Raw genomic sequence first — 229708 nt, 5'->3', positions numbered from 1 at the left:
AGGTTCATGGTGGGCGAGCCGATGAAGGTGGCCACATAGGTGTTGGCCGGGCGGTTGTAGATGTCGTCCGGCGTGCCCAACTGCTGCACCACGCCCCCCTTCATGACCGCGATGCGCGAGCCCAGCGTCATGGCCTCGACCTGGTCGTGTGTGACGTACACGCTGGTGATGCCGCTGGCCTGGTGCAAGCGTTTGATCTCGGCGCGCATCTCCACGCGCAGCTTGGCGTCCAGGTTGGACAGCGGCTCGTCAAACAAAAACAGCTGCGGCTGGCGCGCCAGTGCCCGGCCCATGGCCACGCGCTGGCGCTGGCCGCCCGACAGCTGGCTGGGCCGGCGGTCCAGCAGGTGACTGATCTGCAGCATGGCGGCCACTTCGTCGATGCGCTTTTGGCGCTCGGCCTTGGGCATCTTACGCATCTCCAGCGCAAAGCCGATGTTGTCGGCCACGCTCAAGGTGGGGTACAGCGCGTAGCTCTGGAACACCATGGCGATGTCGCGGTCGCGCGGGGGCATGCCCACCACGTTCTTGCCGCCGATGCGGATCTCGCCCTCGGTGGGCTCGTCCAGCCCCGCAATGATGTTGAGCAGCGTGGACTTGCCGCAGCCCGAGGGGCCGACCAGGATGAGGAACTCGCCGGGCGCGACGTGGATGTCCACCTTGCGCAGCACTTCCACGCTCTTGTCGCCCTTGCCAAAGCGCTTGTTGATGCCTGCAATGTCGAGTGATGACGCCATGATTTATCCCTTCACCGCGCCGGCCGTCAGCCCGCGCACAAAAAATTTACCAGCCAGCACATAGATCACCATCGTGGGCAAGCCCGCAATGATCGCGGCCGCCATGTCCACGTTGTAGGCCTTCACGCTGCTGCTGGTGTTGGCCAGGTTGTTGAGGCCCACGGTGATGGGCTTGGACTCGGTGCCCGAGAACACCACGCCGAACAGAAAGTCGTTCCAGATGTTGGTGAACTGCCAGATCAGCGTGACCATGACGATGGGCGTGGACAGCGGCAGCACGATGCGCCAGAAGATCTGCCAGAAGCTGGCGCCGTCCATGCGTGCTGCATTGACCAGCTCCTTGGGGATCGCTGCGTAGTAGTTGCGAAAGAACAGCGTGGTGCCCGCCAGGCCGGCCAGGCAGTGCACCAGCACCAGCCCGGTGATGGAGCTGGACAAGCCCAGCCAGCCCAGCACCTGGCTCATGGGCAGCAGCACCACCTGGAAGGGCATGAACACGCCAAACAGCAGCAGGCCAAACAAGGTGTCGCTGCCGCGAAACTTCCACAGGCTCAGCACATAGCCGTTGAGCGCGCCCCACACGGTAGAGATCAGCACGGCCGGCACGGCCATGGCCACCGAGTTCCAGAAGAACGGGCGCAGGCCGTTGCAGTCCACCCCCGTGCAGGCGGTGGACCAGGCCGTGCCCCAGGCCGACCAGTTCAGCGAGCCCGGCAGCGCCAGCAGCGAGGTGCTGCGGATCTCCTCGGCGTCCTTGAACGACGTGACCAGCATGGCGTACAGTGGCAGCAGAAAAAACGCGGTGGCCAGGGCCAGCACGCCATAGACCAGCAGGCGACCCACGGACGGAAAAACAGAGGGCTTAGCGGTCATGGGGTTTGCTCCGCAGTTCGCTGTAAAGGTAAGGAATCACCAGGGCCGCCACGGTGGCCAGCATCATGGTGGCGCTGGCCGCGCCCAGGCCGATCTGGCCGCGCGAGAACGACATGGTGTACATGAAGGTGGCGGGCACATCGGTGGCAAAGCCGGGGCCGCCCGCCGTGAGCGCCATCACCAGGTCAAAGCTCTTGATGGCCAGGTGCGACAGCACCATGAGCGTGGAGAAGAACACTGGGCGCAGCGCGGGCAGCACGATGCGCCAGTAGATGCGCGGTAGGGAGGCACCATCGACCTGCGCGGCCTTGATGATACTGTCGTCAATGCCGCGCAGCCCGGCGAGGAACAGCGCCATGGCAAAACCGGCGCTTTGCCAGATGCCGGCGATGACCACGCAGTAGATGGCCATCTCGGTGTCCACCAGCCAGCCAAATTCAAAGTTCGTGAAGCCCCAGTCGCGCACCATTTTTTCGATGCCCAGGCCGGGGTTGAGCAGCCACTTCCAGGCCGTACCGGTCACCACGAACGACAGCGCCATGGGGTACAGGTAAATGGTGCGCAGCGCGCCCTCGGCGCGGATTTTCTGGTCCAGCAGCACGGCCAGCACCACACCAATCACCAGCGATCCGCCTACATAGCCCACGCCAAAAATACCCAGGTTCTTCAGGGCGACCCACCAGCGGTCCATCTCCCACAGGCGCTCGTACTGCGCCAGGCCCGCCCATTCGTAGTTGGGCAGCATGCGCGATGCGGTAAGGCTGAGCACGCCGTTCCACACCATGAGGCCATAGATGAAGGCAAAACCCAGGACAAACGCCGGGGTCACCACCAGCCTGGGCAGCCAGGTTTCAAAGGAATTCTTCATTGCTTGCGAATCTCTCTTGCGTACGCACTGCACACGCTGCGTGCGCGGTAGGCGCTGTACGTGGTATCTCGATCAATCACTCAACCACCGTTTCACTCATTCACACATCCACTTTGTGTCACATGAAAAAAGGGGGGTGCGCACAGAGCACCCCCCAATGAACAAAGTGTTTACCTCAAACTAACTCGCTACTCACTCACTTAGAACCTGTTCAAAATCTGTTCGGGGATCGCATTGGAGTGCAATCGGGATGAGTGGATGCCTTGGATGCGCCGCATGGGCTCGTGCCCATGCAAGCAACCGAGGCGTCCAATCGCCAGATTTCACTCCAACCCTTCGGGCAAGTGCCTTGCCGGGCGGTCTGCGGCGTTGCGGCGCTTGTGGATAGCCAAGCTATCCACTGCGCACCGCGCCTTGCACCCCATCCCGGCAAGGTACTTGTGCGACCCCGAAAAGATCTTGAGCAGGTTCTTACCACCACACCTCGTACTGCACGCCCACCAGCGTGCGCGAGGTCTTGCCATTGGCGCCAAAGGTGCCTGCGTTGGCCACCGCCGCCGCCTGGTTCCAGTTGGCCTTGGTCACATACAGACGCAGCTCGGGACGCGACCAGAAGTCTTCATTCAGTGCCAGGGCACCCGCCAGCGTGACCTTGGACAGGCGCTGGTCCGGGCCACTGCCCTTGCGGGTGGTGGTGGACAGTTCCACCAGGCCCTTGAAGTTCTTGGTGAACGCGTACGAGCCACGGCCGCCCAGCGAGAAGTCCTTGGTCTCCACACCGGTCAGGTCAGCCTTGTTGGTCTGGTAGCCAATGAGGGCCTGGCCGCCAAACGGGCCGCTTTGCCAATTGATGGAGTCGGCGATGCGGGTGGCGCGCTTGCCTGCGCTGGTGCCCTCGATGGCCTCAAACTCCCCGTCGATGCGGGCATGGCCACGCGATGTCTGCAGGTACAGCGTGTTGGTGATGCTAGGCAGCAGGAACTCCTTTTGCGTGTGCATCAGCGAGATGCCAGAGCCCGAGCCGCCGCCCACCTGGTTCTTGCCCCCCACGGCCGTCAGCAGCACCCGCAGCTTGCCGCCGGGGTTGGTGTTGATGTCAGACAGGTCTGCGTTGATGCGGTGTGCCTTCACGTTGCCCGGCAGGCCGCCGTCAAACTTGTCGCCGGAGAACACGCCCACGCCCAGCTTCATGCCACCCACAGGTACGTCGGTCACACCGGCGCCGATGTTGTCGCCGTAGTTCAGCAGGAAGTAGTCGACGATGTGCACGTCCTGGATCCGCAGGCGGCGCTGGCCGACCCAGAACTTGGCTTCGGGCGAGAACGAGAAGCCGCTCATTTCCACAAACGCCTGTTCGGTGCTGATGTCGCCACTGCCCCACTTGGCGGGCATGTAGTTCACCTTCCAGTTGATGCCGCCGGCCTCGAAGCCCTTGGCAAAGTTGACTTCGATACCGTTGTCGCCTTCGTTGCCCAAGCGGTACTTTTGCAGCTCGCCGCCCAGCGTCAGGTTGCCCTTGACGCCGTCGGAGTGGTTGAACACGGGGCCACCGCGGGAGTAGCCGTTGAACTCAAAGCCTGCTACGTCCATAGCAAAGGCGCCATTCGCGCATGCGGCGGCCAAAGCCACCGCCGTGAGGCGGTTTCTTGTCTTCATGATGGGATCCCTCTGGGGTTGGTTTTAGTGCGTGCGGGTGCGTGTGTCGTACACGGCTTACTTGGTCTTCGCGGCGGCCGCGATCTTCTTCATGGCGTCGGCGACGCTCACCTTGTCGTCGTTCCAGAACTGGCTGACGACATCCTTGATCGCCCCTTCGGTGGCAGGCGCAATCGCCATGCCATGGGCCACGCTGGGCACCAGGCCACCGCTCTTGGCAGTGTCGGCAAAGTCTTTGCTGGACAGCTTGGCGCAGTCGTCAAACTTGTCCATCTTCTGTCCGGTGCGCACAGGGATCGAGCCCTTGTTGAGGTTGAACACCTCCTGGAACTCAGGGCTCATGATGGAGCTGGCCAGGTCGCTCTGCGCCTTCTGCGCTGCTGCGTCCTTGAGCTTGAACAGGATGAACGAGTCCACGTTGAAGGTGAACGCGTTGGCCGTGCCCGGTGCCGCTGCGCACTGGAAGTCCTTGCCCGGCGCCTTGTTGGCCGCGATGAACTCACCCTTGGCCCAGTCGCCCATCAGCTGGAAGCCCGCCTTGCCCTGAATGAGCATGGCCGTGGCAAGGTTCCAGTCGCGGCCGGGAGCGCCCGGGTCAGTGTAGGTCTTGATGCGGCGGAAGGTCTCCAGCGACTTCTTCATGGTGTCGCTGTTGATGGCCTTGTCGTCCAGTTTGACCAGTGCGTCCTGGTAGAACTTGGCACCGCCCACACCCAGCACCACGGATTCAAAGGTCGTGAAGTCCTGCCAGTTCTGACCTCCATGCGCCACGGGGATCAGGCCTGCGGCCTTGAGCTTGTCGGCAGCGGCAAAGAATTCGTCCCAGGTCTTGGGCATGCTGGCCACGCCAGCCTTCTTCAGCGCATCGGAGCTGGCCCACAGCCAGTTCACGCGGTGCACATTGACGGGGGCGGCCACGTAGCTGCCCTTGTACTTCATCACGTCGGCGACCACCTTGGGCAGCACGTCGTCCCACTTCTCGGTCTTGGCCAGCGCATCGACATTGGCCAGCACGCCTTCGGACGCCCATTCCTGGATGGCCGGGCCCTTGACCTGGGCGGCCGAGGGCGGGTTGCCCGAGATCACGCGGCTCTTGAGCACCGTCATGGCGCTGTCGCCACCGCCGCCCGCCACAGCAAAGTCGCGCCAGGTATGGCCCTTGGACTGCATGATCTTCTTGAGCTCGGCGGCCGACTTGGCCTCGCCGCCCGATGTCCAGTAGTGCAGGACCTCGACCTCCCCCGCGCTGGCAGACATCGCGGCCGCCAGGCCCACCGCCAGTGCGGCGATCTTTGTCATCTTCCACATACCCTTGTCTCCTCGACGTTGTTTTCCAGAATCCGTTGCTGCGCCGTGATACCGGTGCCGTTCAGCGCAGTCGGTACTTTAATTACAATAATTAATTTAATTCTCAGGGCTTTCCCTGAGAGTCGCAGCGGCCCCACAGCGGGGCCGTTGCGGGGGCCTTTGTTATGCTCAATCCATGGCCACGATACTGATTGTCGAAGACGACGCCCTCCTGCTCGACGCTCTCACCGGCCAGCTCAAGCAACTCGATTACAGCGTCTGCACCGCCAGCAGCGTGGCGCAGGCCATGGCGCTTTTGCAGACGCAGGCAGTGGACGGCATCATCCTGGACCTGGGCCTGCCCGGCGCCGACGGCATGGAACTGCTGACCTGGGCCCGCGCGCACATTGCCGGCCTGCCCGTGCTGATCCTCACCGCCCGCGACGGCGTCGATGACCGCGTGCTGGGCCTGAACGCCGGGGCCGACGACTACATCACCAAGCCCTTCAACATGCAGGAGCTGCAGGCCCGCCTGCAGGCCATGCTGCGCCGCGCACGCCAGCCCGCCTTCACCCAGGCCAGCAGCGCGGCGGGCGTTGCCAACACCACCATCGGCCCGCTGGTGCTGGACCACGCCAGCCATTCCGCCGCGCTGAACGGCGATCTGCTGGAGCTGACCCAGCGCGAGTGGGAGCTGCTGGAGCTGCTGGCCCACCGCTGCGGCGAAGTCGTCACCCGCGACGACGTGCTGGCCGCCTGGCGCGCCAGCCCGCCCGAGCCCGGCCAGACCGCCGCCCCGCTGAACTCCAATGCGCTGGAGGTGTATGTGCACCGCCTGCGCAAGAAGCTCGACCAGTCCAACCTGGTGATCCGCAATATCCGGGGGCTGGGGTACATGCTGAACAAGCCGTAGATGGCACACCCCCCTGAGTCGCTGCGCGCCTTCCCCCCGCTCTCGCTTCGCTGCGCTGCGCGGGCAGGGGGACGATGCCCTCGCTGCGGGGCGGCCCTTGCTCGGCATCCCGCGCCCCGGCCGCGCCAGTGTCACGCGTTGCGGGCTTTCACGACCTCCCGCCGTGGGGTTCGCTGACATGCGCCACGTACCTGGGGTCTCTCTTCAACGCAAGCTGCTTTTGTGGCTGCTGCTGCCGCAGCTGGTACTGTGGCTGTCGGGCGGGTTTCTGGCGTGGCGCATTGCACTGCAGAACGGCGAAAAGGGCATTGACCAGACGTTGACCCAGTCGGTGCGGGCGCTGGCGCGGCAGATCAAGCCGATTGGCGATGGGCTGCTGGTGGACTTTCCGAAGGCCGCGCAGGACATCCTGGAGCAGGACCCAGCCGACCGCATCACCTACATGGTGTCGTCCCCGCCCGGCCGCTTTTTGCTGGGCAACGCGCAGCTGCCGCCACCGCCCGCCCAGGTTGATGTGGCGGTGGGCGAGGCGTTTTTGTACCAGGCGCGGGTGGATGACAAACCGGTGCGCGTGGCCTTGCTGGATGTGGACTACGGCACCGCCTCCACCCGCCAGCGCCTGCGCGTGCAGGTGGCCCAGAGCCTCACGGTGCGCGAGCGCATTGCGCAGGAACTGCTGGAGCGCATGGTGTTCCCCATGGGCCTGATGGGCCTGGCCCTGAGCGCCGTGGTGTACGCCGGCGTGCTGCGCGGCCTGCAGCCCTTGAAGCGCCTGGAGGCGCAAATTGAGCGCGCAGGCGCGCAGCCCCACACGGGCACCACGCCGCTGCCGCCCATCGAGCTGACCTCTGCCCCGCAGGAAGTGCATTCGCTGGCCAGCACCATCAACCGCCTGCTGGAGACTGTGGCGCGTGGCCAGCAAAAGGAAAAGCGGTTTCTGAACGACGCTGCCCACCAGCTGCGCACGCCGCTCGCCGGCCTGATCGGCCAGACCGAGTTGGCCCTGCATGAGAGCCACGAACCCGCCGTGCAGGCCCGCCTGCAAAAGGTGCTGTCGGCCGCGCAACGCAGCGCGCACCTGGTGCACCAGCTGCTGCAGCTGGCGCGCTCAGAGTCGAACGTGGAGATGCAGTCCATCGACCTCGCCGCCCTGGCCCGCGAGGTGGCCCGCGAATGGGCCGCCCGCGCCCTGGCCCAGGGCATGGACCTGGGCTACGAGGGCGTGGACCATCTGCCCGCGCAGGGCCACCCGCTGTTGCTGCGCGAGGCGTTGAACAACCTCATCGACAACGCGCTGCACTACGCCGGCCTCGGCGCCACGGTGACGGTGCGCGTGGGCCATGAGGAGCCAGGGCACTGGGCACTACTGGTGGTGGAAGACGACGGGCCCGGTGTGCCAGCCGAGCACCTGGGCGATCTGTTTGCGCGGTTCTGGCGCGGGTCGGACAAGGCGGGCGGCTGTGGGCTGGGGTTGTCGATCGTGGAAGAGATCGCGCTGCGGCACGGGGGGCGGACGGTGGCGGAAGGGGTGGTGCCCAAGGGGTTGCGGGTGGGGATGCGGCTGCCTGCGGGGTGAGTTTTTGGTGTTTTTGGCTGGATGCGCTAGTGCTTCATGCCTTGGTAGCTATGATTTTTATAGTGAACTCCAGCCCTTCCGGGTGGGAGATTTCCGGTCGACGTTGACGGTCTAACGGACTGTTTCTGTGGAGGCTTGTGTACTTATCGGGTTGCTTGCCTAGGCTCAAGGCGGAGGCCGGGAGTCGCCCGGCGTGCGAGTAACTTTCTTTCGCGTCGCCGAAAGAAAGTCACCAAAGAAAGGGCGACCCTACTGCGCGCGTCCCTTCGCTGCGCTACGGGCAACCTGCGATGCTCGCACAGGGGGTGCGCCGCAGAACTCACTGCGCGCTACGCGCTCCGTTCAAACAACTGCGGCAAGTCAGTGCACGAAGTGCGTGTGTCCTTCGGCACACGCACGCACCCCCTGCCCTGCGCTTCTCGGCACGCGCAGAAGGGAACCCGAGGGACATCCACTCGGGCCATTGCTTCGCTACGCTGCGCTCGGCCCCCTCACGCGGGCGCATGCGCCACGCGCTGCGAAAGCTGGGCCGAGCGCAGCAGAGATGGCCCGTGTGGCTGTTCGGCTGTTCGGCTGTCCACCCCTGCTGGCTGCGCCTGCGGCGGGGCGGTTGCGGGGTGACACGCGCGTCGCAGCGCGCGTGCTTCGTGCTCTGACTCGCCGTGGCTGTCTGAACGAAGCTGCACCGCAGCGCAGTGAGTTCCACGGCGCACCCCGCAACCGCCCCGCCGCAGGTCTGCCCCTTCGCACCGCGAAGGGGTCGCAGACTGGGGGTCGCCTTTTCTTTGGTGACTTTCTTTTGGCGAAGCAAAAGAAAGTTACTCGCACGCCGGGCGACTCCCGGCCTCCGCCATCACCGCAAGCATGAGGCTAAATCAGCGCACTGATTTGCAAATAGCAAAAAACAAAAGCGGCCAGCACCTGCAACTCAGGGCACCAGCCGCTCAAAAAACCCACAACTTCAAGCAGCGAGGATCAGCTTCTCCAGCTTCACAGCATCCACCGCAAACGCCCGAATCCCCTCAGCCAGCTTCTCGGTCGCCATCGCGTCCTCGTTCAGAGCAAATCGGAACCCCGCCTCGTCATAGTTCACCGCTGGCAAGTCCATCGCCTTGGCCGCCTCCGCATCCAACGCCCGCTGCAACGGTGCATCACTCGCAGCCAGTTGCGCCAACAGCTCGGGCGCAATGGTCAACAGGTCGCACCCAGCCAGCGCCGTGATCTGCCCCACATTGCGGAAGCTCGCGCCCATCACCTCGGTGGCGATGCCAAAGCGCTTGTAGTGGTTGTAAATCTGCGTGACCGACTGCACACCGGGGTCGTTGGCGCCAGCGCGCGCGGCCTCGTCCCAGCCCGCGCCCGCCTGCTTTTTGTACCAGTCGTAAATACGTCCCACAAAGGGCGAGATCAGCTGCACCTTGGCCTGGCCGCAAGCCACGGCCTGGGCGAACGAGAACAGCAGCGTGAGGTTGGTGTGGATGCCCTTGCGCTCCAGCTTTTCGGCGGCCTGAATGCCTTCCCACGTGGCCGCGATCTTGATGAGCACGCGGTCAATGTGAATGCCCTCGGCTTGGTACAGCTCTATGATGCGTTCGGCGCGCGTGACGGTGGCACTGGTGTCAAAGCTCAGGCGAGCGTCCACTTCGGTGGAGACGCGGCCGGGCACGTGGGTCAGGATCTCGCAGCCAAAACGCACCAGCAGGCGGTCGATCACCTCGTCCATCGCGCGCCCTTGCCACTTGGCAACGGTGTCCTTGAGCAAGGGTGCGTATTCGGGCTTCTGCACCGCCTTGAGGATCAGCGAAGGGTTGGTCGTCGCGTCCTGCGGACGGAACTGGGCCAGTTGCAGAAAGTCGCCGGTGTCGGCAACCACAGTAGTGAACTGTTTGAGGGCGTCGAGTTGGTTCGTCATGGCGCCATTATTCCGCATTGGTCCGGGCAGCTTCGGTACTACCAACCACCGATACGCCATGGGCACCCAGGCTCAGTTTCACCTCATCGCCCACGGCCAGCACATCGTCCAGATCGGAAGACACCACGAAGATGTGGCCCAGCGCGGTCTCGAAGGTGTATTCGTACACCGCGCCCAGGTAGGCCCGCTTGTCCAGCCGGGCGGGCAGCAGGCCCTCGCCCTGGCGGTGAATGCGCCAGGCCTCAGGCCGCACCGCCACCTTCACCGGGCCGCTTTGCACCGCCATGCGCGGGCGCAGCACCAGCGGGCCGAGCGCCACCGTGCCATCAGGGTCGGCCACGGCCGGGAACAGCATGGCCTCGCCCATGAAGCCCGCGACGAATTCGCTGTGTGGAGTTTCGTACAGCGCACGGGGCGAGCCCTTCTGCGCAATCAGGCCCTGGTTCATCACGATGATCTGGTCGCTCACCGCCATGGCTTCGGCCTGGTCGTGAGTGACGTAGGCCACCGTGAGCGACAGGCGCTGCTGCAGCGCACGGATCTCTTCGCGCATCTCGCGGCGCAGGCGGGCGTCGAGGTTGGACAAGGGTTCGTCAAACAGCAGCACCTCGGGCTCCAGCACCAGCGCGCGGGCCAGGGCCACGCGCTGCTGCTGACCGCCCGACAGCTCGCTGGGCAGGCGGTCGTCATAGCCCACCAGGCCCACGCCGCGCAGCGCCTCCACGGCCTTGGTGCGCGCCTGCTCCTTGGGCTGGCCCGACATGCGCAGGCCGTACATCACGTTCTCCACCACATTCATGTGCGGGAACAGCGCGTAGCTCTGAAACATCATGCTCACGTTGCGCTGCGCGGGGCCCAGCGTGGTCACGTCCCTGCCGCCGATAAAGATCTCGCCGGAGGTGGGCGACTCCAGCCCCGCGATCATGCGCAAGGTGGTGGTCTTGCCACAGCCCGAGGGGCCGAGGATGGTGGTCAGCGTGCCGCGCGGCACCTCAAAGCTGATGCCCTTGACGGCCAGGGCCGCGCTGCTGTCAGTGCCGTAGCGCTTGGTGATGTTGCGGAACACGATGCCCGCGTCGTTATGGTTCATGGCGTTTCTTCTTTTTCTGCAAGGGTGTTCAGTGCGCGGCGGGGGCCGCCCCACGGCGGCCCAGCTTGCGGTCGCCGACAAGCAGCTGGATCAGGCCGATGGAGGCCGACATCAGGATGATGAGCACCGTGCAGTACGCCAACGCCACGCCATAGTCGCCATTGCCCACGCGGCCGATGATGTAGGTGGTGGCCAGCTCGTTCTCGGCCGTTACCAGGAAGATCACCGCGCTCACGGTGGTGATGGCGCGCACAAAGCTGTAGACCAGTGCAGCCACCAGCGCGGGCTTGAGCAGCGGCAGCACCACATGGCGCAGCGTCTGCACGCTGCCCGCACGCAGCATGACGGAGGCTTCATCCAGCGATCGGTCCAGCTGCTTGAACGCCGCCGTGCCCGCGCGCACGCCCACGGGCAGATTGCGGAACATGAAGCACAACACGATGATCAGCGCCGTGCCCGTCAGCTCGAACGGTGGCACGTTGAACGCCAGGATGTAGCTCACACCCAGCACCGTGCCGGGGATCGCAAAGGCCAGCAGCGCCGCAAACTCGAACGCGCCCTGCCCCCGGAACTCGGTGCGTGCCAGCAGCCACGCAATGGCAATACCCAGCGTGGCCGTGAGTGGCGCGGAGATGGCGGCGAGCTTGAGGGTGGTGAAGAACGAGTTCCAGGCTGTGCCCGCCCACACCACACCAAACTCGCCCCATTCCACGCTGAACGCGGTACGGAAATGTGCCAGCGTGATGGTGTAGTCGCGCCCCCAGGTCTGCACAAAACCACCGGCCAGCGCAAACAGGTACACGATGAGCGTGAACGCCATCCAGGGCAGCGCGATGGAATGCACCACGCGGCGCACGCCCCGTGGCAACGGCATGGCAATGCCCGCATCGCCCTTGCCAGACACCGTGGTGAAGTTCTGCTTGCCCAGCAGCCCGCGCTGGATGGCAAACACCGTGAGCGCAAAGAAGGTGAGGATCCATGCCAGCGATGCCGCACGGCCTTGGTCGTACTGCGCGCCCACGATGGCAAAGAAAATTTCGGTGGACAGCACCGAGAACTGCCCGCCCACCACGATGGGGTTGCCGAAGTCGGCCATGCTTTCGATGAAGCCCACCAGGAACGCATTGGCCAGGCCGGGCTTGAGCAGCGGCAGGGTCACGGTCATGAAGGTGCGGTGCGGGCTGGCGCGCAGGGTTTGCGCGGCCTCTTCCAGGCTGGGGGCCACGCCCTGCACCACGCCGCGCATGATCATGAAGGCGATGGGCGTGAACGCAAAGGTCTGCGCCACCCACACACCCAGCCACCCATAAAACCAGCGCGATGGCGTGATGCCGAACGCGTATTCCAGAAACTGGTTGAACACCCCCGCGCGGCCAAACAGCAGGATCAGCCCCAGGCCCACCACGAACGGCGGCGTGATGATGGGCAGCAGCGCCACGATGTTCAGCGGCCGCGCATAGCGGCGCGAAGCGCGCTCGGCCATCAGGGCCATGAAGGTGCCTAGCAGCGTCGTGCTGGTAGCGGTCATCAGGCCCAGGAACAGCGTGTTCCAGGCCACGCCGCAGCGCTGGCCTCCACCCAAGTTCGCCAGGCACGACAGGCTGAAGTTGCGCTCGTGCGCAATGCGCTCCCACACCACGGCCAGCGAGAACGGGCCGTCTTCCAGAAAAAATGCCGCCGACAGCGCCTTGAGCACCGGGAACACGATGAACAGCGCGAGCAGGCTGCCGCAGCCCACCACCGCAGCCGCTACGAACAGGTCGCCCTTGAAGAAGCCGCGCCGCGCCACACCGAACGACAGAAGCACCAGCAGTGCCGACAGCACCACAAACCCGCCCCAGCCCATGCCGGGCTGGCGCGCGCCCAGTTCGCCCAGGCTGGTGTTCATCCATTCAAACGCCCAGCCGCGCGCACCAATCGCAAAGCCGCTGAGCAGCAGGGCCGCCAGCCCCAGTGCGCCCCCCGCCATCAGCAGCGTGCCTTGCTTGCGCCCGGCGGGCAGGCAGGCCCCCAGGCCCGCCACCGCCAGCCCGGCCAGGCCCAGCCACAGCCAGGGGCGTCCGAACAAGGCCGCCTGCATCAGCCCGTTGGCGGCCTGCTCGCTGCTGAAGACCTGGCCGACCGCCAGCAGGCCATTGGCGTCCTGCTGTGCATACCAGGGGAACACCAGGTACCCCAACACGCCCATGGCCAGCCAGACCCACAAGGGCCGGTTGACCGAGGCACCGGGAGCCCGGGTCCGGGGGGTTGCGTGCGCTGCCGCCGCTGCTGCCGACACCACCACCCCTTAGCGTGTTGCGTTCTGCACGTCTTTTTCCCAGCGCGCAATCAGGCGGCGGCGCTCGGCGCTGGCGCCGTACTTGGCGTAGTCGTAGTTGATGAGCTTCATCTTGGCCGGATCGGTCATGCGCGGGTCCTTGGGCACCTGCGTGTTGCTGGGCAGCTGGAACTGCTTGGCCGCCAGGCCAAACTGTTGGCCGCCGGGCGTGAGCGCCCATTCGTAGAACTTCTTGGCCGCCTCGGTGTTGGGGCCGTTCTTGACGATGCTCATGGAGCCCACCTCAGCGCCGGTGCCTTCGGACGGCGTGGCCGATCCGACCGGGAAGCCATTGACCGCCTCGGTGGTCACGTCGTGCACAAAGCTCACGGACACCGTGGTCTCGCCGCGTGCAACCGCCTTGACCGGGGCTGTGCCCGAACGGGTGTACGCGCTGATGTTGGGGTGCAGGGCCTTGAGGTACTCGAACGCTTTTTCCTCGCCCATGATCTGCACCAGCGTGGCGATCATGGTGTAGGCGGTGCCGCTCGATGCGGGGTTGGCCATCTGTACCTCGCCCTTGAACTCGGGCTTGAGCAGGTCGGCCCACGACTGGGGCGGGTTGAGCTTGCGCTTGGCCAGCAGCTCCTTGTTGTAGCCAAAGCCCAGCGGCCCCAGGTAGACGCCCACGGTGCGGTACTTGGAGTCCGCCGCCTGCTTTTGCGCCCAGGGGTAGAGCTGCGGGAGCTGGGGCGACTTGTATTCGAGCGTCAGGCCCTGCTCTGCCGCCTGCAGGTGCGGGTCGCCCGTGCCGCCAAACCAGATGTCGGTCTTGGGGTTGGCGCGCTCGGCATTGAGCTGCGCCAGCGCCTCGCCCGACCCCTTGGCCGTCATGTTCACCTTGGTGCCGGTGGTCTTGGCGTACACCGTGGACATCAGGTTGCACCACTCGGCCTGTACCGAGCAAATGATGTTGACCTGGCCCTGGGCCCAGCTGCCCGACGCAGCAGCCACCAGGGCCGCACCGGCCAGAAGTTTTGTCAGCAAGGGTTTGCGCATGGAAGGCTCCTCAGTATCTGGATAACGTAATGGAGGATGCTATGCGTGCAAGGCCCGCCCGGGCCAGGGGGGAAACGCCCAGGGTCGGTGCAAGCAGGTTGAAAGGCAGGGATTGCGCGGGCCCCGCAGGTTTGGGAACCGAGTTACATTAAATGAGGACGGCCCCGCCACCGCACTGACCGCAGCCAGATGGAGCGTCCCGTCCCAGCCCCTTTTTCAAAGGCCCCTGCGCAGCCTGCCCCGCCTTCACAGACTGACATGCTCGACCGCATCACCGCCTCCCTGCCCTCGCTGGCCCCCGCCGAACAGCGCGTGGCCAAGCTGGTGCTGACCGACCCGCGCACTTTTGCCCGCCTGCCCGTGCGCGAGCTGGCCGAGCGCGCGCACGTGAGCAAGCCCACCGTGGTGCGCTTTTGCCGCAGCATGGGCTACGACGGGCTGGCGGACTTCAAGCTCAAACTGGCCGGCAGCGTGAGCGAGGGCGTGCCCTTCATCCACCGCAGCGTGGATGCCGACGACAAGACCGGCGACGTGCTGGTGAAGGTGGTGGACAACGCCGTGGCGGCCTTCCTGCAATACCGCAACGCGGCCAGCACCGTGGCCATCGAACGCGCGGCCGACGCGATTGCGGACACCTGGAAGAAGGGCAAGCGCATCGAGTTCTACGGCGTGGGCAACTCGGGCATCGTGGCGCAGGACGCGCAGCACAAGTTCTTTCGCCTGGGCGTGACCTCCATCTCCAGCAGCGACGGCCACATGCAGGTGATGAGCGCCACCCTGCTGGGCCCGGGCGATTGCGCAGTGATCATCTCCAACTCGGGCCGCACCCGCGACCTGATGGACGCGGCCGACATCGCCCGCCGCAACGGTGCCACCACCATCGTCATCACCGCCAGCGGCTCGCCCCTGGCCAGCACCTGCCAGATCCACTTGGCCGCCGACCACCCCGAGGGCTACGACCGCTACAGCCCCATGGTGTCGCGCCTCATGCACCTGCTCATCATCGACGTACTGGCCACCTGCGTGGCGCTGCGCATTGGCAGCTCGCTGCAGCCCATCCTGCAGCAGATGAAAGAGAACCTGCGGGCCAAGCGCTACGCGTAAATCCTGGCCGTCAGGCCAGGCCGGCGCACGCCTTCTCAGTCCAGCGTGACACCCGCGTCGCGGATCACCTTGCCCCACTTGGTCGTCTCGGCCGCCAAAAAGGCGTCGCACGCCTCGGGCGTGGTGCCCTCACCAAAGGTGCCCATGGTGTCGAGTTTGGCCTTGGTTTCATCACTCTGGATGATGGCGTTCACGGCGTCCGACATGCGCTTGACGATGTCGCGCGGCGTCCCTGCGGGTGCAATCATGCTGGCCCAGGTACTGCCCAGCATGCCGGGCACGCCTTGCTCGATGAAGGTCGGCACGTCAGGCAACATGGGCAAGCGCTTTTCGCTGGCCACGCCGACGAGGGTGATGCGGCCTGCCTTGGCGGGCTGGATCAGGTTGGGCGGAGGGTCGAGGAACAGGGGCACCTGGCCGCCGAGCAAGTCCGTCAACGCCGGGGCTGCGCCGCGGTAGGGAATGTGGACCATGAAGGTCTTGGTCAGCGACTTGAGCAGTTCGCAGGTCAGGTGCGCAGCCGAGCCTGTGCCGGACGAAGCAAAGCTCACCTTGCCCGGGTTGGCCTTGGCATAGGCCACGAGTTCCCTCACCGTCTTGAACGGTGCATTGGGCGCCACCGCCGCCACCAACGGAGAAACACCCAGCAGCGACACCCCCATCAGGTCCTTGCGCGGGTTGTAGGGCAGCTTGGGGTAGAGGGTGGTGTTGGCGGTAAAGGCTGGAATGACCACCCCAAAGGTGTGACCGTCCGGGGCGGACTTGGCGACGGCATCCACACCGATGATGCTGTTCGCGCCGGGTTTGTTGTCGATGACAACCGGCTGGCCGAATTGCTTTTGCAGGCCCACCGTCAGCAGACGCGCCATCTGGTCAGTGAACCCACCCGCCGTGTAAGGCACGATGATGCGAATCGGGCGGCTGGGCCAACTGGTTTGGGCCAGCGCTGGCAATGCCGCACCGGCCAGCGCTGCGCCGGTGACCTGGACAAGCCTGCGACGGGAAAGGAATGTGCTCATGGTTTTGTCTCCTGCTAATTTTTAGAAATAAAACAGACCCAGCGCTTATGCATTAAGCGCCGATAGCTCTGTTTTTAATAGCAACAAGATCCCATCAGATGGGCTGTGCCAGTAATCTGCGGGGGCTCAGAGCGCCTTGACCAGTTCCGGCACAGCCGTGAACAGATCCGCTTCCAGCCCATAGTCGGCCACACTGAAGATCGGCGCCTCAGGGTCCTTGTTGATCGCCACGATCACCTTCGAATCCTTCATACCCGCCAAGTGCTGGATGGCGCCCGAGATGCCGGCCGCCACATACAGCTGCGGCGCCACGATCTTGCCCGTCTGGCCCACTTGCCAGTCGTTCGGTGCGTAGCCTGCATCCACCGCTGCGCGGCTGGCACCCAGAGCCGCGCCCAGCTTGTCGGCCAGCGGGGTCATGACTTCGTCGAACTTTTCCTTGCTGCCCAGGGCCCGGCCACCGGAGACGATGATCTTGGCGGCTGTCAGCTCGGGCCGGTCGCTCTTGGCGATTTCGCTGCCCACGAAGCTGCTCTTGCCGGCGTCGGCCGTGGCGTCGGCGGTTTCGACAGCGGCGCTGCCACCGGTGGCGGCGGCGGCGTCAAAGCCGGTGGTGCGCACGGTGATGATCTTGACGCTGTCGCTGCTTTGCACGGTGGCAATCGCATTGCCTGCGTAGATGGGGCGCTCGAAGGTGTCGGGGGAGACGACCTTGGTGATGTCGCTGATCTGGGCGACATCCAGCTTGGCGGCCACGCGGGGTGCCACGTTCTTGCCGCTGGCAGTCGCGGGGAACAGGATGTGGCTGTAGTTGGAGGCGATGGCGAGCACTTGGGCGGCCACGTTCTCTGCCAGGCCGTGTTCCAGGCCTGCTGCGTCGGCGTGGATGACCTTGGCGACTCCGGCTATTTTGGAGGCGGCTTGTGCGGCGGCACCGGCGTTGTGGCCAGCCACCAGCACGTGCACGTCGCCGCCGCAGGCCACTGCGGCCGTGACGGTGTTCAGCGTGGCGCCCTTGATGGACGCGTTGTCGTGTTCAGCAATAACGAGTACCGACATTTAGATCACCTTCGCTTCGTTCTTGAGTTTTTCGACCAGTGCGGCCACGTCGGCCACCTTGATGCCTGCGCCGCGCTTGGCGGGTTCGGTCACCTTGAGGGTCTTCAGGCGCGGAGCCACGTCCACGCCGAGGTCTTCGGGCTTGACGGTATCGAGCTGCTTTTTCTTGGCCTTCATGATGTTGGGCAAGGTGACGTAGCGGGGCTCGTTCAGGCGCAGGTCGGTGGTGATGACGGCAGGGAGCGTGAGGGCCAGGGTTTCCAGGCCGCCGTCCACTTCACGGGTCACGCTGACTTTGTCGGCAGCGAGTTCGACCTTGCTGGCGAAGGTGGCCTGGGGCAGGTCGGCCAGGGCCGCCAGCATCTGGCCGGTCTGGTTGGCGTCGTCGTCGATGGCTTGTTTGCCCAGGATGATGAGAGAAGGCTGTTCTTTGTCGACCAGGGCCTTCAAGAGCTTGGCCACGGCCAGGGGCTGCAGTTCGACGTCGGTTTCCACCAGGATGGCGCGGTCGGCGCCAATGGCCATGGCGGTGCGCAGGGTTTCCTGGCATTGGGCTACGCCGCAGGAGACTGCGATGACTTCGGTCACCAGGCCTTTTTCTTTCAGGCGCACGGCCTCTTCAACGGCGATTTCGTCAAAGGGGTTCATGCTCATCTTCACGTTGGCGATGTCCACACCCGTGTTGTCCGACTTCACGCGGACTTTCACGTTGTAGTCCACCACGCGCTTGACGGGAACGAGAACTTTCATGGTTGGGTCTTTCTGAAAAAACAGGAAATCAATCAGTGCGACAGCGTGCGGTGCAGGTCGCGGAGCTCGCGCTTGAGCACCTTGCCGATGGCGCTGCGCGGCAGCTCGTCGATGAAATGCAGCGCAGCCAGCCGCTGTGTCTTGCCCGCCCGGGCGTTGTACCAACCCATGATCCGGGCGGCGTCTTCGGTGGCGCCCGGTCGGCGGCACACAAAGGCTACCGGCGTCTCGCCCCACTGTTCGGAGGGCACGCCGGTCACGGCCACGTCCTCCACGGCGGGGTGCTTGCGCAGCTCGGCTTCGAGGTCGCTGGGGTAGATGTTGAAGCCGCCGCTGATGACCATGTCCTTGCGGCGGTCCAGCAGGGTCAGAAATCCGTCCGCGTCAAACCGGCCCACGTCGCCCGTGCGGATGAAGCGCTTGCCGGTGGCGTCAAACCACTCGGCCTCGCGCGTCTTGTCGGGCTGGCGGTGGTAGCCGGTCATCATGCCGGGGGAGTGGCCCACCACCTCGCCGGTGGCACCGGGCTGCAGCTCATGGCCCTCTTCGTCGATCAGGCGGATGTCGCTGGTGGATGCGGGCTGGCCGACGGTGTGCAGTTTGTCCGGGTGCTCGTGCGCCGCCAGGATGCAGGTGCCCCCTCCTTCGGTCATGCCGTAGAACTCGTACAGCGCGCCCGGCCAGCGCGCCAGGATGTCGGCTTTCAGCTCGGAGCGGAACGGCGCGCTGGTGCAGAACTTGGCGCGAAAGGACGACAGGTCGAATTCACCAAACTGCGGCAGCGCCATGATGCGCTGGTACTGCACCGGCACCAGCATGGAATGCGTGGCGCGGATCTGCTGCGCAGTCTGCAGGTAGCGCAGTGCATCGAACTTTGGCATCAGCCGCACGCAGCCGCCCCAGCACAGGCCGGGGAAGAACGACACCAGCGTGGTGTTGGAATACAGCGGCGTGGCCAGCAGCGTGACACTGTCCGGCCCGTAGCCCTGTGCCAGGCCGCGCACCAGGTGCGCCCAGCGCATGCCGTGCGATTGCACGATGCCCTTGGGGTTGCCGGTGGTACCAGAGGAATAAATGATGTTGAACGGATGCTCGGGGCCCACGTCCACCGGCGTCGGCGCCGCGCCTTCAGGGGCAAGCCACTCCATCCACGGCGTGCCCGCACCCACGTCGTCCAGCGCCACGAGCAGCAGCGCACCGGCGCCTTCCATCACCGCAGGTGGCACCGCCGCCCTGCCCTGCGCATCGGCAAACAGCAGGCGCGCCTGGGCATCGCCCAGCATGGACGCCATGGCCTCGGGCGTGACGGACGGCGCCAGTGGTGCCACCACCACGCCCGCACGCAGGGCACCCAGGTACACGGCGGCATAACGCACCGACGACGCGGCGCACACGGCCATCACATCGCCCGACTGCAGGCCCGCCTGCTGCAACGATGCGGCCACGCGGTCCACCAGGGCATCGAGCGCAGCCCAGTCCAGCGCAGAGTCGTCATCGGCCAAGGCCTTGGCCTGCGGGCGCTGCCGCGCGTTGTCACGCAGCAGATCGGAGACCCGGCGGAACGGGGGGAAAGGGAAGAAAGGGGCAGAGGCAGTGGTGTTGGTCATGGCCCAACTTACTCGAACGTGATGCCCTTGTCGCGGATCACCTGGCCCCACTTGGCGTAATCGCCACGCACGCGCTTGGCCATCTGGTCCGGGCCCTGGTAGTTGGCGATGGCGCCGGCGTTGAGCAGCTTGTCCTGCACTTCCTTGTCGGCCAGGATGGCCTTGACTTCGGTGCTGATGCGGTCGACCACCTCCTTGGGCGTGCCAAGCGGGGCCATCAGGCCGCCCCACGACACGGCATCAAAGCCCTTGAAGCCCTGCTCGGCGATGGTGGGCACATTGGGGATCACGCCCACGCGCTGCGGCGAGCCCACGGCAATCGCACGCAGCTTGCCCGTCTGGATATGGGGCAGCGCCGCCACGAGGTCGGCATACATCATGGGCACCTGGCCGCCCAGCGTGTCGGTGATGGCGGGCACACCGCCTTTGTAGGGCACATGCTCCATCTCAAATTGACCCAGCTGCTTGAGCAGCTCCATGCTCAGGTGGCCAAAGCTGCCCACGCCCGAGGAGGTGTAGTTGAGCTGACCCGGCCGCGCCTTGGCGTGGGTGATGAGCTTTTGCAGATCGGTCACGGTGGGCATCTGCGCCGGGTTGACCACCACCACGATGGGCAGGTCGTACACGGTGGCCACAGACACGAAATCCTTGGTGGTGTCGTAGCCCGCCTTTCTGTACAGGTGCGGCGCCAGCAGCGTGGGCGTGGCCAGCATCATGAGCGTGTAGCCGTCGCCAGGGGTCTTGGCGATCTGCTGCGCGGCCATCGAGCCCGACGCGCCCGCGCGGTTCTCCACCACCACGGGCTGCTTCAGGCGCTCGGCCAGCTTCTGGCCGACGATGCGCGAGGCCGTGTCGGTGGGGCCGCCCGCCGGGAAGGGCACCACGAGCTTGATCATCTTGTTGGGCCAGGCCTGGGCGTGTGCGGGGGCAGTGCCCAGCAGGCCAAGCGCCGACACAGCCGCAGCCGTGGCAAGCACTGCGCGACGCGAAAAGGCGGCAGGGAAAAGAGATTGTTCCGTCATCAGAGATCCGTTTTTATCTTCAGCTTTTGTGGTGGCCCACGCCCCGCCGCGCTGGCTGCATCCCCCTGCCCGCAACGCGCAGCGTTGCGAGAGCGGGGGGAAGGCGCGCAGCGGCTCAGGACGGTGTTAATCCAGTTTTGCGCCAGAAACTTTGACCACGCGTTCCCACACGGGCGCATCCTTCTTGAACTGCGCGTTGAACTGCTCGGGGCTGCTGCCCACGGGGATGAAACCCATCTGCTGGATGCGCTCGCGCACCTCGGGCATCGCGATCACGGCCTGCAGCTCGGCGCCGAGCCGGGCCACGACTTCAGGCGGCGTCTTGGCGGGTGCGCTCATGCCCACCCAGCCTGTCACCTGGAAGACCTCGTCCTTGATACCCTGCTCGGCCATGGTGGCCACTTTGGGCAGCGCGTCCATGCGCTGCGCGCCGGTCACGGCCAGTGGCTTGAGGCGACCCGATTCGATGTAGGGCCGGGCCGACTGCAGGCTGGCAAACGCCATCTGGAACTGCCCGCCCACGAGGTCCTGCAGCATGGGGGCCTCGCCCTTGTAGGCCACATGGTTCATGTCGGCCTTGTGCTTGTCGGACAGCCATGCACCCGCCAGGTGGGCGTAAGAACCCATGCCCCATGAGCCATAGGCGATCTTGCCCTTGTTGCGGTCGATGTAGGCCATCAGCTCCGACGCGTTGTTGACCGGCAGCTGCGGGTTGACCAGCAGCACCACCGGCGCCAGCGCGATCTGCGTGATGAGGGCTTGGTCCTTTTGCGGTTGGTAAGGCAGGCGGTCGTACAGGAACTGGTTGATGAGCATGGTGGTGCCCAGGGACACCAGCAGGGTGTAGCCGTCGGCGGGCGACTTGAGCGCCTGGTCGGTACCGGTCACTCCACCCGCACCACCACGGTTGTCCACCAGCACAGGCTGGCCCAGACGGGCCGAGAGCTTCTCGCCCAGCGTGCGGGCGGTAATGTCCGTGGCGCCGCCCGCCGGGTACGGCACGATCAGCTTGATGGGCTTGGCAGGCCATGCCTGCGCATGGGCTGCCGACATGGTGCCGGGGACAGCCAAGGGGGCCAGGGCAGCCACGGTGGCCAGAATGGCGCGGCGGGAAATGGATCGCATGGGGGGAGTCTCCTGTCAATGTTGTTGTGGGTCGGGCAGCGTGAGCACGCCCTTGTCGCGCAGGGCCTGCAGCTCGGCCTCTGGCAGTTGCAGCAGCTGCTGCAGCACCTCGCGCGTGGCGGCGCCCAGGGTGGGCGGTGCGTTGCGGATGGGTAGGCGCTGGCCGTCCAGTCGATAAGGCGGCGCAAACACATGCGTGGTGCCCGCCACGGGGTGTGGCATTTCCTGCAGCAGGCCGCCGCGGCGCGTGCGCTCGCTGGTCAGCGCCTCATGCAGGCCGGCCACGCGGCCGCAAGGGATGCCTGCAGCGGTCAGGCGTTCGAGCAGCACATCACGCGGAAAGCTGGCAATCAACGCCTTCATCTCGGGCAGCAGGGTCAGTCGATTGCGAGCACGCTCGACGTTGGTGGCAAAACGGGGGTCTTCCACGATGTCCGGGCGCATCACTACCTGGCGGCAGAACTTGTCGAACTGGCTGTTGTTGCCCACGGCGATGATGAGCGGACCATCCTGTGCCTCGAACATGCCGTAGGGCACGATGGACGGGTGGGCATTGCCGTAACGCTGCGGGTCGTGGCCCAGCAGCATGGCGTCCAGGCCGTAGTAGCCGGTGATCATCAGACCGCAGTCGTACAGCGCCATCTCGATGTGGCGCCCCTGGCCCGTGCGCTCCCGACGGAACAGTGCGGCCAGCACGGCCTGCGCAGCGTACATGCCGGTCATCATGTCCACCGCGGCCACGCCGAACTTCAGCGGGGGCTGGCTGGCCTCACCGTTGATGGCCATCAGCCCAGCCTCGCCCTGGATCACCAGGTCATAACCGGGGCGCTTGGCCTCGGGGCCGGAGCTGTCGTAGCCCGCCACCGAGCAGTAAATGAGGTCGGGCTTGATGGCCTTGAGCTGCTCGTAGCCCAGGCCCAGCTTCTCGGCACCGCCGGTCTTGAAGTTCTGCACCACCACGTCGCACTGGGGCAGCAGGTCGCGGATGATCTTCACGCCTTCGGGCGTCTGCAAATCCACCGTGATGGACCGCTTGTTGCGGTTCATGCTGTTGTAGTAAGTGGTCTCGGTTTTGCCGATGCGCATGCCCCAGTCGCGGGTGTCGTCACCCCGTCCGGGGTGTTCCACCTTGATGACGTCGGCACCAAAATCGGCCAGCACCTGGCCGCACAGCGGCCCGGCAAACACGCGCGAGAGGTCGAGTACGCGCACGCCTTCGAGCGGGAAATCCATGCCCTCAGGCAATGCGGGTGTGGGGGTTGTGGAGGTCATTGCGTAGTGTCTTGTGTACCCGCGCCAGCGGCATTGACCTGGCGCAGGCGGGCGAAATCGGCCGGGCGCTTTTCCAGAAACGCACCAATGCCTTCGCGGGATTCTTCGGTGGCTTGCGACTGCACCATGAGCTGTGCTTCCAGCTCCAGCTGGTCGTCCAGTGGCTGCGCGTAGGTACTGCGGCACAGCGCCTTGATGCGGCCCATGGCCAGGTCCGGCCCGGCGGCAACCTGCGCGGCCAATGCCAATGCCTGCGTCAGGGCCTCACCCGGTTCGGCCAGTCGGTTGACCGGGCCCAGTGCGTGCAGCCGCTCGCCCGAGATACGTTCGCCGGTGAGGCACAGCTCGGTCAGCACCTGGCGCGATACGAACTCGGCCAGGAAGGCCGTGGCGCCGCCATCGGGCGTGAGGCCCACTTTCACATAAGCCACCGAGAACAACGCATTGCGCGCAGCCACCAGCATGTCGCAGGCCAGCGCCAGCGACAGGCCCGCACCGGCCGCTGCGCCCTCCACCGCTGCAATCACCGGCTTGCGGCAATCGCGCACGGTGCGGATCAGGTCGTGCAGGCCTTCGAGCTTGGCGCGGCGCCCTTCAATGGGCAGCTCGCGGCGCTTGGCCAGCTGGCGCAAGTCACCACCCGCACAAAAGTGCCCGCCTTCGCCCGTGAGCACGATGGCGCCCACGGTGGGGTCGGCCTCGGCCTGCGCCAGTGCCTCGGTCAGTGCCGCGTAGAACGCGGGTGACAACGCATTGCGCGCGGCGGGGTTGTTGTTGGAGAGCACGAGCACCGCGCCTTCACGGCGTTGCAGCAGAGGCAGTGGCTGCTCCATGGCTTCAGCTCCGGCCCAGCGCGATAAAGCGCGCCAGGTGGTGGTCTTCATCACCAAACTGGTGGTCCACCATGACGAGGCGCTTGGCGTAGTGCGACAGCGGCAGCTCCCACGTCATGCCAATGCCGCCGTGCAGCTGAATGCATTCTTCAGCCACCAACGCGCCGATACGGCCCATGGTGACCTTGGCGGCCGACAGGGCGCGCTCGCGCTCGGTGCGGTCGGTGCTGTCCATGGCTGCGGCTGCGTTGATGACGGCAGAACGCGCCTGCTCCACTTCCAGCAGCAGGTCGGCCATGCGGTGCTGCAGGGCCTGGAAGCTGCCGATGGGCACACCAAACTGCTTGCGCGTTTGCAGGTATTCCAGCGTGTGCTTCTTGGCAACGTCCATGGCGCCCAGCGCCTCGGCACACACGGCCAGAATGCCCCAGCCCACGGCATGTTCCAGCGTGGCTAAGCCCTGGCCTTCCGATCCCACCAACGCGCCGGCGCCGACTTGCACGTTCTGCAACGTGACTTCGGCCACGCGGCCGCCGTCGATACGGCCCATGCCACGGCGGCTCAGGCCTGCGGCATCTGCGGGCACCAGGAACAGCGCGATGCCGTTTTCATCGTCCACAGCGCCCGAGGTGCGGGCACTGACCAGCAACAGCTGGGCTTGGTCGCCATGCAGCACCACGGCCTTATGGCCCGTCAGCAACCAGCCATCGCCACTGCGCACGGCGCGGGTCGTCACGCGGTTCAGGGCGTAGTGCGCGCCGGGCTCTTCATGCGCCAGTGCGGCCACAGCGCTGCCGTCGATGAGGCTGGCGATGTGTTCCTTTTGCGCCGCGCTGCCCGCCAGGCCCAGCGCCCGGCCCACCACCAGCGCGCCCACAAACGGCTCCACCACCAGGCCGCCGCCCAGGGCCTCAAACACCACGGCCACATCAAAGCCTGCGCCGCCAAAGCCGCCATCGGCTTCGGGGAACAGCGCGCCAACCGCGCCCAGCTCGGCAAAGCGGGCCCACAGTGCTGGGTCCGTACCGGTGTCGCCGTAAGCGATGTGATTGCGGGTTTCGATGCCGTACTGCTCGGCCACGAAGCGGTTCAGGGTGTCCGCCAGCATGCGGCGGTCTTCGGTATGTTCAAAGTTCATCGCGGCAACCTCACAGGCCGAGGATCATCTTGGAGATGATGTTCTTCTGGATTTCATTGGAGCCGCCAAAGATCGACAGCTTGCGGTAGTTGAAGTAGTTGGCCGCAGCCGTCGCCGCCTCCTTCGGGCCCACGGGTTCTTCGGCATAGCCTTCGTACTGCGCCTCTTCGATGAAGGGCAGCGCGTATGGGCCCACCGCACGGCGGATGAGCGAGAGGATTTCCTGGCGGATCTCGGTGCCACGGATCTTGAGCATCGAGCTTTCCGCCCCCGGCACGCCACCACCGGCCACGGCGGCAATCACGCGCAGGTTGGTGGTCTTCATGTTCTCCAGGTCAATCTCGACCTGGGCCATGCGGGCAGCAAACAGCGGGTCCTGGTCCAGCGGTTTGCCGTTCTTCATCACCTTGGCGGCCACCACCTTGAGCTTGGCCAGGGCAGCAATGCAAAAGCCCACGCCTGCAATGCCGGTGCGCTCGTAGGTCAGCAGGTACTTGGCATACGTCCAGCCCTTGTTTTCCTCGCCCACCAGGTTTTCCACGGGCACCTTCACGTCGGTGAAGAACACTTCGTTGACTTCCTTGTCGCCATCGAGCGTGCGGATGGGGCGCAGCTCCACGCCTGGCGATTTCATGTCCACCAGCAAGAAGCTGATGCCCGACTGCGCCTTGGCCTCACGGTCTGTGCGCACCAGGCAGAAGATCATGTTGGCGTGCTGGCCCTGGGTGGTCCAGGTCTTCTGGCCGTTAACGATGTAGTGGTCGCCTGTTTCGTCCGTGACTCGTACCGCCGTGGTCTTGACCGAAGCCAGGTCCGAGCCCGCACCGGGTTCGGAGTAGCCCTGGCACCACCAGTCCTCGCCGCTCAGGATGCGCGGCAGCCAGTATTGCTTTTGCGCCTCGTTGCCAAACTTGATGAGCACCGGGCCCAGCATGTTCACGCCAAAGGGCACGATGCGCGGGCCACCGGCCAGGGCGCACTCGGTGTCGAAAATGAACTTCTCCACGGCACCCCAGCCCGGTCCGCCGTAGGCCTCGGGCCAGTGATTGGCCAGCCAGCCGCGCTCGTTCAGGATGGCGTGCCACTCATCCTGGTCCGCCTTGGTCAGGCGCTGCCCGGCCTTGACCTTGGTGGCGATGCGTTCGGGCAGCTTGGCTTTCAAGAAAGCCTGCACCTCGGCGCGGAAGGCTTCTTCTTCGGGGGTGAAATTCAGGTCCATTGACGGTTTTCCTCAGTGATCCATGGCGCTGTGCGCCTGTCTACGGCCTTCGCACCGGCGCGCCCCACGCGGGTGACGCCGAGCAAGGGCCGCCCCGCAGCGAGGGCGTCGTCCCCCTCCCGCAGGAGAGGGGGAAGCGGCGCCAGCCGCTCAGGGGGTGTTTCAATAAATTTCAAACAGGCCTGCCGCGCCCATGCCGCCTGCAATGCACATCGTCACCACGCCGTACTTGGCCTTGCGGCGGCGGCCTTCGAGCAGCAGGTGGCCCACCAGGCGTGCACCGGTCATGCCAAAGGGGTGGCCAATGGCGATGGCACCGCCGTTCACGTTCAGCCGCTCGGACGGAATCCCCAGGCGGCGCTGGCAGTACAGGGCCTGCGAAGCAAAGGCTTCATTCATCTCCCACAGGTCAATGTCTTGAACCGTGAGTCCGTGGCGTGCCAGCAGCTTGGGCACGGCAAACACGGGGCCAATGCCCATTTCGTCGGGCTCGCACCCGGCCACCGCAAAGCCGCGGAAGGCACCCAGCGGCTGCAGGCCGCGGCGCTCTGCCTCCTTGGCTTCCATGAGCACGCAGGCGCTGGAGCCATCGGACAGCTGCGAGGCATTACCTGCGGTGATGAACTGGCCGGGGCCCTTCACCGGCTCCAGCTTGGCCAGGCCTTCGAGCGTGGTGTTGGTACGGTTGCAGTTGTCGTGCGTGGCGGTCACTTCGCGGTAGGTGACCTCGCCGGTCTCCTTGTTCTTTTCCATCATGCGCGTGGTGCAGGGCACGATCTCGTCAGCAAACACCCCCGCCTGCTGTGCGGCGGCGGTGCGCTGCTGGCTTTGCAGCGAGAACGCGTCCTGGTCTTCGCGGCTGATGCCGTAGCGGTGGGCCACGATGTCGGCGGTGTCGATCATGGCCATGTAGAGGTCGGGCTTGTGCTCCTGCAGCCAGGGGTCGATGTCTGCCGGGTTGCCTGCGCGGATGGCCGAGATGCTCTCCACCCCGCCCGCCACCATGGCGGGCACGCCTTCGGCCACGATGCGGCCCGCCGCAATCGCCATCGACTGCAGGCCCGACGCACAAAAGCGGCTGGCCACCATGCCCGCCACCGACAGGGGCAGGCCCGCACGCAACGCCGTCTGGCGGCCGATGTTCTTGCCGGTGATGCCTTCGGGGTAGCCGCAGCCCATCACCACGTCTTCGATCAGCTCGGGCTCGATGCCCGAGCGCTCCACCGCCGCTTTGACGGAATACGCCGCCAGCTGCGGGCCGGGCGTGGCGTTGAACTCGCCCCGGTGCGACTTGGTCAGCGGGGTGCGGGCGGTGGAAACGATGACAGCTTCACGCATAATTTGCTCCTGATTTGATAGCTGCTTGCGCTTATTGATATTGCGCTAGAGCCCAAAATGACTTGAATTCAATGAAATTGAGAAGCCGCCTGAAGTGCTGTGCGGGTGGGGCGGCTTCTGCACTATTCGGCCTTGTTCAGGCTGTCAAAGTTGCGCCCCTCCCGCACCAGCTTTTCCAGCAAGGGCGAGGGCTTCCAGAACAGCGGGTCTTCCTTGGCAAAGGCCTCGATGTCGGCCAGCACCTTGTCCAGCCCCGTCATGTCGGCCCACTTCATCGGGCCGCCCCGGTGGCGCGGAAAGCCATAGCCCGCCACAAAGGTCACGTCCACATCCAGCGGGCGCAGGGCAATGCCCTCGTGCACCACATTGGCCCCTTCGTTGACCATGGCGGCCATGTAGCGGCGCATGATCTCGTCAGCGGTGAAGCTGCGGGGGGTGACGCCCTTCTTTGCGCGCTCGGCATCCACAATGGCCAGCACTTCAGGGTCGGGCTGGCCCGTGCGGGAGCCTTCGGGGTAGAGGTAAAAGCCGCGCCCGGTCTTCTGCCCAAACCAGCCGCGTTCGCAAATGCGGTCGGCAATTTCCACATAACGGGCGTTGGGGTCGCGCGTCGCAGCACGGCGCTTGCGCGTGGCCCAGCCAATGTCGCCACCGGCCAGGTCTGTCACCTGGAAGGGGCCCATGGCAAAACCGAAACCGCGCACGGCGGCGTCGATTTCGTAGGGGCTGGCACCGTCTTCCAGCAGGTAGTCGGCCGCCTGCTTGTAGACAGCCAGGATGCGGTTGCCGATAAAGCCGTCGCACACACCGGCGCGCACAGGCACCTTTTTGAGCTTCTTGGCCAGCTCAAACGCCGTGGCCACCACATCGGGTGCCACCTTGGCGGGCACCACGATCTCCAGCAGCTTCATGATGTTGGCGGGGCTGAAGAAGTGCAGGCCGATCACATCCTGCGGGCGACCGGTGGCCGCAGCAATGGCGTCGATGTCGAGGTACGACGTATTCGTGGCCAGCACCGCGCCGGGCTTGCACACGCGGTCCAGCTCACGGAACACGGCCTTCTTGACCTCGGTGTCTTCAAACACGGCTTCGATCACCAAATCAACCTGCGCGATGTCGGCGTAGCTGGTGCTGCCGGTGTAGCGCGCCATCACGGCGGCCTGGGCGGCGTCGGTCATGCGGCCTTTGGAGACCAGGCCGTTGTAGACCTTCTCGACATTGGCGCGGCCCCGGGCGATGGACTCGGCATCGCGCTCGATCATGGTCACGGGCAGGCCCGCATCCAGCGCCGCCACGGCAATGCCCGCGCCCATGGTGCCGCCGCCGATGACGGCAATGCTGGCGACAGGGCGTGGCTGCGCGGCCTGGGCCTCGGGCACCTTGACCACTTCACGCTCGGCAAAAAAGGCGTGGATGAGCCCGGCGCGTTGCGGGCTGTCGATGCATTCCATGAACAGCGCACGCTCGCGGGCCATGCCTTCGTCGAAGGGCAACTGCAGCGCGGCCTGCACGCATTCGATGATCTTGAGGGGAGAGAACAGGCCGCGCGATTTTTGAGTGGTCTCGTTCTTCTGTGCCTCCAGCCAGACCAGGGCAGCCTGCGGCTCGGCAATAGCAAGGTCACGCGTGCGGCGCACGGGGGCATTGGCAGCCAGCAGCTCGCGCACATAGGCCAGGCCTGCGGCCAGCGGGTCGGAGCCTTCCACCAGCTTGTCGACCAGACCTGCCTGCAGCGCGGCCTGCGCCTTGAGGGGCTGGCCGCTGAGCATGAGGGTGGTGGCGGCCTGCACGCCCATGAGGCGCGGGGCGCGCTGCGTGCCGCCCGAGCCGGGCAGCAGGCCAAGGTTCACCTCGGGCAGGCCCAGCGTGGCGGCGGGCAAGGCCAGCCGGTAATGGGCCGACAAAGCCACCTCCAGCCCACCGCCCAGGGCTGCGCCGTGCAGCACGGCCACCACGGGCTTGTTCAGGTTTTCGATGGCGCGGCAGACCTCGGGCAGGATGGGAGCCACCGGGGGCTTGCCGAATTCGCGGATGTCCGCCCCGGCAATGAAGGCCTTGCCCGCGCCCACCAGCAGCACAGCCGGCACGGCGGCATCGGCCTGCGCCTGCTGCATGGCGGCCAACAAGCCCTGGCGCACGGCGGCGCCCAGGGCATTGACGGGCGGGTTGTCGATGGTGACGACCAGAACATCGCCATGCAGCGCGGTCGTAACAACGGAAGATGCGGCAGCGGCGGCGTGCATACGGGGAAGTCTCCTGGTCAATGGCTGTGCCTGTTGATGACCGGGGGATTGTTGATGCGCGAAGTAATCTTGACAATTACAGAGCCCATTGACAGACTGTCAAACTTCTTTTGACAAACTACGGCAAACGAGCGTTCAGGCGCCGCCCCACCTATCCCGCCTATGGAACTCACCTCCCTCACCGTGCTGGTCGACATCCTTGATGCCGGCAACCTGAGCCAGGCCGCGCGCAACCTGAAGATGACCCGGGCCAACGTGAGCTACCACCTGCACCAACTGGAAAAATCGGTGGGTGTGCAGCTGGTGCGCCGGACCACCCGCCGGGTGGAGCCCACCGAGGTGGGGCTGCGCCTGTACGCCCATGGCCGCGCCATTCAGAACGAAATGCTGGCCGCGCGCGAGACCATTGCCACGCTGGGCCAGGGCCTGCAGGGCCGCGTGGGCCTGAGCGTGCCCAGTGGCTACGGGCAGATGGTGATGTCGGACTGGCTGATCGACTTCAAGCGGCTGTACCCTGGCATCGTGCTGGATGTGCGCTTTGAAAACCGGGTGGATGACCTCATCCGCGATGAGGTGGACATCGCCATCCGCGTGATGCCCGAGCCCCCACCCACGCTGGTGGCGCGCGACCTGGGCAGCGTGCGCTACATCGCCTGCGCGTCGCGCGGGTACGCCGAGGCGCATGGGCTGCCCCAGGACTTCGAGGCGCTGCAGGCTGCGCCGGTGATCACCGCAGGGGTGGTGGGCAAGCAGCTGCGCCTGCGCGGGTACCGGGGTGATCAGCGCCAGGAAGCCATGCTGGAGCCCACCCTCATTTCGGAGCACTTTCCGTTTCTGCGCCAGGGCATCCTGGCAGGGCTTGGCGTGGGGCTGGTACCGGATTACGTGGTGCAGGACGCCGTGTCCAGCGGCGAAGTGTTGACCACACTCGACGACTGGCGGCTGAGCATTTTTGGCACCCAGATGTTCATGCTCTACATGCCCAACCGCCACCAGACCCGGGCGGTGCGCACCTGCATTGACTACCTGCTGGGGCGGGCCCTGCCCGCCGCCGAGTCAGGCGCGCCAGCGGCGGCCGGATCAGCGCCTTGATCGAATTTCAATGAAAAAACGGGCGCAGGTGCTAGTCAATCATGCGTCAAAAGCTATATTTTTTATAGCAAACACATCCACCTGCACCCTTGTCCCGCACACCGGGCGACTTCGCAGCACGCCGGTGCGGCGCGGGGCATCAGATCCGCCCTTCCTCCACCGCATGACACGCAATGCGGATGCCGCCGATGCTCTGGAGCTTGGGGCGCTCGGTGCGGCAACGGTCATTGACATGCGGGCAGCGGGGGTTGAACGCACAGCCGGGTGGCGGGTTCAGCGGGTTGGGCACCTCGCCCTGCACCGGGGTGCGCGCCTTGCCGGTGTCGTGCATCTTGGGGATGGCATCGAGCAGCATGCGCGTGTAGGGGTGGCGCGGCGTGTCAAACAGCGTGTGTTTGTCGGCCAGCTCCACCAGGCGGCCCAGGTACATCACGCCGACCTGGTCGCTCACGTGGCGCACCACGGCCAGGTTGTGGCTGATGAACAGGTAGGTGAGCTGCCGCTCGCGCTGCAGGTCCTTCATGATGTTGAGCACCTGCGCCTGCACCGACACGTCGAGGGCGCTGGTGGGCTCGTCGCAGACCAGGAACTCGGGCTCCGTAGCGAGGGCACGCGCAATCGAGATGCGCTGGCGCTGACCGCCGGAGAACTGGTGCGGGTACTTGACCATGTCGAGCGGCGAGAGGCCCACCGACTGCAACAGTTCGCCCACGCGTTGCTTGAGCTGCTCCTTGTCGGTGATGAGCCCATGCTCCTTGAGCGGCTCGCCGATGATGTCCTCGACCAGCCAGCGGGGGTTCAGGCTGGCGTACGGGTCCTGGAAGATCATCTGGATGCGGCGGCGCATGGCCTTGGCGTTGTTGCCCTTGAAGGCCGCATGCGCGTCTTGCCCATCAAACGTGAGGCCGCCGCGTGTGGGGTCGTACAGGCCGACCAGCAGGCGGGCCACGGTGCTCTTGCCGCAGCCGGATTCGCCCACCAGCGCCAGCGTCTTGCCCTTCTCGATCTCGAAGCTCACGCCGTCCACCGCATGCAGCAGGGTGCGGGGCTTACGCTCGATCACGCGGTTGAGCCACGGGGCAGAGACGTCAAAGGTCTTGGCCAGGTCGTGTGCCTGCACCAGCGCCTTGCTATTCGTTGCGGCGGCGCTCATGCGGTCACCTTGGCTTGGGTCGTTGCACCGGCATGCAGCCAGCAGGCAGCGCGGGTAGCGCCGGCATCCATCAGGTCGGGGCGGTCGGTCATGCAGCGGTCAAAGGTCTTGGGGCAGCGGGGGTTGTAGGCACAGCCCTTGGGGATGGCGTTGAGGCGCGGCATGGCGCCGTCGATCTGGTTGAGGCGCTCGCGGTCCTGTTCCATGTCGGGGATGGAGGCCATCAACCCGGCGGTGTAGGGGTGGGATGGCTGGTTGATCACATCGTGCACCGGGCCGATCTCGGCCACGCGGCCTGCGTACAGCACGGCCACGCGGTCGCAGGTTTCAGCGATCACGCCCATGTCGTGGGTGATCAGCATCACGGCCGCGCCACGCGATTTGCAGATGTTTTTCAGCAGCGTGATGATCTGTGCCTGGATGGACACATCCAGCGCCGTGGTGGGCTCGTCGGCCACGATGAGCTTGGGCTCGGCGGCCAGGGCCAGGGCGATCACCACGCGCTGGCGCATGCCGCCCGAAAACTGGTGCGGGTAGTGGTCGATGCGCTCTTCGGCGGCGGGAATGCCGGTGTCCTTGAGCAACTGGATGGCGCGCTGGCGGGCTTCGGCCGCATTCACGGGCAGGTGGGCCAGGATGGTTTCGGTGAGCTGGCGGCCCACGGTGTACAGCGGGTTCAGCGAGGTCAGTGGGTCTTGAAAGATGGCGCCGATGCGGCGGCCCCGGATGTGGCGCATCTCCTCGTTGTTGAGGTTGTCGATGCGCTGGCCTTCCAGCAGGATCTGGCCCGAGGCCACACGGCCGGGCGGCTCCAGCAGGCCGATGATGGCCGCGCCGGTGAGGGATTTGCCAGCGCCGGACTCTCCCACCACGCCCAGGATCTCGCCGGGTGCGATGGAAAAGGAAATGTCGTCCAGGGCGCGCAGGGTACCGCGACGGCCCGGGAATTCGACAACGAGGTTTTTGACTTCGAGAAGGCTCATGGAAATATCGCTTTTCTTCTTGTTCTTGTTCAACGCAGACGGGGGTTGAGCGCGTCGCGCAGCCAGTCACCCAGCAGGTTCACGGACAAAGCAATCAGCACCAGCATGGCGCCCGGGAAGACGGTGATCCACCATTCGCCCGAGAACAGGTAGTCGTTGCCGATACGGATCAGCGTGCCCAGCGAGGGCGAAGTGGGCGGCGCGCCCACGCCCAGGAAAGACAGCGTGGCTTCGGTGATGATGGCCGTGGCCACCTGGATGGTGGCCAGCACCAGCACGGGCCCCATCACGTTGGGCAGCACGTGCTTGCGCATGATGCGCAGCGGCGAGACGCCCGTCACGCGGGCGGCTTGCACGTATTCCTTGTTGCGCTCCACCAGCGTGGAGCCGCGCACCGTGCGGGCATATTGCACCCAGCCGGTGAGGGAGATGGAAAGGATCAGCACGCCAAACGCCAGCGACTCGTGGGCATTGGGGAACAGCGCACGGCCCACGCCAGCAATCAGCAGCGCGACCAGGATGGCGGGAAAGGACAGCATCACGTCGCACAGGCGCATGAGCACGGCATCCACCCAGCCACCCCGAAAGCCTGCCAGCAGGCCAAAAGCCACACCCACCACCACGGACAGCACCACCGAGGCGATGCCGACCACGAGCGAGATGCGCGCGCCGTAGATCAGCGCAGACAGGATGTCGCGGCCCTGGTCATCGGTGCCCAGGGGATATTTCATGGAGCCCATTTCGCTCCATGCCGGAGGCAGGCGCGCGTCGCTCAGCTCCAGCGTGGTCAGGTCGAACGGGTTGTGGGGTGCCACCCATCCGGCAAACACCGAACAGAACAGGCAAATCAGCGCAATGGCAGCGGCCAGCATGGCGACCGGCGATGTGCGGAAGCTGTAGCCAACGTCGCTGTCGAACCAGCGGGCAAGGGTAGTTTTCATTGTGGGAAACCAGTCAACGGGCAACAACACGCGCAGCGGGTAGCTGCGGGTGTTGTTGCGGGCTTGGATCAGCCGGTGGCTTTGTTGTTGTCGTCGTATCGATCAGTCGGAAAAACGCGGGCTCACTTGCTCACGGTGATCCACTTGAACGGCATGTAGTTGTCGGCCATCTGCACGAGCTTGACCTTCTTGCTCACGCCCCAGGCCAGCGCCTGCTGGTGCAGCGGGAGGTGCCCCACATCGGCGGTGTGCACTTCAAAGGCTTCCTTGATCATGGCGTCGCGCTTGGGCTTGTCGGTCTCGACCAGGATCTTCTTGGTCAGCTCGTCCAGCTTGGGGTTGCAGTACGCACCCAGGTTGAACTGGCCAGCGCCGGTCTTGTCGTCCGGGCAGATCATCAGCGCATTGAGGGCGTTGTGCGAGTCGTAAGTGGTGGGCGTCCAGCCCAGCATGTAGAAGCTGGTGTCGCGGCGCAGCACCTTGGGGAAGTACGTGCCTTTGGTTTCCGCAGCAAGGTTGATCTTGACGTTGATGCGCGACAGGTTGGCGGCCACCGTCTGGCAGATACGGCCGTCGTTCACATAACGGTCGTTGGGGCAGTTCATGGTGACTTCAAAGCCGTTGGGGTAACCGGCTTCGGCCATGAGCTTCTTGGCAGCTTCAACGTCATAAGGCAGGCGCTTGACGTCCGGCTGGAAGCCGTTGATGCCGGGGCCCACCATCAGTGCGGACGGGTTGGAGGCACCACGCATCACGGTCTTCTTGATGCCTTCGATGTCGATGGCCTGGTAGAAGGCCTGGCGCACGCGCTTGTCCTTGAAGGGGTTCTTGCCCTTGACGTTGGAGTACAGCAGCTCGTCGCGCTTCTGGTCCATGCCCAGGAAGATGGTGCGCAGCTCGGGGCCGGTAATGGCGCGGGCGTTGGCGCTGTTGTTGATGCGCTCGATGTCCTGCACCGGCACGGGCTCCATCACGTCCACTTCGCCTGACAGCAGGGCTGCCACGCGGGTGGCGTCGTTGCCGATGGGCGTGAAGACGACCTCGGTCGCGTTGCCTTCAATCTTGTCCCAGTAGGCGCCGTTGCGCACAAACACCGTGCGCACGTTGGGCTGGCGCTCACGCAGGCGGTAGGGGCCGGTGCCGTTGGCGCGGAAAGATGCGGCATTCTCGATGCCCTTGCGGCGGTCCACCGGGGTGGTGGCCTGGTTGGTCTCGCACCACTTCTTGCTCATCATGTACGACGTGGTGATCACGTCTGGCAGGATGGGCTGGGGAGCGACGGTATCGATCTCGACCGTGTGGTCGTCGATCTTGCGCACCTGCTTGATATCGCTGTTGGTGGCCTTCATGTCCGAGCCATCGCCCTTCATGCGGGCGAAGCTGAACACCACGTCGTCGGCCGTGAACGGCGTGCCGTCATGGAACTGCACACCCTTGCGCAGTTCGAAGCGCCACACGGTGGGGGCAATCTGCTTCCAGCTGGTAGCCAGGGCGGGCGCCAGACTCAGGTCCTTGTTGCGGCCCACCAGGGGTTCGTACACGTTGCTGGTCACGCTCAGCTGCAGGGATTCGTTGAGCGAATGGGGGTCCATCGACAGTGCATCGCCCTGGTTGGCGATGCGCACGGTCTGGGCCTGGGCTACCACGCTCGCCGCAGCCAGCGCAGCGAAGAGAGCGGTCACAGCGAGTTTTTTCTGGAATTTCATGGAAATCTCCTGGTAGTGAAAGGGTGGGATGGAAGGGTACGAAGACTTCCGGTGGGTGAAAAGCGTGTTTGCGCGAACGGGCGGTGCAAGCAATGAAGGCTGGACATCCGGTCAGACTGCCGGCAGGGGCATGGCCTGCTCGATCAGGCTCGCATGCAGCGCAGCGCCCAGTGGCAGGATGTCGTCGTTGAAGTCATAGCGGCTGTTGTGCAGCGCACTGCCGCTTGCGCCCGTGCCCTGGCCAATGCGCAGGTAAGCGCCCGGCTTGTTTTGCAGCATGAAAGAGAAGTCCTCGGCGCCCATGCTGGGCTCCAGGTCGCGCACCACGTGGTCGGCACCCAGCAGGGATTCGGCCACGTCGCCCGCGAAGATGGCTTCGCTTTCGCTGTTGATGGTGGCGGGGTAGATGCGTTCGTAGTGCACGGTGGCCGTGGCACCGAAGCCCAGCGCAATGGCGCTGCACAGCTCCTTGAGGCGCTTTTCCACCATCTCCTGCACCTGCGGGTCAAAGGTGCGCACGGTACCTACCAGCGTGGCCGTACCGGGCAGCACGCTGAAGGCCCCCAGGTCGCCTGCCTGCATCGCGCACAGGCTGACCACCGCACTGTCGATGGGCCGGACGTTGCGCGACACGATGCTCTGTGCGGCAGTGATGATGTGGGCTGCGACCAGCACCACGTCTACCGTCTGGTAGGCGTGCGCGCCGTGGCCGCCACGCCCGGTGATTTCAACGGTGAAGCGGTCGGCAGCTGCCATCATGGGCCCGGCGTTGATGCCGACGGTGCCGGGCTTCATCGCGGGCCAGTTGTGCATGGCAAAGATGGACTGCACCGGGAAGCGGTCAAACAACCCGTCTTCCATCATCACGCGGGCACCAGCAAAGCCTTCTTCGCCTGGCTGGAACACCAGCACGGCGGTGCCGTCGAAGTTGCGCGTCTCCGCCAGGTAGCGCGCGGCGCCGATCAGCATGGCGGTGTGGCCGTCGTGGCCGCAACCGTGCATGAGTCCTTGCTTGCAGGACTTCCAGGCAAAGTCGTTGTGTTCGGTCAGCGGCAGGGCATCCATGTCGGCGCGCAAGCCCACCATGCTGCCGCTGGCCGTGCTGCGCCCTCGGATGACGCCCACCACGCCGGTGCGCCCGATGCCGTCGTGGATCTCATCCACACCGCAGAGCTTCAGCGCTTCCTTGACGCGTTTGCTGGTGTAAACCTCTTCAAAACCCAGCTCGGGATGGGCGTGCAGGTCACGGCGCAGCGCCGTCAACTCGGGGTGGTATTGCGCGATGTGCGCGAAGGCGCGACCACCCGCTTTCAAACGAGGGCCTTGCATCAGTGGCCTCCTGCCTTGCCCACGCGCAGGCGAGGATCCACCGCGAAGTACAGCAGATCTACCACCAGGTTGATGACCACGAAGATCAGCGCGATCAGGCACAGGTAAGCGGCCATCACGGGGATGTCGGCGAACGTGACGGCCTGGATGAACAGCAGGCCCATGCCCGGCCACTGGAACACGGTCTCGGTGATGATGGCGAAAGCGATCAGGCCACCCAGTTGCAGACCGGTGATCGTCAGCACAGGCACCAGCGTGTTCTTGAGGGCGTGGCCAAAGTGAATGGCCCGGTTGGACAGGCCACGCGCCCGGGCGAACTTGATGTAGTCGGTGCGCAGCACCTCCAGCATTTCAGCCCGCACCAGACGCATGATCAGCGTGAGCTGGAAGATGGCCAGTGTGATCGCAGGCAAGGTGATGTGATGCCAACCCTTCGCCTTGAGCAAGCCGGTGCTCCACCAGCCCAGCTGCACCACTTCGCCACGGCCGAAGCTGGGGAACCAGCCCAGGTGCACCGCAAACACCAGGATCAGCAAGATGCCGATCAGGAAGGTGGGCAGGGACACGCCCAGCAGCGACAGGGTCATGAACAACTGGCTGGTGAAAGTGCCGCGCTTGAGGGCGGCATACACGCCCATCGGCACACCAATCACCAGCGCGAGCAGGGCCGCTACAAGGGCCAGCTCCAGCGTGGCCGGGAAGCGCTCGGCAATCAGGCGCGATACCTTGGCGCCCTGGCGCAGGCTCAGGCCAAACTCGCCCTGCGCCGCATTCACCAGAAAGTGCCAGAACTGCACGAAGAAGGATTTGTCCAGGCCGAGGGCGCTGCGCAGCTCGCGAATCTGCTCAGGGGTGGCATCCTGGCCCAACAGGAACACCACGGGATCTCCCACGTACTGGAACAGCATGAAGGAGATGAAGGCCACCGTGACCATGACAATCACAGCCTGTATCAGGCGGCGCAATATAAAGGCAAGCATCAGAGAGTCGAGTGAGTGTTCGATGGAAGTACCACCGCCACTTTTGGTGGCCGAGGCACTGCGGGTCAATACATCGTCAGATATACCAAAGAAAGCAAGGGCCGCACGGCCCTTGCTTTCAGTCAGTCAAGAATAAATCAGTTCACCTTGACGGTGCGCATGTCCACGCGGTTATCGGCACGGTGCACCAGTTCGATGTTCTTCTTCATGGCCCATGGGATCACCTGGTCATGCAGAGGAATGTGGGACACGGTGTCGTTGGACAACTGCAGCGCCTCGGTCAGCATGCGGGCGCGCACAGGTGCATCGGTCTCGGCCTTGATGCGGTCCACGAGGTAGTCCATGCGCTGGTTGCTGTAGCGACCCACGTTGTAGTTGCCGTCACCACCTTGGCCCACGGTGCGCACCAGCGATTGCAGGCTGTACAGCGCGTCAAATGTCGGCACGCCCCAGCCCAGCATGTAGATGCTGGCTTCGTAGCGCTGGATCATCGGGAAGTAGTTGACCAGCGGCAGCGTGCGCAGCTTGGCCTTCACACCCACGCGCGCCCACATCGCTGTCACGGCCTGGCAGATGGCTTCGTCGTTGATGTAGCGGTTGTTGGGGCAGGCGAAATCCACTTCAAAACCATCGGGGTAACCCGCCTCGGCCAGCAGCTTCTTGGACGCATCCACGCTGTACGGGAAGCGCTTGCCCACGGCCTCGGTGTAGCCGGCCACTTGTGGCGCCACGATGGTGCCGGTGGGCTTGCCCAGGCCGCGCATGATGTTGCGCGAGATGGTTTCGGCATCAATCGCCTGATAGAGGGCCTTGCGCACCCGCACGTCCTTGAGCGGATTCTTGCCCTTGATGTTCGAGCCCGGGAGTTCTTCGCGGAACTGGTCCATGCCCAGGAAGATCGTGCGGTTCTCCACGCCGTCAATCACCTTCAGGTCAGGGCTGGCGCGCAGGCGGCCCAGATCCTGGGGTGATGGATCGAGCACCAGATCCACTTCACCCGACAGCAGCGCGGCAATGCGCGTGGCTGCAGACTTGATGGGCGTGTAGACGATCTCGGTCACGTTGCCGTCCATCTTGCCCCACCAGTTGGGGTTGCGCTTGAACACCATCTTCACATCAGGCTGCCACGACTCGAGGGTGTAAGGCCCTGTCCCCATGGCATTGCGGTGGGCAAAGTTCTCATCGGTGCCCTTGATGTCTTTGGGCTCTACCGACTTGTTCTTTTCGGCCCATGCCTTGCTCATGATGCGCAACTCGGTCATCTGACGCAGCAGCACCGGGTTGGGCGAGGACAGGATCACATCAAAGTTCTGGGCATCCACCTTCACCACTTTGCTGATGCCCTGCACGTAGGGGGTGAAGTTGGACGTTTTGGCCATGGCCCGCTGGATGGAGTACACCGCATCGTCCGTGGTCAACGGCGAACCATCATGGAACTTGACCCCCTGGCGCAGCGTAAAACGCACCTGCGTGGGGCTGATCTCTTTCCAGGCTGTTGCCAGCACAGGTTCCACATCGAACGTCTTGCTGTTGTAGTAAACCAAGCTTTCATACACGTTGGCATGAAGGCCGTTTTGCAGCGCATTGTTCTGGGAGTGAATGTCCCAGGTCGAAATTTCCCCCTGACTGGCCCATTTGAAGGGCTTGGCTTGCAGTGATGGCGCAAACAGCAGCGCGGCGGCCGCAGCCACCGCCAAACGACTGTGGTTGAGTTTCATGGAACCCTCTGAATTAAAAGTTTTACTATGCAGTAAAGGTTGCTCTATAGCCAACGGGAAATCCCTGAATCCCCGGTGCTATGAAGGGCCTATAACTGCGCTGACAGCGCGTGCCTCATGCAAGGTTGGTGCCAGTTCAAACTTTCTTTTTACCTTGTCCGCGTGGACTCACGCCTCGGGGCACGGCCGCGACATTACTTCACCACCAAGCAACCCAGGGGCAGAGACACTGCCCTGTGGCCTTGCCACCTACCGGACCTTCTCGCCACCTCGACGGAAGCACTCCACAGAGGGAAATCAGTCGCCCCACAAAACCTATAGGTCTGCATGGCAGTCACTGTTCTGCACGCAAACCACGAGACAGCTTTGGACTACTCGAATCGATACACAGAGAGTCGCACGCGACGAACCAACTCACGAAAACAATTCGAGAAATGAAAAAAGCCGCCCGAAGGCGGCTTTTAAGCTTTTGTATCAACAACTGGCCAAAGCCAGCTGACGATATTAGAAGCTGTGACGGATACCGAAGTCGTAGCCGTTGGAATTTTCGTTGATACCGGTCACAGCACCGTTCAGAGCTTGTGCAGCGCCGTTCTTGTTGTTCACGTGAGCGTACGTTGCGTACAGAGCAGTGCGCTTGGACAGGTTGTGCACGTAGCCCAGAGCCAGCTTGTTCGTACGGGGATCAGCACCAACGGTGTCGATCTTGTAGGTGGAGTAAGCCAGACGAATTTCGCCAGCGCCCACGGGGATCAGACCACCGATCAGGAAGCCCTTACCGTCGTTGCCGCCGCTGATCTTGTCTTGGTTGTAGTGAGCCATGATCTTAGCCATGCCCAGGTCGTATTGACCGCCCAGGTTCACGGCCTTGATGTTGCCCGTCAGGAACTTGGTTTCGGAGAAAGCGATAGCGGCGTTGATGGGGCCGTTAGCGTAACCAGCGCGCAGTGCCAGGCCGTTGCCGTCCTTCTTGTTGGCAGCGTTGCTGTTGTTCTCACCCATGTAGTACTGGGCTTGGCCATAGAAACCACCCAGGTTGCCAGGCAGGAAGTAGCCGATGGAGTTCGAAGCGCGGACGGTGGTAGGGCCGCCCAGGCTGGAGTTCAGGGTTTGGGTGGTGCCCACGCCGTTCGTGCCGAACGGATCGAACACGGTCAGGTTCCAGAATTGGGGGGTGTAGTCACGGCCCAGACGCACTTCACCGAAGCCGCCGTTCAGGCTAACCGTCGAACGACGGTTGAAAGTCAGGCCGCCGCCAGTGCTGGTAGCTGCTTGGTTGTTGGTGTTGGTAACGCCGCCGGTGCCGTTGTCGTTGTTCAGACCAGCTTCGAGCCAGAACGAAGCGGACATGCCGCCACCCAGGTCTTCAACGCCGCGGAAACCCAGACGGCTGCTGTTGTAGCCGGAGTTCGTCAGTTGCGACTTGTTAGAGACGCTGCCGGAACCGTAAGCGTAGGTTGCGTCAACCACGCCGAACAGGGTCACGGAAGATTGAGCCATTGCAGCGCCGGAAGCAGCCAGCACAGCCAGGGCAATCAGGGATTTTTTCATTGCGAGTTACTCCAAGGTTAAACATCGGGCTCCGGTACGGGGGGTCTATGGTGAAAGCACCTGCACAGTCCCGCCGGTTTCCCGGGCCAACCTCCTGGTGGGGAAGTTGCTCTTATTGCACCAGACCCGGACCGGTTTCGCAAAGGAATTCACCCACAATCGCCCCGAAAGGGGAAATTCGTTGCAGTGTTGCAACATTTCAGTGCGCACGGGCAAAATCACGATTGCTGCATGCAACTCCTGTGCCTTGCCTTGTGGTTTTTTGTATCCAAGTGCAATTTGTGTTTCGACACCATTGCCTCCCGAAAGCTTTCCATGGACGCTTTTTTGACTGCCGCAGACAACGCGCTGCGCACACTGTTCGCCCAACCCCGCGCTTCCGAGCAGACACCAGCCCACGGTGTGCCCGAGGCGTCGCTGGATCCCGCACAGAAGAAGCTGGCGGGGGCCCTGATGCGCGTGAATCATGTGGGGGAAGTGTGCGCCCAGGCGCTCTACAGCGCGCAGGCGGCTGTCACCCGCGACCCCGCCCTGCGGGACCACCTGCAGGCGGCGGCGCGTGAAGAGACCGACCATCTGGCCTGGACACAGCAGCGCCTGGACGCACTGGGCGCGCGCCCCAGCCTGCTCAACCCCCTGTGGTTCGCGGGCGCCTTTGCGCTCGGACTGGTGGCCGCCAAGGTCAGTGACCGGGCCAACCTGGGGTTTGTGGTGGAAACAGAAACCCAGGTGGCCGCGCATCTGCAAAGCCACCTCGACCGGCTTCCCGAGCAGGATCAGGCGTCAAGGGCCGTGGTCGCCCGGATGAAGCAGGACGAGGAGCGGCATGCCGACCAGGCCCGTGCCGCCGGCGCGCTGGAATTGCCCGCCCCGGTGCGCCTGGCCATGAAAGGCGCCGCCAAGGTCATGACCACCACGGCGCACTATCTTTGAACCCCCAGCTGGTTCACGCGGGCAACAGGTGCACCAAAAACATACGCACAACCACCCGCTCATTCTGGCAGTCCAGACCATCCCACGACTTCGTCAGGCCTCCAGCACCTCGTAGCCGGTGGTGATGTCGGCCGTCTTGCCCAGCATGATGCTGGCTGAGCAGTATTTGTCATGGCTCATGGCAATCGCGCGCTCCACGGCGGCCGGGGGGATGCCCTTGCCCGTGACGGTGAAATGCATGTGGATCTTGGTGAACACCTTGGGGTCGGTCTCGGCGCGTTCCGTCGTCAACTTGACGCTGCAGCCGCGCACGTCATGGCGGCCCCGCTTGAGGATCAGCACCACGTCATAGGCGGTGCACCCGCCCGTACCCGCCAGTACGGTTTCCATAGGCCGGGGCGCCAGGTTCTGGCCGCCATTGGCAGGGTTGGCGGCATCGGGGGCACCGTCCATGGTCAAAACATGGCCGCTGCCGGTTTCGGCCACAAAACCCATGCCGGAGCGGGTCCCCGCCCCGCCGGTCCAACTGACTGTGCATTCCATTTGTGTTTCTCCTGTGTGACACGTGGTTTTTTTCGCACGGAAAACCGAAACGAAAAGAATTTGATGCGAATTTTGCTGCATCGCAACAAGACTCGCGCTAAACTTCGCCCATGCGCTGCCGCTTTCGAACAGAAAGGAACCGGCAGGCGGCAAGAAGCTCGGAATCCGGCACTTGCCTCGCACCGATTGTCTCCTCCATCTCCTCAAAGGATGGATTAGCCCCAGGCCTCACGGCCCGGGGCTTTTTTTTGCCCGCTCGCCCTGCGCCGCACCAGGCAGCCCGCCCAGAGGCCTCGGCCCCTGCCCAGGGCGACGCCCTATGATGTGGGCCCCCGCCCGCCGCCCTGCGCCGGTGGGGCTCTCCTTCTGCACCTGCCATGACCCAGCACCTCACCCCCGCCGACTACCTCAAGAAAATACTGACTGCCCGCGTGTACGACGTGGCGGTGGAGTCGGCGCTGGAGCCCGCCAAGAACCTCAGCCGCCGCCTGCACAACAAGGTGCTCCTCAAACGCGAGGACCAGCAACCCGTGTTCAGCTTCAAGCTGCGGGGCGCCTACAACAAGATGGCGCACCTCACGCCCGAGCAGCTGCAGCGCGGCGTGATCTGCGCATCGGCGGGTAACCACGCCCAGGGCGTGGCCATGAGCGCCCACCGGCTGGGCACGCGCGCCGTGATCGTGATGCCCACCACCACGCCGCAGCTCAAGATTGACGCTGTGAAGACTCTCGGCGGCGAGGTTGTGCTGTTTGGCGAGAGCTATTCCGACGCCTACGGCCATTCCGTCCAGCTGGAGAAAGAACAGGGCCTGACCTTCGTGCACCCATTCGACGACCCGGACGTGATCGCCGGCCAGGGCACCATCGCCATGGAGATCCTGCGCCAGCTGCAAAGCCTGGGCAGCAACCAGCTCGATGCCGTGTTCGTGGCCATTGGCGGCGGCGGGCTCATATCCGGCGTGGCCAACTACATCAAGGCCGTGCGGCCCGAGATCAAGGTGATCGGCGTGCAGATGAACGACTCGGACGCGATGATCCAGTCGGTGCAGGCCCACAAGCGCGTGACGCTGGCCGATGTGGGCCTGTTCTCCGACGGCACCGCCGTGAAGCTGGTGGGCGAGGAGACCTTCCGCGTGGCGCAGGGCCTGGTGGATGACTACATCACGGTCGATACCGACGCCGTCTGCGCCGCCATCAAGGACATCTTTGTGGACACGCGCAGCATTGTCGAGCCCGCAGGCGCGCTGGCGGTGGCGGCCATCAAACAATATGTCGCCAGGAACAAGACCAAGGGCGAGACCTACGCCGCCATCCTTTGCGGCGCCAACATGAACTTCGACCGGCTGCGCTTTGTGGCCGAGCGCGCTGAAGTGGGCGAAGAGCGCGAGGCACTGCTCGCCGTCACCATCCCTGAAGAACGCGGCAGCTTCCGCCGCTTTTGCGAGGTGGTGGGCGGCCTGCCCGGCGGCCCGCGCAACGTGACCGAGTTCAACTACCGCATCAGCGACGCCGCAAGGGCCCATGTGTTTGTGGGCCTAACTACCAACGGCAAGGGTGAATCGGAAAAGATCGCCAAGAACTTCAACCGCCACGGCTTCGAGGCGCTGGACCTGACGCACGACGAGCTGGCCAAGGAACACCTGCGCCACCTGGTCGGCGGCCACTCGGCGCTGGCCCAGGACGAGCGCCTGATGCGCTTCACCTTCCCCGAGCGGCCCGGCGCGCTGCTCAAATTTTTGAGCCTGATGCAGCCGACTTGGAACATCAGCCTGTTCCATTACCGCAACCAGGGCGCGGACTATGGCCGCATCCTCGTGGGCATGCAGGTGCCGCCCGAGGACAAGGCGGCCTTCGACGCCTTCCTGGCCACGCTGGGCTACCCCTATGTGGAAGAAACGCTGAACCCGGCCTACCGCCTGTTCCTGCGCTCCAAATAATGGCAAAAATGGCTGCTAGCGCTAGTTGAATATGCCCTAGCAGCTATTAAAAAAGAAGCATCAAGCCCCCACTGCACACCATGCAAGCCCTGCGCCACTACCTGCTGGCCGTGCAGTTCTTCACCCGCATTCCCGTCACCGGTCGGCTGGCGCAGTGGGTGGGCTACAGCCCGGCCATGCTGCGGGCCAGCGCGGCGCACTTTCCGGGCATCGGCTGGCTGGCGGCGTTGCTGTCTGGGGCCGTGTATGCCGCGCTGCACTGGGCGCTGGCGCCCAACCCGCTGGCCCCGGCCGTGGCGGCGGTGTTCTGCACCATCGCCACGGTGCTGATGACCGGCGGCTTTCATGAAGACGGCCTGGCCGACGTGGCCGACGGCCTGGGCGGCAGCTACGACCGCGAACGCGCGCTGGACATCATGAAGGACTCGCGCATTGGCGCCTTCGGGGCCATGGCGCTGGTGCTGGCCTTGCTGGCCAAGCTCAGCCTGCTGGCGCTGCTGGGGGCGCACAGCCTGCCCGTGGCACTGGCGGCCCTGGTCGGTGCGCACGTGTTGTCGCGCTTTTGGCCCCTGCTCATCGTGCGCAGCCTGCCGCATGTGGGCGACACGGCGCGCTCCAAAAGCAAGCCGCTGGCCGATCAAATCTCTGGCCAGGCACTGGTTGCGGCGCTTTTATGGTGTTTTCCGCCCCTGGTGCTTGTCGGATATGCCCAATCAGCTCTCTTTTTGGTAGCACCCATCATCCTCAGCGCGCTCTGCGCGGCCTGGATGGCGCGCTGGTTCGCCCGGCGGCTGCAAGGCTTCACCGGCGACTGCCTGGGCGCCACGCAGCAGGTGAGCGAGATCGGGTTCTACCTGGGCGCTGCCATCGCACTGCGATGGCTATGACGCCCTCCCCCGCCACCGCCAGCAGCCGCCTGTGGCTGGTGCGCCATGCAGCCCCGCTGGTTGCGCCGGGCACCTGCTACGGCGCTTTGGACGTGCCCGCCGACGCGCAGGCCACCCGTGCTGCGGCAGAGCGACTGGCAACGACACTGCCACCCGGAGCTCGCGTGGCGCATTCCACGCTACAAAGATGTGAGCTGCTGGCGCATGATTTAGAAGCGCTCAGACCCGATTTGACCTTCACCCCTGACGCCCGGCTGCGCGAGATGGACTTCGGCCGCTGGGAAGGGCAAACCTGGGACGCCATCGGCAAAAGTGCCATCGATGCCTGGGTGGCCGGGTTCGCCACTCACGCACCCGGCGGGGGCGAAAGCCTGGCCCACATGCTGCACCGCGTGGCGGCCGCCCTGCAGACCGCCCGGGAGTGGCGCTCCAACCAGGGAGCGAAGGATATGGTGTGGATCACCCACGCCGGGGTGGCACGCTGCGTGGCTTGGTTGCAGGAGCGTGGCGAAAGCGCCCTGCCCCGCGCGGAAGACTGGCCGGTGGCGGCGCCGGGCTGGGGGGAATGGGAAATCAGGGAGCTGGCCTAAGCGCCTGATCAAAGTCTTCAGGCCAGCAGGTGCTCAGTTCTTGAGCGGCATGTCCAGCGTCACCGTGGCAGGTCCGCCCATGCTGGCCCCCAGTTGCGCCTGGCGGGGGCCCAGGGCCTGCAGCACCAGCCCCTCATCCACAGCAGCGCCCACACGGAAGGGCTTGGCGGGCTTGCCGTCCACGGCAATCAGTGCCGCCCCGCCGCCGCTGCTGCGCCCCGACAGCACGCCGATCAGCGTGAACCGGCTTGCGGTGGGTGGCACCGGCGCTGCCACGCCAGGGGCGGCAGGTGCCGCACCCAGCAAACGCGCCAGCGCCTGCGCATCCATGGCCACCGGGGCAGGCGCCACGGCCGGCGCGGTGGATGCGGACGAAGGCGCCGACAGACGCAGCCCCCAATAGACCACGCTGGCGCCGGCTGCTGCCCAGAGCACCAGAGTCCCCAGGCGGACGCCCCATTTGCTGTACGTATTGGTCACCATGCGGGGATTATGATTCACGCGATTCGACCATCCGAGAGACCGCCAGCAGTGAACACTTCTTTCTCCCTCCTTGTGCGCTCCGCCCCGCGCCGCGTTGCCAAGTCCGTGGCCCGTGGTTTCACCCTCATCGAACTGATGGTGGTGCTGGTGATCATCGGCGTGCTGGCCGCGCTGATCGTGCCCAACGTGCTCGAACGTGCCGATGATGCCCGCGTGACGGCCGCCCGCACCGACATCACCAACATCATGCAGGCGCTCAAGCTCTACCGCCTGGACAACCAGCGCTACCCCACGGCCGAACAGGGCCTGCAAGCCCTGGTCATCAAGCCCACTGCGGGCCCCGTACCGGGCAACTGGAAGCTGTACCTCGAAAAGCTGCCCAACGACCCCTGGGGCCGCCCTTACCAATACCTCAACCCCGGCATCAAGGGCGAGATCGACGTGATGTCGTTCGGCGCCGATGGCCAGTCGGGTGGCGAAGGCAAGGACGCCGATATTGGCAGCTGGCAGTGACCGCTCGTTGCCAAGGTGCCCCAGCCCCATGAACCGGGCGCGCACCCAGCGAGAGACGCCATGGACCTGGCTTTGCCAGGCCACTGGCGTCCTCTCCTTCGGAAGAAGCCGTGCAGCGGCTCAAGGGGGCTTCACCCTCCTGGAGCTGTTGGTGGTCATCAGCATCATGGCGCTGGCCACGGCGGGCGTGGGGCTGGCGATGCGCGATGGCGGACAGACGCAGCTGGAGCGGGAAGCCGCGCGGCTGGCGGCGCTGCTCGAATCCGCACGCGCCCAGTCGCGCGCCGGGGGCATCCCGGTGCGCTGGCGCGCGCTGCCGGGCGGCTTCCGTTTTGAAGGGCTGCCGCGCAGCGCGCAGGCCGCCCTGCCCAACCAGTGGCTGGACCCCGGCACCGTGGTGCGCGGACCGGCAGTGCTGCTACTGGGCCCCGAGCCCCTGATCGGACCGCAGCAGGTGCTGATCACCCACCAGTCCTCCTCCGACCGCACCCTGCGCATTGCCACCGATGGTGTGCGTCCGTTTTCCGTGGATGCAGTGCAGTGAGGACGCGCCGCCCCCCTGTCAGCCACCAGGGCTTCACGTTGGTGGAAGTGCTGGTGGCGCTGGCCATCGTGGCCATCGCCCTCATGGCGGGGCTGCAGGCCACGACGGCACTCACGCGCAACGCCCTGCGGCAGTCCGACATCGTGCTCGCGCAGCTGTGCGCAGAGAACGAACTGATCAAGGCCCGCCTCTCGCGCCAGATGCCCAGCGTGGGTGACAGCAGCCTGACCTGCGAGCAGGCCGGGCGCCAGCTGCAGGTGGTGACCATCGTGCGACCCACGCCCAACCCGAGTTTTCGGCGCATCGATGCGCAGGTGCTGGATGGGGACAACTCCATCCTGCGACTCTCCACCATCATCGGGCGGTATTGATGGAACACCCCCCTGAGGCCCTGCGGGCCTTCCCCCCGCTCTCGCATTGCTGCGCAATGCGGGCAGGGGGACGCCGCCAGCGCGGCGGGGCGGCCCTTGCGCGGCGTCCGCTGGCCTGGGCCGCGCCAGTTGCTCAGGCCTCGCGCCGGCGCCTCAGCAGTGGGGGCACGGCCCCGCTCGGCTTCACACTCATCGAGTTGCTGGTCGCCATCAGCGTGATGGCGTTGATTGCCATCCTGAGCTGGCGCGGGCTCGATGGCATGGTGCGGGCGCAGGAGTCCACGCGCCAGCGGGCGGACGAGATGCTGGTGCTGCAGGCCGCGCTGGGCCAGTGGGGGACGGACCTGGACGCCCTGGTGTCCATCGCCAACACCACGCCGCTGGACTGGGACGGCCAGGTGCTGCGCCTCACCCGCCGCAGCAGCGCCGTGCCCGACGAGGGGGCGCTGGTGGTGGCCTGGACCCGCCGCAACAACAACCAGGGCGTCGGCCAGTGGCTGCGGTGGCAGTCGCCGCCAGTGCGCACCCGTGCTGACTGGCGGCAGGCCTGGGAGCAGGCCGCCCAGTGGGCGCGCACGCCGGGCGACGCCGAGCGGCGCTACGAGGTGACGCTGCTGCCGCTCGACAACTGGCAGATCTTCTACTACCGGGGTGGCGCATGGTCCAACCCACAGTCGAGCACGGGCACCCCGACGGGCGACAACACCTCGGCCATCCCGGACGGCATCCGCCTGCAGATCACCCTGCCCCCGGGCCAGGCGCTGACGGGCCAGCTGACGCGTGACTGGGTCAACCCCGTGCTGGGCGGAGGCAGATCGTGAGTACCCCCCTGAGCGGCTGCGCCGCTTCCCCCCAGGGGGACGCCACCCGTGGCCTGGCAAAGCCAGCTCCACGGTGGCACTCGCTGCGGCAGCGCCCATTGCACAGGCACAGGGCGCGCGGCGCCGCCCTGCTCGCCGCCATGCTCACCGTCACGCTGGTCGCCACCTTTGCAGCCGCCGCGATGTGGCAGCAGTGGCGCGCGGTAGAGGTCGAAACGGCCGAGCGCGGCCGGGTGCAGTCCGCGTGGATCTTGATCGGCGCGCTCGACTGGTCGCGGCTGATCCTGCGCGAGGACGGGCGCTCCGGCGGGGCCGACCACCTGGCCGAGCCCTGGGCCATCCCCTTGCAGGAGGCCCGCCTGTCCACCTTCCTCGCGGCCGACAAGAACGTGACGCAGGTAGACGACGCGAGCACCGACACCACCGAAGCCTTCCTGTCGGGCCAGATCACCGACCTGCAGGGCCGCCTGAACATCACCAACCTCGCAGAAGGCGGGCAGGTGCAGGCCGTGGCACTGCGGCAGTTCACCCGGCTGTTCGAGCGTCTGGGCCTGCCCGGCCAGCAGCTGAGCACCCTCATCGACGGCCTGCGCCGCGCGCAGGCGGGTGCAGGCACCGACAGCGGCTCCGCCCCCCTGCTGCCCCCCAGCGTGAGCCAGCTAGGCTGGCTGGGCCTGACCCCGGCCACGGTGGCGGCGCTCGCCCCCCATGTGACGCTGCTGCCCGTGCGCACCCCAGTCAATCTGAACACCGCCGACATCAACGTGCTGATGGCCGCCATCGACGGGCTGGACAGCGCCACGGCCCAGAAGATCGTGCAGGCCCGCGAAGCGCGGCATTTCCGCACCCTCAGCGACGTGCGCGACCTGGTGGGTGCCAGCATCGACATCAACGAAAGCGCCCATGCCGTGGCTTCGTCGTACTTTGAAGTGCGGGGCCGCCTGCGCCTGGGCGATGCGATGGTGGACGAGCGCTCTTTGGTGCGCAAACAGGGCATCGACGTGACCACGCTGTGGCGCGAGCGCGGGGCCTTCGACCGGGAAACCACGCAAACCCTGCCCGGGGCGCAGCGTTGAGAACCTGTTCTGAGGCACAACAACCCTCAACACCGCACCACCCACACCGCCGCCGTGTCACGCCCGCCCCCTAAAATGGCCCGCAAAACCCGCCCATGAGCACCCTGATCCTTTTCCTGCCGCCGGCACGCCCGGGACCCGCCTCCGAGTACGCCTACACGCTCACGGCAGACGGCCATTCCGCCCTCCAGCACGCCACCGCACCCGCTGCCCTGCTGCCCGAGCCCACCCGCCCCGGCGGCGAGGTCGTGGCCGTGGTGCCCGCACGGGCGCTGTCGTGGCAACGCGTAACCATGCCGGCCGGTGTGCCGCTGGGCGCAGGCCAGCAGACGCCCCGGCTGCGCTCGGTGCTTGAAGGCCTGCTTGAAGACCGCGTGCTGGACGATGCCAGCCAGCTGCACTTTGCGCTGCAACCCGGCGCACAAAGCCGTGCGCAGGCTGGCGAGCCAGTGTGGGTGGCCGTGTGCGACCGCGCCTGGCTGCGAGAGCACCTGCAGGCGCTGGAGGCCGCAGGCCGCCGCGTGGCCCGCGTGGTGCCCGAATTTGCGCCGGGCCCCACGGCCAGCGGCCAGCCCGAGCTGTGTGCCCTGGGCACGCCCGAAGAGGCCTACGTGGTGCTCACCGGCCACGGCGCCGAACAGGGCGTGGCCGTGCTGCCGCTAACGCCCATGGCCCTGACCCTGGCGCGTACCGGTTTGCCGGCCGCCGAGGCTGGCGACGACCCAGCCCTCGTGGTCCGCGCAGAGCCCGCCGTGGCCGCGCTGGCCGAACGCACCCTGGGCCAGCAAGGCCAACGCATTGCCCTGCACACCACCAGCCAGCGCGCGCTCGATGCCGCCCGTGGCGACTGGGACCTGGCGCAGTTCGACCTCTCCAGCACCAGCAGCACCCGCGCGTTGCGCAAGGTGGGTAGCGCGTTGAGTGCGGCGCTGTACGCCCCGCAGTGGCGTGCCGCCCGCTGGGGCGCTGGCGTGCTGGTGGTGGCGCACCTGGTGGGGCTCAACGCCTGGGCCTGGCAAGAACGGCAGGCACTGACCGCCAAGCAGGCCAGCGTGCGCAACACCCTGACCCAGACCTTCCCCAAGGTGCAGGTGGTCGTCGATGCGCCAGTGCAGATGGAACGCGAACTCGCCCAGCTGCGGCAGGCCGCCGGTAGCGTGTCGCCGCGGGACCTGGAGCCCTTGCTGGCAGCAGCCGGTGCGGCGCTGCCCGATGGCCGCCTGCCCAGCAGCATCGAATACACGCCCGGCGAGCTGCGCCTGCGTGGCGTGACCCTGGCGCCCGATGAAGAATCTGTGGTGTCTGGCCGCCTGCAAGCCGCCGGCTACCGCGCCCGCATGGACGATGGCAGCCTGTTGCTGCGCACCGAGGTGAGCCCATGACCCAACCCTCCGCCCTCCAGGACCGCTGGAAAGCCCTGGCGCCCCGCGAGCAGAACCTGGTGCTGGCCGCCAGCACCGTGGTGGCGTTGGCCCTGCTGTGGTGGGTGGCCGTCGCCCCCGCACTCGGCACCTTGCGTGCCGCGCCCGCACGGCACGCCGCACTCGATGCCCAACTGCAGCGCATGCAGAGCCTGCAGGCCGAGGCCCAGCAGCTGCAGGCCACCCCCGCCACAAGCCCCGGCGATGCCGTGGGCGCGCTGCGCACCGCCCTCACGCAGCGCCTGGGCAACACGGCACAGCTCAACATGGCGGGCGACCGCGCCACGGTCACGCTCAAAGGCGCATCGGCCGACGCGCTGGCCCAGTGGCTGGCCCAGGCCCGCAGCAATGCCCGCGCCACGCCGCTCGAAGCACGCCTGACCCGCAGCGCTGCTCCTGCTGCTGCGGCGCCGACTGGCAATGCGCCCGTCACCCTGGGCAGCACGCCCGTGGCCATGCCCCGCTGGGATGGCACCGTGGTGCTGGCCCTGCCCGCCGCACCCGCCCGCTGACCCGCCGCTGCGTCACCGCCCTGAACGACACCCTCCCCACCGTGGCCCGCAACCTCCGTCCGACACGCCCCGCCCCCCGCTCCGCCCCCCGCACAGCGTGGGGCTGGGCATGGGCCGGTGCGCTGGTGGGCGTGCTGCCCGCCGTGGTGGCCTTTGCGCCTGCGCACTGGCTGGCCGGCGGCGTGGCCCGCGCCACCCAGGGGCAGGTGCAGTTGCTGCAGCCACGCGGCACGGTGTGGACCGGATCGGCCCAGCTGGTGTTGACCGGCGGCCAGGCCAGCAAAGACAGCGCCGCCCTGCCCGGCCGGGTGGACTGGCAGCTGCGTCCCACATGGGGCGGTCTGCGCGCCCGGCTGCAAGCGGGCTGCTGCACGGCGGAGCCCCTGCAGGCCCAGGTGCACCTGCGCTGGGCCGGCCCGCAAATCACCCTGGCCGACGGCCAGAGCCAGTGGCCCGCCGCCTTGCTGGCGGGCCTGGGCACCCCCTGGAACACGCTACAGCCGCAGGGCCAGCTGGCGCTGCAGACCCGCGCACTGGCCGTGCAATGGGCCGCTGGCCGCATGGTGCTGTCGGGCCAGGCCCAGCTGGATGCGCGGGCCATGTCCTCACGCCTGTCCACCCTGCGCCCCATGGGCAGCTACCGGCTGGTGCTGCAGGGCGGCGAGGTGCCCACGCTCGCCCTCAGCACCCTCGACGGGGCCTTGCAACTGAGCGGCAGCGGCCAGTGGGTGGGCAACCGCCTGCGCTTTGCGGGCGAGGCCAGTGCCGCCCCCGAGCGGGAGGCCGCACTGTCCAATCTTCTGAACATCATCGGACGGCGCAATGGCGCGCGCTCCATCATCACCGTGGGTTGAATCTATGACTTTCCTGTTTGCTCCACGCCTGCGCTTTACTCTCAAAACAATAGCTGCCAGCGCAATACTTACCTGCGCCAGCGGCCAAATTGGCGCCCAAACGGCGGTGGACACCCGCACCGGCAGCGTGCGCCCCAGCGAACCCGTCACGCTCAACTTCGCCAACGCCGAGATCGAGGCTGTGGCCCGCACCATGGCCACCATCACCGGCCGCAACGTGGTGGTGGACCCGCGCGTGAAAGGCCAGCTCAACCTGGTGACCGAGCGCGCCGTGACACCCGCCGCCGCGTTCCAGCAGTTCTTGGCCGCCCTGCGGCTGCAAGGCTTCACGGTGGTGGAGGCAGCCGGCCTGTACAAAGTGGTGCCCGAGGCCGACGCCAAGCTGCAGGGCGGCAGCGTGAGCGTGGTGCAGGGCAACGCGGGCAGCGCGCCCGGCGGCGGACAGATCGTCACGCAGATCTTCAAGCTCAACTTCGAGAACGCGGCCAATCTGGTGCCGGTGCTGCGCCCGCTCATCAGTCCCAACAACACCATCAACGTGAACCCCGGCAACAACTCGCTGGTGATCACCGACTATGCCGACAACCTGCAGCGCCTGGCGCGCATCGTGGCGGCCATGGATGTGTCCAACGCCAGCGATGTGGAGGTGATTCCGCTCAAGAACGCGATTGCCAGCGACCTGGCACCGCTGGTGTCGCGTCTGATCGACGGCGGCAGCGCCAACGGAGGCGCCGCCGCTGCGGCCGCGCCCGGCCAGGCCGACACGTCGTTCAAGACCACCCTGATTGCCGAGCCGCGCAGCAACTCGCTGATCCTGCGCGCCGCCAACCCGGCCCGCGTGGCCCAGGTGCGCGCCCTGGTGGCCCAGCTGGACCAGGCGCCTGCGCCCGGCAGCAGCGCCGCCAGCGGCAACATCCATGTGGTCTACCTCAAGAACGCCGACGCCACCAAGCTGGCCACCACCCTGCGCGCCGCCATGGCGGCCATGGGCGGCAACAATGGCGGCGCGGCCAGCGGCGGTGGTGGCGCCAGCGCGCCCGCACCCAGCACGGGGCTGAGCACCGGCGGCATGCTGTCCACCAACGGCAGCTCGTCCGGCAGCAGCAGCACCGGCGGCCTGGGCTCCAGCGCGAGCGCCATGGGCACCAGCAGTACCAACAACAACCAGCCCTCCACCGGCGGGCAGATCCAGGCCGACCCCACCACCAACTCGCTCATCATCACCGCGCCCGAGCCGCTGTACCGCCAGCTGCGCGACGTGATCGACAAGCTCGACGGCCGCCGCGCGCAGGTGCTGGTCGAGAGCCTGATCGTCGAGGTCTCCGCCAACAAGGTGGCCGAGTTCGGCATCCAGTGGCAAGGCGTTCTGGGCAAGAACGGTGATGGTACCGTGGGCGTGATCGGTACCAACTCCGGCCAGGCGGGCGCCAACATCCTGGGAGTCACGGCCGCGCTGGCCTCGGGCTCCACCACCTCCATCGCCTCGGCGGCCAGCTCGCTGGGCAAGGGGCTGAACCTGGCGCTGGCGCCACGCGTCAACGGCCAGTACTACCTGGGCGCGCTGGCGAACTTTCTGCAGAACAGCGGCGACGCCAATGTGCTCTCCACCCCCAACCTGATGACGCTGGACAACGAAGAGGCGCGCATCATCATCGGCAACAACGTGCCCTTCGTGACCGGCTCGTACGCCAACAGCACGGGCAGCAGCACGGTGAACCCGTTCACCACGGTGGAGCGCAAGGACGTGGGCCTGATGCTGAAGGTGCGCCCGCAGATCAGCGAGAACGGCACGGTGAAGATGGCGATCTACCAGGAGGTCTCCAAGATCGACACCGCCACGCTGAGCAACGCCAACGGCCCCACCACCAGCAAGCGCTCCATCGAGTCGAACGTGGTGGTGGACGACGGCAACATCATCGTGATCGGCGGCCTGCTGGAAGACAGCTACTCGCAAGGCCAGGACAAGGTGCCGGTGATGGGCGACATCCCGGTGCTGGGCAACCTGTTCCGCAGCGAGAACCGCACCCGCAACAAGACCAACCTGATGGTGTTCCTGCGCCCCATTGTGGTGCGCGACAACGCCACCAGCGACGCGTTGATGATGGACCGCTACGAGGCCATCCGCGCGCTGCAGCAGACCACGCAGCCCGCCCCCAGCGTGGTGATGAAGTCGGTGTCCGGCGCGCCCATCCTGCCCGCGCTGCCACAGCGCACAGAGCCCGGCGCAGCCACCGTGCCGGCGCAGCCGCTAGCCCCGCTGCCCGCAGAGACTTCGCCACGCTGAGAAGAGAAGAGCCGCCCCCCATGCGCCACCCCCTGCCCTACGCCTTTGCCCGCACCGCCCAGCTGCTGCTGGAGGACGACGGCCACCAGCTGGTGCTGTGGCACGGCCCCAGCCCCGACGCGGGCGCGCTGTCCGAAGTGCTGCGCAAGCACCCGGTGCAGCAGCTGCTGCCGCTGGATGCCCCGGCCCTGGCCCAGCGCATCAGCGCAGCCTATTCGCACAGCGAATCGAGCGCTGCCACCGTGGTGAGCGAGGTCGAGAGCGATGCCGACCTCTCTCGCATGATGCAGGAGCTACCGGCGGTGGAAGACCTGCTGGAGTCCGCTGGCGACGCGCCCATCATCCGCATGCTCAACGCCCTGCTCACACAGGCCGCACGCGACGGCGCGAGCGACATCCACATCGAGCCTTACGAGCGCCACAGCAGCGTGCGCTTTCGGGTGGACGGCACGCTGCGCGAAGTGGTGCAGCCCAACCGCGCGCTGCACGCGGCCCTGATCTCGCGCCTGAAGATCATGGCCGACCTGGACATCAGCGAAAAACGCCTGCCCCAGGACGGCCGCATCAGCCTGCGCCTGGGCACCCGAGCCATCGACGTGCGCGTTTCCACCCTGCCCAGCGCCCATGGCGAACGCGCGGTGCTGCGCCTGCTGGACAAGAGCGAAAGCAAGCTGAGCCTGGAAGCCGTGGGCATGCAGGGCGACACCCTGCACCGCTTCGAGGGCCTGATCGGCCAGCCGCACGGCATCATCCTGGTGACGGGCCCCACGGGCTCGGGCAAGACCACCACGCTGTACGCGGCGCTGGGCCGGCTCGACGCCACGCGCAACAACATCATGACGGTGGAAGACCCCATCGAATACGAGCTGCCCGGCGTGGGGCAAACCCAGGTCAACAGCAAGATCGAGCTGACCTTTGCCAAGGCCCTGCGCGCCATCCTGCGGCAGGACCCGGACATCATCATGATCGGCGAAATCCGCGACTTCGAGACCGCGCAGATCGCCATCCAGGCGTCGCTGACCGGCCACCTGGTGCTGGCCACGCTGCACACCAACGATGCTGCCAGCGCCGTCACGCGCCTGACGGACATGGGCGTGGAGCCGTTCCTGTTGTCGTCGTCTTTGCTGGGCGTGCTGGCCCAGCGCCTGGTGCGCAAGTTCTGCAGCCACTGTCACGGCGCGGGCTGCGAGCACTGCGGCCAGACCGGCTACACCGGCCGCACCGGCGTGTTCGAGCTGCTGGTGACCACGGACGCGATCCGCGCGCAAATCCACGCCCAGGCGTCAGAGGCCGACATCCGCGCCGCCGCCATGGCCGATGGCATGGCACTGATGCGCGAAGACGGCGAACGCCTGATTGCCGCCGGCATCACCAGCCGCGAAGAAGTGCTGCGGGTGACGCGGGACTGATTTGCTATACATCTGATAGCTGCTAGCGCATGAAGCACTAGCACTACCAGCCAAAAACACCTGAAATTACCGGATCTGCAACGCAGGTCGGCGCGCCACCTGGGCGACGGCGGGTGCTGCGGCAACGGGGGTGTTGAACGTGGCCGAGGGCGATGCGCCATCCTGCAGCTTGAACTGGCTGACCGCGCTGTTGAGGTGGTGGGCCTGCTCACGCAGCGACTCGGACGCTGCGGTGGATTCCTCCACCAGCGCCGCGTTCTGCTGCGTCATTTGGTCCAGCTGGGTGACCGACTGGCTGATCTGGCCGATGTTGTCGCTCTGCTCGGCCGACGAGGCTGTGATCTCCGCAATGATGTCGGACACACGCCGCACGCTGCTCACGATCTCCGTCATGGTCTGACCGGCCTGGCTCACCAGGCGCGAGCCGTCTTCCACCCGCTCCACCGACGAACCGATCAGGCCCTTGATCTCCTTGGCGGCCTCGGCGCTGCGCTGCGCGAGGTTGCGCACCTCGCTGGCCACCACGGCAAAGCCGCGGCCTTGCTCACCGGCACGGGCAGCTTCCACAGCGGCGTTGAGCGCCAGGATGTTGGTCTGGAACGCAATCGAATCGATCACGCCCGTGATGTCGGCAATCTTGCGCGAGCTGGTGGTGATCTGGTCCATGGTGGTCACCACCTGCGACACCACGGCGCCGCCGCGTGCGGCCACCTCGGCAGCGGTCGACGCGAAGTCGCTGGCCTGGCGCGAGGCCTGGGCGCTTTGCTGCACGGTGCTGGTCAGCACCTCCATTGACGACGCGGTTTCCTCCAGGTTGGCCGCCGTCTGCTCGGTGCGGTGGCTCAGATCGTGGTTGCCGCTGGCGATCTCGGAGCTGGCGGTGGAGATGTTGCCCGCCGCGTCCTGCACCTGGCGCACCAGGTCACGCAGCGAGTCCTGCATGCGGCCCATGGCGCCCACCAGCTGGCCCACTTCGTCCTGGTTCATGGCCGCCACATCGCGCGACAGGTCGCCGCTGGCAATGCGTTCGGCCAGCTCTTGTGCCTGCCCGAGGGATTTGGTGATGGAGCGCACGCTGAAGAACGTGAGAGGAATCAGCACGGCCAGTGCCAGCACCAGGCCCAGGCCGATCAGCGCGGCCATGGTGGAGGTGCGTGATTCGACGCCCGCACGGGCCTCGTCCATCTGCGCACGGGCCGAGTCCGCGAGGCTGGAGAACAGCTTGTCGGTGGCCTCCATGTGGACCTTCAGGCGATCGGCGTAGGCGCCGCCACCCGCACCGTCCAGCTGCGCGCCTTCGATCTTCTCGAAGATGGGCGAAATGCCGGTTTCGTACTGCTTGATCTCGTCCAGCGATTTGTCGATGGAGGCCACAAAATCGGCATCGCCCGACTGCACCTGGCGCACATCGGCCAGGCGCTTGCGCAGGGAGGTCAGGGTCTTGGCCCAGGACTCGCGCAGGGCAGAGACCTCGACCGAGTTGTTGAAGTTGATGATGATGTCTTTTTCGGTCCGGCGCAGGTCACCCAGGGTGGTGCGCAGCTCGGACATGTCGGTCAGCGTCTGCACGCGCTCTGAAAACAGCACTTGCAGGGTGCCGCGCGTGCGGTCCAGGGCTACGTAGCCCATGGCACCGATGACGACCAGAAGGATCAGGGAGAAGACGGTTCCGAAGTAGAGACGCGTGCGGATGGAGAAGCGGCCGAGAGCGTTCATGGCTCTTCCTTACATTTTTTAACAGATAGTCCAGCATAGCAAATTTGGTGCCACTCACACCCCCTACCTTCTGGGCCGGGGGTGGGCGGGACTATATGCCGGGCCAGGTCGTCCGCCGCACAGGGTAAGCACGGCCCCGGGGCCCTGTTTCAGGGAATCCTCGGGGCCAGTAGCTGCGCTTATTGCGCCGCTGCCATCACACGGGCTTGAGGGGGATGTACAGCTCGCCGCCGCCCTGCTGGAACTCCACCGCCTTGGCCTGCATGCCCTGCGCCAGGGCCTCGGCCTCGGCCACGCCCTTTTGCGCAGCAAAGTCGCGCACTTCCTGGGTGATCTTCATCGAGCAGAACTTAGGGCCACACATCGAGCAGAAATGCGCCACCTTGGCAGAGTCCTTGGGCAGGGTCTCGTCGTGGTATTCCTTGGCCGTTTCGGGGTCCAGGCCCAGGTTGAACTGGTCCTGCCAACGGAAGTCGAAGCGCGCCTGGCTGAGCGCATCGTCGCGCGAGCGGGCCCCGGGGTGGCCCTTGGCCACATCGGCCGCGTGGGCCGCGATCTTGTAGGCAATGATCCCTTGCTTCACATCGTCACGGTCGGGCAGGCCCAGGTGTTCCTTGGGCGTCACGTAGCACAGCATGGCCGTGCCCATCCAGCCGATCATGGCGGCGCCGATGGCGCTGGCGATGTGGTCATAGCCCGGCGCGATGTCGATGGTCAGCGGGCCCAGGGTGTAGAACGGCGCCTCGTGGCAGGTCTTGAGCTGCTCCGTCATGTTGGCCTGGATCATGTGCATGGGCACGTGGCCGGGGCCTTCGATCATGGTCTGCACGTCGTGCTTCCAGGCCACCTGGGTCAGCTCGCCCAGCGTGTGCAGCTCGGCAAATTGCGCCTCGTCGTTGGCGTCCGAGGCGCAGCCGGGGCGCAGGCCGTCGCCCAGGCTGAACGACACGTCGTATGCCTTCATGATGTCGCAGATGTCTTCGAAGTGCTCGTACAGAAAGCTCTCGCGGTGGTGCGCCATGCACCACTTGGCCATGATGGAGCCGCCGCGCGAGACGATACCCGTGCGCCGCTGCGCCGTGAGGTGGATGTAGGCCAGGCGCACGCCCGCGTGGATGGTGAAGTAGTCCACGCCCTGCTCGGCCTGCTCGATCAGCGTATCGCGGAAGATCGCCCACGTCAGGTCCTCGGCGATGCCGCCCACCTTCTCCAGCGCCTGGTAGATGGGCACCGTGCCGATCGGCACGGGCGAGTTGCGCACGATCCAGTCGCGTGTGGTGTGGATGTTCTTGCCGGTGCTCAGGTCCATCACGTTGTCAGCACCCCAGCGGATCGCCCACACGAGCTTTTCCACTTCTTCCTCGATGCTCGATGTGACAGCCGAATTGCCGATGTTGGCGTTGATCTTGACCAGGAAGTTGCGGCCAATCGCCATCGGCTCCACCTCGGGGTGGTTGATGTTAGCGGGGATGATGGCGCGGCCCCGGGCCACTTCATCGCGCACGAATTCGGGCGTGATGATGCGCGGGATGCTGGCACCCATCGGGTTGCCCATCAGGCGCTTCTCACGGGCTTCATCGGCCATGTACTGCGCCATCCACTCGCGCTTGCCGTTTTCGCGGATGGCCACGTATTCCATCTCGGGCGTGATGATGCCCTTCTTGGCGTAGTGCATCTGCGTGACGTTGGCGCCTGCCTTGGCACGCAGGGGCTTGCGCTGCAGGGCGGCGGCCTCGGCGCGCAGCTGGGCCAGGCGGGTGGCGTCTTCGCTCTTTTGTCCGTCGTCCAGCGCCACGGGCGCACGGCCTTCGTAGTGCTCCACATCGCCACGGCCGGTGATCCAGCCACCACGCACGCTGGCCAGGCCCTGGCGCACGTCGATTACAGCGCTCGGGTCGGTGTAGGGGCCTGACGTGTCGTACACGCTGACCAGTTCGCCATTGGTGAGCGCGATGTCACGCACGGGCACGCGCAGGTCGGTGTGCAACTGGCCGGGGATATAGGCCTTGCGCGATGCGGGGAAGGGTTCGCGGGTGCGGGCGAGCAGCTCGGCAAACTTTTCGGAGGCAGCGAGCTGGGCGTGGGGGTCGGGGGCGTTCATGGGCAGGTCTCCTGGTTCCGGTGGCGGTGGGGTCTGCTCCGGAATGGACCTGTGCGCCCCCCAGGTGCTGCGGCGCCTGGGGCATGGCGTGCCCACAGGGACTGCGGGCACGGGGACAAGGAGGTCGGCTCTTCTTCCGCCGGTATGAACCGGATCAAGTTCGTCGGGTTCGCAAGCTCGCCTGAATTCCTTCAGGCCCTTGCATCTCAGCGCATCAGCACACCCCGGAGCAGGCGCGAGTATAGGGCAGAGGAAATAACGGGCCCGCAGAGCCCGCGCATCAGCCGATACATCAGGCCAGGCGGCCGATGAGGATCACTGCAAAAAAGAACACAGCGGCAATCACCGTCCACTTGAGAATGACGAGCCCCAGGCGCTTGTAGCGCGGCTGCCCGGTGCCGGCATAAAACGCAAATGACACGGCGGCCGCCAAAAGCAGCAGCATGGCCAGCCAGCGAAAGATCAACATGGCCAACGGGCCCTACCAGGCACGCGCAGGCTGCGCAAAGCCGGTGGGTGCCTGGCGCTCATCCTCGAAGGTGACCACTTCCCAGGCATCGCGCTGGGCCAGCAGCTCGCGCAGCAGCAAATTGTTCATGGCATGGCCCGAGCGGAAGGCGCTGTAGGCGGCCAGCAGCGGCTTGCCAATCAGGTACAGGTCGCCCATGGCATCCAGGATCTTGTGCTTCACGAACTCGTCGTCGTAGCGCAGGCCGTCGCTGTTGAGCACCTTGTAGTCGTCCATGACGATGGCGTTGTCCAGCCCGCCTCCCAGCGCCAGGCCGTTGGAGCGCATCATCTCCACATCGCGGGTGAAGCCAAAGGTGCGCGCGCGAGCGATGTCGCGGCTGTAGTTGCCTTGCCCCAGGTCAAACTCCACACGCTGGCCGGTGGAGTCTACGGCGGGGTGGTCGAAGTCGATTTCAAAACTGAGCTTGTAGCCGTGGTACGGCGTGAGGCGCGCCCACTTGGCGTTGGCGCCTTCACCCTCGCGCACCTCCACGGGGCGGGTGACGCGGATGAAGCGCTTGGGCGCGTTTTGCAGCTCCACCCCGGCGCTTTGAAGCAAGAACACGAACGAGGCCGAAGACCCGTCGAGGATGGGGACCTCTTCAGCCGTAATGTCCACGTAGAGGTTGTCAATGCCCAGCCCCGCACAGGCCGACATCAGATGCTCCACGGTGTGCACCTTGGCATTGCCCACCGCGATGGTGGACGCCAGCCGCGTGTCCGTCACCGCCTCGGCACGGATGGGAATGTCTACCGGCTGCGGCAGGTCCACCCGCCGGAACACGATGCCCGTGTCCGGCTGCGCGGGCCGCAGGGTCAACTCGACCCGCTGGCCGCTGTGCAGACCCACGCCTACGGCGCGGGTCAGGGTCTTGAGGGTGCGTTGCTGAAGCATCCGCGCATTTTAGTTTCTGCGCCGCCGCCCCGCATGCGCCGAGGTCTTGTCAGCCCTTCAGAGACGCGTACGTAGAGCTACCGCCGCGTTTTCACCTACTGTGCAGGCCCCATGCTTGGTCGCACAATTTGCACTCTGAGGGCCTTGAAAATACACGACATGAACTCACTACACCCGCCCCGCAGGAGACTCCCATGAGCAAACTCAGTTTCAAGATGAAGGTCATGCTCATGATCGGCACAGCGCTTACGGCGCTGCTGATCATGGCCATCCTGTCCCTCCTCCAGGAGCGACGGCTGATCACCGAGTCCCGCAAGGACATGCTGACCACCGCCGTACAGTCCGCCCACAGCATCGTGGTCGGCTACCAGGCCAAGGCCGCCAGCGGCGCCATGTCGGTGGAAGACGCGCAGAAAGCCGCCAAGGACGCCCTGCGCATTGCCCGTTACGGCGGCCCCGAGGGCAAGACCGAATATTTTTACATCTGGACCACGGAGGGCGTGGGCGTGATGCACCCCTTCAAGACCGAATGGGACGGGCAGGACATGCTCGGCAAGGTCAAGGACGGTTCGGGCGTGGACATCATCGGCCTGCTGGTCAACGGCATGCGCAACAGCAAGGATGGCAAGGCCTTTGTGCCCACCATGTTTGCGCGTCCCGGCCAGCAGACGCCCGTGCCCAAGCTGCAGTACATCGTCAAGGTGGATGGCTGGAACTGGATGGTCGGCTCCGGGCTGTACACAGACGACGTAGATGTGATGCTGCGCCAGGCCCTGTGGTCGAGCCTGGCGCTGGTGCTGGCGGTGTTTGTGGCGGTGGGGGTGATCGGCCTGCTGGTTTCGCGCTCGGTGTTGCGCCAGATTGGCGGCGAGCCCACCCATGCCATTGCCATCATGTCCGAGGTGGCCGAAGGCAACCTGGACGCGCAGATTCCGGCCGCCCCTCCGGGCTCCATGCTGGACGGCCTCGCCCACATGGTGACCTCGCTGCGCAAGCTGGTGACCGAAGTGCGCTCGGCCACCGACAGCATTGCCACCGCATCCAGCGAAATTGCGCAAGGCAACAATGACCTGGCCCACCGCACCGAAGACACGGCCAGCAACCTGCAGACCACGGCCAGCAGCATGGAGGAGCTGACCAGCACGGTGAAGCAGACCTCCGACTCCGCCCAGACCGCCAACCAGATGGCCACGTCCGCCGCCGAAGTGGCGGCACGCGGGGGCGAGGTGGTGTCGCAGGTGGTTTCCACCATGCAGGACATCAATGCCAGCAGCAAGAAGATCAGCGACATCATCGGTGTCATCGACGGCATCGCGTTCCAGACCAATATCCTGGCGCTCAATGCCGCCGTGGAGGCCGCCCGTGCCGGCGAGCAGGGCCGGGGCTTTGCCGTGGTGGCCGGCGAGGTGCGCAGCCTGGCGCAGCGCAGCGCCGAAGCCGCCAAGGAGATCAAGTCGCTAATCGGCGCATCGGTCGAAAAGGTGGAGTCCGGCACGGCCCTGGTGGGCAATGCGGGTGCCACCATGACGGAGATCGTGGCCAGCGTGCAGCGCGTGACCGACATCATTGGCGAGATCCGTGCCGCCACGTCGGAGCAGAGCCAGGGCATTGCGCAGGTCAACACCGCCATGAACCAGCTGGACCAGATGACCCAGCAAAACTCGGCGCTGGTGGAAGAATCCACCGCCGCCGCCGACAGTCTGCGCGAGCAAGCCATGAAGCTCACCCAGGTGGTGGCGCTCTTCCGTGTGAACGGCAGCACCTCCGCGCCCGCCCCGGCCAGCCTGCCCGCAGCCGCGCCACGCCCCGCCGTGGCTCCTGCAGTGCGCGCCGCAACACCCCGCCCAGCCCTGGCCAAGGCGCCGGCAGCCCCTCGCCCTGCGGCGCCTTCACCCGCCCCAGCGGCGGCATTGCCCCCCAAGGCCAGCAGCCCCAAGCCTGCGGCAGACAACAACGATGACTGGGAGTCTTTCTGATCGCTGAGAGGCCTGGGGCCACCCAGGCCTGAACGCGCGCTGAAGCACGCTACATCAGTAAAAAAGCCCTGCCAGCTTGCGCTGGCAGGGCTTTTTGTTTTACGCCCCCCATCAAGGGGCGGCGGAGTGCGATCAGCGGGGCTCTCAGTCTGCCTGCTTGCGCAGGAAGGCGGGGATCTCCAGGTCATCCATGCCGCCGGACGACAGGGCATCCACGCGGGCTGCAGCCTGCGTACGGTTGGTGCGCCACACGCTGGGCACCGACATGCTGCCGTAGTCCGCCTGGGCACTGCCCGCATGGCCGCCAGGAACGCCCACAGCGGCACCCAGCGTGCCCACACCGGCGACGGGCATCTGGTAGGCCATATTGTCCGTGCCCGTGCGCAGACCACCTTGCACCACCGAGATGGGCTGGCGGCGTGCATTGGCACGCGACAGGCCCGTGGCCACCACCGTCACGCGGATCTCATCGCCCAGGCTTTCGTCGTAGGCGGCGCCGAAAATCACATGCGCATCGGTGGATGCGTAGGCGTTGATGGTGTTCATGGCCTGGCGCGACTCAGACAGCTTGAGGCTGCCCTTGCTGGCCGTGACCAGCACCAGCACGCCCTTGGCGCCCGACAGGTCGATGCCTTCGAGCAGCGGGCAGGCAATCGCCTGCTCGGCAGCGATGCGTGCACGGTCTGGGCCGCTCGCCGTGGCCGTGCCCATCATGGCCTTGCCGGGCTCGCCCATCACGGTGCGCACGTCTTCAAAGTCCACGTTCACCTGGCCGTATTCGTTGATGATTTCAGCGATACCGCCCACGGCGTTCTTGAGCACGTCATTGGCGTGCGCAAAGGCTTCGTCCTGGGTGATGTCGTCGCCCAGCACGTCCAGCAGCTTTTCGTTGAGCACCACGATCAGCGAGTCCACGTTGGCTTCCAGTTCGGCCAGGCCATCGTCCGCATTCTTCATGCGGCGACCACCTTCCCAGTCGAAAGGCTTGGTGACCACGCCCACGGTGAGGATGCCCATCTCCTTGGCCACGCGCGCGATCACGGGCGCCGCGCCCGTGCCCGTGCCGCCGCCCATGCCCGCGGTGATGAACAGCATGTGGGCGCCAGAGATGGCTTCACGGATATCGGCCACCGCCGCCTCGGCCGCATCGCGGGCCTTCTCCGGCTTGCCCCCTGCGCCCAGCCCGCTGTTGCCCAGCTGGATGACGCGGTGGGCCGAGCTGCGTGTAAGCGCCTGCGCGTCGGTGTTGGCGCTGACAAACTCCACGCCCTGGACGCTGCGGGCAATCATGTGCTCGACGGCATTGCTGCCGCCGCCGCCCACACCGATCACCTTGATCTGGGTGCCCTGGTTGAATTCTTCGGCTTCGATCATTTCGATGGTCATCTTGGAGCTCCTGGTTCTAAATTCGTATGCAATTGCCAATTGAGAGATGGGATCATTTTTCTTGTAGTGCGTGGCGGTCCTGTACATCGCCATCGCTCTCGTGCAGTGCCGTGCGGACTACCACGGGCTAACCAGAGTGGGTATTTCATGGTCAGAAATTCCCCACGATGAAATCCTTGAAGCGCCCGAACGCGGTCTTCATCGACCCGCTCTTCTGGGCCACCTTGAAGCCGCGCAGGCGCGCCAGTCGGGCCTCTTCCAGCAAGCCCATGACGGTGGCCGCACGGGGCTGGGCCACCATGTCCGCCAGCGCGCTCGAATACTTGGGAATGCCGCGCCGCACGGGCTTGAGGAAGATGTCTTCGCCCAGTTCGATCATGCCGGGCATCACCGAGCTGCCGCCCGTGAGCACGATGCCCGACGACAGCACTTCTTCGTAACCCGACTCACGCACCACCTGCTGCACGAGCGAGAAGATTTCTTCGACGCGCGGCTCGATGACACCGGCCAGCGCCTGCTTGCTCAGCATGCGCGGGCTGCGGTCGCCCAGGCCGGGCACTTCCACCTGCGCCTCGGGGTCGGCCAGCAGCTGCTTGGCGTAGCCGCTTTCGACCTTGATGTCTTCGGCGTCCTTCGTAGGGGTGCGCAACGCCATCGCGATGTCGCTGGTGATGAGGTCGCCCGCAATCGGGATCACCGCCGTGTGGCGGATCGCACCACCCGTGAAGATGGCCACATCCGTCGTACCTGCGCCGATGTCCACCACCACCACGCCCAGCTCGCGCTCGTCGTCGGTCAGCACGGCCTGGCTGCTGGCCAGCGGGTTCAGCATGAGCTGCTCGACCTCCAGGCCGCAGCGGCGCACGCACTTGATGATGTTCTCGGCCGCGCTTTGCGCGCCGGTCACGATGTGGATCTTGGCCTCCAAGCGGATGCCGCTCATGCCGATGGGCTCCTTCACATCCTGCCCGTCGATCACAAACTCTTGCGGCTCCACCAGCAACAGGCGCTGGTCACTGCTGATGTTGATGGCCTTGGCCGTCTCCACCACGCGCGCCACGTCGGCCGACGTGACCTCCTTGTCCTTCACAGCCACCATGCCGCTGGAGTTGAGGCCGCGGATGTGGCTGCCGGTGATGCCGGTGTAGACGCGCTGGATCTTGCAGTCCGCCATCAGCTCGGCCTCTTTCAGGGCCTGCTGGATGCTCTGCACCGTGGCATCGATGTTGACCACCACGCCCCGCTTGAGACCATTGCTCGGGGCCACGCCCAAGCCTGCGAGCTTCAGCTCGCCATTGGGCAGAACCTCGGCCACCACGGCCATGACCTTGGCGGTGCCAATGTCCAGCCCCACGACGACATCTTTGTATTCTCTTGCCATATCAGTCTCTGCCCTTCTCGGTTCTGTCCCGCTGTCCCACCAAGCCCTCACACCGCCCTCTCCGGGCCTGCAGCATGCTGCGTCCAGTCCTGTTGTTCCTCATGCCATCACCTCTTGCGCACGGCCGTGGCGCCGGCTGCGTCTGCATTCACCGTGGTCACGCCCCGCAGGCGCAGCGCGTAGCCCCCGGCGTGGCGCAGGTCTGCCGACTCCAGCGCATCCACGCGGCGGCCGTACTGCGCGGCCACCTGGGTGAGGGTGCGCACAAACCGCTGCGTGCGCTGCACCACTTCCTGCGGCGTGCCGCCGCCTAGCTCCACCACAGCCTCGCTGTCGAGGGTGGCGCGCCAGCCGCCCCGCCCTGTCAGCTCCAGTTCTTCCACGTCCAGCCCCAGGGGTTGGAACACCGGCTCCAGCAGTCCGTACATCTGCAGCACCTCGGCCGAGCTGCCTGCAGGTCCTTGCAGGCGCGGCAGACCTTCCTGCTCCACATCGCCGACATTCGCCTCGAAGACTTCGCCCTGGCTGTTGACCAGCGCCGAGCCGGTGTCCGGGCCCCAGTACGCCACGGCGTCGTGCTCCTGCAACTCCACGCGCAGGCTGCCGGGGTAGACCCGCCGCACCTGCGCGCGGCGAACCCAGGGCACCTGCTCGAAGGCCTCGCGCGCCGCGCGCAGGTCCACCGTGAAGAAGTTGCCCACCAGGTGCGGCGCCACATTGGCCCGCAGCGTCACCGCGTTGTTGTGCACCAGTTCGCCCTGCACCACGATGCGTGCGATGGCAAAGCCGGGGTAGCGCAGCACCCACCACGCGCCCGCCGCCAGCACGGCCATGGCGCAGCCCACGAACAGGACCGACGCGGTCAGGTTCATGAGCTTGACGTCCAGGGGTGCGGGCAGCGTCTGGGTCATCAGGCGGCCTTTGGTTTTGTGGGCGTGTCGAGGGCCGCATCCGCAAGGATGCGCAGACACAGCTCTTCGTAGCTGATGCCCGAGGCACGGGCCGACATAGGCACCAGCGAGTGGCCCGTCATGCCAGGGGATGTATTCATCTCCAGCAGGAAGGGCTTGCGGTCGCTCGCGCGGATCATCAGGTCGGCACGGCCCCAGCCCCGGCAGCCCAGGGTGCGGTAGGCCTCCAGCACGATGCGCTGGATCTCGCGCTCTTCGGCCTCAGGCAGGCCGCTCGGGCACTGGTACTTCACGTCGTCGGTGAAGTACTTGTTCTGGTAGTCGTAGGCACCATCGGGCGCCACGATGCGGATCACCGGCAGTGCGCGGGCACTGGCGCCCTGGCCCAGCACGGGGCAGGTCACCTCTTCGCCTTCTATGAACTCTTCGCACAGCACGTCGGGGTCGTACTGGGCAGAGAGCTGCACGGCCTCCTGCATGTCCGAGAAGCCGCGCACCTTGGTCACGCCGATGGACGAACCTTCGCGCGGCGGCTTCACGATCAGCGGCAGACCCAGCTCGTCGGGCACGGTGCGCACTACTTCACGCTGTTGACGGTCAGGGGCCAACCATACGTACCGCGGCGTGGGCAGGCCCTCGGCCAGCCACACCCGCTTGGTCATGACCTTGTCCATGGCGATCGCCGACGCCATCACGCCGGGGCCGGTGTACGGAATGCGCAGCAGCTCCAGCGCGCCCTGCACCGTGCCGTCTTCGCCATGGCGGCCATGCAGTGCGATGAAGCAGCGCGCATAGCCGTCGCGCTTCAAATCGCCCAGCGCATTCTGCGCAGGGTCAAACGCATGGGCATCGACGCCGCGCGAGCGCAGCGCCTGCAGCACGCCGCTGCCCGACATGAGCGAGACCTCGCGCTCAGCCGAGTCTCCGCCCATCAGGACGGCGACCTTGCCCAGCGATTTCACGTCGATATTCGATTCAGGAAGGGTCATGGTGCGCTCCCTTCATGCGCTTTCAGCTCATTATTTTGTAGCATCTCAACCACCTTGCCGGGCACTGCGCCAATGGAGCCGGCTCCCATGCACATCACCACGTCGCCCGCGCGTGCGTTGTCGGCAATGGCCTGGGGCAGATCGGCCACGTTGTCCACAAACACCGGCTCCACGCGCCCTGCCACACGCAGGGCACGGGCCAGCGAGCGTCCATCGGCGGCCACGACTGGCGCCTCGCCTGCGGCATACACCTCGGTGAGTAGCACCGCGTCGGCATGGCCGATCACCTTGACGAAGTCTTCGAAGCAATCGCGCGTGCGGGTGTAGCGGTGCGGCTGGAAGGCCAGCACCAGGCGCCGCCCGGGGAACGCGCCGCGTGCGGCCGCCAGCGTGGCAGCCATCTCCACAGGGTGGTGGCCGTAGTCGTCGATGACGGTGAAGGTGCCGCCGTCCTTCGCGGGCAGATCGCCATAGCGCTGGAAGCGCCGGCCCACGCCCTTGAAGCCCACCAGCGCGCGCTGCACGGCGTCGTCGGGGATGTTCAGCTCCACCGCCACGGCAATGGCCGACAGCGCGTTGAGCACGTTGTGCTCGCCCGCGAGGTTGAGCACCACCTCCATGTCGGGCAGCGTGACGCCGTTGCGCCGCTGCACCGTGAAGCGCATCTGGCCGGCCTCGGCACGCACGTTGATGGCACGCACCTGGGCGTCTTCCGCGAAGCCGTAGCTGGTGACGGGGCAGGTCACGCTTTGCAGGATGTCGCGCACGGCGGGGCTGTCCACACACAGGATGGCCGTGCCATAGAACGGCATGCGGTGCAGAAAGTCCACAAACGCGCCCTTGAGCCGGCCGAAGTCGTGGCCGTAGGTCTCCATGTGGTCGGCGTCGATGTTGGTCACCACCGCCATCACGGGCAGCAAGTTCAGGAACGACGCATCGGACTCATCGGCCTCGACCACGATGTAGTCGCCGCTGCCCAGTTTGGCATTGGCGCCCGCGCTGTTGAGCTTGCCGCCGATCACAAAAGTCGGGTCCAGTCCCGCCTCGGCGAGCACGCTGGTCACTAAGCTGGTGGTGGTGGTCTTGCCGTGCGTGCCCGCAATGGCAATGCCCTGCTTGAGGCGCATCAGCTCGGCCAGCATCAGCGCGCGCGGCACCACGGGGATTTTCTTTTCGCGTGCGGCCAGCACTTCGGGGTTGTCCGATGTGACTGCTGTGGACGTGACCACGGCGTCGGCACCATCGATGTGCGCGGCCGCGTGGCCGAGGCAGGTTTTGATGCCCAGGTCGGCCAGGCGGCGCAGCGTGGCGCTGTCGGCCAGGTCCGAGCCCGAGATGCGGTAGCCCAGGTTGAACAGCACTTCAGCAATGCCGCTCATGCCGGCGCCGCCCAGGCCGACGAAGTGGATGTGGCGAATCGCGTGTTTCATGCCAACTCCTCGCAGGCAGTCACCACTTCGCGGGTGGCGTTGATTTTTTGCATGTTTTTGGCCTTGAGCGCTACATCCACAAGCGTGGACCGCTCCAATTTCAATAGCATTTCAGACAACCCTTGCGGCGTCAGGTCGCGCTGCTGCACCAGCCAGCCGCCGCCCGCATTCACCAGGAACTGCGCGTTGGTGGTCTGGTGGTCGTCCACGGCCGACGGGAAGGGCACAAAGATGGACGCAGCGCCCACGGCCGCGATCTCGGTGACGGTGCTCGCACCCGCGCGGCAGACGATGATGTCGGCCGCTGCGAACGCGCTGGCGGTGTCGTCGATGAAAGGCGTCAGCTCTGCCTCGACACCCGCGGCGGCATAGTTGGCTCGCAGCGCATCGATCTGCGCCGCACCGCTTTGGTGGACTACGGTGGGGCGCTGGTCGGCAGGCATCAGCGCAATGGCCTGGGGCACGATCTCGTTGAGCGCACGCGCTCCCAGGCTACCGCCCACCACCAGCAGGCGCAGCGGGCCACTGCGGCCTGCAAACCGCTCGGCCGGGCCCGGCTGCTGCGTGAAGGCGGTGCGCAGGGGGTTGCCCACCCACTGGCCCTGCTTGAACACCTGGGGGAAGGCGGTGAACACCCGGTCGGCCACACCTGCCAGGACCTTGTTCGCCATGCCCGCCACCGAGTTCTGCTCATGCAGCACCAGGGGCTTGCCCGCGAGCACGCCCATCATCCCGCCCGGAAAGGTGATGTAGCCACCCAGGCCCACCACCACGTCGGGCTTCACACGGCGCACGACCTGCAGCGCCTGCCAGAACGCACGCAGCAGGCGCAGCGGCAACAGCGCCAGCGTGACGAGCCCCTTGCCGCGCACGCCCGAAAAATCGATGAGTTCCAGCGCAAAGCCGTGCTGCGGCACGATGCGCGACTCCATGCTGCCGGGCGCGCCCAGCCAGTGCACACGCCAGCCGCGTGCGCGCAGTTCCTCGGCCACAGCCAAGCCGGGGAAGATGTGGCCGCCGGTTCCACCAGCCATGATGAGGGCGGTCTTCTGCGTGCTCATACGCGACCTCCCCGCATGAGGAGCTTATTCTCGTAATCGACCCGCAGCACCACCGCCAGCGCCACCAGATTCATCAGAATCGCTGACCCGCCAAAACTCATCAGCGGCAGCGTGAGCCCCTTGGTCGGCAGTGCGCCCAGGTTCACGCCCATGTTGATGAAGGCCTGGAAGCCGATCCAGATCGCCACGCCCTGTGCGACGAGGCCGGAGAACACCCGGTCCAGCGCAATGGCCTGCCGGCCGATGTGCATGATGCGGCGGGTCATCCACAGGAACAGGATGATGAGCGCCACCACACCCACGAGGCCAAACTCCTCGCCTATCACGGCCATCAGGAAGTCGGTGTGCGCCTCAGGCAGCCAGTGCAGCTTCTCCACGCTGCCGCCCAGCCCCACGCCAAACACCTCGCCCCGCCCGATGGCGATCAGCGAGTGCGACAGCTGGTAGCCCTTGCCCAGCGCATGCTGTTCGCTGAAAGGGTCGAGGTAGGCAAACACGCGCTCGCGGCGCCAAGGGGAGCTGGCGATCATCAACGCAAAGGCACCTACCAGCACCCCTGCGATCAAGAAGAACATGCGGGCATTCACACCGCCAAGGAACAGGATGCCCATGGCAATTACGGCCACCACCATGAAGGCGCCCATATCGGGCTCGGCCAGCAGCAGCACGCCGACGATGGCCACCGCGGCGCCCATGGGCAGCACGGCACGGAAGAAGCGCTCCTTCACCTCCATCTTGCGCACCATGTAGTCGGCGGCATAGATCAGCACCGCGAACTTGGCCACCTCGGACGGCTGGAAGCCCACCGGCCCGATGGACAACCAGCGGCGCGCGCCGTTGACCACCTTGCCCACGCCAGGGATCAGCACCGCCACCAGCATGAGCAGGGCCACAATGAACAACCAGGGCGCCACGCGCTCCCACAGCGCCATGGGCACCTGGAACGCCAACAGCGCCGCCACAAAGCCCACCACCAGGTACATCATGTGGCGGGTCAGGAAATGGGTGGACGCATAGTTGGCAAAGCGCGGGTTGTCCGGCATGGCAATCGACGCCGAATAGACCATCACCAGCCCCCAGGCCAGCAGCGCCACCACCACCCAGAGCAGGGCTTGGTCAAAGCCCAGCACGCTCGCGGGCGTGCTGGACGACTGGCGGTACTCGGTGCCGCCCACACGCACGGGCAACACATCGGCCGCCTTGCCGGGCAGGCCACCGAACCAGCCGGTCACGCGTTGGAGCAAGGTGCTGGCGGGTGCTGTCATTGCATGCCCTCCGCCGACTGGCCCGCATCGTCAGCCATCGCCCGCACGGTCTCGCAAAAGACGTGGGCGCGGTGCTCGTAGTCCTTGAACATGTCGAAGCTGGCACAGGCAGGCGACATCAGCACCGCGTCGCCCGAATGGGCGCGCTGCGCTGCCAGTGCGACGGCCTCCGGCAAGGTGCCCGCATCGAGCAGCGGCACGCCGGCGTCCTGGAGCGCAGCGCGGATCAGCGGTGCGTCGCGGCCGATCAGCACCACCGCACGTGCATAGCGCGCGACGGGGGCGGCCAAAGGCGCAAAGTCTTGCCCCTTGCCTTCTCCGCCCAGAATGACCACCAAACGCCGCTCCGTGCCGAGCCCGACCAACGCTGCCGCCGTGGCGCCTACGTTGGTGCCCTTGCTGTCGTCAAAATATTCCACGCCATGGATGATGGCCACGGGTTCCACGCGGTGCGGCTCGCCCCGGTACTCGCGCAGGCCGTACAGCATGGGCGCGAGCGGGCAGCCCGCTGCCGTGACCAGCGCCAGCGCCGCCAAGGCATTGGTGGCGTTGTGGCGCCCCCGGATGCGCAGCGCATCCGCTGGCATGAGCCGCTGGATATGCAGGTCCTCTTCAACCTCGTTGCGGCCACGCTTGCGGGTTTCGTCTGCATCCATGGCACGCACCAGCCAGGGCATGCCGCTGACCACCTCAATGCCGAAGTCGCCCGGACGCCGGGGCATGTCGCCACCAAAAGTGATGTGCGCGCGCACCTGCGGCTTTTGCAGTTTGACCTTGACGGGCGGTGGCAGCATGCCCATCACCGCAGGGTCTTCGCGGTTCAGGATCATCAAGCCCGTCTGGCCAAAGATGCGCGCCTTGGCCGCAGCGTAGGCCTCGATGCTGCCGTGCCAGTCCAGGTGATCCTGCGTGATGTTGAGCACCGTGGCGGCTGTGGGCTCGAAGCCGCCTTCACCCCCATTCACGCCATCCAGCTGAAAACTCGACAGCTCCAGCACCCACACATCGGGCAATGTGTCGGAATCCAGGTGTTCTGCCAGTGTGTCGAGCAGGGTCGGACCGATGTTGCCGGCCACGGCCACACGTTTGCCCGAGCGTTCCACCAGCTGACCGGTGAGCGAGGTCACGGTGGTCTTGCCGTTGGTGCCGGTGATGGCCAGCACAGCCGGGGCATACGCATGCGATGCACGCAGCGCGGCCAGGGCCGTGGCATACAGGCTCAACTCACCGCCAGTGCTGATGTTGTTTGCTTGAGCTGCTTGCATAACAGGAGCCACTGCATCGGGGCTCAGCCCTGGCGAACGATAGACCGCGCGCAAGTTCTGCCCCTGCACCAGACTGGTATCGAATGCGCCCGACACAAAACGCACCCGGGGCAGCTCCTGCTGCAGCGCGGGAAGTTGCGGCGGGGCAGCGCGCGTGTCGGCCACAGTGACTTGCGCGCCGCAACGCACGCACCAGCGTGCCATCGCCATGCCCGAGGCGCCCAGGCCCAGGATCAGGATGTGCTGGCCTTGCAGCAGGTTCGCAACGCCCTCGCGCGCCGGGCCTGCGGGCACATGGGGCGTGGTGGGCTCATCGGCCTCAGCGGTCTCGGCAACGTCCGCGCTGTCCGCAGCGCCCGGTTCGGGGGCGGTCACCTCGGCAAAGATCTGCGCCACAAAGTCCGCCGCTGCCTTCGCGGCGGAGACGGCGGGCACGGCCTCGGGGTTCCAGGCGGTGCTGGTGCTTTTGGCTGCGGGCGAAGCGTCTGTGGCCTCGCTGCCTGCTGCGGCAACATCCTGCGCCGGATTCGCCTCAGGCACTGCGAGCTCTGCTGGCTCAGCGGGCGCTACGGGCAAAGGGGCCTGCATGCCAGGATCGCCTTCGGGAGCGCCGTCCGCGCCCACCCCGGCCCCTGCCAACGGGGACATGGCCTCGGGCGTACCGAGGGGGTCAGGGACAAGAGGATCGTTCGGGTTCATCGCAGTTTCAGCGTGGACAGGCCAATCAGGCACAGCAGCATGGTGATGATCCAGAAGCGCACGACCACCTGCGTTTCCTTCCAGCCGCTCTTCTCAAAGTGGTGGTGCAGCGGCGCCATCTTGAGCAGGCGGCGGCCTTCGCCATAGCGCTTCTTGGTGAACTTGAACCAGGTGACCTGCAGCATCACCGACAGCGCCTCGACCACAAAGATGCCGCCCATGATGGCGAGCACGATCTCCTGGCGCACGATGATGGCGATGGTGCCCAGGGCACCGCCCAGCGCCAGCGCGCCCACATCACCCATGAAGACCTGGGCAGGGTGCGCGTTGAACCACAAAAACGCCAAACCTGCGCCCGCCATGGCTGCGCAGAAGATCAGCAGTTCGCCCGACCCCGGAATGTGCGGAAAGAACAGGTACTTGGAGTACACCGAGCTACCGGTGACGTAGGCAAACACGCCCAGTGCCGAGCCCACCATCACCACGGGCATGATGGCCAGGCCGTCAAGACCATCGGTCAGGTTCACCGCATTGCTGGAACCCACGATGACCAGGTAGGTGAGGATCACGAAACCCAGCACGCCCAGCGGGTAGCTCACCTCTTTGAAGAACGGCAACTGCAGGCCCGCCTTGGGCGGCAGGTCCAGCGAGAAGCCCGACTGCACCCAGCCCACAAACAGCTCCCACACCTTGGCGTTGGAGCTTTCGGAAATGCTGAACACCAGATACAGCGCGGCCATGAGGCCGATCACCGACTGCCAGAAATACTTCTCGCGCGAGCGCATGCCCTCGGGGTCTTTGTTGACCACCTTGCGCCAGTCGTCCACCCAGCCGATGGCGCCAAAGCCGAGCGTGACGATGAGCACGATCCACACAAAGCGGTTGGACAGGTCAAACCACAGCAAGGTGGAAATGGCAATCGACAACAGGATCAGCACACCACCCATGGTGGGCGTGCCGCTCTTGGACAGGTGCGACTGCATCGCATAGCCCCGGATGGGCTGGCCGATCTTGAGCGAGGTGAGGATGCGAATCACCTTGGGGCCGGCCACCAGCCCGATGAGCAGCGCCGTCATGGCGGCCATCACCGCACGGAACGTGAGGTACTGGAACACCCGGAAAAAGCCGAACTCGGGCGACAGCCCTTGCAGCCATTGCGACAGCATCAGCAGCATGTGGCACCTCCGGCGCAGGCTGGCACCGTGCGGGCAATATCAATGCGTTGCGCCATGGTGTCCCTCCCGTGGGTTGATCGGCCTTTGTTGTTGTTCTGCGGGCAGTGCGGCGGCGCTGATCGCCTCGACCACCTGTTCCATCTTCATGAATCGCGATCCCTTGACCAGCACACTGCCCACCGTGGGCAGGGCTTTGCGCACGGCATCCTGCAGGGCGGCCATCTCGTTGAAATGCCGGGCCCCATCGCCATAGGCCGATGCGGCGTGCACCGACTGCGCACCCAGAACAAACATCGTGGGGATGCCCGCCTCACGGGCCAGTGCGCCCGCCTCGGCATGGAACTGCGGGCCCTGGTCGCCCACCTCGCCCATGTCGCCCATCACCAGCAGTTGCGGGCCCGGCAATTCAGCCAGCACCTTGATGGCAGCGTGCATGGAATCAGGGTTGGCGTTGTAGGTGTCGTCGACCACCGTGATGTCGCGGCCTGCAACGGACACGCTGAACGCGCGCGAGCGGCCCTTGACCGGCGTGAAGTCGCGCAGCCCCTGGGCAATGGCAGCCACCGGTGCGCCGGCTGCCAGCGTGCACGCCGTGGCCGCCAGTGCGTTCGTCACGTTGTGGCGGCCTGCGATGTGCAGACGGGTGGTGATCGCGCCGCGTGGCGTGGCCAGGGTGACCGCCCAGGCGCCGCGCTCCCAGGTGGCCTGCGCGCAGCGGACGTCGCCGCCATCGCCAAATGTCACCGTGCGGCGGCCGGGCCGCTCCATGGCAAGCGATTGCCACAGGCTCGTGTACGCATCCCCTGCCGGGAATACGGCCACACCATCGGCCGGCAGGCTGGCAAACACCGAACCGTTCTCGCGGGCCACGGCCTCTAGGGTGTGCATGAATTCCAGATGCTCGCGCTGGGCGTTGTTGACCAAGGCCACCGTGGGCTGGGCCATCGCAGCCAGCGTGGCGATCTCGCCAGGGTGGTTCATGCCCATCTCGATCACGGCGGCGCGGTGGCTGGCGCGCAGGCGCATCAGCATCAGCGGCACACCGATGTCGTTGTTGAAATTACCCTGCGTGGCAAACGCAGCCTCGCCCTGCCAGGCACGCAGGATGGACGCAATCATCTGCGTCACCGTGGTCTTGCCGTTGCTGCCCGTCACACCGATCAGCGGCAGGTGGAATTGCGCGCGCCAGCCGGTGGCCAGTGCGCCCAGCGCAGCCAGGCTGTTGGGCACTTCGATGCCGGACAAGCCCGCGGCTTCCAGGCCACCGTGCGCAATAGCGGCGGCAGCGCCGCCTGCACGGGCATCGGCCAAAAAGGCGTTGGCATCAAAGCGCTCGCCCTTGAGGGCCACAAACAAATCGCCCGGCTGCAACGTGCGCGTGTCGGTGTGCACGCGCGCCAGCGGGGTCGCGCCATCGCCCACCAGACGGGCGGCAGGGATACTTGGCTGCAGCAGCGCCCAGGCTTGCTGCAGGGTCATGACGGGTTCAAAACTGTTCATGCCCATGTGTGGGCTCCTCGGGCCTGCAGCGCAGCCTGCGCGTGGGCCATGTCGGAAAACGGCACGCGCACGCCTGCCGTCTCCTGGGTGTCTTCGTGGCCCTTGCCGGCAATCAGCACCACATCGGCGGGCGCAGCTTCGGCAATGGCTTGGGCGATGGCGACGGCACGGTCGGGCTCGGCGCGCACCGTGCCACCGGCGATCGTGCCCTGCAGGATCTGGTGCAGGATGGCGGCTGGGTCTTCGCTGCGGGGGTTGTCGCTGGTCACCACCACCTGGTCGGCCTGCTGCTGGGCCACGGCGCCCATCAGCGGGCGCTTGCCCGCGTCGCGATCGCCGCCGCAGCCGAACACGCACCACAGCCGCCCGCCACGCTCGGCCGCCAGGGGGCGAAGGGCTAGCAGGGCCTTGTCCAAAGCATCGGGGGTGTGGGCGTAGTCCACCGCCACCAGGGGCTGGCCCACCGCCACCAGCCGCTGCATGCGGCCCGGCACGGGCTGCAGGCTGGCGCAGGCACGCACGGCACAGTCCAGCGGCACGCCCAGGCTGCGCAGCGTGGCCAGCACGCCCAGCAGGTTGAGCACGTTGTACTGGCCGATCACGCGGGTTTGCAGCAGATGACGGTCATTGCCCTCCACCACCGTGAAGCGCAGGCCCTGGTCACCCAGGGTGGTGTCTTGTGCCGTCAGACGCGCAGGTGCCTGGGCCGAGACGCTCCACAGATCCAGCGCACTGCCTTTCAGCTCGCCATGCAGCTGGGCGCCTGCGGGGTCGTCCACATTGACGATGACGGCCTGCAGACCGGGCCAGTCGAAGAGAGCGCGCTTGGCCAGCCAGTAGTCGGCCATGCTGCCGTGGTAGTCCAGGTGGTCCTGCGTGAAGTTGGTGAAGATGGCGGTGTGGATCTGCGTGCCGTCGAGCCGGGCTTCGGCCAGTCCAATCGACGAGGCCTCGATGGCGCAGGCACCGAGGCCCTGGGCCACAAACTGGGCAAACGCGCGCTGCAACCGCACCGGGTCGGGCGTGGTCATGCCGGTGGAGGCCAGCGCCGGAGGCACTCCCATGCCCAAAGTGCCCACCAGCGCACATTGATCTCGCCCCGAGCACTCCTCATTCGATAGCACATTCAGCGCACCCGCCAGCCACCAGGCCGTGCTGGTCTTGCCGTTGGTTCCGGTCACGGCCAGCACCTTCAGCTGCTGCGTGGGCTGGGCAAACCATTCAGCGGCGATGGGCCCTGTGGCGGCCTTGAGGCCTGGCAGCGCGGCCATGTGGTCGCCATCGAAAGCGAAAGCCTCGACCCCCGCCTGTTCGACCAGACAGGCCGTGGCGCCGCGCACCATGGCATCGGCCACATACGCGCGGCCATCGGTGGCGGCACCAGGCCAGGCAATGAAGCCGTCGCCGGGCGTGATCTGGCGGCTGTCGGTGTGCAGGGTGCCGGTGACGCGCGTGCGCAGCCATTGCACCGCGTCGCCAGCGGTCTGCAGGGTATGGAGCGGGGCTTGCATCACAGCGACTCCTCCACCGCATTGGCCACGATCTGCGGCTTGACCGCCATGTCGGGCTGCACGCCCATCATGCGCAGGGTTTGCTGTACCACCTCGCTGAACACGGGCGCGGCCACAGCGCCGCCGTAGAACACGCCGTTGCTGGGCTCGTCGATCATCACGGCCACGATGATGCGGGGCTTGTCGATGGGCGCCATGCCGGTGAACCACGCGCGGTACTTGCCCGAGGCGTAGTTCTTGCCCACCTGCTTGCGCGCGGTGCCTGACTTGCCGCCCACCGAGTAGCCCACGGTCTGCGCCTTCTGGCCCGTGCCGCCGGGGCCTGCGGCCATCTGCAGCATCTTGCGCACCTGGTCGGCCGTGCGCTCAGAAAACACGGGCACGCCCACGGCGGGCTCGCTGGTCTTGAGCATGGTGGCGGGAATGACCCGGCCACCATTGGCAAATACGGTGTACGACCGCGCCATCTGGAACAGGCTGGCCGAGAGGCCGTAGCCGTAGGACATGGTGGCCTGCTCCACAGGACGCCAGCTCTTGTAAGGGCGCAGACGGCCCGTCACCACACCCGGGAAGTGCAGTTGCGGCTTCTGGCCAAAACCAGCCGCCGAGAAGGTTTCCCACATCTCGCGCGCGGGCATCTGCATGGCCAGCTTGGTGGTGCCCACGTTGCTGGACTTCTGGATCACGCCTTCCACGGTGAGCACGCCGTAGTTGTGCGTGTCCGAGATCGTGGAACCGGTGATGGTGATGCGCCCGGGGTTGGTGTCCACGATGGTCTCGGGGCGCACGCGGCCCGTCTCCAGTGCGAGGCCGATGGTGAACGGCTTCATGGTGGAACCGGGCTCGAACACGTCGGTGAGCGCGCGGTTGCGCAACTGCTCGCCGGTGAGGTTCTGGCGCTTGTCGGGCACGTAGCTGGGGTAGTTGGCCAGCGCCAGCAGCTCGCCGGTGTGGGCATCGAGCACCACCACGCTGCCCGCCTTGGCCTTGTGCGCGGCCACCTGGTCGCGCAGCTTCTGGTACGCAAAGAACTGCACCTTGCTATCGATGGATAGCTGCATGTCCTTGCCGTCGACCGGGGGCACGGTTTCGCCCACGCTTTCCACCACGCGACCCAGGCGGTCCTTGATCACGCGGCGCGAACCGGGCTTGCCCGCCAGCTCCTTGTCGAACGCCAGTTCCATGCCCTCCTGGCCATGGTCTTCCACGTTAGTGAAGCCCACCACGTGTGCGGCGGCCTCGCCCTCGGGGTATTGGCGCTTGTATTCCTTGCGCTGGTAGATGCCCTTGATGTCCAGGGCTGCAATCTGCTGGCCCACATCCCAGTCGAGCTGGCGCTTGATCCAGACAAAGGTCTTGTCCTCATCCGCCAGTTTCTTCAGCAGATCGGCCTGCGGCATGTCCAGCAGCTTGGCCAGCTGCTTGAGCTTGGCGCGGACCTCGGGCTTGTCCTGGTCCACGTCTTCGGGAATGGCCCAGATGCTCGCAGCCGGCACGCTGGATGCGAGGATCAGACCGTTGCGGTCCACGATCTTGCCGCGGTTGGCAGGCAGCTCCAGCGTGCGCGCAAACCGCACCTCACCCTGGCGCTGGAAGAACGCGTTGCCAAACACCTGCACATAGGCCGCCCGACCGGCCAGCCCCAGAAAACCCAGCGCAATCACCGCCACGATGAACTTGCTGCGCCAGACCGGCGTCTTGCTGGCCAGCAGAGGGCTTGAGGTGTAGAGCACGCTGCGGCTCATGGCTGCGCCCCTGCAGGTTGCGAAGCGGCGGCTGCCGCTGCTGCATTGGCAGTTGCGACACCCTGTGGGTCAGATACGTACTGCGTGATGGCCGGTGTGGCCGTGCGCATGTTCAACTGTGCACGCGCGATCCTTTCCACCCGCAGCGGCGTGGCCTGGGCGCGCTTTTCCACCTGCAGGCGCTGGTGCTCCGTCTCCAGACGACGTGCCTCGGCCACCGCGCGGTCCAGCTCGGTGAACAGGCGGCGCGATTCGTACTGGGTGTGCACCAGGTAGATCGCGCTGGCCAGCACCGCCAGCAAAAGGACCACGTTCAGCCGCGTCATGTCAGACGACTGCCGTGCGCTCGGCCACGCGCATGATGGCGCTGCGCGAGCGGGGATTGGACTCGACCTCGGCCGCACTGGGCTTGATGCGGTCGAGCGCGATGAGCTTCATGGCCTGCGGCGCGGCAAACGGTGCGCGGCGGTCGTAGACCTCCTTGGAGTGTTTCGCGATGAATTGTTTGACGATACGGTCTTCGAGCGAATGGAAGCTGATGACCACCAGCCGCCCGCCGGGCTGCAGCACCGAGAGGCTGGCCTCTAGCGCCTGTTGCAACTCTTCAAGCTCGGCGTTGATGAAAATCCGAAGAGCTTGAAATGTGCGCGTTGCAGGGTTCTGGCCCGGCTCGCGGGTTTTGACCGCGCCAGCCACGAGGTCGGCCAGTTCTGCGGTGGTTGCAAGAGGACCCCGTTCTTCGCGCCGAGCAACAATCGCCTTTGCAATGGGGCCAGCAAACCGTTCTTCACCGTAGTCACGTATCACCTCCGCAATCTGACCGACTTCGGCCGTGGCCAACCAATCGGCCACGCTTTCGCCGCGCGTGGTGTCCATGCGCATGTCCAGCGGACCGTCAAAACGGAAACTGAAGCCCCGCTCGGGGCTGTCGATCTGGGGCGAGCTCACACCCAGGTCCATCAGCACGCCCGCAGCGCTGGCAGGCGGCAGGTCGGCCAGATGGCGAAAACCTTCGTGCCGAATGGAAAAACGCGCATCGGTGATGCGCGTTGCTTCGGCGATGGCCTCGGGGTCCTTGTCAAAGGCCACCAAGCGCCCCTGGGGGCCCAGCCGGAGCAGGATGAGGCGGGAGTGACCGCCGCGCCCGAAGGTCGCGTCGACCCAGGTGCCGGAAGGCTCCGCGCCCGCGCCGCCAAGGAGAGAGTCCACAGCCTCATTCAGCAGGACGGTGGTGTGTTGCAAGGGAGATGTCACAGCGCGCCTCAGAAGGAGAAGTCCTTGAAGACATCCGGCATCTCGCCTTGCATGGCCTTGGCTTCCTGCTCGTCGTAGGTGGTCTTGTCCCAGAGCTCGAAATGGTTGCCCATGCCCAGCAGCATGGTGTCTTTAGAAATACCGGCGGCTTCGCGCAGCTCGGGGGAGATCAGCACACGGCCCGTGGCGTCCATGTCCACATCCATGGCGTTGCCCAGAAAGATGCGCTTCCACCATTGGGCGGACATGGGCAGCTGGGCGATACGCTCGCGGAACTTCTCCCATTCAGGACGGGGAAAGACCATGAGGCAGCCGTGCGGGTGCTTGGTGATGGTGAGCTGGCCCGATGCCGTGGCCACTAGGACGTCACGATGCCGGGTCGGCACAGACAGCCGACCCTTCGCATCGAGACTCAGCGACGAGGCACCTTGAAACACGGACAGATTCCCAGTTCGGTTTTGCGCCTCGGAGGTCCCGAAGGGGACCTTGAGGGCACTTTTCACCACTTAATTGCACTTTTTTGCACTGTAGCAGGAAAAGCACACCGAACAAGGGGGGTGTCCCACAAACTTTTCAATGAAATCAACGACTTAGATACGTTTTTTCAGCCACCAAAACGCCAAAAGTCGTTGAAAAAGAAGTACTTAGAGAGGCCTATGAAAGTGACCTCTCAAGGCTTGACCGAGTGGTCACAGGATGTAGCGCGACAGGTCCTCGTCCTGGCTTAGGGTCTGCAGGCGCGCATCGACGTAGGCGGCGTCGATGGTGATGGTCTGGCCGGACAGGCGCGTGGCGTCAAAACTCACTTCGTCCAGCAGGCGCTCCATCACCGTGGACAGGCGGCGCGCACCGATGTTCTCGGTGCGTTCGTTCACCTCAAAGGCAATGTGCGCCAGGCGCGTGATGCCCTCGGGGGCAAACTCCAGCGTCACGCCTTCCGTGGCCAGCAAGGCCTGGTACTGCTTGACCAGCGACGCATGGGTCTGCGTAAGGATGGCTTCGAAGTCCTTCACCGACAGCGACTCCAGTTCCACCCGGATCGGGAAACGCCCCTGCAGCTCCGGAATCAGGTCGCTGGGCTTGGACAGGTGGAAAGCGCCCGACGCGATGAACAGGATGTGGTCCGTCTTGATCATGCCGTACTTGGTGGACACCGTGGTGCCCTCCACCAGCGGCAGCAGGTCGCGCTGCACGCCCTGGCGCGACACGTCCGCACCACTGCTTTCCTGCCGCGCGGCCACCTTGTCGATCTCGTCGATGAAGACGATGCCGTTTTGCTCGGCGTTCTGCACGGCGCGGGTCTTGATCTCCTCTTCGTTGACCAGCTTGGCCGCCTCTTCGTCGGTGATCAGCTTCAAGGCTTCCGCGATCTTGAGCTTGCGGGTCTTGCGCTTATCCTGCCCCAGCTGGCTGAACATGCCGCGCAGTTGCTCCGTCATTTCCTCCATGCCCTGGGGGCCCATGATTTCGAGCTGGGGGCGGCCTTCGGCCACGTCGATCTCGATCTCCTTGTCGTCCAGACTGCCTTCGCGCAGCTTTTTGCGAAAGACCTGGCGGGCGGTGTTGTCAGCGGCGGGCTCGCTGCCTGCTGCAGCACGGGCCGGAGGGATCAGCACGTCGAGAATGCGCTCCTCGGCCGCATCTTCGGCGCGGGTGCGCACCTTCTTCATCTCGGCCTCGCGCGTCTGCTTGACGGCCATCTCGGCCAGGTCGCGGATGATCGAATCCACATCCTTGCCGACATAGCCCACCTCGGTGAACTTGGTGGCCTCGACCTTGATGAAGGGCGCATCGGCCAGCTTGGCCAGGCGGCGCGCGATCTCGGTCTTGCCCACACCAGTGGGGCCAATCATGAGGATGTTCTTGGGCGTGATCTCCTGGCGCAGGCTGCCTTCCACCTGCTGGCGGCGCCAGCGGTTGCGCAGGGCGATGGCCACGGCGCGCTTAGCGCTGGCCTGGCCCACGATGTGGTTGTCCAGCTCGGAGACGATTTCCTGGGGGGTCATGGACGACATACAGGTCTTCCTGGTATCAAATGGGGCGGTAGCGCTAGTGGATCATGCGCTAGCAGCTATAAAAAACAGAGCAATTGCCCATCAGAGGCTGACCGTGCGGCCAGCCTGGGGCCGGTTCCACCGCCGTACGCTCAGAGCGTCTCGATGGTGTGGTTCATGTTGGTGTAGATGCAGAGTTCGCCCGCGATTTCGAGCGACTTCTTCACGATCTCTTCGGCGGACAACTCGGTGTTCACCAGCAGCGCCTTGGCCGCCGAGTGCGCGTAGGCGCCCCCGGAGCCGATCGCCACGATGCCTTGCTCGGGCTCCAGCACGTCCCCATTGCCGGTGATGATGAGCGACGCGCTGGCATCGGCCACCGCGAGCATGGCTTCGAGGCGGCGCAGAACGCGGTCGGTGCGCCAGTCCTTGGTGAGTTCGATGGCCGCGCGCGTTAGGTGGCCCTGGTGCTTTTCCAGCTTGGCCTCGAAGCGCTCGAACAGCGTGAAAGCATCGGCCGTGGCCCCGGCAAAGCCCGCCAGCACCTTGCCGTGGTAGAGCTTGCGCACCTTGCGCGCCGTGCCCTTGACCACAATGTTGCCCAGCGTCACCTGCCCGTCGCCGCCGATGGCGACCTGGATGCCGGAAGGCGTCTGGCGGCGCACGCTGAGGATGGTGGTGCCGTGGAACACCGGGTGGTTGTCTTGTGATGAGTCCATAGCTGCGGCAGATGGGGGCGACAGCCCATTTTGCAAGGCAGCCATCCGGCGGAAAGACGGGTAAAACGCCCCTCACACACTCCGCTGAAGGCGGCTTCGCCGACAACCCGAGAAAACAAGAAACAGAGAGGCGCACCCAGCCGCCCGTGGCGGGGTTAGCTCCGCTCAGTTTTTGCGGGGCACCACCCAGGCGTGCTCGTTGATGCCGATCACGTTGAAGAAGATCGCCACCAGCCGCTGCAGGTTGTGGAACTGGATCACATGGCCATGGCCTTGCTGCTCGGCGGCCCAGTTGAGCACAGAGCCTGCGGCCGCGAAGTCCACCCGGATCAGCTTGTCGCAGGCTATGGTCAGCGGCACGCCGGGCTTGAAGTGCGCCTCGAACGGCTGCAACAGGGGCGTGGCATCGCCATCGATGTGGCCCTTGAGCTCGGCCACCGGGCCCACATCCAGCGGGGCCGGGGCCGACAGCTCGCCCAGGTCGGAGGCCATGAAGTCGCTGTCCGCCGCCAGCGGGGCGGAACCAGACGAAACCCCTTCGTTGTCCGAGTATCCGCAGCGCGGCGACACCCAGGACGGCGGCGAGACCTCGTAGGTCACGCAGTAATCCAGCGCCACCAGTTCAAATTCGTCGGGCTTGCCCATGAGGCGCATGGCGGCCATGCGCAGGCGCCACCACTCAGGGCTGTTGGAGCGGTCGCCCGACTGGGTCTTGGCATCCAGCAGGGCATGGAGCTTTTCCACACCCGAAAACACGATCTGCCCTTCACGGTCGGCCCACTGGCTGAACTGGTCGGCCAGCAGAGGCACCGCAGCCTCGTCAATGGAAGTGAGGCGCGACCAAGACAGCGTCCAGGGCGATGCGGCGCGCGCCAGCGAGGCCTGCAGGGCCGCCACCGAAGAGACGGCGACGGTGGGTGGTGCGTTCCAGCTGAAATCGCGGCGCATGGCGACGGCGGGCTCGGCGGCGGGTGCGGCCTCTGCGGCCAGACCCAGCTGCGCCGGCATGGAGAACCACAGCGGCGCAGAACGGCCGTACTGCGCGGCAAAGTCGATGGCCAGGGTGTCAAAACGGTCGTGCTGCCCGGTGGCCCGGTACAGGTCAAACAGCGTCATCCAGATTTCCAGCTGCTGCGCTGGATCGTCCTGCTGGTGCTGGGCCAGCACCTCCAGCAGACCAGACTCGGCCCCTGCATGGTCACCATTGGCAAACCGGATGGCGGCTTCTTCAAGATCGGGTTCGTGCACGAATTCCTCCGGTTCGAATGCGGGCGCGGGCGCAGCCGTAGGAGCCGCAGGGCTGAAGGATGCTTCGACGGTTGGGGTGGTGCCGGGCAGCATGGTGGCGTCCGTGCCACCAAAACGGCCAATGGCCATGCTGTCATCGGCGAACAGGGGCTGTACGGCGGGTTTGGTATCCAGCGGGGCGGACAAGCTGCCGGGCACCGTGGGTGCGTAGGCCCGGGCCTGTTCTTCCGAAGACGCCTCGGTGCTGGAATCAGGCATCACCCCCGGCTGGGTGGGGGCGTCGGCGCCCTGCTTGCTCTTCCACCACTGCTGGGACATCTGCGCTTCGATCTCGTCGATCTTCTTGAGCGTGACGGCCCGCTCGTCGGGCGATGCCATGCTGCTCTGGAAGAACGAGGGCCGCCCTGCAGCGTCTTCCACCCGCTGGCCGTGCAAGACCTCGCGCTGGCGCAGCTTGCGCAGCTGATCGAACTCGCGGCGCCGCACAAAATCGTTGCGGCGCTTGCGCTCGATCATCTCCTTGAGCATCTGCTTGCTGTACTGGCTCTCCCGGTCGTCCTGAAGGGAATCCAGCTCCGTCCAGTTGACGGTCGGATTCTTCACGAACCGCACCACCTTCGATAGCAGGCCGCCGGGGGTGGATTCTTCCTTGCTCATGGCTCAGGGTGCAGAGTGCGCGCGTTGATTGACAGGCCGCTGCCTGCTCAATCCCCAAACATCTTCTGCTTGAGTTCGCGGCGTTGCTGCGCTTCGAGCGACAGCGTGGCAGTGGGGCGAGCGATCAGGCGGCCCACGCCAATGGGTTCACCGGTTTCGTCGCAGTAGCCGTAGTCACCCGCGTCAATGCGGGCGATGGATTGCTCGATTTTCTTGAGCAGCTTGCGCTCGCGGTCGCGGGTGCGCAGTTCCAGTGCGTGCTCTTCTTCGATGGTGGCGCGGTCGGCCGGGTCGGGCACCACCACGGTGTCTTCACGCAGGTGCTCGGTGGTTTCGCCGGCGCTGTTGTGGATGTCCTGCTTGAGCTGAACGAGCTTGAGGCGGAAGAACGCCATCTGCTTTTCGTTCATGTACTCGCTGTCGGGCATGGCCATGACTTCAGCGTCGGTCAGCTCGGCGACGGACTTGGTTTTCCAGTTGTTCGCCAGCTTGGGGTCTTTTTTGGCAGCCGTGAAAGTGGGCTGCGCTTGCGCGGTCGTGGGCATGGTGTGTTGATAACTGGCTTTGGCGGCCGTGGAGGCCACCGTCTGTGCCATGGATGGTACGGTCAATTGGGCCAATCGGGAAGAAGGCCGGGTTGTGCGCACGGGTACCTGCGAGCCCGCCTGTAGCGCAGGCGCCGCAGCGGGTGCCGCCACGGCAGGGGACGCGGCCACCTTGGGTGCCGCAGCAGCCTTGGCAGCGGCCTTCGCAGCCACCTTGGGTGCTGCTGGGGCGGCGGCGCTTTTCGCCGCGGCAGGGGTTGCCTTGGTGGCCCCCTTGGATTTGCTGGTGTCGGCTTTCACTTCCTGGTCTCCTCGCAGTACGGGCGGGCCCTTGGCCGCTCTCACGGCCCGGGACTGGTGGCAAGCCTTGGGTGGTTTTACCGGGGCGCGATTGTATCGACCTGGGCTGACGCAAACGGAAACGTTGCGGATACAACACAAATCGGGCGCCATCGCCCCCTCAAACCCGTGCGCAGGTCAGACCAGGCTTTGCTCCAGCCCCTGCAAGAAGATGTCCTTGGGCAGGTCAATGCCAATGAAAACCATCTTGCTGGTGCGCGGCTCGCCCTCGGCCCACTGGGGGCCCAGGTCGCTGCCCATGAGCTGGTGCACGCCCTGGAAAATCACCTTGCGCTCCGTGCCTTTCATATTCAGCACCCCTTTGTAGCGCAGCATGCGCGGGCCGTAAATGTTGACGATGGCGCCGAGGAAGTCTTCAAGCTTGGCCGGATCGAACGGGCGGTCCGAGCGGTACACAAAACTCTTCACGTCGTCGTCATGGTGATGGTGGTGCCCGTGCTCGTGGCCATGCTGGTGCGACGGGTGGTTGCAGTGCTCGCCATGCTCATGGTCGTGATCATGGTGGTCGTGCCCGTGCTCCTCTTCCTTGAGAAAGTCCGGGTCGATGTCCAGCTTGGCATTGAGGTTGAAACCGCGCAGGTCCAGCACCTCCTTGAGCGGCACTTCGCCAAAATGCACGGCCTTGATGGGCGCGCGCGGGTTCATGTGCTTGAGGCGGTGGATCAGCGCATCGGTTTCCTCGGCGCTGACCAGGTCGGTCTTGGACAGGAATATCTGGTCGGCAAAGCCCACCTGGCGGCGCGCTTCCTGGCGGTCGTTGAGCTGCTGGGGCGCATGTTTGGCATCCACCAGCGTGATGATCGAGTCGATGAGGTAAGTCTCGGCGATCTCTTCGTCCATGAAGAAGGTCTGCGCCACGGGGCCCGGGTCGGCCACGCCGGTGGTCTCGATCACGATGCGGTCAAAGTCGAGCAGGTTCTTGCGCTTCTTGGCGGCCAGCAGTTGCAGCGTTTCGCGCAGGTCTTCCCGGATGGTGCAGCAGATGCAGCCGTTGCTCATCTGCACGATCTGCTCCTTGGACTCGGTCACCAGGATGTCGTTGTCGATGTTTTCTTCGCCGAACTCGTTCTCGATCACGGCGATCTTCTGGCCATGGGCTTCGCTCAAGAGGCGCTTGAGCAACGTCGTTTTGCCCGAGCCCAAGAAGCCGGTGAGGATGGTGACGGGGATCAGTGCCATAAATCTGTCTTTCAAGGGAATCAAATACTTGCGCTGCGCGGCAGCAGTGCCCCACCCAGGGGCATCTTTTTCAGTGTACCGAGGCTGTCAAGCCCCTGCTGGCGCCGGAAAGCTCACCCCTTGCGCATGACGACCAGCCCCTTGAGGTACTCGCCCTCCGGAAACTCCAATGTCATCGGGTGGTCGGGTGCACCGCCCAGGCGCTCCAGGATGAAGCCGTCCACGCCCGCATCCGCGCCGGCCGAAGCCACGATCTTGTGGAACAGGTCGGCGCTGATGCCGCCTGAGCAAGAGAAGGTGAACAGCACGCCCCCCGGCGACAGCAACTGCAGTGCCAGCCGGTTGATGTCCTTGTAGGCGCGTGCGGCGCGCTCGGCATGCGCCGCAGTGGGCGCAAACTTCGGTGGGTCCAGGATGATGGCGTCGAAGCGCTGGCCTTCCTTGAGGAACTGGCGCAGCGAGGCGTTCACGTCGGCATCGAGGAAGGTGGCGCGGTTCGGATCGAACCCATTGAGCGCCACGTGGGCGCGGGCGCGCTCCAGGGCCGGGCTGGAGGAATCGATGGAGGTCACGTGCCCGTCGGCCACATTGCCCGCAGCACGCATGCCCGCCAGCGCCGCCACACTGAAGCCGCCGGTGTAGCAAAAGCAGTTGAGCACATGCTTGAAGCCCAGGCGCTGGGTGTAGTCAGCAAACCGCTTGCGGCTGTCGCGCTGGTCCAGATAAAAGCCCGTCTTGTGGCCCTCGGCGATGTTGAGGGTCAGGCGCCACTGGTGCTCGCGGATCGTCAGCTCCAGCGGCGGCCCCTCGCCATCGCCCGCAGCGCCCGTCGGCCCGCCGCGCAGCCAGCCGGTGGCGGGCTCCAGACCTTCCAGCGAACGCACGCTGGCGTCCGAGCGCTCGTACAGCTTGGTGAGCCCCGTCTCGCGCAGCAGCGCATCGGCAATCACGCCCTTCCAGCGCTCAGTGCCTGCGCTGGTGAACTGCGCCACCAGGGTATCGCCATAGCGGTCCACGATGAGCCCCGGCAGACCGTCGGACTCGCCGTGCACCAGGCGTACGCCATCGCTCTGCACATCAAAACGAGCTCTTGCGATGATGGAACGTGCGCAAGCAGCTATGAAAAACGGAGCATCAATACGCTGCGCCTCGTCAAAGCTCCACACTCGTGCGCGGATGCGCGAGCTGGGGCTGTAAGCCGCCCAGGCGAGGAACTGGCCTTCGTGCGACTCGACGCGCACGGTCTCGCCGCTGTCGCCGCCGCCCTTGGCGATGGCCGATTCAAAGATCCAGGGATGGCGGCGCAGCAGCGAGCGCTCTTTGCCTGCGCGGAGTCGAAGGGTTTTCATGCCCCGGATTGTGCGGGCTGGCGGGCACGGGAGAGTGCCCCGCCGACGGAAAAACGCGCGCAGAAGCCATCACCGCGCCTGATCACGCCTTGGTCAGACACGCGCCGCCCGCCCCTCTTCGCCCGGCAGACACCCGGCCGAGTCGCTCTCTCGAAACCGCATATTTGACAAATATGATTCTCAATCGATAGAATTACGGAAATTATCATTTTTATCAAAACACTCCGATGACTACCTCCGCCACACGCCCCAGCACCACCCGCCTCGCCCCCGCGCCCGGCACGGCCCAGGCCGTGATGACCGACCTGCGCGAATTTCTGGCCTTCAAGATCGGCAACGAGGAATACGGGGTGGACATCCTGCGGGTGCAGGAGATCCGGACGTACGAGAAGCCCACCACCATTGCCAACGCCACGGGCGAATTGCTGGGCGTGATGAACCTGCGCGGCGTGATCGTGCCCATCATCGACTTGCGCCTGAAGCTGGGGCAGACCGCCGTGCAGTACGACCACCTGAAGGTGGTGATCGTGCTGCACATCGGCCAGCGCACGGTGGGCGTGGTGGTGGACGGCGTGTCCGACGTGCTCACGCTGGAGCGCGAACAGCTGCGCCCCGTGCCCGCCCTGCGCGGCAACGTCAAGCCCGAACACCTGCTGGCCATCGGCTCGGTGGGTCCACGGATGCTGATCCTGCTCGACATCGAGAAATTCCTTGCCCGGCCTGTGGCGGGCGAAGCCCTTGCCGTCAGCCACTGAGCGGCCATCCCATACCCCAAGAACTGGACACACCATGAAATTCAACGACCTGAAGATTTCGACCCGGCTCACGCTGGGCTTTGGCTTGATGGCGCTGCTCATCGGCCTCATGGGCACGATGTCGGTGGTGCTGGCAAGCCGCGCGGACAAAGCGTTCCACTCCATCATCGATGACCGCTTCCCCAAGGTGCTGCACCTGCATGTGGCCAAGGAAGACGTGACGGGGGTCGAGCTGGCCCTCACGCAGATGCTGCTGGATACCAGCCCCGAAAACGTACAACGGCACCAGGCCACCATCAACGCCAAACGCCAACAGATCACGCAGCTGTTCGAGACCCTCGCACAGCAGATCACCACGCCCCAAGGCAAAGCCGCACTGGCCGAAACCCTGCGCGCACGCGGTGAGTACGCGGCGCAGTTGTCACGCTACTCTGAACTGCTGACCGCCGGGCGCATGGACGATGCACGGGCCGTGCTGACAGGGTCCATGGCGGCGCCGCGCAAGGCGTACTTTGATGCTCTCGACGGCCTGATCGAATTCCAGGAGTCGCTGGCCAAGACCGCCCAGGCCGATGCCGTGGCGGCGGTGTCCACGCTGAACGTGTCGGTGCTGGCGCTCACAGGGCTGGCCCTGGTGGCCGGTGCGGCGATTGGATTTGGCATCGTGCGCTCCACCACGGCTCCCCTGCGCCGCGCAGTGGATGCCGCCCGCGCCGTGGCGGCCGGGGACTTGAGCCTGCCCATCACCTACCGTGGCACCAACGAAACCGCACAACTGCTGCAGGCGCTGCAGGAGATGCAACAGTCACTGGTGCATCTGGTCGGCCAGGTGCGGACCAACAGTGACAGCGTCTCCTACGCGTCGGCCGAAATCGCCCAGGGCAACAACGATCTGTCAGCGCGCACAGAGCAGCAGGCCAGCGCCTTACAGGAAACCGCTGCCTCCATGGAGCAGCTGAACGCCACCGTGCGCCAGAACGCCGAAAACTCCCGCCAGGCCAACGAGCTGGCCCAGGCCGCCACATCGATTGCCGTGCAAGGGGGCGAGGTGGTGGCCGACGTGGTGCGCACCATGAAGGACATCAACGACAGCAGCAACAAGATCTCCGAGATCATTGGCGTCATCGACTCCATCGCGTTCCAGACCAACATCCTGGCGCTGAACGCTGCCGTGGAGGCCGCCCGTGCAGGCGACCAGGGCCGGGGCTTTGCCGTGGTGGCCACCGAGGTGCGCGTGTTGGCAAGCCGCTCGGCCGAGGCGTCCCGTGAGATCAAGAGCCTGATCGGGACCAGCGTAGAGCGCGTGGAAGCCGGATCGGCCCTGGTGGACCGCGCCGGTCAAACGATGAGCGAGGTCGTTGCCTCCATCCGGCGTGTGACCGACATCATGGGCGAGATCAGTGCCGCCAGCACCGAGCAAAGCCAGGGCGTGGACCAGATCAACGAAGCGGTGACGCAGATGGACCACGCCACCCAGCAAAACGCTGCCTTGGTGGAAGAAATGGCCGCAGCCGCTGCCAGCCTGAACCAGCAGGCGGGCGAACTGGTTCAGACGGTTGCCACCTTCAAGCTGCCCGATGGCCAGGAGCAAGCCCAGGCTTCCGTGCAGGAGCCACGCGCTGTCTTGCAACACCGGCCCGTACGCCGCCCCTTGCTCGGTCACGCCCATCTGCCGATGGCGGCCGCCTGAGCGGCTTAGGGCGGCCGATCACGCTGTGAATGAACCGGACTACAGCGCCTTGCCAAAGCGCTCCAGGCGCGGCGCCCAGTGGCCCAGCACATCGGCCGACAGCAGCACGCGGTGCGCCTGCCCGATGAGCAGATGGCGCGGCACCAGGCCGATGTAGCGCGAGTCGGCACTGTTGTCCCGGTTATCACCCAGCACCAGGTATTCGCCCTCGGGCACCTGCACCGGATCGAAGCTGCTGCGCGCCGTCACGCCCTGCAGCCACTGCACGCGGCGCTCATGCCCCAGCAGACGCTCTGTCCAGCGCGTGGCCGTGAGCGTGTGGCCTGGCAGCACCGGCTCCTGCACAGAATCAGGCCTCTCGTATTCGGCCGCCTGGCCGTTGATGTAGAGCACCTCGTTGCGCATCTCCACCGTGTCGCCGGGCAAGGCGGCAATGCGTTTGATCAGGCGGGTGCCGTCCAGCGGGGACGAGAAGGTGACCACATCGCCGCGTTGCGGGTCGTCGATGTGCGCCAGGATGACGTCAGTGAGCGGCAGCTTGAGGTCGTAGGCCAGGCGGTTGACCAGCACCACATCCCCCTCCAGCAGCGTGGGCCGCATCGAGCCCGAGGGAATGGGGTTCCAGTCGGCCACGGCAGTGCGAAAGACGCCAAAGCACAACAGCAGCACGATGAACCACCGGTTCGATTTAAGGTTCGATTGGATCCAGTTCAGCAGCATGACGACAACTCCAGGGCGCCCACGGCGAGCGGCAGATGGATCGGAGGCGCCAGGGGGCCACTTGGTTCCGCGCGGCGGGCGGGCGGTTGCTTCGCTTTCGCGGAGACCCGCGCGGCGGCTCAGGGGGACTTCTTCCGCGCACGCGGGTGGGCGGCGTCATAGACCTTGGCCAGGTGCTGAAAGTCGAGCCGCGTGTACACCTGCGTGGTCGTGATGTTGGCGTGGCCCAGCAGCTCCTGCACCGCACGCAGGTCGCCGCTGCTTTGCAGCAGGTGGCTGGCAAACGAATGGCGCAGCATGTGCGGGTGCACCGGTGTGGTGAGCCCCGCCTGCTGGCTGCGCTGGCGCAGGCGCAGCCAGATCGACTGGGCGGTGAGCCGCTTGCCGCGCTGGCCCACGAACAAGGCGGTGTCGAGCCGCGCAGAGCCCTCGCCACCAAACGGTGTGGCCCGCAGCTGCAGCCAGGCCTGCAGCGCGGCCGTCGCGGCGGCGCCCACCGGCACGCTGCGGCGCTTGCTGCCCTTGCCGAACACATGGGCCTCGCCCGCTTGCAGGTCCACCCAGCCACGGCCCTGGCGCTGGGTGTCGGCGTTGGGGATGGCATCGAGCCCCGCCAGTTCGCCCACGCGCAGGCCGCAGCCGTACAGCAGCTCCACCATGGCCGCATCGCGCGCCTCCAGCCAGGGGTCGGCGCCGGCGTTGTCAAATTCTGCAAGCCGAACCGCGTCGTCCACGCCGAGCGCCTTGGGCAAGGGCTTGGGCGCCTTGGGCGCGCGCACATCCTGCACCGGGTTGTGCGGAATCAGCCCCTGCCGCACGGCCCAGATGAAGAAGCCGCGCCAGCCCGAGAGGATGAGCGCAATGCCCCGCCCGCTGCGCCCGCCGCTGTGCATCTGCGCGACAAAGCGGCGAATGTGAGCGGTCTGCAACTGCAGCAGCGGCACGTTCACGCCAGCCGCAAACTGCGCCAGCTTTTCGAGGTCCAGGGTGTAGAGCGTGAGCGTGCGCGCGGCCAGCCGCTTTTCAACGCGCACATGCTCCAGATAGCGCACGACCTGAGGGTCGAGCGTGGTGGGGGCTGCGGGCGTTTCAGACATGGTGCCGTCGCCGAGACGCCGCTAGGTTGGCACGGGCTGCCAGAACGCGGGTTACTGCAGCCGCAACAGCGCTGCGCTGGCCAGCTCTGCCATGCGCGACAAGAAGTCGGTGCCCATCGTGGCATCAAAACGCTGCGGATCGTGCGAGCCCAGCACCAGCAGGCCAAACGCTGGCGTGGCGCTGTCGATGGCGCCAGCGCGCAGCGGCAGCAGGGCCAGGGACTGGGCGGGCTCTCCGCCCTCTTGCGCCAGCCAGCCAGCGGGCTCGAAGCCCAGGTTGGGGCCGCAGAAGGGCATGGTCAGCGACGAGGCAAACGCCCGCGCGTCTTCGCTGGCACCCTGAGTGAAGTCGGCGTCGATGTACGGAGCGGCCACTGCCCACACCCGCACTGCCGCCTGGGGCACATCGAACAGGGTGCGCACTCCATCGACCACGGCCTGGGGCAGGTCGAACGGGTCGCGCACCTGCAGCAGGCTGCCGGTCCATTGGTGCACCTTGTGGGCGATGGCGGCGTTTTCGGTGCTGTTGCGCACCATTTCCATGATCCGATGCTCCAGGCCCTTGATCTTTTCGCGCAGCATCTCGGCCTGGCGCTCCTGCAGGCTCACGGCGCGCGCACCGTGCGGGCTGGTGATCTGCACGCTGGCCAGTACCTCGGCATGGCGCTCGAAGAAACCCGGCGTGTTGGTGAGGAACTGGGCGATGTCGTCTTCGGTGATCGGTGGGATGTGGGTAGTCATACGAGCGTGTCGGGAATGTCGATCTGGCCTTCGAACACCGTGGTGGCCGGGCCGGTCATGAAAACGGAATCAGCCTCCTGGCCGCTCCAGGCGATGGTGAGGCGGCCGCCGCGCGTGTCCACCTGCACCTCGGGGTCGAGCAGCCCCAGCCGGATGCCGCTGGCCACGGCCGCGCAGGCGCCGGTGCCGCAGGCCAGGGTCTCGCCCGCGCCGCGCTCGAACACCCGCAGGCGCACATGGGAGCGGTCCACGATCTGCAGGTAGCCCGCGTTCACCCGCTGGGGAAAGCGCGCGTGGCGCTCGATCAGCGGTCCGGTCTGCGCAACGGGAGCCGTGTCCACGTTGTCCACCAGTTGCACCGCATGCGGGTTGCCCATGGAGGAAACTGCTACCAAAACAGAAGCGCCCGAGGCATATTCCTCTAACGCTACCGGCCATTTTTGCCCCGAACCCTGCTGCACGGGCGTGAGACCGGTGGTGTCGAACGGCACCTTGGCGGGGTCGAACTCGGGCCGGCCCATGTCCACGGTGACGCGGCCGTCGCCCGTAAGGCGGGGGGCAATCACGCCGCTTTTGGTCTGTACGCGGATGGTGTCCTTGCCCGACAGCCCCCGGTCGTGCACAAAGCGTGCAAAACAGCGCGCACCGTTGCCGCACTGCTCCACCTCGCCGCCGTCGGCGTTGTGGATCACATATTCAAAGTCGATGCCTTCCCCCGGCGAGGGCCGCACGGTGAGGATCTGGTCGGCGCCGACGCCGAAATGGCGGTCGGCAAGGAAGCGGTATTGGGCGGCACTGAGCCCCAGGCGGCCCTGGGTTTCGTCGAGCACCACAAAATCGTTGCCCGCGCCCTGCATTTTGGTGAAGCGAATCTTCATGGGACGGGATTATGGCCCCGCCCCTGCGCCAAACCGCGCGCGGGCGTACGCTTGGCAGCTTCTCTCGATTCCACCGGCTTTTCAGGAACCTCGCATGACCGATCTTTCCGCTTTTGCCATCACCCGCAAGTGGCCCGCCCGGCACCCGGACCGCATCCAGCTGTATTCCCTGCCCACGCCCAACGGCGTGAAGGTGTCCATAGCGCTGGAAGAACTGGGCCTGCCGTACGAGCCCCACCTGGTGAGCTTTGAGACCAACGACCAGACCACGCCCGAATTTCTCTCGCTCAACCCCAACAACAAGATCCCGGCCATCCTGGACCCGAACGGCCCGGACGGCCAGCCGCTGGCGCTGTTCGAGTCCGGTGCCATCCTGGTGTACCTGGCCAGCAAGACCGGCCACCTGCTGCCGCAGGACACCGCCGGGCGCTACGAAACCCTGCAGTGGGTGATGTGGCAGATGGGCGGTGTGGGCCCCATGTTTGGCCAGCTCGGCTTCTTCCACAAGTTTGCGGGCAAGGACTACGAAGACAAGCGCCCGCGCGACCGGTATGTCGCTGAATCGAAACGCCTGCTCAAGGTGCTGGACGAGCGCCTTGCGGGCCGCCACTGGGTGATGGGCGACCAGTACACCGTCGCCGACATCGCCATCCTGCCGTGGGTGCGCAACCTGGTGGGCTTTTACGGCGCGGGCGACCTGGTGGAGTTTGACCAGTTCAAGGAGGTGCAGCGCGTGCTCGCCGCCTTCGTGGCGCGTCCGGCGGTGGCCCGGGGGCTGGCGATTCCGGCGCGCGGCTGACGGCGGACGCCAGGGCGCCGGGTTTCTCATCCGCCCTTGATCTTGATCATGCCGCGCAGCCCGGCACCCTGGCGCCACGCACCTACCATGGGCCTCCTCAAAAAAACAAGGAGCACCCCATGGGATTGACCGTTGATGTTCTTCAGGATTTGGACCTGCACGACCTGCAGGCTGCCGCCCGCGCAGCGCTGCAGGAGACCAACGCCATCGCGCTGATCGAGTTGCTGGAAATGCTGTGGAGCTGCGATGTAGAGGGCGCCAACGCCGTCATCGACGCCGTGCTGCAGCGCCTGCAGCAACTGCGCGCCTTGCGCTAGCGGCGGGCCTGCAAGGCAGGCCTGCTCAGCCCAGACGCTCCTGCAGAAAATCAAGAAAACACGCAATGCGCGCCGCCAGCTGCGTGTTGCGGTAATACACCGCACTGATGGGCTGGCGCACCTCCACCGTGTCCTTGGCCAGCACCTGCACCAGGTCGCCGCGCGCGCGGTCAGCGGCCGTCATGAAGTCCGACAGGCACACGATGCCCACCCCTTGCAGCGCCAGTTGGCGCAGTGTCTCGCCGCTTGATGCGGTGAGGCCGGGCACGATGGGCCAAGCGTCTCCATGGGCGCCGCGCAGCGGCCACTGGTTGAGCGACTCGGGCTGGTTGAAGCCCAGCAGCGTGTGCCGGGCCAGGTCGGCCACACTTTTGGGCTTGCCCGTGCGCGCCAGGTAGTCGGGGCTGGCCAGCACCCGCAGGCGGCTGGTGCACAGCGGGCGCGCATGCAGGGTGGAATCCGGAAGCTGGCCGATGCGAATGGCCACATCCGTGCGCCGTTCCAGCAGGTCGATGTATGTCTCGTCCGTGTCCAGCTGCAGCGTGATCTGCGGATAGGCCTTGCGAAACGCCGGCACCAGGGGCACCACAGCGTGCAGCATGAAGGGCGTGGCCGCATTCACCCGCAGGCGGCCGGCGGGCTGCTGGCGCCGCGCGGCCATGTGTTCCTCGGCGTCGTCGATGGAGGCCAGGATAGCGCGCGTGCGCTGCAAAAAGGCCTGGCCCTCCTCCGTCAGCTCGGTGCGGCGCGTGGTGCGGCGCAGCAGCGTGGTGTCCAGCTTTTTCTCCAGCCGCGCCAGCGCCCGGCTGATGCCCGAGACGGTCTGGCCCAGGGTGTCGGCTGCGGCCGTGATCGAACCGCCGTCCACCACCGCCACAAAGGCCTGCAGTTCTTCCAGCGTGGTTTTCATGGGTTCTCCTGCCGCGATATTGTTGACTTCAAATCAATTATCAATGGCGCTTAGCGATCTTTTTCAGCAAGACTGAAACACCCACACTCCACAGCCCGAAAGCCTGAAACCTGGAGTGTTCCCATGCCCATTGCCTTGCTCGCGCTGACGCTCAGCGCATTTGCCATCGGCACGACCGAGTTCGTGATCGTTGGCCTGCTGCCCACCGTTGCGGCAGACCTTTCCATCAGCATCCCCTCGGCGGGCCTGCTGGTCAGCCTGTACGCCCTGGGGGTCGCCATTGGTGCCCCGGTGCTCACCGCACTCACCGGCAAACTGCCGCGCAAGGCGCTGCTGCTGGCGCTGATGGCACTGTTCACCGCCGGCAACCTGCTGGCCTGGCAGGCGCCCCGCTACGAGACCCTGGTGGCCGCGCGCATCCTCACCGGGCTGGCGCATGGCGTGTTCTTCTCGATCGGCTCCACCATCGCCACCGGCCTGGTACCGCGCGAGAAGGCCGCAAGCGCGATTGCCATCATGTTCACCGGCCTCACGGTGGCCTTGGTCACCGGTGTGCCACTGGGCACGTTCATCGGCCAGCATTTCGGCTGGCGTGAGACCTTTTTGGCCGTGTCGGTCCTGGGGGTGGTGGCCTTCATCGGCAGTGCAGTCTTTGTACCCAGCCACATCGCCCACACGCCCCCCGCTTCGCTGGCGCAACAAGCCCAGGTGCTGGTCGAGCCCCGCCTGCTGCTGGTGTACGCCAAGACGGCCATTGGCTACGGCGGCACCTTCATCCCGTTCACCTTTCTCGCGTCCATCCTCACCGACATCTCGGGCTTCAGCGCCAGTGCCGTGGGCTGGGTGATGCTGGTCTACGGCGTGTCCGTGGCCGTGGGCAACCTCTGGGGCGGCAAGCTGGCCGACCGGCTGGGGCCCATCCCGGCGCTGCGCATCATCTTTGCGCTGCTGGCGGCCGTGCTGCTGGTACTGCAGTTCACGGCCCCCCATCCCTGGCTGGCGGTGTGCACCGTGCTGCTGTGGGGCGCTGTGGCGTTCGGCAATGTGCCGGGGCTGCAGGTGTACGTGGTGAAACAGGCCGAGCGCTTCACCCCGCAGGCAGTGGACGTGGCCTCGGGCCTGAACATCGCGGCGTTCAACCTGGGCATCGCCGGCGCCGCCTGGGCGGGGGGCCTGATCGTGACGCACCTGGGCCTGCAGCACACGCCATGGATCGGTGCGCTGGTGGTGTTGGTATCGCTCGCGCTCACGCACTGGAGCGGTGTGCTGGACCGGCGCAGCGGCATCCCCGTGCGCGCCAGCGGCCCTGTGCCCGCAGGGCACTGACCGTACCGTGCCCCTCACGCAAAGCAGCACGCGCCATGGGCTACCCACTGCAGCCTGTGCGCTGGCAGGAGTGCACGGAGTCCAGCGCGCCTCGATAATGGCCTGATGCCCCGCTCCAGCCAACAACTCCACCCCCAACGCGAACCCGTCGCCACCCGCCCCGCCGCCACCGTGCTGCTGCTGCGCGATGTGCCTGACGGCGGCGGGCTCGAAGTCCTCATGACCCGGCGCTCGGCCACGGCCAGTTTTGCGCCCGGTGCCTATGTCTTCCCCGGCGGGGGCATTGATGCGCTGGATGCCGCCCCCGCCACCCACGCCGCTGCGGACCGCCGCCCTACCCAGAGCGACCTGCACCTCACCCAGGCGATTGCGGCCATCCGCGAGAGTTTTGAAGAACTGGGCGTGCTGCTGGCGCGCCATGCCGAGGGCCACCGCCAAGGACAGATGGCCGATGCGCAGGACATTGCCGCCATCGACCGCCACCAGCCGTTTGCCGCGCAGTGCGCCGCACGCGGACTGCGCCTCGCGGCCGATGGGGTGTACCTGCTGGCCCACTGGACGGCCGACCGCGACCTGGCGCGCCGCTTTGAAGTGCCTTTTCTGGTGGCCCGTATGCCCGAGGGCCAGGAGCCCGTGGCCGACGAGGCCGAGCAGTTCGAGCCCGTGTGGGTGCGCCCGGCCGATGCGCTGGCGCGGCACGAGGCGGGGCAGTTCTTCATGATCTTCCCCACCATCCGCACGCTGCAGCGCCTGGCCCAATTTGCCAGCACCCAGGCGGTGCTGGACGCGGTTGCGCACGAGCAGCCGCTGTGGGTGAGCTGCCCACGCGCAGGCCTGCTGGCGGGCAAGGAAGCGCGCTACATGGAAGACGACATGCCGTTTGGCGAGCTGGCGCTGGTGTGCCCCGACGGGCAGATCGTGCACCCGCTGGACTGGCAGACCGAGCGCCCCGTGCCGCTGCTGCGCAACGTGATGCGCCTGACCGCCCCCAACCCCGGCGTGATGACCGGCCCCGGCACCAACAGCTACCTGGTGGGCGACCCGGCCACGGGCTTCATCGCCATCGACCCCGGCCCGGCCGATACCGAGCACCTGGACAAGCTCTGGCGTGCAGCGGGGGGCGACATCCGCATGATTGTGTGCACCCACTCGCACGCCGACCATTCCCCCGGCGCCGCGCCACTGCAGGCGATGTGTGTGCAGGCTGGCAAGGCACGCCCGCCCGTTCTGGGCCTGCCGTCCGCCCCCACGGCCCGCGCGGCCAGCCAGTTCACCCCCGACCGGGCGCTACAAAATAATGAGTTGCTCGTGCTTGAAGGACTAGCGCCTGAGGGCAAAATCACCCATACCCTGCAGGTGATCCATACCCCGGGCCATGCGGCCAACCACCTGTGCCTGCTGCTGGTGGAGGACGCGCTGCTGTTCAGCGGCGACCACATCCTGAACGGCAGCACCACCGTGATCGACCCGCCCGACGGCAACATGGCCGACTACCTGGATTCGCTGGACCGTCTGGATGCAGTCTGCGCCGCGCACGGCGTGGAGTTCATCCTGCCCGCGCACGGCTACGTGCTGGGGGGCCCGGTCCTGGGGGCCCGCAATGCCATCGCCAAGCTCAAGGCCCACCGCCTGGCACGTGAGGCCAAGGTGCTGGCCGCCATGCAGGCGCTGCCGCAAGGCAGCATGGACGACTGGGTGCGCCACGCCTACGACGATGTGCCGCCGCGCATGTGGCCCGTGGCCCAGCGCTCGCTGCTGGCGCATGTGGAGCGCATCCGCTCGCTGCAGCCCGGCAACAACTGAGCACCAAGAACACCAAGACCGCCTTCAATATTCAATGACCGACAAGAACCCCGACCCCACCCACATCCGCCTGGCCAAACGCGTGGCCGAACAGCTGAGCTGCTCGCGCAGCACGGCCGAGCAATTCATCGAGGGCGGCTTTGTGAGCGTGGACGGCCAGATCGAGGAAGCCCCCGGCGCGCGTGTGCGCCCCGATCAGGCCGTGACGGTCGCGCCCGATGCCAGCCTGCTGGCGCTGACCCCGGTGACCTTGCTGCTGCACAAGCCCGCAGGGTTTGAAGCCGGTCTGGGCCTGCCGGGCGCAGCCACAGGGCAAGCGGCCCACGCCAGCCGCAGCCAGGGCGCGCCACAGGCGCTCACGCTGCTCAATGCCGCGTCGCATCTGCCAGAAGACGCGTCGGGCATCCGCGTGCTGCAGCGCCACTTCAAGCAGCTCGAATGCTTCACGCCCCTGCCTACCGAGGCCAGTGGCCTCGTGGTCTACACGCAGGACAAGCGCATTGCGCGCAAGCTGGCCGAAGACATCGAGGTGCTGGAGCAAGAGTGCATCGTCGAGGTCAAGGGCGACATCGCGCCCAATGGCCTGCAGCGCCTGTGCCATGGCCTCACGTTCAACGGCCGTCCCCTGCCCCCCATCAAGGTGAGCTGGCAGAACGAGACCAAGCTGCGCTTTGCACTCAAGGGCATCCGCCCCGGCCAGATCCCGGCCATGTGCGAAGCCGTGGGTCTGACGGTGGTGGGCATCAAGCGCATCCGCATCGGCCGCGTGCCGCTGGCCAAGGTGCCCGAGGGGCAGTGGCGCTACCTGCAGCCGTGGGAGAAGTTCTAAGAATCTGCTCTAAGCGCTTACGGGCCCAGCGGCGTACTGCCGATGCGCAAGGGACAGGCGACGCACATATGCTCCTGAAAACATAGCTATCAGCGCTTTTACAACAAGCGCTTCAGGCCCTTTTCATTTGAATTCCATCCATCTGCACCGCTGCTACACTGCGCAGCACTCTGGAGGGAGTTCATGAACACAAACCAATCGTCAGGCGGCGCTGCGGGGCCGATGTCCACCTTCATGCCGATGAACATCGATGCCCACCCGCTCGAGTTCACGGGCAGCGGGGGCGAGTATTTCCGGGTGTGGATCGTCAACGTGCTGTTGTCCATCGTCACGCTGGGCATTTACACCCCCTGGGCACGCCGCCGCACCGCCCAGTATTTCTACAGCCACACGCTGGTGGCCGGCAGCCCCCTCGAATTCACCGCGCAGCAGCGCAAGATGGTGATGGGCTTTGTGTTGCTGATGCTGCTGACCATTGCCTATAACCTGGCCGCCAACACCGGCCAGGATACGGCCGTGGGCCTGTTCCTGCTGGCCGGCGCAGCGCTGGCGCCCTTCATCTGGGCCAGCGCCATGCGGTTCCGCCTGGGGGCCACACGGTGGCGCGGGCTGCGACTGCAGTTCACGGCAAGCTGGAAAGAGGTCTACCTCGCCAGCTGGCCCGTGTTTGCACTGGCGCTGGTGTGGTTTGGTGTGTTCTATGGCCTGCAGCTGCTGTCGCCCGACCTGGCCCAGGCGCTGGAGACCATCGAGGAAGAAGGAAAGAAGCAACCCATGCCCTCGTTCACGCCCGCCATGGGCGGCCTGGTGCTGCTGGGCCTGGTGCTGTCGGTGCTGTGCGTGATCCGCATGGAGTACAACTTCAAGAGCCTGCTGGTGCTCAAGGCCCAGGTCGGCGCCGAAAAAGGCCGCTGGAAGCCCGTGTACATGGACTTCGTCAAGGTGTGGATGGCCACCGTGGCCGTTTTCATTCTGTGCGTGGTGGGCTTCTCTGCGCTGATCGGCATCCTGGCAGGCAGCTCCATCGCCCTGGTGGCCAGCCAGAGCAACCGGCTGGGCCTGTGGATGTTTGTGGTGATCATCGTGTCCATCATCGCGGGCATCTTCATGCTGATCCTGGCGTCGGCGCCTGCCCGCGCGTACCGCGAGGCGCGCATGTTCCAGCTGATGTGGAACAACATCGGCGTGAGCCATGTGGCCCGTTTCAAGTGCCACCTGAAAAGCGGCCAATACGTGTGGCTGCGCATCAAGAACATGCTGCTCACCCTGCTGACGCTGGGGCTGTACCGCCCGTTTGCGCGGGTGAGTGAATACCGCATGAAGTGCGAGTCCGTCACCCTGCACGTCAAGGGGGGCGTGGAGCAGGTGACCGGCGCCATGGTGCGCCAGCAGCAGGGTGGCCTGGGCGATGCGCTGGCGGATGCCGCTGGCCTCGACCTCATCGGTTGACCATGTCGGCGCCCGAGCACCCTGCCCTGGTCCCCGGGCGCTGGTTTGACGGCCAGAGCAGCAAGGCCCGTCCGGTGGTGGTGAGCCTGCGGTCCACACCGCAAGGCCCATCGCTGGTACTGCATCCGCTCTCGCAGCCGGGTACTGAACCGGTGGTCTTTGCCTGGAAGCAGGTGGGCTGGCCGGAGGCCTGGAACGAGCGCAAGCCGCAGCCCCGTGTGGTCATTGATCTGCGCGACCATGGCAGCGTGGAGATCGACGCCGTGACCGAGTGGCGTGCGGCCCTGGCCGTTGCGGGCGAGCGCCCCGGCATCGCACAACGCATGCAGACCCGCTGGCCCGTGCTGCTGGGCGTGACGGCCGCCGCCATCATCGGCCTCACGCTGTTTTACCGCTACGGCACGCCCTGGGCCGCCACGCAACTCACGCGGTTTGTGCCCCTGGGCTGGGAAACCAGCGTGGCTGAGAACGTGCTCAAACAGATGGATGAAGGCACGCTCAAGCCCAGCAAGCTCCCCAAGGAGCGGCAGCAGCAACTCCAGGCACGTTTCAACACGTTGGTGCAACAGGCGCCCGCCACACTGCACCGCTACGCACAATACAACCCGCCCCTGTCGCTGGAGTTCCGCTCGGGCATGGGCGCCAACGCTTTTGCCCTGCCCGGTGGCAAGATCGTGATGACCGACGGCATCGTGAAAGCCGCCGCCGACAAGGGCCTGCCCGACGACGCCCTGGTGGGCGTGCTGGCCCACGAGATCGGCCATGTCGTGCACCGCCACACCACCCGCATGGTGGTGGAGCAAGGCGTGCTCAACGTCGGCCTGGGCCTGGCACTGGGAGATGTGTCGGCCATCGTCTCCACCGGTGCCTCGGTGATGACGGGCCTGGCCTACAGCCGCAACCACGAGCGCGAGGCCGACTGCTACGCCATCGCACTCATGCGCCATACCGCACTGCCCACGGCGCCCATGGGCAAGCTGCTGCTGGCCATTGCGCGGGACGATGAGGAAAGTGCCAACAAGCAAAAGGGCAATGAAAGAGGCATCACCACTGCCGCTAATGAACAGGGGGCCGATGTTGCGGCGCCGGCTAGTGCGTCCGCACCGAATTCAAAGGACCAAGCAAAAGCAAGGCTCGAAGCACATCCCATGTGGTCGCTACTGAGCAGCCACCCAGACACCGTGCGCCGAGCCACCGAGCTGGAACAGGTACATGCGCTGCATTGCGGCAAAGGCTGAGCAACTGCGGCAACAAGGGTGTATGCGAGGGCCGCGACGCCAGCTCAAGCCTGGTTACCCAGAAAACACAAAGTAACAGCCGTTGGTTTTTTCATGCAGAGAATGGCGGGTCTTTACGAACGCCAGTCGCATCGGTGCTAACGGCTTGCCGATGCGACCTCGGGCACCACAAACAGCCCGCTACTTGCTGTCCAGCAAGAATCATTTATTCACTCGTACCAATGAGCACGACACTAACCGCACTACAAGCTTATGTGGGCAAACCCATTTCCGACATTTGCTCCAACGGCTTTTCCTCGTCCAACCAAAATCATTGCGCACATTTTGTAAGTCACGCACTGGGCATCAAGCTGGGAATGCTGTGTGGCGACATGGCATTCAAGACCAAGAAGACGGGTGCATCCATCCGTTGCGATGAGCTGTACAACCGATTGCCGCAAAGGGGCAAATGGGAAGACAGGCCCGCCATGACGGACGGTCTCTTGATCTTCGTCCTTTCCGCCAAGAATGTGGTCAACAACTTAATGGCGCCCGTGCCACAAAAGCATGTGGGAATTCACTACGGAGGCATGGTATTCAATTTCTCCAACAGCCAAAGCAAGGTGGTGGCCGACAACTCTGTTGAAGCCTTCCACAGCAAGTTCAAAAGTGCATACGCTGGCAATGACATTTCTTTGTACTTCGGAGTGGCCCCGTGATGCGGCAGTTGCGCGCACTCGGCGCGGCCGCACTGTTTGGCGGCGTATTGATCGGCCCAGCCTTCAGCGAAACGGAATCTTCCGCCACCAGTAGTGGCGCCGACCCGGTGGCGACGCAAAAGGCGCTGAGCGTTTTATTGGCCGCCGCCGACGATGCCATTCCAGCAGCATCGTCCTGCCATGCCGATTTCGGTCAGTCAGGCCGTGCCAAGGTCAAGGACCTTCTGGCCATGAGAATGGCCTACCTCTATGCGGGCGACAATGCAATTAAGGGAAGTTGCAACAAAACGCAATGCACGCTTTCGATCAACCACAAAGCGGGGGAGGATGTAGCCTCAGCGGTGATCTCGTTTCGCGTCAGCGCGGGTAAGGCGCGAGCATCCTCACTTCAGTGCGTCATCACCCCGTGAGGCCAGAGTCGCGAAAGCTAGGCAACAAGACACAACAGAGGCGTATAAATAGCCGAGGGACTTGGTTGCTCCTCACCATCCTCGCTTCGCATTTTGCATAGCGGGAGCCACAATATGCAGCACGGCCCCTGAGCGGCGCCCTTTGCACGATGCTACGGACGACGACTCTCAGCTTAGCAAGCGCCACTTGAGCGCCATCTGCGAAGCGGGCCTAAAGACACCTCACTCAGCGTGATCTGTGACAGGGAGCGGGAGCGGCTTGTCGAGTCACGAATTTGATTCAACAATGAAAAGTGTGAAGCGCGCCGATAAGCCGGATTCTGTGCACCACGGTTGCCCGCAGTGTGACCGCCATTAATCTGGGCCGGGTGTCGCCACCACGGCTCGGTGCTACCTACCCGCCAGCTCTGCGGAACCACATCAACGCTGGCCTACTTGGTATTGCTGCGCGTAGAGATTGCCCGTTTCACCCCCGGTGGTTTGCCTTGCGGCACTCCCCCGGGACTCGTCTCTGTTGCTCTGATCCTCACCTCACGGTGGGCAGCCGTTAGCTGCTACGCTGTCCTGTGCAGTCCGGACGTTCCTCCAGTGCCTGGTTTCCCAGATTGCACCAGCGGCGGTCTGGCGTGCTTCACGGGCGAGATTATCGCCCAGCACCCGATGCCCGCTCCCAATCCAGCCCAAACCGCGCCAGGTACTTGCGCAGCCGATCCGCATCGTTGACCACGGTGCGCTGCGTGCGCGAGGCCTGGAACAGCACGCGCCCTGCATCCGACAAGGTGCGCGACTGCCGGCAGACCTGCAGCACGGCGGCCAATTGCAACTGGTCGAATAGGTCCATGGACTCCACCACCTCGTCACCCAGCAAAGCCGCGAGTTCGTCGCACCCCACCGCTCCTGCGGCGGGAGCCAGACCATGGCGCGCATCGCTGGCGGGCTGCCACAGCCAGCGCAGGCGCGCGATCTCGGCCTCCACCAGCGGCAGGCCGATGCGGCCGCTGTCAGCCAATGTGGCCAGGCGTGTCACGCTGGCGGAGAGGTCGCGGAAGTTGCCGGTCCACAGCGCTTCGGGAGACTGGGCGTAGCGCAGGTAAGCGGCGCGCGCCTCGTTGGAAAAGCGCACGCTGCGGCCCAGCTCTTCGCCCGCGCGCTGCAGCAGGTGGTCCACATTGGGCTCGATGTCTTCGGGTCGCTGGGCCAGGCCGGGCAGCACATAGCTCCAGAGGTTGATGCGCGCAAACAGGTCCTCACGAAAGCGCCCGGCCGCCACCTCGGTGCGCAGGTCACGGTTGGTGCCCGCCACGAGCTGGAAGTCACTCTCCACCTCGCGGTCGCTGCCCAGGGGGTAGAAACGCTTTTCTTCCACGGCCTTGAGCAGCATGGCCTGCTCGTCTGCGCCGAGCTCACCAATCTCGTCGAGGAACAGCACGCCCTTGTGCGCCGTGCGCAGCAGGCCCGCGCGGTCGGCCGCCGCGCCGGTGAACGAACCTTTCTTGTGGCCAAACAGCGTGGACGCCGCGCCGTCACCATGCAGCGTGGCGCAGTTCACTTCCACAAACTCGCCCTCCACTTGGTGGCGGGCCTTCTTCAATTCGTACATGCGCCGCGCCAGATGCGACTTGCCCGCGCCCGTGGGCCCCGTGAACAGGATGGGCGCGCGCGAGCGCACCGCCACCCGCTCCACCTCGTCGATCAGTGCATTGAAGCGGGCGTTGCGCGTGGCAATGCCGCTTTTGAGGAACTGCACTGCGTCCTGCTGCTCGGCGCCAAAGCGCTGCGCGATCACGTCGTAGCGCGAGAGGTCCAGGTCGATCAGCGTGTAGCTGCCGGGGTCGCCGATGCGCTGACGCTTGGGCGGGGAGGTCTGCACTAGCACGCCCGGAATGCGGCGCGACTCCACCAGCAAGAACAGGCAGATCTGCGCGACATGCGTGCCCGTGGTGATGTGCGTCCAGTACGCCTCACGCTCGGTGTCAAAGCGGTAGGCCTGCGTCCAGTCGTACAGCTGGGCATAGACCTCACCAAAGTCCCAGGGGTCGGCAATGGGCAGGGGCACCAGGTTCACCGAGGTCTCGGGCGAGGCGGTGGCCATGTCCGCGCGCACCTGGTGGGCCAGCTGGCGGTGCGGCGGGGTGTAGAGCAGCTCCAGCCGCTCGATCACCACATCCTCATGCTGCACCAGGGACACCGTGGGGCGCCATTTCTCCCACCGACCTGCGCCCTTGCCAGAGTCCAGCTGGGTGCCCAGGAAGCCGATGACCACCTTGTTTTTGCGCATATTTTTTTATCTATTTAACTAGCTTTCATTCTAATTATCTTCGCATCTAAACACCCAATCAATTTCGCCGAAAGGAAAATACCCCATACAAATCAACAACTTGAACGCATTAACGCCCTGCATTGCAAGCTGGCATGCATCTGGCAATAGAAGATGCATCCAGCGCAAGCGGTGACCGCTCACAGGTCGGGGTTAGGACCAACGTTCGCCCCACCGGTGCCGGGCATCCGGGGCCTTCGGGTTCTGTTGACGTTCTGCATGCCGCACATCGCAAACGCTGGGTAACGACGGCACGGTCGTGGTGACCACTCCGAAAGGAACTGCCTGGTTCGACTCCAGGCGTGCCACCACTGGTAGCTCAGTCTGGTAGAGCCCCGCCGAAAGGCGGTTGTCGCAGGTTCGATTCCTGCCCACGGTCGCAAGACCTTGATTGGAAGTACCGGTCGAAAGACCACCCGCCGAACGCGGAGAGAAGCCCCCAGGTTGCGCTGCAACCGCAAGGGATTCACCCCGTCAGCCGGTTACGGTTTGTGCCAGCACCCGGCACAGCCCGCGCCCGCAGCCAGCCGCGCTGCCGCCCTTCCCGCTGGGGATGGGGGCTGCCACCACGGCGCGCTGCACGGCCCAGGCTGCGCCCCCTGGCACCCCGCCATCGCTGTAACGGCTACCCGATATGTGACGAGTGACGACAACGAAGAAGAAAGAAGAGGAAAAAGAGATGCTGATGAAGATGTTCCAACGCGCCACCGTGAAGAAAAACGAACGCGCCCTGCTGCTGCGCAATGGCAGCTTTGACCGCGTGCTGCACAGCGGCACCTACTGGCTGTTTGCGGGCACCGACGCGCTGCGCGTGGAGACCTTCGCCCTCGAACAACCCGCCTTCACCCACGGCCTGGCCGAGTACCTGATGGCGCAAGAGCCCGCCGTGGTGGCAGCCGAGTTTGTGCAGGTGAGCCTGTCGGAAACCGAAGTGGGCCTACGCAGCGAAAATGGCGTGCTGGTCGAGATCCTGCCCCCTGGCACCCGCCGCCTTTATTGGAAAGGCTTGGTGGATGTGAGCGTGCAAGTGGTGGACTTGCAAGCAGGCGCTGAACTGCCAGCCGCACTGGTGGCGCGATTGACGCAAACCCAGCTGCGCCAGCGCAGCGTGACCGGATTGGCCGGTGTGCTGCAGGTGCAAGTGCCCGAGGGCCAGTGCGGCCTGCTGACGGTGGACGGCAAAGTGGAACGCCTGCTGACCGCAGGCACCTACGCCTTCTGGAAGTATGGCCGCACCGTGGCCGTAGAGATGGTGGATTTGCGCCTGCAAGCCGTGGAAGTGTCGGGCCAGGACATCATGACCCGCGACAAGGTGAGCCTGCGCCTGAACCTGTGCGCCACCTACCGCTTTGTGCATGTGCTGCAAGCCTATGCCCACTTGCAAAAGCCTGCCGACTACCTGTACCGCGAGCTGCAGTTTGCGCTGCGCGCCGCCGTGGGCACCCGCACGCTCGATGAGCTGCTGGAGAACAAGACAGTGATCGACGAGGTGGTGACAGCACACATGGCCGCCAAGCTGTTGCCCTATGGCATGCAACTGGAAAGCGTGGGCGTGAAGGACATCGTGCTGCCCGGCGAGATGAAAACCATCCTGACCCAGGTAGTGCAAGCCCAGAAGCAGGCCGAGGCCAACGTGATCCGCCGCCGCGAAGAAACCGCCGCCACGCGCTCGCTGCTCAACACTGCCAAGGTGATGGAGGACAACCCCGTCGCCCTGCGCATGAAAGAGCTGGAGACGCTGGAACGTGTGGCCGAGCGCATCGACAAGATCTCGGTGTTTGGCGGCCTGGACCAGGTGCTGAATGGGCTGGTGAAGATGAGATGAAAGAACGCTATGAAGAAGCAAGCAACACCCACGGGTACGCCGCTGGAAGGCGCCACACAGGCGGTCTACCAGGTCTTTTCCCGATACGACGCGCCACACGGCCTGCTGGACGTGTGTACCGCCTGCTGCATGAATGCCGAGCTAGAGCGTGAGATGCGACACCTGCCTCTGCGCCAACTGACCCAAAGGCACTTCTACGAATACAACGACTCGGCCAAGAGCCAGGTGCAGCCTGCGGATGAAATCAAATACTTGGCCCCACGGCTGCTGGAACTGCTGGCCGAAGGTGCCCGGCTGCACCACTCCATCGAGCTGTACCTGGACCGGCTGGGGCGGTGCGAGCCGGATTCGTTTTCAGCGACAGAACAGGCTGCGCTGCAGAGCTTTGCGCTGGCGTACTTTGCGCAAGGGTTGGAGCAATGGCCTGCAGCCAGCGATTCGCTCTTCCAGGGCGATAACGCCTTCTCCATCCTGCTCATGTGGGCCTATGCCCGCGTGCCGCTGGAGCCCCTGCTGCAACACTGGCTGGAATGCGAAAGCGACGCATCGACCCTGAACTTTGTGGACGCTTGCTATTGGGACTATGTGTGGAATGCCAACCAGATGGGCAATGCGTTTGCCACGGATGAGGTCGAATACAAGCGCACCATGGAGGAATGGCTGAACAGGCCAGCCACCAAAGCGCGTTGGACAGAAAAGCTCATGCGGCTGGTGGATGCAGGCCCCACCAGTTCCTGGTTGCCAGCGGGGGCCTTGGACCATCAGCACTACCCGCTCCCGGAGCGGATCAGCGGGGTCTTTGACGCAATGACTGCGTAACGAACATCGCCGCAAAGAAGAAACACAACGAAGAAACACAACGAAGAAACAACGAGAAAAGAACCATGAACTACGAACAACTCGAAATCCCGAACGGCGTGCCCGTAAAGATGTGGACCAACGGCGTGCCCGTGGAAGAAGACGCCAAGAACCAGCTGCGCAACATTGCGCGCCTGCCCATCGTGTTCAAGCACGTGGCGGTGATGCCCGATGTGCACCTGGGAATCGGCGCGACCATCGGCTCGGTGGTGCCCACCCTCAAGGCCATCATCCCCGCTGCGGTGGGGGTGGACCTGGGGTGCGGAATGATGGCGTGCAAGACCACGCTGACTGCGAGCGAGCTGCCCGATAACCTGTCTGGCGTGCGCGCCGCCATTGAGCGCGCCGTGCCCGTGGGGATGACCCCCAAGCGTTTCGGCCGCGACAAGGGAAGCTGGGATACGCCGCCCGCCGAGACCGATCGGGCCTGGGCCGCGCTGGTGGATGAGTTCGACGAGATTTGCGAAGCGCACCCGCGCATCAAGAACACGAACAACTACAAGCACCTGGGAACGCTCGGAACGGGGAACCACTTCATCGAGATCTGCCTGGACGAACACCAGTCCGTGTGGGTGATGCTGCACTCCGGTTCGCGGGGCGTGGGGAACGCCATCGGCACCCACTTCATCGAGCTGGCCAAGAAGGACGCCGAGATGAACCAGCGCAACCTGCCCGACAAAGACCTGGCGTACTTTGAAGAAGGCGCGCAGTACTTTGGCGACTACGTAAAGGCCGTGGGTTGGGCACAAAAGTTTGCCGCCGCCAACCGCGAAGTGATGATGGGCCGCGTGATTGGCGCGCTGCGAAAAGTCATCACCAAGCCATTCGAGACCCACGTGGAAGCGGTGAACTGTCACCACAACTATGTGCAACGCGAGACGCACTTCGGGCACAACGTGTTCGTGACCCGCAAGGGCGCGGTGAGTGCCGAGCAAGGCAAGCTGGGGATCATCCCGGGGAGCATGGGGGCCAAGAGCTTCATCGTGCGCGGAAAAGGCAACCCCGAGAGCTTCAACAGCTGCAGCCACGGCGCGGGGCGAACCATGAGCCGTACCAAGGCCAAGAAGCTGTTCACGGTGGAAGACCATATCAAGGCCACCGAAGGCGTGGAATGCCGAAAGGACGCGGACGTGATCGACGAGATTCCGATGGCGTACAAGAACATCGACGCGGTGATGGCGGCGCAGGAGGACCTGGTGGAGGTGGTTTACACGCTCAAGCAGGTCGTCTGCGTGAAGGGGTGACGCCCTTTTAACTATTGATTTGATAGCTGCTTGCGCTTGTCCATTGGGCGCAATGGCCGATTTTTAGGCTCTCTTCCATTTCGGGTGGAAAGCCACATTCCCCACCAGAGCCATGGTCAGGCCCTTGCTTTTTGCAAAGGACAGCCCGGCAGGTGAGTGAGCTTTCCCGCGATCAGGAACGCCATGGCGATGAAGTGATCGGTGGTGCCATAACCACGCGCCTTGGCCTTGGCTGCTTGCAGCAGTGAGTTCACCGCCTCCACATAGCCGGTGTGCAGGTGAGAGGCATCAAACGCCTGGAGTATTCCCGCCCAGTGCTGCTGGATGGTCTTGGCCAGATCAGTGAAGGGCCGCAAGCGGCTGCGCTGTGCCCATCGCAGCCACTTTTTGATTGCCAGCTCGCTTTGTGCAGCCTGAGTCTGAGCGAGCGCACTGCGGTAGATGTCCCGCAGCGCCTCCTTCATCCGCCACGCCCTGGCGGTCTTCAATCGGGTGCGGGGCAGCCAATCCATCTTTGCCTGCTCTTTGTCCGTCCACTTGGCTTTGTCCTTGAGCCAGCACCAACGCGTCTTCTTGAGCCAGCGCTCGCCCCGGGCCTCATCCCGCCGCACTGCGTCCACGGCCCGGTTGGCCAGTTGCACCACATGGAATCCATCAAAGGCAATGGCCGCTTGGGGCAAGTGCTGGCCAGCTCCTGCGATGAAGGCCTTGGACATGTCCATGCACACCACTTGGATGGCTTCGGCCTTGCCTTGGTGGCTCTTGAAGTCCTCGGTAAATCTCTGAACCGTGCTGGCATCCTTGCCGGATGTGGCGTAGATCAGTCGCGCTCGCTCTAGATCGTGCACCAGGGTGATATAGCTATGGCCTTTGGCGCAACTGGTCTCATCGATACCAATGACCGCCACACCCGCGTAGCTCTCCTTGGCGCGCGCCAAGCCAACATGGGCATCGATCTGGCGCCACAAGGCGTTGTCCGCGCAGCGCAGGATGCGCGCACACGCGGCCACCGGCATCTCACGGGCCAGCGTCAGAGCCAGCGCCTCGAACATGAGCGTGAAGCGGCTGCCCTCTCGCGCCCAGGGAACACTCAGCTGGCTCGTAGAGCCGCAGGCGCTGCACGACACCCGAGGCAGAGCGCAGTGCACGTAGGCTTCAAACTGAAAGAAATCCAGATGCCGCCAGCTACGCTGGCGGTGGTCATGCAGTCTCTGGTCAGCTGCGGCGCAAACGGGACAGGCTGCACTGCCGGATTGCCAGACCACGTACAGGTCGATGCGGCTGCGCTCGACGTCCAGTGCAACACGCTCCACAGCCCAGGGCGCGGCCAGCCCCAACGCTTGGCAGAACAACGCTTCTTGCATCGGGAGGGCTCCTGTTCAGGGGGTGTCAATGGATTTATTTGAACTGTAGTGTTCCACCCGAAATGGAAGAGAGCCGATTTTTATGTACAAGAACAATCTGGAGAAAATCACCTCTGCCCGCCTCGTTCTCGACGGCTCCACCGGCGAAGGTGGCGGGCAAATCCTGCGCACTGGCCTGGCCCTGTCCATGGTCACCGGCCGCCCACTGCACATCACGCGTATCCGCGCCAGGCGACCCAATCCGGGCCTCATGCGCCAGCACCTGGCCTGCGTGCAGGCTGCGGTGGCCGTGTGCGGCGGGCAGGCCGAGGGCGCTGAGCTGAACTCACAAACGCTGGTGTTCACGCCCGGCGACGTGCGGGCGGGCGACTACCGTTTTCAGATCGCCACCGCAGGCAGTTGCCTGCTGGTGCTGCAGACGGTGCTGCCCGCGCTGATGCTGGCCGATGGCCCGAGCAAGGTCGACCTGGCGGGTGGCACGCACAACCCGATGGCGCCGCCGTTTGATTTTCTGGAACGCGCCTTTGCGCCGCTCATGCGGCGGCTAGGGGTGGGGCTGGAGCTGCAACTGCAGCGGCGGGGCTTTTACCCCGCCGGGGGCGGCGAGCTGGTGGCGCACATCACGCCCGCAACACCCACCCGACCTCTGTCACCGGTGGATGTGCTGGAGCGCGGCCCGTTGCACAACGGCTGGGGCGAGTCACTGGCACCCGGCCTGGCGCGCCATATTGCGACGCGGGAGCTGGAGGCGCTGGGCCAGCGCATGGGCTGGACGTTTGAGGGCGGCCAGTTGCGCCAGCCGCCCACACGCCAGAACGAAGGGCCGGGCAATGCGCTGATCGCCACGCTGGAGTACGCGCAGGTGACCGAGGTGTTTTGCCAGTTGGGCGAGCGCAGCCTCTCGGCCGAGCAGGTGGCCAAGCGGCTGGTGGACGAAGTGCGTGCCTACCAGCGCAGCACCGGTGCGCTGGGCCCGCACCTGGCGGACCAGTGGATGCTGCCGCTGGCCCTGGTGGTGTGGCGCAGCGGGCAGGCTGCCAGCTACACCTGCAGCGAGGTGACGCAGCACACGGACACCAACGCGCAGACCATTGCGATGGGCCTGCCGGTCCGGGTGCAGATCACTCCTGCAGCGGGCGCCATGCGCGTGGAGGTATCGCCCCTGCCGTGATGGGCGTTGCGGCGGCCCGCCCCATACCCTGGCTATATCCATATGGCCAGAGCCGTAGAACAAGTGGTTCAGAATGCGCCCCACAGACCTTCCCCTTTGTGTCCAACCCAACGCTTCACAGGAGACGCCATGAAAGTTGACAACATTCTGCAAACCATCGGCAAAACGCCCCACGTGCGCATCAATCGCCTGTTTGGCCCTGGCGCCAATGTGTGGGTGAAGTCGGAGCGCAGCAACCCCGGCGGCTCCATCAAGGACCGCATTGCGCTGGCGATGGTGGAAGACGCGGAAAAGTCCGGCGCGCTGAAGCCGGGTGGCACCATCATCGAGCCCACCAGCGGCAACACCGGCATCGGCCTGGCGCTGGTGGCGGCCGTCAAGGGCTATAGGCTGATCCTCGTGATGCCCGACAGCATGAGCATCGAACGCCGCCGCCTGATGCTGGCCTATGGCGCGCAGTTTGACCTGACGCCGCGCGAAAAGGGCATGAAGGGTGCGATTGCCCGCGCACAAGAGCTGCAGGCGCAGACGCCCGGCTCGTGGATTCCGCAGCAGTTCGAGAACCCGGCCAACATCGACATCCATGTGCGCACCACGGCGCAAGAAATCCTCGCCGACTTCCCTGACGGGCTGGACGCCATCATCACCGGCGTGGGCACAGGCGGCCACCTGACGGGTACTGCGCGCGTGCTCAAGGCGAAATTTCCGCAGCTCAAGGTGTTTGCGGTGGAGCCCACGGCCTCGCCGGTGATCTCGGGCGGCGCGCCCTCGCCCCACCCCATCCAGGGCATTGGCGCGGGCTTCATCCCCAAGAACCTGGACACCAGTGTGCTCGACGGCGTGATCCAGGTCGATGCCGAGCCCGCCCGCGAATACGCCCGCCGCTCTGCGCGCGAAGAGGGCCTGCTGGTCGGCATCTCGTCCGGCGCCACCTTGGCCGCCATCGCCCAGAAGCTGCCCGAGCTGCCCGCAGGCGCCAAGGTGCTGGGCTTCAACTACGACACGGGCGAGCGCTACCTGTCGGTGGAAGGCTTCCTGCCGGCCTGATGGCCGCCCACGCGCAGCGCGCTGTCACCAGGGCCCTTCGGGGCCCTTTTTTTTGGGCTGCGCAGCACAAGGCCACGGCCAGCCGTCCTACAGCGGCAACGCGCTCGGGCCAGAACAATCAAGGCTCGCACCGGCCCACCTTTGCGGTGGCTTCGCCGGAGCCCCTTCCAACGATTGCAACTGCCCATGGCCCCGAACTCCGCGACAGACTCCCAGCCTATTGCGTTCAAGGTGCTCACCGTGAACGTGCACAAGGGCTTCACCACCTTCAACCGGCGCTTCATGCTGCATGAGCTGCGCGAGGCCGTGCGCGACGTGGCGGCGGACCTGGTGTTCTTGCAAGAAGTGCTGGGCACGCACCACCGGCACGCCAGCCGGTTCGCCAACTTTCCGCAGGTGCCGCACTACGAGTTTCTGGCTGACACTATCTGGTCGCAGTACGCCTACGGGCGCAATGCGGTGTATGACAACGGCCACCATGGCAATGCGCTGTTGTCCAAGTTTCCGATCACGCACTACGAAAACCACGACATCTCGGTGAGCGGGCCCGAACGGCGCGGCATGCTGCACTGTGTGCTGCAGCCGCCTGTGCACCATCTGCCTGTGCATGCCGTGTGCGTGCACCTGGGCCTGCAGGAGTCGCACCGGCAGCACCAGCTGCGTCGCGTGTGCGATCTGGTCAACAGCTTTCCCGCCAATGAGGCCGTGGTGCTGGCCGGCGATTTCAACGACTGGCGCCACCGCGCACACGACATCCTGCACCGCGAAGCAGGCTTGCAGGAGGTGTTCGTGCAGGCCTTTGGCCGGGCGGTGCGCACGTTCCCGGCGGCGATGCCGCTGCTGGCGCTCGACCGCATTTATGTGCGCAACGCCACCGTGCACTCGCCGCTGGCGCTGCCCAAGAAGCCTTGGGACAAGCTCTCGGACCATGCGCCCCTGGCTGCGGAGATCCTGCTATGAAACGCCCTGCCTTCAGTACGCCCCGCGCCCTGCGCGCACCCCGGTCCTCGCGCTGGGTGCCCGGCAACCATTTTGAGTTGCTGGAAAACGGTGAGGAGTTCTTTCCCCGCGTGTTCCAGGCCATTGCCGACGCCCGGCGCGAGGTGATGCTGGAGACCTTCATCCTGTTCGAGGACAAGATCGGCCAGCAATTGCACGCCGCGCTGCTGGCGGCCGCCCAGCGTGGCGTGGAGGTGCATGTGCTGGTGGACGGCTTTGGCTCGCCCGATCTGTCGGACCGGTTTGTCGGCAGCCTGGTGGAGGCGGGCGTGCACTTTCGCATCTTTGACCCGGGCCGCCGCTTCCTGGGCCAGCGGCTGAACATGCTGCGCCGCATGCACCGCAAGATCGTGGTGGTGGACGGGCACCTGGGGTTCATTGGCGGCATCAATTACTCGGCCGACCATGTGGCCGACTTTGGCCCCGAGGCCAAGCAGGACTACGCCGTGCAGGTGCGCGGCCCCATCGTGGCGCAGATGCACCACTTCACCCGCGAGGCGGTGCTCAGCCGCCAGGAGCGCAAGCGCCACCAGGCCGCCGGCATCACCGGGCGACCACACGCGGGTACAGCGCACGCGATGTTTGTGACACGGGACAACCAGCAGCACACCAACGACATCGAGCGCCACTACCGCGTGGCCCTGCGCGCAGCGCGCAGCCGGGTCGTGATTGCGAATGCCTACTTCTTCCCCGGCTACCGCTTCATCCGCGAGATGCGGCGCGCCGCAAAACGGGGGGTGGACGTGCGCATCATCCTGCAAGGCCAGCCCGACATGCCCATCGTCAAGACGGCCGCCAGCCTGCTGTACGACCACCTGCAGCGCGCAGGGGTGCGGGTGTACGAATACTGCGACCGCCCGCTGCACGGCAAGGTGGCGCTGGTGGACGAGGACTGGTCCACCGTGGGCTCCAGCAACCTCGACCCGCTGAGCCTGTCGCTGAACCTGGAGGCCAACGTGATCATCCAGGACCGCGCCTTCAACGCCCACCTGCACAGGCGCCTGTCGCACCTGATGGAGCACAGCTGCAAGCAGGTGGAAGCCACCGCGCCCAGCCGCTGGAACGGCCTGCGCCTGCTGCGCAGCTACGCGGTGTTCCACCTGCTGCGCTGGTTCCCCGCCTGGGCAGGCTGGCTGCCCCGGCACAAACCCGAGATCACGCTCGCCAATCCGCGTACGGGTGCGGCAGAGCCCGCAGGCAGCCCCGCTACCTGAGCTGTCAGGCGCACACCATGGCCACCCCCACGCTGCACGCGGACCCCCAGGCGGGCGGCGCCGCCAACGCCATGCATCCGCCATCCCGCAAGGGCAGCAACCGCCACAGCGCCCGCAGCTGGCGCCACTGGCCGCAGCAGGCCTGGTGGCCCTGGCTCACGCGAGGGGTTGCCATCGCCTTCTTTGCGGTGGTGGCCGGGTTGATCTTTCGGCAGGCGCGCACGGTGGACTGGCCCGCAGTGCTGCAGGCGCTGCGCGATCTGCCCACCGCCGCACTGGCGCTGGGCGGCGTACTGGCGCTGCTGAGCCACTTCACCTACGGCAGCTTTGACTGGGTGGGCCGCCATTGCAGCGGCCACCGCCTGCCGCGTGGTACCACCCTGGCCATCGCCATGACGAGCTATCCGTTCACGCTCAACCTGGGCTCGCTGATTGGCGGCGTGGGCGTGCGCTACCGGCTGTACGACCGGCGCGGTGTGGACCCCGGCACCATCGGCCAGGTGGTGGGCACCAGCATCGTGACCAACTGGGTGGGCTACCTGATGCTGGCAGGCGTGCTGTCATGGCTGTGGCAGCCACCGGCAGTGGCCGGGTGGACGGTAGCGCCCTGGCAATGGCACTTGGGCGGCACGGTACTGGGCGGCCTGCCGCTGGCGTACCTGGCACTGTGCGCGGCGCGCAGGGGCCGCGCGCTCACGCTGCGCGGCCACGCGTTTCCGCTGCCGCACTGGCCCGTGGCACTGTGGCAAATCGCGGCATCGGCCACCAACTGGATGCTGATGGGCGCCGCCCTGTGGACGGTGCTGCAACACCAGGTGCCCTACCCCGCCGCCCTGGCCACGGTGCTGCTGGGGGCCGTGGCCGGGCTGGTGCTGCGCGTGCCTGCAGGCCTGGGCGTGCTGGAGGCCGTGGGCGTGGCGCTGCTGGCCACCGACGCATTGGGGCAGGAACAGGTGCTGGCGGCGCTGCTGGCCTACCGGGCGCTGTACTACTTTGGGCCGCTGGTGCTGGCGGCCGTGGCACTGGGTGTGGCCGAGCTGCGCCGGCGCCAGCGACCTGCCCAGGATGCCTAGTGGCGTCCTGAAGAAAAAATCAGCCAAAAGTGCCGAATGCGCTAGTGCAGCATACCTTGATTGCTCTCATTTTTATATAGCCAGGGCCTCCCGCACCCCGGTCGCGCAGGCCGACGGGGTTCCGCCCGCTGCGCAGACCCCGTATCATCCCGGCCCCACGCCATTGCTTTTCGCCCGATCGACACGGGCCCGCAAGACCATGATCCGACTCTCCGAAATCCGGCTGCCATTCACCGCAGCCGAAGCCCCCGAGGCGCCTCTGCGCGCCGCTGTCACCCACATCCTGGGCATCTCCGACGCCGACATCGCCCACCTGCACGTCTTCAAGCGGAGCTTTGATGCGCGCAAGGCCGATCTGCTGGCCGTGTACATCGTGGACATCACGCTGGCACAGCCCGAACGCGAAGCCGCGCTGCTCGAAAAGTTCGCTAGCAACCCGCACATCCAGCCCACGCCCGACATGGCCTGGCACCCCGTGGGCCAGGCGCCTGCGGAGCTGCCCCTGCGCCCCGTGGTGGTGGGCTTTGGCCCTTGCGGCATCTTTGCGGCGCTGGTGCTGGCGCAAATGGGTTTCAAGCCCATCGTGCTGGAGCGCGGCAAGACCGTGCGCGAGCGCACCAAGGACACCTGGGGCCTGTGGCGCAAGCGTGAGCTGCATGCCGAGAGCAACGTGCAGTTTGGCGAGGGCGGCGCTGGCACCTTCAGCGACGGCAAGCTCTACAGCCAGATCAAGGACCCGCGCCACCTGGGCCGCAAGGTGATGAACGAGTTCGTCAAAGCCGGTGCGCCCGAAGAAATCCTGTACGTCGCCCACCCGCACATCGGCACCTTCAAGCTGGTGAAGGTGGTGGAAAACCTGCGCGAGCAGATCATTGCACTGGGCGGCGAAATCCGCTTCGAGCAGCGCGTGACGGACGTGATCGTGGAAGGCACTGGAGATAAACGCCATCTGCGCGGCCTCAAGGTGCTGAACCAGGCCACGGGCGAGACCACCGAGCTGCGCGCCGACCACGTGGTGATGGCGCTGGGCCACAGCTCGCGCGACACCTTTGCCATGCTATACGAGCGCGGCGTGGCCATGGAGGCCAAGCCGTTCTCCATCGGCTTTCGTATTGAGCACCCGCAGGGCGTGATTGACCGCGCCCGCTGGGGCCGCCACGCGGGCCACCCGCTGCTGGGCGCGGCCGACTACAAGCTGGTGCACCACGCCGCCAATGGACGTGCGGTGTACAGCTTTTGCATGTGCCCCGGCGGCACCGTGGTGGCCGCCACCAGCGAGCCCCACCGCGTGGTGACCAACGGCATGAGCCAGTATTCGCGCAACGAGCGCAACGCCAACGCGGGCATGGTGGTGGGCATCGACCCGAGCGACTACCCGCAGGACGCGCAGGCGTTTGAAACCCACCTGGGTCAAACCTACGGCGTCGAAGCCCTGCCCGCAGGGCAGTACCACCCGCTGTCGGGCAGCGTGCTGCAGCGCCAGCTCGAATCCAACGCCTTTGTGCTGGGCGGGCGCGACTACAGCGCGCCGGGCCAGCTGGTGGGTGAGTTCATTGCGGGCAAGCCATCGACCCAACTGGGCAGCGTGGAGCCGTCGTACAAGCCCGGCGTGGCCCTGGGCGACCTGCACGCCGCCCTCCCCGGCTACGCCATCGAGGCGCTGCGCGAGGCACTGCCGGTGTTCGGCCGCAAGATCAAGGGCTTTGACATGCACGACGCCGTGCTGACGGGCGTGGAGACACGTACCTCGTCACCGCTCAAGATCGGGCGGGGCGAGAACCTGCAAAGCCTGAACACACCGGGGCTGTACCCGGCGGGCGAAGGCGCCAGCTACGCGGGCGGCATTCTGTCGGCGGGCGTGGATGGCATCAAGGTGGGCGAGGCCGTGGCGCGCAGCCTGCTCGGCGCAGCTGCATGATGCGGGCGCCAACCCCGCTGCAGTTTGCAGCGGCGGCTCTGGCCATGGCCGCCGTGGTGCTGGCGTCCAACATCCTGGTCCAGTTCCCCCTCAATGACTGGCTCACCTGGGGTGCCATCACTTACCCGGTGGCCTTTCTGGTCAGCGAGCTGGTCAACCGCGCCCACGGCCCGCAGCAGGCGCGGCGGGTGGCTTGGGTGGGGTTTGCGGTGGCCGTGACGGCCTCGCTGGTGCTGGCGCCGGTGCGCATTGCCATCGCGTCGGGCACCGCGTTTTTGCTCTCGCAGTGGCTGGACATCAGCGTGTTTGACCGTCTGCGCCATGGCACCTGGTGGCGCGCGCCGCTGGTGGCCACGCTGCTCGCAGCGGTGCTGGACACCGCCGTGTTCTGGAGCATCGCGTTTGCGGGCACCAGCGACCCGTGGATCACCTGGGCGTTGGGTGACCTGGGCGTGAAGCTGGGGCTGGGGGTGGCGCTGCTGCTGCCGTTTCGCCTGCTCATCGGCCGCCGGCTGGCCCCACCCCACCGCGCGGCCTGAGCCGCACGGCGCCCGTCTTCTTTCCGCTTCTTTTTACTTGCGCTGCAAAAAGTCCACGGCCAGCGCGGCCAGGCTGCGTGCGCCGGTAGGCAGCTGGTCTTCGTCGATGTCGAACAGCGCAGAGTGGTTGGGCGGGGCCTTGGCAAATTCCTTGCCTTTGGGCGGCGCGCCCAGGAAGTAGAAGAAGCCCGGCACGACCTTCTGAAACTCCGAGAAGTCCTCCGACCCAGCGACCTTGGGGATCACCATGGTCTTGCCGCCCATGGCCAGGTTCAGCGCGGGCAGCGAGGCCTGCGTGAGCGGCGCAGGGTTGGTGGTCACGGGGTAGGCCACGGGGCCAAAACGCACGCTGGCCTTGGCACCGCTGGCGGCGGCAATCGACTCGGCCGTGGTGGTGATGCGCTTGAGCGCTTCCTGGCGCATGTCTTCGTCAAAGGTGCGCAGCGTGCCCATCATCTCCACCTTGTCGGGGATGATGTTGTAGCGGGTGCCGCCCTGGATCTGGCCGATGGTGACCACCGCCGGTTCCTGGCTGATGTTGAGCTGGCGGCTCACCACGGTCTGCAGGCCCATCACCACCTGGCTGGCGGCCACGATGGGGTCGATGGTGGCCCAGGGCGAAGAGCCATGGCCGCCACGCCCTTCCACATGGATGGTGATGTTGTCCGACCCGGCCATCAGCGGGCCGCTGCGGTAGCCCACCACGCCGCCTGGCAGGTTGGAGGTGATGTGCAGCCCGTAGATGGCCTGCACGTCCTTGAGCGCACCGGCTTCGATCATGGCCTTGGCGCCGAAGCTGGGCACCTTGCCGTTGGCGTCGGGCTCCACGGGCGCGCCCTCTTCGGCGGGCTGGAAGATGAACTTGATCGTGCCCGGCAGCTGCGCCTTCATGCCCGCCAGCACCTCGGCCGCGCCCATCAGCATGGCGGTGTGGGCGTCATGGCCGCAGGCATGCATCACGGGCACTTCCTTGCCCAGGTAGTTGGCCTTGGCCTTGCTCGCAAACGGCAGGCCGGTGTTCTCGGGCACGGGCAGGGCATCCATGTCAGCGCGCAGGGCCACCACCTTGCCGGGCAGGCCGCCCTTGAGCGTGCCCACCACGCCGGTGCCGCCCACGCCGGTCTGCACGTCCATGCCCAGCTTCTTCAGGTGCTCGGCCACGAGCTTGGCCGTGCGCACTTCCTGGCCCGAGAGTTCGGGGTGGGCATGGATGTCGCGGCGCCAGTTGACCATCTTGGGCGCCACGGCCGTCACGGCGGCATCGATGGCCTGCAGGCCGGCGGCGTCCAGGGCCTGGGCCTGGGCGGACGGTGCGAACGTCAGCCCGCTGAGAAGCAGGCCGGTGGCCAGCGAGATGGCAGAGAGGGGTTTGTGCATGAGACAGATCCGTGCAGGAAGTGAAAACAAAAAGGAACGCGGCAAAAAACGCACGTTCATGCTAAGAGCCCACCCCACGCTGCAGACAAGCGAAAATGGCCATCCACAGAGCCAATATCGCCATGCCCCGTTCTCCTGTCCCCTCTGCGACGGCGCCGGTTTTTCGCATCGACATCCCGCTGCTGCCCGAATCGGCGGTGGGCAACGCACTGCAGTTCATCGACCTCTTGCGCAGCGCCAATCTGCTGGCCGGCTTGCGGGGCGGCGCTGGCTCGCCCCGTCTGGCCTGGCGGCTGCTGGACGCCCAAGGCCAGCCGCTGGCGCACCAGCCGGGCCCGCTGGCGGCCTACACGCAGCCCCCGGCGGCACCTGCCGAGGGGCCGGCATTCGTCTGGTTCATCCCCTCCTTCCACGCCGCCGACATCCCCGGCATCCGCAGCGTGGCGTCGCGCCACCGCGCCCTCTCGCGCCAGATCGGCATTGCGCTGGATGCCGGGCACAAGGTGCTCACCGTCGGCAACGGGGCCTGGCTGGCGGCGCAAAGCGGGCGCCTGCAGGGCCGCCGCTGCGGCCTGCCGTGGTTCTACCTGGCCGGGTTTGAGCGCGACTTTCCCGCCATCGACCTCGATGCAGGCCACGACCTGATCGATGACGGCCCCTGGCTCAGCTGTGCGCTGCCCCACAGTCTGGGAGAAATGGCCATCGCCCTGGTGCGCCACGCACTGGGCGACGCGCTGGCCCAGACCTGTGCCAGCGTGCTGCGGCCCGACCACGAACGCGCCCGGGCTGCGCTGCAGGCCAACGCGCAGCAACACATCCCCGCGACGCGCGACAGCACCCTGGCCCGCGCCATGGCCTGGATGGAGACCCATCTGGACGAGCCCTACTCGCTGGCCCGGCTGGCCGAGGCGGCGGCGGTGAGCCCGCGCACTTTGCTGCGGCACTTTCAGCTGGAGCTGTCGCAGTCGCCGCTGGACCACCTGCACAGCCTGCGCTGCGCACGCGCCAAGGTGCTGCTGGAGGTGACGCTGGAGAGCGTGCCCAGCATTGCCACGGCCTGCGGCTATGCCGACCCGGCGGCGTTCCGGCGCATCTTTGTGCGCTACACCGGCATGGCACCGGCCGAGTACCGCAAGCGCCATGCACTGCGCGCGCCGCGCAGGCGCTGGCGGGTGGATCTGACGTGAAAGCCCGGTGTACTCTCGCCTAGCGAGGCAGCCCGTTGCCCGAAGGCAGGCGAAACGCCTCCACCAGCTCGGCCAGCTGCTGCGCCTGCACCCGCAGGCCCTGGGCGGCGGCGGACGACTCCTCGACCAGCGCGGCGTTCTGCTGAGTCATCTGGTCGAGCTGCGAGACCGCCTCGCCCACCTGACTCAGGCCCGTGGTCTGCTCGCGGGCGGCAGTGCTGATCTCGCCAATGATGGTGGCCACCTGCTGCACGGACTGGACGATCTCGCCCATGGTGCCGCCAGCGGCGTGGACCAGCTGCGTGCCCTCGTCCACCTGCCGCACGCTGTCGCTGATCAGCCCGCCGATCTCCTTGGCCGCCGTGGCCGAGCGCTGGGCCAGGCTGCGCACTTCGCTGGCCACCACCGCAAAGCCCCGGCCCTGCTCGCCCGCACGGGCGGCTTCTACGGCCGCGTTCAGTGCCAGGATGTTGGTCTGGAACGCAATGCCATCGATCACGCTGGTGATGTCGGCAATGCGGCGCGACGACAGGGCAATGCCGTCCATGGTGCCCACCACGCGGTCCACCGCCTCGCGCCCGCGCTGGGCGACGCTGCTGGCACCAGCGGCCAGGGTGCTGGCCTGCGCAGCGGCGTCGGCGCTGTGGCGCACGGTGGCCAGCAGTTCTTCCATGCTGGCGGCGATCTCTTCGAGGTTGGAGGCCGTCTGCTCGGTGCGGGCTGACAGGTCGCTGTTGCCCGCCGCGATCTCGCTGCTGGCCCCGGCCACCGACGTGCTGGCCTGGCGCATGCCCACCACCAGCTCGGCCAGCCGCGCCTGCATGCCGCCCAGGCGCGCCAGCAGCGCTTGCAGTTCGTCGCGGTTACCCGCCTGCGGCGCGGGCACGGGGGAGGTGAGGTCGCCTTCGGCAATGCGGTCAGTCACTTCGGACGCATGGGCCAAGGGCTGCAGGATGGAGCGCGACAGCAGCCAGGCGCAGGCCAGGCTCAGCAGCAGGCCCACCAGCGAGCCCGCTGCCAGCAGCGTGATGCCCTGGCTTTCGCTGCGGGCGGCAGCGGCGCGCGCCTCGGCCACGCGCTGGCGCTGGTAGTCGGCCAACTTGTCCACGGCCGCAGCGTAGGCGTCGGCGGCAGGGCGCAGCTGGTTGGCAATGGCGTCGGGCGGCAAAGCCTCGCCCGCCTTGCGGCGCTTGACGAGGTCGTCCCGCACCGTGCGAAAACCGTTGCCGGCCTTGTCGATGGCGTCGAACAAGGCCTGCGATTCCGGGTCCGCCGCCAGCTCGTCCAGGCGCTTGCGCACTTCGGACGAGCGGGCTGACGTGGTCTTGCGGTCGGCGTCGATGCGCGCCGCGTAGTCGGGGTTGTTGTCGATCTCCAGCAGCGTTTCGGCGCGGGCGGAGCTGAGCACCACGATGGCGTGCAGCTCCCGCGCCAGCAGCGCGCGCTCGGACGACGCACCGCCCAGGTCGTCCGCAATGTCCTGCAGCCCGGCCAGCCGCCAGATGCCCACCGCCGCCGACAGGGACATGACGAGGCAGACCACACCAAAAGCCAGGGCCAGGCGGACGGCAACACGTGCGTGGGAGATGGACATGGGAGGCTCTCGTGAGGGTGAATGGGACAACGCGGGCCTACCGTTCAGGGTGGCAGGCGTTGGGAATGTATCGACAAAAGGTTACAAGTCCTTGAGCCGGCCCACAACAGGCCCCACCCTGCCGGAGCGCCAAAGCAACAGCCGCCCAACAGCCGCCCGCACACCCACAAAAAAAGCCGCCACAGTGCAAGACTGTGGCGGCCCTCGGGTCGGTCAGGCGCAGCGCCTGCAGCGGGTTATTGCTGCTGGGCGTTTTGCAGCGCAGCAATGCGCTCTTCGATGGGCGGGTGGGTGCTGAACAGCTTGCCAATGCCACCGGCAATGCCCATGGCGGCCACGCTCTTGGGCAGCTCGCCGGGGTGCATGCCGCCCAGGCGGGCCAGCGCGTTGATCATGGGCTGGCGGCGGCCCATCAGCTGGGCAGCGCCTGCATCGGCGCGGAACTCGCGCTGGCGGCTGAACCAGGCCACGATCATCGCGGCCACAAAGCCCAGCACGATGTCGAGCACGATGGTGGTCACGTAGTAGCCGATGCCAGGGCCCGAGCTGTTCTCGTCGTTCTTGCGCAGAAAGCTGTCCACCGCGTAGCCAATGACGCGCGACAGGAACACCACAAAGGTGTTCATCACGCCCTGGATCAGCGTCATGGTCACCATGTCGCCATTGGCGATGTGGGCCACCTCATGGCCGATCACGGCCTCGACCTCTTCGCGCGTCATGCCCTGCAGCAGGCCGGTGGACACGGCCACCAGCGCCGAGTTCTTGAACGCGCCCGTGGCAAAGGCATTAGGGTCGCCTTCGAAGATGCCGACTTCGGGCATGCCGATCTGGGCCTGGTCGGCGAACTTGCGCACGGTCTCGACGATCCAGCGCTCGTCCGGCGAGCCGGAGCCGTCGATCACGCGCACACCCGAGGTCCACTTGGCCATGGGCTTGCTGATGAGCAGCGAGATGATGGCGCCGCCAAAACCCATGACCAGCGCGAAGCCCAGCAGCGCGCCCAGGTTCAGGCCGTTGGCCGTGAGGTAGCGGTTGACGCCCAGCAGGCTGGCCACCACCCCCAGCACGACAACGACGGCCAGGTTGGTCATCACAAACAAAAGGATCCGCTTCATGGAATGGTTTCTCCGTGGGGTAAACAACAACAAGTGTTTGCTGGCTCAGATGGGGGCCGGGTGCCGCGCTTCAAGCGCCGCCACCCTCGGTGACAACGGCACCCGCCCCATGGCCGCGATTGCATCGCGCTATGGTAGGTGCAAACCCCGGCCAGGGCCTTATCACACAAGGCTTGGCGGGAATTACGGCACAGGCGCTGCCCGCAAGGGCCGGAACACCTGGGCGTCGTCATAAAAGCCCGGCGCCTCATTGGCAGGCCACCAGCCGGGCACGCCCAGCACCGGCAGCGGCGTGAAGGGCTTGGTGGACCATGCCGAGGCGTCCACCTGATCGGCCAGCCAGCCATCCACATCCGCTATTGAATTCATAGCTACTGGCGCATGAAATACGTGCGCCACCATGGGTTTTCGTGGAGCCACCAGCTTTTCGAGCAGCGCGTGCCCGAACAGCACCAGCCGGGCCTCGGCCCACAGCGGGCGCAGGTCGATGAACAGACGCTGCCAGTCCCGCGCCCGGAGCGCATCCCACAGGGCATCGGGCGCCTGCAGCAGTGCGCCGTTTTCATCGAAAACCGTGACGGCATCGCGCAGCGGCCCGCGCACGGCCTGCACGCCATCGGCGGCGATGGCCTGGGCCTGCAGCTGGTTCAGGCGCCGCTTGGTGTGCGGAAACCGCAACCACACCAGGCCGTTGAAAAAGTCGTGCAGGTTGTCGCGCGTGGGCACGCGGCGGGTGTCCCAGATGTGCTGCTCGTAGGCGGTGCCTTCGGGCAGGTCGGACTGGGGGACAAAGCGGAAAGAGGCCGTGGAAAATACATTCAGCGCCTCAGCTACCGGCTTTCCATCGAACACTACACGCTGAACACGGACGCCCAGATCGCGAACTGCGCTTAGCCAAGGCGCGCCCCAATCAATCCTTTCCATTCGCAGCAGCACGTCGTGGGGGAATATTGGTGGCCACGTTGGGCGCGCAGGGCTCAATGTAGGTGACTTGTGTAGGCTGCCCTTTGGGAGAAAGCTTGAAATGGGAAGGAAACTGTCCAAAAAAGGCAGTCGACTTGGTCGTTTTCCCCAAGATGGCTTTCTGACGCAATACTGGGACGACTTGGCTAAGCATCTGCGGCCCGAGCCTCAAATCCGGCACAGCCTTCAACACTCGCTGAACCATCTCAGAAGAAGGCATTGCAGGCAAAGCCGAAGCGGTATCTCTAGAGGCTTTGGCTACTTGCTTCGCCTTAGCATCAGAGATGTAGGCGATCTGGTTCGGCTGCCGCAAAGGTTGCAGCTGAAAGCGGCCGCCACACTGCGCGAACCACACCGAGGTCTTCGTGGTCTTCCCCAACACACCCCGCTGACGCAACGCGGCTACCACCTGGCTGAGGTGCTGGCTTTGGCCATTGCGCAGTGATGGCACAGCCTGAAGCACTTGCTCGACAAGGTCTTGTTGGTTTGAGGACTGCGGAACTAAAGCGGTGGACTCGGAGGCTGCTCCAATGACCGGACGAATCTGGCCGCCAGAGGATTGAGCCTCGGCAATCAAAGAAAGATTCAGATCGGTAGCTACTGGGACCTCTGGCTCCACTATCTTTGAAATGACCGGGCTCTGCGGCTTTTCCACCACCTCCAGCAAGATCACGTCGTCATAAAAGCTCTCGGGGTTCGCAAAAATTTTGTTGGACAGGCTGAAACAAAGAACATGACAACCGCGCTCTCTGACCCAGGTCGCTAAGGGAACAAAGTCCGCGTCGCCCGAACAGATCGCCACTGTGTCGATGTCTTGAGTGCAAACCGCCTCTACCGCATCAATCACCAAGGCGCTGTCCGTAGTGACCTTGTTCACGATCATGTTGCTGACCGGGCGAACACCGTGGCGCCACAGCACAGATTCGATGCCTTTGAGGCTATCAACCCGGCCGTAAGCGCGCTTGTAAAGCACGCGTTCAGCACGATGACGCAAATCCATCAGAACGTGGTCCAACGCCGTCGCATCATTCAGGTTGTCCGCGTCGATGAAGACGGCCATGTTCCTGGCCGTCCTAACCTTGCGCGGCTCCTGCGGCAAGGTCATTGCGTCATCCGCCACGGCAGGGCTTCACCGGCGCGCAGGGGCTTGAGTTCGGCCTCGCCAAACGCAAAGCTGTCGGGTGGTGTCCACGACTCTCGGCGCAGGGTGATGGTGCCGGTGTTGCGCGGCAGGCTGTAGAAGTCCGGGCCGTGGAAGCTGGCAAAGCCTTCGAGCTGGTCGAGCGCACCGGCGTTGTCGAATGCCTCGGCATACATCTCGATGGCCGCATGGGCGGTGTAGCAGCCCGCGCAGCCGGTGGCGTGTTCCTTGAGGTGCGCGGGGTGGGGTGCGCTGTCGGTGCCCAGAAAGAACTTGCTGCTGCCGCTGGTGGCGGCCTGCACCAGGGCCACGCGGTGCGTTTCGCGTTTGAGCACCGGCAGGCAGTAGTAGTGCGGGCGCACGCCGCCGATGAAGATGGCGTTGCGGTTGTACAGCAGGTGGTGCGCAGTGATGGTGGCGGCCGTGAAGCGGTCGGCCTGCATCACGTAGTCGGCCGCGTCCTTGGTGGTGATGTGCTCGAAGACGATCTTCAGCTCGGGGAAGTCGCGGCGCAGCGGGATGAGCTGCTGCTCGATGAACACGGCCTCGCGGTCGAACAGGTCGATGTCACTGCTGGTCACCTCGCCATGCACCAGCAGGAGCATGCCGGCCTTCTGCATGGCTTCGAGCGTCTTGTAGGTCTTGCGGATGTCCGTCACGCCCGCATCGCTGTTGGTGGTGGCGCCTGCGGGGTAGAGCTTGCAGGCCACCACGCCGGCCGCCTTGGCGCGCACGATTTCTTCGGGCGGCAGGTTGTCCGTCAGGTACAGCGTCATCAGCGGCTCGAACTGCATACCGGCGGGCACGGCGGCCAGGATGCGCTGCTTGTACGCCAGGGCCTGCGCGGCCGTGGTGACCGGTGGGCGCAGGTTGGGCATGATGATGGCGCGGCCGAACTGGGCTGCGGTGTGCGGCACAACGGTGTGCAAGGGCTCGCCGTCGCGCACATGCAGGTGCCAGTCGTCGGGGCGGGTGATGGTGAGGGTTTGGGGGGCTGCAGTCATGGGCGTGATTGTCCCATTGTGGGCAAGAGACTCCCAAACGCTCTCATTTTCATAGCTATCGAGGCATATGAACGTAGCGCTACCGAGCAAAATCGCTCAAAACCGGCGCGCTACGGACAGGTGGACCGGTTTATTCGGCTGTAATGCCCGCGCGTTTGACGACTGCGCCGAACTTCACCATGCGGTCGGCCATCATCTTTTCGAACGCAGCGGGCGGCATCTCTTCCGGCACGATCACTCCGCGATCCTTGAGGTTGGCCACCATGGCGGGCGATGTGGCCACTTGGCGCACGGCCTTGTACAGCGTCTGCACCACCGCATCGGGTGTGCCCGCAGGCGCGGCCAGGCCCGTCCAGGAAGTGAGGTTGAGCTCGGGGTGACCCACCTCGGCCATGGTGGGCACATCGGGCAGCTGCGGCAGGCGCTGGTCGGCGGCCACGGCCAGGGCGCGCACCTTGCCCGCCTGGATGTGCGGCAGCATGATGACCAGGTTGTCGAGGATGAACTGCACCTCGTTGCCCAGCACGCCCGTGATCAGCGGCGTGCCCCCACGGTAGGGAATGTGCGTGGTGAACACGCCCGTGGAGACCTTGAGCATTTCCACATTGAGCTGGCCCATGCTGCCCACTCCGCCGCTGCCGTAGTTGAGCTTGCCGGGGTTCTTCTTGGCGTAGTCGATGAACTCCTTGAAGGTCTTGAACGGCAGGCTGCTATGCACCACCAGGGCATTGGGCTGGCGGCCCAGGATGGCGATGTTTTCAAAGTCCTTGATGGGGTCGTAGCCGATTTTGGGCTGGGTGAGCGGGTTGGCCAGGTGGCTGCTTTGCGACGAGACCACCAGGGTGTAGCCGTCGGCCTTGGAGCGCGCCACATACTGCGCACCCACCGAGCCCCCGGCGCCAGCGCGGTTTTCCACCACGATGGGCACGCCCAGCACGCGCGACAGCGGCTCGGAATACTGGCGCGCCATGATGTCCACCGACCCGCCGGGCGGGAACGGCACCACCAGCGTGATGGGACGCGACGGGAACTTGTCCTGCGCCAGGGCGGGCAATGCAGCAAGGCCTGCGAGGCCCAGGCCAGTGGTCAGGAGATGGCGGCGGGAAGGGGTGGCGGTCATGGCAGTCAAGGAACTCAGAAAGCGGGTCAAAACAGGTCCAACCGGGACGGAAAGAATCAGGGGTGTGCCAGCACGGCCAGTGCCACGGCTTGTGCGCGGGGCACGAAGGTGGACAGCTCGCAGTACTCGCGTTCGGTGTGCGGGTGGCCACCCACGGGGCCGGTGGCGCACAGGGTGGGCACGCCCACCGAGGCGGTGAGGCCGCTGTCGGCTGCGCCGCCGGTGAACTCACCTTGCACCTCAAAGCCCAGCGAACGGGCGCCCTGCTGGTACAGCGCCAGCAGGTAATCGGGCGTGGGCTTCATTGGCAGGGAACGGCGCGTGGTGGTGATGCGGCCCTGGGTGCGGGGCACGGACTCCTCTTCGACGATGGTGCGCACGCGCTCCAGCAGGTCGTCGGGGTTGGTGTCGGCCGTGAAGCGCAAGTCCACCTCGGCACGTGCGTGAGGGGCCACCATGTTGGGCACGATGCCGCCCTGCACCACGCCCACGTTGCAGGTGATGCCCGTGGCAGTGTCGGTCAGCGCGTGCAGCGCCAGGGTCTTGCGGGCCAGGGCGTCAATGGCGCTGGCGCCTGCGGCGTGGTTGATGCCCGCATGTGCGGCCACGCCCTGCACCTCGAACTCTACCACCATCGAGCCCTTGCGACTCGTGACCACGTTGCCGCTCACGCGGCCGGGCTCGGCATTGAACACCGCACGCGCGCCCCGCACGCGGGCCATGATGAGATCGCGCGTGGCGGGCGAGCCGACCTCTTCGTCGCACGAGAAGAACAGGTGCAGCGGGGCCTTCAGCCCACCGCAGCGAGCAAGGGCCTCGGCGACAAACACGTTGAGCACCAGGCCCGACTTCATGTCGGCCACGCCGGGACCATAGGCGCGCCCCGCTTCCTCGCGGTAGGGGCGCTTGGCCACCGTGCCATCGGGAAACACCGTGTCCATGTGCCCCATGAGGATGATGGGGGCGCCGCCGGTGTCCGTACCTTCCGCAGGGTTGACCTGCGCGTGCAGCAGCACGCCATAGCCAGGCACGGGCTCGAACTGCACGGGCACACCGGCCGCCTGCAGGCGCTCGGCCAAAGCATGCGCCACCGCCGTCACGCCCGCTTCATTGCGGCTGCCGCTTTCGATGTTGACCACTTTTTGCAACAGGTCTTGCATGGCCTGCTGCTGCCGGGCCAGCCAGTCCAGCACCTGAGCATGCACCGGCAGTCGGGTTTCGTTCGAGGTATTGAGCATCTTTGTCCTTGGGCAATGCCCGGGTGGGGGCAAAATTTGGGTCGCAGTGTTGCATGCGACTCCGGGTTTTGCAACGTATTTTGCACGATTGAGTATTTTATGAAATCATCATTGCAAGAAACCACCGCCTTGCTGACCGAGCGGCTGGCCCGCCAGGATGCCGACCTGACCGCCAGCGAACGTGCATTGGCCGAGGCGCTGGGGCGCGACTACCCCCATGCCCTGCTGGAGTCCGCCACCGCCCTTGCTGCGCGCACAGGCACCAGTGCATCGACCGTGGTGCGGCTGTTTGCCAAGCTGGGCTACGGCAGCTATGCCGAGGCGCAGCGCGAGGCACGGGCCGAGGTCACCGCCCTGCTGCAAACGGCCGGGCAGCGCGCCCCCGTCACCATCGGCACCCGGCGCAGCCTGCAGCAGTGCGTGGACGATGCACTGCTACACGACCAGCACAACCTCACCGCCACACGCGACGGACTGGACATGGTGGCCTTCGAGGCCATGGTGGCGCGCATCGCGCAGGGCAAGGGCCGCATTTTTGTGCTGGCGCAGATCAACAGCGCCCCGGTGGCCGCCTGGCTGGCGCTGCACCTGAACATGTGCCGCCCCGGCGTGCACGAGCTGGGGGCTGGCGCCGTGGACGCCACCGATCAGCTGCTGTGGGTTCAGCCTGAGGACGCCCTGCTGGTCTTCAGCATTCGCCGCTACGCGAGCGGGCCGGTGAAAGTGGCGCAGCGCTTTCGCGACGCGGGCGCCCAGGTGCTGGCCATCACCGACAGCGCCGCAGCGCCCTTGGCCGCGTTGTCTCACCACCGGCTGCAGGTGCGCACGTCCAACGCGTCGCCGTTTGACTCGTACACCGCCGCGTTCTTCCTGTGCAATGCGCTGGTGTCGGCCGTGGCGCAGCTGCGGCACAAGGCGGTGTCCGAGGCGCTGAAACGGCGCGACGACCTGTGGACGGATTTTGAGTCCCAGCTCATCGTGGAAGGCCCTTCGCCCACCGGTCGAAGGGGCAAGCGCTAGCCTGCGCGCAGCACGCGTCTCCGGCAACCGTGGGGCCATGAAAAAAGCGCTCCGAGGAGCGCTTTTTCATACCACCGCGCCGTGCGACGCGGAGTGCAAGGCAGCGTTCAGTGCTGCAGGATCTTGTTGAGAAAGTCCTTGGTGCGGGGCTGGCGCGCATCGGGGTTGTTGAAGAACTCGTCCTTCGAGCAGTCTTCCAGGATCTTGCCGCCCACGTCCATGAAGATCACGCGGTTGCTCACCTTGCGCGCAAAGCCCATTTCGTGGGTCACGCACATCATGGTCATGCCTTCGTTGGCCAGGCCCACCATCACGTCCAGCACTTCGCCCACCATTTCGGGGTCGAGTGCCGACGTGGGTTCGTCGAACAGCATCACGATGGGGTCCATCGACAGCGCGCGCGCAATGGCCACACGCTGCTGCTGGCCGCCCGAGAGCTGGCCGGGGAACTTGTCCTTGTGCGCAATCAGGCCCACGCGCTCCAGCATCTTGAGGCCGCGCTTCTTGGCGTCGTCCGCACTGCGGCCCAGCACCTTGATCTGCGCGATCGTCAAGTTGTCCGTCACCGACAGGTGGGGGAACAGCTCGAAGTGCTGGAACACCATGCCCACGCGGCTGCGCAGCTTGGGCAGGTTGGTGCTGGGGTCGTGCAGCTTCACGCCATCGACCGTGATCTCGCCCTTCTGGAAGGGTTCGAGCGCATTGATGGTCTTGATGAGCGTGGACTTGCCCGAGCCCGACGGGCCGCACACCACCACCACTTCACCCTTGTTGATGGTGGCCGAGCACTCGTTGAGCACCTGCACCGGGCCATACCACTTGGACACGTTCTTGAGTTCGATCATTTCTTTTTCCTCAATCCAATCTCTTTTGCACCAGCGTCGATCAGCGGATGATCGCGATCTTCTGGTGCAGGCGCTTGACCATCCAGGACAGCGCGTAGCACATCACGAAGTACAGAACCGCAGCCGCCAGGTACGCCTCGATCGGACGGCCAAAGTTCTTGCCTGCCACTTCAAAACCCTTGAGCATGTCGTAGGCACCAATGGCATAGACCAGCGACGTGTCCTGGAACAGGATGATGGTCTGCGTGAGCAGCACAGGCAGCATGTTGCGGAACGCCTGGGGCAGCACCACCAGCTTCATGTTCTGGCCGTAGGTCATGCCCAGCGCCTGGCCTGCATACACCTGGCCGCGCGGGATGGACTGGATGCCCGCACGCATGATTTCGCTGAAGTACGCAGCCTCAAAGGCGATGAAGGTGATGACCGCCGACACTTCTGCGCCGATGGGGCGGCCGATGATGGCCGGCACCAGCAGGAAGAACCACAGGATCACCATCACCAGCGGGATGGAGCGCATGCCGTTGACGTAGATGGTGGCGGGCACATCCAGCCACTTCTTGCCCGACAGGCGCATGAGCGCCAGCACGGTGCCGAACAGCACGCCGCCCACAGTCGCCACCAGCGTGAGGATCAGGCTGAAGTACAGCCCCTTGAGCACGAAGTTGGAGATCAGGTCCCAGTTGTAGAAGGAGAAATCGAGATTCATATCAGTGCCCCCCTCCGGCCACGCCACTCACGACCATGCCCGGGATGCGCGCACGCTTTTCAATGAAGGCCATGATGCGGTTGATGGCAAATGCCGAGAGGATGTACAGCGTGGTCACCGCCAGGTACACCTCGATGCCGCGCGAGGTTTCTTCCTGCGCCTGCATGGCGAACATGGTGAGTTCAGCCACCGACACGGCAAACGCCACGGACGAGTTCTTGAAGATGTTCATCGTCTCGCTGGTCAGCGGCGGAATGATGATGCGAAACGCCATGGGCAGCAGCACATAGCGGTAGGTCTGGAACGTGGTGAACCCCATGGCCATGCCGGCATAACGCTGGCCGCGTGGCAGGGCCTGAATGCCCGAGCGCACCTGCTCGGCGATACGCGCCGAGGTAAAGAAACCCAACGCCAGCACCACCAGTGCAAAACCGGGCACGCCGCGCAGCACCGGGAACAGGGTAGGCAGCACGTGGTACCAGAGGAAAATCTGCACCAGCAGCGGAATATTGCGAAACAGCTCGACCCAGGCATTACCCAGCCGAACGACCATCGGACGGTCCTGCAACGTGCGCAGCGTACCGATGATGGAACCCAACACAAGTGCCAGCAGCAGCGCCAGCAGCGAAACGGACACGGTCCAGCCCCAGGCCGACAGCATCCAGTCCAGGTACGTGATGTCGCCGCCCTTGCCAAAGCAGCTTTGCACGACTTCCCGGTCCATGGTGTCCTGGCAGAACACCTGCCAATCCCAACTCATAGGAGCACCCCTTCAAATTTTGGTTATGCGTTGGGCGCCACCCTTGGCCCACCCAACAAAAAAGCCCCTTCAAACCGGTTGGCCGAAGGGGCACAAGCGTTGCGAAGATTACTTCTTGGCGTAGTCTTCCATGGGCTTGTCGTTGGGGTTGGCCCAGGCTGCCTTGGTGGCTTCAGACATGGGCAGACCGATCTTGGTGTTGGTCGGTGGCACGGGTTGCATGAACCACTTGTCGTACAGCTTGGCCAGCGAGCCGTCGGCGATCTGGCGCTTGATGGAGTCGTCCACGGCCTTCTTGAAGGCAGGGTCGTCCTTGCGCAGCATGCAGGCGATGGGTTCCACGCTCAGAACTTCACCAACGATCTTGTAGTCGGCGGGGTTCTTGGACTTGGAGATGTTGGCAGCCAGGATGGAGCCGTCCATCACGAACGCGTCAGCGCGGCCGGTTTCCAGCATCAGGAAGCTGTCAGCGTGGTCCTTGCCGAACACTTCCTTGAAGTCGATGCCGCCTGCACGTTCGTGCTTGCGCAGCGTCTGCACGGAGGTCGTACCGGTGGTGGTGGCCACGGTCTTGCCGTTCAGGTCCTTGATGGAGTTGATGCCCGAGCTGGCCTTCACCACGGTGCGCACTTCTTCCACGTAGGTGGTCACGGCAAAAGCCACGTCCTTCTGGCGGGCGGCGTTGTTCGTGGTGGAGCCGCACTCCAGGTCCACGGTGCCGTTGGTCACCAGGGGGATACGGTTTTGCGAGGTGACGGGCTGGTACTTGATGTCCAGCTTGGCCAGGCCCAGTTGCTTCTGGATGTCGTGCAGGACGATTTCACCCATTTCGGTGTGGAAACCCACGTACTTGCCGTTGCCCAGCGTGTACGAAAGACCCGAAGACTCGCGCACGCCGAGCGTCACGCTGCCGGAGGCCTTGATCTTGGCCAGAGTGTCATTGGCCTGGGCAAATACGCTGCCAGCAGCCAAGGCGGTCACGGCAACCGCGAGCAAATGTTTCTTCATAGGGATCTCCTTGTGTTGAAAACGAAAAAAGGGGGGGATTTTAGAGACAGGGGCCTGCCCGGGGTCTCCGGTCAGGACCGCACTCCAAAAAGGGGTAACTCGCAACCAGGGATATTAGTCAGAACGGGACCTGGTCGGTAGGGTATTTCCAGAAGTCGCGCAACAAGTAACTGACCGGCAAGTTCAGCACCGTGTTGTTGGGCGGGATGGGTTTGTTGAACCACTTGTCGTAAATCGGATAAATCTCGCGGCTGGTGATCAGGCGGCGCATTTCCTCGTCCACCAGCTTTTTGAACTCGGGGTCATTCTTGGGCAGCATGATGGCCAGCGGCTCGGTCGTCATAAACCGGCCCACCACCTTGAGCGCCTTGGGGTCGGGCCGCCCTGCAGCCAGGCCGTACAGCAGCACATCGTCCATCACAAACGCGTCGGCCTCGCCCTTTTCCACCATCTCCACGGCCTTGGCATGGTCGGGGGCCTCCACGATGGTGATGCCCATCAGCCGTTCGCGGTTGGCCTGGTCGGCCGCCTTCAATGGCGTGGTGCCTTTGGTGGACACCAGCTTCTTGCCGTTGAGGTCCTCCACCTTGTCGATGGGGCTGGCCGCCTTGACCAGGAGACGCGCGCCGGTGATGAAATGGGGGATGGTGAAGGCCACCTTCTGGCGCCGCTCGGCGTTGTTGGTGGTGGAGCCACACTCCATGTCGGCCTTGCCCTGCTCGATCATGGCGATGCGGTTGGCCGGGGTGACGGGCACCATCTCGACCTCCATGTCCTTCTTGCCGGTCTTCTTACGCACCAGCTCGGCCATGCGCAGGCACAGGTCCAGCGCGTAGCCCACCGGCTTGCCCGACTGGCTGTCGACATAAGAGAAAGGCACCGAGGATTCGCGGTAAGCGATGACCAGCTTGCCACCGCCAGCCACGCGCTCCAGCACGCTGGCCTGCGCAGACGCACCGACCGCACAGCACAGTGCTGCGAGGCCCCAGGCCAATCCCCAATGCTGAACTTTCATACGATGCCTCTGTGAAGGAATGAACCGGGTTTGCAATCTTCGTGCCACCGTGGGGCCCTGCCAAGGCACACGCTGCTGTCCACCGATCCGGCGATGGCGCAGACTGTACGTGTCGTTACGGTGAAATTCCAATGCCGTTTGCGCGCACAACTATGCAAACTGTTTATGTCCGTATTTACCCTTAGCATGAAGCCGCTTGGGCCTGCAGGTAGCTCCACAGCGCCTGCGCGGTGCCTTTGGGGGTGTCCTTGCCATTGGGCTTTTCGCGGTAGGCGCGCACATCCATGGTCATTTGCAGGCCTTCAGCGTCCGGGGGCGCGGCGCTGACAAGGCGGCGCGAGCGCAGTTCCTTCTTCACGGCGCTGTGCGGCAAGAAGGCCACGCCGTGCCCTTCCAGCGCCATGGCCTTGAGACCCTCGGCCATGTCGGTCTCGTACACGCGCTCCAGGTGGATGGGTGTCTGCGACTGCTTGAGGATGAGTTCGGTCACCCGCCCCAGGTAAGCGCCGGGCGCATAGCCCAGGTAGGGCAGCGGCTGCCCCGCGCGGCCCGGCAGGCGGTGCACGGGCTGGCCGTCAGCGTCGGCCTTGCTGTAGGGCGATAGCACCTCCTGCCCCAGGCTGACCATCTCATAACGGTCGGCGTCGAGCTGAAACGGCTGCGAAGGGTGGTGGTAGGCAATCAGCAAATCGCAACCGCCCTCCACCAGCCGCATCACGGCGTCGTGCACATTCAGCGCAATCAGGCGGCTTTTGAACGGGCCGAACTTGTCGTGCAGGCTGGACACCCAGGCCGGAAAGAACGTGAACGCCAGCGTGTGGGGCACAGCAAACTCGATCATGTCCTTGCCCGCGCTGGTGTGCGCACGCAGCATGGCGCGCGTGTTCTGCAGCGACTGGAGCATCTCCAAGGCCTGGTCGTACAGGGTTTTGCCGGCCGGGGTCAGCCGGGTGGGGTAGGAGCTGCGGTCCACCAGATCGGTGCCGGCCCAAGCCTCCAGCGCCTGGATCCGCCGCGAGAACGCGGGCTGGGTCACATGCCGCAGCTGCGCTGACCGGCTGAAGCTGCGGGTTTCCGCAAGACTGACGAAATCTTCAAGCCACTTGGTTTCCATCGGCGCATTATCCGCGCGCGGGCTGGAGCCTGCTGGCCGCAGGCATGAGGGTTTACACAGTGCGGACGCGGCGCACCAATGGTGTGCATGCATAGCAACCCATCGCATAATAGAAAGCGGCGCCTACAGCGCTCCGCGTCGAGGCCCCTGGTGCACAACACTGCCGGGCAGGGCGACCCGCCTATCCCGTGTTTGTTCTCCTCCTCCCCCTGCCCCATGTCCTCCTCCTCCCCCCAAGGGCCTGCGACTGACGCACTGCCCGGCGCTGCGAGTCCCGAGGCCGAGCCCCGCTCGCTGCGCCTTGAAGACTGGCTCACCGTCATCGTCATGGCGGCCCTCGCACTCATCACCTTTGCCAACGTGCTGGTGCGTTACTTCACCAACTCCTCGTTTGCCTGGACCGAAGAAATCTCGGTGTTCCTGATGATCGCGCTGGCGCTCATCGCAGGTTCTGCCGCCGTGGCGCGTGACCAGCACATCCGTATCGAATACTTTGCCGAAGGCGGCTCTGCGCTGCGCAGCAAACGCCTGTCCATGCTGGGCGCGGCCACGGTGGCCCTGCTGTTTGGCGTCATCGCCGTCCTGAGCGTGCGTGTGGTGTGGGACGACTACAGCTTCGGCGAAACCTCGCCCGGCATTGGCGTGCCGCAGTGGTGGTACTCGATCTGGCTGCCTGTGTTCTCGGCGCTCATCACGGCGCGCGCCATCGGGCTGTTCATTCGCCGCAGCCGCAGCACGGTCAGCGATGCCGCCCCGGCGCCCAAGGACGCCCAGCCATGATCGCCACGCTGCTCTTTGTGGCCTTCCTGGGCCTTATGTTTGTGGGCGTGCCCATTGGCGCCGCGCTCGGCCTGGCCGGTGCCGCCGCCATCGCGCTGGCCAATGCCGACAGCCAGTGGTTTGGCTTGCTGGCTGTGCCACAGAACTTCTATGCCGGTCTGGGCAAGTACCCGCTGCTGGCCATCCCGATGTTTGTGCTGGTCGGCTCGATCTTCGACCGCTCGGGCGTGGCGCTGCGCCTGGTGAACTTCGCCGTGGCCATCGTGGGCCGCGGCCCGGGCATGCTGCCGCTGGTGGCCATTGCCGTGGCCATGTTCCTGGGCGGCATCTCCGGTTCGGGCCCGGCCAATGCCGCCGCTGTGGGCGGCGTGATGATTGCAGCGATGTCGCGTGCAGGCTACCCGCCTTCGTTCTCGGCCAGCGTGGTGGGTGCGGCTGCCGCTACCGACATCTTGATCCCGCCCTCGGTGGCGTTCATCATCTACTCGGTGCTCGTGCCAGGTGCCTCGGTACCCGCGCTGTTTGCGGCCGGCATGGTGCCCGGCGTGCTGGCGGGTGTGGCGCTGATCGTGCCCGCCGTGTGGATGGCGCGCAAACACAAGATGGGCGCGCTGGAGGCCGAAATGCCCCGCCCCCCATTCTGGAAGAGCCTGCGCGAGGCCACCTGGGGTCTGGCAGCGCCGGTGCTGATTTTGGGCGGCATGCGTGCGGGCTGGTTCACGCCCACCGAGGCAGCCGTGGTGGCCGTGTTCTACGGCCTGTTCGTGGGCATGGTGATCCACCGCACGATCACCGTGCGCGACCTGTTTCCCATCCTGCGTGAATCGGGCGAGCTGTCGGCGGTGATCCTCATCGTGGTGTCGCTCGCGGGCATCTTTGCGTATTCACTCTCCACGTTAGGCGTGATCGACCCGGTGGCCAACGCCATCGTGAATTCGGGTCTGGGCGAGTACGGCGTGCTGGCGCTGCTCATCGTGCTGCTCATCACCGTGGGCATGTTCCTCGACGGCATCTCGATCTTCCTGATCTTCGTGCCGCTTTTGTTGCCCATCATGCAGCACTACCAATGGGACCCCGTATGGTTCGGCGTGATCCTGACCCTCAAGGTGGCGCTGGGCCAGTTCACCCCGCCGCTGGCCGTGAACCTGATGGTGTCGTGCCGCATTGCCGGTGTGCGCATGGAATCCACCGTGCGCTGGGTGGGCTGGATGTTGTTTGCCATGTTCCTCGTGATGGTGGCCGTGATCGCCTTCCCGCAACTGGCCCTGTGGCTGCCCGCCAAGCTGGGCTACTGACCTCTTTTGATGAATTTCTAACCAGGAGACTGAAACAATGAAACTGCGCACCTTCCTCACTTCCGCCGTGGCCGCTGCCGCCGCCCTGGCGTTCACCGCCCCAGCCGCCATCGCGCAAACCGCCTACAAGAGCGAATACCGCATGTCGCTGGTGCTGGGCACCGCCTTCCCCTGGGGCAAGGGCGGCGAGCTGTGGGCCAACAAAGTGCGCGAGCGCACCAATGGCCGCATCAACATCAAGCTGTACCCCGGCGTGTCGCTGATCCAGGGCGACCAGACGCGCGAGTTCAGCGCGCTGCGCCAGGGCGTGATCGACATGGCCGTGGGCTCCACCATCAACTGGTCGCCCCAGGTCAAGCAGCTCAACCTGTTCTCGCTGCCCTTCCTGTTCCCTGACTACGCGGCCGTCGATGCGGTGACGCAGGGGGATGTGGGCAAGCAGATCTTCACAACGCTGGAGAAAGCAGGCGTCGTGCCCCTGGCCTGGGGTGAAAACGGCTACCGCGAAATCTCCAACTCCAAGCTGGCCATCAAGAGCCCTGCCGACCTCAAGGGCCTGAAGATCCGCGTGGTGGGCTCGCCCCTGTTCCTCGACACATTCACCGCGCTGGGTGCCAACCCCACGCAAATGAGCTGGGCCGACGCACAGCCCGCGTTTGCCAGCGGCGCCGTGGACGGCCAGGAGAACCCCATCGCCGTATACCAGGCCGCCAAGCTGCACACCGTGGCGCAGAAGCACATCACCATGTGGGGCTACGTGAACGACCCGCTGGTGTTCGTGGTGAACAAGGACATCTGGGCGTCGTGGACCCCAGCGGACCGCGAGATCGTGAAGCAGGCCGCCATCGACGCCGGCAAGGAAGAAATCGCCATCGCCCGCAAGGGCATGGTCGAGGCCGACAAGCCCCTGCTCAAGGAAATCGCGGCCAACGGCGTGACCGTCACACAGCTGTCCGCCGCCGAGCGCGACGCGTTCGTGAAGGCCACGCGCCCCGTGTACGAAAAGTGGAAGGGCCAGATCGGCGCCGACCTGGTGGGCTCCGCCGAGAAGGCCATTGCCGCCCGCAAGAAGTAATCCTTCAACGGACCCGGCACCGGTGCGTGGCAGTCGCCCGGTGTTTGCCCAAGCCCCGCCATGGCGGGGCTTTTTGCTGGGCGGGCATAAAGGCAACTGCGGGTGACAGGCCTGCGAGATTACTATCTATTTGATAGCAATCAAGGCATATTGCACTAGCGCCACCCGCCACTTTCACTTCAAATCATCAGGGACTGGGTGCTTGACCGCGTTTTTGCGCAGCTTGTGCTCCACCGCCTCGGCCAGGTCCACGCCCGCGTGGTCCGCCAGCTGCAGCAGGTACAGCAGCACGTCGGCCACCTCATCGGCAATGGGCTCTTTCAGCGCCGGGTCCTCACGCACCGCGAGCGACTGCTCCGGCGTCATCCACTGAAAGATCTCCGCCAGCTCGGCCGCCTCCACCATCAGCGCCATCGCCAGGTTCTTGGGCGTGTGGAACGGCTGCCACTGCCGCTCTGCCGCAAATGCGCGCAACCGGGCCTGCAGCGCCGTCAGATCGACAGACATTTCATTGCTCCTGATTCAATAGCTACCAGCGCATATTCCACCTGCGCTAGCGGCCTGAAAGATCTGAAACCCATCACACCGGCGTGACCGGTGCCTCGCCCGCCAGGTGACGCCGGGCGTTCTCCATGAACCGGTCTACCGAGGCCTGCACGGCCTCGGGCGACCAGCCCGCCACGTGCGGTGTGAGCACCACGTTGTCCAGGTCCAGCAGCTCGGCCGGGGGCGCGGGCTCGCTCTCGTACACATCCAGGCCCGCTGCGGCGATGCGGCCTTCGCGCAGCGCGGCGGCCAGGGCAGCGGTGTCGATCACGCTGCCGCGGGCGATGTTGACCACCACGCCACGTGGGCCCAGCGCATTCAACACGTCTGCGTTGACCAGATGTTTGGTGCCCGCGCCGCCGGGCGTGGCGATGACAAGAAAGTCTGCCCACTCGGCCAGCGCTGCCACATCGGCAAAGTAGCGGTAAGGCACATCGGTGCGGGCACTGCGGTTGTGGTAGCCCACCTCAATCTCGAAGCCCAGGGCGCGCTGCGCAATCTTCTTGCCGATGGTGCCCAGGCCGATGATGCCTAAGCGCTTGTGCGACACATTGGGGGGCAGCGGCAAAGCGGTGCGCCAGATGCCAGCGCGGGTGGCCTTGTCCAGCGGCAGGATGCGGCGCTGCGCCGCAATCAGCAGGCCCCAGGTGTGGTCGGCCACGCAGTCGTCGTTGGTGCCCGCACCCGTAGCCACCACGATGCCCCGGGCCTTGGCGTAGTCCACCGCCACGTTCTCGTAACCGGCGCCGAGCGCGCAAATGAGGGTGAGCGCGGGCAGCGCATCGATCTGCGCCGGGCTCAGGCCCACCGAGCCGATGGTCAACACCACCCGCACACGGCTGCCGTGCTGCGCGATGGCAGCGGCGGCCTGCGGCGCGTCAGGGGCGTAGATCACTTCAAAGGTCTGGGCCATCTGGGCGATGTGCTCTTCAGACAAAAACATGAGGGCGAGAAGGACGGGCTTCATGGATGACAAATCGCGAAACAAATGAAAGAGAGAAAGACGCTGCTCAAGCGGAGGCATCGCTTTGCTGGAGGGACCACATGCTCGCGTAGCGGCCCCCCAAGGCCAGCAGCTGCGCGTGCGTGCCGCGTTCGATGATGCGGCCCGCGTCCATGACCAGGATCTCGTGCGCTTCCACCACCGTGGACAGGCGGTGGGCAATCACCAGCGTGGTCTTGTTCTGCGCCACGCCCTGCAGCTCGGCCTGGATGGCGCGCTCGTTGGCGGAGTCCAGCGCGCTGGTGGCTTCGTCAAAGATCAGGATGGGCGGGTTCTTGAGCAAGGTGCGGGCAATCGCCACGCGCTGCTTTTCACCGCCCGAAAGCTTGAGCCCCCGCTCGCCGACCATGGTGGCGTAGCCCTTGGGTGTGCTGGCGATGAAGTCGTGGATGCGCGCGGCGCGGGCGGCGGATTCGATCTCGTCCTGGCTGGCGCCAGGGCGGCCATAGGCGATGTTGTAGGCCACGGTGTCGTTGAACAGCACGGTGTCTTGCGGCACGATGCCAATGGCCTGGCGCACGCTGGCCTGCGTCACGCTGCGGATCTCCTGCCCCGCAATGCTGATGCGCCCCTGCTGGATGTCGTAGAAGCGGAACAGCAGCCGCGCCAGCGTGCTCTTGCCCGAGCCCGAGGGTCCCACCACCGCCACCGTCTTGCCCGCCGGGATCTCGAAGCTGATGCCTTGCAGGATGGTGCGCCCGCCCTTGGCGTCATAGGCAAACACCACGTCCTCGAAACGCACGGTGGGCTGGTCCAGCCCCGCCAGCGGCTGGGCGCCAGGGGCGTCGGCCACCTCGCGCTCCTTGTCCATCAGCGTGAACATCTTGTCCAGGTCGGTCAGGCTCTGCTTGATCTCGCGGTAGATCACGCCCAGGAAGTTGAGCGGGATGTACAGCTGGATCATGAAGGCATTGACCATGACCAGGTCGCCCAGCGTCATGCGGCCATCGACCACGCCCTGCGTGGCGCGCCACAGCATGGCCACCAAGCCCACGGCAATGATGAGCTGCTGGCCGGTGTTGAGCATGGACAGCGTGGTCTGGCTCTTCAGGCGCGCTCGGCGCAGGCGCTCCAGGCTTTCGTCGTAGCGGCGGGCCTCAAAGCCTTCGTTGTTGAAGTACTTCACCGTCTCGTAGTTGAGCAGCGAATCCACGGCCTTGGAGTGCGCGGCCGAGTCGAACTCGTTGGCCTCGCGGCGAAATTTGGTCCGCCACTCGGTCACCAGCACCGTGAAGGTGATGTACAGCGCCAGCGCTGCCAATGTGATCCACGCAAACCAGGCGTCGAACTTGATGGCCAGCACCGACAGCACCAGCACCACCTCGACCAGCGTGGCGACCACGTTGAACAGGGTGAAGGAGATCAGCGACTCGATGCCGCGCACACCGCGCTCGATGTCGCGCGTCATGCCGCCCGTCTGCCGCTCCAGGTGAAAGCGCAGGCTCAGGGCATGCAGGTGCTCAAAGGTCTGCAGCGCAATCGAGCGCGCCGCGCCCTGCGTGGCCTTGGCAAACACCAGCTCGCGCAGCTCGGTGAACAGCGAGGTGGACAGCCGCAGCGCGCCGTAGGCCACCAGCAGCCCCACCGGCACCACCAGCAGCGCGGCGGAGTCGCCCGGCTTCAGGCTCATGGCATCGACCAGCGTCTTGAGCAGGATGGGCACGCCCACGTTGGCGAACTTGGCGCCCACCATGAAGACGATGGCGGCGATCACGCGCCACTTGTATTGCCACAGGTAGGGCAGCAATCGGTGCAGGGTGGCCCAGTCCGACTGGACCGGTGCGGGGCTGGCGGCCGTGCCACTGGCAGTGGCACCGGCAGCGGTGGGGGCAGTTTCGCCGTGGTGGCGCATGGGGGACAATTCCGGTTGTTGTTTTTACCGACCTGGCTGATGCTCAGGTGGTTTTTCTCGGGGCGCAAGGCCTGGTGAAACCACCGGTTTCCCCAAGGATTGGCTCAGCCCCAACCGAGATTGTGCCCATGTCTGCTGTTTTCAGCCCACCACCCGCCGCATTGCCCACCGACAAGGAACTGGTGCTCAAGGTCATCCCCATGCCCGCCGACACCAACGGCAATGGCGACATCTTTGGCGGATGGGTGATGGCGCAGGTGGACTTGGCGGGCTCCGTGCTGCCCGCGCGCTACATCCAGGGTCGCATGGCCACGGTGGCGGTCAATGAATTCATCTTCAAGCAGCCCGTGCGCGTGGGCGACATCCTGTCGTTCTTCTCGGCCATCACGCGGGTGGGCAACACCTCGGTCACCGTGGAGGTGGAGGTGTATGCCGAGCGTTTTTCCGCCCAGGGGCAGTATGTGAAAGTGACGGAAGCGCGCCTGACGTACGTGGCCATTGACCACCAGGGCAGGCCGCGCCCGGTGCCCAAGCACAACGCGCCTGCGTAAGCGGATTCGTAGCAGCCCAGGTGGATGGGCCGCGCCGGGCGGCGCCCGCCCGCGCAACGACCCAGGGCTTGGATCAAGCCGCCAGCGCGGCGGGCTCTGCCCTCAATGGCGCTGCGGCACGCTGTGGACTGCTGGACGAGGAGGAAGAAAATCCCGCCTCGATCTCGCCCGCCAGCTGGCCGCCCTCTTCCACCACGAGCTTGCCGTAGCGGATCTTGCCGTTGACCTTGCCCGAGCTGTAGATCACCAGCTTCTGGCGCACGGTGAGCGTGCCGTTGAACTCGCCGTGGATCTCGGCAATGTCGATCTCGGCCGAGCCCTTGAAAGCCCCGTTCTCCGAAATCTGGATCACGCGCGAGTCCATCGTGGCCTCGACGGTGCCCTCGACCACGAGAGTGTCGCAATCGGTGATCTCCACGCCCTTGAGCTTGATGTTGGGGCCCACCGTGAGCTTGCTGCCCGAGCTGTCGCTGGCGCTGCTGGGCTTGGGGGCTACCGCTGGGGGCACCGGCTGTGCCGATGCGGCACTGTTGTTCACCGCATTGCTCCCCAATACGGAACCTGAGGTGGTGCTGCTGCGGGGTTGGAACGATTCGGGTTCACGCTTGCCAAAGAAGGGGTTTTGCACGGCCATCAGATCTCCTTGAAAAGAGGCCATGCTAGGTTTGCGGCACGCAAAAAAATGCCCTCGTTACGCAAGAACCGTAACCAAACGGTTCGATGGTTGCATGCGCTTGCAGGGCTTGCGGGATTACACATCCCGCGGTTGTGTACCGCAGCCTACGCGTCAGGACACTATGTACGCCGCCGCCCCCGCCGACATGATCTGCCCGTCTGGCCCGAGAAACTCCATGCGCGTGGTGGCAACACGGGAGCCCAGGCGCAGCACCTGCGCGCGCAGCTCGAAGTGGCTGCCAATGCCGGGGCGCAGGTAGTCGATGCGCAGGTCGATGGTGCCCAGCTTGGCAAAGCGGTGCAGGCGCTGCTCGGGCGGCTCATCCAGGTGCTTGGCGCCAATTGCGGCCATCACGGCCAGCCCACCCATGGCATCCAATCCCGCGCTGATCACGCCTCCGTGGATGCGGTTGTAGGCGTAGTGGCCCACCAGGTCGGGCTTCATGTCGATGCGGCCCACCACGCCGTCAGGCGCCAGGGCGGTGATCTTGAGCCCCAGGACCTGGTTGAACACAATCTTTTCTTCAAAGATGGACTTGAGCCCGGCAATGAACTCGGGCTCGAAAGCCTGGGGCTGGGAGGGAATGGTTTTGCTCATGGTGTGCTGTGGGCGGCCCGGCGGGGCGTTGCGCCTGCCGGAGACCGATGACTCCTGTTTTTATAGCTGCTGGCGCTTGATACACCAGCACCTGCGACCATTTTGGCTCAAAACTCGCCGTGGCGCCCTTGCCCGGCCGCAAAACGCGAGGCTCCGCGCAGTGCCTCGGCCAGGCATTCGCGGCCACCCGCCCACTCCTGCAGCAGCGCCTGCTGCAAAGGCAAGCCCTCGGCGGCCAGCGCGCTGGCACGGTCGGCGCGCAAGGTGGCCTGCGGAAAGGCGGCCAGCTGGTGGGCCAGCGCCAGGGCGGCTTCCAGCGCCTGCCCTGCGGGCGCCACGCGATTGCACAGGCCCATGCGCAGGGCCTCGTCGGCCTCGACCTTGCGACCGGTCAGGATCAGGTCCAGCGCATGCGACAGGCCGACCAGGCGCGGCAGCCGCACGGTGCCGCCATCAATCAGGGGCACGCCAAAGCGGCGACAGAACACGCCCATGTACGCGTCCTCTGCCATCACGCGCAGGTCGCACCACAGCGCCAGCTCCATGCCACCCGCCACCGCAGCGCCTTCGATGGCCGCGATCACCGGCTTGGACAACTGCAGACGGCTGGGCCCCATGGGCCCGGGCGGGTGGACGGTATCGGCCGTGAAGTCCAGCGTGTCTGCCAGCGCCTCGGGGGTGACGCCGTCGGCCAGCAAACGCGCGCCCGACTGCAGGTCCCAGCCCGCGCAGAAATGCCCGCCAGCGCCCTGGAACACCGCCACATGGGCACTGTCGTCTTGCTCAAAGGCCACAAAGGCTGCGTGCAGCGCGTGGGCGGTCGCGGCGTCAACGGCGTTGCGCACGCCAGGCCGGCGCAATGTCACCAGCGTGACACCACCCTGCGTTTCAACCTCTACCGACATGTGCGTCTCCTGTAGCGGGGGGGCCCAAAACCTGCTCTCCCACCCGACGTTATTCCTATTGCGCAGGGTGCAGCACTGCGTCAATATGCGCCGCAACCTGCGCACAAACCCCCATCAGGGTTAGCCCCGAGTGCGGTCTGTGCCGGGCACGTGCACCATTATTTATGCAAAGCAATCGCTTTGTAAAAATATTCTGCAGGTCTTGTGCCCACAGGGTTTCACAAAGTGCGTGCTGCCAGCCACCACACGCTTTGCGCCCACCGGCTCAGGTCTCAATCTGGAGAGCCAGTGTGCAATTTGTGCAACTGTTGATCAGCGGTGTCTCCCAGGGGTGCATCTACGGCCTGATCGCGCTGGGCTTTGTGCTCATCTACAAGGCCACGGAGACCGTGAGCTTTGCCCAGGGCGAACTCATGATGCTCGGCGCCTTCTGCGGGCTGGCACTCATGACGGTGCTGGGCTTTCCCTTCTGGGTGGCGGTGCTCGCCAGCATCCTGGCCATGGGCTGCTTTGGCGTGGTGCTGGAGCGCGCCGTGATCCGTCCCATCCTGGGCCAGCCCGCCTTCTCCATCGTCATGCTCACCATCGGCATCGGCTACGTGCTGCGTGGGCTGGTGACCATGATCCCCAACATCGGCACCGAGACGCACACGCTGCCCGTGCCCTACAAGGACTTGTCGTTTCGCCTCGGTGCGCTGGTGCTCAACGCCGAGCAGCTGGTGGTGATCGGCGCCACGGGCGTGTTGTGCATGCTGCTGTTTGCCATGTTCCGCTACAGCAAGCTGGGCATCGCCATGCAGGCGTCGTCGCAGAACCAGCTGGCCGCCTACTACATGGGCATTCCGGTGCAGCGGCTCAACGGCCTGGCCTGGGGCCTGGCCGCCGCCGTGGCGGCGGTGGCAGGCCTGCTGCTGGCGCCCATTACCTTCGTGCACGCCAACATGGGGCTGATCGGCCTCAAGGCCTTTCCGGCCGCTGTGGTGGGCGGCTTTGGCAGCCTGCCGGGCGCCATCGTCGGTGGGCTGGTGATTGGCATTGTCGAATCGCTCTCGGGCTTTTACCTGCCCGACGGTTTCAAGGACACGGCGGCGTACATCGTGGTGCTGATCATGCTGATGGTCAAACCGAACGGACTGTTCGGCGAGAAGCTGAGAAAGAAAGTCTGACCCATGCGCTTTCTCTTCAAGACCTCGTACGAGCAAGACATTCGCCTCGCCAAGCATGGCGGGCATGTGTTCTGGTACAGCCTGCTGTGCCTGGCCCTGGTCGCCGCGCCCTGGGTGGCGCCTGAATACTGGTTGGCACAGCTCACCTTTGTGCTCATCTACGCCATCGTGGGCCTGGGGCTGATGCTGCTGGCGGGCTTCACCGGCTTGTTCTCGCTGGGGCACGCAGCGTTTCTGGGCGTGGGGGCGTATACGCAGGCCGTGCTCACGGGCATGGGCTGGCCGTTTGCGCTGTCGCTGGCCTGCGCGGCGGGGCTGTCGGCCGCCGTGGGCGTGGTGGTGGGGTTGCCCGCGCTGCGCGTCAAGGGCATCTACCTGGGCATGGCCACGCTGTCGTTCGGATTCATTGTGGAAGAAGTTTTTGCGCGCTGGGAGTCGGTGACCGGCGGCAACTCCGGCAAGCACCTGGTGCCGCCACAAATCGCGGGCTACTCGTTCGAGACCACGGAGTCGTTCTACTTTTTGTGCCTGGTGATTGCGGTGGTCAGCACCCTCGCCATCCTGAACCTGCTGCGCTCGCCCACGGGCCGCGCGTTTGTCGCCATCCGTGATTCAGAGATCTCCGCACAGAGCATGGGCATCCACCTCGCGCGCTACAAGACGCTGTCGTTCTCCATATCGGCCGCGCTCGCAGGCATCGGCGGGGCGTTGTACGCGCACAAGCTGCAGTTCATCTCGCCCGACCAGTTCAACATCCTGCAGTCCATCGACCTGCTGCTGATGATCGTGATTGGCGGGCTGGGCTCGGTGCACGGCGCCTTTTTGGGTGCGATATTCCTGATCTCCATGCCGCAGCTCATCTCCCTGGGCAAGGACTGGTTGCCAGACTCCATCGGCCAGTCGCCCGGCCTGCAGGCGGTGGTGTACGGCGTGGTGCTGATTGCGTTTGTGCTGTTCGAGCCCATGGGCTTGTATGGCCGCTGGCTCAAGGTGCGCACCTGGCTGCAGATGTTCCCGTTCTACCGCAAGGGCTTGTTCAAGCGGCAGAAGTCGTTCCAGAAATCGGATCGCTTGAAATGAGCGCTGCGACCACCATGAACCAAGACGTTCTGCTTTCGGCCCAGAACTTGAGCGTGCGCTTTGGCGGCGTGCTGGCCGTCAACAACGTGAGCTTTGACGTGCGGCGCGGCGAGGTGTTCACCCTCATCGGCCCCAACGGCGCGGGCAAGACCACGGTGTTCAACCTTATCAGCCGCATCTACACGCCCACCACCGGCACCATTGCCTATGCTGGCCCCGGCGGCGCCATGCTGCCGCTGACCGACCAGCCGCCGCACAAGGTGGCGGGCCTGGGCATTGCGCGCACCTTCCAGAACATCGAACTCTTCGAGCACGCGAGCGTGCTGCACAACCTGCTGATCGGCCGCCACACCCGGCAGCACAGCAGCCTGTGGGCTGAGATGTTCTTCACACGCAAGGTGCGCGAAGGCGAAGTTCAGGCCCGGGAGAAGGCCGAGCAGGTCATCGATTTTCTCGACCTGCAGCACTACCGCGACACCATGGTGGCCGGCCTGCCCTACGGCGTGCGCAAGGTGGTGGAGCTGGCCCGCGCGCTGTGCACCGAGCCGCAGCTGCTGCTGCTCGACGAGCCCTCGTCGGGCCTGAACGTGGAAGAGACCGACGACATGGCCTTCTGGATTCAGGACATCCAGCACGAGCTGGGTATCACGGTGCTGATGGTGGAGCACGACATGTCGCTGGTGTCCAAGGTGTCCGACCGCGTGCTGGCCATGAACCAGGGCGAGGTGGTGGCCATGGGCACGCCGCGCGAAGTGCAGTCGCACCCCGGGGTGATCGAGGCGTACCTGGGCACCATCGACGATGTGAGCAACCTGCGCCGCCCAGCGGGTTCCAGCATGGGAGTCCGCACATGAGCGCCGTGCTGTCCACCCCCGCCACCAGCACAGCGGCCAACGCCGCCGACCAGCCTCTGCTGCGCCTGCAGAACGTGGAGAGCGCCTATGGCCCCATCAAGGCCATCCGGGGCGTGAGCCTGCAGGTGCGGCGGGGCGAGATCGCCGCCGTGCTGGGCAGCAACGGGGCGGGCAAGACCACCATCCTCAAGACCATCAGCGGCATCATCGACCCGCGCAAGGGCTCCATCGAATTCCAGGGCGCCGACATCACCGCCAACGACCCGGCCGCCATCGTGCGCCGGGGCCTGATGCATGTGCCTGAGGGGCGCGAGGTGTTCCCCCTGCTCTCGGTGCGCGACAACCTGCTCATGGGTGCCTACACACGCGCCGACAAAGATGGCGTGGCGCGCGACATCGAAACCGTGTTCGGCTACTTCCCCATTCTGAAGGAGCGCGCCGCGCAGGACGCCGGCCTGCTATCAGGCGGGCAACAGCAGATGCTGGCGATCTCGCGCGCGCTCATGGCCAACCCTGAGCTGATCCTGCTGGACGAGCCCAGCCTGGGCCTGTCCCCCAAGCTCACCAAGGAGATCTTCGAGATCGTGGTGCGCATCAACCGCGAGCGCGGCACCACCATCCTGCTGGTGGAGCAGAACGCCAACATGGCGCTCAACGCATCGGACTACGGCTATGTGCTGGAGAACGGCCGCATCGTGATGGAAGACAGCTGCGAGCGCTTGCGCGAGAAGGACGACATCAAGGAGTTCTACCTTGGCATGAAGGATGAAGGCGTGCGCGGTGAGCGCAGGTGGAAAAAGAAGAAAACATGGCGATGAGGACAACATGAGCAATCTCTGGGACCTCGATCACATCCAGCCCGCAGGCACCGACGTGCTCGCGGGCGATACCATCGCCGCCATGTTCTGGAACGCCGTGGCCGAGCGCGGCCCGCGCGTGTGGATGCGCCAGAAGGAGCTGGGCATCTGGAAGAGCTGGACCTGGGACCAGACGGCCGAGGCCGTGCGGGAGATAGCCGGCGGCCTGATGTCGCTGGGCTTTGCGCCGGGTGAATGCGCGTCCATCCTGTCCAACACCAACATCGAATGGGTGCTGGCCGACCTGGCCGTGCTGAGCTGCGGCGGCGTGGCCAACGGCATCTACCCCACCGATGCTGCGGCGCAGGTGCACTACCTGTGTGAAGACTCGCGCACCACCGTACTGTTTGTGGAAGACGACGAGCAGCTCGACAAGGCGCTGGAAGTGCGCAACAACCTGCCCCTGCTGCGCAAGGTGGTGGTGTTCGACATGGAGGGCTTGCGCAGCCTGAACGACCCCGATGTGTTGAGCCTTGCGAACCTGCGCGAGCTGGGCCGCGCGTGGAACACACAACACCCCGACGCACTGATGCAGCGCGTCAAGGCCTGCCGCCCCGAAGACCTGGCCATTCTGGTCTACACCTCGGGCACCACCGGCAAGCCCAAGGGCGCCATGCACACGCACGCTGCGCTCACCTACACCGTGCGCGGCTACAACACGCTGATCTCGCGCAGTGAGGCTGACGAGACCATGTGTTTTCTGCCCCTCTGCCACATCGCCGAGCGCATGGGGGGTGAATACTTCTCGCTCTATACCGGTGCGCGCCTGAACTTTGTGGAGAACCCCGACACCGTGCCCGAAAACGTGCGCGAGATCGCACCCACGGTGTTCACCGCCGTGCCGCGCGTGTGGGAGAAGTTCTATTCGGGCGTGATGATCGCGCTCAAGGAATCCACGCGGCTGCAGCAGGCGGCCTATGCCTGGTCGATTGGTGTGGGCACGCGCATTGCAGACCGTGTGCTGGCGGGCCAGCCAGTGGGTGGCCTGCTGAAGGCGCAGTTCATGCTCGCGCGCTTTCTTGCGCTGAACAATGTGCGCAAGCTCATCGGCATCCACCGTGCGCGCTTCCTCGTCACGGGGGCAGCCCCCATCTCGCCCGAGCTGGTGAAGTGGTACCTGGCGCTGGGCGTTCCCATGCTGGAGGTGTGGGGCATGACCGAGACCTGTGGTGCTTCGACGGGTGTGCCCGCCACCCGCATCAAGCCCGGCTCCATCGGCCCAGCAGCCAGCTACAACGAGGTGCGCATCGATCCCGCCACCGGCGAGATCCTGGTGCGCGGCCCCAATGTGTTCAAGGGCTACCTCAACCAGCCCGAGAAGACGGCCGAAACCATCGACCCCGACGGCTGGCTGCACACGGGCGATGTGGGGCTGATCGATGCGGACGGCTACCTGCGCATCACCGACCGCATGAAGGACATCATCATCACGGCGGGTGGCAAGAACATCACGCCCAGCGAGCTGGAGAACGAGCTCAAGTTCAGCCCGTACATCACCGATGCGGTGGTGATTGGCGACAAGCTGCCCTACCTCACGGTCATCATCATGATCGACCAGGAGAACGTGGAGAAGTACGCGCAGGACCACGACGTGCCCTTCTCCAACTACGCCAGCCTGACCCGCACGCGCGAGGTGCAGGAGCTGATCCAGGGCGAGATCGACCGCGTCAACACCAAGTTCGCCCGTGTGGAGCAGATCAAGAAGTTCTTCCTGCTCGACACCCAGCTCACGGCCGAGGATGAAGAGCTGACACCCACCATGAAGCTCAAGCGCAAGCTGGTGCAGCAGAAATACGCCCCCCAGATCGAGGCCATGTACCGGTAGGTGCGCACGTCACGCAACTAAAGGCTACGCCCGTCAGGATAGGGAAAGTGCTGGTGCCCCACCCCGGGCATCGTTCTATAACGAGCAACCGAGTTCGATCCAACCGAAGGAGACGTGCCATGAAACTTCATCACATTGCCGCGCTGGCCATCGTGGCCATGGCCGGAGGTGCTGCACAGGCGCAGCCCAGCCAGGGCGTGAGCAAGGACACCATCGCGCTGGGTTCCATCCAGGATCTGTCCGGCCCGCTGGCGGGCTTTGGCAAGCAGGTACGGCTGGGCATGATGCTGCGCGTGGACGAGGCCAACGAGCAAGGCGGCGTGAACGGCCGCAAGCTGGACCTGAAGGTGGAAGACTCGGGCTATGACCCCAAGAAAGCCGTGCTGGCCGCGCAAAAGCTCGTGAACCAGGACAAGATCTTCATGATGATCGCGCACATCGGCACCGCGCAGAACCTGGCGGCCATGCCCGTGCAGTTCAGCAAGAACGTGATCAACTTCTTCCCCGTGACGGCCGCGCGGGAAATGTACGAGCCCTTCCACAAGCTCAAGTATTCGTTTGCCGCCACTTACTACGACCAGATCCGCCTGGCAGCCCCCAAGCTCATCAAGGAAAAAGGCGCCAAGAAGATCTGCACCATCTACCAAGACGATGAGTTTGGCCTGGAGGTGATGCGCGGCGGCGAGGCAGCACTCAAGTCCATCGGCATGGACTTCACCGAGAAGACTTCCTACAAGCGCGGCGCCACCGACTTCTCCTCACAGGTCGCCAAGATGAAGTCGTCCGAATGCGACTTCGTGATCCTGGGCACCATCATCCGCGAGACCATTGGCACGATTGGCGAGGCACGCAAGACGGGCTTCAACCCCACCTTCCTGGGCTCCAGCGCCGCCTACACCGACCTCATCCACAAGCTGGGCGGCAAGCCCATGGACGGGCTGTACGCCACCATGACGGTGCAACACCCCTACCTGGATGAAGCCAGCCAGCCCATCCGCTTCTGGGCCAACAAGTACAAGACCAAGTTCAATGAAGACCCCACCGTCTTCTCGGTCTATGGCTACAACGCCATCGATGCCTTCATCAAGGCCGCGCAAAAGGCAGGCCCCAACCTGAACACCGACAGCTTCATCAAGGCCATGGACACCATGGTGATCCCGCCCGACATGTTCGGCAGCGCCGAAGGCACCTTTGGCCCACAAAAGCGCCTGGGCAGTGACCTCTCGCGCTTGTCGCAGATCCAGGACGGCAAATGGAAGGTGGTCTCCGACTACGTCAAGCCATGAGCGCCTGACCCGCCTCCTTCAAGCCGCCTTCGGGCGGCTTTTGCGTTTCAGGGGGTGCATCCGGGCTCAGTCGGTGGCAGAATTTAACCAAGCAGTAACTTTGCATAAATAACCTGGTTGCCCACCATGATCGAACGCACCCTCTTCCAACCCGACCACCAGGCCTTTGCCGACAGCTTTCGCCGCTTCATCGACAAGGAAGTGACGCCCCACCACGCCGCCTGGGAAGACCAGGGCTATGTGGCGCGCGAGGTGTGGAGCCAGGCGGGCGCCAACGGCTTTCTGTGCATGAGCCTGCCCGAGGAGTATGGCGGCGCTGGGGCCGACAAGCTCTATTCGGTGGCGCAGATGGAAGAGCTGGCGCGCGCGGGCACCACGGGCATCGGCTTTGGTCTGCACAGCGAGATCGTGGCGCCGTACATCCTGCACTACGGCACTGAAGCCCAGAAACAGAAGTACCTGCCGCAGATGGCAAGCGGCGCCGTGGTGGGCGCCATCGCCATGAGCGAGCCGGCTGCGGGCAGCGACCTGCAAGGCATCAAGACCACCGCTATCAAGAGCGCCGATGGCAGTCACTATGTGCTAAACGGCAGCAAGACTTTCATCACAAACGGCTGGCATGCCGACCTGGTGATCGTGGTCGCCAAGACCGATCCGGCTGCGGGCGCCAAGGGCACCAGCCTGTTATTGGTGGAACGCGGCATGCCCGGTTTTGAAAAAGGCCAGCGCCTCAAGAAGATGGGCATGAAGGCGCAGGACACGTCCGAGCTGTTCTTCAACGACGTGCAGGTGCCGGTGGACAACCTGCTGGGCGGCCCCGCCATGGAAGGGCGCGGCTTTATCTGCCTGATGGAGCAGCTGCCCTGGGAGCGCCTGCAGATCGCCATCACTGCCGTGGCGGCCGCCCAGGCCGCCATCGACTGGACGCTGGACTACGTCAAGCAGCGCAAGGTCTTTGGCCAGAGCGTAGCGTCCTTTCAGAACACCCGCCACACCCTGGCCGAGCTGCAAACGCAGGTGCAGGTGGCCCGCGTGTTCGTGGACAAATGCTGTGAGCTGATCGTGCGCGATCAGCTCGACACCGAAACCGCCAGCATGGCCAAGTACTGGACGACGGACCTGCAGTGCAAGGTGATGGACGAATGCGTGCAGCTGTTTGGAGGCTATGGCTACATGTGGGAATACCCCATCACCCGCGCCTATGCCGACGCACGCGTACAGCGCATTTACGGCGGCACCAACGAGATCATGAAAGAAGTGATTGCACGTGCCATGGGCCTGGGTAAATAGCCGCATGCACCGCGCCATGAGCCACGCAGTGCACGATGCTCCGCACAGCGCCCGTCATAACCCGCCAATGGGCGTCGAATACCGTTACAGATACCAGGCGGCGCGCGCTTCCTCAGGGCTGAGTGGCGCACCGGGGCGGCGGTCGGTCACATTCAGCCAGGAGCGCACACCCTGGCTGCCGCTCAGCGCGCGCATCAGCAGCAAGCCTGCGCCAATGCCGCGTATGGCCGCTGAGCTGCGGCTGGGCGCCATGAAGGCCGCCACTGCCAGCGCACTGGATGCCGCCAGCACGACATGGTGCTCCAGCGCAAACCCTTCGCGCGTGTCGTCGTATTCGATGGCGCTGCGCGCGATGCGCTGCAATGCAGGGGATGTATTTCGTTCCATAGCCAGAAATGTAGATAGCAACCGCCGAAAGATAGTGCAAAAACCACTGCACCCGCGTCAGAAAGCACCTTGTAGCGGCGTGGGCCAGCCCAGCGGCTTCACCACGATACCCGCTTGAAGTTCAGAGAAACCACCGGAGACCACTCATGACCGAAGCCTATGTATTCGACGCGCTGCGCACCCCGCGCGGCAAGGGCAAAAAGGACGGCACCCTGCACGAGGTCAAGCCCATCGACCTGCTGGTGGGCCTGCTGACCGAGCTGCAAGCGCGCCACCGCTTTGATACCGCCGCGGTGGACGACGTGGTCATGGGCATCGTCTCGCCCGTGGGCGAGCAGGGCTCGGTGCTGCCCAAGGTGGCCGCGCTCAAGGCCGGGTGGGACTTTCGCTGTGCGGGCGTGCAGGTCAATCGCTTTTGCGCCTCGGGCCTCGAAGCCGTGAACCTGGCCGCACAGAAAGTGCGCAGCGGCTGGGAGGATCTGGTGGTAGCCGGCGGCGTGGAGAGCATGAGCCGCGTGCCCATTGGCTCCGACGGCGGCGCCTGGGCGCAAGACCCGGAGACCAACTCCGTCACGCTGTTCGTGCCCCAGGGCATCGGCGCCGACCTCATCGCCACGCTGGACGGCTACACCCGCGCCGATGTGGACGCCTTCGCGCTCGAATCGCAGCGCCGCGCCACTGCCGCGCGCGCAGCCGGCTACTTCAAGAACTCCGTCGTGCCCGTGCGCGACTTCATTGGCCAGACCATCCTGGCCGAAGACGAATTCATCAAGCCTAAGACCACCCTCGAAGGCCTGGGCGCGCTCAAGCCCTCGTTCGAGCAACTGGGCGGCATGGGCTTTGACGCCGTGGCGTTGCAGCGCTACCCGCAGGTGGAGCGCATCCACCACGTGCACCACGCGGGCAACTCGTCGGGCATTGTGGATGGCGCCGCCGCCGTGCTCATCGGCAACGAGGCCGCCGCCAAGGCCCACGGCCTCACGCCGCGCGCACGCATCGTGGCGACAGCGCTGAGCGGTGCCGACCCCACCATCATGCTCACCGGCCCCGTGCCCGCCGCCAAAAAGGCGCTGGCCCGTGCAGGCATGACCATCGACCAGATCGACCTGTTTGAAGTGAACGAAGCCTTCGCCGCCGTGCCCATGCGCTTCATGCGCGAGCTGGGTGTGCCCCACGACAAGGTCAACGTGAACGGCGGTGCCATCGCCATGGGCCACCCCCTGGGCGCCACGGGCGCCATGATCCTCGGCACCCTGATTGACGAGCTGCACCGCCGGGGCCAGCGCTACGGCTTGGCCACGCTGTGCGTGGGCGGCGGCATGGGCATCGCAACGATTGTTGAACGTATCTGAACGGGCAGGAGACAAGAACATCATGCAAACCATCCGCTACGAACTCATCCCCGCCCAGGGCACCGAAGGCCAGGTCGCCGTCATCACGTTTGACGAAGCCAACTCGCCCGTCAACACCATGTGCCGCCAGTGGCAGCAGGAGCTGGGCGAAGTCACCGCACAGGTGTTGGGCGACCGCGAACGCCTGGGCACTGCCCTCAAAGGCATCGTGCTGGCATCGGCCAAGACCAGCTTCTTTGCGGGCGCCGACCTCAAGGCCACCATGCGCCTGACACCTGGGGATGCTCCTGCCGTTTTCGGCGAAATCGAGCGCATGAAGAAGCACTTCCGCACGCTCGAAACTTTGGGGCTACCGGTGGTGGCCTGCCTCAATGGCGCGGCGCTTGGCGGCGGATGGGAGGTGGCCCTGGTCGCCCACTACCGCATCGCCGTGGCTGACCCCAAGATTCAGTTCGGCCTGCCCGAGGTCACGCTGGGCCTGATGCCCGGCGCCACCGGCGTGACCAAGATGACGCGCCTGCTTGGCCTGATGGGCGCGCAGCCCTACATCCTGGAAGGCAAGCTCTTCAACCCCGCCGAAGCGCTGGAACTGCAACTGGTGCACGAGCTGGTTGCCACGCGCGAGCAACTGCTGCCCGCCGCCCTGGCCCACATCGCCACCCACCCGCACGCGGTGCAGCCGTGGGATGACAAAAACTACAAGATGCCCGGCGGCACGCCCGCCAACCCCAAGATTGCAGGCGCCCTCACCGTCGCGCCCGCCATGCTCAAGAAGACCACGCGCGGCCGCTATCCCGCGCCCGAGGCCGCGCTGGCCGCCATGGTCGAAGGCGCGATGGTGGACTACGACACCGCCCTGCGCATCGAAAGCCGCTACCTCGCCCGCCTGATGACCGGCCCCGTGGCGCGCAACATGATCAACACGTTCTTCTTCGACATGAACGCGATCAAGAGCGGCAAGTCACGCCCAGGCTCGGCTCCACGCTACAAGCCGCAAAAGGTCGGCATCCTGGGCGCGGGCATGATGGGCGCGGGCATCGCCTGGGCCCAGGCCAGCCGGAGCATCGCCACCGTGCTCAAGGACGTGAGCATCGAGAAGGCCGAGGCCGGCAAGGCCTACAGCGCCAAGCTCACCCAGGCCCGCGTGGACAAGGGCCGCATGACGGCCGAGGCGCAGCAGGCGCTGCTGGCGCGCATCACGCCCACCGCCAGCGCGGCAGACCTGGCGGGCTGCGACCTCATCATCGAAGCCGTGTTTGAAAGCCGCGACCTCAAGGCCAAAGTCACGCAAGAGGCCGAGCCGCAGCTGGCGCCCGGCGGCTTCTTTGCCAGCAACACCTCCACCCTGCCCATCAGCGGCCTGGCCACGGCCAGCAGCCGGCCCGAGAAGTTTGTCGGCATCCACTTCTTCAGCCCCGTGGACAAGATGAAGCTGGTGGAGATCATTCGCGGCAAACAGACGGACGACGAAACCGTGGCCCGCGCCTTCGACTACGTGCAGGCCTTGGGCAAGGTGCCCATCGTGGTCAACGACTCACGCGGCTTCTACACCAGCCGCACCTTTGGCACCTTTGTGATGGAAGGCGCCGCCATGCTGGGCGAAGGCATCCCCGCCGCCGCGATTGAAAACGCCGCCATGCAAGCGGGCCTGCCTGTGGGCCCGCTGGCCGTGCTGGACGAAACCGCACTGACCCTGAGCGTGCATGTGCTGGACCAGACCCGTGCCGACTACGCCGCCGAAGGCAAAACCTACACCGCCACACCCGGCGAGCTGCTGGTGGAGCGCATGGTCAAGGAACTGAAGCGCCCCGGCCGCGCCGGTGGCGGCGGCTTTTACGACTACCCCACAGGCGCCAAGAAGCACCTGTGGGCAGAGCTGAAACCTCTGTTCGAAAAGCCCGGCGTGGAATGGAGTGTGCAGGAGATTCAGGACCGCCTGCTCTACCGCCAGGCCATTGAGACTGCGCGCTGCCTGGCCGAGGGCGTGCTGACCAGCGTGCATGACGCGAACATCGGGTCGATTTTTGGGATCGGGTTTCCGGCGTGGACGGGGGGGGCGATGCAGTTCATTTATGGAACTGGGGTGGAGGCGTTCCTTCAGCGTGCGAAAGAGTTGTCAGCGTGTTTCGGACAGGGCTTTACCGTAAGTGAAAACCTAGCTTCAACTCTCGAACAATACCGCCCTAGTTATTGATGTAAATGATGGGCAAACTCAGAGCCACTACTTAGATATCCAAAACCGTACGAGAAAAGATCTCTGCCGACATCTTTTCCGTCCCTACATTAGTTAGAGGATGGAAATCCGACACATCGTCCAATAGATCAAACCCGGCTGGGATAGGCGCTTCAATAGCCAAGAGCAGCTTCATATCCAAGGGGGCGTCATGGTTGACTCTTTGAATGGTTAGCCTCACATCTTGTGGGGCACGATCCAAGAGACGTCCAATGCCTTTGCAATAGTAGCGGGGCACATAGCCAACAAGTACGGTTGTCTGTTCAACGGTACGGATGGCGAGGGCGCCTCCATCCTTCTCGTTCTGAACATCCTTCATCAGAACCAACGGGGCGCCATCTCTTTGCTCATAAAGCAACTGAATAGATGCTGCTGGTAGATACCTCAGGCCTCTAGGGAAAAATCTCAGTCGAAGCGTCTCACCGTCAGAGACTGGAGGCGCAACCAACTCAAAACTGTCTGTTGCACGTGCTCCTCCAGAAATGGCGAGTACCTCAAGAAGATTTTTTGGTGCGCTCTCCAGCCCTAGCCATCTCAGGTAGTCGCGATACTCTGGACGAGATTTGGCGATCAACCTATTCGCAAAAAATGGGAAGAGCCCACTAGAGTGGTAAATCTTATCGAGGGCTTGCATGCGACCGAAGCCGACAAACCCAGGCACTCGAGTCGCGCCTTGTGTATAGCGGAGCTCATACCCCTCACTTAACTGCGTGAGTTCCGCGACAGGCACCCACTCGCGCGAATCTAAGTTCTGAGCAGCAACGAAAAGACGGTTCATGAAAAAAAAGCCTGCAAAATTCGATGACGATTCAGTAGAAGCAACTGGCTGGTGAAAATTCTTGCTGGCTCGGACATCCAGTCACCAGGAACTTTTCGAACGATTGACTCTATTTGAGCATCGTCTATTGCACGCAAACGTTCGCACCACTCTGTAGCGGCAGCAGGACTTTGACTTGCCGCTTGCAGAAAGGCATCAAGCGTAAACAAGGCTGGAACTTTCCCTTGTGCTCCAGCGGGAAAGAATCCGCTTCGAGCTTGGCAGACAAACCTGGAGATATGGCGAGGCAAATCTTTGGTGGTCAGCCTTTCCAATCTCCGCGCATCAGGCTCGTTGCGGGCCATGCTCGAACCGTGATCAAAGCTTGGTGACAGAAAGAGATTGCCATCATTCATTCTCAGCACGCCCCAGTTCTCATCGTGCCGATCCTGATTCGCAATCCACGCGTCGAACATGAGATAGCCAATAAAAAAATCAAGGGCGGTTTGAAGCCTGGGTGATGTCGCCCAGCCATAAGGAGCACCCAGAAAATCTGTGCTACTCCTGAAGTAAGCAAGGACGCGCCGTAGGGTGTGGCTACTGTTCCTATACGCTCCACCGTCACGAGACGCATAGTCAGTGGTGAAGGAGGCTAGAAGTTCGTTGCCATGGATCACACGAGCACCACGATCTACAAGTGACCTTGTAATTATTCCTGACCGACCTTCATAGCGAGCAAATTCATAATTTGCATGGGGCAAATGAAGACTGCGGGCGAGTTCGCATGCGATCTTCTCCGCCCAATTCTCTCCCGTATTTGGACGCCCCTCTTTGAAAAGGGTCATACCGAAAGTCGGGTCTTGATACCAGAACTTGTATTTCGTCCCAAGCGGTTCAGTCGATTGAGCGGCCCCTTGAGGAATTTCATGGATGTCAAACACGCTCCAAGTCTACAGACTTGGGGAACTATGAGCGCGAAACTCAGACCAACCTACGCAAGCCCCAACATCCCCCGCGCCTCCTGCGGAGAAGCCACCTCCCGCCCCGCATTGCGCGCGTACTGCGCCAGCTGCTCAATCAACGGCCCGTTTGAATCTGCCTTGGTCCCATCCGGAAGATAGAACGTATCTTCCAGCCCCGTGCGCAAATGCCCGCCCAGTTCGGCCACGCGCTGGTGCACGGACCAGATCTCGCTGCGGCCGATGACGGTGGCTTGCCAGGGGGCGTCCTTGATCTTGAGCTTGAGCAGGATGGGCAGCAGGTCCGGGTCCGCAGGCATGCCGGATTCGACGCCCATCACAAAGTTGTATTCGGGCAGGCGCTCGGTGTACATGCCGGTCTGCACATACATCTCCACGCAGCGCACGATGCCCACGTCGAAGCATTCAAACTCGGGTAGCGTGCCGGTTTCCAGCATCACGTCGATGAAGTCCTTGACCTTGGCGGGCTGATTGTCGAACAGCATGGGCGGCCAGGCCCAGGTGCCGTTGCTGCGCACCTTCAGGTAGTTGAGCGATCCGGCGTTGCACGCCGCCATCTCGGGGCGGGTGGCGCGCAGGCAGTCGAGCGGGCCCTGGTAGTGGGGGCCGACCACGCCGGTGGTCTGGTTGATGATCAAACCCGGGCAGGCCTCACGCATGGCTTGCACACAGTCGCGCGCCACCTGCGGGTCCCAGCTGGGCAAGTGGCCCTTGCTGGGCTCCTGGTTGCGAAAGTGCACGTGGACCACGGCGGCGCCTGCGTCGTAGGCACGGCGGGCCTCTTTGGCCAGTTGCTCGGGCGTGACGGGCACGTGGTGCTGGCCGGGGTCGGTCAGCACGCCGGTGATGGCGCAGGTGATGATGGCTTTGTTGCCGTGGTCGGTGCTGTGCATGGGGCCTGTCTCCTTCATTCAAATGCCGAGCTGTCGTGCAGCCAGGTCTTTCATGATTTCTTCCGCACCGCCGCCGATCATCATGACCTTGACCTCGCGGTAGATGCGCTCGCTGACGGTGCCGCGCATGTAACCCATGCCGCCCAGGATTTGCACGGCCTGGTCGGCGCAGAACTGCATGGTTTGGGTGGCGTGGTTCTTGAGCAAACACACCTGAGCCACCCAATCGGGCCCTGTGCGCCCAGCGTCGGCTTGCGCGGCCACAGATTCGCACCACGCGGCGGTGGACTGGATGCGCATCTGCATGTCCACCAGCTTGTGGCGGATGACCTGGTGCTCGACCAGCGCGGCGCCAAAGGTCCTGCGCTGGCGGGCCCAGGCCAGGGCTTCGTCGTAGCAGGCTTCGGCAAAGCCCAAAGCCGATGCGGCCAGGCCAAAGCGCTCGCCGTTGAAGTTGGCCATGATGATGCGAAAGCCCGCGCCCTCTTCGCCCAGCAGGTAGCGGGCGGGCACACGCACGTTGTCAAAACGCAGGTGGGCAGTGTCGGAGCAGAGCCAGCCCATCTTGTCGAGCTTGCTGCGCGACAGGCCTGCGCTGTGGCCGGGGATGAGCAGCATGGAGATGCCTGCGCTGCCCTTGCTTCCGGCCTCCCCGGTCCTCACCGCCACCGTGATCCAGTCCGCGCGCATGCCGGAGGTGATGAACACCTTTTCGCCGTGGACGATGTACTCATCGCCTTCACGCCGCGCCGTGGTCTTGAGTTGGGCCACGTCGGACCCGCCACCGGGTTCGGTAATCGCCAGCGCAGCGATTTGCTCGCCCGCCAGCACGGGCGGGATCACCTCGGCACGCACGGCATCGCTGCCATGCGCCAGCACCGGCGGCAGGCCGATGTTGTGCGAGAGCAGGCTGGCCAGCACGCCACCGCTGGCGCCGTGGCGGCTGAGCGCGCGCCACAGCGGCAGGCGCAGCTGGTAGCTGGCGGGTGTGCCACCGTACTGCTCAGGGTAGCCCAGGCCGAGCACGCCCAGGTCGGCAGCGCGGCGGTACAGGCTGCGGGGGAATTCACCGGCCGCGTCCCACGCATCCACGTGCGGCGCGATCTCGGTGCGGGCAAAGCGGGTGACGGTGTCGGTGAGCGCGGCGCGGTCTTCCTCGCTCACTGAGGTCGCATTGGACGTGGCGTTCATGCGGGCGCTCCTTGCGTGGCGGGTGCAAAGCGGGCCAGCACCTGGCCGGGCGACACCTGCTGGCCGGGCGCCACCAGCAGCTCGGCCACGGTGGCGGCTGCGGGGCTGGCCAGGCTGTGTTCGAGCTTCATGGATTCGATGACCACCACCGTATCGCCTGCCGCCAGCGCCTGGCCTGCTGCCACGGGCAGTGCGACCACCTTGCCGTTGAAGGGGGCGTGCAACTCCGTAGCACCGCCCGCCGCATCTGCGCGCGCTGCGGGCTGCCACGATGCGTCTTCCACCCAGCCGTCCACGCCGCCGGTTTGCCAGTGCCAGCGCCTCGGGCCCACCGCCACGGAATACACACCGCGCTGGGGCAGTTGCAATGTCACAGGTTCTGCCCCGGCCTGCTCCACCTGCAACCGCCCACCGCCCAGCTCGCGCACGGCGATGGAGTGCAACTCGCCCTGGTGGCGCAGCCGGAGGGGCCTGGCCATGGCACAAGGCAGGTCTGACATCGGATTTGAAGCAAAAATGGCCGATAGCGCCGAAGGAATATGCACTGAAAGCTCACTATTTGATAGCAAACACTGCAACTCCTGGGCATGCTCCGCCAGGAACGGCACCAGCGCATGGCCGCTGGCAAACACCGGGTGCTGCAGGCAGGCCGCCAGAAACGCGCGGTTGGTGGGCAGGCCCAGCACACGGGTGCTGTGCAGCGCGCGCACCAGCGCGGCAATGGCCTCGGTCCGCGTGGGCGCGTGCACGATGAGCTTGCCCAGCATGGCGTCGTAGTGAGGCGTGACCTCTGCCCCCGCTTCCAACGCGTGGTCAAAGCGCAGTGCACCGGGCGCGGCCCGCTCAAAGGCGGTGGCGGGCGGCGCGCTGAACTGCAGCACGCGGCCCGTGTGGGGGCGGAAGTGCGCGTCTTCGGCACACAGACGCACTTCGATGGCGTGGCCTTGCAGATGTACCTGATCTTGCGTGAGCGGCAGCGGCTCGCCCCGAGCCACGCGGATTTGCCATTCCACCAGGTCCAGCCCCGTGAGCGCTTCGGTCACCGGATGCTCCACCTGCAGGCGGGTGTTCATCTCCATCAGGTAGAAGTCTTCACCATCCAGCAGAAACTCCACCGTGCCCGCGCCTACGTAGCCAGCCGCCTGAGCCAGCGCCACGGCGCAGGAACCCATGCGCTCGCGCAGCGCAGCGTCCACGGCAGGGCTGGGCGACTCTTCGATGATCTTCTGGTGGCGGCGCTGCACCGAGCAATCGCGCTCGCCCAGGTGGATGCAGGCGCCGTGAGCGTCGGCAAAGACTTGTACTTCCACATGGCGCGGCTGCAGCAGCGCGCGCTCGATGAGCAAGTCGCCGCAGCCAAAGCCCGCCAGCGCTTCGGACCGGGCACTCGCCAGTGCGGCGGCCAACTGCGCCAGGTCGGTGACCAGGCGCATGCCGCGCCCTCCCCCACCCGCCACGGCCTTGACCATGAGGGACGTGCCGATACGCGCGGCCTCGGCGGCAAAACGCTCGTCGCTCTGGTCCTCCCCCGCATAGCCGGGCAGGCAGGGCACGCCATGCGCCTGGGCCAGCGCCTTGGCACCGGCCTTGCTGCCCAGCGCGCGGATGGCGCCGGGCGGCGGGCCGATCCAGCTCAAGCCTGCATCGATAACGGCCTGAGCGAAGTTGGCGTTCTCGCTGAGGAAGCCATAGCCGGAATGCACCGCATCGGCCCCGGTGGCGCGGGCGGCGGCGAGCAGCTTGTCGGTGCGCAGATAAGTGTCGGCACTGGCCGCACCGCCCAGCGCCACGGCCTGGGTGGCTTCGCGCACGTGCAGTGCGTTAGCATCGGGATCGGAGTAGACGGCAACCGTTTCGATGCCCATGCGATGGGCGGTGTGGATGATGCGGCGGGCGATCTCGCCGCGATTGGCGATGAGGATTTTTTTCATAGGCTGAGCCCTCGCGGCTCCATCGCCCGCCTGCACGCTGCGCGTGCACGGGCAATCTGCTTCGCCATGCCTGCGGCATGAACGCCGCGATTGGCGATCAGTATCTTTTTCATGGCTTCGCACTCCAGGGCGGCGCCTTGCGCGCAGCAAACGCCGCCAGCCCTTGCGGCACCTCAGGCCCGCGCAGCGCTTGCGCAAAAGCCATCGCTGCATCATCCAGCAGCGCGGGCAATGGCGTCTCGGGCTGGGCCAGCAACAAACGTTTGGTAGCGGCCACGGCCTGCGGCGCTGCGGCGGCGTGGCGCGCGATGGCGGCTTGCACAGCAACCTCCATGTCGCCAGCGACCACCTCATCCACCAGCCCCGCACCTTGAGCTGTCGCAGCATCCCAGCGCTCGCCTGTCAACAAACACCGCCGCGCTGCCGCTGGGCCCAGGCGCCGCACCACAAAGGGCGCGATCTGCGCAGGCACGATGCCCAGCGTGACCTCGGGCGTGGCGAACTGCGCGCTGGTATGGGCCAGCACCTGATCAGCGCAGCACACCAGACCAAAGCCGCCGCCCATCGCAGCACCTTCGACCGATACGATGAACCACTGCGGCAACGCACACAGAGCCTGCAGCAGCGCACCGAAGCGGCGGTTCAGTGGCACGAGCGGGTCAGCCTCGCCCGCAGCCAGGGGCTGGCCGATGGTCTTGGAAAAACCGCCCAGGCTGCCACCCGCGCAGAAGTGCCCACCGGCACCCCGCAGCACCACGCCGCGCAGGTCGGCATCGCTTGCAGCCCGCTCACACGCGGCTATCAAACCCTCAACCACGGCCTCGGACAGCGCATTGCGGCTGGCGGGGTCGTTGAGCGTCCAGGTTTCCACGCTGCTGCTAGCCAGCGGCGCGCGGGTTATCTGTAAAGGCATGTCAGGTCTCCACCGTGCTGCGCGCTACACACGACATACGAAACTGGCGCGGCCCAGTGCCAAGGCAGCCGAGCAAGGGCCGCCCCGCAGCGAGGGCTGCGTCCCCCTGCCCGCATTGCGCAGCAATGCGAGAGCGGGGGGAAGCGACGAAGTCGCTCAGGGGGGTGTTGCTCATCTCTTGGCGATGCCCATGAGCTTGGCGAGGATGCCCAGCATCACCTCGTCCGCACCGCCGCCAATCGACGCCAGCCGCCCGTCGCGGTACATGCGCGAGACCTTGTTCTCCAGCGTGAAACCCATGCCGCCCCAGAACTGCAGGCAGGTGTCTGGCACCTCGCGGTTCAGGCGGCCGGCCTTGAGCTTGGCCATGCTGGCCAGCTCCAGCACGTCCTGCCCGTTCACATACAGGTCGCAGGCGCGGTAGGTGAGTGCGCGCAGCGCTTCGACCTCGGTCTTGAGTTCGGCCAGCTTGAACTGCACCCACTGCTGGTCGGCCAGCGTGGCGCCAAAGAGCTTGCGCTCCTGCGCGTAGTCGATGGTCCACTGGATGCAGTGGTTCAGCGATTCGAGCGTACTGGCGGCGCACCACAGGCGCTCTTCCTGGAACTGCTGCATCTGGTAGATGAATCCCTGGCCTTCGGCACCGATGCGGTAGCGCTGCGGTACGCGCACTTCGTCAAAATAGATCAGCCCGGTGTCGCTGCTGTGCATGCCAATCTTGCGGATCTTTTGCGCCACTTCAATGCCCTTCGTGAGCTTGCCGCCGGGCCCGTCGCGCATGGGCACCATCACCAGGCTTTTGTTTTTGTGCACGGGGCCCTCGCCCGTGTTGACCAGCATGCACATCCAGTCGGCCTGCAGGCTGTTGGTGATCCACATCTTTTGGCCGGTGATCACGTAGTCGTCACCATCCTTGCGGGCCACGCTCTTGATGCCCGACACATCGCTGCCCGCCGCCGGCTCGCTCACGCCGATGCAGCCCACCATGTCGCCCGCAATGGCTGGCGCCAGAAACTGGCGCTTGAGCTCTTCGCTGCCGTAGCGCGCAAGCGCCGGGGTGCACATGTCGGTCTGCACGCCAATCGCCATAGGCACGCCGCCGCAGTGCACATGGCCCAGCGTCTCGGCCATGGCCAGGCTGTACGAGTAGTCCAGCCCCTGCCCGCCGTATTCCTCGGGCTTGCACAGGCCCAAGAGGCCCAGCTTGCCCATCTTCTTGAAGACCTCGTGCGCGGGAAATATCTCGGCCGCCTCCCACTCGTCCACGTGGGGGTTGATCTCTTCGTCGATGAAGCGCTTGAGGGTCTTCTGGATCTCTCGGTGCTCGTGCGTGAACTGCATGGTGCTTGTCTCCTGCGGTGTTGTGGGTGTGCCTGCAAACCTCGATCACGAAAGCTGGAACTGCCCCAGCGGCTGGGGTCGGCCGTTGAGCACCAGCTCCACCCGGTGCGCGCCGGGGTAATGGGTGCGCGTGGTCATCTGCTGCAGTGACAGGGTTTTGCCCACGACCATGGTGGCGCCGGGCGGAATGTCCAGCGTCTGCAGCTTGAACACCTTGGGCGCCGCACCGCCGTGGGCCTTGACGTAGTGCACCTTCAGGTCCGCCAGCACGCGCTGGGGCTGGGGTATGGGGTTGTGCAGTTCGACCTCGATGCGCACCTTGTCGCCGATGCGGGCGCGGGCGGGCAGCACGCGCGCGGACCGCACGTCCAGCGCCACGGCATGGCCTACGCCCAGGGCATCGAGCGCAGCGGCGTCGCCCCGTTTGATGAGAAAGCGCAGGCCGTGGCGCACCAGGGCTTCACGCGGGGCGGGTGCGCCCTGCAGCCAGGTGCGCGCGGTGCCCACGGCCAGGTCGGGGTGGTCCTTGGCGATATCGCCCAGGTGGTTGGCCACGGAGCGACGCACGTAAGACGATGGGTCGTCCTTGAGCGCATCGATCAGCGGCAGGGCCAACTGCGGGTTGTTCTGGAATGCAGGCAAACGCGGCGCCCAGGGCAGGCGGGGCCGCGTGCCTTCGCTCACCAATCGGCGCACATGGGCGTTGCCATCCTGCGCCCAGTTGCGCAGCCGCGCGAGTGTGGCGCCCTGGTGGTGCAGCAGGTAGGGGCGTATGCAGAACTCGGCCGTAAAACGCTGCGTGAGCGCGTGCTGCGCGGCCATGGCCGCCTCGAAATGCGCAAGCCCCTGCGTGCCGATGTAGATGCTGTGGGGCAGGTACAGAAAGGCGCTGTAGGGGCGGTCACCCGCATCGGGCTCACCCGCCGCATCGATGCCCATGGGCGGGTCCATGGAATCAACCAGCACGCGCAGTGCGCGTGGCACATCTTGCGGCAGGTGCGACTGCAGAGCCTGCGCAATGCGCTGGCCGCGTTCCATCAGCTCCAGCGATTCGTAGCCGGGCCCTACTTGCTGCAGAAACGCGGTGGTATCGAACTCGCGCCACGCGCGCCGCACCATGGCCGCGATGCGCGGGGGCGCGGTGTCGTTCAGCAGGTATTTGAGAGGCTCGGCCATCGTGGAGATTGCGTGCGAAGCGCTTACATCCGCGCCACGCCAAAGCTCAGGGGCCGCAGCGTGCGGGCCTGGGCCTCGGCGCAGGTGTCCAGGCAAAACGCCAGCACGGCGCGCGTGTCGCGCGGGTCGATCACGCCGTCGTCCAGCAGCAGGCCGCTGGTGTAGAACACATCGGCCTGGGCCTCGAACATGGCGACGATCTTGTCGAACTGGGCCTGCGATTCGGCGGGGTTGGGCGTGATGCCTTTGCGAGCGAGCGCTGCCTCGGTCACGATCTGCATGGTGCGCGCAGCCTGCTCACCGCCCATCACGGCCGTCTTGGCGCCCGGCCAGCTGAACAGGAAACGCGGCGCATAGCCCCGACCGCACATGCCGTAGTTGCCCGCACCAAAGCTGGCACCGCACTGGATGGTGATCTGCGGCACGGTGGCGTTGGTCACTGCCTGGATCATCTTGCTGCCGTGTTTGATCATGCCGCCCTGCTCGCTGTCCTTGCCCACCATGTAGCCCGTGGTGTTCTGCAGGTAGATGATGGGGTGGCCCAGCTGGCACATCCACTGGATGAAGTGCGTGGCCTTGTTGGCGCCTGCCACGTCGATGGGGCCGTTGTTGCTGATGAAGCCCACCGCATGGCCCTGGATGTGGCCCTGCGCGCACAAAGTGGCCACGCCGTAGCGGGCCTTGAACTCGAGCAGCTCAGAGCCATCCACCAGCCGCGCCATCACCTCGCGCATGTCCACGGGTTGGCGCAGGTCGGCAGACATCAGGGACAACAGGTCGTCTGCCGGCAAGCTGGGGCCGGGTGCGCTGGGTCGCCGGGGCATGTTCCACCCCAGCTGCGCCACCACATCGCGTGCCAGGCCAATCGCCTCACGGTCGTCCTGGGCCAGGTATTCGCCCAGGCCCGAGACGGCGGTGTGCATCTCGGCGCCGCCCAGTTCTTCTTCCGTCGCAATCTCACCCGTCGCGGCCATGAGCAGCGGGGGCCCAGCCAGAAAGGCGCGCGAGCGGCCCTGCACCATGATGACCACGTCCGACAGCCCCGGCATGTAGGCGCCGCCTGCGGTGCCCGAGCCGTGCTGCACGGTAATCACCGGAATGCCCGCCGCCGACAGCCGCGCGAGGTTGCGGAACAGCGTGCCGCCGTGCACGAAGCCCTCCACCCGGTAGCGCATGAGGTTGGCACCCGCGCTCTCCACCAGGTGGATGAACGGCAAGCGGTTTTGCAGCGCGATTTCCTGTACGCGCAAGATCTTTTCCAGGCCCATGGGCTGGATGGCGCCGGCCTCGATGCCCGAATCGCTGGCCACCACCATGCAGCGCACGCCATTGACAAAGCCGATGCCCGCGACCATGCCGCCACCGGGCACAGACTTCTCGGGGTCTTTCACGTCCTGCAGGTAGCCCGCCAGCGTGCACAGCGACAGCCAGGGCGCACCCGCATCCAGCAGCAGTGCCACGCGCTGGCGCGGCAGCAGCTGGCCGCGTTTTTCAAACTGGGGCAGGGACCGGGCCGAGGCGGCGGTGGCACGCTCTTCCAGCGCGCGCAGGGCGTCCAGCCGGGCCTGCAGCGCTGCGCGGCGCTGCGTGGCCTCGGCGCTGCCTGGGTTGAATCGGGAAGTGAAGACGGCGGTCATGCGGCCTCAGTCTTGGGGGTGTGGGAAGGCGCAAACACCTGCGGCACCTGCGCGCGATGAAAGCCGTCAAACGGCCGCACGGCCGGGTGTGCTGCGGCAGTGGCACCAGGCGGGCGCTGCGGCCAGCCCATGCGCACCTGGGGCCGTGCGCCGTCCACCCGCAGCGTGGTGCCACTGATGAAGCTGGCTGCCGGGCTGAGCAAAAAGGCAATTGCGGCCGACACCTCGGCCTCGTTGCCAAAGCGGCCGAGCGGCACCGTGCGCGGCATAGCACGCAGCATTTCTGCCGCCTCGGGCGGGTAGTTGTCCATGCCGCTGGAGGCGATATAGCCTGGCGCCACGGCGTTCACGCGCACACCGCTGTGTGCCCATTCCAGCGCAGCGGTTTCGGTGAAACTGACCATGCCCGCTCGCGCAGCCCCGCTGTGCCCCATGCCCGGCATGGAGCCCCACATGTCGGCCACGATGTTGACGATGGAGCCCCCGTGCTGCGCCATCCACTGCCGGTAGCACTCGCGCGCCATCAAGAAGCCACCCGTGAGGTTGGTGTGCAGCACCGCCTCCCAGCCCTTGGCGCTGATGGATTCGAGCGGCGACATGAACTGCCCGCCCGCGTTGTTGACCAGCGCATCGATGCGGCCCTGCGCAGCGATGATCTGCTGCACCAGCGCCACCACACCTTCTTCGGATCGGATGTCACACACCTCGCAGGACACGCGGCCGCCATCGGCGGTGATCTCTTCGGCCACGGCCAGCAGCTTTTCAGGCTTGCGCCCCACCAGCACCACATGCGCGCCCAGGTGCGCCAGTTCGTGCGCCGTGCACCGGCCAATGCCCGAGCCGCCGCCGGTGACCACCACCACCTGCCCCTGAAACAGGCCCGGAGCAAACACAGACTGGTAGGCGTTGCGCGCGGTGGGGGCCATGGTGACTCTGCTTTGATGGGGTTGTTATGAACGGATGAACAAGGCGAGGGCCTCATCGGTGAGCGCGTCGAGCGACTTGCCCTTTTTGGGCGAGAACCATTGCACCGCCCAGTTGAGCGCCCCAAAGATGAACAGCCGCGCCACACCGGGCTCGGCCTGCAGGGCGCCCTGCTGTGCCAGCGCTTCGAGCACGGGCATCCAGGTGGCCTCGTAGCTGTCCTTGATGCGGGCAATGCCCTTGCGCTGCGCAGGCGTGAGCGAGCGCCATTCGTACAACATCACGGGGATGAAGCTGCTGCGCGGCCCGAGCAGGATCTCGAAGTGGTGACGGATGAGCGTGTGCAGCTGCTCGCGCGGGGTGGCCTGGGCTGGCAGTGCATCGAGTGCCTGCTGCTGGCTTTGCGCGGCAATGGTCATGCCCTCGCTCATCACGGCGTAGAGCAGCGCGCTTTTGCTTTCGAAATGGTAGAAGGGCGAGCCGCTGTGCATGCCTGCCGCCGCCGCAATGTCGCGCGTGCTGGTGGCAGCGAAGCCCTGGGTGCGGAAGAGCTTGGCTGCGCCATCCATGAGCTTGCGGCGGCGGTTGCCGTCGTCGAGTTCTTCGGCGGTTTTACGAGGGCGGCCGCGCGGGCGACGGGTGGGGGTTGGCTCTGCAGGGGTTGCGTTGGGTGCGGAATTGGCGCTGGAGGAGGCTGCGGCCTTGCTGCGGGGGCGGGCCGGGGGTTTCTTGGGAGCGGGGGCGATGGCGCTGGTGCGCGGCACGGGTGAATCCATGCTGGCACGATAGCAAACCTGATTATTTTTAGCAAGCAAGTGCTTTGTAAAAATAGTAGCTTGTCAACGCGTGATTGAGATGAGGTACTGTTCAAGATGAGGCGCTTGTGACCCATCCCTGACTTGCCGTGTATTTGGAATCAAACGGCGTGCTTGTGTAAAGGACGGAGGCCGGGAGTCGCCCGGCGTGCGAGTAACTTTCTTTCGCGTCGCCGAAAGAAAGTCACCAAAGAAAGGGCGACCCTACTGCGCGCGTCCCTTCGCTGCGCTACGGGCAACCTGCGATGCTCGGACAGAGGGTGCGCCGCAGAACTCACTGCGCGCTACGCGCTCCGTTCAAACAACTGCGGCAAGTCAGTGCACGAAGTGCGTGTTTCCTTCGGCACACGCACGCACCCCCTGCCCTGCGCTTCTCGGCACGCGCAGAAGGGAACCCAAAACGGACATCCACACGGGCCATTGCTTCGCTGCGCTGCGCTCGGCCCCGTTTCGCGGGCGCAAGCGCCACGCGCTGCGCAGGCTAGGCCGAGCGCAGCAATGGCCCGAATGGATGTTGGCTATTCGGCTGTTCGGATGTCCCACCCCTGCTGGCTGCGCCTGCGGCGGGGCGGTTGTGGGGTGAGCATGGGCGTCGGAGCGCCCATGCTTCGTGAACTGACTCGCCGTGGCTGTCTGAACGAAGCTGCACCGCAGCGCAGTGAGTTCCACGGCGCACCCCGCAACCGCCCCGCCGCAGGTTTGCCCCGTAGCGAAGCGCAGGGGTCGCAGACTGGGGGTCGCCTTTTCTTTGGTGACTTTCTTTTGGCGAAGCAAAAGAAAGTTACTCGCACGCCGGGCGACTCCCGGCTCCCGCACTCAAAACGGGCATGCGGTAGCCGCCGCACAGAAGCCTCGACAGGCCCAACCCGAACGGATGGGACGAGAAAAAACTATAAAAACAATAGCTTCCAGCGCTTTCTGCATAAGCGCTTGCAGTCAAAAAAACCTTCAAATTCGGTGACTCAAACCGCGCTGAAATCCGGCTTACGCTTCTCCATGAAAGCCGAGAAAGCTTCCCGCGCCGCCGGCTCGCGCAACATGCGCCCAAAGCTCTCGCCCTCTTCCGCCATCACCTCCAGCACCTTCGCCGTCTGCCCACCCTTCATCAACCGCTTGGTTTCGATGAGCGACGACAACGGCTTGGCCGCCAGCTTTTTGGCCTGCGCCTGGGCATAGGCATTGCACTCCGTCGGCGGCACCACGCGGTTCACCAGGCCGACTTCCAGCGCCGCCTCGGCCATGAAGGGCTCGCCCAACAGCAAAGCCTCCGCAGCACGGTGATACCCCAACATCTGCGGCACCAACAGGCTCGATGCCGCCTCGGGGCACAAACCCAGATTCACAAAAGGCATCGAGAACGCCGCGTTGTCGCCCGCATAAACCAGGTCGCAATGGAACAGCATCGTCGTGCCAATGCCCACGGCCGGGCCGCAGACCGATGCGATTACAGGCTTGGGGAAGGTGGCGATGCCGCGCAGAAAGCGGAACACCGGCGAGTCCTGCGTGGCAGGCGGCTGCTGCAGAAAGTCGCCAATGTCATTGCCCGCGCTGAAGATGGCGATGTCGCCCTGGAACACCACCACGCGCACGCTGGCGTCGGCCTTGGCAGCATCCAGCGCGTCGGCCATGGCGGCATACATGTCGCGCGTGATGGAATTCTTCTTGTCCACGCGGTTGAAGGTGATGGTGGTCACGCCCGCTTCGGAGTGGACGAGGATGTCTTGGGTGGCTTCGGTCATGGTGGTGAAGGTTCCGGGTCGGATGGATTGGGACGAGAGGAATGCGGTACGGCACAGGGCAACAGGCCGACTTCCTATTCCTTGTAGTAAACGATCTGATGGCTGGTGGCCAGCATGGTGCCAGCCTCGTTCCACAGCTGCACGGTCTGGTCAAAGAAACCGTTGCGGAACTCCTGCCCGCGCGCCTGGCCGAGCAGGAAGCCCGTGCCCGTGGCCTGCAGCTGCTCTGCCGTGGCGTGGAAGTACACGGTGATGGACACCGTGCCCGCAGGCACCTGGCGCGCGCGACGCAGCCACACGCGGGGGAAGAACACATCAGCCAATGCGGACAGCGCCACGAAGTCGAGCGGCCGCGGTGGTGTGTCGCGCATCCACAGCTGCGTCAGGCTGTGGTCGCCGCTGCCGTCCCAGGTGCGCGGGATGAAGCCAGCGATGGGGCGCATCTCATAGCGATTGAGCCATTCCACAGCGCCCAAAGGGGCAACGATGGCCTTTTGCTCTGCGGGGGGTGGCACCTGCGGCATGGGCACGTCGCCCACGCTCCAGGTCTCGCGGCGCACGGCCGTGACGGCGGTGGCCGTGGTGGTGACCACCTGCGCGCCGTCGGCACCGGCCTGCAGAATCGACAGCGTCCAGTGCTGGGTGGAACGATTGGTGCGAACAGGAGTTGCCTGCACCGTGAACGCACCAGCGGTCAAAGCGCCCGCATAGTTGACAGTGAGCGACAGCGGATCGCCCAGCCGGTCGGGGTGCTGCAAGATGGCCTGTAGCAGCGTGGCAGCGGTGATGCCGCCAAACGGGCCGACCATGTTCCAGTAGCCGGGGTGGGTCTGCCCTTCGTACTGGCCCGTCGCAGCGGACGAAGCCGTCAGTTGCAGCGCCTCGTCCAGCGGGTGGATAGCGGAGGACGAAGACGCAGACGAAGAAGTGGATGAAGAGGAAGTCATGCTGCAAGTGTGCCGCGAAACGACCGCTCAGGCCGTCGTACCGGAGACTTCGCCGTGGGGCATTCCGCCACCGCCCAGTGCGGCCAGCTCAGCCGCTGCGCGCGGCCACAGGCTTTGGCGGAACTGGTCGCGAAAGAAGCCAAAGTGCCCAATGCGCCGCACCTGCAGGTCGGCCGGCGTGATGCTCTCCACCCGGCGCTCGGTGTTGGCGTACAGGTTGACGAGGTTGTGCGTGCCGCGCAAGGTCATCAGCTCATCGTCGGCCATCGACAGCGCCAGCACCGGGAACCGCACCGCGCCATAACTCCGCGCCACCGCCGGCCCCTCGGCCCCCACGCTGTAAGCGGGGTCCAGACACCAGCGTCGCCACTGCAGGATCACCCCCGCAGGCAGGTCGCCCACCTTTTTGAGTGTGCGACCCGGAAAGTACCCGCACAGCCGCGTGGCCAGCGGCACCAGCACCCACCAGAAATACGGAACGATGCGTTTGAGCTGCGGCGCGTTGTCACGCCAGTAGCCGCTGCCTGCGGCCACGCTCAGCAGGCCCGCCACCTGCTCGGGCTTTTTCAGCAAGCCCGGCAACTGCGCGCCCAGGCTGTGGCCCAGCAGGTACAGCGGCTGCGACGGCAGCGCGGCCTTGGCGGCTGTGATCACCGCCTCGTAGTCCTGCGCCCAGTCGAACAGATCTGCCTTCACATCACGCATCGCGCCCTGCAGCGAATCGCCATGGCCGCGGTAGTCAAACGTGGTGACCCGAAACCCCTGCTGCGCCATCCACAGCGCAAAGGCCTCGTAGTACGACTGCCGCACCCCCATCGCGCCGCCGATCACGACACTGGCGCGCGGAGCGCGCTCGGGTTCGTAGACACGCAGTGCCAAAGACACTGCCCCGTTGACCTGCAAAGTTTGCTTGTTCATGTCTGTCTCCTTAGCTCAATGCCGATCTGCGCCGGCTTGAATGGAAAACAAAAACAGGCAGTGCACTTCCCCCTGCCTTCACACTCCGCCCTCAAAGGCGTAGCGAGCGGGATCAGCTGCTAGGCGGACGGAGCGCAGCAACCGGAACGTACTTGCGGTACGTGAGGATTGCGAGCACCGCCCAACGACGCAGATGGCCTGCGCAGTAGCCAGTTACAACGCCTCGATGATGCCGGCGGCGCCTTGGCCTGTCCCCACACACATCGTGACCATGCCGTACTTCAGCTTGTGCCGACGCAGCGCGTGCACCACCGTCGCCGCGCGAATCGCACCGGTCGCCCCCAGCGGGTGCCCCAGAGCAATCGCGCCGCCCATCGGGTTCACGTTCGCAGGATTCAACCCCAGCGTGTTGATCACGGCGAGCGACTGCGCCGCAAACGCTTCGTTCAGCTCGTACCAGCCGATGTCATCACTCTTGAGCCCCGCATACCGTAGCGCCGCAGGAATCGCCTCGATGGGACCAATGCCCATGATCTCGGGCGGCACGCCACGCGCGGCGTAGCTCACAAAGCGGGCCAGGGGCGTCAGACCAAACTGCTTCACCGCCTTTTCGCTGGCCACGATGAGCGCACCGGCGCCATCGCTGGTCTGCGAGCTGTTGCCCGCCGTGACGCTGCCACGCGCCGCGAACACGGGCTTGAGCTTGGCCAGGCCTTCCAGGGACGTGTCGGGGCGTGGGCCTTCGTCCAGGTTCACGGTGCGGCGCTTTTCCACCACTTCGCCGGTGGCGAGGTTGGGCGAACGCTCCACGATTTCGATGGGCGTGATTTCATCGGTGAACTCACCGGCCTTTTGCGCCTTGATGGCCCGCAGGTGGGATTCGAGGGCGAACGCGTCCTGCGCCTCGCGGCTCACCTTCCACTGCTGGGCGACCTTTTCGGCGGTCAGGCCCATGCCGTAGGCGATGCCCACGTTTTCGTCCTTGGCAAAAATCTCGGCGTTGAACGAGGGCTTGTTGCCGCCCATGGGCACCAGGCTCATGGACTCGGCGCCGCCGGCGATCAGCACGTCGGCTTCGCCCACGCGGATGCGGTCGGCGGCCATCTGCAGCGCGGTGATGCCCGATGCACAAAAACGGTTCACCGTCACGCCGCCCACGGGGTGGTCAAACGCCAGGCCCATCGCAATGCGGGCCATGTTCATGCCCTGCTCGCCTTCGGGGAAGGAGCAGCCAATGATGGCGTCTTCAATCGCCTTGGGGTCCAGCGTGGGCACCTGCAGCATGGCGCTCTTGACGGCGGCGACCAGCAGGTCGTCGGGCCGGGTGTTCTTGAAATAGCCGCGGCCCGAGCGCCCGATGGGCGTACGCGTGGCGGCGACGATGTAGGCGTCCTGGACTTGTTTTTGAGCCATGGTGAAACTCCTTCAATTCTTGGGGGGGCGGCTGGAAGGAACCCAGGCCCACGTAAATACACATTCGACCGGCTCCACACCGGCTTCGTCGGTCACGGTGACTTTCACCTGCACCTCGCCCTTGTCGCTGGCCAACATGGCGGCGCGCTGCTCGGCAGTGAGCGTGGCCACGGCCTTGAGGCCGCCCGTGGCGCGCTTCTTGAACGCCATGGAAAGCTCCTTGGCCAGCGGCAGGCAGTCGTCGCGCACGTTCATGCCCACCACCATGCCGGTGGCCGTTTCGGCCAGCAGGTTCATGGCAGACGCGTGCACGCCGCCGATGTGGTTCTGCACCCGGCGCTCGTTGGCCAGGTGCACCTCGACACGCTCGGGCGTGAGCGACACGAACTTCACCCCGGCCGTGCCGATGAAGGGCACGGCCCGGCGCAGGATGATGTTCTGCACGAAGCCGCGCATGAAGGCGGGCGCCTCGTCCAGGCGCATCAGCGAGCGCTGGAGTTTGTTGGGGGTTGGGCTCGTCATGGTGACGCCGATCAGTTACGAACAGGCTTGCCCGTGGAGAGCATTCCGAGGATGCGCTCGTGCGTCTTGGGCTGGGCGATCAGGTGGCAGAACACCTTGCGCTCCAGCGTGAGCAGGTATTCCTCGCTCACCATCGAGCCCGCATCCACATCGCCGCCACAGACCACCTCGGCGATCATGGCGCCGATCTTGAAGTCGTAGGCGCTGATGAAGCCGCCGTCGCGCATGTTCACCAGCTGGGCCTTGATGGTGGCCAGGCCGCTGCGGCCCGCCACGGGGAACAGGCGCTTGTGCGGTGCACGCCAGCCACTGGCAGCCATGGACTTGGCTTCGTTGATGGCGACGAACAGCAGTTCATCCTTGTGGGGCACGATGATGTCGCTGTCCAGCAGGTAGCCCAGCTTGCGCGACTCCAGCGCACTGGTGCCCACCTTGGCCATGGCGGCGGCGGTGAAGCCTTCGGTCAGGAAGGGCAGCAGGTCTTTGCTGGTCGAAGCCGCCATGTTCTCGGCCGCGCGGCGTGCGATGTAGGTCAGGCCGCCGGCGCCGGGCACCAGGCCCACGCCCACTTCGACCAGACCGATATAGCTTTCCATGTGCGCCACGCGCTTGGCCGAATACACGGCCAGCTCGCAACCACCGCCCAGCGCCATGCCGTGGATGGCAGCCACCACGGGCACCTGCGCGTAACGGATGCGCATCATCAGGTTTTGCAACTCTTGCTCGATGCTTTCCACTGCATCAGCGCCGCCGACCATGAAGGCAGGCATCGTGGCTTCCAGGTCAGCCCCCACACTGAAGGGGGCGTCGCCGGACCAGATCACCATGCCCTGGTACTCGGCCTCGGCCAGTTCCAGTGCTTCCATCAGCGCTTCCATCACCTCGGGGCTGATGGCGTGCATCTTGTTCTTGATGCTGGCGATGAGCACTTGGCCATCGAGCGTCCAGGTGCGCAGGGCTTTCGATTCCGCAATGGTGGTGCCAGCGGTGCGCCAGTCGGGCAGGCCGGTTTCGCCCAGTAGGGCCTCGGGGAAGATCTGGCGCTCGTACACAGGCAACTGGCGGCGGGGCACAAACTTGTTCTGCGATGCACTCCACGAACCTTGCGCGGTGTGCACGCCACCGGCGTCGGCCACGGGGCCCTTGAACACCCACTCGGGCAGCGGTGCCTTGCACAGGGCTTTGCCAGCGTCGATGTCTTCCTGGATCATCTTCGCGACTTCGAGCCAACCGGCTTCTTGCCACAGCTCGAAGGGGCCCTGCTTCATGCCAAAGCCCCAGCGCATGGCCTGGTCCACGTCGCGGGCGTTGTCGGCAATGGTGGCCAGGTGCACGGCGGCGTAATGGAAGCTGTTGCGCAGGATGGCCCACAGGAACTGGCCGGGCGCGCCTTCGGCGTTGCGCAGCAGGCGCAGGCGTTCAGCGGCGGGCTTCTTGAGCATGCGCGCATACACCTCGTCGGCCTTCTGGCCGGCGGGCACGTATTCTTCGCTGTCCAGCTCAAAGCGCATCACATCGCGGCCGACCTTCTTGAAGAAGCCTGCCTTGGTCTTCTGACCCAGGTTGCCCAGCTCGAGCAGCTTTTTCAGCACGGCGGGCGTGCCAAAGCTTTCGTAGAACGGGTCGGTCTCAATGCTCAGGTTGTCCTGCAGCGTCTTGATCACGTGGGCCATGGTGTCCAGACCCACCACGTCGGCGGTGCGGAAGGTGCCGCTGGATGCACGGCCGAGCTTCTTGCCCGTGAGGTCGTCCACCACGTCGAAGGTCAGACCGAAGTTCTCGACTTCCTTCATCGTGGCCAGCATGCCGGCGATGCCCACGCGGTTGGCCACGAAGTTGGGTGTGTCGTGCGCGCGCACCACGCCTTTGCCCAGGCCGCTGGTGACGAAGGCTTCGAGCTGGTCCAGCACTTCGGGCTGGGTGGTGGGGGTGTTGATCAGCTCCACCAGCGTCATGTAGCGCGGGGGGTTGAAGAAGTGGATGCCGCAGAAACGGGGCTTGATGCTCTCGGGCAGCACTTCGCTCAATTTGGTGATCGACAGGCCCGAGGTGTTGGACGCCAGGATGGCGTGCTTGGCCACGTGGGGCGCGATCTTGGTGTAGAGGTCGAGCTTCCAGTCCATGCGCTCGGCAATGGCCTCGATCACGAGGTCGCATTCCTTGAGCAGGTGCATGTGCTCTTCGTAGTTGGCCTGCTGGATCAGCGCCGCATCGTCGGCCACACCCAGGGGCGAGGGCTTGAGCTTCTTGAGGCCTTCGACGGCCTTGGTGACGATGCCATTCTTCGGGCCTTCCTTGGCAGGCAGGTCGAACAGCACCACGGGCACCTTCACGTTGACGAGGTGGGCGGCAATCTGCGCGCCCATCACGCCTGCGCCGAGCACGGCGACTTTTTTCACTTGAAAACGAGCCGTAGGGCGAGTTTCGATAAATCGGGACATGGGTTGGGTTCCTGGTTGGGGCGCTGCGCGACACCGCTGGGGTGCGCGCGGCCACGGGAATGGGGTTTACTGGACGCGGATCCAGGTTTGCGTGCGACCAAACGGGCCGATCGAGCCGCGCACTTCGAGCTTCTTGCCGCCCTCGATGGGGGTCATGCGCAGGGTGTAGTTGCGACCGTTCTCAGGGTCGAGAATCTTGCCGCCCTCCCACACTTCTTTGCCGTCGGCCTTCTTGGCGCCACGGATGATCTCCAGCCCGAGAATGGGCTTGCCCTTGCGGTCGTCCGAGCATTCGTCGCAGACCTCATCGGGCTTGGCGTCCTTGGACAGGCGCTTTTCCAGCGCTCCGTGCAGCACGCCGCCGCCAATGTCGCGGATGCGGATCTCGGCCTTGGCCTCGCCGGTCTTGTCATCGATGTTGCGCCACAGGCCTTCGGGCGTCATCTGCGCCCAGGCCGGCAGCGCACCCGCTACCAAAACAATAGCTGCTACCGCTTTGAACATCTGCGCTCCCTGGCAAAAAGGCTTGAAATCCGCATCCGGCACCGATCAGGCCAGGGCCAGATCGGTGTCCATCAGCACCTTGCTGCCGGCACGGGCGGTGCGCATCAGCGTGGCGGTTTCGGGGAACAGCTTGGCGAAGTAGAAGCGCGCGGTCTGCAGCTTGGCGCCGTAGAACGGGTCGGTGTTGCCGGCTGCGATCTCGCGCAGGGCGACCTGGGCCATGCGGGCGAACAGGTAGCCGAACACCAGGTGGCCGGCCACGCGCAGGTAGTCCACCGCAGCAGCGCCCACTTCGTCGGGGTTTTGCATGCCCTTGAAGCCGATCTCGGTGGTGAACTTGGTCATCTGGTCGCCCAGCATGGCCACGGGGTTGATGAACTCGGCCATGCGCTCGTTCACGCCCTCTTCTTCCACCAGCTGGCCAATCAGCTTGCCCAGCTTTTTCAGCGTGGCGCCGTTGTTGCCCAGCACCTTGCGGCCCAGCAGGTCGAGCGACTGGATGGTGTTGGTGCCTTCATAGATCATGTTGATGCGGTTGTCCCGCACGTACTGCTCCATGCCCCATTCCTTGATGAAGCCGTGGCCGCCGAAGACCTGCATGCACGCGTTGGTGCTGATGTGGCCGTTGTCGGTGATGAAGGCCTTGACGATGGGGGTCAGCAGGGCCACGAGTTCTTCGGAATCCTTGCGCACCTTTTCATCGGGGTGGCTGTGCACCTTGTCCAGCAGCAGCGTGCAGAAGATCTGCAGCGCGCGGCCACCTTCGGCGTAGGCCTTGGCGGTGAGCAGCATCTTGCGCACATCGGGGTGCACGATGATGGGGTCGGCGTCCTTGTCCTTGGCCTTGGGGCCCGACAGGCTGCGCGACTGGATGCGGTCCTTGGCGTAGGCCAGGGCGTTCTGGTAAGCCACTTCGGTCAGGCCCAGCGACTGGTTGCCCACGCCCAGACGGGCGGCATTCATCATCACAAACATGGCAGCCAGGCCCTTGTTGGGCTGGCCCACCATGGTGCCGATGGCGCCGTCCAGAGCGATCTGCGCGGTGGCGTTGCCGTGGATGCCCATCTTGTGCTCCAGGCCCGTGCAGAAGATCGGGTTGCGCTCGCCCAGGGAGCCGTCGGCATTGACGTTGAACTTGGGCACCACAAACAGACTGATGCCCTTGCTGCCCTTGGGCGCATCGGGCAGGCGGGCCAGCACCAGGTGAACGATGTTGGCGGCCATGTCATGCTCACCGGCGCTGATGAAGATCTTGTTGCCGGTGATCTTGTAGGTGCCGTCGGCCTGGGGTTCGGCCTTGGTGCGCATCAGGCCCAGGTCGGTACCGCAATGGGGTTCGGTCAGGCACATGGTGCCGGTCCATTCGCCGCTGGTCAGCTTGGGCAGGTACAGGGCCTTCTGGGCGTCGGTGCCGTGGGCGTGCAGGGCTTCGTATGCGCCGTGCGACAGGCCGGGGTACATCGTCCAGGCCTGGTTGGCCGAGTTCAGCATCTCGTACAGGCACTGGTTCAGCACGAAAGGCAGGCCCTGGCCGCCATAGGCCGGATCGCAGCTCAGCGCTGCCCAGCCGCCTTCCACGTACTTGGCATACGCGTCCTTGAAGCCGGTGGGGGTCTTCACTTCGTGCGTGGTCTTGTTCAGCACGCAGCCTTCGGTGTCGCCGCTGATGTTAAGCGGGAACGCGACTTCGGCGGCAAACTTGCCGGCCTCTTCGATCACGGCGTTGATGGTGTCCACATCCACTTCGGCGTGGGGTGGCATCGCCTTGAATTCATCACTGACCTTGAGCACTTCGTGCATGACGAATTGCATGTCGCGCAGGGGCGGCGTATAGGTAGGCATGGGTTTACTCCTTGGATGTGGTGGTTTGGTTGGAAACTTTGCGGCGCGCCACTGTGGGTGCCTTGGCTGCCGCTGTCGGCGCGCTGTAACGCGCCAGAATGTTGTGAAAGCCCACGACGGCCCGGTCGATGGAGCCCGGGGTCTGCAGGAACCGCGCTTCGTAGTGCAGCGCGAGAATCAGGCCATGGATCTCGAAGAGCATCTGCTCTTCCTTGGTGTCGGCCCGCAGCTCGCCCAGTTCCTTACACTGCTCGATGGCGCGGCGCATGGCGGCATGCCAGGTCAGCACCGAACTGGCCAGCGCATCGCGCACGGGGCCGGTGCGGTCGTCAAACTCGACCGCGCCGCTGATGTAGATGCAGCCCGAGTCGATTTCGATGGAGGTGCGCTTCATCCAGTTGTCGAACAGCGCCGACAAACGCGCCACGCCGCGCGGGGCGGACATGGCGGGGTAGAACACTTCCTGCTCGAAGCGGGTGTGGTATTCGCGGATCACGGAGATCTGCAGCTCTTCGCGCGAGCCAAAGTGGGCGAACACGCCCGACTTGCTCATGCCCGTGACGTCGGCCAGCGCCCCGATGGAAAGGCCCTCTAGACCGATGTGGGTGGCCAGGCCCAGCGCCGCCTCGACGATGGCCGCCTTGGTCTGCTGGCCCTTTTGCAGTGCACGGCCCGTACCGCTGCGAGCGCGCGGAATGCGGGTGACCTGGCGGGATTCGGGGGTGGAGGACATGGGCACGAATAAAAACGAACGTTCGTTCTATTCTGCAGCAATTTACCCGCACACCCCAAGCCCCCGGAAAAAATAGGGAGACGCACCCAAACCACCCGTTGCAGCCGCGCCACCTTTGCTGGGTAACGCTGCCTCAGCCGTCTGCTGGCTACAGCATCAGCGCCAGACTGGCCTCCAGGTGCTCGGTGGGCAAGCGCCGAAACCCCGAGCGGGCATAGCCCTGCAGCCGCCCGACCACAAAGGCCGTCAGCACGCTGGCCGCCACCTGGGCGTCCACCGTGGGCGTGCTGGATGCAGCCGTAGTAGCCCGCAGGCACTGGCGCAGGGTGGATTCGATGCGGTCAAAAAACTGGTTCATGCGCTGCTGCAGGCGCTCGTGCTCGAACACCAGCGCGTCGCCCACCATCACCCGCACCATGCCAGGGTTGCGTTCGCCAAACTGCAATACCAGAGCCACGATGCGGGCAGCCTGGCGCGCGCCCGCGTCGGCAGGCTGTGCGGGGTCAGGCACATCGCGCCCGGTGATCTGCTGCACCAGCGTGAACACCGACTGCTCGATGAAATCGATCAAGCCCTCGAACATCTGCGCCTTGCTGGCGAAGTGGCGGTACAGCGCGGCCTCGCTGACCGACAGGCGTGCGGCCAACGCGGCGGTGGTGATGCGTTCGGCCCCCGGCTGCTCCAGCATGGCGGCCAGGGCCTGCAGGATCTGGATGCGCCGCTCCCCGGGCTTGGGCCGCTTGCGGGCAGCCACAACATCACCCGCTTCGGCGGTACTGGCGGACTCGGGGAGGGGCGAGATTTCAGACATGCAGGACAGGGACTCCGGTGGGCCCCGCGCCCGGAACACATGCCACCGGGCATGGTCGGATCACGGCAGGGCGTGGATCACGATGTCACGTCTTGCAGCAGCCAGGAGGAGTCGGGGCGCCAGCTGTTTGCACAAGTCAATCGTGTGTGGAAATGATTCTCGCACAGGCCCCAAAGCGATCCCCGCGGGCCCTGGCAGGCCTCAGGGCACGCACCACTACAGCGGGAACACCACCGCCACCACGAGCCCCCGCCCCTGGGGGCCGGTGCCCAGCGTCAGCGCGGCGCGGTGCACACGGGCAATCTCGTCCGCAATCGCCAGCCCCAGGCCGGTGCCCTCACCGCCCGCGCCGGGCACGCGGTAGAAGCGCTGCAGCACGCGGGTGCGCTCACTCTCCGGCACCCCCGGGCCGTCGTCCTCCACCTCCATGTAGGGACGTGGCGGACCCAGACGCCCCTGGCGCAGTCCGCAGCGGATGGTGACCACGCCCCCCGGCGGGGTGTACTTGATGGCGTTGTCCACCAGGTTGGACAACAGCTCGCGCAGCAGCCAGCCGTGGCCTGTGACATGCACCAGCTGCACATCGAGCCCCAAATCCAGGCCCTTGCCGGTAGCGGCGTCCAGAAAGTTCTCGAGCAGCGATTCGCACAGGTCCTTGAGGTCCACCCGCTGCGGCGGTTGCGCATCCAGGCTGCGGGCATCGGCCCGGGACAGCGCCAGCAGCTGGTGCGCCAGCTGCGAAGTGCGGCGCGTGGCATTGCGCAGCTTCTCGATCTGATCAACTCCTAAAACAATAGCACCATGCGCACGATCTTCATGCGCTAGCGGCATTTTTCGGTCGAAATCCGGGAAAGAGGTGCGGGGTGGCGCTGCCGCCTTGGCCATCATGGCCCAGGCCTCGACCTGGGCCTGCAGGCCTGCGAGGGGCGTACGCAGCTGGTGCGCCGCGTCGGCCACAAAGCGCCGCTGCCCCTCCGCCTGCGCGTTGACCAGCGCAAACAGGCGGTTGAGCGAGTGCACCAGGGGGCGCACCTCGTCGGGCGATGCGGCCTCGTCGATGGGGCTGAGGTCCCGCGGCGAGCGGCGCTCCACCGCCTCGGCCAAACCCACCAGGGGCTTGAAGGCCTGCCGCACCGCCCAGTGGATCGCAAAACCCGCCGCCACCAGCAGCACCAGGTTGGGCAACAACACGCGCAGCAGCAGTTGTTGCGCCCATTTCTGGCGCGGGTCTGACCCGTCGGCCAGAGCCACCACCAGCTCGCCCGCCCCTGTGCGCCCGCGCTGTGCCGCCACCCGGTAGGTCACCCCGCCGAATTCCACGCTGTGGAACTCCGGGGCCTGGGTGGTGGGCACGGCGCCATGCACCCAGCCCTCGCCCAGCAGCAGGCGGCCGGAGGTGTCACGCACGCTGTAGGCTGCAAAGCCGGCGTTCTGACGCAGGAAGTCTTCAATGGGCGGCGCGAGCAGGAGCAACGGCGGGTCGTTGTCGTGAATGGGTGGCGCCAGCACCGAATCGGCCAACGCCGGCAGCAGCCGTACCAGCCGCTGGTCGTGCTGGCCAGCCGCCTCGTCGGCCGATCGGTAGTCCAGCCAGACCCCCACCAGCGCCAGCACACACAGCGGCAACACCAGCATCAGCAACAGCCGGGTGCGCAAATCCGACGTCATTGCGCGCAAACCGGGCCGCCGGGAGGAGTTCTTCTTCCAAAGCATGGCGGGGCGGCCGAGAGATGCGGGTGAGAAAGTTGCTGCTCAGGGGGCCTGCAGTTCGAGGCGGTACCCAAAGCCCCGGATGGACCGCAGCGCCACGCCGTGGGGTTCCAGCTTGCCCCGCAGGCGCGAGACATAGACCTCCACAGCGTTGGGGGTGATCTCCTTGTCCCACCCCGTTAGCGCCTGAAGGAGCTTGTCTTTGCTCGCGGGCTTGGGCGCGTTGATGAGCAGGTATTCAAGCACTGTCCACTCGCGGGGTCCCAGTTCGATGACCTGTTCACCCGCCGGCGTACGCATACTGGCCCGGCGCCCGGCCGTGTCCAATTCCAGCGGGCCAAAACTCAGCACGGCCGTGGTCGCAGCCTGGGAACGGCGCAGCAGCGCCCGCAGGCGTGCCAGCAGCTCAGGCAGCTCAAACGGCTTGACCATGTAGTCGTCAGCCCCCAGGTCCAGCCCCTGCACCCGGTCATGCAGCGCGTCTCGCGCTGTCAGGATCAACACGGGCATGGCAGGGCTTGCCATGTCCGGGCGGCGCAGGCGGCGTGTCAGCTCCAGGCCGTCCATGGCAGGCAGCCCGATGTCGATGATGGCGGCATCAAACGACTCGGCGCGCAGTACCTCCTCGGCCCGCTCGCCGCTGCCCACCCAGTCCACTGCGTAACCCGCGTCGGTGAGCCCCAGCTTGATGCCGCTGGCCACCATCACATCGTCTTCGACCAACAGCAGGCGCATGGTGCCCTCACGCGGGGAGATCAGTGGGACCGGATCATGGTGCCGTAGGCCTGGTCGGTCAGGATCTCCAGCAGCATGGCATGGGGCACACGTCCGTCAATAATGTGCACGGCATTCACGCCGGCTTTGGCAGCATCCAGCGCGCCGGCGATCTTGGGCAGCATGCCGCCCGAGATCGTGCCGTCGGCAAACAGTTCGTCGATACGGCGGGCCGTCAGGTCGGTCAGCAGGTTGCCGGCCTTATCGAGCACACCGGGCGTGTTGGTCAGCAGCATCAGCTTTTCGGCCCGCAACACCGTGGCCAGCTTGCTGGCCACCACATCCGCGTTGATGTTGTAGCTCTCGTTGTTCTCGCCAAAACCAATCGGGCTGATGACGGGAATGAACGCATCGTCCTGCAGCGCCTTCACCACGCTGGGGTCGATGGAGACGATGTCGCCCACCTGCCCCACGTCGTGTTCGATGGTGGGGTCCTTGCTGTCCACCATCTTGAGCTTTTGCGCGCGGATCATGCCGCCGTCCCGGCCGGTCAAGCCCACGGCCTTGCCACCAGCCTGATTGATCAGACCCACGATGTCCTGCTGCACCTCGCCCGCCAGCACCCATTCGACCACTTCCATGGTCTCGGCATCGGTCACGCGCATGCCCTGGATGAACTCGCCCTTCTTGCCCAGGCGGTTGAGCGCCGTCTCAATCTGCGGGCCGCCACCGTGCACCACCACGGGGTTCATGCCCACCAGCTTGAGCAGCACCACATCCTCGGCAAAGTCTGCCTGTAGGGCCGGGTCGGTCATGGCGTTGCCGCCGTACTTGATGACCATGGTCTTGCCATGGAACTTGCGGATGTAAGGCAGCGCCTGGGCCAGGATTTCAGCCTTGTCGCGCGGGGCAATCGAAAGAAGGTCGGTCATGGAGGCGTGCCATCCGAAGAAAACAGTGAGGCGCAAATTGTGCCGCATTCGCCGGGCGCGCGAAGACAAGAAGACTTCAGTGCCGCAGCCAGTTTGGTACTTTGAACCGCACGATGGCCAGATAGGCCATGACGTAGCTGACTACAAACAACCCGCAAAACGCCATGAGCAAGGGGGTGTTGTTCCAGAACAGCACCGCCGGCACCACGGTCAAGAGCGTGAAGCCCCACAGATAGGGTGAGGTGCGGTTGTTGCGCATAAGCACCCGGCGGGACTCATCATCGTGAAACACCCCGCGCACGATGCGGCGGTAGATGAGCTGGTGGAAGTGCAGAGCATCCGCCACCCCCGGAGAAACCCCACGCACCGCCTTGCGGTAGATGGAAAAAACCGTCTCCCACACCGGGTAGATCAGCAGCAGCATCGGGAACCAGGGCGACACGTCTGCGTTGCGCTGTACCAGCGATATGCTGGCCATGGCGATCACCACGCCCCACACATAGGCCCCGCCATCACCGGCAAACAACATGCCCCGCGGGTAGTTCCAGACCAGAAAGCCGCCGGTGGCCGCAGCGGTGGATACGAGGAGTGCCGCCAGCGCACGATCGCCCACCTGCAGCGCCACGTGAGCCAGGGCCAGGCAAACAATCAAGGCCACCATTCCAGCCAGTCCGTTGTAGCCGTCGATGATATTGAAGGCGTGGGGTAGGCCTGCGACGGCCAGCACAACGATGGCGAGACCTAACCAAGGGGCGGCAGCCAAAACGGCATCCAACCAAGGCAAACCCATGCGAGGCAGGCTTAGACCCGACAAACCTACGGCCAATGCGCCGGATACTCCGGTCAACGTCAGCCGGTAACGCACGGAAAGGCGCTGGGTAAGGTCTTCCGCAATACCGCCCACGGCAGCAGGAAGCACCACGAGCAGCCAACCCACCACCCAGTAGTCGAGTCGCAAGGAGCCTGGATCTCCCCAGTGAGTAGACTGCAGCACTCCCAGCGCCCATCCGACGGCAGTCCCGAGCACCAGCGCCGCCCCCCCGAGCCGAGGAACATGCCCCAGGTGAAACCGCTGCGGCATGTTGTCGCCATAAACAGCGGCATGCTCGCGCCCCCATCGCACTATGAGCCCCGCAGCCACCGCCGCTACCAAAAAACCGACCACAGACAACCAAATCATGGGGTGCCGATGGTACCTTTGATGGGACGGACTCCAGTTAGCAACTGTAGCGACTGACGATAGACAGGGGATGTCCAGAGCCGCATCAAGCTTCGAACGTGCCAAGCAAGGTGATTTAACCGACGCCCACTGGCCCGCTGGCCGATGTGGATGACCTGGACCGGCGCTTGAAGTAGCCGCCCCCCCCGAAGCCGGAGTCTGAGACAAAAGTCCACATCTTCACAATACATAAAGTAACGCTCATCAAACCCACCCATACCGTGCCACACGGCAGCGGGCATCAGTAGGCAAGCTGCATTCACCCAATCCACTCGGTGCTCAGTCTGTTTCAAAAAGCGCCGACGGAACAGCGCCAGCGGCGACGGAATTTCGCGCTCGCTGTCCTGTACACGCCCCGCGCCATCCACTTGGACGGGGTAAGCGCAGCTATCCGGTTGACCTTCCAGAATCTGAACCAGCGGGACGAACGGGTCTTCCCGCAACACGACGTCCGGATTGAGCACACATACGAAACCTTCTGCAACACCAGCCAAAGCCCGGTTGTGATTGGCACCGAAGCCCCTAGGAAAGGAGTTTCGGACAATATCGAGTGCAAAGGGGAGTTGGTTGGCAGCCGGCCACAGGGGCTCGGGCTCAGGCACGTTCAGCGTGAGCACGACCCTTGCGACCATCGGAGAATTCAGGCGGGCCAGCGCCTCCAGCAACGCTTGGATCTGAGGGCCGTGGGCATGGCTGACGATCGAAACGACAACGGATGGCGGGGAACGGGAGGCTAAATGTGACACCCGAGTATTGTCGTTTGGATGGCGCCCCAGTTGTAACAATATCCTTTAGGCACCGCGACAAGCACCGTCATAATTCCGGGATGACGCAAACAATTGAGGACTTGCACGTCTATCTACGTAGCATTCGTCCCGAAGAACGAACCTCACTCTCCACGCTCGCCGAGATGATTCCACCAGGCTCCAGGGTGCTGGACCTGGGATGCGGCAGTGGCGCGCTGGGCCAGTATCTCGCCGAAACCCGCCAATGTGTCACTGACGGTGTCACCTGGAGCGAAGCCGAGGCGGCCCACGCCCGGCCTCACTACCGCTATGTGCATGTGGCGGACCTGGAAACCGCCGACCTGCACGCCCTGTTCGCGGCTGATCGCTATGACGCCATCGTCTGCGCGGACGTTCTCGAACACCTGCGGCGTCCGGAGCTGGTGCTGACCGCATGCCGTAGCATGCTCACGCCCGAGGGCCGGCTTCTCATTTCGGTGCCGAACGCTAGTTACAGCGGCCTGATCGCCGAGCTGCTCAAGGGCGAGTTCAAGTACCGCAAGGAAGGTTTGCTGGACGAAACCCACCTGCGTTTTTTCACGCGCCGGTCTCTGATACGTTTCATGGCAGAGCAGCGCTGGGCCATCGAGTCGCTGGAAGTCATCGAGCGGCCGATTCCTGAGTCGGAGTTTCAGATCGAGTTCGACGACCTCCCCCCCGCAGTCGCGCGGTTCCTGCTTTCTAGCCCCGACGCGCTGAGCTATCAATTCGTGGGTGCCGCCCGTCCGGTGGAGTCAGCCGATCAGGCCGCCACAACACAGGAGTCGTTTCCTGCAGCGGGCAAGGCACACTTTTCGGCCGAACTCTACATTGGTCGCAATGGCCAGTACCGCGAGACTGACAAGCTCACTGCTTCGGGCGTGATCGGTGAGGAGCGACAGGTCGTGCGCTTCGTCCTACCTGCCAGCGAAACGCCCTACACCCATCTACGGCTCGACCCAGCCGACCGCGCTGGCTACCTGCACCTTTACGGCATCACACTCAAAAACACCGACGGCGCCACGCTCTGGCACTGGAGCGCGCAGGCCGCCCAGCGATCATTGCTGGCGACGACGCGGCACCACGACATCGTCTGGCAGGCCCCCCTGCCGGCGGCTAGCGGAGCGACCCTGATTCTGATGTCCGGCGAGGATCCCTGGTTTGAGTTACCCATCGCCGAACAGGTTCTCACCGATCACAGCGACCACAGCTTGGCCCTTGACATCGAACTGGGCTGGCCGATGTCTACCGACTACTTGGCGCTGTCGGCCACCGTTCTTCCACTACACGACCGCATTGCGGAGTTGGAAGCAGCGCTCAGAGACACGCAAGGGCATCTGCAACAGGTGCAAACCAGCCTAGCGTCAGATCTGGCGACTGCGCGCAGCCGCAATGCGCTCCTCGAAGAATGCCACCGTGCCACGGCGCACCAGCGGGCCACGTGGCAGTTGGAAGCCACGCGTTTGCAGCGTGACTACGACGAACTGGCCTGGCACCTGAAGAATATCGAAGCCTCCACTGTTTTCCGCGCCACACGCCCCCTGGTGCACGCAAAAATGCGCATTGACCGATTGCTGGGCCGCACGCCCAAAAGGAGCAGTGCCGCGGCAACCTCCGACCCACAGCCCATTGCCGCCCCTGACCATCCGGTAGATGTCATCGTACCGGTCTACCGCGGTCTGGCGGATACCCGCCTGTGTGTCGAATCCGTGCTGGCCAGTTCGTGCAGCAGCCCGTACCGCCTGATCGTGATCAATGATGCCAGTCCCGAGCCCGAGGTAACAAAGTGGCTGCGCGAAAAGGCCGCACAGGACAGTCGCATCATGCTGCTTGAAAATGCCGAAAACCTGGGCTTCGTAGGCACAGTGAATCGGGGCATGGCACTGAGCGACTGCCACGACGTGCTGCTGCTCAACAGCGACACGGAAGTCGCCAACGACTGGCTGGACCGCATCCGCCGCGCCGCCTACAGCGACCGGAAGGTGGCGTCCGTCACCCCGTTCTCGAACAACGCGACCATCTGCAGCTATCCGCGGTTCTGCGAAGGCAACGACCTGCCGGAGGGGTACAGCACTGCAAGGCTAGACGCCCTGTGCGCCGTAACAAATCCTGGCGCGGTGGTGGATGTGCCCACTGGCGTGGGCTTTTGTATGTACATCCGCCGCGATTGCCTGGCGGAGGTCGGCCTGTTCGACACCGAGAACTTCGGCAAAGGGTACGGCGAGGAAAACGACTTCTGCCAGCGGGCGGCCGCCAAGGGCTGGCGCAACCTTCACAACCTCGACACTTTCGTGCTGCACACTGGTGGAGTGAGCTTTGGCGACAGCAAGAGCCCCCGCGAACGAGCAGCCATGGAAACGCTCAGGCGGCTGCATCCTCGCTACGAGAAAGCTGTCATGGCGTTCGTGCAGACGGACCCTGCGCAAGCCTTCCGTCTGGCGATCGACGCCGCTAGGATCGCGCAGGCAGGCCTGCCTACCGTGTTGGCTGTGCTGCACGACCGCGCGGGCGGAACCCTTCGCCACGTGCGCGAATTGGCGCAGCATTTGGCAGACAAAGCAGTGTTCCTGACCCTCAAGCCAGCCCCTGGTCATAGCGTGGTTCTGGAGCTTGCCGCACAAAAGGAAGGCTTTCAGCTGGTCTTCCGGCTCGCCGACCAATTACCGGACTTGGTAGAGATTTTGCAAAAGCTTGGCGTGGCCCATATCCACTACCATCATCTGCTGGGCCACGATCCCGTAATCATGGATTTGCCGCACCAACTGGGCATAGCTTACGACTTCACAGCACACGACTTCTACAGCTACTGCGCGCATATTTCCTTGACAGGAAAGGACAACCGCTATGCCAGAGAACCTCAGCCTGGCGTGTGCGCCTGCTGCTCGCCCGAAGATGCGGCGCCCGCAGGCACCGGCACAATCGCAGATTGGCGGCACCGCAACGAGCTATTCCTTACAAACGCACGGCATGTCTTTGCTCCAAGCCATGACACAGCCCGGCGCATCGCCGCGTTCGCACCGGGCGCGCGCGTTAGGGTAGTTCCCCACACGGACTTAAATAACGCTAGCGCAGTAACACTGGAAGCTCCGGCTCCTCAGCCCCTACCCGCCAACGCCCCACTCAAGATCGCCGTTATCGGAGCACTCAGTGCAATCAAAGGCGCGGACTTGCTGGAGGCGACGGCGGTCGAAGCTGCAAAGCAGAGGGTAAATGTAGAGTTTCACCTACTGGGTTATGGATATCGCCATCTGCAGACGCAGCCGCGTGCCAAGCTGACTGTCCATGGCCAGTATGAGGAGTCGGATCTTCCGGGTCTGCTCGAATGGCTGAAGCCCGATCTCGTGTGGTTCCCAGCGCAGTGGCCGGAGACATATAGCTACACGCTGAGTGCCGCATTGCAGTCTGCATTACCCGTGGTAGTCACCGACTTGGGAGCGTTCGCAGAGCGCGTTGCTGCCCGGCCGTGGAGTTGGGTGTTTCGTTGGGACCTCAGTGCCAAGGAGTGGATTGATGCATTCACCGACATCCAAGCAAAACATTTCGTGCTAGGCCAGCCTCCCGCACCGACTGTGAGCCTCTTGGATTGCGCCGCGGCGACTGTTCGCTCAGATGATTGGCACTACCGATCCGAGTACTTTGCCGAGCAAGCCGCTCCCCGGCGCAGCTCGGCACAGCCATTGAGCAGCGACGCGCTCCAGGTCTATTTACCCCAAAAGGCTTCTGTCCTTGGTGCGAAATCAGGTCTCTTGAGCGCGGTGGTCTACTTGCGGTCGGTGCCAGTCCTTCGCAGTGTGGCCCAGTGGATTCCGGCTCATTGGCAACGCGGAGTCAAGAACTGGTTGAGGTCTTGATCCAAGTCCTGCGGATGACACCCAACCACCGATGTGCTGCGATGATGCAAGGACGCTCCACCCAGAACCATGACAAAAGCGCAAGCACCAGCACCGGCAATAGCGACAGCACGAAGCATGCCGCAAGCGACCAGCCTTGGCGCAGACACAGGGCCGTTGCAGCTTGCTGGACGGGGAACGCATAAATGTATACCCCATAGGAAATATCGGTACGCTCTGATCGCCCGGACTCAACCCGAGCCATTCCCGCATGGGCTGCATAGAAAGTGCCACAGGCAACCAGCATCCATACACAAGCCTGCCGTAACAGCTCACTTTCAACCGAAGACGCAGTAACCACCGCTACACCAGCAGCCAGCGCCATCCATAGTCGTGGGCGTACTGCGTATGCAGCCAACGACGAGCCGATAAAGAACGGGACCCCAAAGCCACAGAAGTCCCGCCAGCGAAATGCAGCCGATAGGAAGCCGCCGCCAGCCTCAATACCTCTGTCCCAATGCCATTGACGCGCTCCCTCCCACAGCAATACAAGCGCACTCGCTGCCAGTGGGTACACCCATCGGCGTTCGCGTGAGACTATCGCAATGGCAGCGAGGGCCAAATACATCGAGACTTCATAGCGAATAGTCCACAATGAACCGTTGACGGCACGAGCAAACGGGTTACTTTCAAATACGCCTGGCAAGGTCTGTACCGTGGCGAGCCCTAGGGAATTGTTGGCGAAGTTCAGCCAAGTCCCCCCAGCGCGCCAATAAGCAGATGAAGTCAGTGTGGTGACGGCCCAGCCTAATACAAAAACGGAAAAAGCCACGGCCACAATAAGCCCAGGGAAAATACGCATCGCGCGCTTGATTCCGAACGCTCGCCAATCGGGCTCGCGGACCCAGCTTTGGTAGACCAAATATCCGCTGATGAAAAAAAACACATATACCGCTACAGACCCCAAGCTGTGCCCTGGGAACAGCACTGGCAAATGCAGGCGGTAGAGAAAATCGCCGTGAGCCACCATAACGGCCAGCGCGGCCATCAGCCTTAGCAGGTCGAAGCGATTAGCCATGCGACTCGCGCTACACCGATCGCGCCATGCTCTGCTCCTGCGGCTTGCGCAGCAAGAGTAAAACTTCGTTGTTGCGCAACAGTTCTTCTGGGTACTGAGCCAACAATTCCGGCGGCGGATTGAGGTCCACTTTGCGCCGCTCCTGCCGTTCCACAGTGAAGCCTGCCAGTTCGACAAGATCCACCAACTCATCGGCGTTCAAGCGATTGAGCGCTTGGTACTCCTTGAACACAAAGCGCTTGTATCCGTCCACACCAAAATCCGCAAAACCGAAATCCACTTCCGAAGCATCAATCGGCCCCTCGTGGTTCTTCACGATCTGCCACAACGCCTCTTCCCCAACCTGCAGGTGGTGCCATGGAACATCGTCGTAGCGCCTCAAATGCGAGCCATACGGAGAGTAAAACAATGGCTCGATCTGCAAGAAAAACACGCCCCCCGGCCGAAGACAGGTGTACAGATCTCGCAAGATAGGCAGCAGTTGATCACGCTGCACATGCTCAAAAGTCGACCAACTCATGATGCCGTCGATGCCCTGATGCCTGCTCGCTAAAGGCGCGCCAGGGGATATTGTTTCGAAACTCAGCGCAGAGGGAATCCGCTGCATGCCCAACTGCTCGCGCGCTATGCGGGGCAGCTTGGCGTACTCGCGGCGTATGTCTACGCCGTGGATGGCCGTTGCGCCAAACCTCAACACCAAAGCCAAGTCAGTAATGCCATCGCCACAGCCAAAATTGAGCAAATGCGCCGTGCGCACATCCAATGCGCTCCCTATCCACTGTTGCACTACATCTGCCGCGTATTCAAAGTGGGCTCGAAACCATTCATCGGTGATTTGCGATGGATCCCAGCGAGCACGCCCAAAAAAGCGCTCCTGGAGCTTCAACGTCCATAGAAGGCGGCTCATAAGGAGGGCTTTCGCAGTACATAGGCATCCTGGTGGTTCCAGAAGTGCACCGGCGCTTCATGCACCAATTGGTGGGCCCCCACGGTCTCGGCAATACGGGCTCGCACAAATTCAGGAGCGGTGAAAGTCGTACCGTACTCCTGTACATCGATCGCATTCGACTCGCTGGAGGCTGCAAAGAAAAAGCCGTCCTGATCCAGACTAACGTTGTCAAAGCGCGCGGCCTTCAGACCGTGCGTGCTAAACACCAGCAACCCGCCAGGGGCCACTGCGCCATACAACGCAGCCAGCCACCGTGCCCAAGTTGAACGGGGCAAATGGCTGAACAGCGACAGCACGAACACTAGATCGTATTGCCTTGGCCAGCGAACCTCTTCGGGAGTGCTGGCAGACAGGAAGCCCTCCACACCGAACGTGGAGCGCGAGAATTCCACCGCACTAGGCACTACATCTGACACGGTCACATGCCCCGGGCCCATTGCCTTCACCAAGTGGCGAGTAAAACGACCATGGCCGCTGGCGAACTCCAGCACCTGCGGCGTGTGCAACAGCGGCTGATCCACAGCCTCCAGCAGAAGCATCAACTCCGACAAAGTGCGCCAACCGTCGGCCAAATAGTCACGCAGGGGATTACGACAGGAATGATGGTTCTTGAAAAATCCAAAAATATCATCCTCTGTGGAGATGGAGCAGTTCAGCCCCATCACATTGGTGTACGAGCCGACCAGTTCGTGATCTTCGATCAAGGCATGGGCAGCCAATACCACGTCGCGTTCGTCACGAGCCCGACTCAGAACTTGGGCAGCAGCCGTGCGATCACCACGCTCGAGCAACGCACGCCCCTCCTCCAGTAGCTGCACACCAAGGGACAGCGAATGGCTTCCATCTGAAATTACAGTCATCTTGTGGTTCCAATCAAGCACGGATTATCGGCGCCTGCAGCAGAGCTCCGGGCCATGCGGAGCGGTCGGCTAGCTCCAGTGGTGCGGCAGGCGTACCAACCCAGGCAGTGGCTTGGGGAAAATAAAGCGGAAATGCAAGAACTGAAACCACTCGTCATACACAGCCAGCCCTGTTTCGTCGAACAAGAACGCACTGATCACATAGTCACCGCTGTGCAACGGCAGATCCGGAAAATGCAGCACAGCACGCCAAGTGCCATCGTCTAGTTGCACAGGGGCAGCCCCGTCCTCATGGGTTGCGAGCGAGGTGATGCCCACGCCCTTGGACTGCTCAATCATGAAACCAATGTGCGGCCGCTCGCTGCCTCGTCCACGCGCTGTGATCGTCACGACCAGATCCTGCCCTTGCAGCACCGCGGGCTGCCCGCCTTGGGGTTCCGCCAGGTTTTCCACGTCCACCGACAAAATGCAAGCTCCAGCCCCGGGACTTTCTGACTTCCGCGCCGCCGGCGACGAGGCAGCTTTCGCCTCTCGCGCACCTGCCTCCCCGGCCGTCAAATGTTCTACCGCGCTTCCTGATTCGGCTATCTGCCCTTGAGCGCCGTGGTCATCCTTTACGGCCGCCGCCGAAATGGAACCAAGGGGCACTACCTGCGCCGCCGCCTCCCGGTCGCGGGTATGCACGTCGTACGCTGCCAATACGCCCTCGGTGTCTCCGAACAACTCTACACGCCCAGCCTTGAGCCACAGGGCCCGATCACACAGGTGACGAATGTGATACGGACTGTGAGAGCAAAACAGGATGGTGCAGCCGTTATTGCGAAAGGCGGTGATGCGCTCTACGCACTTTTTTTGGAAGTTCTGGTCTCCCACAGCCAGCGCCTCGTCGATGATCAAAACATCAGGCTGAACGGCCGTGACCAACGCAAACGCCAAGCGGACCGTCATGCCTGAAGAGTACGTTTTAACCGGCCTATCGAGCGCTTCGCCCAACTCCGAGAATGCAATGATCTCCGGCTCCAGGCGCGCCATTTCTTCATGGCTGATGCCAATGAGGCTGCCACCAAAGTAAAGGTTGTCCCGCCCGCTGAAGTCGGGGTGAAACCCTGCCCCCAACTCCAAAATGGCGGTCACTCGCCCCACGCGGTCGATGGTGCCTCGCGACGGATGCAAAGTACCTGCAAGCAGCTTGAGCAACGAACTCTTGCCAGCGCCGTTGTCGCCAATAACGCCGATACATTCACCCCGCCGCAAATCGAAGGACACGTCGCGCAGTGCCCAATGACTGCGGTGTGTGGCACGGCCAGTAATCAGCGCCTTCAGGCGAGAGCGCGGTGACGCGTAGAGCTTGTACTCCTTGCTCACGTTCCGGACACTGAGTACCAAGTCAGGATTCGCCTTGGTCACAGCCAGTCCACCAATTGATCACGGCTGCGATCCACCAGCACGTTAAGAGCCAAGGCTAGCACAGCTATCCACGCCAACGACGCCGTCCATACTGCAAGCGGTGGCCATGCACCCTGCAAAAGCACGTGCTGGTAGCCCTGTACAAAGCCTGTCATGGGATTGAGCCACAGCACCCACCGCCAGTTTTCGGGAAACAGCGACAGAGGAAAGAGAATGGGAGACAGATAGATGCCCACTGACAACAAGAAACCCACCAACTGCACGACATCACGCAAGGCGGCAGCCAGAATGGCCAGCACATAGGCCAACACAAGGCTCAACAGCAACTGCAGTAGCAGCAGCGGCACCAACGCCACGGCGGCAAGCCGCAGCCCATGCGCCGGCAGGTACACAAGCGCCACCAGCAGCAACAAGGGGCCGTAAATCAAAGCACTGGCCAGCACGGCACGGGCAGTGAACAGCACGGGCGGTAACGGGTTTTTGTGCAGTAACCCGCCTGCGTCAATCAGGCTGGTCATGCCGCGTTGCACGGCATCACAAAACGCCATCCACGGTAGCGCGCCTACGATCAGAAAGGCGCCGACGGCACGCGTTGGCGCGTGTTCACCCAGCCGCATGCCGAATACCACATCGAACACTAAGTAATACGCAGCCACTGTCAACAATGGCTGCAGGTAGGGCCAAGCAATACCCGCCGCAGTGCCAGCGTGGCGCGCTGCCACCTCACGGCGGGTAAGCACCCAAACCAACGAACGTGCGCTCCATGCGGAGCGCAGTTCTTCAGCTAACGCGCAGTTCAAGGCTTCTTGGCTGCAGCAGATTGCTGGGTAAGCTTCTCGATAGTCGCCTTCACCGCTGGCTCGTCAAGCTTCATGGTGGCTTCGAGTTGCTCTGCCAGTTCGTTGCGCCCCTTCTGCACTTCTGACTGCTTGACCTTGGCTACTAGTGCTTCCTTTACCTCATCAAAGGACTGCTGGCCTGCTGGCTTGCGCTCTTGCAACTGAAGAATGTGGTATCCGAACTGGGTTTTAACCAAGTCACTGAAGTCACCCACCTTCTGGAGCTGGAAGGCCGCAGTATCAAATTCAGGCACCATACGGCCCTGAGCGAAGAAGCCCAGATCACCGCCCTTTGAAGCGCTGCCTGGGTCTGCCGAATGTGCCTTGGCTAGCGCAGCGAAGTCGCCGCCTGAACGCAACTGAGCCAGCAAATCCCGCGCCTCCTTCTCGGCAGCTGCGTCATCTTTGTCTTTGCCTGGAGCAATCAAAATGTGGCGGATACGCACTTGCTCGGGCATCTGAAATGACTTGGCATCCGCCTTGTACATGGTCTGTGCCATTGCCAAGGCTTTGTCATCCGGGGGCGTGTTTCCCTTATCTACAACATAGGCCAACAAAGCGTCCGACAACACCTTATCGCGCGCAAGAGCAAGAGCAGCCGCCACATCTGGGCGCTTGTCGAGACCTTCAACATGGGCACGCTCGGCAAGCACACGACGGGTGTACAGGTTGGTCACGAGCTGGTTCATGGTCTTGGTTTGCGTCAAAACCTGTGGACGCACCTCCACAGGTATGCGCTGGATGTCGGCAGCAACATCATCAGCGCTCACCTGTATATCGCCAACGCCGGGCACCTTGCCATGCGCGAGAGGCCCCGCCGCTTGGGCAGCCAAAGATAGGCCAGACACGACCAATACGAAGCCCGCTCGCAAAACCCGGCAGCGTGCATTCTGAAAAAAAGAGTTCATAGAGATTGCCCTAAAAAATGTGACTCTTCGCTAGCTCCCAGCGAAGCGCCATACCAAAAAAAAAGGCGGGTTGCCCCGCCTTTTTTTGGTTTCGCATTGCTGCGAAAAGTTCAACCACCAATCAACGGTTGAAACGGTGCGTCCAAGTGATACCGAAGGTGCTGGCGAAACCATTGCCTGCGCTGTCGTTGTTCACCTTGATGAATGCATCACCCAAAATTGGGAGGCCGCCCTTAGCAGTAGCGGCCAGAGCATTCGTGTTGTCAGCAGCAGCCGTCGCAAACGCATTGGTCGTGGTAACCACAGTCCAGCCGTTGGTGTAAGGCGTGGTCATGGTCGTAGCGGTCAGGTCACTGCTGGAGCCCAACACCTTCGAGGCCGAGAACGACAGCACGCTGGTCTCACCGCAGAAGCTCAGCTGGCTGGCAACTGCGGGCGAGAAGATAGGTGCTGCGCCAGAAGTGGTTTCTTCACGGTCGTAGAAACGCATGCTGGTTGCATCCACGCAAATGTTGCCACGGGCATCGACCCGGGTGTTCGCTGGATAGAACCACTCGTCAGCCGCGCCGGGGGCGCTAGCGGCTGTCGTCGTGTAAGCGTTGTTGATCACGCTCAGATCGGAGTACAGGCGGTAGTCCTTGTCAGAAGTCTTAGCAGCCTTGTAGTTTGCGGCCACGCTATAGCGACGGGTGGGCATAGAGAACACCCAATCCGTAGCAGCCTTGATGCCAGCGTCCAGGGCGAACTGGTTCGACACGGAAGTGCGCGACAGAGCAGCCGTCAGATTGATCGCCTGCACCTTGGGGGCATTACCAACTGCATCGATCGCAGTCACGTAAGGCGTGGACATGTCTGGGAGGTCCACAAACAGAGGCGTCACCACTGGACCGGTGGTCACAGTCGTCTTGTCCTGAAGAGTGTAGAACTGGCGCAGCAGCGGGTCAGCCGTGAACGAGTCAGCAGCGGTACCTGCACCGGCAAAGAACGTGGCAGAACCAGCGCTCGTCTGCGGGAAGTGCACGAAGTTGGCGGCACCAGCAGCGCCACCGGCAGCCACGCGGGCCTCGATAGCCGTTGCGGAGCCAGAGAAGGCAGTGGATTGAGCCAGATTCAAGATGTACCAGTCAGCAGCCAGACCAGTGGTGGATGCACCGAAGCCGACAGCGTTGGCATTAGCGCCAACAGCAGCGTCCTTGACCGTGAAATTAGTCAGAGCGATATCATTCAGTGCAGTACGGGCGGCAGAACCTTCCACCGAGCAAGGAGCCACGCCATTCACGTGCTTCGTCAGCGTGTAAACAACCGAATTGGCGCCTGCATCAGCAATCTTGCCATCCTTGTCGAAGTTCTTGTTCGACGGAATGTCAGCCATGTTGAAAATTTCAACATAACCTTCACGCGTACCGTTCACGTTGTCCGCAGCATTCAGACGAGCCGTGGAGAACGAAGCACCGGCCGCAGGAATTGCAGGCACCGTGCAAGTCTTATCAGCGCTGTACAGCGTTGCAGTACCGCCAGCACCTTGCGCCACAGCACCAGTCCAGATGTCACCTGGGGACAGGTAAATCTGGAAGTCCATGATGTCGTCAGAGTTGGCAGCACCACGGAAGCGAATCTTCACAGCCTTACCGCTGTTTTGATCGGTGTTGCTCAGGTGCAGAACGGTCATGTTGCCGTTTTGTGCCGTGAAGTAAGGCACCACCAACATGTGACCCACATTGCCAGGATTCACTTCCAGAACCGTCGCAGGGGCCTCAGTGCCAGCATACGTACCAAACACGTCACCCTTAGCGACAACACCAGCCGCTGCAGGCGTAATGACCGATGCCTGCGCGACGCCGGCGAAGCCGCCAATCATGGCAGCAATGCTCAGTGCCAATACATTTTTTCTCATGCTTTAACTCCAGTTGAATAAATTAAGCGCAACTACCACGATTGATTACGCCCAAGAATGCTAGCACAGTTCTTTTCAAACTCGTCCAAGATTCCACCCCCGCTACATTCCTGTTGCCCCAAAGAGACACTCAGTAAGCATCGATGGCGGGCCAGTTGCCGGGATCGCAATCAAGATCCTTGAATATACAGAAGCTCAGCAGGTTGCGGACAGATTCTGCGCAAAGCGCGCAGACCTTAACGTTCGAGTGTTGTATACGCGCACTTCCCGAAAAAAGTCAGATCTACCAGCAATCTGCAAACAGCCGCCTTCAGGCTTCACGGCGCCATGTATCGCCACCACTGCCCTTGCTCCGACACCCAAACATCGTCCATGTAATTTGTGATCACCGGCAAAGTCAACCCCGGAACCGCGGGTTTACCCGTGATGGCAACACGAGCAGTACATTTTTCCGCCTCACAAGTCACCGCACCTACTTCCACCTTTTCAGCAGCGATACCTCTGCTGTTGCTTTGCACAAACTCCTTTTCACTCCGTATGCCTCGATAAGAGGGCGAGAGGAGTGCATAAGCGCCCTGCGGATCGGCCTTCAGCCGGGCATTCCAGAATGCAGTTGCCCGTTCTTTGACCTGCTGCTCAGGGGTAGCCGGGCCAAGCGCAGCACACCCAGCAAGAACGACAGCAGCCATGCCACCAGCAATGGGCCCGGTCAGAGAGGACAACGAAAGATTTTTCATACAGATAAATTCCTCTTTTTTGATGGTTTATGGTTGGTTGGTGTTTGACAAACAAATGGATGCGTATCTACACGATCAACACGGATATCGACTGCTACTGCACCCCTGGCGCGCCAGCCCCGGACGTACCAGGGGCTTGACGGCCCTTGGCGCGGTCGCGCAATTCGATGATATCCAGACCCCGGAGACGGTCGCGCAGTTCCTCACTGGCCTCACGAATTTCAGGGTCTGTGCGCACTACCCTAGGGGTAATGACGACCAACAGCTCGGTGCGGCCGCTGGTGCTTGTGGTAGCACCAAAGAGCCCGCCCACCACGGGCAAACCGCTTAGCAAAGGGACTCCAGAACGACCGCTGGATGCATTGTCCTTGATGAGTCCGCCTAACACGATGGCTTCGCCGGAGCGCACAGCCACCTTGCTGCTAATCTGGCGCTGTAGGAAGGCGCGTTGACCTGTGACGGTGTCTTCATCACCTACGTCGGTGACAGACTGGGTGATGTCCATAGTCACCAGGTCGCCCGAGTTGACAGAGGGTTGCACGGCTAGCTGTACCCCGGTGTCCTTGTACTGATATGTCGTCGTGGTGGAGTTGCCCACCGTATTGAGGTTGGTAGTCTCTCCGGTGCGAATGGGTTGCTGGGTACCCACGGCAATGGTTGCTGTCTGATTGTCAAGCACCATAAGCGACGGGCTAGAGATGACCTTGATCAGCGACTTGGCAGCCAGCGCATTGAGGGTGACACGCATGTTGCCCAGGGTATCCTTGAGCGTGTAGGAGAACCCGCCGGCCGAGTTGGCCGGCAGCGCACCCACAAGGCCGCTGCCCGGACCGCCGCGATGGCTGTCCGAAAAAGCCCATTGCAGGCCGTACTTGAGGTCGTCACCCAAAGTGACTTCGATAATGCTGGCTTCAATAAGAACCTGGGTGGGCGGCAAGTCAAGCCGCTTAAGGGTGGACTCAATCTTCAGAAACTCGGCTCGGGTGCTCCACACCAAAATGGAGTTGTTTTGCTCATCGGGCATGACGCGCACACCGCCTATGGTGGCCGCCACAGCGCCTTGCGTTCCAACTTGGCTGTTGTTACGGCTTTGATTGGAAAAGGCGTTCACGCCCACACCACCGGAGCCGAAACTGTTGCCCGCGCCTAACACGCCAGTGCCATAACCTCCCCCTGCGCTACCTAGTACAGCTCCGCTGCCTAGCGACTGCTGCCCAAAAGAGGTACCCACACCCGAGCGCAAACCAGGCGCCACGCCACTATTGGCCACAGCCCCACTTTGCTGGCCGCTACCAAAAATGCCAGAAAGGACGTTGGCGAGGTGCTTGGCATTGCCGTTTTGCACGCGATAAATGAAAAGCTGAGCTTCAGCGCCCCCGTCGCTTGGCTGGTCTAGCTTTTCGATCCAGCGGCGCGCTTCTTCAAGGTAAGCCGCACGCGGCGTAACCACCAGGATGGCGTTGAGCCGCTCTACAGGCATGATGCGCAGCGCACCAAAGACAGGATTGCCCTCGCCCAACATGGCAGCAGCCGAGGCACCAGAAGTACCGAGAGACGCCCCGCCAGAACTCCCAGCGCCGGATGCAACAGCCCCCCCTGCGGCACCGGAAGCCTGCGGCGCGCCACTGACAAGACGCAAAGCGTTTTCGACTTCTTTGATGGTGGCATGTTTTAACGGGAACAGCCCCACAGACATACCCTTGAGCAGGTCCACATCAAAAGTATTGACGAGGTCGAGCCAGCCTTCGGCCTGAGTACGGCTACCTCGAAGCACCAGCAAGTTGCGCACGTTGTCCACGCGCACAATAGCGTCACCCGGTGCCAGGGGACGCAGGATAGCGGCCATCTCACCCGCACCTATGTACTGCAAAGGCACGATGACGGTGCCAAAGCCTGGGGCCAGTTGAATGCCTTTGCCTGCCTGCCCTACAGCGCCAAGACCCAAATTTTTGAGAGTGTCAATGCGACCGACATGGTACGTGCCACGGGTATCGCGCACCATGGCCAGTCCATTGGCTTGTAGGGCGCTCTCAAGCAAAAAGACCGCCTGATCCGGCGCTACAGGCGTGCGAGCGACCAGAGTCACCGTGCCACTCAGCGGCGGATGGAGCACATGAGGAACCTGCATGATGTCACCCAAGACAGTGCGCACCACTTCAGCGACCGGGGCTTCTTCAAAGTTGAGCGCGAGCGGGTTTCCGCCGACGTTGGCGCTCGGCTTGGCAGGTGCTATGACCTGATCGTTGCCCTTGATGTAACGGGGCTCACTGACTGCAGGGACTGGCTTTGGTTCGGCGGCTATCGATGGCGATGACGGAGAGGGCGCAGGGGCAGACGTTGTCGTCTTGTCACCTTCCGTCTGAATATTGGTTGATGTGCTCCCGGCAGCCTGTACAGGAACAACGGCAGTCGGTTGCTGAGGAGCCTGGGCGCACGCGACCTGGAGGGCCGCCATAGCCGTCACGGCAAGAAGTTGTTTGGTGGAAGTCGTCATGGATTTACACGAACCCTCGGGGCTTGGGTGGATCACGAGCATGCTTTTAGCGGATGCTGCCGCCAAAAACAGGTTGCGGGCGAGGCTTAGCACCATTGCTAGGTACTGCGGGCTGCGCTGGGGGTGATAACTCGCTCGGAGCTGTTGGCACCGCCACGGGGGCCATTACGGTTTGCGGAGGTGGCGAAACTGGCGCAGTTGCAGGCTGCGGCGCGATTGCCGACGGGGACTGCCCTGTGAAATTAGAGAGCTTACCTTTGAGCAAAGGCAGGGTGCGCTGACTGCTGCCGCTGCTGAAAGTAGCACTCTGCTGGTCGATGGCAGAGAGCGTCCAGCCTTCGATTTGTTCGCGAATGCGTACGCGCCGGTCCTTGCCTCCGATATTGAGAATGACTCCCCCTGCGCCCGGACCTGTATACAAGCCCGTGAGCCTGGCGGTACTTAGGGTATCAGGAGGAGGGGCCTCCACGGCTTTGGGAGGGGGGGGCGGTGGGGGCGGGCGACGAGTAATGGTGAATAGAGGGCGCTCCAGAATGGCCATGAAAGCCCCGGTGTTCGCAGGCACTACGCTAGGGAGTTCTGGCAACATAGAAGCATAGTCGGAGGTCTGAGGCGCGGGGCGTTGCCATTGCAGGTTACGCACCTTTCCGTCAGGTCCTATCCAGAGAGCCGCCAGCGCGAGTATGAGGACAAAGTTCAACCCCACGATAACGTGGAGCGCGTACCGGTTTAAAGCGTTCATGAGCGCTCCCGCAACACGCTGAAATTAAACTGGGCGGCAAGTTTGGGCGCCACGCGGTTATTTGCCTGATTCAATGCGCCCACAAGTTGTATGTTGATGTCGTCAAGGAAAATGGCGGGCTGCTGGCCGCTCAGTACGGCCAGCGCACTTTGTAAGGCAAGCATTTCTCCTTCAACGCGTACAGAAAGAGGAATGCGGTCGAAGCCTTTGCTCTCCTTGGAGGGGAGCGCCTGACTGCTGATGACCTGCAGGCCCGCCGCCTCGAAGATGCTGCGCACCCTCTGCTGTGCGAGGTTGCCCGTCTGGGCATCATCTTGCGTGGCAGGATAGACATATTGAGCGCGCAAGGCCTGAGCTCGCTGCAGGGTTTCAGACACGTCCGCAGCCTGGGATTCAAGCCCCATCAACCGCGCGTGGCGAGGCTCAATGCGAGCCAGATTGTCGCGAATCCAAGTGTGTTTGCCCCATACGTACATGCCACCCCATATGAAGGGAAGCAGGGCAAAGGCAATCGTCAGCATCAAGATGAAACCCCGGCGCCAGGCAGACTTGTTCATGACTTGCTCCCTGAAGCGGGCAGGGAAGGCTGCTGGGCAGCCGCAGAAGGAGTGGACGCGGCATTTCCAGGCGCAGGCACTTGAGGTGAAACACCAAAAACTCGTGGATCTACCAAGAACTCGATGGTGAAATTCTCTTTGGAGTCACCGCCAGAGCGCATGGCGGGACTGGGTGCGCGCACCTCGCGCACCCCTTCTTGCTCACTTAATAACTGCATGAGCGCGGAAGCGTTGGCGGTAAGGCCAGTGATGGTAACTTTTTGCTCCTTGAGAACGAGATTCTGAAGAGCCGTGTCGTCTGGCAGGGCCCGAGTAAGTTTGTCGAGTACTCGCAGCGGCTCTATGCGCGCCGCTTGGAGTTCAGCCAGCACACTCAAACCGTCTGCGGCCTTCATCAAGGCTTCACGTTGCATCACGAGGGGCGCTGTCTTCTTAACCAGCGCCTCATGCTGCGTATACGCATCAAGTGCACGAGCGCGCAGCTGAAATGAGGGCGTAATGGCAATCGCGCCCAACAATGCACATGCAGTTGCCAAAAATGCATAACGAGTGAACCGCCCGCGAGCCATCTGAACACGACGGGAAGACTCTCCAAAGCCCTGCATGACGATGGGCGCGTCGGTGGAGACGGACACCCACACTTCTGGCGCAATCGAACCAGTGATACGGTGGGCCTGAGCATTGAGATACGCGAGAACATGTCTGCGGGAGGCAAGTGCGATATCAGCGGTAGCGCCCCCCCCCGATAGAGAACGGGTTCGGTAACCCCAGACCAAATCTGCCTCAGAAAATGGGCTCACCGACTGGACGTGCAACGCGATGGCCCCATGGAGATCCGTTTCTCCAATAGGGGGCAGACTCCGTGCAACCTGTAGAACGAGATCGTGAGGCAATTCAACAGCGATGAGCTGCGTTTTGATGGCTTTTCTGGAGATATCTTGTTTTGAGCCCCCTAACCACACGGACTCACCACCATCCGCCTGCAGAAGCCGTACGGGAACAATCGGGGTAAACCATGACAGCGGCGCGTGGTCTTGCGCGTGCGCCCACGCTTGCCTCACCTCGCGCCACAGGGAACGAAGATCTTGGCCCAAGAACAGGGCATTGGACTTTGTCATGGTCATACGGAGATCAGGATTTCTTGGAGGGCGGGGGCTCCACAATGGTGAGCTTCTGGAAGATGTGCCAAGGCGCACTGTCGTTGGATCTGGCAGACACATCCACGTCATGCGAAACCCGCACTATGACTCCGTCCGCCATTGGCACATAAACCTGCAAGCGCAGGATGCGCGTAGCCGCGTTATCGACAAGGCTGCTGTCCAGCCCAGATGTGTCTACACCAACAGCGCCTGCAGAGCGGTCTGCCGCTATCTTCTCCGCAACCGCACGGTTGCCTCCACTCAAAACCGCCAGGACTTCAACCGGAGCTGCAAGTGGATTGACGCGGCCTGAACCATACAGATCGGCCGTAAGAAGCGGCGCGAGTCTAGCATAGAGGTCGTAATCGAACCCTGGGACCTGCATGAGATCCTCTGTTGCCTCAAAGCGATACGGGCGGCCTTGGTCGTCGCGCCGCTGGCGCGCCTCGATGACTGCCTGCGCTGCCGCCTGGGCTCCTTGCGCAGATAAACCTCCAGCAATGGTGAAAGTTTTCTCAAGCAATGAGGGGCCAGCAGCGTTGATATCCACCAGCCCGTTCAAGGGCATCCAATGGACCTGCATAGTGACGCCCCGGTAGACCACTGCAGTGTGATTGATCTGGGTGAAAGACTGGGGACTTGCGGTGAGTGCCTGCAAAGCGATCTGTATAGCCCCTTCCCCCAATGCCTGGGCTTCCGTTTTTTGCCAGCCCAAAGCTGCCGTACGCGCCTCAAGCCGAATGGAGCTGGTGATCCCCGTAGCAACGATAGTGAGGAAAGCAACCATCCAAAGTACGGCGACTAGCGCCATACCAGACTGCCACATGTACGCGGGCCTGGATGCATGGCGCCCATTCATACGGATCCCCCGAATACCGGCCCCCTGATGCGACCGTCGCTCGCAGGCAGGGCTCGGAGGGGCACGATGAGCTCGGGCCAATCCCCATTAACCGTTTGCACATTAACGGCTATGCGCGCGGGCATTCTATCCAGAACCGTCCAAGGAGCACCCCATTGCACAGGTTCGTCCACGGCGTCCTCATATTTGAAAGAGAGAGTTTTAACTCCTGTTGCCAACGATGTACTGGGTGCACCAACCCAATTCAGCTGTGACACAGAACCACGCCAAGGCAAATATTGAAGCAAGAGCGTCTGATCGCCTGCAAGATACAGGCGAAAGTGGTGGCGTCCACCTACTCCGTAGCGGGCAGGCATGACGCCTACCCACTGCACCTCAGAGGCCGCGCCCACGAAGTAATATTGGCTGCCACCGGGCTCAAGAATGCCCACTCTTTTTTGCGCCGACACACGTCCAAGCACGGCTCGTATGAAATCGCTGGCAATGCGCAAATCATCGATACGCTCCAAACGCGCATCGACGCGCTCTTCGGTTTGAGCGGCAGTGCGCATGACCGATGCAAGAGTCAAGGTGACCAGCGACAAGAGTACGAGGACAACGATTAACTCAACCAGTGTGAACCCTCGCGATGAAGATGACAGTACCCTAACGGTCATCTGCGAATTTGTGGTGAAGACCTGCGCTGCGGTCGCAATGTTGTGAGTTGAAGGTTGCGTTCGCGACCGCCGTGTTCCCACGTAATAACGATGGCAAGTTCGTACAAAGGCACAACCGAAGGTCCAGACACACCAGTGTTGTAAGGCGCACTCTGGATGAGCCAGCGGTACCCACCGCTTGCGCCAGATTGTTGCAATCCACCCTCCGGCACAGTGTCGCGCAAAGCAAGCAGTGACTGAGCCAAAGCAACCGCACGCTCTCGCGCTTCGAGATCACCAACACTCCGCGCACTACCGCCCATGATGCGATAAATCATGCCAACTGATAGGGCCATGATGGCGAATGCCACCAATAGCTCTAACAAGGTGAGGCCATGCTGCCGATGGCGCTCCATCATGGCAGCAACACCTCTTGCGTAACGCGACCGGAAAACCAATCCACACGCAGCCGGACCCCAGAACCAGGGGCGCGGAGCACTTCAATACTGCCGCCAGTTGCCCCCCCCGACGGAAGGAAACGTATCGCGGCTTGGCCGCCAGGGGCAATTTCGCGATCTGCGACGACAACGCGCAACTGAAGTGACTCCGGCAGCTGCTTGGCCGGCAGCCCATCCAATCCGTACTGGCGACCTTGAAGGTCAAGAGTGAAGCGGGCTTCACGCCCCTCGGTTATAGCGATAACACGCGCAGAGCGAAGCTGGCTGGCGATGGTACGTACAGTATCGCGATACTGTGATGCTTCGCGCATGCGCCCGTAAGCTACAGGAGCTAAACCCGCGATGAGCGCCATGATGGCGAATACCACCAGCAACTCCACCAGCGTGAAACCGCGTTCGCGCCGCATGAAAAACTGAGCCTTGATCAGGCAGCGCTTTCAGGGCGTATTGCGAATGTCTGCATTTTCGCCTTCACCACCGGGAGCACCATCGGCACCAAAGGAAGTAAGCTCAATTTTTCCTCCGTTGTTAGCGTAACGGTAGGGGTGGTTCCAGGGGTCAGAGGGCACGCCTCCCTTGAGATAGGGACCATTCCACCCGTTAACGCTACCTGGCTTTTTGACGAGTGCGTCCAATCCCTCCTCAGTAGTTGGGTAACGCCCCACATCAAGTTTGAAAAGCTCAAGCGACTTGTCGAGATCGGCGATCTGTACACCCGCCGTTTTGGACTTAGCGCCACCCAGTTGGCCCAGAACACGGGGTCCTACCAAGCCAGCCAGCAACGTGAGGATTGCCAGCACCACCAGCAACTCAATCAGCGTGAAACCTCGCGAACGCCGCGCTGCAGACACCGTGCCGCGAACACGGCCTAGACTTGTATTCACCATGGGTGAAGAATCCTTGGACAAACAAAAATTATATGGCGAGGTCATTGATAGACAGAATTCCGAGCAGGATGGACACGATGATCGCCGCAATCAGCACGCCCAGCACCAGAATGAGCACTGGCTCGACGAGCGTCAAAAGCCGTTTGATGCCAGTTTCGACTTCTCGGTTCAATATATTCGACAGTTCCAGCATCATGGGACCGATGCGACCAGTCTCCTCCCCCACCCGGATGAGGTTGATGGCCAAAGGCGCAAAGATGCCTGTCGCTGTTACAGCCTGCACTACTTTGCCCCCTTCTTTCACGATCGGAGCCACCCGGCCAAGGGCATCCTGAAGCACCGTGTTGCCCACCGTTTCGGTCGCAATGTGAAGCGCCGTCAGCATAGGAACGCCATTGCCCAACAACGTCCCAAGAGACCGAGAGAAAAGGGTCAGCTGGTACTTGAGGGCCAAAGGCCCCATCAGCGGCAAACGCAGTACAAGGGTTTGCCACCAACGACGACCCGCAGGTGACTTGAGCCAGCGCAGGGCGGCCCACCCCAAACCTGCCAGCATCACCGCCACTACCAAACCGTACTGGGTGAACGCATGCCCCAACCCCATCACAAGGCGGGTCGGCAACGGTAATGCATCACCCATGTCAGTGAACAACTTTTCAAACTGCGGGACCACGAAGCCCAACATGGCAATCAGCGACAACACCGCCACCCCCAGCAGGATGGCGGGGTAAATGGTGGCTGAAATGACACTGTCCCGCAGCGCACGCTGGCGCTCCATATGTTCAACCAAACGATCCAGTACCGCAGACATTTGTCCGCTGGCCTCCCCTGACCGAATCATGTTGATATAGAAGTCACCAAACAAGTCTCTGTGTGCGGCCAGTGCGCGACTGAGCGGCGTACCGCCTTTGACGGCATCCAGAATGCCCTGCACCAAGGCCGCAACGCTGGGCTTGTGGCTCATGTCAATGAGTACGCGCAGCGCGTTGTCCAGGGCCAATCCAGCACGCAGCATGATGGCCAGCTCAGACGTGAGAGCCAGCACATCGGGTGCAGTGACCGGCCCCCGGGCCTGGCGACCCTTGGGCTGTGCGAAGCGTCCAAGAGAATCGGCCTGACCGGTCGCACCCTGCAGAGGAACCGCTGCGCCCGCATCGCCGATATGCAGCGGAGTCATGCCTTGGTCGCGCAAGTGTTTCAGCACCTGAGCGGGTGTGGCGGCTGCAAACCGCCCTTCCTCTACTTTTCCCGCGCTGTTGGCGGCACGCCAGGCGAACTCAGGCATCGGACTGATCCTGCGTCACTCGCGCCAACTCATCCAACGTGGTGCTGCCAGCAGCCACCTTACGCAGGCCATCTTCATACAGACTGAGCATGCCACTCTGAGCGGCGATGGAGTTGAGGACATTGGCATCACGGCCTTCGATGATGGCCCGGCGCATAGGTTCATCGATCGATAGCAATTCATGGATGCCCGTGCGGCCCCGATAGCCGGATTGGCGGCACTGCTCGCACCCAACCGCCCGGTACACGAGCTTGCCTGGCGCACAGAAACGCGAAAGCCCAGTACTCTCGCGAACCTCATCGCCCGGCTCATAAGCTTCTTTGCAGTGCTCGCAAAGCGTCCGGACCAAGCGCTGCGCGAGAACGCCGTTGACCGCCGAGGTGATCAGATAGGGCTCCACGCCCATGTCTTGCATGCGAATCACCGCGCCCGCGGCGGTGTTGGTATGCAGCGTGGACAACACCAAGTGACCCGTCAATGCAGACTGCACTGCGATTTGAGCGGTCTCCCCGTCCCGCATTTCGCCAATCATGATGATGTCGGGGTCTTGCCGCAAGATCGAGCGCAAGGCGTTGGCAAACGTCAAGTTGATCTGCGAGTGAACCTGAATCTGGTTAATGCCTTCGAGCTGATACTCCACCGGATCTTCGACGGTGATGATTTTTTGCTCGGTTGCATCAATCTTCGCCAAGGCCGCATACAGGGTGGTGGTCTTGCCAGAACCGGTCGGGCCAGTAACCAACAAAATGCCATGTGGGCGGGCCAGCAGTTGGTTGAAGCGCACCAACGTGTCTTTTTCGAAGCCCATTTTTTCGAGCTCCAGCCGCACACTGGCCCGATCTAGGACCCGCATGACCACACTTTCACCGTGAACCGTAGGCACGGTGGAAACGCGCAAATCCAGCTCGCGCCCCTTCACGCGGGTCTTGATGCGCCCATCCTGCGGCAAACGGCGCTCCGCGATATCGAGATGCGCCAGAAGTTTGACGCGTGAGTTAACGGCCGCAGACAGGCGCGGTGGCACCAATTCGCCGGGGTGAATCACGCCATCCACGCGATAGCGAACATGCAAGCCATCATCGAATGGCTCCAAGTGGATATCCGAAGCGCGAAGGTCAATCACGCGTCCAATGATGGTGTTGACCAACCGAATGACAGGCGCCTCGCTCGCGAGGTCTTTGAGATGCTCAACAAAGTCCCCGCCATCCAGCCCGTCGCCAAAGCCGTCGTCCGCATCTTCCGCCTCCTCAACCGGCTCGACCAGAGCTCTTTCAATATCGCTCTCAAGAGCAAGGTGAGGTTGAATCTTTTGCCCTGTGGCGAGGTGCAGCGCCTTGACCACAAACGCATCCTGCGGCACAGACATGGCAACATGCAGCACGCCATTCTCCAGGCGTAGCGGATAGATGGCATGGGCCTGCAGAAACTCAGGCAGTAACCCCTCGACCTCGGGCATAAGATCAGGAAAACCATCCGCCTGCACCAAAGGGACACCCAGTTGACGGGCCAACGCACCTGCTACATCTCCGTCGGACACCAGTCCCAAGCGAACCAGCACACGCCCGAGCATCCCACCCATTTCCTGCTGGGCGGACAGCGCCCGATCCAAGTCGCGCGACGAAAGCTTCCCCGCCTGCACAAGAAGTTCGCCAAGCCTGGGGCGTGGTTCGGTGACCTCATCAGCCGGTTCGGCCAAATGTGTGTTTGTCGTCATGAAAAGTGTTGAAACGGCCCCGAAAAATGAGGCACAAACTATAGGCGCACGGGCGTGCCCCCATCCAGCAGAGCTTTGGCAGGAGTGTAGCTTCGCTCTTGGATAGCCCATGTACGCATAAGCGGCGCCTCGGTGCGTACAACAGCGGCGGCGACGCCCAAGATCGACAAACGCTACAAATTGAGTAGCTTAAAAACCATGAAATACTAGCGCTACCCTAGCCTTCTATGAACAAACGCCTCTGCAAGCGCCCTACTGCCTTAGCGGCGAGGCAGACGTACCTGGGCACGCAGACCCCAGGTTCACTCCATACCTTGATTTGCTATGAGTTCTCATGATTCAGCTGACCGACTGATGCCCCTGGCGGTCTTCATTGCCGGATGTAGCGCCCTTGTTGCGGGCGCCATGGGCGCAGTCCTTCTGTCCAAATACGCGACTGGCGACGCTGCCACCAAAGAGCAGATGCTGCTTGCCCCCATGATCGGGGCGATAGATACCTGCATTGCCACACCGGAAGGCTCCCCGTCACATCCTATGGATGACTTAGCCCGCAGTTGCGGAGGCCCGCAGGGTTCTGCCGCGGCATTGGTGGAGTCCACACTCTCAACGCTACAACCCCAGACGGGGGGGCAAGGCCGCTATCCGTTGGGCTACACGCTGCCAGTACCGCTACTGAAATTGTTTCATCAAAACCCCCAAGGACATTGGGAGATAGATGGGCGCCTGATCAATCGTCTGGTCCGAACGATCCGCGACACGGAAAGACCGTTGATTCTGTACTTGTTCTCGACCCACTTTTCGGCAGACGCCCCTCTGGAACAGGTCTTGGCCCAAGACAGCCGGAACCTGGCGCAGACACGCGATGGCCCTCTCGGACAAAGCAGCTATTACGGTGCGCCTCTGTACAACTGGAGTTTTGCGAGTACCCAGAACGAGTTAACGGAGCGCCGCACACAAGCGGCCCGGGCCGTCCTGGGTGCCGTGTGCCAACTCCCGGCACACGACATCGCCAAAGTGCGGGGCGTGACGCTACTGGGCGAGCTACATCACCTGTTCCCAAACTTTGAGAGTGGCATGGGGTTTGCGCCCCCCTATCGGGTAACGGACTACAGCCCACACTCTGTCACTGCATTTCGCTCGTTCCTGCGCCAAGAATTTCAAAGCATCGAGAAATTCAACCGAGCGATGGGGGCGGATTACGCCTCTTTTGACCAAGTCGTCCCCCCCTCCAAAGACATTCGCACCGAACCATTGCAGCGATACACAGAACACATCGATTCTTTTGCGCAAGGAACCCTGCCAATTTCTGGATGGGCCTATGTTCCGCACACCGAAGGATCAGGACCGGCCTGGGTGCATGTGTTTCGCAACGGAGTGTTCGTAGGCAAAACGCCGGTGAACAAGGGGCGGCAGGATGTACTGAAAGCAAAGCCCGAATTTGGCAGCGCCGACACCGGTTGGCGTCTGGACATGGATTTCCGACGCCTGCCTGCTGGCATGCATCGCATCGACGTTTTTCTGGAAGAGGCTCCGGGACACCTCACGCCTCTGGGCACACGGCGTATCGCCATCATGGACAGGGCACAAACCCCACCCAAAGAGCTACCTCAACAACCACTTCCACTCAGCACGGCTGCCGTGCCCTCGCCTCTTGCGAGCATCGACATGCCTGTTGATGAATCATCGTATTACTACAACCCCTTGGTACCGCTGTGGCATCAATTCAGAGGGAAACAGGTGGTGAACTATCTTCGTTTTTTTGACGATGTCGTTCATGAGTCGTGCCTGAGCAAGACACCCCATTACACGCACCAGATCGTTCCTTTCGCCAATCCCAGTTGGGACGCGCACAAGTTCGCCATCGATGCATCGCTGCGCGAGCAGAACGGGATACGCCTCGGGGTGAGCCTGTACGGAGATGCGAGCTACGGGCAAGCCTTTGGGCGTTGGTACCGGTCCACAGGGCGCAGAGGCTATGGAGTCACGGAATTTCACCCCCTCAAGGCCATGGATACACCGACGCTTCAGCGCACATTGGAACAGCACGCTGCCCGGGGTGCCGAATTCTTGTCTTTTTTTATGGAGCCGCGCTGGGAGGGCAAGCTTGTGGCAAGAGGCCACAACATCTTTTCGTTCGACCCAGACAACCCCCAATTCGGATCTGACGCACTTTACGAATCAATGCAGCAGGCACTGAGACAAGGAGCCGCCAACCTGCCGCGCCCATAACAAATGAGCCACCAACGTCAGGGAAATACCTCGGCTTCGGACAGCTTGATCCCTTGAGCATCTTTGGCGGACAGGCGCGGCTCAGTGGTCAGCCGCCAATCAATGGCCAGCGTGGGATCGTTCCACGCGATACACCGCTCGTGTGCGGGCGCGTAGTAGTCCGTGGTCTTATAGAGGAACTCGGCCGTTTCGCTGAGCACGACAAAACCATGCGCGAATCCTGGAGGCACCCACAACTGTCGGTGATTGTCGGCACTGAGTTCCGCTCCTACCCACCGCCCGAACGTCGGTGAACTGCGGCGGAGGTCCACCGCCACATCAAACACAAAACCACTGGCAACGCGGACCAACTTCCCTTGAGGCTGCTGGATCTGATAGTGCAAACCCCGCAGCACCCCGTGGGCGCTGCGACTGTGGTTGTCCTGGACGAACTGGTAGGAGGTACCTGTCGCCTCGTTGAAGTCCCGCTGATTGAAGCTTTCGTAAAAAAACCCCCTTGCATCTCCAAATACCTGGGGCTCGATCAGTACGACATCTGGAATAGCCAACCGTGTAACTTGCATGAGTAGCGCCTATCAGTAAATCTTGTCTTTGAGCAGGCGCATCAAGTACTGGCCATAGCCACTCTTGACCAGCGGTTGGGACAGGCGCTCCAACTGCGCACTATCAATCCATTGGGAACGCCAAGCGATTTCTTCGGGGCACGCAATCTTCAGTCCCTGGCGATGCTCCAGCGTCGCGATGAACTGGCCGGCCTCCAGCAGACTTTCATGCGTACCTGTATCCAGCCACGCGTAACCCCGCCCCATGATCTCTACACTCAACTGCCCTTGCTCCAGGTACAAACGGTTCAAGTCAGTGATCTCAAGCTCTCCACGCGGTGAGGGCTGGAGTGTCTTGGCCATCTCAACCACTTGATCGTCGTAAAAATACAGACCCGTGACCGCATAACTGCTTTTGGGTTGTGCAGGCTTTTCCTCCAGGGACAGCACTTTGCCCTGGGTATCGAATTCCGCCACGCCATAACGCTCGGGGTCCTGCACATGGTAGGCAAAAACACTGGCCCCCACCGCTCGCTGCCGGGCGTTGTTCAACAGTTCGTGGAAGTCGTGCCCGTAAAAAATGTTGTCACCCAACACCAGAGCACTGGGAGCTCCACTCAAAAAGGCTTCGCCAATCAGAAAAGCCTGCGCCAAACCGTCGGGGCTGGGCTGCACCGCATACTGCAGGTTCAAGCCCCACTGGCTACCGTCACCCAGCAACTGCTCAAAACGAGGCGTATCTTGCGGCGTACTAATGACGAGGATGTCTCGAATGCCCGCGAGCATCAGCGTACTCAGCGGGTAGTAAATCATGGGCTTGTCGTAAACCGGCAGCAATTGCTTGCTGATAGCCAGGGTGGCCGGATGCAAGCGAGTGCCGGAACCTCCAGCCAGGATGATGCCTTTGCGTTGCGTCATATGAGGGTGCCGATCAGAGAATTTCAGCCAGCATGCGCGCCACGCCCGCTTGCCAGTGCGGTATCTTCAAGCCGAAGGTGGCCTGCAGCTTGCCGGTGTCAAGGCGCGAATTGTGCGGACGCACAGCGGGAGTGGGGAACGCGCTCGTCGGAACGGGTGCAATCTCACTTGCTTTTATTTTGATAGCAGGTTGCGTAATCTGTGCCTGCGCAATCACGAATTTTGCGTACTCGTTCCAGTTCGTTGCACCAGCTGCTGCGCAGTGGTACAGGCCTGCGTCCTGCGGACGCTGCTGCAAGTGGCGCAGTGCATGCGCCGTCACGTCGGCCAGCAGGTCGGCCCCCGTGGGCGCCCCCCACTGGTCGTCGATCACGGTCAGGCGATCGCGCTCCTGTGCCAGGCGCAGCATAGTCTTGGCGAAGTTGCCGCCACGCGCTGCGTAGACCCAGCTGGTGCGCAGAATCAGGTGCTTGGCACCGGCCTCAGCGATCAGCTGCTCGCCTTCGAGCTTGGTGCGGCCGTACACGCTCAGCGGCGCAGGCGGGTCGGTTTCGACCCAAGGGCGGTTGCCACTGCCATCGAAGACGTAGTCGGTGCTGTAGTGCACCAGCCAGGCGCCTAGCTTGGCCGCCTCCTGCGCAATGGCGCCAGGGGTGGTGGCGTTCAAGGTGCGTGCGAAGTCTGCCTCGCTCTCGGCCTTGTCCACGGCAGTGTGGGCTGCGGCATTGACGATGACGTCGGGGCGCAGGGCGCGCACCGTTTCGGCCACACCGGCGGGGTTCGCGAAGTCGCCGCAATGCTCAGTGCTGTCGAAGTCCAGCGCCGTGACCGCCCCCAGCACGGACAGGCTGCGCTGCAGCTCCCAGCCGACCTGGCCGCCTTTGCCAAACAGCAGGATGTTCATGCGCGAGCGTCCGCAACGGCTACGGGCTGCTGCTCGTACTGAGTCTCTACCCAGTCGCGGTACGCACCCGTCTGCACGTTGGCCACCCACTCGGCATGCTCCAGGTACCACTGCACGGTCTTGCGGATGCCGGTGTCGAAGGTTTCGGCGGGCTTCCAGCCCAGCTCGCGCTCGATCTTGCGTGCATCGATCGCGTAGCGGCGGTCGTGGCCGGGGCGGTCCTTCACGTAGGTGATCTGGGTGCGGTAGCTCTGGCCGTCAGCGCGGGGGCGCAACTCGTCGAGCAGGCCACACACCATGTTCACGATCTCGATATTGGGCTTCTCGTTCCAGCCGCCCACGTTGTAGGTCTCGCCGGGGCACCCGGCTTCGAGCACGCGGCGGATGGCGCTGCAGTGGTCCTTCACATACAGCCAGTCGCGCACCTGCATGCCGTCGCCGTACACCGGCAGGTTTTTGCCGGCCAGGGCGTTCACGATCATCAGCGGGATCAGCTTCTCGGGGAAGTGATAGGGCCCGTAGTTGTTGCTGCAGTTGGTGGTGAGCACCGGCAGGCCGTAGGTGTGGTGCCAGGCGCGCACCAGGTGGTCGCTGGCCGCCTTGCTGGCGCTGTAGGGGCTGTTGGGCTCGAAGCCGCGGGTTTCAGTGAAGGCCGGATCGGTGGGCGAAAGCGAGCCGTACACCTCGTCGGTGGACACGTGCAGGAAGCGGAAGGCCGCACGCTCGCCCTCGGGCAGCCCGCTCCAGTAGCCGCGCACCGCTTCAAGCAGGCGGAACGAGCCGACGATGTTGGTCTGGATGAAGTCCTCGGGCCCGTGGATGGAGCGGTCTACATGCGACTCGGCCGCAAAATTCACCACCGCGCGGGGCTTGTGCTCGGCCAACAATCGAGCCACCAGCGCCGTGTCACCAATGTCTCCTTGCACAAAGATATGACGCGCATCCCCTTGCACACTGTCCAAATTGTGCAGATTGCCCGCATAAGTAAGTTTGTCGAGGTTAACAACAGGCTCACTAGAGGCAGCGAGCCAGTCAAGGACAAAGTTGGCGCCAATGAAACCCGCGCCGCCGGTTACCAGAATCATAGGGAGGCTGTGTGTGATGCCCGTTGGGCAAGGCCTGTGATTATCCCTGCCCGCCTGACCTCTGGGTAACAGATTTCAACACGGGCCCCTTGGAGGAAGGCGGCGCAGCTTCAGAAATGGATGCCACGCATCATCTGCTGCAGTGCCACGGCCTCGGCCGATAGCTGTGGTTTGGCGTCCTTGCTGCCCTTGGCCGCCGTGGAATCCGGGAACATGCGGAAGCTGGTGTTCATGGTGATCTGGGCCACGCGCGGCACCAGTGCGTGCAGCAACTGCCCGGTGATACCCAGGCGCGTGGCGATGCGCACGGGCTTGAAGATGCAGGCCTGGGCAATCATGTCGGCCGCCTCTTCCGGTGCCAAGGTGGGTACGTTGTTGTAGATCTTGGTGGGCGCGATCATGGGAGTGCGCACCAGCGGCATGTTGATGGTGGTGAAGGTGATGCCCTGGTCGGCAAACTCGCTCGACGCGCAGCGCGTCCAGGCGTCCAGCGCCGCCTTGCTGGCCACATAGGCCGAGAAGCGCGGCGCATTGGTCAGCACACCGATGGAGCTGATGTTGACCACATGCCCCTTGCGCTTTTCCACCATGCCTGGCAACAGGCCCATCGTCACCCGCAGGCAGCCGAAGTAGTTCAGCTGCATGGTGCGCTCGTAGTCGTGGAAGCGGTCGTAGCTCGACTCGATGGCGCGGCGGATGGAGCGGCCCGCGTTGTTGATCAAAAAGTCCACGCCGCCATGGTTGTCGATGAGCAATTGCACGAAGCGGTCGCAATCGGCCATGTCGGCAATGTCGGCCGAATAGGCGATGAACTGGTAGCCCTTGGCTTTGGCCTCGGCACAGGCCTCGTCCAGCTTGTCCTGGTCTCGGCCGCAAATGATGGTGGTGGCGCCCGCCTCGGCAAACTTGTGCGCAGCCGCCAAGCCAATGCCGGACGACCCGCCCGTGATCAGCACCACCTTGCCCGCCACCGTGCCCTTGAGCGTGCGGTCGATGAACAGCTCGGGGTCCAGGTGGCGCTCCCAGTAGTCCCACAGGCGCCAGGCGTAGTCCTTGAGGTTGGGGCACGAAACGCCTGAGCCCTTGAGCGCCGCCAGTGTCTCGCGGCAGTCAAAGCGTGTGGGGTAGTTCACGAAGGTGAGCATGTCCTCGGGCAGGCCCAGGTCCTTCATGACCGCGTTGCGCACCCGGCGCACGGGCGCCAGCGCCATCAGGCTCTTCTTCACGCTCTTGGGGATAAAGCCCAGCAGCGCAGCGTTGACGAACAGGTTCATCCGCGGCGCATGGGCTGCGCGGCTGAAAATGTCCAGCACATCGCCCACGCGGTAGCCCACCGGGTCCACCAGGTGGAAGCACTTCTTGCCGATGTCTTTCTGGTGGCTAATCACGTTGAGCGCATTCACCACGAAGTCCACCGGCACGATGTTCACACGCCCGCCCTCCAGGCCCACCGTGGGCATCCAGGGCGGCAGCAGCTGGCGCAGGCGCTGGATGAGCTTGAAGAAATAGTAGGGGCCGTCGATCTTGTCCATTTCGCCGGTCTGGCTGTCGCCCACCACCATCGCGGGGCGGTACACCGTCCAGGGCACCTTGCAATCGTGGCGCACGATTTTTTCGCTCTCGTGCTTGGTCTGGAAGTACGGGTGGTCCAGGCCCTCGGCCTCGTCAAACATGTCTTCGCGGAACACGCCTTCGTACAGGCCGGCGGCTGCGATGGAGGAGACATGGTGGAAGTGCCCGGCATCGATGGCCTTGGCCAGATCCACCGTGTTGCGCGTGCCCTCGATGTTCACGGCCACCTGGGTTTCCTCATCGGCAGCCAGGTCGTACACCGCAGCCAGGTGGTAGAAGTGGTCGATCTGGCCCTTGAGCTTCTTGACATCGTCGGCCGCCACGCCCAGCTTCTTGGCCGTGAGGTCACCAAACACGGGAACGGCGCGTGCAGGGCCCACGCCCCAGAAGCTGCGCAGGTCGGCCACCTTGTCGGCACTCTCCTTGCGGATCAGGAAGTGGACCACCGCCCCCTTGCGCTCCAGCAGCTTCTTGACCAGCCGCTTGCCAATGAACCCTGTTGCCCCCGTCACGAAATACTTCATGGATAACTCCTCTGAGATAACTTCATTCTTGCCCAAGGCCTGCGCACCCCGATTCAGCAGAAACCCGCGCCGATGCTAGGCGGCAAGCGCCCTCCCCCGCTAGGTGGCACGCTCTACATTTTTAGGAGCGCGTGCCTACACCTTGCGCACCGTGCGGCGTACAGTGCGGCCATGCGTCGAAGGCAAAATCGCCCCGGCAACCCCAACCAACCGCACCACGGAGGCCTCATGGTCAAGAAACTGCAGAAACTCAGCGCTGACAAGAAGAAGAGCAACGCCCAACTGTCCAGCACCGTCAAGGACTCCGCCCAGCAGATCTGGCTGGCTGGCTTGGGTGCCTTCTCCAAGGCACAGGAAGAAGGCGGCAAGGTATTTGAAGCCCTGGTCAAGGAAGGCCTGACCATTCAGCGCAAGACCCAGGCCGTGGCCGAAGAAAAGATCACCGAAGCCACCAGCCGCGTGACCACCATGGCCAGCGACATCGGCTCCAAGGCCCAGGGCCAGTGGGACAAGCTCGAAAACATCTTCGAAGACCGCGTGGCCAAGGCCCTGGCCAAGCTGGGCGTGCCCTCGGCCCGCGACCTGGAAGCCCTGAGCGCCCGTGTGGACGCGCTGGCCAAGGGCAGCAAAGCAGCTCCAGCCAAGGCTGCGGCCAAGCCCGCTGCCAAGGCTCCTGCCAAGAAAGCGGCCGCAAAGAAGGCCGCTCCTGCCAAGGCTGCGGCCAAGCCCGCTGCCAAGGCCCCCGCGAAGAAGGCTGCAACCAAGAAGACCGCAACACGTGCCGCTGCCGACACTGGCACCAGCACGCCGTCGGCCAGCTGATCAGAGGCTTGCCGCTGGCAAGCACCCAGCCCGCACCAAGCGGTCCACGCGCCACAGCGCCTGGGCCGCTTTTCTTTTATTGGTGAAACCCATGAAGTGCGCTACAAGCAGCCTGGATGCTGCACGCGCGCACTTTGCTCATGTCGCACTGCAGCATGACTGCGTGGGTTAGAGTAGCCATCAGAGACACCGAAACAACGAAGTACAACGACGCGAAGGGCCCGCACACATGGTGAAGAAAGCGCCACGCCGCACTGCAGAACGCATTCTGGAAGTGACGCTGGACCTGTTCAACCGGTTCGGCGAACCCAACGTCTCCACCACCCTGATTTCGGCCGAGCTGCGCATCAGCCCCGGCAACCTGTACTACCACTACCCCGCCAAGGACGAGCTGATCAACGCGCTGTTTGATCGCTACGAAGCCTCCCTCACCGAACTGCTGGCTGCAGCAGATGGCGTGCGCAATGTGGAGGACGCCTGGTTCTTCATGCACTCGCTGTTCGAGCTGATCTGGCAGTACCGCTTTTTGTACCGCGACCTCAACGACCTGCTGTCCAAGAATCGGCGACTGGAGACCCACTTCCAGGCCATCCTCAAGAACAAGACCCGCGCCGTGCGCGCCATGCTGGACGGCATGGGGCGCGCAGACGCACTGCACATCGACTCGCGCGAGCTGGAGGCCACGGCCACCAGTATGGTCGTGGTGCTCACCTACTGGCTCAGCTTTGAATACGTGCGCGACCCGCGCCGTGCGCTGGAGCCCGAAAGCGCCCAGGCCGCGCTGCTGCGCGGCGCCCACCATGTGCTGAACCTGCTCATGCCGTACCTGGAAAGCGGCCAGCGCGCCCACTTGCTGGAGCTGGTCGGCGCCTACGCCGCAGTGCCAGGCTGATGCAGAGACAGCCCACCACAGACACCCCACCACAAGAACTTCCGGAGACACACACCATGGCCAAATGGACCCCCTTCCCCCACGCCGGCGACTACCAGTTCGACGCTGCGAGCGTCAAGAAGCACTGGGCACGACTGCATGGCGGTGATGCAGAACCCTGCCCCAAGGACGCAGCCGTGCTGGAAGCGTGGGCGCTGTTCCATAACGGAGACTTCGAGAAGGCGGCAGCAGCAGGCCTGGCCGCCGGTGGCGCAGGCATCACTGCGGCCAACAAAGCCACTTCCATCTACGCCAACTACCTGGAGCCCAAGGAAAAGACGCGCCTGGACCTGTTCATGCAAGTGGCCGAAAGGGCCGAGGCCCAGGCCGCCGCAGAACCGAACAATGCCAACGCCTGGTACTGGCATGCGTATGCTCTGGGCCGCTACAGCCAGGGCATCAGCGTGGCCAAGGCGCTGGCGCAGGGGCTGGGCGGCAAGGTGAAGGAGTCGCTGGAAAAGGCCATTGCCCTGTCACCCAAACATGCCGATGCACGCATCGCTCTGGGCGCCTTCCATGCCGAGGTGATCGACAAGGTGGGTTCGCTGATTGGCGGCATGACCTATGGCGCCAAGAAGGACACGGGCCTCAAGCTGTTCCAGGAAGCGCTCAAGCTCAATCCAGGCTCAGCCATTGCGATGATCGAATACGCCAACGCACTGGTCATGCTGGAAGGCGACAAGAAGATGAAGGAAGCCACCGCGCTCTACGAAAAAGCCGCCACCGCCGAGCCCATGGATGCCATGGAGCGGCTGGATGTGGAAATGGCGCGGAGTGAACTCGAAGAAGAATAAGTTCGGTACATCCCCCTGAGGCGCTTCGCGCCTTCGCCCTTCTCTCGACTGACTACGCCATTCGGGAAGTAGGACGACACCTTCGCTGCGGGGCGGCCCTTGCTCGGCGCGCCTGGCGTGGGCAGCGCCAGTTTTGCTGGTCGATGATCCTAGAAAACCGCTTAGCACTGGTGCAGCGACGGCGTTACAAGGCCCTCAGCCCCCAAACCGCCGCGCAGCAATCTCCAGCAGCCCATCAAAAATCAGGTTGTCCACCAGCTCGAACGGCCGCGTCATGCTGGGTGCCATCTTCCAGCCGGCGCCGCCGGTCATGATGCAAGCTGGCTCCTGGCCGCAGTGTTGCAGCAGGTGCTGGTACATGCGCTCCACGGCCCCTGCGATGGCGTAGGTGCCACCGCTGGTCAGGGCATCGCTGGTATTGGTGGGGAACGGGCGCACTTCACCGGTGGGCACATGCAGCCCGGCCGTGCCCGATTCGAGTGCTCGGAGCATGATGCCGTGGCCGGGCAAGATCAGGCCGCCCATGAAGCGGCCTTCGGTGTCGATGCATTCCACCGTCACGGCCGTGCCCACCATCACCACCACCAGCGGCCGTGCGGGGCCGCGTGCCAGCACATGGTGGCGCGCGCCGATCATGGCCACCCAGCGGTCGGAGCCCAGGCGCGAGGGATGGTCGTAGCCATTGGTCAGCCCCGCCTCCTGCGCCGATGACACCACCCACGAGGGGGCCACGTCCCACAGCTCCATTTGCTCTTGCACGCGGCGTTTGACGGCATCTCCTGCTACCACGCAGCCCAGCATGCGCTCCGGGTGCGGCAGCGATGCCCAGCTGCCTTCGGCCAGGCGGTCGATGTGGTCGAGGAATTCGGCGCCATGCGCGATCAGCGCAGCCCCGGGGCGGGGAGCGTCGTACAACGCCCATTTGAGACGGGTGTTACCGACGTCGATGGCCAGAAAAGTCATGCGGCGGATTATCCCGAGTTTTGGCATCGGGGCAGATCCCGCCGAGACAGCCCCACAGCGGCCCGCGCGGGAATGTGAAAAATCGTTTCACACCTTTCGTCTGACACCGGCGCGCCCTCCATTGCCGCTACAGTGGCCTCTCCTTTTTCTTTCTGCAACCTCAGGAGGTACGACATGGGTCTTTTCAGTTTCATCAAGGAAGCCGGTGAAAAGCTGTTTGGTGGTAAGGACGCGCAAGCTGCCACCGCCGCCGCTCCCACGCAGGATGAACTCAACGCCAAGGCGAGCAAGGCCATCGAGACCTACATCGCCGCGCAAAACCTAGGCGCTAGCAATGTGCAGGTGGCCTTTCAGGGCCCCGAAGGCAAGGTCACGGTGAAGGGCACCGCCCCCACCCAGGCCGCCAAAGAGAAGATCACCCTGTGCTGCGGCAACGTGGCCAGCGTGACCAGCGTCGAGAACCTGATGGAGGTGACCAACCCCGAGCCCGAAGCCCAGTACCACGACGTGGTGCGCGGCGACACGCTCAGCGCCATTGCCAAGAAGTTCTACGGCGACGCCAACAAGTACCCCGTGATCTTCGAAGCCAACAAGCCCATGCTGAGCCACCCCGACAAGATCTACCCCGGCCAGAAGCTGCGCATCCCGCCCCTGGCCAAGTAAGCCTTCTCGGCCTCAAGACCAAAGAGCTGCCAGCGCTTGTAAATCAGGCGCTGGCAGCTCTTTTTTTGATAGCTATTCAGCCCTGCTTCCACGGCAGGCCATGAAAGCGCCAGCCGCCCTTCTTGCCGCGCTGGCCTTGCGCATCCGCATCGCCTTCAAACCCTTCGAGGATGTTGTACGCAGTGATGCCCAGCTCGGTGGCGCGGCGCGCGGCGGCGATGGAGCGCACGCCGCTGCGGCACAGCAGCACGGCCCGCGCGCCCTCGGGCACGGCGGCGCGCATCTGGGCATCAAAGTCGGCGTTCATCGCCATCCCCGGCCATTGCTTCCAGGCCACGGCGGCGGCGCCGGGCACGTAGCCGACCCACTCGCGTTCGGCATCGCTGCGCACGTCCACCAGCACGGCCTGCCCGGCCTGCACCCATTGCCAGGCCTGCTGGGGCGTCACGTCACCGGCATAGCCGTCGGCGGGAGAAATCTTGGCTTCGGTCATCGTCAAGGTCCTTCTTTCAGTCCCACAAGGGGGCAGGTTCGTCGCGGAGATGGCTGCGCAGCTGGGCGTAGTCGGGCACCACAGTGGCCACGGTGTCCCAGAAGCGGGGGCTGTGGTCCATCACGCGCAGGTGGGCCAGTTCGTGCGCCACCACGTAGTCGATGATGGCCGGGCGGTAATGCAGGAGGCGCCAGTTTAGGCGGATGGAGCCGTCGGCCTTGGCACTGCCCCAGCGGGTGTTGGCGCTCGACAGCCGCAGGCTGGCCCAGCGCACGCCCAACAGCGGCGCAAAGTGGTCCAACCGCTCGGTGAAGTGGCGGCGCGCGTCGCGCATCAGCCAGGCCTGCACAGCGTCGCGGATCTGCGCGGGGCTGGCGCTGTGGGGCAGGCCGATGTGCAGGCTGGACTGTTCCGTGGCAGTGACCAGCGCCCCGCCCTTGCCCGCAAAGCCGTGGCTGGGGTCCAGCACCACCGTCAAAGGCTCGCCCAGGTAGGGCAGCACGGCGCCATGGGCCCAGACGATGCGGCCGCCTTCCATGCGCTGCTGGCGCTCGCGCGCTTCGCCCAGCTTGCGCAGGATCCACTCGGATTTTTCGCGCAGTGCAGAATCCACCGCGCCCAGCGTGACCCAGCTGGGTGCCCGCACCGACAGGCCGTCGGGCCCCACCGAGAAGCCGATGCTGCGGCGGCGCGCACGCTGCAGCGCATAGGCCACCACAGCATCGCCCAATAAGACCTCGCGGTTGGCTTGCGGGTGGCGGAATTCGGCGGGGGACAGCAACGAGGGCAGCGGCACTGCGGGTGCTGCTGGGCGTTGTACTATCGTTTTAGGAGCTACTGACGCATGATCCACTAGCGCTTGCGGCTGATTTGGCTTCAGACCCGCAGCCATGGGGCTGGGGGCTGCTGCAGGCGCGCCCGGCGGGTCGAACAGGTCCAGCGCCAGTTGCACAAGCCGCTGCATCACGGTCGGTTCACTTCCCGCTGTGGGCCGCTGTGTTGGCCGCTGGGGCCGGGTAAGCATCGGGGTCCAGGCGGCGCATCTCGGCCTCGATCCAGGCCTCCACCTCGCGCATCAGTTCGTCGGGCTGGCGCCCCACGCTGGAGATGGGTTTGCCGATCGACACATCCACCACGCCGGGGCGCTTGATGAACGCCTTGCGCGGCCACACCTTGGCCGAGGTCACGGCGATCGGGATCACGGGTGCGCCCGTGTCGATGGCGAGGCGCGTGCCCCCCGTCTTGTAGTTGCCCTTCTGCCCCCGCTCGATCCGCGTGCCCTCGGGGAACATGATGATCCAGATGCCCTTGGCGAGCAGGTCCTTGCCCTGCTGCACCACCTTGTTGAAGGCCTGGGTGCGCTGGTTGCGGTCGATGTGGATCATGTCCAGCCGCCCGATGGCCCAGCCGAAGAAGGGCACATGCAGCAGCTCCTTCTTGAACACGTAGGCCAGGGGGTGCGGCATGATCACCGGCATCAGGAAGGTCTCGTACGTGGACTGGTGCTTGACCAGCAGGATCGCGCCTTCGTTGGCGCCCTGCGGCAGGTTCTCCATGCCGGTCACCTCGGCGCGAATGCCCAGAACCACCCGCGCGCCGCTGATGCACAGCGACAGCCAGGCCCGCGCGATGCGGTACAGGGGCACGCCGCGCACGCCCAGCAGCGTGCCCAGCATGATGGCCAGCGCGTAGGGCACCACGGTGATGCCCATCCAGAGAAGGTGAATGACGGAACGGATAAGAGCCATTGGGAAGTCTTTTAGGCCGCAAGCGCTAGTGGAATATGCGCCAACAGCTATTAATTAAATAGCATCAGGATGTTGCCACGCCTGTGATGCCCTGTCACGACAGCGGCAAGGGCGCTGCGCCCAAAGCGCCCACAGCACCTGTAGCGCCAGGCACCACCGGCAGCAGTTGGTCCACAAAATCTGCGAGGCTGGCGTGCACTTGCGTGCCCGCTGGCAACCCCACAGGCAATGCCCCGCCCGGCCGCAAGGCGGCCGACTGGCCGGTGCACACCAGGTGCAACTGGGCCCCCAGGGCGGCACCCGCCTGCAGGTGGGCCTCGCAGCTGCCAACCACGCGGACCTCGTTGCGCTCCACGCCGTAGCGGTCGCAGATCTGCTCGAGCAGGCCCGGAGCGGGCTTGCGGCAGCTGCAGTCCTCGTCGGCCGCGTGGGGGCAATAGAACACCGCGTCGATGCGCCCACCCACCGCTGCCACCTGCCGGTGCAGCTTGGCGTGGATGGCGTTGAGCGCCATCACGTCAAACAGGCCCCGGCCCAGGCCCGGCTGGTTGGTGGCCACCACCACATGCCAGCCCGCATGGTTGAGGCGGGCAATGGCTTCGAGCGCGCCGGGCACCGCCGTCCATTCGTCGGCCGAGGTGATGTATTCGTCCCCCATCGGGTTGAGGGTGCCGTCGCGGTCGAGGATGGCGAGTTTCATAGGAGGGGTTTGCCTTGTGAGAACCACCAGCCTACCAGCACCCGGGGTCAGACCGCCAGACGGGACAGATCGGCCACGCGGTTCATGGCTTCGTGCAACGTCTTGAGCAGGCCCTGGCGGTTCAGGCGCAGGTCCAGTTGCTCGGCGTTCACCATCACGTCGTCAAAGAACGCATCCACGGGCGCGCGCAGCACGGCCAGGGTCTGCAGGCTGGCGGTGTAGTCACCGGCCTCGAACTGGGCGTTGGCCTCGGGCACAAAGCGCTGCAGGGCGGCGAACAGATCCTGCTCGGCCTTTTCCTGCAGCAGCTGGGGATTGACGTGGGCATCCACCGGGCCTTCGACCTCGGCCTTCTTCAGGATGTTGCCCACGCGCTTGTTGGCGGCGGCCAGGGCCGGGCTTTCGGGCAAGGCGGCGAAGGCGCGCACTGCCGCCAGCTGCTTCTCGACCAAGGCCAGGCGCTGCGGGCGCAGGGCCAGCACGGCGTCCACTTCTTGCGCGCTGTAGCCTTGCTCGCGGAGGCTGCCGGCGAGGCGGTCGTAGATGAAGTCGGCGAGCTGCGCCGAGGCGTCGGTGATCTTGTCGCCAAAGGCGGGCACGGCACCGGCCAGCAGCGCGTTCAAATCGAGCGGCAGATCTTTTTCGACCAGCATGCGGATCACGCCCAGCGCGTGGCGGCGCAGCGCGAAGGGGTCACGGTCGCCCGTGGGCAGGTTGCCGATGCCGAACATGCCGACCAGGGTTTCGAGCTTGTCGGCCAGGGCCACCACCACACCTGCCGTGTTGCGGGGCAGCGCGTCGCCCGCAAAGCGCGGCTTGTAGTGGTCTTCAATCGCGTGCGCCACGGTCTCGCCCAGGCCGTCGTTGAGCGCGTAGTAGCCGCCCATGATGCCCTGCAGCTCGGGGAACTCGCCCACCATGTCGGTCACGAGGTCGGTCTTGGCCAGCAAAGCGGCTTGGTCAGCATCTGCCACCAATTGAGCGTCGCCCAGTTGTTGAGCGATGGCCTTGGCGATGGCGCGCACGCGCTCCACGCGCTCGCCCTGTGTGCCCAGCTTGTTGTGGTACACGACCTTGCCCAGACCTTCGACGCGCGAAGCCAGCGTCTTCTTACGGTCCTGGTCAAAGAAGAACTTGGCGTCGGCCAGGCGTGGGCGCACCACGCGCTCGTTGCCGCCGGTCACAAAGCTCGTGTCTTCGGGGCTGATGTTGCTGACCACCAGGAACTTGTTGGTGAGCTTGCCTGCGGCGTCCAGCAGCGGGAAGTACTTCTGGTTGGCCTTCATCGTGAGGATGAGGCACTCTTGCGGCACGCCCAGGAACTGCTCTTCAAACTGGCAGATGACCACGTTGGGCCGCTCGACCAGTGCGGTCACTTCATCCAGCAAGGCTTCGTCTTCGATGGGGCGGGCGCCGTTGCCGACCTTGGCAGCGGCAGCGGCCAGCTGGCGGGCGATCTCGGCCTTGCGCTCGGCAAACGATGCGATCACAGCACCGTCTTTTTGCAGCGTGGCGGCGTAGCTGTCGGCATCGGCCAGCACCACGGGCGACACGGCGGCTTCAAAACGGTGGCCGGTGGTGCTGTTACCGGCCGTCAGGCCCAGCGCCTTCACGGGCACCACCGTGCTGCCATGCAGCGCGACCAGGCCGTGCGCAGGGCGCACAAAGTTCACGCTGGTCCAGCCGGGCAGCTCGCAGTCGGTTTCGAGCTGGTAGCTCATCACCTTGGGGATGGGGAGCTTGGCAATGGCTTCGTCCAGCGCCTTTTGCAGGCCAACTGCCAACGTCGCACCGGGCACCACGCTGTCGTAAAACAGGGCTTCGGCCTTGCCGTCCTGCGCACGCTTCAAGGCGGCCACGGCGGCTGCGGGGTTGGACACATCGGCGCCCAGCGCCTGCAGCTTTTTCAGCAGCGCAGGCGTGGCGTTGCCGTCTTTGTCCAAGCCCACGGTCACGGGCATCAGCTTTTGCTGCACGGCCTTGTCGGCGGCCTTGTCGGCCACGGCGGTCACGTGCGCAGCCAGGCGGCGGGGCGAGGCAAAGGGCGTGACCACCGAAGCAGCGCTGGCCAGGCCCAAGGCCTTGAGCTGGTCGCCCAGCACGGTGGCAAAGGCATCGCCCAGCTTCTGCAGCGCCTTGGGGGGCAGTTCTTCAACAAACAGTTCAACGAGGAGGTTTTGGGTCGTCATGTTCTTGTTCTTTCGCTCGTTCACGCGGCCTTTTTGACCATCTGTTCCACCCACTCGCGCGGCGCCATGGGGAAGCCCAGGCGCTCACGGCTTTCGTAGTAGCTCTGTGCCACGCTGCGGGCCAGGTTCCGGATGCG

The 229708-nt window shown here is 64.5% G+C and carries 201 protein-coding genes, 1 tRNA gene, 1 other RNA gene and 1 riboswitch (2 of these 204 cut by a window edge); of the genes, 62 read left to right on the top strand and 141 right to left on the bottom strand.

Translation table 11 applies throughout. The features are described from left to right. From ACOYR4_RS04440 to ACOYR4_RS04420, 5 genes are all read right to left on the bottom strand, one after another. On the bottom strand, nt 1-737 hold the 5' portion of the coding sequence (locus tag ACOYR4_RS04440; protein ID WP_422848767.1) for an ABC transporter ATP-binding protein. 325 nt of this gene lie to the left of the window's left edge; the window shows 737 of its 1062 coding nt (coding positions 1-737); the start codon lies at nt 735-737; the stop codon falls past the left edge of the window. A gap of 3 nt (nt 738-740) precedes the next feature. After that, nucleotides 741-1610, bottom strand: coding sequence for a carbohydrate ABC transporter permease (locus tag ACOYR4_RS04435; protein WP_110959791.1), 870 nt, complete (start codon nt 1608-1610; stop codon nt 741-743). Then, the gene (locus tag ACOYR4_RS04430; RefSeq protein ID WP_015012611.1) at nt 1600-2478 is read right to left on the bottom strand and encodes a carbohydrate ABC transporter permease; all 879 of its coding nucleotides are present in this window, start codon (nt 2476-2478) and stop codon (nt 1600-1602) included. The genes ACOYR4_RS04435 and ACOYR4_RS04430 overlap by 11 nt, the downstream gene beginning before the upstream one ends. A 471-nt stretch (nt 2479-2949) precedes the next feature. Further along, nucleotides 2950-4068, bottom strand: coding sequence for a carbohydrate porin (locus tag ACOYR4_RS04425; protein ID WP_422849621.1), 1119 nt, complete (start codon nt 4066-4068; stop codon nt 2950-2952). Between the two features lie 123 nt (nt 4069-4191). Next, on the bottom strand, nt 4192-5442 hold the full coding sequence (locus tag ACOYR4_RS04420) for an ABC transporter substrate-binding protein (protein WP_015012609.1): 1251 nt from the start codon (nt 5440-5442) through the stop codon (nt 4192-4194). A 175-nt stretch (nt 5443-5617) separates the two neighbouring features. Here ACOYR4_RS04420 and ACOYR4_RS04415 point away from each other — a divergent pair, with 175 nt between their 5' ends. After that, nucleotides 5618-6334 carry a response regulator transcription factor gene (locus ACOYR4_RS04415; protein WP_015012608.1) on the top strand — a complete coding sequence of 239 codons (717 nt, stop codon included), beginning with the start codon at nt 5618-5620 and terminating at the stop codon, nt 6332-6334. Between the two features lie 178 nt (nt 6335-6512). Then, on the top strand, nt 6513-7910 hold the full coding sequence (locus ACOYR4_RS04410; protein WP_422848766.1) for a sensor histidine kinase: 1398 nt from the start codon (nt 6513-6515) through the stop codon (nt 7908-7910). A gap of 961 nt (nt 7911-8871) precedes the next feature. On the opposite strand, the gene tal is transcribed toward ACOYR4_RS04410, so the two are convergent. From tal to ACOYR4_RS04390, 4 genes are all read right to left on the bottom strand, one after another. Then, nucleotides 8872-9822, bottom strand: a complete 951-nt coding sequence (gene tal, locus ACOYR4_RS04405) for a transaldolase (RefSeq protein WP_060984164.1) — start codon at nt 9820-9822, stop codon at nt 8872-8874. A gap of 7 nt (nt 9823-9829) precedes the next feature. Then, entirely contained in the window at nt 9830-10912 is a 1083-nt protein-coding gene (locus tag ACOYR4_RS04400) for an ABC transporter ATP-binding protein (RefSeq protein ID WP_060984165.1), read from the bottom strand. A 28-nt stretch (nt 10913-10940) separates the two neighbouring features. After that, nucleotides 10941-13100 (bottom strand): ABC transporter permease, encoded by a 2160-nt coding sequence (locus ACOYR4_RS04395; protein WP_422849620.1) that lies wholly within the window; start codon nt 13098-13100, stop codon nt 10941-10943. Between the two features lie 99 nt (nt 13101-13199). Next, nucleotides 13200-14228 (bottom strand): ABC transporter substrate-binding protein, encoded by a 1029-nt coding sequence (locus ACOYR4_RS04390; protein ID WP_108498598.1) that lies wholly within the window; start codon nt 14226-14228, stop codon nt 13200-13202. 258 nt (nt 14229-14486) lie between these two features. On the opposite strand from ACOYR4_RS04390, the gene ACOYR4_RS04385 reads away from it, so the two are divergent. Beyond that, nucleotides 14487-15332 (top strand): MurR/RpiR family transcriptional regulator, encoded by an 846-nt coding sequence (locus ACOYR4_RS04385; protein ID WP_015012602.1) that lies wholly within the window; start codon nt 14487-14489, stop codon nt 15330-15332. Between the two features lie 35 nt (nt 15333-15367). On the opposite strand, the gene ACOYR4_RS04380 is transcribed toward ACOYR4_RS04385, so the two are convergent. From ACOYR4_RS04380 to ACOYR4_RS04325, 12 genes are all read right to left on the bottom strand, one after another. Next, on the bottom strand, nt 15368-16351 hold the full coding sequence (locus tag ACOYR4_RS04380) for a tripartite tricarboxylate transporter substrate binding protein (RefSeq protein ID WP_422848765.1): 984 nt from the start codon (nt 16349-16351) through the stop codon (nt 15368-15370). Between the two features lie 126 nt (nt 16352-16477). Further along, on the bottom strand, nt 16478-17410 hold the full coding sequence (locus ACOYR4_RS04375; RefSeq protein ID WP_422848764.1) for an electron transfer flavoprotein subunit alpha/FixB family protein: 933 nt from the start codon (nt 17408-17410) through the stop codon (nt 16478-16480). Continuing rightward, nucleotides 17411-18160, bottom strand: a complete 750-nt coding sequence (locus ACOYR4_RS04370) for an electron transfer flavoprotein subunit beta/FixA family protein (protein WP_015015119.1) — start codon at nt 18158-18160, stop codon at nt 17411-17413. Nucleotides 18161-18192: 32 nt separating this feature from the next. Next, on the bottom strand, nt 18193-19767 hold the full coding sequence (locus ACOYR4_RS04365) for a class I adenylate-forming enzyme family protein (protein ID WP_422848763.1): 1575 nt from the start codon (nt 19765-19767) through the stop codon (nt 18193-18195). A gap of 8 nt (nt 19768-19775) precedes the next feature. After that, nucleotides 19776-20789, bottom strand: coding sequence for a Bug family tripartite tricarboxylate transporter substrate binding protein (locus ACOYR4_RS04360; RefSeq protein WP_422848762.1), 1014 nt, complete (start codon nt 20787-20789; stop codon nt 19776-19778). 126 nt (nt 20790-20915) lie between these two features. Next, entirely contained in the window at nt 20916-21914 is a 999-nt protein-coding gene (locus ACOYR4_RS04355; protein WP_422848761.1) for a Bug family tripartite tricarboxylate transporter substrate binding protein, read from the bottom strand. 15 nt (nt 21915-21929) lie between these two features. Further along, nucleotides 21930-23186 (bottom strand): CaiB/BaiF CoA transferase family protein, encoded by a 1257-nt coding sequence (locus tag ACOYR4_RS04350; RefSeq protein ID WP_422848760.1) that lies wholly within the window; start codon nt 23184-23186, stop codon nt 21930-21932. Beyond that, entirely contained in the window at nt 23183-24019 is an 837-nt protein-coding gene (locus ACOYR4_RS04345) for an oxepin-CoA hydrolase, alternative type (RefSeq protein WP_422848759.1), read from the bottom strand. The genes ACOYR4_RS04350 and ACOYR4_RS04345 overlap by 4 nt, the downstream gene beginning before the upstream one ends. Nucleotides 24020-24023: 4 nt before the next feature. Beyond that, nucleotides 24024-25157, bottom strand: coding sequence for an acyl-CoA dehydrogenase family protein (locus ACOYR4_RS04340; protein WP_422848758.1), 1134 nt, complete (start codon nt 25155-25157; stop codon nt 24024-24026). A gap of 10 nt (nt 25158-25167) precedes the next feature. Then, the gene (locus ACOYR4_RS04335; protein WP_422848757.1) at nt 25168-26376 is read right to left on the bottom strand and encodes an acyl-CoA dehydrogenase family protein; all 1209 of its coding nucleotides are present in this window, start codon (nt 26374-26376) and stop codon (nt 25168-25170) included. A gap of 162 nt (nt 26377-26538) precedes the next feature. Continuing rightward, nucleotides 26539-27714, bottom strand: a complete 1176-nt coding sequence (locus ACOYR4_RS04330) for an acetyl-CoA C-acyltransferase (protein ID WP_422848756.1) — start codon at nt 27712-27714, stop codon at nt 26539-26541. A gap of 122 nt (nt 27715-27836) precedes the next feature. Continuing rightward, nucleotides 27837-29957 (bottom strand): 3-hydroxyacyl-CoA dehydrogenase NAD-binding domain-containing protein, encoded by a 2121-nt coding sequence (locus ACOYR4_RS04325; RefSeq protein ID WP_422848755.1) that lies wholly within the window; start codon nt 29955-29957, stop codon nt 27837-27839. Nucleotides 29958-30119: 162 nt separating this feature from the next. Here ACOYR4_RS04325 and ACOYR4_RS04320 point away from each other — a divergent pair, with 162 nt between their 5' ends. Further along, the gene (locus ACOYR4_RS04320; protein WP_015012589.1) at nt 30120-31049 is read left to right on the top strand and encodes a LysR family transcriptional regulator; all 930 of its coding nucleotides are present in this window, start codon (nt 30120-30122) and stop codon (nt 31047-31049) included. A 139-nt stretch (nt 31050-31188) separates the two neighbouring features. Here the strand turns inward: ACOYR4_RS04320 and ACOYR4_RS04315 are convergent, their stop codons facing one another. From ACOYR4_RS04315 to ACOYR4_RS04280, 8 genes are all read right to left on the bottom strand, one after another. Next, a complete protein-coding gene (locus ACOYR4_RS04315; RefSeq protein WP_015012588.1) occupies nt 31189-32202 on the bottom strand; it encodes an ABC transporter ATP-binding protein in 1014 nt (337 codons plus the stop codon). Beyond that, nucleotides 32199-33185 carry an ABC transporter ATP-binding protein gene (locus ACOYR4_RS04310; RefSeq protein WP_015012587.1) on the bottom strand — a complete coding sequence of 329 codons (987 nt, stop codon included), beginning with the start codon at nt 33183-33185 and terminating at the stop codon, nt 32199-32201. The genes ACOYR4_RS04315 and ACOYR4_RS04310 overlap by 4 nt, the downstream gene beginning before the upstream one ends. Before the next feature lie 29 nt (nt 33186-33214). Next, a complete protein-coding gene (locus tag ACOYR4_RS04305) occupies nt 33215-34126 on the bottom strand; it encodes an ABC transporter permease (protein WP_015012586.1) in 912 nt (303 codons plus the stop codon). 122 nt (nt 34127-34248) lie between these two features. Further along, entirely contained in the window at nt 34249-35832 is a 1584-nt protein-coding gene (locus ACOYR4_RS04300; RefSeq protein ID WP_060986070.1) for an ABC transporter substrate-binding protein, read from the bottom strand. Between the two features lie 111 nt (nt 35833-35943). After that, nucleotides 35944-37161, bottom strand: a complete 1218-nt coding sequence (locus tag ACOYR4_RS04295) for a M20 aminoacylase family protein (protein WP_060986071.1) — start codon at nt 37159-37161, stop codon at nt 35944-35946. After that, the gene (locus ACOYR4_RS04290; protein WP_015012584.1) at nt 37161-38141 is read right to left on the bottom strand and encodes an ABC transporter permease; all 981 of its coding nucleotides are present in this window, start codon (nt 38139-38141) and stop codon (nt 37161-37163) included. Before ACOYR4_RS04290 ends, ACOYR4_RS04295 begins: the two co-directional genes overlap by 1 nt. Nucleotides 38142-38278: 137 nt before the next feature. Then, complete coding sequence (locus ACOYR4_RS04285; protein ID WP_422848754.1) at nt 38279-39859, bottom strand: ABC transporter substrate-binding protein; 1581 nt, start codon at nt 39857-39859, stop codon at nt 38279-38281. Nucleotides 39860-40363: 504 nt separating this feature from the next. Then, nucleotides 40364-41410 carry a porin gene (locus ACOYR4_RS04280; RefSeq protein WP_422848753.1) on the bottom strand — a complete coding sequence of 349 codons (1047 nt, stop codon included), beginning with the start codon at nt 41408-41410 and terminating at the stop codon, nt 40364-40366. Between the two features lie 315 nt (nt 41411-41725). On the opposite strand from ACOYR4_RS04280, the gene coq7 reads away from it, so the two are divergent. Beyond that, entirely contained in the window at nt 41726-42343 is a 618-nt protein-coding gene (gene coq7 / locus ACOYR4_RS04275; protein ID WP_056646690.1) for a 2-polyprenyl-3-methyl-6-methoxy-1,4-benzoquinone monooxygenase, read from the top strand. A 93-nt stretch (nt 42344-42436) separates the two neighbouring features. Here the strand turns inward: coq7 and ACOYR4_RS04270 are convergent, their stop codons facing one another. Beyond that, nucleotides 42437-42886: an OsmC family protein gene (locus ACOYR4_RS04270; protein WP_015012580.1), complete on the bottom strand. Its 450-nt coding sequence runs from the start codon at nt 42884-42886 to the stop codon at nt 42437-42439. Between the two features lie 377 nt (nt 42887-43263). Here ACOYR4_RS04270 and ilvA point away from each other — a divergent pair, with 377 nt between their 5' ends. From ilvA to ACOYR4_RS04255, 3 genes are all read left to right on the top strand, one after another. Next, nucleotides 43264-44823, top strand: a complete 1560-nt coding sequence (gene ilvA / locus ACOYR4_RS04265; RefSeq protein ID WP_422848752.1) for a threonine ammonia-lyase, biosynthetic — start codon at nt 43264-43266, stop codon at nt 44821-44823. Nucleotides 44824-44903: 80 nt separating this feature from the next. Then, the gene (gene cobS, locus ACOYR4_RS04260; RefSeq protein WP_295944449.1) at nt 44904-45710 is read left to right on the top strand and encodes an adenosylcobinamide-GDP ribazoletransferase; all 807 of its coding nucleotides are present in this window, start codon (nt 44904-44906) and stop codon (nt 45708-45710) included. Further along, entirely contained in the window at nt 45707-46300 is a 594-nt protein-coding gene (locus tag ACOYR4_RS04255; protein ID WP_295944450.1) for a histidine phosphatase family protein, read from the top strand. The genes cobS and ACOYR4_RS04255 overlap by 4 nt, the downstream gene beginning before the upstream one ends. A gap of 33 nt (nt 46301-46333) precedes the next feature. Here the strand turns inward: ACOYR4_RS04255 and ACOYR4_RS04250 are convergent, their stop codons facing one another. Further along, entirely contained in the window at nt 46334-46783 is a 450-nt protein-coding gene (locus ACOYR4_RS04250) for a type II secretion system protein N (protein ID WP_295944451.1), read from the bottom strand. A gap of 72 nt (nt 46784-46855) precedes the next feature. On the opposite strand from ACOYR4_RS04250, the gene gspG (ACOYR4_RS04245) reads away from it, so the two are divergent. The 10 genes from gspG (ACOYR4_RS04245) (at nt 46856) to ACOYR4_RS04200 (ending at nt 56588) form a co-directional block, all read left to right on the top strand. Further along, entirely contained in the window at nt 46856-47296 is a 441-nt protein-coding gene (gene gspG, locus ACOYR4_RS04245; RefSeq protein ID WP_015012575.1) for a type II secretion system major pseudopilin GspG, read from the top strand. Between the two features lie 28 nt (nt 47297-47324). Further along, nucleotides 47325-47840, top strand: a complete 516-nt coding sequence (locus ACOYR4_RS04240; protein WP_422848751.1) for a prepilin-type N-terminal cleavage/methylation domain-containing protein — start codon at nt 47325-47327, stop codon at nt 47838-47840. After that, a complete protein-coding gene (gene gspI, locus ACOYR4_RS04235) occupies nt 47837-48211 on the top strand; it encodes a type II secretion system minor pseudopilin GspI (RefSeq protein ID WP_422848750.1) in 375 nt (124 codons plus the stop codon). Before ACOYR4_RS04240 ends, gspI begins: the two co-directional genes overlap by 4 nt. Continuing rightward, on the top strand, nt 48211-49032 hold the full coding sequence (locus ACOYR4_RS04230; protein ID WP_422848749.1) for a PulJ/GspJ family protein: 822 nt from the start codon (nt 48211-48213) through the stop codon (nt 49030-49032). Before gspI ends, ACOYR4_RS04230 begins: the two co-directional genes overlap by 1 nt. A gap of 140 nt (nt 49033-49172) precedes the next feature. Continuing rightward, nucleotides 49173-50108, top strand: coding sequence for a type II secretion system minor pseudopilin GspK (gene gspK, locus ACOYR4_RS04225; protein WP_060984495.1), 936 nt, complete (start codon nt 49173-49175; stop codon nt 50106-50108). A gap of 95 nt (nt 50109-50203) precedes the next feature. Next, on the top strand, nt 50204-51490 hold the full coding sequence (gene gspL / locus ACOYR4_RS04220; protein WP_422848748.1) for a type II secretion system protein GspL: 1287 nt from the start codon (nt 50204-50206) through the stop codon (nt 51488-51490). Then, a complete protein-coding gene (gene gspM, locus ACOYR4_RS04215) occupies nt 51487-52041 on the top strand; it encodes a type II secretion system protein GspM (protein ID WP_422848747.1) in 555 nt (184 codons plus the stop codon). The genes gspL and gspM (ACOYR4_RS04215) overlap by 4 nt, the downstream gene beginning before the upstream one ends. Before the next feature lie 41 nt (nt 52042-52082). After that, entirely contained in the window at nt 52083-52895 is an 813-nt protein-coding gene (gene gspN / locus ACOYR4_RS04210; protein WP_422848746.1) for a type II secretion system protein N, read from the top strand. Between the two features lie 4 nt (nt 52896-52899). Beyond that, nucleotides 52900-55179, top strand: coding sequence for a type II secretion system secretin GspD (gene gspD, locus ACOYR4_RS04205; RefSeq protein ID WP_422848745.1), 2280 nt, complete (start codon nt 52900-52902; stop codon nt 55177-55179). Between the two features lie 20 nt (nt 55180-55199). Beyond that, nucleotides 55200-56588 (top strand): GspE/PulE family protein, encoded by a 1389-nt coding sequence (locus ACOYR4_RS04200; protein WP_110961377.1) that lies wholly within the window; start codon nt 55200-55202, stop codon nt 56586-56588. A 66-nt stretch (nt 56589-56654) separates the two neighbouring features. Here ACOYR4_RS04200 and ACOYR4_RS04195 read toward each other — a convergent pair whose 3' ends face one another. The 4 genes from ACOYR4_RS04195 to lpxC all read right to left on the bottom strand — a co-directional run bounded on the left by ACOYR4_RS04195 (nt 56655) and on the right by lpxC (nt 61810). Next, the gene (locus ACOYR4_RS04195) at nt 56655-58304 is read right to left on the bottom strand and encodes a methyl-accepting chemotaxis protein (RefSeq protein ID WP_422848744.1); all 1650 of its coding nucleotides are present in this window, start codon (nt 58302-58304) and stop codon (nt 56655-56657) included. A gap of 196 nt (nt 58305-58500) precedes the next feature. After that, nucleotides 58501-60405 carry a phosphomethylpyrimidine synthase ThiC gene (thiC, locus tag ACOYR4_RS04190; RefSeq protein WP_422848743.1) on the bottom strand — a complete coding sequence of 635 codons (1905 nt, stop codon included), beginning with the start codon at nt 60403-60405 and terminating at the stop codon, nt 58501-58503. A 114-nt stretch (nt 60406-60519) separates the two neighbouring features. Further along, nucleotides 60520-60642, bottom strand: a riboswitch (TPP riboswitch). 55 nt (nt 60643-60697) lie between these two features. Next, complete coding sequence (locus tag ACOYR4_RS04185) at nt 60698-60874, bottom strand: hypothetical protein (protein WP_015012563.1); 177 nt, start codon at nt 60872-60874, stop codon at nt 60698-60700. A gap of 12 nt (nt 60875-60886) precedes the next feature. Then, on the bottom strand, nt 60887-61810 hold the full coding sequence (gene lpxC, locus ACOYR4_RS04180; RefSeq protein ID WP_015012562.1) for a UDP-3-O-acyl-N-acetylglucosamine deacetylase: 924 nt from the start codon (nt 61808-61810) through the stop codon (nt 60887-60889). A 194-nt stretch (nt 61811-62004) separates the two neighbouring features. Here lpxC and ACOYR4_RS04175 point away from each other — a divergent pair, with 194 nt between their 5' ends. Then, on the top strand, nt 62005-63786 hold the full coding sequence (locus tag ACOYR4_RS04175; RefSeq protein ID WP_422848742.1) for a methyl-accepting chemotaxis protein: 1782 nt from the start codon (nt 62005-62007) through the stop codon (nt 63784-63786). Nucleotides 63787-63930: 144 nt separating this feature from the next. Here ACOYR4_RS04175 and ftsZ read toward each other — a convergent pair whose 3' ends face one another. The 21 genes from ftsZ to ACOYR4_RS04070 all read right to left on the bottom strand — a co-directional run bounded on the left by ftsZ (nt 63931) and on the right by ACOYR4_RS04070 (nt 89409). Continuing rightward, entirely contained in the window at nt 63931-65172 is a 1242-nt protein-coding gene (gene ftsZ / locus ACOYR4_RS04170; protein ID WP_209816169.1) for a cell division protein FtsZ, read from the bottom strand. A 151-nt stretch (nt 65173-65323) separates the two neighbouring features. After that, a complete protein-coding gene (gene ftsA, locus ACOYR4_RS04165; protein WP_015012559.1) occupies nt 65324-66553 on the bottom strand; it encodes a cell division protein FtsA in 1230 nt (409 codons plus the stop codon). A gap of 107 nt (nt 66554-66660) precedes the next feature. Beyond that, nucleotides 66661-67464 (bottom strand): cell division protein FtsQ/DivIB, encoded by an 804-nt coding sequence (locus ACOYR4_RS04160; protein WP_422848741.1) that lies wholly within the window; start codon nt 67462-67464, stop codon nt 66661-66663. After that, complete coding sequence (locus tag ACOYR4_RS04155; RefSeq protein WP_422848740.1) at nt 67464-68453, bottom strand: D-alanine--D-alanine ligase; 990 nt, start codon at nt 68451-68453, stop codon at nt 67464-67466. Before ACOYR4_RS04155 ends, ACOYR4_RS04160 begins: the two co-directional genes overlap by 1 nt. Continuing rightward, complete coding sequence (gene murC, locus ACOYR4_RS04150) at nt 68450-69883, bottom strand: UDP-N-acetylmuramate--L-alanine ligase (protein WP_422848739.1); 1434 nt, start codon at nt 69881-69883, stop codon at nt 68450-68452. The genes ACOYR4_RS04155 and murC overlap by 4 nt, the downstream gene beginning before the upstream one ends. Further along, complete coding sequence (murG, locus tag ACOYR4_RS04145) at nt 69880-70944, bottom strand: undecaprenyldiphospho-muramoylpentapeptide beta-N-acetylglucosaminyltransferase (protein WP_422848738.1); 1065 nt, start codon at nt 70942-70944, stop codon at nt 69880-69882. The genes murC and murG overlap by 4 nt, the downstream gene beginning before the upstream one ends. After that, nucleotides 70941-72209, bottom strand: coding sequence for a putative lipid II flippase FtsW (ftsW, locus tag ACOYR4_RS04140; RefSeq protein WP_015012554.1), 1269 nt, complete (start codon nt 72207-72209; stop codon nt 70941-70943). The genes murG and ftsW overlap by 4 nt, the downstream gene beginning before the upstream one ends. Beyond that, entirely contained in the window at nt 72206-74122 is a 1917-nt protein-coding gene (gene murD / locus ACOYR4_RS04135; RefSeq protein ID WP_422848737.1) for a UDP-N-acetylmuramoyl-L-alanine--D-glutamate ligase, read from the bottom strand. The genes ftsW and murD overlap by 4 nt, the downstream gene beginning before the upstream one ends. A 47-nt stretch (nt 74123-74169) precedes the next feature. After that, complete coding sequence (mraY, locus tag ACOYR4_RS04130; RefSeq protein ID WP_015012552.1) at nt 74170-75348, bottom strand: phospho-N-acetylmuramoyl-pentapeptide-transferase; 1179 nt, start codon at nt 75346-75348, stop codon at nt 74170-74172. 39 nt (nt 75349-75387) lie between these two features. Further along, on the bottom strand, nt 75388-76854 hold the full coding sequence (locus ACOYR4_RS04125; protein ID WP_422848736.1) for a UDP-N-acetylmuramoyl-tripeptide--D-alanyl-D-alanine ligase: 1467 nt from the start codon (nt 76852-76854) through the stop codon (nt 75388-75390). Then, complete coding sequence (locus tag ACOYR4_RS04120) at nt 76845-78359, bottom strand: UDP-N-acetylmuramoyl-L-alanyl-D-glutamate--2,6-diaminopimelate ligase (protein ID WP_422848735.1); 1515 nt, start codon at nt 78357-78359, stop codon at nt 76845-76847. The genes ACOYR4_RS04125 and ACOYR4_RS04120 overlap by 10 nt, the downstream gene beginning before the upstream one ends. Beyond that, nucleotides 78359-80104, bottom strand: coding sequence for a peptidoglycan D,D-transpeptidase FtsI family protein (locus tag ACOYR4_RS04115; RefSeq protein WP_015012549.1), 1746 nt, complete (start codon nt 80102-80104; stop codon nt 78359-78361). Before ACOYR4_RS04115 ends, ACOYR4_RS04120 begins: the two co-directional genes overlap by 1 nt. Continuing rightward, nucleotides 80101-80430, bottom strand: a complete 330-nt coding sequence (ftsL, locus tag ACOYR4_RS04110) for a cell division protein FtsL (protein ID WP_015012548.1) — start codon at nt 80428-80430, stop codon at nt 80101-80103. Before ftsL ends, ACOYR4_RS04115 begins: the two co-directional genes overlap by 4 nt. Before the next feature lies 1 nt (nt 80431). Further along, on the bottom strand, nt 80432-81358 hold the full coding sequence (gene rsmH / locus ACOYR4_RS04105; protein WP_422848734.1) for a 16S rRNA (cytosine(1402)-N(4))-methyltransferase RsmH: 927 nt from the start codon (nt 81356-81358) through the stop codon (nt 80432-80434). 8 nt (nt 81359-81366) lie between these two features. Then, complete coding sequence (gene mraZ, locus ACOYR4_RS04100; protein WP_422848733.1) at nt 81367-81795, bottom strand: division/cell wall cluster transcriptional repressor MraZ; 429 nt, start codon at nt 81793-81795, stop codon at nt 81367-81369. Between the two features lie 252 nt (nt 81796-82047). Then, a complete protein-coding gene (gene hslU, locus ACOYR4_RS04095; protein WP_209816178.1) occupies nt 82048-83373 on the bottom strand; it encodes an ATP-dependent protease ATPase subunit HslU in 1326 nt (441 codons plus the stop codon). A gap of 131 nt (nt 83374-83504) precedes the next feature. Further along, nucleotides 83505-84071, bottom strand: coding sequence for an ATP-dependent protease subunit HslV (gene hslV / locus ACOYR4_RS04090; RefSeq protein ID WP_056646768.1), 567 nt, complete (start codon nt 84069-84071; stop codon nt 83505-83507). A gap of 165 nt (nt 84072-84236) precedes the next feature. Further along, on the bottom strand, nt 84237-85976 hold the full coding sequence (locus ACOYR4_RS04085) for an STAS domain-containing protein (protein ID WP_295943154.1): 1740 nt from the start codon (nt 85974-85976) through the stop codon (nt 84237-84239). 47 nt (nt 85977-86023) lie between these two features. Continuing rightward, the gene (gene dksA / locus ACOYR4_RS04080) at nt 86024-86821 is read right to left on the bottom strand and encodes an RNA polymerase-binding protein DksA (RefSeq protein ID WP_291445302.1); all 798 of its coding nucleotides are present in this window, start codon (nt 86819-86821) and stop codon (nt 86024-86026) included. Between the two features lie 177 nt (nt 86822-86998). Continuing rightward, entirely contained in the window at nt 86999-88060 is a 1062-nt protein-coding gene (locus ACOYR4_RS04075) for a CobW family GTP-binding protein (protein ID WP_060985569.1), read from the bottom strand. Nucleotides 88061-88173: 113 nt separating this feature from the next. Next, nucleotides 88174-89409, bottom strand: coding sequence for a class I SAM-dependent rRNA methyltransferase (locus ACOYR4_RS04070; RefSeq protein ID WP_422848732.1), 1236 nt, complete (start codon nt 89407-89409; stop codon nt 88174-88176). Between the two features lie 227 nt (nt 89410-89636). Between ACOYR4_RS04070 and ACOYR4_RS04065 the strand changes: the two genes are divergently transcribed. Together ACOYR4_RS04065 and ACOYR4_RS04060 are read left to right on the top strand one after the other, a co-directional pair. After that, nucleotides 89637-90164, top strand: coding sequence for a chemotaxis protein CheW (locus ACOYR4_RS04065; RefSeq protein WP_422848731.1), 528 nt, complete (start codon nt 89637-89639; stop codon nt 90162-90164). Between the two features lie 34 nt (nt 90165-90198). Continuing rightward, a complete protein-coding gene (locus ACOYR4_RS04060; protein WP_422848730.1) occupies nt 90199-91854 on the top strand; it encodes a methyl-accepting chemotaxis protein in 1656 nt (551 codons plus the stop codon). Between the two features lie 39 nt (nt 91855-91893). Here ACOYR4_RS04060 and lepB read toward each other — a convergent pair whose 3' ends face one another. The 4 genes from lepB to dapF form a co-directional block, all read right to left on the bottom strand. Continuing rightward, a complete protein-coding gene (gene lepB / locus ACOYR4_RS04055) occupies nt 91894-92574 on the bottom strand; it encodes a signal peptidase I (protein WP_422848729.1) in 681 nt (226 codons plus the stop codon). 119 nt (nt 92575-92693) lie between these two features. After that, nucleotides 92694-93671 (bottom strand): tyrosine recombinase XerC, encoded by a 978-nt coding sequence (locus ACOYR4_RS04050; protein ID WP_422848728.1) that lies wholly within the window; start codon nt 93669-93671, stop codon nt 92694-92696. A 51-nt stretch (nt 93672-93722) separates the two neighbouring features. Continuing rightward, nucleotides 93723-94412, bottom strand: a complete 690-nt coding sequence (locus ACOYR4_RS04045; protein ID WP_015012535.1) for a DUF484 family protein — start codon at nt 94410-94412, stop codon at nt 93723-93725. Further along, a complete protein-coding gene (dapF, locus tag ACOYR4_RS04040) occupies nt 94409-95290 on the bottom strand; it encodes a diaminopimelate epimerase (RefSeq protein ID WP_422848727.1) in 882 nt (293 codons plus the stop codon). The genes ACOYR4_RS04045 and dapF overlap by 4 nt, the downstream gene beginning before the upstream one ends. A gap of 94 nt (nt 95291-95384) precedes the next feature. Between dapF and ACOYR4_RS04035 the strand changes: the two genes are divergently transcribed. Then, nucleotides 95385-96089, top strand: coding sequence for a glutathione S-transferase N-terminal domain-containing protein (locus ACOYR4_RS04035; protein ID WP_422848726.1), 705 nt, complete (start codon nt 95385-95387; stop codon nt 96087-96089). A gap of 119 nt (nt 96090-96208) precedes the next feature. Next, nucleotides 96209-96406: a hypothetical protein gene (locus ACOYR4_RS04030; protein WP_291437212.1), complete on the top strand. Its 198-nt coding sequence runs from the start codon at nt 96209-96211 to the stop codon at nt 96404-96406. Nucleotides 96407-96431: 25 nt separating this feature from the next. Here the strand turns inward: ACOYR4_RS04030 and ACOYR4_RS04025 are convergent, their stop codons facing one another. Beyond that, a complete protein-coding gene (locus ACOYR4_RS04025) occupies nt 96432-97316 on the bottom strand; it encodes a LysR family transcriptional regulator (protein WP_295943173.1) in 885 nt (294 codons plus the stop codon). Between the two features lie 123 nt (nt 97317-97439). Between ACOYR4_RS04025 and ACOYR4_RS04020 the strand changes: the two genes are divergently transcribed. The 7 genes from ACOYR4_RS04020 (at nt 97440) to ACOYR4_RS03990 (ending at nt 105069) form a co-directional block, all read left to right on the top strand. After that, the gene (locus ACOYR4_RS04020) at nt 97440-98642 is read left to right on the top strand and encodes an MFS transporter (protein ID WP_422848725.1); all 1203 of its coding nucleotides are present in this window, start codon (nt 97440-97442) and stop codon (nt 98640-98642) included. A 105-nt stretch (nt 98643-98747) separates the two neighbouring features. Further along, nucleotides 98748-100445, top strand: a complete 1698-nt coding sequence (locus tag ACOYR4_RS04015) for an MBL fold metallo-hydrolase (RefSeq protein WP_422848724.1) — start codon at nt 98748-98750, stop codon at nt 100443-100445. 34 nt (nt 100446-100479) lie between these two features. After that, nucleotides 100480-101274, top strand: a complete 795-nt coding sequence (locus ACOYR4_RS04010; RefSeq protein ID WP_422848723.1) for an rRNA pseudouridine synthase — start codon at nt 100480-100482, stop codon at nt 101272-101274. Between the two features lie 183 nt (nt 101275-101457). After that, nucleotides 101458-102723, top strand: a complete 1266-nt coding sequence (locus ACOYR4_RS04005; RefSeq protein ID WP_060984208.1) for a YjgN family protein — start codon at nt 101458-101460, stop codon at nt 102721-102723. A gap of 2 nt (nt 102724-102725) precedes the next feature. Continuing rightward, the gene (locus ACOYR4_RS04000; protein WP_422848722.1) at nt 102726-103961 is read left to right on the top strand and encodes a M48 family metallopeptidase; all 1236 of its coding nucleotides are present in this window, start codon (nt 102726-102728) and stop codon (nt 103959-103961) included. A 221-nt stretch (nt 103962-104182) separates the two neighbouring features. Then, nucleotides 104183-104659 carry a hypothetical protein gene (locus tag ACOYR4_RS03995; RefSeq protein ID WP_422848721.1) on the top strand — a complete coding sequence of 159 codons (477 nt, stop codon included), beginning with the start codon at nt 104183-104185 and terminating at the stop codon, nt 104657-104659. Beyond that, nucleotides 104656-105069, top strand: coding sequence for a hypothetical protein (locus ACOYR4_RS03990; RefSeq protein WP_422848720.1), 414 nt, complete (start codon nt 104656-104658; stop codon nt 105067-105069). Before ACOYR4_RS03995 ends, ACOYR4_RS03990 begins: the two co-directional genes overlap by 4 nt. A 293-nt stretch (nt 105070-105362) precedes the next feature. On the opposite strand, the gene rnpB is transcribed toward ACOYR4_RS03990, so the two are convergent. Together rnpB and rtcR are read right to left on the bottom strand one after the other, a co-directional pair. Next, an RNA gene (gene rnpB / locus ACOYR4_RS03985) (RNase P RNA component class A) lies at nt 105363-105702 on the bottom strand. Between the two features lie 10 nt (nt 105703-105712). Continuing rightward, entirely contained in the window at nt 105713-107347 is a 1635-nt protein-coding gene (gene rtcR / locus ACOYR4_RS03980; RefSeq protein WP_422848719.1) for an RNA repair transcriptional activator RtcR, read from the bottom strand. Between the two features lie 346 nt (nt 107348-107693). Here rtcR and ACOYR4_RS03975 point away from each other — a divergent pair. The 4 genes from ACOYR4_RS03975 (at nt 107694) to ACOYR4_RS03960 (ending at nt 111313) form a co-directional block, all read left to right on the top strand. Further along, nucleotides 107694-107766, top strand: a tRNA-OTHER gene (locus ACOYR4_RS03975). 305 nt (nt 107767-108071) lie between these two features. Continuing rightward, nucleotides 108072-109211 carry a slipin family protein gene (locus tag ACOYR4_RS03970; protein ID WP_422848718.1) on the top strand — a complete coding sequence of 380 codons (1140 nt, stop codon included), beginning with the start codon at nt 108072-108074 and terminating at the stop codon, nt 109209-109211. Between the two features lie 9 nt (nt 109212-109220). Further along, a complete protein-coding gene (locus tag ACOYR4_RS03965; protein ID WP_422848717.1) occupies nt 109221-110030 on the top strand; it encodes a hypothetical protein in 810 nt (269 codons plus the stop codon). Nucleotides 110031-110095: 65 nt separating this feature from the next. Next, a complete protein-coding gene (locus ACOYR4_RS03960) occupies nt 110096-111313 on the top strand; it encodes an RtcB family protein (protein WP_422848716.1) in 1218 nt (405 codons plus the stop codon). Between the two features lie 116 nt (nt 111314-111429). Here ACOYR4_RS03960 and ACOYR4_RS03955 read toward each other — a convergent pair whose 3' ends face one another. After that, the gene (locus ACOYR4_RS03955; protein ID WP_422847186.1) at nt 111430-112677 is read right to left on the bottom strand and encodes an ISL3 family transposase; all 1248 of its coding nucleotides are present in this window, start codon (nt 112675-112677) and stop codon (nt 111430-111432) included. 82 nt (nt 112678-112759) lie between these two features. Between ACOYR4_RS03955 and rtcA the strand changes: the two genes are divergently transcribed. The 7 genes from rtcA to ACOYR4_RS03920 all read left to right on the top strand — a co-directional run bounded on the left by rtcA (nt 112760) and on the right by ACOYR4_RS03920 (nt 120638). Continuing rightward, a complete protein-coding gene (gene rtcA, locus ACOYR4_RS03950) occupies nt 112760-113848 on the top strand; it encodes an RNA 3'-terminal phosphate cyclase (protein ID WP_422848715.1) in 1089 nt (362 codons plus the stop codon). A gap of 129 nt (nt 113849-113977) precedes the next feature. Next, nucleotides 113978-114895: a cysteine synthase A gene (cysK, locus tag ACOYR4_RS03945; RefSeq protein ID WP_295943195.1), complete on the top strand. Its 918-nt coding sequence runs from the start codon at nt 113978-113980 to the stop codon at nt 114893-114895. 186 nt (nt 114896-115081) lie between these two features. Then, nucleotides 115082-115855, top strand: a complete 774-nt coding sequence (locus tag ACOYR4_RS03940) for an endonuclease/exonuclease/phosphatase family protein (RefSeq protein ID WP_422848714.1) — start codon at nt 115082-115084, stop codon at nt 115853-115855. Continuing rightward, nucleotides 115852-117108 carry a cardiolipin synthase ClsB gene (gene clsB / locus ACOYR4_RS03935; RefSeq protein ID WP_422848713.1) on the top strand — a complete coding sequence of 419 codons (1257 nt, stop codon included), beginning with the start codon at nt 115852-115854 and terminating at the stop codon, nt 117106-117108. The genes ACOYR4_RS03940 and clsB overlap by 4 nt, the downstream gene beginning before the upstream one ends. 17 nt (nt 117109-117125) lie before the next feature. After that, complete coding sequence (locus ACOYR4_RS03930) at nt 117126-118181, top strand: lysylphosphatidylglycerol synthase domain-containing protein (protein ID WP_422848712.1); 1056 nt, start codon at nt 117126-117128, stop codon at nt 118179-118181. Between the two features lie 199 nt (nt 118182-118380). After that, nucleotides 118381-120099 carry an NAD(P)/FAD-dependent oxidoreductase gene (locus tag ACOYR4_RS03925; RefSeq protein ID WP_422848711.1) on the top strand — a complete coding sequence of 573 codons (1719 nt, stop codon included), beginning with the start codon at nt 118381-118383 and terminating at the stop codon, nt 120097-120099. After that, on the top strand, nt 120096-120638 hold the full coding sequence (locus ACOYR4_RS03920) for a VUT family protein (protein ID WP_422848710.1): 543 nt from the start codon (nt 120096-120098) through the stop codon (nt 120636-120638). The genes ACOYR4_RS03925 and ACOYR4_RS03920 overlap by 4 nt, the downstream gene beginning before the upstream one ends. A gap of 33 nt (nt 120639-120671) precedes the next feature. On the opposite strand, the gene ACOYR4_RS03915 is transcribed toward ACOYR4_RS03920, so the two are convergent. Beyond that, nucleotides 120672-122015: an amidohydrolase gene (locus tag ACOYR4_RS03915; protein WP_422848709.1), complete on the bottom strand. Its 1344-nt coding sequence runs from the start codon at nt 122013-122015 to the stop codon at nt 120672-120674. A gap of 122 nt (nt 122016-122137) precedes the next feature. Between ACOYR4_RS03915 and ACOYR4_RS03910 the strand changes: the two genes are divergently transcribed. Continuing rightward, the gene (locus tag ACOYR4_RS03910; RefSeq protein ID WP_422848708.1) at nt 122138-123202 is read left to right on the top strand and encodes a GlxA family transcriptional regulator; all 1065 of its coding nucleotides are present in this window, start codon (nt 122138-122140) and stop codon (nt 123200-123202) included. A gap of 19 nt (nt 123203-123221) precedes the next feature. On the opposite strand, the gene ACOYR4_RS03905 is transcribed toward ACOYR4_RS03910, so the two are convergent. The 7 genes from ACOYR4_RS03905 to ACOYR4_RS03875 form a co-directional block, all read right to left on the bottom strand. Beyond that, nucleotides 123222-124796 carry a methyl-accepting chemotaxis protein gene (locus ACOYR4_RS03905; protein WP_422848707.1) on the bottom strand — a complete coding sequence of 525 codons (1575 nt, stop codon included), beginning with the start codon at nt 124794-124796 and terminating at the stop codon, nt 123222-123224. Nucleotides 124797-125032: 236 nt separating this feature from the next. After that, nucleotides 125033-125911: a protease HtpX gene (gene htpX, locus ACOYR4_RS03900; protein ID WP_060983910.1), complete on the bottom strand. Its 879-nt coding sequence runs from the start codon at nt 125909-125911 to the stop codon at nt 125033-125035. A gap of 183 nt (nt 125912-126094) precedes the next feature. After that, on the bottom strand, nt 126095-126835 hold the full coding sequence (locus ACOYR4_RS03895) for a DUF3025 domain-containing protein (protein ID WP_422848706.1): 741 nt from the start codon (nt 126833-126835) through the stop codon (nt 126095-126097). Next, on the bottom strand, nt 126822-127934 hold the full coding sequence (locus ACOYR4_RS03890) for an NYN domain-containing protein (RefSeq protein WP_422848705.1): 1113 nt from the start codon (nt 127932-127934) through the stop codon (nt 126822-126824). The genes ACOYR4_RS03895 and ACOYR4_RS03890 overlap by 14 nt, the downstream gene beginning before the upstream one ends. 41 nt (nt 127935-127975) lie before the next feature. Then, a complete protein-coding gene (pyrC, locus tag ACOYR4_RS03885) occupies nt 127976-129019 on the bottom strand; it encodes a dihydroorotase (RefSeq protein ID WP_422848704.1) in 1044 nt (347 codons plus the stop codon). Between the two features lie 130 nt (nt 129020-129149). After that, nucleotides 129150-130139: a Bug family tripartite tricarboxylate transporter substrate binding protein gene (locus tag ACOYR4_RS03880; protein ID WP_422848703.1), complete on the bottom strand. Its 990-nt coding sequence runs from the start codon at nt 130137-130139 to the stop codon at nt 129150-129152. A gap of 56 nt (nt 130140-130195) precedes the next feature. After that, nucleotides 130196-131377, bottom strand: coding sequence for a M20 family metallopeptidase (locus tag ACOYR4_RS03875; protein ID WP_422848702.1), 1182 nt, complete (start codon nt 131375-131377; stop codon nt 130196-130198). Nucleotides 131378-131476: 99 nt separating this feature from the next. Here ACOYR4_RS03875 and ACOYR4_RS03870 point away from each other — a divergent pair, with 99 nt between their 5' ends. Beyond that, nucleotides 131477-132397, top strand: a complete 921-nt coding sequence (locus ACOYR4_RS03870; protein ID WP_422848701.1) for a MurR/RpiR family transcriptional regulator — start codon at nt 131477-131479, stop codon at nt 132395-132397. A gap of 107 nt (nt 132398-132504) precedes the next feature. On the opposite strand, the gene ACOYR4_RS03865 is transcribed toward ACOYR4_RS03870, so the two are convergent. The 6 genes from ACOYR4_RS03865 to ACOYR4_RS03840 all read right to left on the bottom strand — a co-directional run bounded on the left by ACOYR4_RS03865 (nt 132505) and on the right by ACOYR4_RS03840 (nt 137845). Then, entirely contained in the window at nt 132505-133242 is a 738-nt protein-coding gene (locus ACOYR4_RS03865) for an amino acid ABC transporter ATP-binding protein (protein WP_015012504.1), read from the bottom strand. A 40-nt stretch (nt 133243-133282) separates the two neighbouring features. Beyond that, nucleotides 133283-133948, bottom strand: a complete 666-nt coding sequence (locus tag ACOYR4_RS03860) for an amino acid ABC transporter permease (protein ID WP_015012503.1) — start codon at nt 133946-133948, stop codon at nt 133283-133285. Nucleotide 133949: 1 nt separating this feature from the next. Beyond that, nucleotides 133950-134708 carry an amino acid ABC transporter permease gene (locus tag ACOYR4_RS03855; RefSeq protein ID WP_422848700.1) on the bottom strand — a complete coding sequence of 253 codons (759 nt, stop codon included), beginning with the start codon at nt 134706-134708 and terminating at the stop codon, nt 133950-133952. Nucleotides 134709-134816: 108 nt separating this feature from the next. Continuing rightward, the gene (locus tag ACOYR4_RS03850) at nt 134817-135716 is read right to left on the bottom strand and encodes an amino acid ABC transporter substrate-binding protein (protein WP_422848699.1); all 900 of its coding nucleotides are present in this window, start codon (nt 135714-135716) and stop codon (nt 134817-134819) included. A gap of 118 nt (nt 135717-135834) precedes the next feature. Further along, on the bottom strand, nt 135835-136731 hold the full coding sequence (locus ACOYR4_RS03845; RefSeq protein ID WP_110961429.1) for an amino acid ABC transporter substrate-binding protein: 897 nt from the start codon (nt 136729-136731) through the stop codon (nt 135835-135837). A gap of 181 nt (nt 136732-136912) precedes the next feature. Then, complete coding sequence (locus ACOYR4_RS03840) at nt 136913-137845, bottom strand: LysR family transcriptional regulator (RefSeq protein WP_110961430.1); 933 nt, start codon at nt 137843-137845, stop codon at nt 136913-136915. A gap of 216 nt (nt 137846-138061) precedes the next feature. Here ACOYR4_RS03840 and ACOYR4_RS03835 point away from each other — a divergent pair, with 216 nt between their 5' ends. From ACOYR4_RS03835 to ACOYR4_RS03825, 3 genes are read left to right on the top strand one after another with little or no spacing between them, the layout of a single operon-like run. Beyond that, nucleotides 138062-138625 carry a TRAP transporter small permease gene (locus tag ACOYR4_RS03835; protein WP_422848698.1) on the top strand — a complete coding sequence of 188 codons (564 nt, stop codon included), beginning with the start codon at nt 138062-138064 and terminating at the stop codon, nt 138623-138625. Then, entirely contained in the window at nt 138622-139920 is a 1299-nt protein-coding gene (locus tag ACOYR4_RS03830; protein ID WP_015012497.1) for a TRAP transporter large permease, read from the top strand. The genes ACOYR4_RS03835 and ACOYR4_RS03830 overlap by 4 nt, the downstream gene beginning before the upstream one ends. Nucleotides 139921-139957: 37 nt before the next feature. Beyond that, nucleotides 139958-140995: a DctP family TRAP transporter solute-binding subunit gene (locus tag ACOYR4_RS03825; protein ID WP_422848697.1), complete on the top strand. Its 1038-nt coding sequence runs from the start codon at nt 139958-139960 to the stop codon at nt 140993-140995. A gap of 174 nt (nt 140996-141169) precedes the next feature. Here ACOYR4_RS03825 and ACOYR4_RS03820 read toward each other — a convergent pair whose 3' ends face one another. From ACOYR4_RS03820 to ACOYR4_RS03810, 3 genes are all read right to left on the bottom strand, one after another. Then, nucleotides 141170-141502 carry a nucleotide pyrophosphohydrolase gene (locus tag ACOYR4_RS03820; protein ID WP_015012495.1) on the bottom strand — a complete coding sequence of 111 codons (333 nt, stop codon included), beginning with the start codon at nt 141500-141502 and terminating at the stop codon, nt 141170-141172. A gap of 73 nt (nt 141503-141575) precedes the next feature. Beyond that, nucleotides 141576-142508, bottom strand: a complete 933-nt coding sequence (locus tag ACOYR4_RS03815; protein WP_422848696.1) for a 2-hydroxyacid dehydrogenase — start codon at nt 142506-142508, stop codon at nt 141576-141578. Between the two features lie 43 nt (nt 142509-142551). After that, nucleotides 142552-144396: an ABCB family ABC transporter ATP-binding protein/permease gene (locus ACOYR4_RS03810; protein WP_422848695.1), complete on the bottom strand. Its 1845-nt coding sequence runs from the start codon at nt 144394-144396 to the stop codon at nt 142552-142554. A 128-nt stretch (nt 144397-144524) separates the two neighbouring features. Here ACOYR4_RS03810 and ACOYR4_RS03805 point away from each other — a divergent pair, with 128 nt between their 5' ends. After that, on the top strand, nt 144525-144947 hold the full coding sequence (locus ACOYR4_RS03805; protein WP_015012492.1) for an acyl-CoA thioesterase: 423 nt from the start codon (nt 144525-144527) through the stop codon (nt 144945-144947). 73 nt (nt 144948-145020) lie between these two features. Here ACOYR4_RS03805 and ACOYR4_RS03800 read toward each other — a convergent pair whose 3' ends face one another. The 3 genes from ACOYR4_RS03800 to ACOYR4_RS03790 all read right to left on the bottom strand — a co-directional run bounded on the left by ACOYR4_RS03800 (nt 145021) and on the right by ACOYR4_RS03790 (nt 147125). Continuing rightward, a complete protein-coding gene (locus tag ACOYR4_RS03800; protein ID WP_422848694.1) occupies nt 145021-145581 on the bottom strand; it encodes a bactofilin family protein in 561 nt (186 codons plus the stop codon). 153 nt (nt 145582-145734) lie between these two features. After that, complete coding sequence (locus tag ACOYR4_RS03795; protein WP_209816220.1) at nt 145735-146220, bottom strand: thioesterase family protein; 486 nt, start codon at nt 146218-146220, stop codon at nt 145735-145737. Between the two features lie 107 nt (nt 146221-146327). Beyond that, complete coding sequence (locus ACOYR4_RS03790; RefSeq protein ID WP_422848693.1) at nt 146328-147125, bottom strand: crotonase/enoyl-CoA hydratase family protein; 798 nt, start codon at nt 147123-147125, stop codon at nt 146328-146330. A gap of 290 nt (nt 147126-147415) precedes the next feature. Here ACOYR4_RS03790 and ACOYR4_RS03785 point away from each other — a divergent pair, with 290 nt between their 5' ends. From ACOYR4_RS03785 to ACOYR4_RS03755, 7 genes are all read left to right on the top strand, one after another. Further along, nucleotides 147416-148291, top strand: a complete 876-nt coding sequence (locus ACOYR4_RS03785) for a branched-chain amino acid ABC transporter permease (protein WP_422848692.1) — start codon at nt 147416-147418, stop codon at nt 148289-148291. Between the two features lie 3 nt (nt 148292-148294). Continuing rightward, entirely contained in the window at nt 148295-149371 is a 1077-nt protein-coding gene (locus ACOYR4_RS03780; protein WP_015012487.1) for a branched-chain amino acid ABC transporter permease, read from the top strand. Between the two features lie 14 nt (nt 149372-149385). Then, on the top strand, nt 149386-150225 hold the full coding sequence (locus ACOYR4_RS03775) for an ABC transporter ATP-binding protein (RefSeq protein ID WP_422848691.1): 840 nt from the start codon (nt 149386-149388) through the stop codon (nt 150223-150225). Next, the gene (locus ACOYR4_RS03770; protein ID WP_422848690.1) at nt 150222-151043 is read left to right on the top strand and encodes an ABC transporter ATP-binding protein; all 822 of its coding nucleotides are present in this window, start codon (nt 150222-150224) and stop codon (nt 151041-151043) included. The genes ACOYR4_RS03775 and ACOYR4_RS03770 overlap by 4 nt, the downstream gene beginning before the upstream one ends. Before the next feature lie 7 nt (nt 151044-151050). Then, nucleotides 151051-152907 carry an AMP-dependent synthetase/ligase gene (locus ACOYR4_RS03765; protein WP_422848689.1) on the top strand — a complete coding sequence of 619 codons (1857 nt, stop codon included), beginning with the start codon at nt 151051-151053 and terminating at the stop codon, nt 152905-152907. A 119-nt stretch (nt 152908-153026) separates the two neighbouring features. Next, nucleotides 153027-154193, top strand: a complete 1167-nt coding sequence (locus ACOYR4_RS03760; protein ID WP_422848688.1) for an ABC transporter substrate-binding protein — start codon at nt 153027-153029, stop codon at nt 154191-154193. 126 nt (nt 154194-154319) lie between these two features. After that, nucleotides 154320-155483 carry an acyl-CoA dehydrogenase family protein gene (locus tag ACOYR4_RS03755; RefSeq protein WP_056059377.1) on the top strand — a complete coding sequence of 388 codons (1164 nt, stop codon included), beginning with the start codon at nt 154320-154322 and terminating at the stop codon, nt 155481-155483. A gap of 84 nt (nt 155484-155567) precedes the next feature. Here the strand turns inward: ACOYR4_RS03755 and ACOYR4_RS03750 are convergent, their stop codons facing one another. Beyond that, entirely contained in the window at nt 155568-155870 is a 303-nt protein-coding gene (locus tag ACOYR4_RS03750; RefSeq protein ID WP_225581100.1) for a hypothetical protein, read from the bottom strand. 146 nt (nt 155871-156016) lie between these two features. On the opposite strand from ACOYR4_RS03750, the gene ACOYR4_RS03745 reads away from it, so the two are divergent. Both ACOYR4_RS03745 and ACOYR4_RS03740 read left to right on the top strand, forming a co-directional pair. Beyond that, nucleotides 156017-157222 carry an acetyl-CoA C-acetyltransferase gene (locus ACOYR4_RS03745; RefSeq protein ID WP_422848687.1) on the top strand — a complete coding sequence of 402 codons (1206 nt, stop codon included), beginning with the start codon at nt 156017-156019 and terminating at the stop codon, nt 157220-157222. Nucleotides 157223-157244: 22 nt separating this feature from the next. Beyond that, on the top strand, nt 157245-159416 hold the full coding sequence (locus tag ACOYR4_RS03740; RefSeq protein WP_422848686.1) for a 3-hydroxyacyl-CoA dehydrogenase NAD-binding domain-containing protein: 2172 nt from the start codon (nt 157245-157247) through the stop codon (nt 159414-159416). A gap of 31 nt (nt 159417-159447) precedes the next feature. Here the strand turns inward: ACOYR4_RS03740 and ACOYR4_RS03735 are convergent, their stop codons facing one another. From ACOYR4_RS03735 to ACOYR4_RS03610, 26 genes are all read right to left on the bottom strand, one after another. Further along, a complete protein-coding gene (locus ACOYR4_RS03735) occupies nt 159448-160233 on the bottom strand; it encodes an HIRAN domain-containing protein (RefSeq protein ID WP_422848685.1) in 786 nt (261 codons plus the stop codon). Beyond that, complete coding sequence (locus ACOYR4_RS03730) at nt 160230-161153, bottom strand: hypothetical protein (protein WP_422848684.1); 924 nt, start codon at nt 161151-161153, stop codon at nt 160230-160232. The genes ACOYR4_RS03735 and ACOYR4_RS03730 overlap by 4 nt, the downstream gene beginning before the upstream one ends. Nucleotides 161154-161203: 50 nt before the next feature. Further along, a complete protein-coding gene (locus tag ACOYR4_RS03725) occupies nt 161204-162085 on the bottom strand; it encodes a 3-keto-5-aminohexanoate cleavage protein (RefSeq protein WP_422848683.1) in 882 nt (293 codons plus the stop codon). Nucleotides 162086-162103: 18 nt separating this feature from the next. After that, nucleotides 162104-163276, bottom strand: a complete 1173-nt coding sequence (locus tag ACOYR4_RS03720; RefSeq protein ID WP_422848682.1) for an acyl-CoA dehydrogenase family protein — start codon at nt 163274-163276, stop codon at nt 162104-162106. Next, complete coding sequence (locus ACOYR4_RS03715) at nt 163273-165207, bottom strand: biotin carboxylase N-terminal domain-containing protein (RefSeq protein WP_422848681.1); 1935 nt, start codon at nt 165205-165207, stop codon at nt 163273-163275. Before ACOYR4_RS03715 ends, ACOYR4_RS03720 begins: the two co-directional genes overlap by 4 nt. A gap of 109 nt (nt 165208-165316) precedes the next feature. Then, nucleotides 165317-166120, bottom strand: coding sequence for an enoyl-CoA hydratase/isomerase family protein (locus tag ACOYR4_RS03710; RefSeq protein WP_422848680.1), 804 nt, complete (start codon nt 166118-166120; stop codon nt 165317-165319). Between the two features lie 171 nt (nt 166121-166291). Continuing rightward, complete coding sequence (locus ACOYR4_RS03705) at nt 166292-167461, bottom strand: acyl-CoA dehydrogenase family protein (RefSeq protein WP_422848679.1); 1170 nt, start codon at nt 167459-167461, stop codon at nt 166292-166294. Nucleotides 167462-167506: 45 nt separating this feature from the next. Further along, nucleotides 167507-168637: a DNA alkylation repair protein gene (locus ACOYR4_RS03700; protein ID WP_422848678.1), complete on the bottom strand. Its 1131-nt coding sequence runs from the start codon at nt 168635-168637 to the stop codon at nt 167507-167509. 23 nt (nt 168638-168660) lie between these two features. Then, nucleotides 168661-170274 (bottom strand): acyl-CoA carboxylase subunit beta, encoded by a 1614-nt coding sequence (locus ACOYR4_RS03695; RefSeq protein ID WP_422848677.1) that lies wholly within the window; start codon nt 170272-170274, stop codon nt 168661-168663. Continuing rightward, on the bottom strand, nt 170271-171200 hold the full coding sequence (locus ACOYR4_RS03690) for an SDR family oxidoreductase (RefSeq protein ID WP_422848676.1): 930 nt from the start codon (nt 171198-171200) through the stop codon (nt 170271-170273). Before ACOYR4_RS03690 ends, ACOYR4_RS03695 begins: the two co-directional genes overlap by 4 nt. Nucleotides 171201-171224: 24 nt before the next feature. After that, on the bottom strand, nt 171225-171974 hold the full coding sequence (locus tag ACOYR4_RS03685; RefSeq protein WP_422848675.1) for a TetR family transcriptional regulator: 750 nt from the start codon (nt 171972-171974) through the stop codon (nt 171225-171227). A gap of 1001 nt (nt 171975-172975) precedes the next feature. Further along, entirely contained in the window at nt 172976-173752 is a 777-nt protein-coding gene (locus tag ACOYR4_RS03680) for an enoyl-CoA hydratase (protein ID WP_209816241.1), read from the bottom strand. A 74-nt stretch (nt 173753-173826) separates the two neighbouring features. Beyond that, nucleotides 173827-174699: an acyl-CoA thioesterase gene (locus tag ACOYR4_RS03675; protein ID WP_422848674.1), complete on the bottom strand. Its 873-nt coding sequence runs from the start codon at nt 174697-174699 to the stop codon at nt 173827-173829. Nucleotides 174700-174726: 27 nt separating this feature from the next. Continuing rightward, on the bottom strand, nt 174727-175617 hold the full coding sequence (locus tag ACOYR4_RS03670) for an alpha/beta fold hydrolase (protein ID WP_422848673.1): 891 nt from the start codon (nt 175615-175617) through the stop codon (nt 174727-174729). Between the two features lie 213 nt (nt 175618-175830). Beyond that, nucleotides 175831-177030, bottom strand: coding sequence for an acetyl-CoA C-acyltransferase (locus tag ACOYR4_RS03665; RefSeq protein WP_343733877.1), 1200 nt, complete (start codon nt 177028-177030; stop codon nt 175831-175833). A gap of 12 nt (nt 177031-177042) precedes the next feature. Then, nucleotides 177043-177552, bottom strand: coding sequence for a DUF4442 domain-containing protein (locus ACOYR4_RS03660; RefSeq protein WP_422848672.1), 510 nt, complete (start codon nt 177550-177552; stop codon nt 177043-177045). 11 nt (nt 177553-177563) lie between these two features. Beyond that, the gene (locus ACOYR4_RS03655; RefSeq protein ID WP_422848671.1) at nt 177564-179993 is read right to left on the bottom strand and encodes a 3-hydroxyacyl-CoA dehydrogenase NAD-binding domain-containing protein; all 2430 of its coding nucleotides are present in this window, start codon (nt 179991-179993) and stop codon (nt 177564-177566) included. Between the two features lie 66 nt (nt 179994-180059). Next, nucleotides 180060-180497: a DUF2147 domain-containing protein gene (locus tag ACOYR4_RS03650; protein ID WP_110961461.1), complete on the bottom strand. Its 438-nt coding sequence runs from the start codon at nt 180495-180497 to the stop codon at nt 180060-180062. A 45-nt stretch (nt 180498-180542) separates the two neighbouring features. Further along, entirely contained in the window at nt 180543-182339 is a 1797-nt protein-coding gene (locus ACOYR4_RS03645; RefSeq protein ID WP_015012460.1) for an acyl-CoA dehydrogenase C-terminal domain-containing protein, read from the bottom strand. Nucleotides 182340-182343: 4 nt separating this feature from the next. Continuing rightward, on the bottom strand, nt 182344-183072 hold the full coding sequence (locus ACOYR4_RS03640; RefSeq protein ID WP_291433990.1) for a TetR/AcrR family transcriptional regulator: 729 nt from the start codon (nt 183070-183072) through the stop codon (nt 182344-182346). A 148-nt stretch (nt 183073-183220) separates the two neighbouring features. After that, nucleotides 183221-183883 carry a nucleoid occlusion factor SlmA gene (gene slmA, locus ACOYR4_RS03635; RefSeq protein WP_422848670.1) on the bottom strand — a complete coding sequence of 221 codons (663 nt, stop codon included), beginning with the start codon at nt 183881-183883 and terminating at the stop codon, nt 183221-183223. Between the two features lie 216 nt (nt 183884-184099). Continuing rightward, complete coding sequence (locus ACOYR4_RS03630; protein WP_422848669.1) at nt 184100-185551, bottom strand: ATP-binding protein; 1452 nt, start codon at nt 185549-185551, stop codon at nt 184100-184102. 84 nt (nt 185552-185635) lie between these two features. After that, nucleotides 185636-186328, bottom strand: a complete 693-nt coding sequence (locus ACOYR4_RS03625; protein WP_015012456.1) for a response regulator transcription factor — start codon at nt 186326-186328, stop codon at nt 185636-185638. A gap of 20 nt (nt 186329-186348) precedes the next feature. Further along, entirely contained in the window at nt 186349-187239 is an 891-nt protein-coding gene (argB, locus tag ACOYR4_RS03620) for an acetylglutamate kinase (protein WP_015012455.1), read from the bottom strand. A 76-nt stretch (nt 187240-187315) separates the two neighbouring features. Further along, on the bottom strand, nt 187316-188419 hold the full coding sequence (locus ACOYR4_RS03615) for a glycosyltransferase family 4 protein (RefSeq protein ID WP_422848668.1): 1104 nt from the start codon (nt 188417-188419) through the stop codon (nt 187316-187318). Then, complete coding sequence (locus ACOYR4_RS03610; protein WP_422848667.1) at nt 188416-189204, bottom strand: glycosyltransferase; 789 nt, start codon at nt 189202-189204, stop codon at nt 188416-188418. The genes ACOYR4_RS03615 and ACOYR4_RS03610 overlap by 4 nt, the downstream gene beginning before the upstream one ends. An 80-nt stretch (nt 189205-189284) precedes the next feature. On the opposite strand from ACOYR4_RS03610, the gene ACOYR4_RS03605 reads away from it, so the two are divergent. After that, nucleotides 189285-193073 carry a methyltransferase domain-containing protein gene (locus ACOYR4_RS03605; protein ID WP_422848666.1) on the top strand — a complete coding sequence of 1263 codons (3789 nt, stop codon included), beginning with the start codon at nt 189285-189287 and terminating at the stop codon, nt 193071-193073. On the opposite strand, the gene ACOYR4_RS03600 is transcribed toward ACOYR4_RS03605, so the two are convergent. From ACOYR4_RS03600 to gspE, 18 genes are all read right to left on the bottom strand, one after another. Beyond that, nucleotides 193051-194130: an acyltransferase family protein gene (locus ACOYR4_RS03600; protein WP_422848665.1), complete on the bottom strand. Its 1080-nt coding sequence runs from the start codon at nt 194128-194130 to the stop codon at nt 193051-193053. The genes ACOYR4_RS03605 and ACOYR4_RS03600 overlap by 23 nt on opposite strands. Nucleotides 194131-194140: 10 nt before the next feature. Continuing rightward, on the bottom strand, nt 194141-195037 hold the full coding sequence (locus ACOYR4_RS03595) for an SAM-dependent methyltransferase (RefSeq protein WP_422848664.1): 897 nt from the start codon (nt 195035-195037) through the stop codon (nt 194141-194143). Further along, nucleotides 195034-195939 (bottom strand): class I SAM-dependent methyltransferase, encoded by a 906-nt coding sequence (locus tag ACOYR4_RS03590; protein WP_422848663.1) that lies wholly within the window; start codon nt 195937-195939, stop codon nt 195034-195036. The genes ACOYR4_RS03595 and ACOYR4_RS03590 overlap by 4 nt, the downstream gene beginning before the upstream one ends. A 69-nt stretch (nt 195940-196008) precedes the next feature. After that, nucleotides 196009-197346 carry an ABC transporter ATP-binding protein gene (locus tag ACOYR4_RS03585; protein WP_422848662.1) on the bottom strand — a complete coding sequence of 446 codons (1338 nt, stop codon included), beginning with the start codon at nt 197344-197346 and terminating at the stop codon, nt 196009-196011. Next, a complete protein-coding gene (locus ACOYR4_RS03580; protein WP_422848661.1) occupies nt 197343-198146 on the bottom strand; it encodes an ABC transporter permease in 804 nt (267 codons plus the stop codon). Before ACOYR4_RS03580 ends, ACOYR4_RS03585 begins: the two co-directional genes overlap by 4 nt. Beyond that, nucleotides 198143-199093, bottom strand: coding sequence for a peptidylprolyl isomerase (locus ACOYR4_RS03575; RefSeq protein ID WP_422848660.1), 951 nt, complete (start codon nt 199091-199093; stop codon nt 198143-198145). The genes ACOYR4_RS03580 and ACOYR4_RS03575 overlap by 4 nt, the downstream gene beginning before the upstream one ends. A 121-nt stretch (nt 199094-199214) precedes the next feature. Next, the gene (locus ACOYR4_RS03570) at nt 199215-200987 is read right to left on the bottom strand and encodes a cell surface protein (protein WP_422848659.1); all 1773 of its coding nucleotides are present in this window, start codon (nt 200985-200987) and stop codon (nt 199215-199217) included. A 317-nt stretch (nt 200988-201304) separates the two neighbouring features. Next, a complete protein-coding gene (locus tag ACOYR4_RS03565) occupies nt 201305-201724 on the bottom strand; it encodes a hypothetical protein (RefSeq protein WP_422848658.1) in 420 nt (139 codons plus the stop codon). 94 nt (nt 201725-201818) lie between these two features. Next, entirely contained in the window at nt 201819-204218 is a 2400-nt protein-coding gene (gene gspD / locus ACOYR4_RS03560) for a type II secretion system secretin GspD (RefSeq protein WP_422848657.1), read from the bottom strand. 738 nt (nt 204219-204956) lie between these two features. Beyond that, entirely contained in the window at nt 204957-205517 is a 561-nt protein-coding gene (gspM, locus tag ACOYR4_RS03555; RefSeq protein ID WP_422848656.1) for a type II secretion system protein GspM, read from the bottom strand. Continuing rightward, the gene (locus ACOYR4_RS03550) at nt 205514-206635 is read right to left on the bottom strand and encodes a PilN domain-containing protein (RefSeq protein ID WP_422848655.1); all 1122 of its coding nucleotides are present in this window, start codon (nt 206633-206635) and stop codon (nt 205514-205516) included. The genes gspM (ACOYR4_RS03555) and ACOYR4_RS03550 overlap by 4 nt, the downstream gene beginning before the upstream one ends. Nucleotides 206636-206648: 13 nt before the next feature. Next, nucleotides 206649-207482: a general secretion pathway protein GspK gene (locus tag ACOYR4_RS03545; protein ID WP_422848654.1), complete on the bottom strand. Its 834-nt coding sequence runs from the start codon at nt 207480-207482 to the stop codon at nt 206649-206651. 29 nt (nt 207483-207511) lie between these two features. After that, nucleotides 207512-208171 carry a prepilin-type N-terminal cleavage/methylation domain-containing protein gene (locus ACOYR4_RS03540; protein ID WP_422848653.1) on the bottom strand — a complete coding sequence of 220 codons (660 nt, stop codon included), beginning with the start codon at nt 208169-208171 and terminating at the stop codon, nt 207512-207514. Then, nucleotides 208168-208569, bottom strand: coding sequence for a PulJ/GspJ family protein (locus ACOYR4_RS03535; protein ID WP_422848652.1), 402 nt, complete (start codon nt 208567-208569; stop codon nt 208168-208170). Before ACOYR4_RS03535 ends, ACOYR4_RS03540 begins: the two co-directional genes overlap by 4 nt. Then, the gene (locus tag ACOYR4_RS03530) at nt 208566-209015 is read right to left on the bottom strand and encodes a GspH/FimT family pseudopilin (RefSeq protein ID WP_422848651.1); all 450 of its coding nucleotides are present in this window, start codon (nt 209013-209015) and stop codon (nt 208566-208568) included. The genes ACOYR4_RS03535 and ACOYR4_RS03530 overlap by 4 nt, the downstream gene beginning before the upstream one ends. A gap of 30 nt (nt 209016-209045) precedes the next feature. Then, nucleotides 209046-209495 (bottom strand): type II secretion system major pseudopilin GspG, encoded by a 450-nt coding sequence (gene gspG, locus ACOYR4_RS03525; RefSeq protein ID WP_422848650.1) that lies wholly within the window; start codon nt 209493-209495, stop codon nt 209046-209048. A 28-nt stretch (nt 209496-209523) separates the two neighbouring features. Continuing rightward, nucleotides 209524-210780 (bottom strand): type II secretion system F family protein, encoded by a 1257-nt coding sequence (locus ACOYR4_RS03520; RefSeq protein WP_422848649.1) that lies wholly within the window; start codon nt 210778-210780, stop codon nt 209524-209526. Further along, entirely contained in the window at nt 210773-212494 is a 1722-nt protein-coding gene (gene gspE / locus ACOYR4_RS03515; protein WP_422848648.1) for a type II secretion system ATPase GspE, read from the bottom strand. Before gspE ends, ACOYR4_RS03520 begins: the two co-directional genes overlap by 8 nt. 324 nt (nt 212495-212818) lie before the next feature. Between gspE and ACOYR4_RS03510 the strand changes: the two genes are divergently transcribed. Continuing rightward, a complete protein-coding gene (locus tag ACOYR4_RS03510; protein ID WP_422848647.1) occupies nt 212819-214723 on the top strand; it encodes a hypothetical protein in 1905 nt (634 codons plus the stop codon). Between the two features lie 17 nt (nt 214724-214740). Here the strand turns inward: ACOYR4_RS03510 and rfbC are convergent, their stop codons facing one another. The 5 genes from rfbC to ACOYR4_RS03485 form a co-directional block, all read right to left on the bottom strand. Then, nucleotides 214741-215286 (bottom strand): dTDP-4-dehydrorhamnose 3,5-epimerase, encoded by a 546-nt coding sequence (gene rfbC, locus ACOYR4_RS03505; protein ID WP_422848646.1) that lies wholly within the window; start codon nt 215284-215286, stop codon nt 214741-214743. Nucleotides 215287-215298: 12 nt separating this feature from the next. Next, nucleotides 215299-216183: a glucose-1-phosphate thymidylyltransferase RfbA gene (rfbA, locus tag ACOYR4_RS03500; protein ID WP_060985279.1), complete on the bottom strand. Its 885-nt coding sequence runs from the start codon at nt 216181-216183 to the stop codon at nt 215299-215301. A 13-nt stretch (nt 216184-216196) separates the two neighbouring features. Continuing rightward, the gene (rfbD, locus tag ACOYR4_RS03495) at nt 216197-217087 is read right to left on the bottom strand and encodes a dTDP-4-dehydrorhamnose reductase (RefSeq protein ID WP_422848645.1); all 891 of its coding nucleotides are present in this window, start codon (nt 217085-217087) and stop codon (nt 216197-216199) included. Then, on the bottom strand, nt 217084-218172 hold the full coding sequence (rfbB, locus tag ACOYR4_RS03490; protein WP_422848644.1) for a dTDP-glucose 4,6-dehydratase: 1089 nt from the start codon (nt 218170-218172) through the stop codon (nt 217084-217086). The genes rfbD and rfbB overlap by 4 nt, the downstream gene beginning before the upstream one ends. A 110-nt stretch (nt 218173-218282) precedes the next feature. Further along, nucleotides 218283-220268: an SDR family oxidoreductase gene (locus ACOYR4_RS03485; RefSeq protein WP_422848643.1), complete on the bottom strand. Its 1986-nt coding sequence runs from the start codon at nt 220266-220268 to the stop codon at nt 218283-218285. A 228-nt stretch (nt 220269-220496) separates the two neighbouring features. On the opposite strand from ACOYR4_RS03485, the gene ACOYR4_RS03480 reads away from it, so the two are divergent. From ACOYR4_RS03480 to ACOYR4_RS03470, 3 genes are all read left to right on the top strand, one after another. Continuing rightward, entirely contained in the window at nt 220497-221090 is a 594-nt protein-coding gene (locus ACOYR4_RS03480; RefSeq protein ID WP_110961506.1) for a phasin family protein, read from the top strand. A 229-nt stretch (nt 221091-221319) separates the two neighbouring features. Beyond that, a complete protein-coding gene (locus tag ACOYR4_RS03475) occupies nt 221320-221982 on the top strand; it encodes a TetR/AcrR family transcriptional regulator (protein ID WP_015012420.1) in 663 nt (220 codons plus the stop codon). 56 nt (nt 221983-222038) lie between these two features. Continuing rightward, the gene (locus tag ACOYR4_RS03470; RefSeq protein WP_291442325.1) at nt 222039-222815 is read left to right on the top strand and encodes a hypothetical protein; all 777 of its coding nucleotides are present in this window, start codon (nt 222039-222041) and stop codon (nt 222813-222815) included. A 195-nt stretch (nt 222816-223010) separates the two neighbouring features. On the opposite strand, the gene ACOYR4_RS03465 is transcribed toward ACOYR4_RS03470, so the two are convergent. Beyond that, nucleotides 223011-223778, bottom strand: coding sequence for a type III pantothenate kinase (locus ACOYR4_RS03465; protein WP_209816274.1), 768 nt, complete (start codon nt 223776-223778; stop codon nt 223011-223013). 174 nt (nt 223779-223952) lie between these two features. On the opposite strand from ACOYR4_RS03465, the gene lysM reads away from it, so the two are divergent. Continuing rightward, nucleotides 223953-224441, top strand: a complete 489-nt coding sequence (gene lysM, locus ACOYR4_RS03460) for a peptidoglycan-binding protein LysM (RefSeq protein WP_015012417.1) — start codon at nt 223953-223955, stop codon at nt 224439-224441. Between the two features lie 76 nt (nt 224442-224517). Here the strand turns inward: lysM and ACOYR4_RS03455 are convergent, their stop codons facing one another. The 6 genes from ACOYR4_RS03455 to glyQ form a co-directional block, all read right to left on the bottom strand. Then, on the bottom strand, nt 224518-224934 hold the full coding sequence (locus tag ACOYR4_RS03455; protein ID WP_015012416.1) for a rhodanese-like domain-containing protein: 417 nt from the start codon (nt 224932-224934) through the stop codon (nt 224518-224520). 16 nt (nt 224935-224950) lie between these two features. Beyond that, the gene (locus ACOYR4_RS03450; RefSeq protein ID WP_422849619.1) at nt 224951-225898 is read right to left on the bottom strand and encodes a M48 family metallopeptidase; all 948 of its coding nucleotides are present in this window, start codon (nt 225896-225898) and stop codon (nt 224951-224953) included. 10 nt (nt 225899-225908) lie between these two features. Further along, nucleotides 225909-226682: a lysophospholipid acyltransferase family protein gene (locus ACOYR4_RS03445; RefSeq protein WP_422848642.1), complete on the bottom strand. Its 774-nt coding sequence runs from the start codon at nt 226680-226682 to the stop codon at nt 225909-225911. Between the two features lie 94 nt (nt 226683-226776). Then, a complete protein-coding gene (gene gmhB / locus ACOYR4_RS03440; RefSeq protein WP_209816278.1) occupies nt 226777-227382 on the bottom strand; it encodes a D-glycero-beta-D-manno-heptose 1,7-bisphosphate 7-phosphatase in 606 nt (201 codons plus the stop codon). Nucleotides 227383-227429: 47 nt separating this feature from the next. Next, nucleotides 227430-229571, bottom strand: coding sequence for a glycine--tRNA ligase subunit beta (glyS, locus tag ACOYR4_RS03435; RefSeq protein ID WP_422848641.1), 2142 nt, complete (start codon nt 229569-229571; stop codon nt 227430-227432). 20 nt (nt 229572-229591) lie between these two features. Beyond that, nucleotides 229592-229708 carry the 3' portion of a glycine--tRNA ligase subunit alpha gene (glyQ, locus tag ACOYR4_RS03430; protein ID WP_015012411.1) on the bottom strand. It continues 789 nt past the right edge of the window, so 117 of the gene's 906 nt are visible here — the last part of the coding sequence; its start codon lies beyond the right edge, outside the window; the stop codon is at nt 229592-229594.

The organism is Acidovorax sp. M14 (genome assembly GCF_049331375.1).
GTDB lineage: Bacteria > Pseudomonadota > Gammaproteobacteria > Burkholderiales > Burkholderiaceae_C > Acidovorax.
The sequence above is the reverse complement of the archived record's forward strand: the minus strand, read 5'-3'. Positions and strand labels throughout refer to the sequence as shown.

Excerpts from the sequence above, each read along its gene's own strand:
- ACOYR4_RS04370 (WP_015015119.1), bottom strand. The coding sequence starts at position 18,160 with ATGAAAGTTCTCGTTCCCGTCAAGCGCGTGGTGGACTACAACGTGAAA.
- ACOYR4_RS04010 (WP_422848723.1), top strand. The coding sequence starts at position 100,480 with ATGACCGACAAGAACCCCGACCCCACCCACATCCGCCTGGCCAAACGC.
- ACOYR4_RS04015 (WP_422848724.1), top strand. The coding sequence starts at position 98,748 with ATGCCCCGCTCCAGCCAACAACTCCACCCCCAACGCGAACCCGTCGCC.
- ACOYR4_RS03630 (WP_422848669.1), bottom strand. The coding sequence starts at position 185,551 with ATGACGTCGGATTTGCGCACCCGGCTGTTGCTGATGCTGGTGTTGCCG.
- ftsZ (WP_209816169.1), bottom strand. The coding sequence starts at position 65,172 with ATGACCATCGAAATGATCGAAGCCGAAGAATTCAACCAGGGCACCCAG.
- ACOYR4_RS04065 (WP_422848731.1), top strand. The coding sequence starts at position 89,637 with ATGACTACCTCCGCCACACGCCCCAGCACCACCCGCCTCGCCCCCGCG.
- ACOYR4_RS04045 (WP_015012535.1), bottom strand. The coding sequence starts at position 94,412 with ATGACTACCCACATCCCACCGATCACCGAAGACGACATCGCCCAGTTC.
- ACOYR4_RS03890 (WP_422848705.1), bottom strand. The coding sequence starts at position 127,934 with ATGGCCGTCTTCATCGACGCGGACAACCTGAATGATGCGACGGCGTTG.
- ACOYR4_RS03450 (WP_422849619.1), bottom strand. The coding sequence starts at position 225,898 with ATGCAGCGGCTTGTGCAACTGGCGCTGGACCTGTTCGACCCGCCGGGC.
- murC (WP_422848739.1), bottom strand. The coding sequence starts at position 69,883 with ATGAAACACGCGATTCGCCACATCCACTTCGTCGGCCTGGGCGGCGCC.
- ACOYR4_RS03820 (WP_015012495.1), bottom strand. The coding sequence starts at position 141,502 with ATGTCTGTCGATCTGACGGCGCTGCAGGCCCGGTTGCGCGCATTTGCG.
- gspL (WP_422848748.1), top strand. The coding sequence starts at position 50,204 with ATGAGCACCCTGATCCTTTTCCTGCCGCCGGCACGCCCGGGACCCGCC.
- ACOYR4_RS03465 (WP_209816274.1), bottom strand. The coding sequence starts at position 223,778 with ATGACTTTTCTGGCCATCGACGTCGGTAACACCCGTCTCAAATGGGCG.
- ACOYR4_RS03865 (WP_015012504.1), bottom strand. The coding sequence starts at position 133,242 with ATGATCGAACTCAAGAACGTGTCCAAGTGGTATGGCCCGGTGCAGGTG.
- ACOYR4_RS03690 (WP_422848676.1), bottom strand. The coding sequence starts at position 171,200 with ATGGCCCCCACCGCGCGCAACGCCTACCAGTCTGTGTTTGCTCCGGGC.
- ACOYR4_RS04320 (WP_015012589.1), top strand. The coding sequence starts at position 30,120 with ATGGAACTCACCTCCCTCACCGTGCTGGTCGACATCCTTGATGCCGGC.
- ACOYR4_RS03470 (WP_291442325.1), top strand. The coding sequence starts at position 222,039 with ATGGCCAAATGGACCCCCTTCCCCCACGCCGGCGACTACCAGTTCGAC.
- ACOYR4_RS03960 (WP_422848716.1), top strand. The coding sequence starts at position 110,096 with ATGAACTACGAACAACTCGAAATCCCGAACGGCGTGCCCGTAAAGATG.
- ACOYR4_RS03755 (WP_056059377.1), top strand. The coding sequence starts at position 154,320 with ATGATCGAACGCACCCTCTTCCAACCCGACCACCAGGCCTTTGCCGAC.
- ACOYR4_RS03850 (WP_422848699.1), bottom strand. The coding sequence starts at position 135,716 with ATGAAGAAACATTTGCTCGCGGTTGCCGTGACCGCCTTGGCTGCTGGC.
- rfbC (WP_422848646.1), bottom strand. The coding sequence starts at position 215,286 with ATGCAAGTTACACGGTTGGCTATTCCAGATGTCGTACTGATCGAGCCC.
- ACOYR4_RS04025 (WP_295943173.1), bottom strand. The coding sequence starts at position 97,316 with ATGAAAACCACGCTGGAAGAACTGCAGGCCTTTGTGGCGGTGGTGGAC.
- ACOYR4_RS03840 (WP_110961430.1), bottom strand. The coding sequence starts at position 137,845 with ATGGAAACCAAGTGGCTTGAAGATTTCGTCAGTCTTGCGGAAACCCGC.
- ACOYR4_RS04415 (WP_015012608.1), top strand. The coding sequence starts at position 5,618 with ATGGCCACGATACTGATTGTCGAAGACGACGCCCTCCTGCTCGACGCT.
- ACOYR4_RS03795 (WP_209816220.1), bottom strand. The coding sequence starts at position 146,220 with ATGAGCAAAACCATTCCCTCCCAGCCCCAGGCTTTCGAGCCCGAGTTC.
- ACOYR4_RS03570 (WP_422848659.1), bottom strand. The coding sequence starts at position 200,987 with ATGAGAAAAAATGTATTGGCACTGAGCATTGCTGCCATGATTGGCGGC.
- ACOYR4_RS03625 (WP_015012456.1), bottom strand. The coding sequence starts at position 186,328 with ATGCGCCTGCTGTTGGTCGAAGACGATGTGATGGTGGCCAGCGGCATC.
- ACOYR4_RS04360 (WP_422848762.1), bottom strand. The coding sequence starts at position 20,789 with ATGACGGAACAATCTCTTTTCCCTGCCGCCTTTTCGCGTCGCGCAGTG.
- ACOYR4_RS03915 (WP_422848709.1), bottom strand. The coding sequence starts at position 122,015 with ATGCACAAACCCCTCTCTGCCATCTCGCTGGCCACCGGCCTGCTTCTC.
- dapF (WP_422848727.1), bottom strand. The coding sequence starts at position 95,290 with ATGAAGATTCGCTTCACCAAAATGCAGGGCGCGGGCAACGATTTTGTG.
- ACOYR4_RS04020 (WP_422848725.1), top strand. The coding sequence starts at position 97,440 with ATGCCCATTGCCTTGCTCGCGCTGACGCTCAGCGCATTTGCCATCGGC.
- ACOYR4_RS03745 (WP_422848687.1), top strand. The coding sequence starts at position 156,017 with ATGACCGAAGCCTATGTATTCGACGCGCTGCGCACCCCGCGCGGCAAG.
- ACOYR4_RS03775 (WP_422848691.1), top strand. The coding sequence starts at position 149,386 with ATGAACCAAGACGTTCTGCTTTCGGCCCAGAACTTGAGCGTGCGCTTT.
- ACOYR4_RS04030 (WP_291437212.1), top strand. The coding sequence starts at position 96,209 with ATGGGATTGACCGTTGATGTTCTTCAGGATTTGGACCTGCACGACCTG.
- mraY (WP_015012552.1), bottom strand. The coding sequence starts at position 75,348 with ATGCTGCTGATGCTGTCGCAATGGCTGCAAGGGCTGTCGCCCGAGTTC.
- ilvA (WP_422848752.1), top strand. The coding sequence starts at position 43,264 with ATGACCCAGCACCTCACCCCCGCCGACTACCTCAAGAAAATACTGACT.
- ACOYR4_RS04035 (WP_422848726.1), top strand. The coding sequence starts at position 95,385 with ATGACCGATCTTTCCGCTTTTGCCATCACCCGCAAGTGGCCCGCCCGG.
- ACOYR4_RS03655 (WP_422848671.1), bottom strand. The coding sequence starts at position 179,993 with ATGTCCCGATTTATCGAAACTCGCCCTACGGCTCGTTTTCAAGTGAAA.
- ACOYR4_RS03760 (WP_422848688.1), top strand. The coding sequence starts at position 153,027 with ATGAAACTTCATCACATTGCCGCGCTGGCCATCGTGGCCATGGCCGGA.
- ACOYR4_RS04085 (WP_295943154.1), bottom strand. The coding sequence starts at position 85,976 with ATGAGCAAGGAAGAATCCACCCCCGGCGGCCTGCTATCGAAGGTGGTG.
- thiC (WP_422848743.1), bottom strand. The coding sequence starts at position 60,405 with ATGAACGCCCCCGACCCCCACGCCCAGCTCGCTGCCTCCGAAAAGTTT.
- gspG (WP_422848650.1), bottom strand. The coding sequence starts at position 209,495 with ATGGTGAATACAAGTCTAGGCCGTGTTCGCGGCACGGTGTCTGCAGCG.
- ACOYR4_RS03660 (WP_422848672.1), bottom strand. The coding sequence starts at position 177,552 with ATGACGAGCCCAACCCCCAACAAACTCCAGCGCTCGCTGATGCGCCTG.
- ACOYR4_RS03540 (WP_422848653.1), bottom strand. The coding sequence starts at position 208,171 with ATGACCGTTAGGGTACTGTCATCTTCATCGCGAGGGTTCACACTGGTT.
- ACOYR4_RS03845 (WP_110961429.1), bottom strand. The coding sequence starts at position 136,731 with ATGAAAGTTCAGCATTGGGGATTGGCCTGGGGCCTCGCAGCACTGTGC.
- ACOYR4_RS03710 (WP_422848680.1), bottom strand. The coding sequence starts at position 166,120 with ATGCCTTTACAGATAACCCGCGCGCCGCTGGCTAGCAGCAGCGTGGAA.
- rtcA (WP_422848715.1), top strand. The coding sequence starts at position 112,760 with ATGTACAAGAACAATCTGGAGAAAATCACCTCTGCCCGCCTCGTTCTC.
- ACOYR4_RS03930 (WP_422848712.1), top strand. The coding sequence starts at position 117,126 with ATGGCCACCCCCACGCTGCACGCGGACCCCCAGGCGGGCGGCGCCGCC.
- ACOYR4_RS04350 (WP_422848760.1), bottom strand. The coding sequence starts at position 23,186 with ATGACCTCCACAACCCCCACACCCGCATTGCCTGAGGGCATGGATTTC.
- ACOYR4_RS04115 (WP_015012549.1), bottom strand. The coding sequence starts at position 80,104 with ATGAGCCGCAGCGTGCTCTACACCTCAAGCCCTCTGCTGGCCAGCAAG.
- gspD (WP_422848745.1), top strand. The coding sequence starts at position 52,900 with ATGACTTTCCTGTTTGCTCCACGCCTGCGCTTTACTCTCAAAACAATA.
- htpX (WP_060983910.1), bottom strand. The coding sequence starts at position 125,911 with ATGAAGCGGATCCTTTTGTTTGTGATGACCAACCTGGCCGTCGTTGTC.
- ACOYR4_RS03475 (WP_015012420.1), top strand. The coding sequence starts at position 221,320 with ATGGTGAAGAAAGCGCCACGCCGCACTGCAGAACGCATTCTGGAAGTG.
- ACOYR4_RS03810 (WP_422848695.1), bottom strand. The coding sequence starts at position 144,396 with ATGCGCCACCACGGCGAAACTGCCCCCACCGCTGCCGGTGCCACTGCC.
- gspK (WP_060984495.1), top strand. The coding sequence starts at position 49,173 with ATGCTCACCGTCACGCTGGTCGCCACCTTTGCAGCCGCCGCGATGTGG.
- argB (WP_015012455.1), bottom strand. The coding sequence starts at position 187,239 with ATGACCGACCTTCTTTCGATTGCCCCGCGCGACAAGGCTGAAATCCTG.
- ACOYR4_RS03675 (WP_422848674.1), bottom strand. The coding sequence starts at position 174,699 with ATGACTTCCTCTTCATCCACTTCTTCGTCTGCGTCTTCGTCCTCCGCT.
- ACOYR4_RS03875 (WP_422848702.1), bottom strand. The coding sequence starts at position 131,377 with ATGCTCAATACCTCGAACGAAACCCGACTGCCGGTGCATGCTCAGGTG.
- pyrC (WP_422848704.1), bottom strand. The coding sequence starts at position 129,019 with ATGACTGCAGCCCCCCAAACCCTCACCATCACCCGCCCCGACGACTGG.
- ACOYR4_RS04435 (WP_110959791.1), bottom strand. The coding sequence starts at position 1,610 with ATGACCGCTAAGCCCTCTGTTTTTCCGTCCGTGGGTCGCCTGCTGGTC.
- ACOYR4_RS04240 (WP_422848751.1), top strand. The coding sequence starts at position 47,325 with ATGAACCGGGCGCGCACCCAGCGAGAGACGCCATGGACCTGGCTTTGC.
- ACOYR4_RS03910 (WP_422848708.1), top strand. The coding sequence starts at position 122,138 with ATGCCCCGTTCTCCTGTCCCCTCTGCGACGGCGCCGGTTTTTCGCATC.
- glyS (WP_422848641.1), bottom strand. The coding sequence starts at position 229,571 with ATGACGACCCAAAACCTCCTCGTTGAACTGTTTGTTGAAGAACTGCCC.
- ACOYR4_RS04340 (WP_422848758.1), bottom strand. The coding sequence starts at position 25,157 with ATGAACTTTGAACATACCGAAGACCGCCGCATGCTGGCGGACACCCTG.
- hslU (WP_209816178.1), bottom strand. The coding sequence starts at position 83,373 with ATGTCGTCCATGACCCCCCAGGAAATCGTCTCCGAGCTGGACAACCAC.
- ACOYR4_RS03705 (WP_422848679.1), bottom strand. The coding sequence starts at position 167,461 with ATGCAGTTCACGCACGAGCACCGAGAGATCCAGAAGACCCTCAAGCGC.
- gspM (WP_422848747.1), top strand. The coding sequence starts at position 51,487 with ATGACCCAACCCTCCGCCCTCCAGGACCGCTGGAAAGCCCTGGCGCCC.
- ACOYR4_RS03615 (WP_422848668.1), bottom strand. The coding sequence starts at position 188,419 with ATGATTTGGTTGTCTGTGGTCGGTTTTTTGGTAGCGGCGGTGGCTGCG.
- ACOYR4_RS03940 (WP_422848714.1), top strand. The coding sequence starts at position 115,082 with ATGGCCCCGAACTCCGCGACAGACTCCCAGCCTATTGCGTTCAAGGTG.
- ACOYR4_RS03595 (WP_422848664.1), bottom strand. The coding sequence starts at position 195,037 with ATGAGCCGCCTTCTATGGACGTTGAAGCTCCAGGAGCGCTTTTTTGGG.
- ACOYR4_RS03445 (WP_422848642.1), bottom strand. The coding sequence starts at position 226,682 with ATGGCTCTTATCCGTTCCGTCATTCACCTTCTCTGGATGGGCATCACC.
- ACOYR4_RS03805 (WP_015012492.1), top strand. The coding sequence starts at position 144,525 with ATGTCTGCTGTTTTCAGCCCACCACCCGCCGCATTGCCCACCGACAAG.
- ACOYR4_RS04175 (WP_422848742.1), top strand. The coding sequence starts at position 62,005 with ATGAGCAAACTCAGTTTCAAGATGAAGGTCATGCTCATGATCGGCACA.
- cysK (WP_295943195.1), top strand. The coding sequence starts at position 113,978 with ATGAAAGTTGACAACATTCTGCAAACCATCGGCAAAACGCCCCACGTG.
- lpxC (WP_015012562.1), bottom strand. The coding sequence starts at position 61,810 with ATGCTTCAGCAACGCACCCTCAAGACCCTGACCCGCGCCGTAGGCGTG.
- ACOYR4_RS03835 (WP_422848698.1), top strand. The coding sequence starts at position 138,062 with ATGTCCTCCTCCTCCCCCCAAGGGCCTGCGACTGACGCACTGCCCGGC.
- ACOYR4_RS03665 (WP_343733877.1), bottom strand. The coding sequence starts at position 177,030 with ATGGCTCAAAAACAAGTCCAGGACGCCTACATCGTCGCCGCCACGCGT.
- ACOYR4_RS03905 (WP_422848707.1), bottom strand. The coding sequence starts at position 124,796 with ATGTCCATCTCCCACGCACGTGTTGCCGTCCGCCTGGCCCTGGCTTTT.
- ACOYR4_RS04425 (WP_422849621.1), bottom strand. The coding sequence starts at position 4,068 with ATGGACGTAGCAGGCTTTGAGTTCAACGGCTACTCCCGCGGTGGCCCC.
- ACOYR4_RS04070 (WP_422848732.1), bottom strand. The coding sequence starts at position 89,409 with ATGAAAACCCTTCGACTCCGCGCAGGCAAAGAGCGCTCGCTGCTGCGC.
- rtcR (WP_422848719.1), bottom strand. The coding sequence starts at position 107,347 with ATGCGCAAAAACAAGGTGGTCATCGGCTTCCTGGGCACCCAGCTGGAC.
- ACOYR4_RS03670 (WP_422848673.1), bottom strand. The coding sequence starts at position 175,617 with ATGAACAAGCAAACTTTGCAGGTCAACGGGGCAGTGTCTTTGGCACTG.
- ACOYR4_RS04305 (WP_015012586.1), bottom strand. The coding sequence starts at position 34,126 with ATGAAAACTACCCTTGCCCGCTGGTTCGACAGCGACGTTGGCTACAGC.
- rfbA (WP_060985279.1), bottom strand. The coding sequence starts at position 216,183 with ATGACGCAACGCAAAGGCATCATCCTGGCTGGAGGTTCCGGCACTCGC.
- ACOYR4_RS03695 (WP_422848677.1), bottom strand. The coding sequence starts at position 170,274 with ATGACCGCCGTCTTCACTTCCCGATTCAACCCAGGCAGCGCCGAGGCC.
- ACOYR4_RS04420 (WP_015012609.1), bottom strand. The coding sequence starts at position 5,442 with ATGTGGAAGATGACAAAGATCGCCGCACTGGCGGTGGGCCTGGCGGCC.
- ACOYR4_RS04335 (WP_422848757.1), bottom strand. The coding sequence starts at position 26,376 with ATGGACCTGAATTTCACCCCCGAAGAAGAAGCCTTCCGCGCCGAGGTG.
- ACOYR4_RS04430 (WP_015012611.1), bottom strand. The coding sequence starts at position 2,478 with ATGAAGAATTCCTTTGAAACCTGGCTGCCCAGGCTGGTGGTGACCCCG.
- murG (WP_422848738.1), bottom strand. The coding sequence starts at position 70,944 with ATGAGCACGCAGAAGACCGCCCTCATCATGGCTGGTGGAACCGGCGGC.
- cobS (WP_295944449.1), top strand. The coding sequence starts at position 44,904 with ATGCAAGCCCTGCGCCACTACCTGCTGGCCGTGCAGTTCTTCACCCGC.
- gspD (WP_422848657.1), bottom strand. The coding sequence starts at position 204,218 with ATGACGACTTCCACCAAACAACTTCTTGCCGTGACGGCTATGGCGGCC.
- ACOYR4_RS03565 (WP_422848658.1), bottom strand. The coding sequence starts at position 201,724 with ATGAAAAATCTTTCGTTGTCCTCTCTGACCGGGCCCATTGCTGGTGGC.
- ACOYR4_RS04270 (WP_015012580.1), bottom strand. The coding sequence starts at position 42,886 with ATGGAATGCACAGTCAGTTGGACCGGCGGGGCGGGGACCCGCTCCGGC.
- ACOYR4_RS03640 (WP_291433990.1), bottom strand. The coding sequence starts at position 183,072 with ATGTCCTCCACCCCCGAATCCCGCCAGGTCACCCGCATTCCGCGCGCT.
- ACOYR4_RS04160 (WP_422848741.1), bottom strand. The coding sequence starts at position 67,464 with ATGACCCAGACGCTGCCCGCACCCCTGGACGTCAAGCTCATGAACCTG.
- slmA (WP_422848670.1), bottom strand. The coding sequence starts at position 183,883 with ATGTCTGAAATCTCGCCCCTCCCCGAGTCCGCCAGTACCGCCGAAGCG.
- rfbD (WP_422848645.1), bottom strand. The coding sequence starts at position 217,087 with ATGAACATCCTGCTGTTTGGCAAAGGCGGCCAGGTCGGCTGGGAGCTG.
- ACOYR4_RS04255 (WP_295944450.1), top strand. The coding sequence starts at position 45,707 with ATGACGCCCTCCCCCGCCACCGCCAGCAGCCGCCTGTGGCTGGTGCGC.
- ACOYR4_RS04185 (WP_015012563.1), bottom strand. The coding sequence starts at position 60,874 with ATGTTGATCTTTCGCTGGCTGGCCATGCTGCTGCTTTTGGCGGCCGCC.
- ACOYR4_RS03485 (WP_422848643.1), bottom strand. The coding sequence starts at position 220,268 with ATGAAGTATTTCGTGACGGGGGCAACAGGGTTCATTGGCAAGCGGCTG.
- ACOYR4_RS03860 (WP_015012503.1), bottom strand. The coding sequence starts at position 133,948 with ATGAATCTCGATTTCTCCTTCTACAACTGGGACCTGATCTCCAACTTC.
- ACOYR4_RS04285 (WP_422848754.1), bottom strand. The coding sequence starts at position 39,859 with ATGAAACTCAACCACAGTCGTTTGGCGGTGGCTGCGGCCGCCGCGCTG.
- ACOYR4_RS04300 (WP_060986070.1), bottom strand. The coding sequence starts at position 35,832 with ATGAAATTCCAGAAAAAACTCGCTGTGACCGCTCTCTTCGCTGCGCTG.
- ACOYR4_RS04355 (WP_422848761.1), bottom strand. The coding sequence starts at position 21,914 with ATGCGATCCATTTCCCGCCGCGCCATTCTGGCCACCGTGGCTGCCCTG.
- ACOYR4_RS03740 (WP_422848686.1), top strand. The coding sequence starts at position 157,245 with ATGCAAACCATCCGCTACGAACTCATCCCCGCCCAGGGCACCGAAGGC.
- ACOYR4_RS03645 (WP_015012460.1), bottom strand. The coding sequence starts at position 182,339 with ATGCCTACCTATACGCCGCCCCTGCGCGACATGCAATTCGTCATGCAC.
- ACOYR4_RS03830 (WP_015012497.1), top strand. The coding sequence starts at position 138,622 with ATGATCGCCACGCTGCTCTTTGTGGCCTTCCTGGGCCTTATGTTTGTG.
- ACOYR4_RS04060 (WP_422848730.1), top strand. The coding sequence starts at position 90,199 with ATGAAATTCAACGACCTGAAGATTTCGACCCGGCTCACGCTGGGCTTT.
- ACOYR4_RS03700 (WP_422848678.1), bottom strand. The coding sequence starts at position 168,637 with ATGGCCGAGCCTCTCAAATACCTGCTGAACGACACCGCGCCCCCGCGC.
- ACOYR4_RS03920 (WP_422848710.1), top strand. The coding sequence starts at position 120,096 with ATGATGCGGGCGCCAACCCCGCTGCAGTTTGCAGCGGCGGCTCTGGCC.
- ACOYR4_RS03765 (WP_422848689.1), top strand. The coding sequence starts at position 151,051 with ATGAGCAATCTCTGGGACCTCGATCACATCCAGCCCGCAGGCACCGAC.
- hslV (WP_056646768.1), bottom strand. The coding sequence starts at position 84,071 with ATGGACTCATCACAAGACAACCACCCGGTGTTCCACGGCACCACCATC.
- ACOYR4_RS03600 (WP_422848665.1), bottom strand. The coding sequence starts at position 194,130 with ATGGCTAATCGCTTCGACCTGCTAAGGCTGATGGCCGCGCTGGCCGTT.
- ACOYR4_RS03870 (WP_422848701.1), top strand. The coding sequence starts at position 131,477 with ATGAAATCATCATTGCAAGAAACCACCGCCTTGCTGACCGAGCGGCTG.
- gspE (WP_422848648.1), bottom strand. The coding sequence starts at position 212,494 with ATGACGACAAACACACATTTGGCCGAACCGGCTGATGAGGTCACCGAA.
- ACOYR4_RS03520 (WP_422848649.1), bottom strand. The coding sequence starts at position 210,780 with ATGCCTGAGTTCGCCTGGCGTGCCGCCAACAGCGCGGGAAAAGTAGAG.
- ACOYR4_RS04375 (WP_422848764.1), bottom strand. The coding sequence starts at position 17,410 with ATGTCGGTACTCGTTATTGCTGAACACGACAACGCGTCCATCAAGGGC.
- ACOYR4_RS04295 (WP_060986071.1), bottom strand. The coding sequence starts at position 37,161 with ATGCAAGGCCCTCGTTTGAAAGCGGGTGGTCGCGCCTTCGCGCACATC.
- ACOYR4_RS03955 (WP_422847186.1), bottom strand. The coding sequence starts at position 112,677 with ATGCAAGAAGCGTTGTTCTGCCAAGCGTTGGGGCTGGCCGCGCCCTGG.
- ftsL (WP_015012548.1), bottom strand. The coding sequence starts at position 80,430 with ATGACGCGGCTGAACGTGGTCCTTTTGCTGGCGGTGCTGGCCAGCGCG.
- ACOYR4_RS03880 (WP_422848703.1), bottom strand. The coding sequence starts at position 130,139 with ATGACCGCCACCCCTTCCCGCCGCCATCTCCTGACCACTGGCCTGGGC.
- ACOYR4_RS03855 (WP_422848700.1), bottom strand. The coding sequence starts at position 134,708 with ATGAGTTGGGATTGGCAGGTGTTCTGCCAGGACACCATGGACCGGGAA.
- ACOYR4_RS03650 (WP_110961461.1), bottom strand. The coding sequence starts at position 180,497 with ATGTTCAAAGCGGTAGCAGCTATTGTTTTGGTAGCGGGTGCGCTGCCG.
- ACOYR4_RS03965 (WP_422848717.1), top strand. The coding sequence starts at position 109,221 with ATGAAGAAGCAAGCAACACCCACGGGTACGCCGCTGGAAGGCGCCACA.
- ACOYR4_RS03800 (WP_422848694.1), bottom strand. The coding sequence starts at position 145,581 with ATGGCCGTGCAAAACCCCTTCTTTGGCAAGCGTGAACCCGAATCGTTC.
- ACOYR4_RS03535 (WP_422848652.1), bottom strand. The coding sequence starts at position 208,569 with ATGATGGAGCGCCATCGGCAGCATGGCCTCACCTTGTTAGAGCTATTG.
- ACOYR4_RS04005 (WP_060984208.1), top strand. The coding sequence starts at position 101,458 with ATGAACACAAACCAATCGTCAGGCGGCGCTGCGGGGCCGATGTCCACC.
- tal (WP_060984164.1), bottom strand. The coding sequence starts at position 9,822 with ATGACGAACCAACTCGACGCCCTCAAACAGTTCACTACTGTGGTTGCC.
- ftsA (WP_015012559.1), bottom strand. The coding sequence starts at position 66,553 with ATGGCAAGAGAATACAAAGATGTCGTCGTGGGGCTGGACATTGGCACC.
- ACOYR4_RS03780 (WP_015012487.1), top strand. The coding sequence starts at position 148,295 with ATGCGCTTTCTCTTCAAGACCTCGTACGAGCAAGACATTCGCCTCGCC.
- ACOYR4_RS03770 (WP_422848690.1), top strand. The coding sequence starts at position 150,222 with ATGAGCGCCGTGCTGTCCACCCCCGCCACCAGCACAGCGGCCAACGCC.
- ACOYR4_RS03510 (WP_422848647.1), top strand. The coding sequence starts at position 212,819 with ATGAGTTCTCATGATTCAGCTGACCGACTGATGCCCCTGGCGGTCTTC.
- ACOYR4_RS03895 (WP_422848706.1), bottom strand. The coding sequence starts at position 126,835 with ATGGAAAGGATTGATTGGGGCGCGCCTTGGCTAAGCGCAGTTCGCGAT.
- ACOYR4_RS03790 (WP_422848693.1), bottom strand. The coding sequence starts at position 147,125 with ATGTCGGTAGAGGTTGAAACGCAGGGTGGTGTCACGCTGGTGACATTG.
- ACOYR4_RS03685 (WP_422848675.1), bottom strand. The coding sequence starts at position 171,974 with ATGGATTCACCCGTGCCGCGCACCAGCGCCATCGCCCCCGCTCCCAAG.
- ACOYR4_RS04395 (WP_422849620.1), bottom strand. The coding sequence starts at position 13,100 with ATGGGCGTGTTGGGGTACCTGGTGTTCCCCTGGTATGCACAGCAGGAC.
- ACOYR4_RS04310 (WP_015012587.1), bottom strand. The coding sequence starts at position 33,185 with ATGAGCCTTCTCGAAGTCAAAAACCTCGTTGTCGAATTCCCGGGCCGT.
- lysM (WP_015012417.1), top strand. The coding sequence starts at position 223,953 with ATGGGTCTTTTCAGTTTCATCAAGGAAGCCGGTGAAAAGCTGTTTGGT.
- ACOYR4_RS03720 (WP_422848682.1), bottom strand. The coding sequence starts at position 163,276 with ATGAACGCCACGTCCAATGCGACCTCAGTGAGCGAGGAAGACCGCGCC.
- ACOYR4_RS04155 (WP_422848740.1), bottom strand. The coding sequence starts at position 68,453 with ATGACCCTTCCTGAATCGAATATCGACGTGAAATCGCTGGGCAAGGTC.
- ACOYR4_RS03575 (WP_422848660.1), bottom strand. The coding sequence starts at position 199,093 with ATGAACTCTTTTTTTCAGAATGCACGCTGCCGGGTTTTGCGAGCGGGC.
- ACOYR4_RS03480 (WP_110961506.1), top strand. The coding sequence starts at position 220,497 with ATGGTCAAGAAACTGCAGAAACTCAGCGCTGACAAGAAGAAGAGCAAC.
- ACOYR4_RS04000 (WP_422848722.1), top strand. The coding sequence starts at position 102,726 with ATGTCGGCGCCCGAGCACCCTGCCCTGGTCCCCGGGCGCTGGTTTGAC.
- ACOYR4_RS04390 (WP_108498598.1), bottom strand. The coding sequence starts at position 14,228 with ATGCGCAAACCCTTGCTGACAAAACTTCTGGCCGGTGCGGCCCTGGTG.
- ACOYR4_RS03715 (WP_422848681.1), bottom strand. The coding sequence starts at position 165,207 with ATGAAAAAAATCCTCATCGCCAATCGCGGCGAGATCGCCCGCCGCATC.
- ACOYR4_RS04125 (WP_422848736.1), bottom strand. The coding sequence starts at position 76,854 with ATGGGCATGAACAGTTTTGAACCCGTCATGACCCTGCAGCAAGCCTGG.
- ACOYR4_RS04315 (WP_015012588.1), bottom strand. The coding sequence starts at position 32,202 with ATGAGCGCCGCCGCAACGAATAGCAAGGCGCTGGTGCAGGCACACGAC.
- ACOYR4_RS03995 (WP_422848721.1), top strand. The coding sequence starts at position 104,183 with ATGAGCACGACACTAACCGCACTACAAGCTTATGTGGGCAAACCCATT.
- ACOYR4_RS04075 (WP_060985569.1), bottom strand. The coding sequence starts at position 88,060 with ATGGCACTGATCCCCGTCACCATCCTCACCGGCTTCTTGGGCTCGGGC.
- coq7 (WP_056646690.1), top strand. The coding sequence starts at position 41,726 with ATGGACGCTTTTTTGACTGCCGCAGACAACGCGCTGCGCACACTGTTC.
- ACOYR4_RS03590 (WP_422848663.1), bottom strand. The coding sequence starts at position 195,939 with ATGACTGTAATTTCAGATGGAAGCCATTCGCTGTCCCTTGGTGTGCAG.
- ACOYR4_RS04365 (WP_422848763.1), bottom strand. The coding sequence starts at position 19,767 with ATGACCAACACCACTGCCTCTGCCCCTTTCTTCCCTTTCCCCCCGTTC.
- ACOYR4_RS04200 (WP_110961377.1), top strand. The coding sequence starts at position 55,200 with ATGCGCCACCCCCTGCCCTACGCCTTTGCCCGCACCGCCCAGCTGCTG.
- lepB (WP_422848729.1), bottom strand. The coding sequence starts at position 92,574 with ATGCTGCTGAACTGGATCCAATCGAACCTTAAATCGAACCGGTGGTTC.
- ACOYR4_RS03825 (WP_422848697.1), top strand. The coding sequence starts at position 139,958 with ATGAAACTGCGCACCTTCCTCACTTCCGCCGTGGCCGCTGCCGCCGCC.
- ACOYR4_RS04330 (WP_422848756.1), bottom strand. The coding sequence starts at position 27,714 with ATGCGTGAAGCTGTCATCGTTTCCACCGCCCGCACCCCGCTGACCAAG.
- murD (WP_422848737.1), bottom strand. The coding sequence starts at position 74,122 with ATGTCCCCGTTGGCAGGGGCCGGGGTGGGCGCGGACGGCGCTCCCGAA.
- ACOYR4_RS04195 (WP_422848744.1), bottom strand. The coding sequence starts at position 58,304 with ATGAACGCTCTCGGCCGCTTCTCCATCCGCACGCGTCTCTACTTCGGA.
- ACOYR4_RS03725 (WP_422848683.1), bottom strand. The coding sequence starts at position 162,085 with ATGCACAGCACCGACCACGGCAACAAAGCCATCATCACCTGCGCCATC.
- rfbB (WP_422848644.1), bottom strand. The coding sequence starts at position 218,172 with ATGATTCTGGTAACCGGCGGCGCGGGTTTCATTGGCGCCAACTTTGTC.
- ACOYR4_RS04280 (WP_422848753.1), bottom strand. The coding sequence starts at position 41,410 with ATGAAAAAATCCCTGATTGCCCTGGCTGTGCTGGCTGCTTCCGGCGCT.
- ACOYR4_RS04250 (WP_295944451.1), bottom strand. The coding sequence starts at position 46,783 with ATGGTGACCAATACGTACAGCAAATGGGGCGTCCGCCTGGGGACTCTG.
- gspM (WP_422848656.1), bottom strand. The coding sequence starts at position 205,517 with ATGAACAAGTCTGCCTGGCGCCGGGGTTTCATCTTGATGCTGACGATT.
- gmhB (WP_209816278.1), bottom strand. The coding sequence starts at position 227,382 with ATGAAACTCGCCATCCTCGACCGCGACGGCACCCTCAACCCGATGGGG.
- ACOYR4_RS04345 (WP_422848759.1), bottom strand. The coding sequence starts at position 24,019 with ATGGAGCAGCCACTGCCTCTGCTGCAACGCCGTGAAGGCGCGGTGCTC.
- ACOYR4_RS03680 (WP_209816241.1), bottom strand. The coding sequence starts at position 173,752 with ATGACCGAAGCCACCCAAGACATCCTCGTCCACTCCGAAGCGGGCGTG.
- ACOYR4_RS03545 (WP_422848654.1), bottom strand. The coding sequence starts at position 207,482 with ATGTGGCAGTCTGGTATGGCGCTAGTCGCCGTACTTTGGATGGTTGCT.
- ACOYR4_RS04410 (WP_422848766.1), top strand. The coding sequence starts at position 6,513 with ATGCGCCACGTACCTGGGGTCTCTCTTCAACGCAAGCTGCTTTTGTGG.
- ACOYR4_RS03750 (WP_225581100.1), bottom strand. The coding sequence starts at position 155,870 with ATGGAACGAAATACATCCCCTGCATTGCAGCGCATCGCGCGCAGCGCC.
- ACOYR4_RS03530 (WP_422848651.1), bottom strand. The coding sequence starts at position 209,015 with ATGCGGCGCGAACGCGGTTTCACGCTGGTGGAGTTGCTGGTGGTATTC.
- clsB (WP_422848713.1), top strand. The coding sequence starts at position 115,852 with ATGAAACGCCCTGCCTTCAGTACGCCCCGCGCCCTGCGCGCACCCCGG.
- ACOYR4_RS03550 (WP_422848655.1), bottom strand. The coding sequence starts at position 206,635 with ATGACAAAGTCCAATGCCCTGTTCTTGGGCCAAGATCTTCGTTCCCTG.
- ACOYR4_RS03735 (WP_422848685.1), bottom strand. The coding sequence starts at position 160,233 with ATGAACCGTCTTTTCGTTGCTGCTCAGAACTTAGATTCGCGCGAGTGG.
- ACOYR4_RS04400 (WP_060984165.1), bottom strand. The coding sequence starts at position 10,912 with ATGAACCATAACGACGCGGGCATCGTGTTCCGCAACATCACCAAGCGC.
- ACOYR4_RS04050 (WP_422848728.1), bottom strand. The coding sequence starts at position 93,671 with ATGTCTGAAACGCCCGCAGCCCCCACCACGCTCGACCCTCAGGTCGTG.
- ACOYR4_RS03970 (WP_422848718.1), top strand. The coding sequence starts at position 108,072 with ATGAAGATGTTCCAACGCGCCACCGTGAAGAAAAACGAACGCGCCCTG.
- ACOYR4_RS03455 (WP_015012416.1), bottom strand. The coding sequence starts at position 224,934 with ATGACCGAAGCCAAGATTTCTCCCGCCGACGGCTATGCCGGTGACGTG.
- ACOYR4_RS04290 (WP_015012584.1), bottom strand. The coding sequence starts at position 38,141 with ATGCTTGCCTTTATATTGCGCCGCCTGATACAGGCTGTGATTGTCATG.
- ftsW (WP_015012554.1), bottom strand. The coding sequence starts at position 72,209 with ATGACAGCACCCGCCAGCACCTTGCTCCAACGCGTGACCGGCTGGTTC.
- ACOYR4_RS03925 (WP_422848711.1), top strand. The coding sequence starts at position 118,381 with ATGATCCGACTCTCCGAAATCCGGCTGCCATTCACCGCAGCCGAAGCC.
- ACOYR4_RS04380 (WP_422848765.1), bottom strand. The coding sequence starts at position 16,351 with ATGAGCACATTCCTTTCCCGTCGCAGGCTTGTCCAGGTCACCGGCGCA.
- ACOYR4_RS03605 (WP_422848666.1), top strand. The coding sequence starts at position 189,285 with ATGACGCAAACAATTGAGGACTTGCACGTCTATCTACGTAGCATTCGT.
- ACOYR4_RS04120 (WP_422848735.1), bottom strand. The coding sequence starts at position 78,359 with ATGCAAGCCCCGCTCCATACCCTGCAGACCGCTGGCGACGCGGTGCAA.
- ACOYR4_RS04230 (WP_422848749.1), top strand. The coding sequence starts at position 48,211 with ATGGAACACCCCCCTGAGGCCCTGCGGGCCTTCCCCCCGCTCTCGCAT.
- ACOYR4_RS03815 (WP_422848696.1), bottom strand. The coding sequence starts at position 142,508 with ATGAAGCCCGTCCTTCTCGCCCTCATGTTTTTGTCTGAAGAGCACATC.
- ACOYR4_RS04385 (WP_015012602.1), top strand. The coding sequence starts at position 14,487 with ATGCTCGACCGCATCACCGCCTCCCTGCCCTCGCTGGCCCCCGCCGAA.
- ACOYR4_RS04325 (WP_422848755.1), bottom strand. The coding sequence starts at position 29,957 with ATGCACGCCGCCGCTGCCGCATCTTCCGTTGTTACGACCGCGCTGCAT.